This window comes from Sinorhizobium prairiense (genome assembly GCF_029201645.2).
Taxonomy (GTDB): Bacteria; Pseudomonadota; Alphaproteobacteria; order Rhizobiales; family Rhizobiaceae; genus Sinorhizobium; species Sinorhizobium meliloti_A.
In genome coordinates, this window is the sequence record NZ_CP104131.1 from 3,310,687 (window position 1) to 3,521,393 (window position 210,707).

Genomic DNA, 210,707 nt, shown 5'->3' on the forward strand with positions numbered 1-210,707 from the left:
CCGGCACACGGCGCGCCCGCCCGAGCGGCAGGATGGCGAAGGTCAGCGCCGTCAGAAGGCCGAAAAGCGCCGCAAGACCCAGGGCCGAGGGATAGAGCACGAATGCGGTGGATACGGGCAGCAGGCCGGCAAGGAACTGCGCTGCCACGAAGGGGATGAGGGCGCCGAGCACGAGGCCGATCGCGATGCCGATGAGGGCGATCATCAGGATCTGCGCAAGATAGATCATCGCGACCAGCGACGCCGGAGCGCCGAGACATTTGAAAGTCGCGATGACGCTGCGCTTGCCGTCGAGATAGGAGCGCACGGCGTTGGCAACCCCCACGCCTCCGACGATCAGCGCCGTGAGCCCGACGAGCGTCAGGAATTGGGAGAAACGCGTGATGTTTGCATTGAGGGAGGGTGCTGCATTGCCGCTCGTCCGTATCGACCAGCCGGCGGAGGGAAAGCGCGTCTCGGCCTGCACGCGAATGAGCGGCACGTCTGCGGGATCAGGCAGGCGGACCTTGTAGGTGTGTTCGACAAGGCTGCCGGTCTGCACGAGCCCGGAAGCGGCAAGCGCATCGGAGGAAATCATCAGCCGCGGCGCGAAACCGAAGCCGTCGGAAAGAGCGTCGGGTTCGCTGGCGAGTACCGCGCCGACCCGGATACGCGCATTGCCGATGAGAATTTCCGCGCCCGGCGAGATGCCGAGGCGCTCGAGAAGCAGCGGTGCGGCGACTGCGCCGAACACCTCGCCGTCCTTCGCCAGCAATTCAGGGAGCGGCTTTGCCGGCTCGCTTTCGAGCTTGCCGTAAAGCGGGTAGGCGCCGTCCACGGCCTTGAGCTCCACCAGCGCCTGGTTGGAGCCGTCCGGGAGCCGCGCCATGGAACGCAGACCCGCGGATACCGAAACCTCGCCGAGACCCTGGAGGAAGGCACGCTCGTCCGCGGTCGCCACCCGATTGTTGAGCTCGAACCGGATGTCGCCGGCGAGCAGTTCCTGCCCTTGCGAGGCGATCGTTTCGCTGATCGACTGGGATAGCGAGTTGACCCCGGCGATCGCGGCCGTACCGAGAGCGATGCAGGCGAGGAAAATATAGAAGCCCCTCAGGCCCCCGCGCATTTCCCGGAGTGCCAGACGAAGAGCGAACAGCGGGCGAAGCGCGAGCAGAGGGCGCAGGGAAATCGTCGGGAGCAGCCGCCGGACGGCAACCGTCCCGCTCATGCGGACACGGCTCCCTGCCGGGCCGAGGCGGAGAGCCGTTCAGCGTCGGGGACGATTTCACCGGAGCGGACGCGTATCTGTCTTTCGCAGCGTCCGGCGAGCGCCGCATCATGCGTGACGAGAACGAGCGTCATGCCACGCTCGCGCTGTTCGGCAAAGAGGAGGTCGGCGATCTGTCGGCCGGTCTCCGCGTCGAGGTTGCCCGTCGGCTCGTCGGCGATCAGCAGCTTCGGAGAGGGCGCGAGCGCCCGGGCGATCGCCACGCGCTGCTGTTCGCCGCCGGAAAGCTGCCCGGGGTAGTGCGTCAGGCGTTCGCCGAGCCCCACGGCGATCAGTTCCTTACGCGCTATGTCGAATGCATTGCGGACATTCGCGAGCTCGAGCGGCACCGCGACGTTCTCGAGCGCGGTCATGTTCGGGATGAGATGAAAGGACTGGAAAACGATGCCGACATTGCGGCCGCGGAAATCGGCGACTGCGTCCTCGCCGAGGCGGTGGAGCGCCGTGCCGTCAATGATGATTTCGCCGCTGTCGAGCCGCTCCAGCCCGGCCATGACCATGAGCAGAGTCGATTTGCCCGAGCCCGAGGGGCCGACGATGCCCACCGATTCGCCGGCATCGATCGCGAGGCTTACGCCCTTCAGCACATGCACGGACGCCGCGGCTTCGCCCAGCGTCAGATCCGCATTTTTCAACTCGATGATGGTTTTTGCCACGCGAAAGAGCCCTATATGAAAATTTGATACGGATCATCAAACAATTGTCCGCCGATTTAGGAACGAGCCTATGGCATTAAAAGACTTTCTGCCCATTTTATTCGGCCTGACAATGACAATCGTGTTATCGGCGGCGGCTCGCGCCGAGCCCGTCAGCCTCGTCGGCTTCGGCGACAGCCTGATGGCCGGCTACCAACTCCCCCGGAAGATGCCTTCCCCGCCCGCCTCGAAAAGGCCCTTAAGGACAAGGGGCTCGCCGTCACGATCGCCAACGCCGGCGTATCCGGCGACACCACCTCCAGCGGTCTTGCCCGCATCGACTGGTCGATCCCCGACGGAACAGACGGCGTAATCCTCGAGCTCGGCGCCAACGACGCGCTGCGCGGCATCCCGCCGGAAGAGACGCGCAAGAATCTGGAGGCGATGGTCGCGCGCCTCAAGGAGCGCGGCATCGCCGTCCTGCTCGCGGGAATGATGGCGCCGCCGAACATGGGGCCGGATTATGCGGCGCGCTTCAATCAGATCTATCCCGACCTCGCAAAGGAACACAATCTCGTCTTCTACCCTTTCTTCCTCGACGGCGTCGTGACCGAGGTCGGCCTTAAGCTCGACGACGGCATGCATCCGAACGGCGGGGGTGTCGGCGTCATGGTAGAGCGCTTCCTGCCGACGGCGGAGCTTTTCGTCCGCTCACTTGCGAAAGGAGAATGACAGCGCATCCACAGTTAAGGGAAAGTAAACGTTCCGACGGGACAAATAATGGTTGCGTGCAGATGCGATGCGTGATTCGCTTCAAGCATCTGCAAGAGATTCGGGGAGCTCGCCATGCCGAGACTATTCACCGCCCTCGAAATTCCGCGCAATGCAGCAATGAGTCTTTCCTTGCTGCGCGGAGGTCTTCCCGGAGCTCGCTGGATCGATGTGGAGAATTACCACATCACGCTCCGCTTCATCGGCGACGTCGACTGGCGAACCGCCGACGAGATCATCGACAGGCTTGACCGCATCGAACGGCCCGAGTTTCAGCTGCAGCTGTCGGGCACCGGCGCCTTCGGCTCCAAGAAACCGCACTCCGTCTGGGCCGGCGTCAGCATGGCTTCCGAAATGTTCGCCCTTCAGGCCGAGATCGAGCGCATCTGCCAGCGTATAGGGCTGCCCTCGGATCCGCGAAAGTTCACCCCGCATGTGACGCTGGCGCGCCTGCGCTCATCGCGCGTCGAGGATGTCGTCGAATATCTCTCCGGGCGCGGCAATTTCGTCACCGCTCCCTTTACCGTCTCCCGCTTCGTGCTCCTGTCGTCACGCGATTCGGTCGGCGGCGGTCCTTATCTCACGGAAGAGGTCTTCCCGCTTCACGAAGAGCGCTCGAACCTCGCGAGCAATGAGGAGCATCCTGCTTCGAGCGTCTGGTAAAGCGCCCGAAGGCCTCCGCCGGCTCCCGGATAGGGATCGGAACGTCCTCGTCGAGCGGCGGGCTTGCGCGTGAACATTGTCGCGGGCAAGTTCGTTGATAAGGACGCAATGCAGAAGGAGGAACAGCATGCGGCCGGAAAAATTGGACGCGGCGGCCATCGCCGAGCATTTGCACAAGATGGAGGGCTGGGTCCTTGCGGAGGACGGCGGCTCTATATGGAAGACCTTCCGGTTCAAGACCTTCGCCGAGGCCTTCACCTTCATGACGCAATGCGCCTTCGCCGCCGAAAAGCTCAATCATCATCCGGAATGGTTCAACGTCTACAACAAGGTGGACGTGACGCTGTCGACTCACGACGCGGAAGGACTGACCGAACTCGATTTCAAATTGGCGGCAAAGATGGACCAGGCGGCCGAGGGCCGCATGCCCGACCATATGAAATAAGGGCCGCATGCCCGACCATATCAAATAAGAGGCGCATGCCCGGCCATTTGAAATAGCGGCCACCGTTCCCATATCAGGCTGCGGCACTACAATGCCGCGCAGTACCCTGAACGACCGGAATCGACGCGATGGACGATATCAAGATCGGTGAAATTCTCCTCCCCGGCGAGGAATCCGAGCAGGAGCGCAAGGAACACAAGGTGCGCCGCCGGTTCTGGCCGACCTTCCGGCGCGCGGCCCGGCAGATTCCCTTCAGCCGCGACCTCGTCGCCGCCTATTATTGCGCAGTGGATCCGGCGACGCCGACGCGCACGCGCGGCATTCTGCTCGCGGCGCTCGGCTATTTCGTCCTGCCGATCGATTTCGTGCCGGACATGCTGGCCATGATCGGCTTCTCCGACGACATCGCCGTATTGACGGCCGCCTTCGCCGCGATCAGCGGCCAGATCAAGGAACGGCATTACCAGAAGGCCGACGAAGTGCTGCGAGACAGCGCCGGGCAGTGAGGTATTCCCGCTACTGCGGCGTTTACGCGTCCGATCCCCGGCGCCAGAGGCGCGTTGCCGCAATCCCGCCCGGAAAGTCAAACTCTTGCCCGATTCTTTGTGACATAGAGGGAGGCAAGGGGCGGCTCTCCAGTATCGACGTCGACCGGATCGGCAATCCGGTGCGAATGGACCTCGAGGCGCATTCGGGCGCAAAAAGGGGCGTTTTCCCGAGTCGTTGACGGTTTGGTAACCCGGATTAAGTCAAAATAAACTTAAATCGTGACTATGCGTTGCCCATCCCACGCGGTATCGGGCGACCGTAAGCAAGACAAGCGGCAGGAACTCATGTTTGTAAGAAAGATCGCAACTGCACTCGCACTCGTAATGGCTGCATCCGGCGTGGCTTCCGCTCAATCTCCGACGCGAATCCAGCAGTTCAACGCCTGGGGTGCATATTCCTACCAGGCCGGCAACGGCAAGGTCTGCTATGTGCTGTCCGTGCCGAAGGAAAAGACCCCGGCCGGTGTCGATCACGGCGATATCTTCTTCCTCGTTTCGCAGCGTCCGGGACAGAACATCAGCTATGAGCCGCAGGCGATGATGGGGTACCCGCTGCAGGACAATTCCAAGGTCAACGTGGTGGTCGACGGCCGCACCTTCGTCATGTTCACCAAGGGCAATTCCGCCTGGGTGGAAAACGCCGCCGAGGAACCGGCACTGGTCGCTGCGATGAAATCGGGCAAGGCCATGTCGGTCAACGCGAAGTCGCGGCGCGGTACGGAGACCTCCTACTCCTATTCGCTCTCCGGCATTTCGGCCGCCCTGAAGCAGATCGAGGCCTGCAAGTAAGAGCCAAGCGCGCGTGACGATTGCAAGGGCCGGCCATGAGGCCGGCCTTTTTGCGTTGGGTGTTCAGGCGGATCAGGGGCAGAATAACGTCCCATGGTGACTCGCCGCCAAAAGAATGCTAAAGCGCCCCCAAATTCTGAGCCCCCGCACCCCCGTCGAGCGCGTGGCCGAGGCTCGCCAGATTTCAATTCGAGCATCGGAACAGGATCCGGAAACGTCTCCGGACGAGCCGTCGCTTTACGACAGGACCAGATGAGCATGGCAGCCACCGAGATTTTAAACAGGGCGGACGTCGTCAAGGCGCCCCAGGTGCGACTTGCGCCACAGCTGGAAAAGCCGTCGCTGATCGGCCTGTTGCGCGAAGACATCGCGAAGCTGCTCGTCGAAAAGGGCGTGCCGGAGCGGCAGGTGAAGATGCGCGTCAGCCAGCTCTGGCACTGGCTTTATGTTCGCGGCGTCTCGGATTTCGACGAAATGTCCAACGTCTCCAAGGACATGCGCGAGATGCTGAGGGAGCATTTCACCATCGCACGGCCGGAGATCGTCGAAGAGCAGGTTTCGGGCGACGGCACGCGCAAGTGGCTGCTGCGCTTTCCCCACGCGGCGCCGGCCGTCCGGTAGAGATCGAGACGGTCTACATTCCCGAGGAGGGCCGCGGCACGCTTTGCATTTCGAGCCAGGTCGGCTGCACGCTCACCTGTTCCTTCTGCCACACCGGCACGCAGAAGCTGGTGCGCAATCTGACGGCGGAAGAGATCCTCGCGCAGCTTCTGCTCGCCCGCGACCGGCTCGGCGATTTCCCCGAGCGCGACACGCCGCAGGGTGCGATCGTGCCGGCGGAAGGCCGCAAGATCACCAATATCGTGATGATGGGGATGGGCGAGCCGCTCTACAATTTCGAGAACGTCAAGACGGCGCTGCTGATCGCGTCCGACGGCGACGGGCTGTCGCTGTCGAAGCGGCGCATCACTCTTTCGACCTCAGGCATCGTGCCGGAGATCTACCGCATCGGTGAGGAAATCGGGGTGATGCTCGCGATTTCGCTTCATGCCGTGCGCGACGATCTGCGCGACATGCTGGTGCCGATCAACAAGAAATATCCGCTGAAGGAGCTGATGGAGGCCTGCCGCGCCTATCCGGGCCTGTCGAATGCCCGCCGCATCACCTTCGAATATGTGATGCTGAAGGACGTCAACGACAGCCTGGAAGACGCCAAGGAACTGGTGAAGCTCCTGAAGGGCATCCCGGCCAAGATCAACCTGATCCCCTTCAATCCCTGGCCGGGCACCAATTATCAGTGCTCGGACTGGGAGCAGATCGAGAAGTTCGCCGACTTCATCAACCAGGCCGGCTATGCCTCGCCGATCCGCACCCCGCGCGGCCGCGACATTCTTGCCGCCTGCGGACAGCTCAAGTCGGAATCGGAACGCATGCGCAAGGTCGACCGCCTCGCCTTCGAGGCGATGATGATCGCCAATCACGGCGAGGACTGAGGCGGCTCATCGCCCTTCCAGCGTTTTCGGGCGTGCCGCACGATCACCGCGATCGATGAAGAAGTTTGATGGATGAAGCTGTTTGCGCCGATTGATTTCGGGCCCTTGCTTTCCTAAGAAAGCGGCGGAATTATTCTGAAGCGATGCGGGAGGGACGGTAGCCGGCCTTCCCGGAAATCGCCAACCAAAAACCGGAGGACACCCATGCGTTCGCTTCTTATCGCGCTTGCCGCCACGGTCGCGCTTTCTCTACCGGCACGCGCCGACGAAGTCACGGTTGCCGTCACGGCAATCGTCGAACATCCCGCGCTCGATGCCGCGCGCGACGGCGTCAAGGATGCGCTGGCCGCCGCCGGCTACAAGGAAGGCGAGAACCTCAAGTTCATTTACGAGTCGGCGCAGGGTAACCCGGCGACCGCAGCACAGATCGCCCGCCAGTTCGCGGGCGAGGCCCCGAGCGTAATCGTGCCGATCTCCACCCCGTCGGCCCAGGCCGTGGTCTCCTCCACCCGCGATATTCCCGTTGTCTTCACCGCCGTTTCCGATCCGCTGGGCGCGCAGCTCGTCAAGGACATGGAGAAGCCCGGCGGCAACGTCACCGGTCTTTCCGACCTGTCCCCGGTCGCCGAGCACGTGGCGCTGATCAAGGAGATCCTGCCGAACGTCAAGACCATCGGCTATCTCTACAATTCGGGCGAAGCGAACTCCGTCTCGCTGCTGGCGGTCCTCAAGGAAGAGGCTGAAAAGGCCGGCCTGACGGTGATCGAATCCGCCGCGACGAAATCGGCCGAAGTCCAGGGTGCGGCTCGTGCGCTCGTCGGCCGCGCCGACGCGATCTATGTCCCGACGGACAACACCATCATCTCCGCCCTCGAAGGTGCCGTCGCCGTCGCAGAGGAAAGCAAGCTGCCGCTCTTCACCGCCGACACCGATTCCGTCTCCCGCGGTGCACTGGCGGCCCTCGGCTTCAATTACTATGACGTCGGCAAGCAGACGGGCGAGGTCGTCGTTCGCGTCCTCAAGGGTGAAAACCCCGGCGATATCGCCGTCAAGGTCGCCGCCGGAACCGATCTCGTGATCAACAAGGGCGCCGCCACCCGTATGGGTGTCACGCTGCCGGAGAGCGTCGTCGGACGGGCGACCCGGACGATCGAGTAACGATCCCCCTCTCCGGACGATCCCCCTCTCCGGGCGATCCCCTTTCCGGGCGATCCCCTTTCCGGGCGATCATTGTCTTTTGCCGCCCCCGTTCCATACGGGGGCGGTTCGCTTATCGAGCGGGATACGGAAATGGTGCGCATCCCGCTTCAACTTCAGAATACGTGCTCCGCAGCGCCCTACGCCTGCGGAGCATCCGAGAAGAGGACTACCGGCGTTGAGTCAAATCGCTTTCTGGGGAGCCGTGGAGCTGGGGCTTGTCTATGCCTTCGTCGCCGTCGGCGTCTTTCTCGCCTTCCGGGTGCTCGACTTTCCGGATCTGACCGTTGACGGCTCCTTTCCGCTTGGCGCCGCAGTCACCGCGGTCCTGATCATCGCCGGCGTCAATCCGTGGCTTGCCGCAGCGGTGGCGATGGTCGCCGGTGCTGCCGCAGGGATGGTAACGGCGCTCCTGAACGTGCGGTTCAAGATTCTGAACCTGCTCGCCTCGATCCTGACGATGATTGCGCTCTTCTCGGTCAATCTCCGCATCATGGGCAAGCCCAACGTCGCATTGATCAATGCCGACACGATGCTTTCGCCCTTCTACGGCCTCGGTCTGCGGGACTTCTATGTGCGCCCGCTTTTCGTCGGCATTCTCGTCGCCTTTGCCGTCGTTCTCGTCTGGCGCTTTCTTGAAAGCGATGCGGGCCTTGGGATGCGGGCGACCGGCGCCAATTCCCGCATGGCACGGGCGCAAGGGGTCGACACCAGCCGGCAGATCTATCTCGGCATGGCGATCTCCAACGCACTCGTCGCCCTGGGCGGTGCGCTGTTTGCCCAGACCAACGGCTTTGCCGACGTGACCTCGGGTGTCGGGACGATCGTCGTGGGGCTTGCCGCCGTGATCATCGGCGAGACGCTGCTCGGCGCCCGCGGCATTCTGATCGCGCTCATCGGCTGCGTGCTCGGGTCGATCCTCTACCGCATCGCCATCCAGGTGGCGCTTTCGACCGATACGCTCGGCCTGCAGGCTTCCGATCTCAATTTCGTGACCGCGCTGCTGGTGACGATAGCGCTCATCCTGCCCCGCCTGCGCCGCGGAGGTGCCGCATGATCAACGTCGAAAACATCCAGGTCGTCTTCGGCAAGGGCACGCCGCTCCAGAAGCAGGCGCTGAACGGCGTCAGCCTCACCATCGAGGAAGGTTCCTTCGTCACGGTCATCGGCTCCAACGGCGCCGGCAAGTCGACGCTTCTCGGGGTTCTCGCAGGCGACGTGCTGCCGAGCGGCGGCCGCGTCACGATCGGCACGACCGACGTGACGCGCAAGGGCACGGCGGCCCGCGCAGGGCTCGTCGCGCGTGTCTTCCAGGATCCGCTCGCCGGCAGTTGCGGCGCTCTCTCGATCGAGGAAAACCTGGCGCTGGCCGCCAGGCGCGGCGAAAGCCGCGGCCTGACGCCGGCGCTCGGCTCGCGGCGGCGCGAGCATTTCCGCGAGCGTATCGCCGAACTCAATCTGGGTCTCGAAAACCGCATGCGCGACCGCATGGACCTGCTTTCGGGCGGCCAGCGCCAGGCGGTGTCGCTGGTGATGGCGACGCTTGCGGGCTCCGAGGTGCTGCTGCTCGACGAGCACACGGCGGCACTCGACCCGGGAATGGCCGAGTTCATCATGAACCTCACCCAGAAGATCGTCTCGGACCGCAAGCTGACGACGCTGATGGTCACGCATTCGATGCGCCAGGCGCTCGATTTCGGCCACCGCACCGTCATGCTCCACGGCGGCGAGATCGTGCTCGATGTTGCGGGCGACAGCCGCAAGACGCTTCAGGTCGAGGACCTCATCGCCATGTTCCGCCGCATTCGCGGGCAGACGTTGGACGACGATGCGCTGCTGATCGGGTGACGAAGTTTGGGGGGTGTGGCCTCTCATCTGCCTGCCGGCATCTTCTCCCCGTAGGACGGGGAGAAGAGGGCACGCCGCGATCTCGGCGCTCGATCCGCAACCTTGAATATCGACTCGAAATTTGGGTAGCGGATCTTGCCGCTTGTCTCTTCTCCCCGTCAGGACGGGGAGAAGATGCCGGCAGGCAGATGAGGGGCAAATAACCGCAAGCGCCCGGAGGTAATCTCAGCGCGCCTGCGTCAGGAAAATCTTCACGGCAAAAATCGAGAAGACGCCGGCGAAGCTGTAGTCGATCGCCCGCATGACGCGCCTGTTGCGTTGCAGCCAGGTGGCAAGCCAATCGGCGGCGAGCACGACCATCGCATTGACCGGCATGCCGATGACGATGAAGAAAAAGCCGAGGAACAGGAGCTTGCCCGTGACGGCGGGATCACCGGCGCTGACGAACTGCGGCAGGAAGGTCATGAAGAATATCACGACTTTCGGGTTCAGAATGTTCACCGAAAAGCCGGTCGCGACGTTCGAAAGCGCAGTTCCCTTCGCCTCCGTCACCTTCGTCACCGACAGGCTGGATCCGTAGCGGATCGCCTGGATCGCAAGCCAGAGGAGATAGGCTGCACCGCCGGTCTTCAGAACCAGGAAGGCGGACGGAGATGCCGTGATCAGTGCCGAAATGCCGAAGGCGACGAGCAGCGTATGGACAACGATGCCGAGTCCGGTGCCGAGCACGACGAAAAGCGCGGCCTTCTTCCCCTGTGCCAGCGCCCGGCTGATCGAAAGCGTCATGTCCGGACCCGGTGTCGCGGCGAGGAGGAGACTTGCTGCGGCGAAAGCGATGAGTGTCGGCAGGTTGGGAACGAAATCCATGACGCATTCCTCGAACGACGATCCTTGCTGATACCTCCGGCCTGAGGCTTTTGCCAGTGGATTCACGCGACCTGGCAACCGCCTTGCATTTTCTTCCCGCCTGTCCTCCGCGCTCGAACGCGGCACAGTTTTGGGCGACATGCAGTAGTTCCGCTTGTATCCCCTCAAGTTCTGGCTAAAGTGCCGCAGATTTTCGATGCGGCAGCGCCGCGCCCGAGAGCCTGACAAAACGAGCAGACGGACAAAAACCATGGCATCGCATAAAGACGTCAAGAAGGTCGTTCTCGCCTATTCCGGCGGTCTCGACACCTCGATCATCCTCAAATGGCTGCAGACGGAACTGGGCGCCGAAGTGGTGACCTTCACCGCCGACCTCGGCCAGGGCGAAGAACTGGAGCCGGCTCGCAAGAAGGCCGAGATGCTCGGCATCAAGGAGATCTATATCGAGGACGTCCGCGAGGAATTCGTGAGGGACTTCGTGTTCCCGATGTTCCGCGCCAATGCCGTCTATGAAGGCGTCTACCTGCTCGGAACCTCGATCGCCCGTCCGCTGATCTCCAAACACCTCATCGATATCGCCAGGAAGACCGGCGCCGATGCGATCGCCCATGGCGCGACCGGCAAGGGCAACGACCAGGTGCGGTTCGAACTTTCTGCTTACGCGCTCAATCCGGACATCAAGATCATCGCCCCCTGGCGCGACTGGTCGTTCAAGAGCCGCACCGATCTGCTCGAATTCGCCGAAAAGCACCAGATCCCGGTCGCCAAGGACAAGAAGGGCGAGGCGCCTTTCTCCGTCGACGCCAACCTCCTGCACTCCTCCTCGGAAGGAAAAGTGCTGGAGGACCCGGCCCAGGAAGCTCCCGAATATGTGCACATGCGCACCATTTCGCCGGAAGCGGCACCCGACAAGGCGACTATCATCAAGGTCGGCTTCGAACGTGGCGATGCCGTCTCGATCGACGGCGTGCGCATGTCGCCGGCAACGCTCCTTGCCAAGCTCAACGAATACGGCCGCGACAACGGCATCGGCCGCCTCGACCTCGTGGAGAACCGCTTCGTCGGCATGAAGTCGCGCGGCGTCTACGAGACTCCCGGCGGCACGATCCTGCTTGCGGCCCATCGTGCGATCGAGAGCATCACGCTCGACCGAGGCGCGGCGCATCTGAAGGACGAACTGATGCCGCGCTATGCCGAGCTCATCTATTACGGCTTCTGGTTCTCTCCGGAGCGCGAAATGCTGCAGGCGGCGATCGACAAGAGCCAGGAGCATGTGGAAGGCGAAGTGACGCTGAAGCTCTACAAGGGCAATGTCATGGTCATCGGCCGCGAGAGCGGCAAGTCGCTCTATTCCGACAAGCTCGTCACCTTCGAGGACGATCAGGGCGCCTACGACCAGAAGGATGCCGCCGGCTTCATCAAGCTCAACGCGCTGCGCCTGCGCACGCTGGCAGCGCGCAACCGCTAAGCTCTGAAGGATTGCAGGTTGGGAGCCGCGGTGGATCGCTCCGCCGCGGTTTTTTATCTTTGCTCACTCCGCCGCTTCGCTCAGCGGCGTCTCCGCAGCCGCCGGTGCGACCAGCGGCCTTAGGCGAACGGACCTGCGGTACCAGAAATAGCTTGCAAGCGAGAGAAGGCCGAAGCTCGGAATGATCGTTCCGAGTGCTGTGGCCGGCACCCCGACGAGAGCGGCAAGCGCGCCGCCGAGGAGTCCGGCGCTCATCTGGATGAAGCCCATCATCGCCGAAGCCGTGCCGGCGATATGCGGGAAGGGGGCCATCGCAGCCGTCATCATATAGGGCATGACGAAGGCGATGCCGAAGGCATAGATCCCGATCGGCGTCATCACCGAGAGGAAAGTCGGTTCCAGCGCATGCATGGTGAAGGCGAGGGCGAGGCTCGCCGCGCCGATGAAGAAGAGACCGGCCGGCACGAGCGCCTGCGGCGTGAAGCGACGCATCATGAGACGCATCGTGACCGTCCCCGAAAAGAACAGGCCCGATTGCATGAGCATGCCGATGCCGAACTCGGTCGGGGTGAGCCCGACCTGGCTGATCAGCACGAAGGGCAGCATGGTCGCCCATGCATAGAGCGCGCCGACCGCGCCGGCGATCACCAATGTCGAGGACACGAAGCGAGCGTCCCTCATAAGCTCGCCATAGGCTGCGAGAATGGGCCGGAAATGCCCCTTGTTGCGATCCGGCGTCGTCGTCTCCGCCATGAAGAGCTGAACGATGAAGCACGCCATCAGCGCGAAGCCGACCATCAGCAGGAAGATCGACTGCCAGCCGAAGAGGCCAAGCGCGATACCGCCGAGGGTCGGTGAGACCGCCGGCCCGAGCGCCAGCATCATGCCGATCATGTTCATGATGCGCGCTGCCGTTGTGCCGGTGAACTGGTCGCGAACGATGGCGCGCGCCACGGTCATTCCGACGGAGGCGCCGATTCCCTGCACGAGGCGTCCCGCGAGCAGCACCGGGACGGAGGGCGCGAAGGCCGCCATCAGGCTGCCGGCGAGATAGATAACCATGAAGATCAGCGTTGTTCGCCGCCGGCCGATGACGTCGGAAAGCGTGCCCGAGGCGAGCTGGGCAAGGGCGAAGCCGCCGAAATAGAGAGACAGCGTCATCTTGATCGCCGCTTCGGTGGAGGCGAAGGCACGCACGAGCTCCGGCATTGCCGGCGTGTAGAGCGCCATCGAGATGGGGCCGAGCGCCACCAGGAAGGCGCCGATGATGCTCGTGCGCCGCTCGCTCATCCTGAGCGTCATTCGGCCGCCCCCTTCTCCTTGCCGGCGAGACACGGGTCGAGGCGGCGGAGACTGTCCCGCAGGATCCTCAGGTTTGCGCGCAGGACCTCCCGTCCGTCGTCGCCCAGGTCCTCGGTATAAGCATTCATCATTTCACGCAGGCCCGACATCAGCTCGGTGATGAGCGGATCGGCCTTGTCGGTCACGACGACGTTCTTGGCGCGCCGGTCCGCCGGATCCGGGATGCGCGCGACGAGGCCCATCGCTTCCAGGCGGTCGAGATAGGCGGAGAGGGTCATGGGCTCGATCCCCATTCGGGTCGCGATCTCCGCCTGCTTGATGCCCTCGGTGACGGCCACCTGGACCAATGTGCGCGCCTCGCCGGGCGTGATCCCGAGGTCCATCGCATTGACCTTGCGATCGAAGGCACCGCGCAACAGGCGGGAGACATCGGTGAGGAGCATCCCGATCGTATCGGACTCGAGTTTCCTGGGCATTTGATCGATCGCGTTGAATAATAAGTTTTGCTTATCATATCCGTTCCGCCCATTCAACGCGAGCACGCTCGTCATCGGGTTTCACTCCCCGCCTCGCCGATTGCCGAACTGTCAAAAAATTGATATGAGCACGGTCATGGAATCCAAATTCGGATGTCGCGAGCAGAAGATCGTCGTGCTGCAGGATCACAAGCGCCTGCCGGCACGCTTTTTTGCGCGCGTTTCAGGGGCGCTCACCAGCCGCCTATCCTGATCGCACGATCAGCGTTACCGGCCGCATTGGCGCCGGCCCCCATTCCACATTCTTGAAAATACGATGGATACATACCCCATGAGCGCACCGCGTACTCTCTACGACAAGATCTGGGACGATCACCTGGTGGACAGCCAGGCCGACGGAACCTGTCTCCTCTACATCGATCGTCACCTCGTTCACGAGGTGACGAGCCCGCAGGCCTTCGAAGGACTGCGCATGGCCGGGCGCAAGGTTCGCGCCCCGGAAAAGACGCTCGCCGTCGTCGACCATAACGTGCCGACCTCACCGGACCGCCATCTCGGCATCAAGAACGAGGAAAGCCGCATCCAGGTCGAGGCGCTTGCCAGGAACGCCGCGGATTTCGGCGTCGAATATTATTCGGAGAACGACAAGCGCCAGGGGATCGTTCACATCGTCGGTCCGGAGCAGGGCTTCACGCTGCCTGGCATGACGATCGTCTGCGGCGACAGCCACACTTCGACGCACGGCGCCTTCGGTGCGCTGGCGCACGGCATCGGCACGTCCGAGGTCGAGCATGTCCTGGCGACGCAGACGCTGATCCAGAAAAAGGCGAAGAACATGCTGGTGCGCGTCGACGGCCAATTGCCGCCGGGCGTCACCGCAAAGGACATCATCCTTGCGATCATCGGCGAGATCGGCACGGCAGGCGGCACCGGCCACGTTATCGAGTTTGCCGGTGAGGCGATCCGGTCGCTGTCGATGGAAGGCCGCATGACCGTCTGCAACATGACGATCGAAGGCGGCGCGCGCGCCGGGCTGATCGCACCGGACGAAACCACCTTCGAGTACATCAAGGACAAGCCGCGCGCCCCCAAGGGCGAGGCCTGGGACAGGGCGGTCGAATACTGGAAGACGCTGCACACGGACGAAGGCGCCCATTACGACCGCGTCGTCGTGCTCGATGCCGCCAATCTGCCGCCGATCGTTTCCTGGGGCTCCTCGCCGGAAGACGTCGTCTCCGTCCAGGGCGTCGTTCCCGACCCGGACGACATCCAGGACGAGACGAAGCGGACCTCCAAGTGGCGTGCGCTCGACTATATGGGCCTGAAGCCCGGCACGAAGATCACCGACATCGCCATCGACCGGGTGTTCATCGGCTCCTGCACCAATGGCCGCATCGAGGACCTGCGCGCCGTCGCACAGGTGGTCGAAGGCCGCAAGGTCGCCCCGACCGTTTCGGCGATGATCGTTCCGGGCTCCGGCCTCGTCAAGGAACAGGCGGAAGCGGAAGGCCTGGACAAGATCTTCAAGGAAGCGGGCTTCGACTGGCGCGAGCCCGGCTGCTCCATGTGCCTGGCGATGAACGACGACCGCCTGAAGCCCGGCGAACGTTGTGCCTCCACATCGAACCGCAACTTCGAAGGCCGCCAGGGCTTCAAGGGGCGCACGCATCTGCTTTCTCCGGCAATGGCAGCCGCGGCGGCGGTCGCTGGTCATTTTGTCGACATTCGCGAATGGAAATAGCCGGTTTTGAGCTTTTCCGGCGTTTGAGCCGCCCTTCGGGGCGGCTTTTTTTATGCGCATGATGATGCGACAATGCGCTGCCGCCCCCGGTTTTCTGCCCTGAGGAGCTTTCATGCCCGATGACGCCCGGCCCTCGACACGCCGACTCATGCTGCTCCGCCATGCGAAGTCCGCCTGGCCGGACGGCGTTGCCGACCATCGCCGGCCGCTTTCGGAGCGTGGACGCAAGGCGGCGCCCCTCGTCGGCGCCTTCATCGCCCGGCAAGGGCTTGCTCCGGACCTGGCGCTCGTTTCGACCGCGCGGCGCGCCCAGGAGACCTGGGAGCTCGTCACCGGGGCGTTGCCGCACAAGATCCCCGAGCGCGATGCGGCCGGCATCTACGAGGTCGCCGCATCGGCCATTCTCGACGCCGTCCGCAGGGTCGAGCCGACGGTGCAGAAACTGCTCCTCGTCGGCCACAATCCGGGAATGGCCGATCTTTCGCTTCTGCTTGCCGGGCGCGGCGATGAAGCGGCGCTGGAGCGGCTGAGGGAGAAGTTTCCGACAGCCGGACTTGCGGTCATGGATTTCGACGTCGAGTGCTGGTCGGACATAGCGCCCGGCACCGGCCGCCTGGTTCGCTTCGTGACGCCGCGCATGCTTGAGGAGGAACGGTCGGGCTGATTCGGGGGCTTTTTCCCGGGGCCGAAGCTACACCACCTTCACGATCATCCCGCGGTGCATTTGCCGGATCAGTCGACGCATTGCCGGAAGGCTGACGGCCACGCAGCCCTCGGTCGGCTCGTAGCCCGGACGGATGAGGTGGAAGAAGATCGCCGAGCCGGCATTGCGCCTTCGGGAGGAAATGTTCCAATCCATGACGAGGCAGATGTCGTAGAGCCCGTCGTCGCGCATCATGCGTTCATGTCCGGCACGAAACGGCGCCCTGACGGGGCGATTGTAGCACGGGTGTTGGGGGGCATCGCACCAGAGCATGTCGCGCCGCACGGCCCGCATCGGCAGGCGCGTCGAGGGAAACGGGACGCGATCGCGCCTGACATAGCCGCCGATGAGCCGCATGACCGCGCGCGGCGTCGCCCCGTCGCCTTCGCGCTTGATGGCAGTGACGCCGCTGCGCCCGATCGCAGCCTGCTCGACCCGTCCGTCGAAAAGCACGAGGGCGCGCTTGCGGTCGCGCGGAGCGGTTCTGACGACGATGGTCCCTTTTCTCGATCCTGTTGTCGACGCCTTCTTGCGCATCGGTCTCACAAATTCTTGCTTTGCCGTGATCGCGCCGCGACCTTAAGCCGGTTTTCCTATATGACGATGCCTGCGGCGCCGTGCGTCTCATCAGACGCGCAGACGCCGCTGCGGCCACTTTCAGTTGCGGCCTGTTTCTATCCTAAATAGGTTAGGATTTACGGAAACATGCGGCAGCGACTGCCGCGCTTGCCAAGAGCGGCATTTGAGTTAGTTTTGAACCAGGAAGCAACAGGAACTGTCCCATGGCGACTCGCACCATCCTCCTTGTCGACGACGACGATGATCTGCGTGAGACGTTGATAGAACAGCTCTCCCTCTACGAAGAGTTCGACCTTCTGCAGGAAGCGACCGCCGGGAAGGGCATTCAGATGGCGCGTGGCCGACAGGTCGACCTCCTGATCATGGATGTCGGTCTGCCCGACATGGACGGGCGCGAGGCGGTGAAGCTCTTGCGCAAGGGCGGCTTCAAGGCCCCGATCATCATGCTGACCGGCCACGACACCGATTCCGACACGATCCTCGGCCTCGAGGCCGGCGCCAACGATTATGTGACGAAGCCGTTCCGCTTCGCCGTGCTGCTTGCCCGCATTCGCGCCCAGCTCCGCCAGCATGAGCAGAGCGAGGACGCGACCTTCAATGTCGGCCCTTACACATTCAAGCCCAGCCAGAAGCTGCTTACCATGGAGAACGGCCAGAAGATCCGACTGACCGAGAAGGAAGCCGCAATCATCCGATATCTTTACCGCGCCGACCAGAAAGTGGTCACCCGCGACGTGCTGCTCGAGGAGGTCTGGGGCTATAATTCCGGCGTCACGACCCATACGCTCGAGACGCATGTCTACCGGCTGCGCCAGAAAATCGAGCGCGACCCTTCCAATGCCGAGATATTGGTGACAGAGAACGGCGGCTACAAGATCGTTCCCTAAGCCGGACGACATGACCGGGGGAGATTTGCCGCTTGGCGCTCAATGACGACATCGCACTCTTGTCCAACGTGTCGCTCTTCGCCGACATCGGCGAGGACAAGCTGAGGCTTATCGCCTTCGGCGCAGAGCGCCGCCGGGTGGCCAAGGGGCACGAACTCTTCCGGGAAGGCGCGCCGGCCGATTGCGCCTATGCCGTGGCGGCCGGCAGCTTCGCGCTTTCGAATGCGAATGCGCAAGGTCGCCAGCAGCAGGTGATGACCGTCGGCCGCGGCGCGCTCTTGTCCGAGCTCGCGCTCATCTCGATGGTCGAGCGCAAGTTCACCGCGACGGCGCAGGAGGACAGCGAAGTGATCCGGATCAACCGTCCGCTCTTCCGCCGGATGCTGGAGGAATATCCCGAGGTGACCGCCATGGTGGAAACCCGCATCCGGGAAAACATTCAGGCGATGATCCGCCGCGTGGAGGCGCTTGCCGGGCGGTTTACGTAAGCGGACGGCGCCGTCAAAGCTCGAAATGGGCTATGACGGGCACATGGTCGGATGGGCGTTCCCAGCCGCGTGCTTCCTTGAGGATCTCGACGCGCACGAGCTGGCTCGCGAGATCGGCGGAGGACCAGATGTGGTCGAGCCGGCGTCCGCGGTCGGCGGCGGTCCAGTCCTTCGCCCGATAGCTCCACCAGGTGTAGAGTTTTTCCGGCGGCGGCGTGTGGAGGCGCATCAGGTCGACCCATGCACCTCCGGTCATCACCGAGACCAGGCCCTCGGTTTCGATCGGCGTATGGCTGACGATCTTGAGAAGCTGCTTGTGCGACCAGACGTCGTGCTCGAGCGGCGCGATGTTGAGGTCGCCGACGAGGATCGACGAGACGCCGGCCTCGGCCTCCGCGTGCAGGAGCTTCATCTCGTCGACGAAGTCGAGCTTGTGTCCGAACTTCGGATTGACCGTGCGGTCCGGCTCGTCGCCGCCGGCCGGTACATAGAAATTATGGAGGCGGATCGTCTTTCCACCGGCCGCGAAGACGACGGAGAGATGGCGTGCATCGCCGACGCCGCAATAGTCGCGACGGTCGGAGAGTTCATGAAGCGGCAGGCGAGAGATAGTGGCGACGCCGTGATAGCCCTTCTGCCCGTGCATCTCGATGTGTTCGTAGCCGAGCTTCCTCAGCGGCGCCGAGGGGAACTGGTCGTTCCGACACTTGATTTCCTGCAGGCAGAGAATGTCCGGCTGCCATGTCTTGAGGAAATGTTCGACCAGCGGCATGCGCAGGCGAACGGAGTTGATGTTCCATGTGGCGATGGAAAGAGGCATTCCTCGTTCTCCCGGGAAATTGCCGGAAAAGGATCACGCGTCCGGCAACGGGAGCGTTTAAACAGGTTAGGCACCGATCGACAAGCTTGAAAAAATCGCCCGGTGCGGAGATCGCGCAAGGCTTCCTGTCGGCGCCGCTTTCGCAGCCGGCAGTCAAGACGCGTTCTCGCGCGGATCTGCCGGCGGATTAAGCCGCCATGTCGCCAAGACGAACGGCACCGAAAATGGCTGCCTGCCAGCCCAGTGTGGCCCAGCGTATGTCGATGGAGTGAATCGAGCCGGAATGCGGCAATGCGCCAACAATGCGCTGGGTGAGCGTGTTGCGCGGATAGCCGTCCATGTCGATGACGCCGCCGCCCAGCAGAACGATGCGTGGCGAAAACAACACCGTCGCTCTGGCAACGGTTATCGCCTGCTGCCACAATATGTCGTCGAGAGCGTCGTACAATTCCGGCGACTGCGCAGCAGCCTGGAAGAGGTCCTTCACGGCGACGCCATGTGCAGATGCGAGGTCCACCAGAGTTGCACCAGAGGCGTACGCCTCGATCCGCTTGGGGAATTCCTGACGGTCACCCGGCTCGAGCACCGGCATGTGGCCGATTTCAAGCGCCCACCCGCCGCCACGAAAAATGCCGTTTTCGCCAAGGTAGGCGGCACCGATCCCGGTGCCGAAGTAGACAGCCAACACCTCGCATTCGTTGGCAATCGCGCCGCAGGCGCTTTCCCCGAGCAACTGCAGAACCACGTCCCGCTCCAACTGGACGGGAACCGAAAGCGTGGAAGCCAATTCGGAGGCCAGGTGAACGCCGTTTAGTTCGGGAACGTTTGCGGCATGGATGATCGTATCGCAGTCACGTCCGATGAACCCGGGGACAGTTGCCACGACCCGGTCGATGGTCAGGTCGGCATCGACGGACGCACATTGCAGGAGCCGGGCGAGTTGGGCCGCAGGAGCGCCTCGGCGAAGATTACTCGTCGAAAAGGTGCGCGTGACTTCGAGCGGCACACCATGATCCGCAAAACCGATCTTGACCGAGGTTCCCCCGATTTCGGCAACGGCGATCGTTTCGGAGGCGGCTTTGAGCGTCATGAAAACTCCTGTCTGTCAACGAACTGCGACATCGCGCGTGTGCGGGCGCGTATTGCCTGCAAGCATTGCCTGATGCAGAAGATAGGCAGCACCCAGGGCGGGGCCGTCGTTGCCGGTGCTTGACGTTTCGACGCGGGGCATCGGATAGCCTTCGATGAGAGACGCGGCCAACAAAGCCTCCGTTTGTTCGGCCACGAAGGGATAGATCGCGCTGACCGATCCGGCGAGGATGATGCGGCCCGGCTGCAGGACGCAGGCAAGGGTCGCCAGCCCCCGAACCAGCCAGCGAGCCCAGTCGCGGGCGCAGGCAAGCGCGGTGGGGTCACCCGACGACAGCACTGCGATAAACGCGTCAAGCGAACTAATGACGCCGCTGATATGTGCATATCGGGCAAGGAGGGCGTCCTTGCCTATAAATGTTTCCCACCGACCAGGACGCACAGCGTCATAAACGAAGCCAGCCTCTCCGATCGGCATATGGCCGATCTCGCCAGCGCCGCCCAACTGACCGCGATGCAGCTTGCCATTGCTGACGATGCCGCCCCCAACGCCGTTCTCTATGAGAACGACGAGACTGTCATCGCCCTCGCCGTCCGGCGGAGCCGAACGATAGGTCTCAGCCACGGCCACCGCATTGGCGTCGTTTTCGAGGAGCACCGGGACACCAAGGCCGATGGACTCGGAAATCAGTTGCGCGAGGCTGACCCCATGCCAGCCCAAAATGGCGGCATGAAAGGTTTCGCCGTCCCCATCCAGGAAGCCCGGCAGCGCTACGTTGAGGCCATGGGGCCGTGCGCCGGGCGGCAACGTTCTGCGCACCTCATCAACCAGTGCTACGATGAGTTTCATCGCTTGAGCGGGCCTGCTTGCCGCACCCGAGAATGGGCGGGTGGCCTTTGCTCGGACTTTTCCCGACAGGTCGATGGCGATGACGTCGATCCGGTTCACGCCGATATAGGCGCCGAGAAAGAAGACACCGCTGCCGGCGATTTCAACGACGATCCCGGGGCGACCGACCTTGGCCCCTGCTTCGTTGCCCGTTGTCGATTCCCGTTCCCGCGCCAAACCAGCGTCGACAAGGCTTTGCACCAGAGTCCCTGTGGTCGAGCGGGTCAGATCGAGCTCACGGGCCAAGGATGCGCGAGTCAGCCCACCCGTGCGAAACAGTGCCGAAAGCGCGCGCGCTTCGTTCGGACGAAAAAGCAGTGTGTTTGACAATTCGAAGCCTATTTGTTCGATAAAATTACTAATACCCTCAGACAGGCCTGTCAATTGGGCCGATTCTTGATGCATTGCAGCATAGAAAAGGGGATATGCCGCTATTGACGGTCAAGGGAAACGGTGTTTTGTTCGGTTACGCTACAAAAATTCCGGTAGGGTGCAATGACGGTTTTGGCGCGACTCGAAAACATCGTGAAGGATTTCGGTGCCGTCCGCGCACTCGATGGCGTCACCCTCGAAATCAACCAGGGCGAGATTCTTGGCCTGATGGGGGACAACGGGGCCGGCAAGTCGACATTGGTGAAAACCATCGCCGGAAACTTCCAGCCGTCTTCCGGTTCCTACACCCTGGAAGGTGAGCCCGTGGTCTTTTCCGGACCGGCGGAAGCTCGTCGCCATGGAATAGAGGTCGTCTATCAGGATCTGGCGATCTGCGACAACCTGACCGCGTCGGCGAACGTTTTCCTCGGCCGCGAATTGATGCGGCAGATCGGGCCGTTCAAGGTGCTCGATCACAAGCGCATGAACGCCCGCTCGGCCGAGATATTCCGGGAACTCAAATCCGAGACCCGCCCGGCCGATCTCGTGGTGCGCATGTCCGGCGGCCAGCGTCAAGCGGTGGCAATTGCTCGTACCCGGCTCGCCAGGTCGAAAATCGTCCTTATGGACGAACCTACGGCGGCAATCAGTGTCCGGCAGGTTGCCGAGGTGCTGGCCCTGATCCGCCGCATGAAGGCACAAGGCCTTTCCGTGATCCTGATCAGCCATCGCATGCCCGATGTCTTCGAGGTTTGCGACAGGGTCGTGGTGCTGCGTCGGGGTCGCAAGGTGGCCGACAAGATGATCGAGCAATCGAGCCCCGAAGAAGTGACCGGCCTTATAACCGGCGCGATCCAGACGGCCTGATTCCGGAGAAACAACGCATGAGTGCTCCCGAGGAAGTTCCCCACATGGATGTCGATCTCCTGAAGAGCTCCGACCGCCCTTTCTGGAGCCGCGTATTCCTTGCGCAGGAGACGTGGATAGCACTGGCTATCCTGGTGATAGGCCTGGTCGTATCGGTCATCTCGGCAAAGTTCGCGACTTCCGGAAACCTCCTCAACATTTTCCAGAATGCCTGCTTCATCGGGATCATGGCGCTCGGCATGACGCCGGTGCTCATCAGCGGCGGTATCGATATCTCCGTCGGATCGATCCTCGGCATGTGCGGGGTGACGCTCGGCATCGTGCTCAATTCGGACATGCCGCTCGCGGTCGGCATCCTCGCGACACTCGCCATGGGTGTCGTCTGCGGCATGGTCAACGGAGTCATCATCTCCTACGTCAAGCTCCCGCCATTCATCGTCACGCTTGCTACCCTATCCATCGGACGCAGCCTCGCCCTGGTGCTCACGAACAACGAGGTGTTCTACGAATTCGGACAGGCCACCAACGGTATCATCGCGCTCGGCGGCGGCTATAGTTTCGGACTGCCCAATGTCGTCTATGCTCTCGTCGCCGGCGTGATCATCCTGCATTTCCTGCTGACCATGACGCGGTGGGGCCGCTACCTGTTCGCGATCGGCGGCAACGAGGCTGCGGCGCGAGTGGCGGGTATCCCTGTGGACCTCATCAAGGTCTCGGCCTACGCCTTCAACGGGCTGATGGTCGCCATAACTGCCGTGTTCCTGGTCGGCTGGCTTGGCGCCGTCACCAACGCGATCGGAACCGGATACGAGTTGCAGGTCATCGCGTCGACGGTCATCGGCGGAGCGTCGCTGACAGGCGGGTTCGGCACTGCGCTCGGCGCAGCCATCGGCGCGATTCTCGTGGAGGTTATCCGCAATGCCCTGCTGATCGCAGGGGTAAACCCGTTCTGGCAGGGAATGTTCGTGGGAAGTTTCATTCTAGCCGCGGTCCTGCTCGAAAGAATCCGCTCGCTGCGTCGGTGAGCGCGTCCGCATCAACAAGGAAAAGGGAGGAACTTCAATGCAACCAGTACACACTCTCACGGCAGCCCTTTCGGTGGCCTGCCTGGCCGTCGGCTTGACTGTGCCCCAGGCCAACGCTGCCGATCGCGAATTCGCCCTCGTCTTCAAGGTGCTCAACAACGCCTTCAGCCCGCCGATCCAGCAGGGGTGCGAGGCCGCCGCGAAGAAGCTGGGCGATGTCACCTGCACCTATCTCGGCCCGACCGAGTATGACGAAGCCAAGCAGGTCCAGCTTGCCCAGGATATGGTCACCCGCGGAGTGGCCGGCCTCGGCGTTTCGGCCGGCAACCCGAAGGCCATGGCTCGCATCATGAAAATGGCCCAGGATAAAGGCATTCCGGTCGTGACTTTCGACACGGACGTTCTGCCCGAAGATGCAGGCCTGCGCTCGACCTACATCGGAACCGACAATTATGAATTCGGCATCGCATTGGCGCAGAAGGTGCTGGAGACCAAGAAGGACGGCGGCGCCGTCTGCATCCAGTCGGGTGCGCCTGCATCCGAGAACCTGAAAGCCCGCGTCCAAGGCATCCGCGACACTCTTGCGGGCGTCACGAAGGACAAGGGTGCGGAAACGCTGACCGGTCAGAACGGATGGATCGAGCCGGCAGGTTGCCCTGTCTATAATAATGACGACATCACGCTTGCCGCCCAGCAGGTGCGCGACGTGATGACGAACAACCCCGAGCTTAGCGCTTTCATCGCTGTCGGCGGCTGGGCCCAGTATGCTCCGCAGGCTTACAAGCAGGCCATGGAGCCGCTCAAGGCACGCCTCGACAGCAAGGACCTGGTTGTGGTGTTCGGCGACAATTTCGGCCCGCAGTTGCCCCTGCTGGCCGAAGGACTCAGCCACTACAACATCGGCCAGCGTCCCTATGACATGGGTTATGAAACCATCATGGCGCTGGACAAGCTGACCAAGGGCGAAAAAGTGGAGCCGTTCATCAAGACCGGTACCGAGGTTTGCACCCCGGAGGACGCGCTGACGACCTGCGGCAAGACTGCGAACTAGTCCTTTTCCATTCCCCATCCCGCCCTTGTTTCGGCCGGGATGGGGACTTGTACTCGGCAAACCGCCCGCCGGGCGCAGGCTCTCCATCACTCAAGGGCCGATGGCCCTGACGGACTTTTGCATGGCTTCTCGACGTTTCAGACTGGGTATGGTGGGTGGCGGTCAGGGCGCCTTCTTCGGTGCAGTCCACCGCCGCGCGGCGGCGATGACGCATCGTTTCGAGTTTGTCGCCGGTGCGCTGTCGAGTGATCCGACGCGCGCCCTGGAAAGTGCCGACGCGCTGTATCTCGGCCGCGATCGCAGCTACACCGACTTTGCCGCCATGGCGGCCGCCGAGGCCGGACGCGACGACGGCATCGACCTCGTGGCCGTCGTAACGCCCAACCACATCCACGCTCCCGCTTCTCTTGCCTTCCTGGCGTCGGGCATCAGCGTCATGTGCGACAAGCCGCTGACCGCGACGCTCCCCGAGGCTCTCGAAGTCGAACAGGCGGCAAAGGCCGGCACAGCGCTTTTCGGCGTCAGCTACACGAACGCCGGCTTCGACATGGTTCGGGAAGCACGCGCTGTCGTCGAAAGCGGAGCCATCGGCGAAATCCGACTCGTGCGGGTTGAGTTTCCCCAGGAATGGCTCGCCTCGGCGACCGAGGCCCAGGGCAACAAACAGGCCGAATGGCGCACCGATCCGAAGCGAAGCGGCGCGGGTAGCCTCGGCGATATCGGAACGCATGCCTTCCACCTTGCCGAGTTTATCAGCGGGCTCCAGTGCATCACGGTGTCGGCCGAGGTCGACAGCTTTGTTCCCGGGCGACAGGTCGACGACAACGTTTCCGTTCAGCTTCGGTTCGAAAATGGCGCCAAGGGCAGCTTGTGGGCAAGCCAGATCGCGATAGGGAAGACCAATGGCCTTCGCATAGAGATTTATGGCGACAAAGCGTCGCTCGGCTGGGGTGTGGCGGACGCGAACGTTCTGCACTTCTGCCCGCTGGGCGGGCAGCGGATTATCATCGATCGCGCTTCACATGGCACTGTGGTCAAAGGACACATGCCGCCCGGACATCCACAAGGCTTCGTCGAGGCGCTTTCGCAACTTTACGCCGACATGGCGGACCAGCTCGAAGCTCGCTTTAACGGCGTGGCCGCGTCCTCGAAATCTCTCCTCTTGCCCGGCATAGACGCCGGGGTGCGAGGAATGAGGTTCATCGACGCGACGCTGCGCTCAGGCAGCGCCGAAGGAAGATGGATCACGCTCTAGATCACGATGTTTTCATGCCGGATGGACCTGAAACTTCGTGATCGGCTTCCGGGAGTTAGAGCGGGACGCGCGCGGAAAACCGTACACACCACTTACTTTGACGCCCGACGGGCTGCCGCTCTGTGAACAAAACTAAGGAACTCTAGAATGCCAGCAAAACAGGAACGCCGCCTTCGAGTGGGTGTGCTCGGTGCCGGGCAGATCGCCCAGGCCGCTCATTTCGAGGCCTGCACGAAGGCTGTCAATGCCGATCTCCATGCTATCTGCGATGTCGCCGATGACCTGCGCGAACGCATGGCGATCACCCACGGTGCAGCGAAGACCTACGACGACTACGACAGGATGCTTGCCGATCCCGATATCGAAGCCGTGATCATCGCGACCGCCGACGCCTTCCACGTCCCGGCCTCGCTGCGCGCACTCGAAGCCGGCAAGCATGTGCTCTGCGAAAAACCCGTCGGCGTGACGGTCGAGGAGTGCCTCGATCTCAGAGAGGCCGTCGAAAAGTCCGGCAAGATATTTCAGGTCGGCCACATGAAGCGCTTTGATGCCGGTCTCCAGGCGGCAAAAGCCTTCATTGCCGACGAGATGGGCGAGATGATCGCCCTCAAGGCCTGGTATTGCGACAGCACGCACCGCTATGCGATGACGGATGCCGTCCAGCCGCTGATCGTTACCAGCGCCAATGCGAAAAAGCCTTCGGCCAATCCGAAGGCGGATCTGCGCCGCTACTACATGCTGGCCCATGGCTGCCACCTGATCGACACGGCGCATTACTTCGGCGGCGACATCGTCTCGGTGCAGGCGCGGCTTTCCGAACGGGCCGGCATCTGGTGCTGGTTCGTCGACGCCGAGTTCGCTTCCGGCACGCTCGGCCACCTCGATCTGACCGTGCAAGTCCGCATGGACTGGCACGAGGGTTTCCAGATTTACGGCGAGAAGGGCAGCGTTCTCGGCAAGACCTATAACCCCTGGTACTACAAGACGAGCGAGGTGGACATTTTCCGCGAGGCCGAGGGCGCGACGCATCGGGTGCTCGGTGCTGACGGTCATTTCTATCGCCGCCAGGTCGAAGGTTTTGCACGCACCATCCTCGATGGTGCGCCGATGGAAGGCGCCGGCATCGACGACGGCCTCGCCTCGGTGCGCGCCATGGTCGCCATCGCCCGCTCGGTGGCGAGCGGCAAGGCGGTTGCGCTTGCCGATGTCGAGGGTGGCGTCTGATGAAGCTCGGAATCTTCGCCAAGACCTTTGAAGGCACGCAACCGGGTGCGGTGCTCGATGCCGTCGCGGCTGCCGGGTTTGCCGCCGCGCAATACAACATGGCCTGCTCGGGCCTCGCCTCCATGCCTGAAGGCATCGACGAGCGGCAGGCGTGCGCCGTTGCCGATGCGGCGAAGAAGGCCGGTATCGAAATCGCGGCGGTCTCCGGCACCTACAATATGATCCATCCCGACGAGGCGATGCGCGAGGCCGGCCACCGCCGGCTGGCCGTTCTGGCGGAACGCAGCCACGCCATGTCCAACCGCCTCATCACGCTCTGCACCGGCACGCGTGATCCGCTCGACCAGTGGAGGGAGCACCCCGAAAACGACACGCCGGAAGCCTGGCGCGATCTGCTCCGGGCCATGGAGACGGCGATCGGCATTGCAGACCGCTGCGACGTCGATCTCGGCATCGAGCCGGAGCTTGCCAATGTCGTCAACTCGGCGGAAAAGGCCCGCCGGCTGATCGACGAGATGCGGAGCCCGCGTATCAAAATCGTGCTCGACCCCGCCAATCTCTTTGAAACGACAACGTTTGACGAGCAGCGGACGACCGTGTCCGCGGCAATCGATCTTCTCGCCGACCGCATCGTCATGGCGCATGCGAAGGACCGGAATCCGGACGGCAGTTTTGCGACCGCTGGAAAGGGGGTGCTCGACTACGCACATTACCTCGCTCGCCTGAAGGCCATCGGCTTTACCGGCAGCCTGATCGCTCATGGGCTTGCAGCAAGCGAGGCCAAGGACGTTGCCCGCTTCCTCTCCGAAAAGCTCGAGGCGGGGCCATGAGCATCAACTTCGAGACACGCGACGGCACGCGGCTGAATGTCGACACGGCGGGCGAGGGCACGTCGGTTGTCTTCCTGCACGGACTTTGCGGCGACGCGGGCCAGGCCTCCGAAGCGTTTCCTGGCGACTCCGGCTTCCGTCGCGTCACGATCGAGGCCCGCGGTCATGGCCGATCGCAGTCCGGCGGACTCGACAGGCTTTCGATCGAAACCTTCGCGAATGACGTTGCCGCCTATGTGGAGGCCAATCTGGGCGTGCCTGTCATCATCGGCGGCATTTCCATGGGCGCGGCGATTTCGCTTCGCCTGGCCGTAAAGCGTCCCGATCTCGTCCGCGCCCTTGTCCTTGCCCGGCCCGCCTGGCTGACGGCATCGGCGCCGGAAAATATGATCCCGAATGCCGAAGTCGGCCACCTTTTGACCCGTCTGCCGCCGCCAGCGGCAAAGGCCGCTTTCCTGGAAGGTCCCATCGGGCAGCGTCTTGCGGCGGCCGCACCGGACAATCTGGCCTCGCTCACCGGCTTTTTTGCGCGGGAACCCATCGAGGTCACCGCCGCGCTCCTCACCGCCGTTTCCAGCGACGGCCCGGGAGTCACGGAGGCTGATCTCGCCCGCATCGCCGTCCCGACGCTCGTCATCGGCCATGAACGCGATCTCGTTCATCCCATCGCCCACGCGCGTGCGCTGGCGGAGAAAATCCCCGCTGCACGCTTCGTCCAGATCACCCCCAAGGCGGAAGACAAGGCGCGATACGTCGCCGATTTCCACCACGCCATGCGCAGGTTCCTGGAGGATTTTCAGAGATGACCGTCGCCGCAAGCGGGCAAGCTTGTCGAGCGCATCGGTCAGCGCGGGATTTGTGTCGTCTCTGCGGCGCGAGCCCGCGCCGGGGATCCCGCACCTCAACAGGCTTAAAGCAAAGCACTTCCAGGAAGAATGTCTTCCGTTCTGAAGTGCCTGGTTTCAACGTCGGAGCATTCGCGATCAGCCGCCGCGGCGCTTGTTGCGCACCTCGTCATAGGGGATGCGGAAGACCTTGTCGTCGAGCGCGATGCCGGTCCGGACGTTGAAGATCATCACCGAGGTGTCCTTCTTTTGCGCATCGGTGATCGTCCACTGCCGCAGATTGTAGCTCTTCGGGTCGAACATCATCGTGATGGTCGAATCTCCGAAGATGGAGCGGTCGCCGAGTACGATGGTGATGAGGTCCGCTTCCACCCTCACGTCGCGTACCATCCTGCTGCTCAAGTCGATCCTTTCGCTGAGCAGCAGATTGAGCGGGGTCTTCGAGAGCGGATAGATATCCCAGGTCTTGAGCTTCATATTGCCGATGACGACGGACTTGCCGTCGGCGATAACCCGCATCGGCGAGGGTGCTTCGTAATTGAAGCGGATGCGACCCGGCCGGCGGATATAGAACTTGCCGCCCGTCTGTTCGCCGCGCGGGCCGAACTGGACGAATTCGCCGGCCATGGTCTTCACGGACGAGAAATGATCCGCGATCCTCTGGGCAACGGCGGACGCCTGAGCCGAAGCGTCGCCGGCGCCAAACGTCGTGGCGCCGAAGCCGGCGAGAGCCGCCAGGCCGCCAACGAAGACGCGCCGCGAGATTGCCCCGTTGCGGCCGTCGGTTTTGGTCTCCATCATCGCAGTCTCCTTCATTCGTGACCATTTGAAGGGCAAGTGGGGCGCCTTCAAGGCGTTGGAAAACCCCGAAAACACGACGCCTTCAAATGACCGTTACCGCCCGCCGCGCGCTGATCACGCCGCTGTGGCGCTGTCTTACCGGCCGGTGATCTCCGCTTCGGTCGGCACCAGTATTTCGCGCTTTCCGGCGTGGTTCGCGGGGCTGATGATGCCTTCCTGTTCCATCCGCTCGATCAGCGAGGCGGCCCTATTATAGCCGATACCGAGGCGGCGCTGCACGTAGGAGGTCGAAGCCTTGCCGTCGCGCAGCACGATCGCCACCGCCTGGTCGTAGGGGTCCTCGGAATCGGCGAGGTTGGAGGTGCCGGCCGGACCGCCGCCGTCACTCTCGTCCTCGTCGTCCTCGGTGATCGCGTCGAGATATTGCGGCACGCCTTGCGTCTTCAGATAGGCAACGACCTCTTCGACCTCGGTGTCCGAGACGAAGGGTCCGTGCACGCGCTGGATACGGCCGCCGCCGGCCATGTAGAGCATGTCGCCCATGCCCAGGAGCTGTTCGGCCCCCTGTTCGCCGAGGATGGTGCGGCTGTCGATCTTTGAGGTCACCTGGAAGGAGATGCGGGTCGGGAAGTTCGCCTTGATCGTGCCGGTGATGACGTCGACCGAGGGGCGCTGTGTCGCCATGATGACGTGGATGCCGGCAGCACGCGCCATCTGCGCAAGCCGCTGGACGGCGCCTTCGATATCCTTGCCGGCGACCATCATCAGGTCGGCCATCTCGTCGATGATGACGACGATATAGGGCATCGGCGAAAGATCGAATTCCTCCGTCTCGTAGACGGCCTCGCCGGTCTGTCGGTCGAAGCCGGTCTGGACGGTGCGCGTGATCGCCTCGCCCTTGGCCAGCGCCTGCTCGACACGGCTGTTGAAGCCGTCGATGTTGCGCACGCCGATCTTCGACATCTTCTTGTAGCGCTCTTCCATCTCGCGCACGGTCCATTTCAGCGCCACGACCGCCTTCTTGGGGTCCGTCACGACCGGCGAGAGAAGGTGCGGGATGCCGTCATAGACGGAGAGCTCGAGCATCTTCGGATCGATCATGATGAGACGGCACTGATCGGGTCTCAGCCGGTAGAGCAGCGACAGGATCATGGTGTTGATCGCCACCGACTTGCCCGAGCCGGTGGTGCCGGCGACGAGCAGATGCGGCATCTTGGCGAGATCGGCAACGACGGATTCGCCGCCGATCGTCTTGCCGAGCGCCATGGCGAGCTTCGTCTTGGTCGTCTCGAAGTCGCGGGAGCCGATCAGTTCGCGCAGATAGACCATCTCGCGCCGCTGGTTCGGCAGCTCGATGCCGATGGCGTTGCGGCCGGGTACGACGGCGACGCGTGCGGCGATCGCGCTCATGGAACGGGCGATGTCGTCGGCGAGACCGATGACCCGCGACGATTTGATCCCGGGCGCGGGTTCCAGCTCATAGAGGGTGACGACGGGGCCGGGGCGGACATGGATGATCTCGCCCTTGACGCCGAAATCCTCGAGAACGCCTTCGAGCATGCGGGCGTTCTGCTCGAGCGCATCGGCCGAAAGCGAGGCGTCGCGGGCGACATTCTTCGGCTCGGCGAGGAAATGGATCGGCGGAAGCGTGAAATCGCCGTCTTCATCGACGAACGAGCGCTGCGCCTCGCGCTCGACGCGCTGCCCGGCTTTCGGCCGCGGCGGCGGCGGGGCGACGCGCGAACCCACCATTGCCACAGCCGGCTTCGGCGGTGCAGGCCGCGGAGCCCAGTCTGCGGCCACGTCGTCTTCGTCGTCCGGCAGGATGCCGGCGGGCCGTCGCTCGTCGATATCGAAGGGCGGGTCGTCTTCGTCGCCCGTGATCGGCGGCGGAGTGACGATGCGGCGCTCGGTGCGATCGAGCGAGGGCTCGATACGACCGGCCTGCGCCTTCGGCCGGACCGGCTCGTTCAATGTGCCGAATTCGTCGTTGTTGAAGTCGTAGGGCTCGTCATACTGCCGCTTCGCCGGCTTTGCTCCCATGCCGAAGGCACGGCGAAGCCTGGCCTGCGCCGTGTAGCGCATATGGGCGAGCGAGCCCATCAGCACCGTAAGGGGGCCTTCTTCGTCTTCCTCTTCGAGTTCGTCGCGTATGGTGCGCGCCTTGCTGGGTGCAGGCTCCGGTGCCGGTTCTGCTTCTTCATCCTCGCTGACGCCGATGAGGCCGGCGCTGTAGACGAGGCACCAGGCGGCCGGTGCGGTAAAGAGGCAGGCGAGTACGGTCGCGAAGGTGCCCGTCGGGAAGGTTCCGGTGAAGAGCGCGGGAAAACGAAGGATCATGTCGCCGAACACGCCTCCGAGGCCGTTCGGCAGCGGCCAGGTGATCGGCGCCGGAACGCAGCTCAAGGCCGCGCTCGCCAGCACCGAACCGGCGAACCACAGGCCGAGCCGCTTGAGCACCTTGTCGAAATGCGTGCCGCGGATGAGAACGAGAGACCAGGCGACAGCCGGCAGCAGCGCCACGACGCTAGCCAGGCCGAAGAACTGCATGAAGATGTCCGCGAAGACGGCGCCGCCATAGCCGAGCAGGTTGGTCGGCTCGTTCGACGTTGCATAGGAAAAGCTAGGATCCGCGACGTTCCATGTCGAAAGGGCGGCAATGGCGAGCGCCAGCGCACCTACGAGAACGAACCCCGCCAGCGAGGCGATCTGCCGCCAGACGAAGTGGGTCAGCACGAACCGGTTGGAACGGCTGTCAAGCGTTGCGGTATTGCTTCTGCTCATGTTGCCTGCTTTGCCCGTTTCGATCCGCCGGAACGAGAGCGCGCGAAAAGGCCGCCCGTGAATATTCCAGCCCTTTTGGTGAGGAGCAGCCTTCTCACCCTCAATCAGGGCGAAAAGCGGGATGCTCCGAGCACATTGCGTGCCCATGGAATCAACCTAAGCGAAGTAGGGTTAATGTGACATTAACCATGCGCGTGTGCCGGCAAAATTGCCGCTGGGACGCGTATGCAGCAAAAAAGGCCCGGATCGCGAGATCCGGGCCAAGGGCGATCCGCAGACTGCGGACCGCGACGGGACTTTTGGCGGCGTCGTTTGCCGACGCTGCTCAGCTCGCGTGATAGGCGGCTTCGCCATGCGAGGAGAGGTCGAGCCCTTCCCGCTCCGCTTCCATCGATACGCGAAGGCCGACAAGCGCATCGACCACCTTGTAGAGGATGGCGGATACGATACCGCACCAGACGATCGTGATGGCGACGGCCGTGATCTGGGTCATCAACTGGCTTCCCATGGTCACGCCGTCGGCATAGCCGATGCCGCCGAGCGAGGAGGAGGCGAAGACGCCGGTCGCGATCGCGCCGAAGAAGCCGCCGACGCCGTGCACCCCGAAGACGTCTGCCGTGTCGTCATAGTGGAACTTGTTCTTGATCACCGAGACGAAGAAGTAGCAGAGCGGCGAGACGATCAGGCCCATGATGATCGCGCCCATCGGACCGGCGATACCGGCCGCCGGCGTGACGGCGACGAGCCCGGCGATCATGCCCGATGCGGCACCGAGCATCGAAGCCTTGCCGCGCGTAAGCGTCTCGACGAGAGACCACGAAAGGACTGCGGCAGCCGTTGCGAGGAAGGTGTTGACGGTGGCGAGAACCGCACCGCCGGAGGCTTCGAGATTGGAGCCGGCGTTGAAGCCGAACCATCCGAACCACAGCATGGCAGCGCCGACGAGCGTCAGGGTCATGGAATGCGGGGCCATCATGTCCCGGCCGTAGCCGGTGCGCTTGCCGACCATGAATGCACCGACGAGGCCGGCGACGCCGGCATTGATGTGGACCACGGTGCCGCCGGCGAAATCGAGCGCGCCCATGCCGAAGAGCAGGCCGTTGGCGTCCCAGACCATGTGCGCAATCGGGAAATAGACGAATGTCGCCCAGAGGATGGCGAAGAGGATCGCGGCCGAGAACTTGATGCGCTCGGCAAAGGCGCCGACGATGAGCGCCGGGGTGATCGCGGCGAAGGTCATCTGGAACAGCATGAAAAGATATTCCGGAATGACGACGCCATCGGAGAAGGTCGCCGCGGTGCTGTCGACGGTCACGCCCGCGAGGAAGAGCTTGGCGAAGCCGCCGAAATAGGCGCTCGTCGAGCCGCCGAAGGCAAAGGAATAACCGTAGACGACCCAGACGATCATCATGACGGCGCCGATGACCGTGCACTGCATCAGCACCGACAGCATGTTCTTGGCGCGCACGAGGCCGCCGTAGAATCAGGGCGAGGCCCGGAATCAGCATGAACAGGACGAGAAGGGTCGAAAGGAACATGAAGGTGGTATCGGCCTTGTCCGGCACCGGCGTTGCGGCCGCGGCGGGCGCCGCTTCCTGGGCAAACGCGACGACCGGCGCGAGCATCGCGGCAGCAGTCGCTCCCACGCGTCGAAGAGAGGTGGAAAGGGTGAATGACGACATCGAAAATAGCTCCCTGAACGGCGTGGTTTACAACGCTTCTGAGTCGGTCTCGCCGGTGCGGATGCGCACGGCATGGTCAATCGAGTAGACGAAGATCTTGCCGTCGCCGATCTGGCCGGTCTTGGCGGCCGAAGCGATGGCTTCGACGGCCTTGTCGACGATCTCCGTCGCGACCGCGATCTCGACCTTCAGCTTAGGCAGAAAGCTCACGGCATATTCGGTGCCGCGGTAAATCTCGGTGTGCCCCTTCTGGCGGCCGTAGCCCTTCACTTCGGTCACGGTCAAACCCTGGATGCCAACGGCAGTGAGGGCTTCGCGAACCTCATCGAGCTTGAACGGCTTGATAATGGCCATCACAATTTTCATCGAGTTCCCATCCTTGTCTGCCTCCAGCGGAGGCCGTCTCTCCTTGCTGCTTGAGCGCCTGACGCGCTGGCAACCGGATAGCTACATTCAAGGGGCGTGCCAGATTCGATGAGGCAGAACAAACCACTGAAATCTAATGGAAAAAACACGTTCGGCGAGGGGGCTGCCGCGGAACGCTGAAAATAGGCCAGTCGGAATGATTAAAATATGAGCAGAATCCGAAAAATGGCAAAAAATTACGCAATTGCCTTTTTGCGGATCAATCCTTCCTGCGCGACAGAGGCGATCAGAACGCCGGAGCGGTCGAAAAGACTGCCGCGGGTCATTCCGCGGGCACCATGCGCGCTGGGGCTGTCCTGGGTATAGAGCAGCCAATCGTCCATTTTCGAGGGCCGGTGGAACCACATGGCGTGGTCGAGGCTGGCGACCTGGAGGCGGCGGTCGAAGACCGATGTGCCGTGTGCGTAAAGCGACGTGTCGAGGAGCGTCATGTCGGAAAGATAGGCGAGGACCGCGGCCTGGAGATGGCGCTCGTCAGGCACCGTCCCGACCGCTTTCACCCATACGTCCTGCTTCGGTGACGCCTTTGCGCGCGAGAAATAGTGTTCGAGCGAGACGGGCCGGATTTCGATCGGCCGCGGCCGCTCCCAATAGCGGCGGATCGCCTCCGGCGCGTGGACGAGAAACTTCTCCTTGAGTTCCTGCTCGCCCGGCAGCGTCTCGGGCATCGGCACTTCCGGCATGTCGAACTGGTGCTCGAATCCATCCTCGTCGTACTGGAAGGAGGCGGACATGGCGAAGATGGCCTTGCCGTGCTGGATCGCCACCACGCGCCGCGTCGCGAAGCTCGAGCCGTCGCGGATCCGGTCGACCTCGTAGATGATCGGAACGGAAGGGTCGCCCGGACGCATGAAATAGGCGTGCAGCGAGTGAACGTAGCGGCCCCCCTCGACCGTGCGCTGGGCGGCGACCAGCGCCTGGCCGATCACCTGGCCGCCGAAGACCCGCTGCCAGCCGACCTGCGGGCTCAGGCCCCGGAACAGGTTTTCCTCAAGCTTCTCGAGGTCGAGTATTGCAAGCAGCGCATCCATGGGCGTGGCGGTCTCGGTAGGGCGCGACATTTTCGGCGGTCTCCGATGGTAGGAACGGCGTTGGCATTGATCTATATAGGCACGAGATGATGCTTCAAGTGCGACGGGAGACGAGACGGATGATCGACGTTCTGATTGCCGGGGGCGGCTATGTCGGCCTCTCGCTTGCCGTATCGCTGAAAAAGGCGGCCCCCCATCTCGATGTCATGGTCGTCGATGCCGCGCCGGAAGGCGTGTGGAAGAAGGACGAACGGGCATCGGCCGTTGCCGCCGCTGCCGAGCGGATGCTCGACGTCCTGGGCGTCTGGCAGGCGATCGCGCCCGAGGCCGAGCCGATCCGCAGGATGGTGATCACCGATTCGAAGACGGCCGATCCGGTCCGACCGGTATTCCTTACATTCGAAGGCGGGGGCGAGGGCGAGGACAATGGCGACGGCCGCCCCTTCGCTCATATGGTGCCGAATACGGCGCTCGTCGGTGCGCTGCGCCGCGCCTGCGACGAACTTGGCGCCCCGATCCGGCAGTCGACCGTGGTGGAGAGTTTCCGGAGCGGAGATCATTCCGTCGCCGTCACTCTGGCGGGCGGCGAGACGATCGAGGCGCGGCTGCTGGTCGCCTGCGACGGCGTTCGTTCGAGGCTGCGCGAGGCGGCGGGCATCAAGGTCGTGGAGTTCGATTACGGCCAGTCGGGCATCGTCACCACCGTCGAGCACGAGCGCCCGCACGGCGGGACGGCGGAGGAGCATTTCCTGCCTGCCGGTCCCTTCGCGACGCTGCCGCTCAAGAATAACCGCTCCTCGCTCGTCTGGACCGAGAGCACCTATGATGCCGAGCGTCTGGTGAAGGAGGACGATTTCATCTTCGAGGAGGAACTGGAGCGCCGTTTCGGCCATAAGCTCGGCCGTCTCAAGGTGGTCGGCGGCCGACGTGCCTTCCCGCTCGGCCTCACGCTTGCCCGCGACTTCGTCGCGCCGCGTTTCGCGCTCGCCGGGGATGCCGCGCACGGCATCCACCCGATTTCCGGCCAAGGGCTCAATCTCGGCTTCAAGGATGTCGCGGCCCTCGCCGAAACGATCGTAGAGGCGGACCGCCTGGGCCTTGATATCGGTTCGCTCGCGGTTCTGGAGCGCTACCAGACGTGGCGACGCTTCGATACCTTCCGGATGGGCGTTACGACGGATGTCCTCAACCGGCTCTTCTCCAACGACATCATGCCCGTGCGGGTCGTGCGCGATCTCGGCCTCGGCCTCGTCGATCGCCTGCCGTCGCTCAAGAAGTTCTTCATCCGCCAGGCGGCGGGCACTCCCGGCAGAGCCGATCCGCGGCTGCTCGCGGGCGAGCCGATTTGAACGCAGCCGTTTGCGCCTGTGTCCGCCCGGGGAGAAGGGCCAGTTTCGGGTCAAACCCGAGGAGAGGGGCAAACCACACGGCAGATCAGGCAGGCTGACCCCCGAACATCGGTCTTCAATCCTCGATCTTGCGCGCCTCGGAAACCAGCATGATCGGCACGCCGTCGCGGATCGGATAGGCGAGCCGGGCCTTTTCGGACACCAGTTCGTTGGCTTCCGGATCGTAGCTGAGGCGGCCCTTGGTCAGAGGGCAGACGAGCAGTTCCAGGAGTTTCGGATCGACCTTGCTGGCGTTGATGTCCATCGCTCGTTTCATTGCAGAATATTGTCGAGGTCGCCGAAGTTGCGGGCGAGCACGATCTCGGTGATGGCGATCAGCGTTTCGGCCCGCGTCTTCAGGTCGGGGGCCTCCAGCAACGCCTGTTTTTCCGCCGGTCCATAGGGCGACATCATTGCCATGGAGTTGACGAGGGTTCGGTTGCTTGCGCGTTCCACGCTTTCCCAGTCGGCTTCGAGCTTGTTGGCGTCGAGATAGGCCCGAAAGGCTGCGAGAAGCGCCTCCCGGTCGACGAGGCTCTCGTCGTCCGGATTTTCGAGATCGCTCCCGAAGGGGCCGATGCGGAACCGGCGGTAGCCGCGACAGCCGGCCACCTCTGCGAAAAGCCGGAAGCGGCACACACCGGTGAGAGAGGTGATGTAGCGGCCGTCGCCGGTCTCGGCGAAAGAGGTGATCCGGCCGATGCAGCCCACCTGGCAAAGCGCCGGCACCGACGAGGCGTCGATCTCGTTGCGGCCTTCCGCGAAGGAGGGCTGAACGATGCCGATCAGCCGGTTGCCGGCGAGCGCATCGTCGAACATGGCGAGATAGCGCGGCTCGAAGATGTTGAGCGGAAGCTGTGCGCCGGGAAGCAGCAGCGCGCCCGTCAAGGGAAACACCGGAAGAATCTCCGGTAAGTCCTTCGGACCGAGATAGCGCGCATTTCCGACATGCATTCCGACAGACCCTGCAGATAGCGGCCGCGCCTCATCGAGGCGCGGTGCCGTAGGACCAAAAAATGGTGCGGCCCTTCGAAATCTCAAGGGAGAAATAGACCGGAATCGATCGGGTGGAGCTGAAAATTTCGACGCGGAGGCCGCTTACGAAAGAGAATCGACGACAGCTTGCGCCGCGCGGCGATCGTTGCCGGATCCTTCGGTCCCCATACCTCGAAGAACGACAGCAGTTCGCGCCGGGCGCCGTCGTCCTCGAAGCTGCGGTCGCGCTTCATGATCGTGAGGAGATGTTCGGCGGCGGCGGTGCGGTCGCCCTCGACATTGCGGAGCTTGGCGAGCTTGAGCCGTGCCGCGTGGTCGTCCGGATCGAGCGCGAGCTGGCGCTCCAGCGCGGCCGGGTCGCCGAGCTTGCGGGCCTCCTCGATCTGGTCGAGCTTTTTCGAGACCGCGGCGACGGCCGCTTCCGCGGCGAGTGCTTCCGGCAGGCCCGAAAGCGCCTGGCGCGCCTCGGCGACCTGCCCGAGCGCAATCATGCATTCGATCATGCCCGCGACAGCCGCGGCGTTTTCCGGGTCGGCCTGGAGAACGGCACCATAGAGTCCGGCGGCGTTCTGCGCGTCGCCTGCATCGATCAGCGCCTTGGCATCGGCAAGCACGCTCTCGATCTCTGCCTTGCCGTCGTCTGCGGCCGGACCGGCAATCCGATCGATGAACTCTTTGATCTGGCTTTCGGGCACGGCGCCCATGAAACCATCGACCGGGCGCCCGTCGATGAAGGCGATCACCGCGGGAATGGACTGAATGCCGAGCTGGCCGGCGATCGATGGATGGTCGTCGATGTTCATCTTGACGAGCTTCACCCGGCCGGCGGCTTCCCTCACCACCTTCTCGATGATGGGGGTCAGTTGTTTGCAGGGCCCGCACCAGGGCGCCCAGAAATCGACGAGCACCGGCTGCTGGCGCGATGCCTCGAGCACGTCCCGGGTAAAGGCGGCGGTTGTCGTCTCCCTGATCAGGTCGTCCGGGATCGGGCCGTTCGGGGCGCTCGAAGTGCTTGCCGGCTGTCCGCCGAAGGAGGCCGAGCCCGTCATCTGGGTGCCGAAGGAACCTTGATAGGGATTGTCGCTACCGCTCATTCTTCTCTCCTCGCGGACTTGGGCGTCCGGCTTCATGCATTCGCGCCAAAGATCGTATGTCAGGCCGTCACTTTCAAGACAAGCGGCTCGTGCCCGGTTGCCTCCATGAAGCGCAGCATGTCCTTCGACGCGATCGAGGTCGTCTGGTCGTTGGAGAGCGGATGGCAGTTGACCGTCTCGAACGCCATCAGAGTCTCGTCGAGAATGATCTTCACCTTGCCCTCGGTGTCGTTGATCGCGCCGAAGGCGGTGACGGCGCCCGGTATCACGCCCAGATATTCCATCAGCTTCTCCGGCTTGCCGAAGGAGACCTTGCTTGCAGCGCCGATGATCTGATGAACGGTCTTCAGGTCCACCGTCGCGTGTTCCTCGACGGTCAGAAGGAAATAATTGTCCTTTTTGTCCTTCAGGAACAGGTTTTTTGTATGTCCGCCGGGGATTTCATCGCGCAGCGCCACCGATTCGGCGACCGTGAAGACCGGCGCGTGCCGCTTCGTCCTGTGTTCGATCCCGAGTTCGTCGAGAAAGCGGAAGAGGTCTTCCGCAGTCTTCGGCTCAGCCTTGCTCATGCTCCATCCTTCCTGCCGTCGCGATTTTCTCTCGGCCTGCTTTAAAGAGGAGCGAGAGGTTCCGCAATCTCATGCGCGGCGCAGCGCGGCCGAAAACGCGGCGTTCCCGGTCTTCGAACGCGCTCGCGAAAAAATTCTTGGCATTCGCGTCATTTCCCTGTTGCATTTGAAAAGGGCTTGGGCCATATAGCGCCCGTCGCCGCAAGACGGGCGACACCCCTGGTCCATCGACTACCCCCGGGCCTGGGTCTTATGAGCGGGTGTAGCTCAGGGGTAGAGCACAACCTTGCCAAGGTTGGGGTCGGGCGTTCGAATCGCCTCACCCGCTCCAAATTCCTCGGACAATTCAGCAGATTGATGAGCCCTTCGGGCATTTTCGTTGGCGCCGCGTTGCTACAGCGGGAGCGAAGCGGCGTTTTTCCGTGACGCGTGTGCTGGCACAGGAAGTGGGTGCCGACGGGATCACCGCCAACTGGGTGTGCCCCGGGATCATTCTCACCGATATGGGTCGGGTCAATCTCGACGATCCCGCGGTCAGGAGGACGTGGCAGGACAAAACCGCCATGCGTCGCATCGGCGATCCCGAGGATGTTGTCGGTGCGGTGGCCTTCTTTGCTTCGGACGATGCGGCTTTCGTGACCGGCCAGACGCTGAATGTCGACGGCGGCATCGTGCTAAGCTAACGCCTATCCGACGTCGGCCGAGCTCGCGCAGCATGCCATGAAGCCGTCGGCGATGATGTCCTTCGGAAGGTTGCGGCCGATGAAGACCAGGCGCGAGACGCGCTCTTCGCCCTCCTTCCAGGGGCGCTGGTGGTCGCCTTCCACCAGCATGTGGACGCCTTGGACGACATAGCGGTCGGTGTCGCCGGCAAAGGCGATGATGCCCTTCATCCGCAGCATGTCCGTGCCGAAGGCCCGGGCGGTCGTCTGGAGCCAGCGGAAGAATTTTTCCGGGTCGACGGGTCGGCGTTCGATCAGAGAGAAACTCGTGACATGGTCGTCATGCTCATGACCGTGGTCCGCTTCGAGAAAGTCGGGCTCGACCTCGAGAATGCGGTCGAGATCGAAGGCATTGCGATCGAGCAGGCTGGCGATCTCGAGATTGCAGCGCTGCGTCCTCAGGATTCCGGCCGTCGGGTTGATGCGGCGGATGCGATCCTCCACGGCCTGCAGCCCTTGGGGCGATACGAGATCGGTCTTGTTGAGGATGATCGTGTCGGCGAAGGCCAATTGCTCCTGCGCTTCATGTGCGCGGTCGATCTCGCCGAGAAGGTGCCTGGCATCGACAACGGTAATGATGGAGTCGAGCCGTGTCTTGGAGCGGACATCCTCGTCGACGAAGAAAGTCTGGGCGACCGGCGCGGGGTCGGCGAGGCCCGTCGTCTCTATCAGAATGCCGTCGAACCGCTCACGCCTGCGCATCAGCGCCTCGATGATGCGGATCAGGTCCCCGCGCACCGTGCAGCAGATGCAGCCATTGTTCATTTCGAACACCTCCTCGTCGGCATCGACGATGAGATCGTTATCGATGCCGACCTCGCCGAACTCGTTGACGATGACCGCGAACTTCTTGCCATGCGGCTCGGAGAGGATGCGGTTGAGAAGCGTGGTCTTTCCTGCTCCGAGATAGCCGGTGAGGACGGTGACGGGGGTGGGGACAAGCTGATCGGGCATTGACGAGAACCTCACTGTCGCATGGACGGCCGGAGGCAATGCTCCGGCTTTGTGGATACGTTATTACATTTCGTTTTCTTGAATGTAATAACGTAACGTCGCCGGGGGTTGTCAAGTCCGATTCTGACACTGAAACGCTGGGGCTCTCTTCTTTCCTCGCCGCAGCCGAATTCGTTACCGGTCTCACGCTGCCGGTGGATGGCGGTTATCGCGTCGGATAGGAGCGACAGGAAGCGTTTCACTGTTCGATGAAACGGTGAAACTGAAAGTGCTCTAACGGCCTGCGCTGCCTCAGCTTTTCGTAAAAACGTAATCCGTTTCCTGCCGGAGCGTTTCGCCGGGTCTCAGCACCGCCTTCGGGAAACCTTCGTGGTTCACCGCATCGGGCCAGATCTGGGTTTCCAGGCAGAGGCCGGCGAAGGGGCCGTAACGGCGGCCGTCGAGGCCGGGAACCGGTACGTCGAGCTTTTCTCCGGTATAGAGCTGCACGCCGGGCTCCGTCGTCAGCACTTCCAGCGACACACCGGAATTGATGCTGCGTACGAGCGCCACGGAGCGTTTCTGCGTCCGTTCCGGCGAGAGGCAGAAGTTGTGGTCGTAAGCGATTCCGTCGCCGTCCAGCTGCCTTCTCAGCGGGGTCATTTCGCGAAGATCGAAGGCGGTGCCGGCGACGGGGCGGATCTCGCCCGTCGGAATCTGCCGTTCATCGGTGGGCAGGTAGTGGTCTGCCGCAATCATGATGTCGTGGCCGAATGCGTCCGCGCCGCCGTCGAGGTTGAAATAGCTGTGCTGGCAGACATTGGCGAGGGTCGGCGCGTCGGTCTCAGTTTCGTAGACGACGTTGAGCGCGCCGCCCGGTTTCAGCGTATAGGTGCAGGTGATCGTGCAATTGCCCGGGTAGCCGGCGCGGCCGTCCGGATCGGTGATCTCGAGCGTTACGCTGTCTTCGGCCCGCCTGAGGATCGACCAGTTGCGCTTGGCGATATTGTCGCTGCCGCCGTGGAGATGCGTGGCGCCCTTCTCATTGAGCTCGAGTTGATAGGCCTTGCCTTCGAGCACGAAGCGGCCACCGCCGATGCGGTTGGCGTTGCGCCCGGGCGTGGCCCCGAAATAGGAGGAATGGACCGGATAGCTTTCGAAATCCTCGAAGCCGAGCACGAGCGGGGCTGCATGTCCTTCGAGCCGAAGATCCTGGATGACCGAGCCCCATGTGATCACCGACGCCGTCAGCCCGCCGCCCTGAAGCGTCACGCGCTGTACGGGCTCGCCGGAGGGCAGGTGCCCGAAGATTTCCGTGTCTGTTCCCATGCATCTCCCCATTTCCGCGAGTCGGCGTCAACCTGCTGCATTTCCGCCGAGGCGGCAACCGGAAAGTCATACTTTTTACGTCAACGCGCTTCGGTTCCGATCTTCGCCAGCTCGTAGGGCGTCGTCTGGTAAATCTCGTTGATCCAGTTGCCGAAGAAGAGATGTGCATGGCTTCGCCAGCGGTTCTGCGGCGGAAGTGCGGAGTCATTGTGCGGGAAATAGTCGTGCGGCAGCTTGATCGGCACGCCGGCATCGACGTCGCGGAAATATTCCTCCGACAGGGACGTCGAATCATATTCGACGTGATTGAACATGTAGAGCCGGTTGCCTTTCTTCTCGTGCACGAGGCAGACGCCCACTTCCTTTGATTCCATCAGGATTTCGAGATCCGGCACCCGGTCGATATCGGCGCGGCGCACCTCGGTCCAGCGCGAAACGGGCACGGCGAAATCGTCGGAAAAGCCGTTCAGATAGACCGAAGAGGGCTGCAAGTTCTGGTGGCGGTAGACGCCGAAGGCTTTTTCCTTCAGCGGATATTTCGGAACACCGTGGAAATGGTAGATCGCAGCCATCCCGCCCCAGCAGACGTTCAGCGTCGAATGGACGTTGGTCGTCGTCCAATCGAAGATGCGCTGCAGCTCCTTCCAGTAGGTGACCTCTTCGTATTCGAGCGTCTCGATCGGCGCGCCGGTGATGATGAAGCCATCGAACTTACGGGCCTCCACTTCCTCGAAGGTCTCGTAAAAGGCGAGCAGATGTTCTTCGGGCGTGTTCTTCGGCCGGTGGCCGTTGACGCGGACCAGCGTCAATTCGACCTGAAGCGGCGTGGCGCCGATCAGCCGCGCCATCTGGATCTCGGTCTTGATCTTGTTGGGCATCAGGTTCAAGAGCCCGATCTGCAGCGGCCGGATGTCCTGGCGGACCGCCTCGGTCTCGGTCATCAGCCGCACACCCTCGTGAACGAGAGTTTCGAAGGCGGGCAGCGTATCGGGTATCTTGATGGGCATGGGCGTCCACTCGATCAATACAAAAAAACCGGCGGCGAAACGATCGCGACCGGTCCTCGGAAATCCATTGTTCCCTCGGCCCTTTAGCGACTTCTTTAACGTGGCTGCAAGCCGGCCGGCCAAATCACCACGGATCGTAGATAGCGCGAGGAGGGCCGCGCGGTCAATGAAAAAGGATTCGCCGGCGTCGGGGCGGCCTTATCCCCGAAATGCCGTAACCTCGATCTCGATCAGCATTTCCGGGCGGATGAGGTCGCAGACGATCATCGTCGCGGCCGGGCGGATCTCGCCGAAGGTCTCGCCGAAGATCGGGAATACGCGGTCGGCAAAGCTGGCATCGGTGACGTAGTAGTGGTTGCGAACGACGTCCGACAGCGAGAAGCCGGCTTCCTTCAGGGCGCCTTCGATCGTCTTCAGGCAGTTGCGGGCCTGTTCCTCCACCGTTTCCGGCATGGTCATGGTGGCGTAGTCGTAGCCGGTCGTGCCGGAGACGAAGCACCAGTCGCCCTTCGCGACGGCACGCGAATAACCTGCCGTCTTTTCGAAGGGCGAACCGGACGAGATGAGCTTGCGCGTCATCCGACAGCTCATGCCCAGGGGCGGGAAGCGGCGGTCGCCTTCTCGTAATTGTCGATGGAGCGGCCTTTTTCGAGCGTGAGGCCGATATCGTCGAGGCCGTTCAGCAGGCAGTGGCGCTTGAAGGCATCGACCTCGAACTTGATCGAGCCGCCGTCCGGACCGGTGATCTCCTGCGCTTCGAGATCGACCGTGAGAATGGCATTGGAGCCGCGGCTGGCGTCATCCATCAGCTTGTCGAGGTCTTCCTGGCTAACGACGATGGGCAGGATGCCGTTCTTGAAACAGTTGTTGTAGAAGATGTCGGCGAAGGAGGTCGAGATGACGCAGCGGATGCCGAAATCGAGGAGCGCCCAAGGTGCATGCTCGCGCGAGGAGCCGCAGCCGAAATTGTCGCCGGCGACGAGAATCTTGGCGTTCTGATAGGCAGGCTTGTTGAGAACGAAGTCCGGGTTGGGGGTGCCGTCCTCGTTGTAGCGCGCCTCGGCGAAAAGCCCGGTGCCGAGACCGGTGCGCTTGATCGTCTTCAGGTAATCCTTCGGAATGATCATGTCCGTGTCGATGTTGACGACGGGCAGGGGAGCGGCAACGCCGGTGAGCTTGACGAACTTGTCCATGACTTGGCCTTCGATTTCAGCGGAAATGTTCGAGAAGCGTTTAGATCAGTTTTGCGCCGAAATGAAGGAGAATCTGCTTTCATGAAGCGGGATGCGGGCGGAAACCGCTTCTCCCGCTTCCGGCAATCCGATTCTAAAGATCGATGATCGTCCCGCGCCCGTCGTTCCACACCCGCATCTCGCGCTGAGTGCTTCCCGGATTGGCGCGTGCCCCCGCTCGAACATGCACGGGCCGTCCGTTGAGCTTGGCGGCGATCGCGCTGCCGACGGCAATAATGGCGGCGATCCCAGCGAGCGCCAGGGCGAGCGAGGCGGTGAACACGAAGGCCACGAGCGTTATGGTGATGGCGGCGGCCGTGAAGAGAACAGAGCGGATGCTTTGCATGATTGTCACCTTTCTGCTCGGCATGTGGGTGCTGGCCACGCCGCTTGCAAGAGGGTCCGCCCGTCTCGTCTTGCGCAAAGGTTGAAAGGCAGGCACAACGAACGGCATGACAGGGAACGGCATGAGAGCGATCGACCACCATCCCGTGCGGCTGCGCCGCTCGGTGCTTTCGGTTCCGGCCGACAATCAGCGCGCGCTCGCCAAGGCTCGTGAATTGGCTGCGGACGCCGTGATCTTCGACCTCGAGGATTCCGTCTTGCCGGACCGCAAGGCTGCGGCGCGCGATGCGCTCGTCCGGCATCTTGCCGACAACCGGCCGCAGGGCGAAACGGTCATCCGCGTCAATGCGGCGGGCTCCGGCTTCGGCGAGGCCGATCTCGCAGCGGCTCTTGCCGCGCGGCCCGATGCTATCCTCCTGCCCAAGGTCGAAAGCCCCGCCGATATTCAGGGCGCGCTCGATTGGCTTGCGGAACGGGACGCGCCGGATGAGCTGAGGCTCTGGGCGATGATCGAGACGCCGCGCGGGGTCGTGAACGGGCCGGCGATCGCCGAGACCGGCCGCACCTCCGGCGGCCGGCTGGACTGCTTCGTCGTCGGGCTGAACGATCTTCGCAAGGAGACGGGCGTGCCCGCCTTTCCGGGCCGGACCTATCTCGTTCCGTGGCTGATGCAGATTCTTCTTGCCGCGCGCGGCAGCGGGCTCGACGTCATCGACGCGGTCTTCAACGATTTCCGCGATCCGGAAGGCTTCGAGGCGGAGTGCCGGCAAGGGCGCGACATGGGTTATGACGGCAAGATGCTGATCCATCCGGCGCAGATCGATGCGGCCAATCGGCATTTCGGCCTGGACGAGGCTGCGGTCGAGGAGGCGCGCGCGATCATCGAGGCCTTTGCCTTGCCGGACAATGCCGGAAAGGGCGTCATCAACCTTCATGGGCGGATGGTCGAGCGCCTCCATCTCGAACAGGCGATGAGGATCGCCGCCAAGGCGGACATCATCGAAAAACGAAAGGCAAACTCTTGAAACTTTATCGCTTTCTCACCGGCCCCGACGATGCCTCCTTCTGCCACAAGGTGACGGCGGCATTGAACCAGGGATGGACGCTGCACGGTCCGCCGACCTACGCCTTCAATGCCGACACCCAGCATATGCAATGCGGACAGGCGGTGGTGAAGGAAGTGGAGGGGAAGGATTATCATCCCGACATGAAGCTGTCGGAGCAGTAGGGACTGCAATCTCTCCTCGCCGCATCCCTGTGCTCGTCACAGGGATGAGAGCAGCCCCGCGTCTGCGGCGCGGGAAGGTTCTTTCAGCCCAAGGACTTGGTCTGGCTGGATTCCTGTGACGAGCACAGGAATGAGGGACCGGGGATGTGCGGCTCCTACAACTTGCGCTTGGGAATATGCGAGGGAATGTTCAACCTGTGACGCAGTGAAACGCGCCGAGGCGTCGCACCTCTCTCTACCCTCATCCCTGTGCTCGTCACAGGGATCCAGCAGCGCCGCGTCTGCGGCGTGGACGAGTTCTTTCAGCCCAAGGACTTGGTCTGGCTGGATTCCTGTGACAAGCACAGGAATGAGGGAATCAAACAAGCGGCGGCGGGTGGCGCGATTCTCGGCAGGCCTCAGCCGCCCACGTGTTCCACGCTTTCCTCGATCCGCTCCATATCGTCGTCCGACAGGCCGAAATGGTGGCCGATCTCGTGGATCAGCACATGGGTGATGATATCGCCGAGCGTTTCCTCGTTTTCGGCCCAGTAGTCGATGATCGGGCGGCGGTAAAGGGTGATGCGGTTCGGGAACTCCCGGTTTCCATGGTGAAGCGTTCGCCGAGGCCGCGGCCTTCGAACAGGCCCAGCAGGTCGAACGGCGTTTCGAGCGCCATGTCTTCGAAGACATCGTCGCTTGGAAAGTCGGCGATTTCGATCGTGAGATCCGTCGTCAGCTTGCGGAATTCCTCAGGCAGATGGCTGTAGGCTTCAAACGCGAGCTGTTCGAATACGGTAAGCGACGGTGCGTGGCGTTCCCGCCAATCGTCGGTTTGGTCAATGCGGGCCATGGGCACTCCTTGTTGCCCCTCATATAGCGATTTTGCCTTTGTTTTTCGAGTGATGAATTCTACCCCGGAAAGAAGGAGGAATATATTCTCAATATTGGTTGTTGACTCTTGAGGGCAGCTCTGGAATCCATAAGAACATAACATGAACATGCAGATGGAGCTGACCGTCATGGCCGGAAACGCCGTGCAACGGCAAACCGTTCTTTCCCTTCGCGAGACCATTGCGCGGATTGAAGATCGCGGGGTGCCGGGATGCGTCCGGTCGGCCAAGGCGGCCGATCCCGTCGGCTTTCGCCGCGACAAGGAGGAGGCGCCCCGCCGCAAGGTCCTGCCGCTCGGCGTCCCGCAATTCGATGAGACCCTCCAGGGCGGGTTGCCGCTCGAGGGCATGATGGAAATCCGCAATGCCGAGACCCGGGATGCGGGCGCGGCCGCCGGCTTCGTGGCGGCGCTTGCGGTGCTCTATCAGCGGCAGAAGAAGGAGAATGGCCGTCTGGCCCCGGTCCTTTGGATCAGCCAGACGCTTGCTGCCTGTGAGGCGGGTCAGCCTTATGCGCCGGGCCTCAAGGCCTATGGACTCGACGCCGAGCGCTTTCTCTTCGTTTCGGCACGCACGGTGAAGGATGCGCTGTGGATCGCCGAAACGGCGCTTTCGGTACCGGTCTTCGCCGTGGTCGTTCTGGAAGTCCGCGGCAACCCTGCCTGTCTCGCCCTGAGCGAGAGCCGGCGTCTGCATGTGAGAGCCCGGGCGGGCGGCGTGCCTCTTCTCGTCTTGCGTCAGGCGGGCGAGGAGGAGGCGAGCAGCGCCTTCTTCCGGATCCAGGTCAAGCCGGCACCGGCCGGCGAACGTCCTCTTCCCGATGGTTCGGTGCTTTGCGGCAGCATCGACCATTCCGCCTTTCACCTCCTTGTCGAAAAAAGCAGGCGCCAAGCCTCTGACGACATCTTTCTCGAATGGAACGCCCATGACCGCCGCTTCTACTCACTCGATGAACGCCGGAGCGCCGCTCTTCAGACAAACGATGAGCCAACGGATCCTGTCGATCCACTTTCCGCATCTGCCGGCCGATCGCGTCGCGCGCAGCCGATGGGGCGCCTCCTGGCTTTCGCGCGGGCGTCCTGACCATCCGCCCGTCGTCTTCGCCGCCAAGATCGACAATGCCATGCGGCTCGTTGCGCTCGATACTTTTGCAGAGCGTATCGGCCTGAGGCGCGGCCAGGGGGCGGCGGAAGCCCGCGCCATGTGTCCCTCGCTCGACGTGATTGCCGCCGATCCGGCCGCCGACCAGGCCTTTCTGGAGGCGCTTGCCGACTGGTGCGACCGCTATACGCCGCTCGTGGCACTCGACGGCACGGATGGCCTGTTTCTCGACATCACCGGCTGCGCCCATCTTCAAGGCGGCGAGAAGGCGCTCGTCAGCGATGTCCTGTCGCGTCTTTTCTCTCGGCGTCGAGGCGCGGGCGACCGTCTCCTCCGCAGCCGGGCTTTCCTGGGCTGTCGCCCGTTACGGCGATGCCGACGTCATTGCGCCCGAGGACGGGGACCCGGTGCTTGCACCCTTGCCGGTCGCCGCGCTGCGACTGCCGGCGGACACCGCGGCCGCACTCGAACGGGTCGGGCTGAAACAGATCGGCGATCTTCTCGAAGCGCCGCGGGCGCCGCTCGCCCGCCGCTTCGGCTCCTCCCTTCTCCTCAGACTCGATCAGGCGAGAGGCTTCGAGGACGAGCCGCTTTCGCCCCGGCTGCCCGTGCCGAGCTTCTCCGCCGAGCGCCGGCTCGCCGAGCCGGTGCAGGACGAGGAATACATTCTCGAGCTGACCCGTCACCTCGCCAGGGATGTCCGCTCCTCGCTTGAGCGGCATGGCGAAGGCGGGCGGCTCTTCGAGCTCCTCCTGTTCCGCGTCGACGGCCGGGTATTCCGCGTCCGAGCCCATGCGGCCGTGCCCTTGAACGATGCCGCCCGCATAGCCGCCCTCTTTCGCGAGCGGCTGCAGGCGGTTCATGACGATCTCGATGCCGGATATGGTTTCGAAATCGTCCGGCTTTCGGTCCTCGGAAGCGAAAGGCTCGATCCGGCGCAGCAGGATTTTTCCGGCGCCCCCGACGAAAGCCAGCCGCTCGCGGCCTTCGTCGACAAGGTCTCCGCCCGTTTCGGGCCCGGGTGTCTGATGCAGGCGACCCTTGCCGAAAGCCATCTGCCGGAACGGGCGGGCGGATTTGCCGCCGTGACGGACGTGGCCGCGGTCCTGAGGCCGCCTGCCCTTGAAGAGAAGGCTTTCCCCGAAAACCGTCCGCTTCGGATTTTCGCGCATCCCGAACCGGTGGAGGCGACGGCGGAAGTGCCCGAGGGCGCTCCGCGAAGCTTCAACTGGCGCAAGACCCGCTACCGCGTCGCCCGTGCCGAGGGGCCGGAGCGCATCGCCGCCGAATGGTGGATCGACGGGGAGAATCATCCGACGCGCGATTATTTCCGGATAGAGGATCAGGAGGGCCGCCGCTTCTGGCTGTTTCGCGAAGGCCTTTACGGAAGGGAGACCGCCTCACCCCGCTGGTTCATGCACGGAGTTTTCGCATGAGCGCGGATACTGCCTTCTGCGAGCTCGGTGCGCGCACGAATTTCTCCTTCCTCGAAGGGGCGGCGCCGGCCGAAGAGATGGTCGTCTTCGCCAAGAAGGCGGGGCTTGCCGGTCTCGGCATTGCCGACCGCAACAGCGTCGCCGGCGTCGTCAGGGCCCATGCCAAGGCGAAGGTGGAGGGCTACCCCTTCCAGCCGGGCGCCCGCCTGGTTTTTGCCGACGGCACGCCGGACATTCTCGCCTATCCGAAAAACAGGCGGGGCTGGGGGCATCTCTGCCGCCTGCTCAGCGCCGGGAACCTGCGCTCGAAGAAGGGCGACTGCACGCTCCATCTCGCCGACTTGCTCGAATGGCAGGAGGAGCTTCTTCTGATCGTCATGCAAAGCGAAGGACGGCCGGAGGCGGAGAGCCTGGAGGTGCTGCTCGGGACATTGCAGGAGCATGCGGGCAACCGGCTCTATCTCGGCCTGGCGCCGCATTATGACGGTTTCGACCGGCATGATTTTGCCGTCCTGGCAGCCCTTGCCCGAAAAACCGGCATCGGGTTGCTCGCCACCAATGACGCGCTCTATCACGATCCGCATTACAGGCCGCTCGCGGATGTCGTCACCGCCATCCGGGAGCATGTGCCGATCGCCGGCGCCGGCTTCCTTCTGCAGAAGAATGCCGAAAGGCACCTGAAGGGCCCAAGGGAAATGGCCAGGCTTTTCAGCGACTACCCCGAGGCGCTTGCCAATACGCGGAAATTTTTCAGCGAGCTCACCTTCAGCCTCGACGAGCTCAGCCATCAATATCCGGATGAAAACGCCGATGGCGAGACGCCGGCCGAAAGCTTGCGGAGGCTCGTCGCGGAAGGTGCGGCCGAGCGCTATCGCGAAGGCGTGCCGGAAAAGGTGATGCGTCAGATAGACTATGAGCTCGAGCTCATCCACGACAAGAAATACGAGCCTTATTTCCTGACCGTGCACAAGCTCGTGAAATTTGCCCGCAGCGTGAATATTCTCTGCCAGGGGCGGGGATCGGCGGCCAATTCCTCGGTCTGCTTCTGCCTCGGCATCACCGATGTCGATCCGCAGAAATTCACCCTGCTGTTCGACCGTTTCCTGTCGAAGGATCGCGACGAGCCGCCCGATATCGATGTCGACTTCGAGCACGAGCGGCGCGAAGAGGTGATCCAGTATATCTACAGGACTTACGGCAAGGAGCATGCGGGCCTGACCGCCGCGGTGATCAGCTATCGCTCGCGCTCCGCCGGGCGCGAGGTCGCCAAGGCCTTCGGCCTTTCGGAAGACGTTCAATCGGCTCTCGTCAGTTCGATCTGGGGCTGGGGCACCTCGCCTTTCACCGAGGAGCAGGCGAAAGGGGCGGGGCTCGACGCGGCGGACCCTCTCACCAGGCGCGTGCTTGCCTATGCCAGTCTGCTCATGAATTTTCCGCGCCACCTCTCGCAGCATGTGGGCGGCTTCGTGATTACCCGCGACAGGCTCGACGAGGTCGTGCCGATCATGAACACGGCCATGCCCGACCGCTACATGATCGAATGGGACAAGGACGATCTCGACGAGCTGAAGATACTGAAGGTCGACGTGCTGGCGCTCGGCATGCTGACCTGCCTTGCCAAGGGCTTCAAGCTGCTCGAGGCGCATTACGGCAAGCCGATAACGCTGGCCGAAATCTACCAGGATCATCGCGAAGCGGTTTACGACATGATCTGCCGCGCCGACACGGTCGGCGTCTTCCAGATCGAAAGCCGGGCGCAGATGAGCATGCTGCCGCGCCTGCAGCCGCGCGAAATGTACGATCTGGTGATCGAGGTAGCGATCGTTCGCCCCGGTCCCATCCAGGGCAATATGGTGCATCCCTATCTGAAACGGCGCGAAGCCCAGCGCAGGGGCGAGGCGGTCGTGTATCCCAGCCCGGAATTGAAGGCGGTTCTTGAAAGGACGCTGGGCGTGCCGCTGTTCCAGGAGCAGGCGATGCAGATCGCCATCACCGCCGCCGGTTTTTCACCCAGCGAGGCCGACCGCCTGCGCCGCGCCATGGCCACCTTCAAGCGGACCGGAACGATCCACACCTTCGAGCGGAAGATGGTGGAGGGCATGGTTGCGAATAACTACGAGAGGGAATTCGCCGAGCGCTGCTTCAACCAGATCAAGGGATTCGGCGAGTATGGCTTCCCCGAAAGCCATGCTGCCTCCTTCGCCTCTCTCGTCTATGCCTCGGCCTGGCTCAAGACCTATTATCCGGACATCTTCTGCGCCGCGCTCCTGAACGCGCAGCCGATGGGTTTCTATGCACCGGCGCAACTGGTGCGCGATGCCCGCGAACACGGGGTCAGAATGCTGCCGGTCGACATCAACCATTCGGATTGGGACGCCCTGCTCGAAGGCGAGGGTTCCTTCGACAAGAATGCTGTCCACCCGCGCCACGCCAGCATGCGGGAGGTGATCAAAACCCGGAAGGCCGTTCGGCTGGGCTTCCGGTTGGTCAAGGGCCTGAAGCAGACGGATATGGAAGCGCTGGTCGCGCGCCGGGGGAGGGATACCGCTCCGTTCATGACCTGTGGCTTCGGTCCGGGCTTTCCCGCGCCGTTCTGGAGCGCCTTGCGGATGCCGATGCCTTCCGGTCGGTAGGTCTCGACCGGCGAGCGGCCCTTTGGGCGGTAAAGGCGCTCGACGAGCAGTCGGCGGTGGAGCGGTTGCCGCTTTTCGAAGGGGCGGGTTCCGACGATCTGCAGATCGAGCCCAAGGTCGCTCTTCCCGAAATGCCGGCAGGCGAACAGGTCATTCATGACTATCGCACCCTGACGCTCTCCCTGAAGGCGCACCCCGTGTCCTTCATGCGGGAGGATTTTTCGCGAATGGGTATCCTGCGCAGCCGGGATCTGGCCGCAACCGCGACGGGGAGATGGGTGACGGTGGCGGGCCTTGTACTGGTCAGGCAGCGGCCGGGCTCTGCCAATGGCGTCATCTTCATGACGATCGAGGACGAAACAGGCATCGCCAATATCATCGTCTGGGAAAAGACGTTCCAGAAATACCGGCGGCAGGTCATGGGATCGCGGCTTGTGAAAGTCCGCGGCCGCTTGCAGAACCAGAGCGGCGTCATTCACGTGGTCGCCGATCATCTGGAGGATATAACGCCCATGCTTGGCCTGCTGCGCCGGGAGGCGCGGCGTTTCGGCGTCAACGACCGCGCGGACGAGGTCTTGCGGCCGAGCGCGGACGCCCGCGAAAAGAAAAAACTCCGGCAATTGCGCCTGGGCCTGACCGCTCGCGCAGCACCGGAGGGCGAGGCGGCCGCCCAGGTAGCGGAGGTCATGCCGAAGGGGCGCAATTTTCATTGAGCCCCGTCATTACTCGCATCGAAGTCGTCGCCTTGCGATTGAGGCCCCAAGGCGACCTGTGTAAAAATGTCGCAGGCACCGTTGCCGGAATTACAAGTCATGGAGGAAAAATCCCCTCCTTAGAATCGCCTAATGTAATGAAAATGCGACGATTTCCATCAAGTTTAGAATCGCTCTAATGCGCCCTTCAACCATATGGAGAAGAGTTTTTAGTTGACGGCAAATGTCCTCTTTTGCTTTATCGCAAAATCAGAGCGTTGCGTATGATGGACACGACGAAATGCTGGTTTGCAGTTGCAACTTCATCACCGAGAAAGACATCGAGGACACGATCGTCGGCCTCCTCGACGAGGACTGTTGGCAGTTGATCGTGCCGGCGAAAGTCTATCATGCGATGGAAAAACGCGGCCGTTGCTGCGGCTGTTTTCCCAATGTCGTCGACATCATCATCCGCACCACCGAGCAATATCACGCCCGCCGCGACTCGACGGACGCCGATATATTTGATTTCATGAACCGCCTCAGACAATTCCATGAAGAAAACCGGAGGGCGGATCTTGAAAGGCGACGCAAAGGTCATCGAGCAGCTTAACGAAGCGCTCTATCTCGAACTCGGTGCCGTAAACCAGTACTGGCTGCATTACCGCCTTCTCGAAGATTGGGGATACACGCTGCTCGCCAAGAAGGAGCGCGCCGAATCGATCGAGGAAATGCACCACGCCGACAAGCTCGTCTCTCGCATCATCTTTCTCGAAGGTCATCCGAATCTGCAGACGGTCGCGCCGCTGCGCATCGGCCAGAACGTCAAGGAAGTCCTGGAAGCCGACCTTGCCGGCGAGTACGACGCGCGCACCGCCTACAAGAACTCCCGCGACATCTGTCACGCGGCCGGCGATTACGTCTCGATGAAGCTCTTCGAGGAACTGCTCGCCGACGAGGAGGGCCACATAGACTTCCTCGAAACGCAGCTCGATCTGCTCCGCAAGATCGGTGAGGAAAAATACGGCCAGCTCAACGCCGCTTCCGCCGACGAAGCCGAGTAAATCCCAGCCCCCTCAAGGGCGGCGAATTAAATCAGCCCCTCATCCGGCCTGCCGGCCACCTTCTCCCGCAAGCGGGGCGAAGGAGACAGGCAGCAAACGCCAGGCGTCTTCCGCCGTCGAATTCAGGGCAAGGCGGAGCCGCGTGTCCCTTCTCCCCGCAAGCGGGGAGAAGGTGGCGACAGCCGGATGAGGGGCTAATTCCGGTAGCCCTTTCGCTCACCGCACCAGATGCGAAAATGCCGCGACGACCTCTTCATAGGCCTTGCGCTTGAAGGGCACGATCAAACCCGGAAGTTCGTGCATGGGCTTCCATTCCCAGGCGTCGAATTCCGGCTCGTGGTCGCCGGGCGGCGGGTTGATCGCGATTTCGCTCTCCTCGCCCTCGAAGCGGAAGGCGTACCAGCGTTGCCTCTGGCCGCGGTACTTGCCCTTGAGACCGATCCCGATCAGGTGCGACGGGAGGTCGTAATTGATCCAATCCGGCGCCTCCGCCAGGAGCGAGACCGAGCGGATGCCGGTCTCCTCGTAGAGTTCGCGATAGGCGGCCGCGAGCGGGTCCTCGCCATCGTCGATGCCGCCTTGCGGCATCTGCCAGAGCTGCGGCGAACCGTCGTATTCGGAATTGCCGACGGCGAGCCGGTGCCCGGCCCAGACGAGTCCCTGCCGGTTGAGAACCATGACGCCGACACATGGCCGATAGGGCAGATCCTCAGCCGTCATGACGCGCCCCTTATCCTTCCCCATATCGTCCTTCCTTTGCATGTTGCCGCGAGCCGTATGACTCGATGGTCCACTGCGCTTAAATCAGTTTTGTTTCGGATCTTTGACGAGTGCGGCCACGCCGACCACCTCGATGCCCCGCCCGCCGGCTTCCTCGATCCATTCGGCAATGGCCGCCACGCTTTCGTCGAAGGCGGAAGCGACCCCGATCGCGGTGCCGTTCCTCCGCGCGATGCGCTCCAGCTCGTCGAGTCTGCGCAGGATGCCATTGCGGCTGAGCTCGCCATCGAGCACGAGATCGGCGAAACCGTGCGGCACGTCGAAGGCGCCGGCGAGCGTGCCCGAGAGCGATTGCGCCGACGTCCCGTCGTCCAGGAACAGGAGGCCCCGCTTGCCGAGATCGCGCATGACGGGCTCGAGCGCATCCGTATCGGAGAGAAACCGGCCTCCGAGATAGTTCATCACGCCGGTGTAATTGGTGATCTGTCCCATGCTTCGATGCAGTTCCGCAAGGTTCTTCCCGGCATCGGAGGAAACGCGCAGCGCGTGTGGGCCGGGATCGTTGTTCGGGTAATCGAACGGTTCCATCGGCACCTGCAGCAGGATCTCGTGGCCGTTACGCCTCGCCTCCTGCATCCAGCGCTGCAGGCTGTTTCCGGCCGCGGCGAAGGCAAGCGTCACTTCCGGCGGCAGTGCGCGGAGGGCGCGCTGCGTCCCCGTCTGGCTGAGGCCGAGGCCGCCGACGACGATGGCGATCCGCGTTCCGCGGGCGCCGGACCAGGGGCGCGCATATTGCTCCATCGGCCTCAGCCCGTCCGGGCCGATGACCGGCAGGCGGCCTTCCGGGCGGTCTTCCAGCAGGCTTTCATTTGGAAGGGCTGCCATGCGAGGGTCCTGCCCTCGCGTGGGCTCGACACCGATCAGCGCGGGGCCGCCGGTTTCGCGCGAACGGGGCGTGTATTTCCTGACCGTCGCGCCATCATCGGTTAGAACGGCCTCGACATGTGCGCCGGAGAGAGCGCCGCTCCGGTGGAGCGCCTCCGGCCTGGCTTTTCGGCCCTCCGAGGGTGGCGCCGGTTCGGTGGCGAGGGTCGCGGTCGCTGCGGGCATTGCAGGTGAACGGGTCTGGTGGCCGGGAGAAAGGGCGCTCCATGCGGAAAGCCCGATGACCGCAAGGGCTCCCAGGCTGAGGCCGCAGTAACGCAGGTCGCGACGGAGATCGCGCTTGCGTGCCGGTCTCTCCTTGCGGTTCTGGCCCAGCGGGGCGTTGAGGTCAGTTGCCAAACGGGGCCTCGGTCGAGCTTCGATCCTGGCGCGAATCGCCGCTGGCCATGACGATGGACTTGAAGGAGGCCAGAATCATCGCACATGCGACTGCATGCCGATGGATAATATAAAGGCGCCGGGTTGAACAGCCCGGCGCCTCCTTGATTCCTCTCACCTGAAACTCTGCAGGTGAGGGGCTTATTCCTTCAGCTGCGCCTGTTCCGGGTTGGCCGGGAAGGCCGGATCCGTCTTCTTGCCGCGCAACAGGTCGAACGCATAGTTCAGCTGAATGTCGTCCTTGGTTTCCGGCGGCACGTAAGCGACCGAGCCGGAGCCCTCTTCGGTCTCTTCCTGGCCCGGAATGTGACCGCGCAGATCGGATTCGCCCTGCGCTTCCACCTTGCCCAGAAGCTCGGGCGGCAGCGGCTGCTCCACCTTGATGTCGGGCGTGATGCCGGTGCCCTGGATCGACTTGCCGGACGGCGTGTAATAGAGCGCCGTCGTCAGACGCAGCGCTCCGGCGTCGCCGAGCGGGATGATCGTCTGTACCGAGCCCTTGCCGAAGGAGCGCGTGCCGAGAACGGTGGCGCGCTTCAGGTCCTGGAGAGCACCGGCCACGATTTCCGACGCGGATGCCGAGCCGCCGTTGACGAGCACGACGACAGGCTTGCCGCCGGCCAGGTCGCCCGGGGTCGCATTGAAGCGGCGGGTTTCATCCGGATTGCGGCCGCGGGTCGAAACGACCTCGCCACGCTCCAGGAACGCGTCCGAGACATTGATCGCCTGGTCGAGCAGGCCGCCCGGATTGAGGCGCAGGTCGAGGACATAGCCCTTGAGCTTGTCCGCGGGAACTTCCGCCTGGATCTTCTCGATGCCCTTCTTCAGGTCCTCGAAGGTCTTTTCCGTAAACGAGATGACCCTGAGATAGCCGACATCCCCTTCGACACGGACCTTCACCGCGCGGACCGCGATCACGTCGCGTACGATCGTCAGTTCGATCGGCTTTTCGGCTCCCTTGCGCAGGATCGTCAGCTTGATCGGCGTGCCGACGGCGCCGCGCATCTTGTCGACCGCTTCCTCCAGCTTGAGGCCGCGGACGTCCTGACCGTCGATCTTCGAGATGAAATCGCCTGCGAGCACACCGGCGCGCGCGGCGGGCGTGTCGTCGATCGGACTCGTCACCTTGACGAGATCTTCTTCCATGGTGACCTCGATGCCGAGGCCGCCGAACTCGCCGCGCGTCTGGGTACGCATATCTTCGGCGTCGGTCGAGTTCATGTAGCTCGAATGCGGGTCTAGAGACGAGAGCATGCCGTTGATGGCGTTCTCGATCAACTTGTCATCCTGCGGCGGCGTCACGTATTGCGCGCGCACGCGCTCGAACACGTCGCCGAAGATCGCCAGTTCGCGGTATGTCGACGAATTTGCGGCCACGGCCGGCATGGTTGCCGAGTAGACGACGCCCATCGCCGTCGCGCCCATCAGCGCCCCGACCAGGACAAGTGAAGCTCTACGTATCATTTCGCGCCCTTCCAACCTCTGCTGCGGTCCACCACGGTCGGGAATCAACCGGCTTCCCGTCTTTTCTGAATTCAATGTAAAGCGTTGGCCTGTCGGTTTCCAGCGCCAAGGCCGCCGCACTCGCCACTCTTTTTGCACCCATCGCCGCCACCGGCTCCCCGGCCACGACGAATTGCCCCGGCCGGACACTGACGTTTTCCATGCCGGCGAGCACGATATGATACCCGTCCCCGGCATTGAGAATGATCATCTGCCCGTAGCTGCGGAAACTCCCGGCATAGACGATCCACCCGTCCGCCGGCGTAGTCACCAGCGCGCCTGCATTGGTCTCGAGCATGATCCCCTGCAGCGAATGCCCCGTTCCGTCCGCGTCGCCAAAACGGCGCACAAGCGAACCCGCAACGGGATAAGCCAGCCGCTCCCGCAGCTCGGAAAAGACATATGCCGGCGCAATGCGGTTTTTGTCAGGCACGGCACTCCGGGCGAGCTCCCGCGCAGCCTCGCGCTCGGCCGCGCTCATGCGGCGGCGTTCCTCCTCCTCGGCGCGGGCGGCGGCGGCGGCTTCGCGCACGGAGGAGATCTCGTTTTCGAGCGATGAGATCAGGCCCTCGAGGTTCCCCGCCTGCAGGGCGAGTTCCTCGGCCTTGCGCTGTTCGACCGCCAGATCGGCCGCATTGCGTTGTCTCAGCTTCTCCTTTTCGGCGACGAGCATCGACATGCGCCGCTCTTCCTCGAGCCGGGCGGTCATTGCCGCGGTCAGTTCCTCGCGTTCCCTGGCGATGCCGCTGCGGATATCGGCGAGCGCCTTCAGGTCGGCGACGAGGCTGTCGGTCTGCTCGCGTATCTCGGGAACGACGGCGCCGAGCAGAATGGCGCTGCGTACGGAGCCGAGCGCATCCTCCGGGGTCACGAGGATTGCCGGCGGCGGATTGCGGCCCATGCGCTGGAGAGCGGCGAGCACCTCGGCCAAAAGGCCGCGACGGGCCCGCAGCGAACGCCGCACCACATCCTCCTTGACGCGCAGATCGCCGAGCTTCCTTTCGCCGTCGGCGATCCGGCGTTCGAGCTCCTGCCGCTTGGCTGCCGAATCCACGAGGGCTTCGCGGAGGGTCTCGTTGCTCTTGTCGATCTCGGCGATCGTCTTTTCGAGTGCCTCGGAGCGATCCCGCGAAAGCGTGATCGTCTTCGACAGTGCCTCGAGCTCGCTCGCGGTACTGTCGCGCCGGACCGCCAGATCGGCAGCCGGATCCGGCGGCGCCGGCTTGGCGGCACCCGCATCGGCCGGCGCGGCGGCGGGCGCGTCCTGAGCCGCAGTCGGGCCGATCACCGACAGGAAAAGCGCCATGACCGCAGTGCCGCAGCCGAACCGCCGGGCGCCCCGCTGCAAGCAGGCTCTATTCGTTGGAGGTCTCATCCCGTCTCATAAGTCCAAAAGTTAGGAGACCCTAATCTGATTTGGCTGGGCAAACCAATACATATTCGCGTTATCGTATCGGGAGGCGGACCGGGCCGGTTCTACGAAAATAAAGCGCGGCAGCGGGGTGCGGCAGCCGGATCAGGCCCGATGATAAGGATGCCCCGAAAGGATCGTCACGGAGCGATAAAGCTGCTCGGCGATGAGGATGCGCACGAGCTGGTGCGGCCAGGTCATCCTGCCGAGGTTGAGCACGGCGTCGGCGCGGGCGTGGAGCGCGGGATCGAGTCCGTCGGCACCGCCGATCGCTATCATCAGATCGCGCTTGCCGCTGTCCCTGAAGGTAGCGAGCAGGTGTGCGAAAGCTTCCGAGTCGAGCGCCTTGCCGCGCTCGTCGAGCAGCACGAGCAGGCTGCCCTCGGCGAGCGCTTTTTCAAGCTGTCCGGCTTCCTCGCGCTTGCGCGTCTCCGCATTGCCGGCGCGGCTTTCGACTGTCTCCACGACGCGGGCCAATTCGAGGCCTACGGCTGGACCCGCCTTGGCGAACCGGTCGAGATAGCGGCCCGCAAGGTCCTTTTCCGGCCCCGCCTTGAGGCGGCCGACTGCGAAAAGTCCGATACGCATGACCCGATCCGTCCCCGCCGGCGCCGATCGGTTGTTATCGACCGGCAATATTCTTGCCGCCATCCGCCTCGTCGGCGATGGCAATCGCATGTCACGTTCGGCACCGGCCGTCGCTCCGTCCTGAGTCGATGGTCAGGATCGGGCGACGTGTCTCAGTGCAGGGTACCGTCTTCGATCTCGGGAGCCGCCCACATCTTTTCGATGTTGTAGAACGCCCGGATTTCCGGCCGGAAGATGTGAACGATCACATCGCCGGTGTCGATCAGTACCCAGTCGCCACCCTCGAGACCTTCGACGCGAGCCCTGCCGAGGCCGTCGTCCTTCAGGTCCGTGATCAAGTGGTCGGCAATGGCCATCACATGCCTGTTCGATCGCCCGGAGACGACGACCATGAAGTCTCCCAGCGCCGATTTTCCGGCAATGTCGATGGTAACGATATTTTCTGCCTTCGAGTCCTCTAGGCTTTCGAGGACCAGTTGAAGCGCACGGACAGCGGCTTCGTCGCTCGATTCCGTGCTGCGCGGGAATGCGGATGCCGCATATCCCTTGGCGTGTGCTGTTGTCAGGGTTTTTCCTTTCCAAATGAACAGAACAGGCACGTTCGATTCGAAATAATTGTTCGAACCGTCCTTAAATGTAGGCATCAAACCCATACGGTTTCAAGACACGAGATCCGAATTACGGGAAATCACCCGAATTTGGCCGAACGAAGCGCCGTCGAACTCGAGCCCGAACGCGGGCCGTGAATGAAGGTCCAGGCGGGCGCGCGGCGGAAAGCGAGGGTTCCCGCATCCTCCTCGTCGACCCGGGCCTTGCTGAAAGCCCTCGCCATCGGCGAGGAAAGATAGGCAAGAGTCGATCCCGGCCGGTCGATAACGGCGATGGGGAAAGTGGCGACGATCTTGCGCCAGTCCTGCCAGCGGTGAAAGTTCTTGAGATTGTCCGCGCCCATGACCCAGACGAAACGGACGTCGCGGTTGCGCGCGCGGATCGCTTCCAGCGTGCGGGCCGTGTAGCTCTGGCCGAGCGCCTGCTCGAAAGCGGTCACCTTGATGCGCGGATTACGGGCGATCTTCTCGCTCATCGCGATGCGTTCGCCAAGAGGTGCGAGATGGTTGCGGTCCTTGAGCGGATTGCCGGGCGTCACCATCCACCAGAGCTGATCGAGCCCGAGCCGGCGCAAAGCGGTCTCGGCGACGAGCGCATGCCCGTCATGCGGCGGATTGAAGGATCCGCCGAACAGGCCGACGGCCATGCCGGACTCGACATGAGGCATGCTCAGATAGCGCGCATTCACTTCGCTCGGTGTCGTCAGGGCCGCACCTGTCCGGTGCCGCGCACGCGATACTTGAACGAGGTGAGCTGTTCGACGCCGACAGGCCCGCGGGCGTGCATCTTGCCGGTGGCGATGCCGATCTCGCCGCCCATGCCGAACTCGCCGCCGTCGGCGAATTGCGTCGAGGCATTGTGCAGGAGGATCGCCGAATCGATCTCGGAGAAGAACCGCTCGACCACGGCGGGATTCTCGGCGATCACGGCTTCCGTATGGGCCGACGACCAGGTGTTGATGTGCTCGATCGCGCCGGAAATGCCGTCGACCAGTCTTACCGAGATGATCGCATCGAGATATTCTGTGGCCCAATCCTCGTCGGTCGCAGCTTTCAGGCCGGGCATGAGCCTTGCGAGGTCGTCGCAGACGCGCACCTCGCAGCCGGCATCGACGAGCGCCTCGAGGAGCGGCTTTGCGAATTTCTCGGCGGCGTTGCGGTCTATCAGCAGCGTCTCGGCGGCGCCGCAGATGCCGGTACGGCGCATCTTCGCATTGACGACGATCTTCTTCGCCATATCGTGATCGGCCGACGCATCGACATAGATGTGGCAGAGCCCCTCGAGATGGGCGAACACCGGCACCCGCGCCTCTTTCTGAACACGGGCGACCAGGCTCTTTCCGCCGCGCGGCACGATCACGTCGATCGCGCCGTTCAGGCCGGTGAGCATGGCGCCGACGGCAGCGCGATCGGCGACCGGCACCATCTGGATCGCATCTTCCGGCAGGCCGGCGGCCTTCAATCCCTCGGTCAGGCAGGCATGGATCGCCCGCGACGAGTGAAAGCTGTCGGATCCGCCGCGCAGGATCACCGCATTGCCGGCCTTGAGGCAGAGCGCGCCGGCATCCGCCGTGACGTTCGGACGGCTTTCATAGACCACGCCGATGACGCCCAGGGGCGTCCGCACCCGTTCGATGTGGAGCCCGTTCGGACGGTCCCATTCGGAGATCACCTCGCCGACGGGGTCCCTGAGTTCGGCGATCGCGCGGATGCCGTCCGCCATGTCGCGGATGCGGCTTTCCGTCAGCGTCAGCCGGTCGATGAAGGCGGCGGCGACACCGCTTTCGCGCGCGTTTTCGAGGTCGAGCGCATTGGCGCCGAGGATCTCGGCGGTCCGTGCGACGATGACGTCTGCCATGGCGACGAGTGCCGCATGCTTGCGCTCGGCGCTTGCAGTCGCGAGCGGTCGGGCGGCCGCTTTGGCGCGGCGTCCGATCTCCAGCATCATCGCGTTGACGTCCTTGTCCTGTTCGACCGTCTCAAGCATGGAGCTTGCCCTTTCCCTCGTCGCTTTCCTCTGCAGGGCGCGCGCCCGATGGAGCCGTCATGACCAGATCGTCGCGGTGAACCATGGCGGTGCGGCCGGCATAGCCGAGGATAACAGCGATTTCGGCCGACTTCTTGCCGGCGATCTGGCGCGCCTCGTCGGCATCGTAGCCGGCAAGGCCGCGGGCGATCTCGCGGCCGGAATCGCCGATGATCGCAATCGTATCACCACGGCTGAAGCTTCCCGTCACCTGCCGGACACCGGCCGGCAGCAGGCTCTTGCCGGAACGCAGCGCCGCTTCCGCTCCGGCATCGATCGAGAGCGAACCGGCCGGCAGGAGCTGTCCGGCGATCCAGGTCTTGCGGGCGGTCACCGGAGAGCCTGACGGCGCGAACCAGGACGAGCGCGCGCCCGCCTCGATCGCGGCGAGCGGATGATCCGGCTTGCCGGAGGCGATGATCATGGCGCAGCCGGCAGTGGTGGCGATCTTGCCGGCGTCGATCTTGGTGCGCATGCCGCCGCGCGAAAGCTCGGAGGCAGCGCCGCCCGCCATTGCCTCGATCTCGGGCGTGATTTCGGCGACCGTTTCGAGGAAGCGGGCGTTCGGATCGAGATGCGGCGGCGCGGTATAGAGCCCGTCGATATCCGAGAGCAGGACCAGAAGGTCGGCGCCGACCATGGTCGCGACCCTGGCTGCGAGCCGGTCGTTGTCGCCATAGCGGATTTCGGTGGTCGCGACCGTGTCGTTCTCGTTGATGATCGGCACCGAGCCGAGCTTCATAAGCTGGCCGATCGTCGCGCGGGCATTGAGATAGCGCCGTCGTTCCTCGGTGTCGCCGAGGGTCAGGAGGATCTGGCCGGCGACGATCGCATGGGTCGAGAGGCTCTCAGACCAGGCACGCGCCAGCACGATCTGGCCGACGGCGGCGGCCGCCTGGCTTTCTTCGAGCTTCAGCGCACCCGCTGGCAGATCGAGCACCGTTCGTCCAAGCGCGATCGCTCCCGAGGAGACGACGAGGACCTCCACGCCCTTGGCCCTGAGGGCCGCAATATCGGCGCAGAGCGCGTCGAGCCAGCTCTTCTTGAGCCCCGTCTTGCGGTCGACGAGGAGTGCCGAGCCGATCTTGATGACGACCCGGCGGTATTTCTCGAGCGCTTTGCGGGCCTTGTTCATGCCTAAGCTTCCTCTTCGCCCGCCTTTGCCGCGGCGATGACGCTGCGCAATGCTCTCAGCGCCTCGGTCATACCCTTGTTGGTCACGGCGGAGATGAGAAGCGGCGGCGTGCCGCAGGCTTTGCCGAGCGCCTTGGCCTTCGCCTTCAATTCCTCCTCGTCCAGCACGTCGATCTGCGACAGAGCCACGATCTGAGGCTTCTCCTCGAGCCCACCGCCATAGGCTTCGAGTTCGTGCTTCACGGTCTTGTAGGCCTTGGCGACATCCTCTTCCTGCGCGGAGACGAGATGCAGCAGCACCCGGGTGCGCTCGACATGGCCGAGGAAGCGGTCACCGATGCCGACGCCCTCATGCGCCCCTTCGATCAGTCCCGGAATGTCGGCGATGATGAACTCCTTCTCGTCGATGGTGGCAACGCCGAGATTGGGATGCAGCGTCGTGAAGGGATAGTTGGCGATCTTCGGCCGAGCCCGGGTGCAGGCGGCGAGAAAGGTCGACTTGCCGGCATTCGGCAGGCCGACGAGGCCGGCATCGGCTATCAGCTTCAGCCGCAGCCAGATCGTCTTTTCCTCGCCTTCCAGGCCCGGATTGGCCCAGCTCGGCGCCTGATTGGTGGAGGATTTGAAATGCGCGTTGCCGAAGCCGCCATTGCCGCCGGCGGCGAGCCGGTAGCGCTGCCCTTCCGCCACCATGTCGACGATCAGCGTCTCGTTGTCTTCCTCGAAGATCTGCGTGCCGACCGGCACCTTCAGCGTCACGTCGCCGCCCTTGGCGCCGGTACGGTTGCGTCCCATGCCGTGGGTGCCGGTCTTGGCCTTGAAATGCTGCTGATAGCGGAAGTCGATGAGCGTGTTGAGGCCGTTGACGGCTTCCACCCAGACATCGCCGCCGCGGCCGCCGTCGCCGCCGTCAGGGCCGCCGAACTCGATGAACTTCTCGCGGCGGAAGGAAACGGCGCCCGCGCCGCCATCCCCTGACCGGATATAGACTTTCGTTTCGTCGAGGAATTTCATCGGTTCGCCATTTCTGAGTGATCGCTTCGAGTCGAGGACGGAATGCGGGGCAGCCCGCGCACGTTCCCGATCCCGCTCTGCTTTTGCGCCATCGATATAGGCGCTTCCGGCAGAGGTCAAAGATTATCGACATGAAGAACCCCGCCAGGAGCTGTACCGGCGGGGTTCCTATCCGTTCAGTCCGGCCGGCGCAGATCCTCGGCCGCAAGCCGGGTTTCGATATGCGCGACCATCGCATTGCGGGCGAGCGCATAGATCTGGATGCAGCCGGTGATCCGGAAGCCCAGCTTTTCCTGCACCTTGAGCGAGGCCGGGTTGTCGGCGAAGACGCCCGAATGCAGCACCGTTTCCGGCATGCGGCGGAAGAAGCGCTCGACCGCGGCATGGACCGCCTCGCTCGCCAGCCCCTTGCCCCAGTAGAACCGGTTCAGCCAGTAGCCGACATGCCATTGGCCGTGCCGGAGCTCGATGCCGATGCAGCCGATATGAACGTCGTCGCCCGGGGTGGTGATGGCGAGCGTCCAGTCCGGCAGCACATCGGCCGTCTGGCGGTTGAGCCAGTCGAGCGCATCCTGGTGGTGGTAAGGCGCCGGAACGCGCGAAAGCATCCGCGCGACCTGGAAATCCCCGAGCGAGTCGGCGATGGCCGCCGCATCGGAAAGCCGGTGCGGCCGCAGCCGCAGCCGTTCCGTTTCGATGACCGGCGCCGGGCCGGGGCCGGGACGGGCGACCGCCCGGGCGCGCTCTGTGACCAGGGCGTTCATCGGACACCTCCCCAGCTTCTCAAGGAGACCCAGGTCTTGCGGTCGAGCCTGTACCATTCGACCGGGACCATGCCGCCGAGCGCCAGGCTGCCGACCATGCCGGAACCCTGGAACTGAAAGCCGCACTTCTGGATGACCCGGCGCGACGCGATGTTCATGACCCGGCAGCGCGCATCGATCTGGTCGATGTCGCGGGTGCGGAAGGCCATGTCGGTCAGAGTCTGTGCCGCCTCGGTCGCATAGCCCTGGTTCCAGTAGGGCTCGCCGAGCCAATAGCCGAGCTCGACGGTTTTTTCGTCGGCGTGCGGCTCGACACCGCAGCAGCCGAGGAATGCGCCATTGTCCGCTTTCGTGATCGCGTAGACGCACTTGCCAATCGTGCCGGCTTTTGCGCGTCGCACGAAATCGGCCGCATCCGCCGTCGTATAGGGGTGCGGCATGCGCGAGACCATGTTGGCGATGTTGGCATTGTTGGCAAGATGGGCAAGGGCGTCGATATCGTCTTCATGGGGCGCGCGCAAAACGAGCCTGGGCGATAACAATATCGGGCAATCGGTCCTTGACCGCTGAGGCCTCAGCCTTTGTTCGGGAGACCGGGATTGGTCTTCCCTGACGAGCTCGGTTTGCATGGTTCTTCCTCCAGACATGCGAAAAGGGGAGTTGGGTATCGCCCCATCTCCCCTTTGAAGTCTGGCTTTGGAACCTTGCGGTGCGTCAGCCGGGTCGATGAGACGCCGGCTGTTTTAGAGCGCTACCGGCTTATTCCGCTGCTTCGGCTTTCGGCATTACAGACACGTAGACTCGGCCGTTGGCCTTCTTGCGGAAGTCCACGTTGCCCGTCGTAAGCGCAAAAATCGTATGGTCCTTGCCGAGGCCTACATTGACGCCGGCATGCCACTTCGTGCCGCGCTGGCGCACGATGATGTTGCCTGGAATGACGGCTTCGCCGCCGAACTTCTTCACGCCAAGGCGCTTGGACTCGGAATCGCGACCGTTACGCGACGAACCGCCAGCTTTCTTGTGTGCCATTGGTGTTCTCCTTTAAACCTTCGATCCCGGAACTCAGTTTGCAGCTTCAGCGGCGGCTTCGGTCTTCTTCGAAGCCTTCTTCGCCTTGCCGCCGGCGGCAGCGATGTCCAGGATGCGGACGATCGTCTGATGCTGGCGATGGCCGCGCGAGCGCTTGGAGTTCTGGCGGCGGCGCTTCTTGAAGGCGATGACCTTCTTGGCGCGGCCCTGATCCACGACTTCGGCGCTGACGACGGCACCTTCGACAAACGGAGCACCGATGGTGGCATCGGCGCCGACGCCGACCATCAGGATCTCGGTGAATTCGATCTTGTCGCCAGCAACGCCTTCCAGCTTTTCGATGGTAATGACGTCATTGGCCGCCACGCGGTACTGCTTACCGCCGGTCTTGATGACTGCGAACATATTTTGTCCTTTCATGTTCGGTCCGGCTCTTTGCCCGAAGGCAAGGCCGTCTTTTTGCCAGTCGCTACATGGAGCGAAGCGCCTCGGAAATCCTCGACCTTCGCCAGTGAACGGGCACAACACTTACCCGGCGCGGCACGAGCTAAGCCCACACCAACTCATGGCGCGGATTACGGGAACGGCCCTTGCTTGTCAAGGCGAAAGCCACCATATCGCAGATATTCTTATCGCAAGCCCTTGCCAGCGGCAGAAACTGCCGCTATGAACCGGCCGCGCTGAACAAGCGCCAACCGGCCCCGCGGAGAGGTGGCAGAGTGGTTGAATGCACCGCACTCGAAATGCGGCATGGGTGCAAGCCCATCGGGGGTTCGAATCCCCCCTCTCCGCCAGTTTTGTTATGAAGCCGTTGTTTTTCCTGTATTTTTTGTCCGCCTCCGTTGACGGACCATCATTTAGCCCATCACGACTGCAGTGACAGTTGCTCGTTCGGCAACCCTGAGGAATGATCGGCGCTACTCTCACTATGGGATCGAAATGCGTCCTGCCCAAGCGAGGCGAAGAATGCTTCGATTCCTCATGGCGATCTTGCCGTAGCGATGTTCGAATTTGCGGCGGCGGGCTGTCTACCTCACATCTCGGTTGAGGTGCAGCTATTTGAATGGGCGAGTCTCGAGCTACCGGCAAATCCCCACAATTTCCATCGTGCGAGGTCGTTCTCCCGTTATGCTCCAAGTGGACCGGTACCCCGATCGCGACCACGGTGCCGAGCTCCGTACAGCTGTCGTTATCGAGGCCAACTCTGAGGCCTGATGGAGCATACGGAAACAGCGCAGTTAGCATCTTGCGTGGTCTCCTCGAATCGCCCAATAAGTGAGCCTGTTCGATACGGTTCTGTATCTCATAATTCGGCTTGCGCATGAGTGCTCGCTCTCAACACCGCCGGTAGGCGGAGAGGAACACTCATGTCTTGCGGCAGCAAAGACTCAGTTAACCGGAACTCGTTTTCCAGCCACCCGAATCTCGACGAAGAACGCGGCAAGTCGGTTGCCTGTCGATTGGCTACTGCCGATAACCCGCCGCAACCTGAGTCTTCCAGTGAGCTCGACTCATCTCTGCAGGCAGGGAATAAGCGAAGCTCCCTTGCCAGCCGGGCATCAGGCGCACCGAAGCCAATGTCCGTAGAGGCTGAACGGTATCTGACAGTGCGCGACGTCGCCCAGCGTTTTGCCGTTAGTATCCAGACCGTTTGGCGCTGGGCCAAGGAACGCACCGAATTCCCCAAACCAGTTGAACTGTCACCAGGAACAACGAGGTGGCGGATGAGCGATCTCACCGCTTTCGAGCGCGGTTTGTTGCGAGACGGGCGATGAGTTCGCCATGGATGAAGTTCTACCCTCGCGACTGGCGAGGTGACCAGGCTCTGAGGGCGGTGAGCATCGCCGCTCGAGGGCTGTGGATGGAATGCCTCTGCTTGATGCACGAGGCTAAGCCGTATGGGCACCTGCTGCTCAACGGCAAACCTGTAGAAGATGGCGCCGTAGCGCGCATGACGGGTGTATCGGTGGACGAGGTTTCGGCGTTGATGGCCGAGCTGAGACAAGCCGGCGCCTTTAGTGTGACACGCGACGGCGTCATCTTCTCGCGACGCATGACGAAGGATCATGCACGGGCCAGTAAAGGCCGAAAAGCCGTCCAAAAGCGTTGGGCGCAAGTCGATGAAAATACAGAGAAATCATCGGCACCTAATAGGGTACCTGAATAGGGACCCTATTACTCAGAAGCCAGAAACCAGAAACCAGAAAGATAATACCTCCTCACTTCGTTCGGAGGTTTGCCCGGAGCCGGATAGATCCGCTCCGGCCTCACCTCCGTCGCCGACAGCGATTGAGCTTCCAGCAACGAAGGACGAGGTAGTGCGGATCACTCAGGCCGACGTGGCGGAGTGGTCCGAAGCCTTCCCGGCGGTCGACGTCCGTCAGCAACTCGCATCGATGCGAGCGTGGCTCAACGCCAACCCCAAGAACCGGAAGACAAGCACCGGCATGAAGCGGTTCGTCGTCTCATGGCTTTCCCGCGAACAGGACCGCGGCGGAACGCGCCAGCAATCCAGATCGCCGCCCCCCAGCAGAAAACCGCCTTCCAGCTTCACCAGGAAGCATTCGCCAAAGAGCTCGACAGGACCATCAAAGGAACCGACCGAAATGACGACCGCCCTGACAACGTTATCGACCTTGCAGCAGCAGATTACCGCTACGGCGGAACGCCTTCGCCCATGCGGTGACGATGGTGTTGCCAAGGCCCTTAAGACCCTACAGACGGCGGGTCTAGCTTTGGCGTCGACGATCGCCCCCGGAGATGCGCAAACGGTCTATGCCTACGCTCTCTCCGGTCTGTCCCATGAGGCACTGACCATCGCCTGCAAGAAGCTTATCCGCGGCGAATACAACATCGACGGTAAGGCTTTCATCCCCGTCCCCGCCGAGTTTGCCTCAATCGTGCGCTCAGAGCAGAGGCTCATCAGCGAAGAGCACGCCCGCCTCAAGGACACCGTCGCGTCAATCCAGCTTGCGCGGCCTGAGAAGGGAACGGCAAACGACCCGGAGGCCCGCGCGCGGGTCCGCACCATAATCGAGGAGTTCCGAGGCTGGCACAAGGGGCAGAAGGAGAACGAGGCGCGCGGCGGGACACCGGCCATGCCGCCGTCTCCGGAGCAGTTGGCGATGTGGGAGAAGGATCATGGCCTTGCCTGACGCTCCGAACATCAGCGCCGAGCAGATGTCCTACCGTCGCAAAGTGCAGTCCGACATCGACGCCGCAATAACCGTCGAGAACCAGCAGGCGGCGAAAGCTGGCACGCAAAAAGACTCGAGATGGGGAGGTTTTGTCACCCCTAAAGGGAACATCCGCAGCGAAACCGCGGAAGCGGGCACCTCGTGGCAAGGCGATCGACAAGCCGCAAGAGCCCAAGCCGGTGAAGTTCCAGAAGCGGTTTGTCGGCATGGCCCGGCTGATGTTCCTGTCGAAGGTCAACGACAAGGACATCGCCGAAACGTTCGGCATCGATGTCGAGACACTGGAATGGCGGAGGAGGAGCCCCCCGAACTCGGCGCGACCGATCTGGAGGTCTCGCAGGCGTTTCAGGTGAGCATTCGCACCATCCGCCGATGGAGACTGCAATATGCCGAATTCTGCGAGGCGCTGGAGATGGCTTATCACCGCAAGGTTCAGATAGCCATCGATGCCGTGACCCCGGCGCCGGCGACGCCAACGGAGGACCTGTAGGGCGTAACCGATGGCATCAATAAAGGCTCAAAAGCGGGGAGGTTTTGTCACACCTAAAGGAAAATTAGCGGCAAAGAGCCGCAAGCCGAAGGCGACGCGTGGAAAGGCCGCCGACCGGCCGGAGAGCCGAAGCCGGCGAGTTCCAGAAGCGGCTCGTCAGTCTCGCCGGGCTGGTGTCCTATCCGATCCCGTGGCCCGTCCCGTAGATCGAGCCAATATCTGGCAAACTCCTTAGTCACCGGCTTGTCGTGGATTCACACGTCAAACTGCTATACTTGCCAAACAACCCAGGGGTGAAACATGGAGACGGCGCTATACTACCCATACATGCGGATCGACGACGAAGGGTGGCTTAAGGCTACGCTGTTTCTCTTTGACCAAGTGCAACGTATCGTTCCAACGCCGGACGTGGCTGGCGATACGGATGCCATCAGGCGCTACATTCATGAGAAGTCAAAACAGGTCCGTTGCTGGCGGCAGCGCCCCTTTGGGAAAGTCATGTGCAGCGGGCTCAAATTCGTCTGGCTTCGCGAATTGAAGCGGACGCCAGAGAAACAAAATTTCGAGACAAGTTCAGCGAGGACACAACGTTACGGGAACGTCCTGCGCACGACCGGTTAGGCTTCCAGATGCATCACGGCAAGCTGGAGTATCCCTACGCCAGGTCTTAGCCAAATACGGACTCGCGTGGAAACCCGACCAAGCAAGGACGCAATGACCGCGCTCATCGAAGGCGCGTCCAGCCTCGCTCCGGTCTCCGCCGGAGGCGCGACTGTGGTGCTGGCCGTACCCCTCGGCCCCGTGATGCAACTCGGGTTGGGCGTGGCGGTCAGCTTTATTGCGCATGGGATCAAGACGTATGCGGAAATGCGCAGCGACGCTGGCAAGAGTGTCTACCGGTACCTCACCGCCATGGAAAAAGCCGGGGTCGTCTTCCGCTCGGAAATTAGACCCACACGCCAGGCTCTCCAGGAGTCCGAGTAGGGGCTAGCGCTAATCAGGAGATTGCGCGTGGAGCAAGTATGATTCGGCGCGCCACATCACCCATGCCCGATGGCCATATGTCACCTCTTAGCGTCACGATAGTCCGCGGTTGCTCTCCCTTGGTAGGGAAGGCAGGATCTCCGGTGTTTGTTCGCCCTTTAACGGTTCGGGGGTGGGCGGAGCGGTTAGGCAGGGCTTTCGAACGACATCCGTCGGTCGTACGACCGCTTGTCATTCGGTAACTTATATGGCATTCCTAATGCAATCATGAATAGATTGGCATTATAACTTCGCTCTGGAGCAAGAAGTGGGCTTCATTTCTTGCTTGTCAGTTACCCAGGTGGTGTATGAGGGTTGCCATCTTGACACCTGTCAGACTGTTGGGGGACGGTCTTGCGCGGTACCTTGAGGGTAGAGCGGGAATTGAGATTCTGCATGTTGTAAACGATATCGGTGCCATGCGCGTCGTGATGCAGGCCGACAAAGTCGATGTAATTCTTGTCGATATGACCCAACCACTGGATCTGGAGGAGGTAAGATCTCTTGCCGCTTCCAATCGCAATGTCGTTCTTGTCGCACTCGGCTTGAACGAGCATCGGCAAGACGTGATCCGATGCGGCCGCGCTGGTTTCACGGGCTACGTATCGAGAGATTCCACCGTCGAGCAACTGGTCAAGGCGATAAATGATACAATCGCAGGGCGGTTGGCATGCCCGGAAGAGATCTCCGGCGGGCTCCTCCGGGCGCTCTTCACGCGCGAGCCCGAAATCACCAGGGCCGAGGAGGGGCAGCCCCTTACCAAGCGGGAGGGTGACGTGCTCCAACTCATTGGCCGGGGTATGACCAACAAGGAAATTGCCCGCGAACTCGGACTGAGTGTCGCCACAGTGAAGCATCACGTGCACAACGTGCTGGAAAAGCTCAGCCTTCCGCGCCGGGCGCACGCCATGCGGCGAGTGAGGGAGAGGCCCTGGCTGGCGAGTTGAGCCGTCAGAACAGGCTGGTGTCGGCGTCGGGAAAGGTGATACTAAGGTTGCTGATAAACTGCTTTCTCTCGTCGTCCATCAACCCTCGCTTCTTGGACAAGATGGCCATTTGCCAGGGAAAAAGCCCACGGCATTCATCGAGCAGGCCTAAGTACTCGCCGACGCCCAGATCCAGAGCTTCGGGCTTCTCCTCGCCGTTGGAACCCGTGTCGACGAAAAGTTGCAGGCGACCGTCTCTTTCGGAAAACGTGACCAGTCTATCGTCGATCGTTCGGTCAAAGGCGATCTGATCGAATCTGTCGCGCCCGATATGGAAGAATACGCTGCCGAAGGGAAAAATGTTCATGCCTCCGAATTGCACCTCGCTCCCGGAAACATGCTCGAAGCCGAGTTGCAACGTTCTTGCCTGACCGTAAAGGCCCAGGAGCGAGGCCTTGTCGTCTTCGTTCAGGCTCTGCAAAACCGCCTGAAACTCTTCGATATCCGCCTGTGTGATCGGGGGGCCGACATCGTGGACCACGTTCTGAAAGCCCGGCAAGCTCTTGTAGTTATGGATGAAGTCTAGGGTCTTCTGCATCAGAAATACGCCCTTGCTTTCTCTGATTTCCGCCCGAGAAGACGATCAATCTCTGGTATGTAGTCTTCGAAGTCGCCCTTGTTCGCTGACTTCATATTCCTATAGAAAGCTCTCATCCTCGATAGAAAATCCGCCTCATTAGCAAAAGATCCCGATCCCTTGACTTCGGAAATGTTGTGTGAGAGCCCGGAGGGCAGCCCCAATATCACCCGCCACGTTTTGTAGCTGGCGGTCTTCAGGTCGACCAGCGCTTTGCCTTTTGGCGGTGGGGCGGCGATGGGATGCGCGGGATACAACTTCGTGGCCACATCCTGAACCCATTCCTTGCCCCTCTTTTTCATGGTCGAGATGTCGATCTTTACTCCTGTCGGGAAGCCGTGGATTGCTTGGTTGTCATCCGGATCCTTGATGTCGTGATAGCCAGCCACGGCCACCTTGTAGTGCACGATCATGTTTTTCTCGAGCATGGCTTTCACGGCGGCCTCGGGACCCTCGCGCATCCAGGCATTGTCCGTTTTGCGGGCGGGGATGAGGTTCGCATTGGCACCTGAACCGCCAAAGAATTGGCTGACCAGATGCACGCGCTCCCAGTACTTGTGCTCGGGATCGAAGGTCTTGACATGAGTCCACCCAACAATTGTCGGAGCAGGCTTCTGGCCCTCCGGCGTATTCTTCGAGAGCCCGGATACTGTGGCCGTTCCTGCGATTGGCCCTATTGGCTGGTATGAAAACTTTGCTTCGGGAAATTCCTTCGACACTCCGACGCCCAGGATCGCCAGGTGAACAACAAGCTTCCTGAACGATGCGCGCAGGGTCTTTATGGAGTCCGCGTCCTCAGGGGTTTTCTCCAGCGTCAGTTTCGCCTTGTTGGCGGCGGCCAGTTCCGCACGGGCATTGGCGAGCGCCGTGGTCTTTCTCGGAGTTCCGGCTGATTTCACCTCCGACTCTAGGTTTCCATCGGGCTCGAGCAGCTTAGCCAGCGAAATCACATTGCTGGCAACCATGATCTTTGCGTTGCGTTCCGATCCTTCGAGGTAGATCCGGTGGGGCTCGTTGTCTTCCGTTTTGAACCTTTCGCTGATGCCGAGCCAGCCGGCGACCTTCTCTATTGCCTTCTTTCCAAGGCCGATCAGCCAGTCGATGCCGGCCTTGAGCTTGTCGATGATCCAGAGGATCGCCTTGTCGACCTTGGCGCGCAGCTTGTCGATGGCCTTGCCCAGCTCGCGGCCGACATCGCCGAGCCCCACCTGGTCGGCCAGGAACCCGATCACGACCGGCATGCCCTTCTTCATGAGATCGGCGAAGACGCCACCGACCTTCTCGAAGGCGCCGTTGACGAGATCCACGATGTTGTCGAGCCCGCGATTGGCCATGTCGAGGATCTGGCGCATCCACTTTTTGGCGGTGACGAGTGCGTTGTATAGGCTCTGCGCGGCGGTGAGGATCGCGCCGAATCCCGCTGTGGCAGCCGCTTTGACAAGCTCCTCGGTCACCTTTGCGGCAACCTTTTTGATGATCCACTCGGCGCCGGATTCGAGGAGCGACAGCCCGAAGTCCTTCGCCTGGTTGAGCATGCCCGCTGCATTGTCCTTCGGCGACTTCGTCACATCGATGGACTTGTTCACCCATTCCATGATGCGAGTGATCTTGCCCATGACCTGCCGGAACTTTTGGGCCCGGCCGGGGAAGCGCTGCTCGAGGAGTTCGTAGACGTGGTCCACGGAGATGCCGAGGATGCTCAGCACGAATTCGAAGATCTGGCCGAGATCGGTCCAGTTGGTGGGCATGATGATGTTCTTGTCTTTGATCTCGCCCAGCAGCCAGCCCTGCAGTCCGTTCTTGATGTTCTCCAGCTTGTCGTCCCAGATGATCTTGAAGCCCTGCGCGATTGCTTTGATCGTCGACTTGATGAACTCGAGCGGTTTCCTGATGACCTGGTCCCAGGCGGCCATAGCCTTGGCCGCGACGGTGGCGAGCAGATCGGGCGGCAGGTTGAAGATCCTGAGCACGAACATGAACGCGGCCTTGATCGCGCCCACGAGATCCTTGTTATGGAAGACGAGCTTGATGAGCCGGCCCACTTCTTCCTTGGTTTTCTTCCAGGCGTCGTCGTCCTTGACCAGTTCGGAGAACAGCTCGACCTGCCTGAGTATGATAGGACCGAGGAAATCAACGATCGGATCCCTGATGCATTGCGGCACCGCGTTCCAGATGGTCTCACCGAGCAGCACGGGCAAGCCGTAGATGTCGATGATCACGTCGCCCACGCGACTGAGGAAGTTCATCACCTCGCGCAAGAAGGCGGAGAGCTTGTCGAAGGCGCCGCCGAGCCACAGCTTGAGCTCGCCGAGCTTGCTGTTGACGTAGCTCGCAAGCGATTGTGCCTGATCCGACAGCCACTGGGTCAGCCTAATGATGAAGCCGATGGCGCTTCCGCCGACCACGGCGGCGGTCTTGGCGAGGCTTGCGGCTAGGCCGGTGAGCGAGGCGCTGATCGAATTGGCGACGCGCGTAACCGAGGCGGTGACTCTGTCTATGGCCGACGCAAGCGGAGGGATCAGCGTCTTCTCGACGAAGACGCGGGCAGTCGCCATGATGTTGCCCTTGCCCCAGTTCGCTGCAACCCAGGAGATGCCCTTGCCGAGTTCGATGGCGGCTGCGCCGAGGGCAACCATCGGCCCGACGGGTGAAAGCGCGAGAATTACGGCGCCCACCGCCGCGCCCACCGCCTTGAGCTGCTCGGTATAGGGGGCAAGCTTGAGCTTTATCGCATTCCAGGCTTCGGTGAGCTTCTGCTCGACCCACTGCAATATGCCGTTGCGGCCGTCGGGCGAATCCCGATCCCCAGCCAGTCCTTCAGCATGTTCCACATCTGGATATATGGTTCGCGCAGCCCGGCGGTCTTGTCCCAGAGCCACACTGCTGCATCCTGCACAAGACCGGCGACCATCTTGATGAGGCGCCACTGTTCGGCAGCCGATTCCTTGATCCAGTCGACGATCGGGGCGCCGATCTTCTTCCATACGTCGTCAAGGAACTTCTTGATACCCGCGACGATCGGCTGCACCAGCTCGACTACCGGCGTGATCAGCCGCATGGCGATCTGCTCGATCTTCTCCGCCGCGGCCCTTATGGGAGAGCAGTCGTTCTTGGCGATCTGCGCGCCTGCCGTCTGGATCGTCTCGATGATGGGTCCGATGGCGGCGGCCACCTGTTCGCCGGCACCCGTCATGGCGTCGAGCGGCTTGCGGACCGACCCAAAGACATTGTCCACGGCAGCAAGGGCCTGCTCCGCCAACATCTCCTTCATCCCGCCCTGCTGGATGATGGAATTGAGACCTGGTGCAACGGTGCTGATCGCGAGCCTGACGGCGCCCTCGGGCGACAATCCGTCGAGCAGCTTGCTCACCCCGGCCAGGAAGTCGTCGCCCTCCTCACGCTGGATCGACCGCTGGGCCGCGTGACCCTGCTGAATGGTGTGGGTCAGTTCATGCGCGATCAGCGTCTTGCCGTCGCGGCTCGAAGGCTGGAACTGATTGCGGCCAAAGAACACGTGACCGCCGACGGTGCCGCACGATCTGGCCGGGTGGTAGTGCTTTCCTCGCCTCCGTCACATCCTTCATTGCGATAGAAGTTTCGGAATTCCGGCTCGCGCATTAGAAGGGCAACGTCGATCCGCTCCGGCGCAGTAGCCAGGAGTGCCTTGCCCTTGTCCGTGGCGAGAAAACGGCCCCGGGCAGGTGAGGCGATCAGCCCGGCCTTGCTCATGTAGAATTTCGCCCAGTGAATACGGTTGTGCAGCAGACGCTGGCGGCCGCTCGGCAACAATTCCTCACGTTCCTCCGGCGTCAGTCCCAAATCATCAGCGATACGCTCAGCGACGTCGGCAACCCGCGTTTCGCCCTCGGACGCCAAGCGCAGGACAGGAAGCATTAGAGCCTGGTAATCCGGGATCATTGATCCGCCTTCCAAAAGTCTATCCGCTGGCACAATCAAGCTGCCGCAGTTCAACCACAAAATTATGCATTCGATCTCCACCCTCTGGATCAATAAGTTCAGATTCAATTAACTCAAAGAAACTCGTTTTGAGCCGCGCGATTGTGGGAAGGGCTTCAAACTTACAAGTCTTCTTGAATTTCCCAACTGCCTCGAGTGCACCATATCTACTTGTAATATCGATATTGTTTTCCTGAGCGTAGGAAATGCAGTGTTCCAGCCATGTCTTATATCGCTTTCCGAGTACATTTACCTTCAAACGCGTTTCAAGATTGAAAACACGTCGCCAATTTCGAGATATTACATCAGGATCGAAAGTTAGGACCCATTCTGGCCCATCTCCTGCACCAGGAAGGAGAATAGTCCCATCGAGGGATACCGTGACATGCTCATCCCCATATGGATCCATACAGTCGACCTTCTGATGTAACTCGTCCAGTAAGATGTCCTGAGCGCCTTTATATGAACGATTGCAAGTCGTTCCCATGGCCGTGAGATTGCGAAGGTTTGCGCCAGCGAATGGATATTTGGATGCGGCCAGGTAATGGTCGAGATCGGGATCAACGAGATCCGGATCAGGCGCCTCGATAATTTCGAGCCCGCAAAATGGGCAACAGCCACTTTCGATGTGGGCGTGGACGAGCTGGTGGTAACGGGCCCTCACAGTTTCGTTAGATCCCGGGGTCTTAAGGTCGGAGAGCTTTTCGAATGCATATTCAAAGAGGTCTCGAGTAGCCTGATGAACCGTCGGCAATGTATTCGGCAAACTGGCCGGTAATGGCACGAACGGCTTCCAGTGGCCTCTTCCTGATCGAGGTTTTTCCGGCTCTGGCACTGGCTGCTATCGAGGAGGCCTTCTGTTCGAGGCTAGCAGCCCCGAAGTACAATCCTGCCAACCGGAAGCGCTTCAAGATCAGCGACTGGCAGGCAGTCGCAGAAGCGACCAGGCGGTTCGGCATGTTGAACTCGCTGCGGCACCTGGACGAATGGTGCTTGATAGCGGCAAACGCCGAGGCGCCGAGCAAGGCCGACCAGGACAAGGTCGACGCATTGATCTGCGGCCTTATCGGGTTGCATTGGCTTGTCGCTCCGCGGGATCAGTCGGTGATGATCGGTGACCTGGAGAGTGGCTATATGATCGCGCCGGCGACGCGCGGCGTGCATGAGAGGTTGCGCGCGGCGGCGCGGCAGCGGGATGTAGCGATTGCCTGAGTAGGGCCACGGACACAGGTCCGCCGCTTCTATTGCTGGAATGTCAATCCTCAAGCCAGAGAGGCGGATCTCAACCCGGTCATGTTCTGCCAGGACAAAGATCGAAGCGCCCTTATGCATCCCCTCAGCATCACTCCCCCGCATTCCTGCTGAGCCACGCCTCCAATCCCGCGATCACCGACAGCCTCAAACTGGCGTTGCGCGTCAACGCCCGGGCAAGCGGGCGGCCGTCGGGCGGGAAGCCCATTTCGGCCATGACGTCGGCAGGTTTCAGCCCGCGCCGGGTCATTATCGTTCTGATCCCGGCAATTGTTGAGGGAAGCAGGTAGCGGCCGCTGGCGATCGGGGTTCCGGCGGGCTGCGGGCCGGCTTCGGGCGGGGCGGCGGCGGCGGGCAGCGCGTCTTTGGAGACGAGCCAGGCGAGAAAGCTTGCATGTTCAGCATCGCTTGCCTTCGTCCAGGAGTTCTTGAGCTTCTCCAGACGGCTGCGCTCCGGCTTCAGGCCGGCGAGGACCAGCGCCTGGCGCAGCGAGGGGATTTTGCCGGTGGCAAGCGCGGCGTGGATTTCCGGAAATTCGGCCTTGAGGCGGTGCAGGTAGGGGGCGTCGTCGCCTTTGGTTTTCTTCGCCATCTTGGCTCCGCTTGTGACTTTCCCGGGCGGTGTAGAGCATTTCAACGTTTCATAGAAACACTGAAATTCTCTAACGGGTCCAACGCAGTTTCGGACGGAAAACCGTTACGCACTTTCCTGGAAGTGCTCCAGCGCGCCGGGAGAATGGGGGCGAGCGAAATATCCGGTGTCCGCCGAACCTTGGTTTGAAAGCCGGTCTCGCTCCAGTTCTGCACAAGTCAGCCTTTCTAACGTCGCCCGACAGCCGTAATGAATGCGGCGAAGGAAGGACGATTCGATGTCTGACGATGTTGAGCGCTACGGCGACCCGCAGGATGCGACCGTGGCCCTGTACCTCATGAACAATGACGGCGGCGAGCTGACCGACGTGCTGGTCGCTGCGCTCGAAGACGCATTTCGGATTCTCAATGAGGAATGGTCGAGCCGGTCGATGCATTGAGGCATCGCCGGTAAGCCTGCACGCGAACGGCCATCCCGCGCGAGGGGAAAGCGAAGCCGTTCACCCGTCCTTGAGCAGACCCTCCATTGCGGCCGCAGCGCCAAGCAGCATCGCGTCCGCGCCGTGCCGGCCCATCAGCATCAGCCCTGCCGGCCGGCTCGAGCCCGCCATCGGCAGGGTTATTGCGGTCAGGTCGAACTGGTTGGCAACCTGAGTGTTGCGCAGCAGCAGGTCCTCCACGCGGCGGTATTCCCTCCTGTCCTCTTCGACCGAGGCGATGCTGACGGCGGGGATGGGTGTGGTCGGCAGCAGTGTAAGATCGAAGGGTGCCAGCCGCTCGTCCATGGCGCGCATGAGCTCTTGCCGCGTCCGCAGCAGGTCCTGGATCGCGGCGTCGGGGACCGTCAGGCGGCGGCGCAATGTGGATTTTACGCGGATGTCGACCGGCGCATTGTCGTCCAGGAGCCAGCCCGCGTGCACACGGCTTGCCTCGAGGCCGGCGAGCGAGCCGATCGCGGTTGCCTCGGCGAAGCGGGCAAGCAGATCGTCGATCCTGCATGCGGCGAGTTTCGCACTCGCACGGGAGAGTGCCTGCAGGCTCCTTTCGAAAGCCGCCGCAATCTCCGGCGCAAGCCCTTCGAGAAGGGCGCCTTCGGGGATGCCGAGCTTCAGGCCGGCGAGCGGCACGGGCTCGAGCGGTCTCGGCGTCTCGCCGGCCATGACCGCGTCGGCGGCCGCGCAATCGGCGACCGTGCGCGCAAGCGGGCCGATCGAATCGAGGCTGGGGGATAGGGGAAGGCGCCCTCCAGAGATACGCGGCGGGCGGTGGGCTTGAAGCCGACCAGGCCCTGCAGGGCGGCCGGAATGCGCACCGAGCCGCCGCTGTCGGAGCCGATGGCGATCTCGCTCGTGCCCTCCGCCGCCGAGACAGCGGCACCCGAGGAGGAACCGCCGGGAATGAGGCTCGGGTCGACGGCGTTGCCGGGCACCGGGTAATGCGGATTGAGGCCGACGGCCGTAAAGGCGAATTCCGTCATGTGAGACTTGCCGATGATGACGGCGCCGGCCGCGCGGAGACGCCGGACGATCGCCGCGTCCGCTGTTGCCGGAGGCGCCGCGCGGCGGATGATGGAGCCCGCAAGCGTCGGCTCGCCGGCGATGTCGAAGAGGTCCTTGATGGAGACGATCCGCCCGTCGAGGGGCCCGAGGCTCTTGCCCTCGCGCCGCCTCCCGTCGGCAGCGTCCGCTTCCGCGCGGGCTCGCTCCCGATAGAGCTTTACAAAAGCGCGTTCATCGTTCCGCCGCCCGTCAAGTCGGGCGAGAACGGTTTCGAGTCGGTCGCGGGACGGCATATCTGACGGGGGCAAGGAAGGACCTCGTGAATTGCGGCCCAAGTCCGGAGGGAAGTCCTTGGAAGCGCTCTAATATTTAAAGGATCGTACGATTGATGTACAATAGGAGGCGATAGCGACAAGCAATCGGGAAGACGCCGATGCGAATTCTACGATCCTCCGCAATCCTCGACTCCTCCGCCATCCACGAGGTCAGATACGATGCACCGCGCCGGACGTTGAGCGTCTGGTTCCTCGGCAACCGCAGGCCCTATCACTACCTCGACGTTCCGGAAGAGGTTTACGAGGAACTGTTGCATGCGGATTCCGCCGGCAACTATTTCAATCAGCACATACGCCATCACTACGGGTTCCTGCATTAAGGCCTGTTTCATTACTGAGATTCATTTCGGAGGACTGCAATCTCTCCTCCCTCGTCATCTCCGTGCTCGTCACAGAGATGAGAGCGGCGCCGCGTCTGCGGCGCGGGAAGCGTTCTTTCAGCCCAAGGACTTGGTCTGGCTGGATTCCTGTGACAAGCACAGGAATGAGGAAATCGAACAAGCGGCGGCGGGTAGCCCGAGCCCGTTTCACAGAACTGTCGCCAAACCGTCCGAATAGTTTCATCCGTCTGTAAAGCCGCTGACATCCGGCTGGCCAATGGTCCGCTCGCGAGAACCGACGATTCGCGAAACGGAACCGGAGGCAGGGATTGGCCGCTCTTCGAAACACCCTCACCAGGCGTTCTTTCCTCTTCTCCGCCGGCGCCGCCGGTCTTGTCGCTTCTTCCGGTCTCGCCACGCCGTTCTATGCGCGCGGCTACGGGCGGCCGGAATTCGCCCATGGGGTGCAGTCCGGCGATGTCGATACGGGCTCGGGAATGATCTGGACGCGGGTCGATCGGCCGGCGCGCGTTTCCGTCGAATATTCGACCACGGAGAGCTTTTCGAATGCCGTCAGGCTTGCCGATATCGATGCGACGCCGCTGACCGACTGCGCCGTCAAGTGCCGGCTCGACAAGCTGCTGCCGGACCAGGACATCTTCTATCGCTTCGTCGCGACCGATCTCTACGACGCCAATCGCGTCTCCGAACCGGTCGTCGGGCGCTTCCGGACGGCTCCCTTGCGGCGCCGCTCCGTGCGTTTCGTCTGGTCCGGCGACACGGCGGGGCAGGGCTGGGGCATCGACGAGATCGGCATGAAGACCTATTCGACCATGCGGCTGCACGAGCCGGATTTCTTCATTCATTCCGGCGACACGATCTATGCCGACAATCCCATCCCCGACGAGATCAGGCTGCGCGACGGCGGCATGTGGAAGAACCGGATCGTCACGCCCGAGAAGCGCGACGTCGCGCGCACGCTCGAGGAATATCGCGGCCAGTGGAAGTACAACCTGCTCGACGAGCATGTGCGGAGGCTCCATGCCGAATGTCCCACCTTTTATCAGTGGGACGACCACGAGGTCCTGAACAACTGGTCGGCCTCGACCGATCTCAGCGACGACCCGCGCTATCCGGAGAAGGATGTCGCCGTCTATGCCGCCCGCGCGGCCCGCGCCTTCCACGAGATGACGGCGATCCGCACGCTTCCGACGGAGCCCGGCCGCATCTTCCGCAAGATAGCCTATGGTCCGCTGCTCGACGTCTTTTTCGTCGATCTGCGCTCCTATCGCGGCCCCAACCAGGGCGAGGGGGGTGGCGACCTCTTCGGCTGGCGGCAGGCGGACTGGCTGAAGCGCGAGCTTGCGGCGTCCAGCGCCACCTGGAAGGTGATCGCCTGCGACATGCCGATCGGCCTCATCGTCTGGGACGACTATTCGGCAAGGCGCGGATCGGATGCCATCGCCGATGGCGACAATGGCGCGCCGAAGGGGCGCGAGGCGGAATTTGCGGATCTCCTGCGCTTCGTCCGCGACAACGCGATCGAGAACATTGTCTGGCTGACGGCGGACGTGCATTACACGGCGGCGCATCACTACGATCCCTCGCGGGCCGCCTTCAAGGACTTCTCGCCGTTCTGGGAGTTCGTCTCCGGGCCGCTGCATTCCGGCACCTACGGACCGAAGGAGCTCGACATGACCTTCGGCCCCGAGGTTCGCTTCATCAAGGCGTCGGGCGGAGGAATCGACAGCAACCTGCCGCCGTCGGCGGGCCTGCAATTCTTCGGCATCGTCGATATCAGCGGCCAGACGCGGCAGATGACGGTGCGGCTGATGGACCGGCGGGATCAGGAACTCTGGCGGGTAATCCTCGATCCGGCGGTGTCCGTTTGAGCCGGCGGCGCTTCACGCAGGTCAGCCCTGCGCGCCGGCCCCCTTTCGCTTCCGGGAAAAAACCTGTATGAGCGCGGCAACTGAAAAGCGGTACCTGCCTCGTCGCGCGTGCCCACGAACTTTCCGAGACAAAAAATGAGCATTCGCAACATCGCGATCATCGCGCACGTCGACCATGGGAAAACCACGCTCGTCGACGAACTCCTGAAGCAGTCGGGCTCCTTCCGCGAAAACCAGCGCGTCGCCGAGCGCATGATGGATTCCAACGAACTGGAAAAGGAACGCGGCATCACCATCCTCGCCAAGGCGACTTCGGTCGAGTGGAAGGGTACGCGCATCAATATCGTCGATACCCCCGGCCACGCCGACTTCGGCGGTGAAGTCGAGCGCATTCTGTCGATGGTGGACGGCGCCATCGTTCTGGTCGACGCCGCCGAAGGCCCGATGCCGCAGACGAAATTCGTCGTGGGCAAGGCCCTCAAGGTCGGTCTTCGGCCGATCGTGGCGATCAACAAGATCGATCGTCCCGATGCCCGTCACGAGGAAGTCATCAACGAGGTATTCGATCTCTTCGCGGCGCTGGACGCGACCGATGAGCAGCTCGACTTCCCGATTCTCTACGGTTCCGGCCGTAACGGCTGGATGAACGTCGCGCCGGAAGGTCCGCAGGATCAGGGCCTGGCACCGCTCCTCGATCTCGTTCTCGATCACGTTCCGGAGCCGAGCGTCGGCGAAGGTCCGTTCCGGATGATCGGCACCATTCTGGAAGCCAATCCCTTCCTCGGCCGCATCATCACCGGGCGCATTCATTCCGGTTCGATCAAGCCGAACCAGGCGGTCAAGGTCCTCGGGCAGGACGGCAAGGTGCTCGAATCCGGACGCATCTCCAAGATTCTTGCATTCCGCGGCATCGAGCGTCAGCCGATCGAGGAAGCCCATGCGGGCGACATCGTGGCGATCGCCGGCCTCTCCAAGGGTACCGTCGCCGACACGTTCTGTGATCCGGTCGTCAACGAGCCGCTGAAGGCACAGCCGATCGATCCGCCGACCGTCACCATGTCCTTCCTCGTCAACGATTCTCCGCTCGCGGGCACAGAAGGCGACAAGGTCACTTCGCGCGTCATCCGCGACCGCCTGTTCAAGGAAGCCGAGGGCAACGTCGCGTTGAAGATCGAGGAATCGTCCGAGAAGGATTCGTTCTACGTGTCGGGCCGAGGCGAACTGCAGCTCGCGGTCCTGATCGAAACGATGCGCCGCGAGGGCTTCGAGCTCGCCGTCTCGCGTCCGCGGGTGGTCATGCACAAGGATGAGAACGGGCAGCTTCTGGAGCCGATCGAAGAGGTCGTCATCGACGTCGACGAGGAGCATTCGGGCGTCGTCGTCCAGAAAATGTCCGAACGCAAGGCCGAAATGGCCGAGCTTCGCCCGTCCGGCGGCAACCGCGTGCGGCTGGTGTTCTTCGCGCCGACCCGCGGTCTCATCGGCTATCAGTCCGAGCTTTTGACCGATACGCGCGGCACGGCCATCATGAACCGTCTGTTCCACGACTATCAGCCCTACAAGGGTGAGATCGGCGGCCGGGTGAACGGTGTTCTGCTCTCGAACGACTCCGGCGAATCCGTGGCCTATGCAATGTTCAATCTCGAAGATCGCGGCCCGATGATCATCGACGCAGGTGAAAAGGTCTATGCCGGCATGATCATCGGCATCCACACGCGCGACAACGATCTGGAAGTCAACGTCCTCAAGGGCAAGAAGCTCACCAACATGCGCGCGTCCGGCAAGGACGAGGCGGTAAAGCTGACGCCGCCGATCCGCATGACGCTCGACCGGGCGTTGTCATGGATCCAGGACGACGAACTGGTCGAGGTCACGCCGAAGTCGATCCGGCTTCGCAAGATGTATCTCGATCCGAACGAGCGCAAGCGCTTCGAGAAGTCGCGGACGGCCGGCGCGGCTTAAGGGCTGGACCCGAGGAGAGGGCGAGTCCGACCCTTCTGATTTCGTCGATCTTACGAACCCCGGAGCGATCCGGGGTTTTTGCTGTGTGTGCCTTTCGCGGGCGGCTTGCGGATAAAGTTAAAAAGGCGTTAACCTTGGGGCAGGTGCCGTTAAAGTTGCCTGTGGGTTAACGCCGCGCGACAGTCCGGCGGGATTCCTGTCCGCCGCGTCGTGTGTTTAGAGTCGCAAGTCATGAAGACTGTTTCGATCGAGGTTCGGCCTGGGGAGCCGCATGAGGCGGCGGCAATCGCCGACGTGCATCGCGTTTCCTGGTTGCAGGCCTATGGCGGCATCATCCCGCACCGCCCCCTTGTCCGAATGGTCAATCGCCGCGACGAGACCTGGTGGCGCAAGGCCACGCGCGGACCGGCGACCCTTCTCGTCGTCGACGTCGCCGGCACGATAGCCGGCTATGCGACGCTGGGCCTGAGCCGGGCTCGGGCGCTGCCGCAGGAAGGCGAGATCTACGAGATATATCTGAGGCCGGAATATCAGGGCATCGGCCTCGGACGTGTCCTCTTCGGGGAAGCAAAGAGCCTTCTGAAATCGCTCGGCTGCGAAGGGCTGGTCGTCTGGTGCCTGGAAGACAGCGCGAACGCCTGTAATTTCTTCCATTCGGCAGGCGGTCGCGATATTGCCGAAGGGATGGAGGATTTCGGCGAGAAGCACCTGAAGAAGGTCGGCTTCGTCTGGAGTTGAGGGTTGCCGCAAGGCGCTGTCATCGGTCCGGGCGTTTAGGACAGCCTCATTTCGGCAGGAAGTGCATGGGTTCGCCCGCCTTGTCGCCGCGATTTCCGTGATAGGATGCCTGGTCCGTGCCGCAGCGGAAGCTTGCGGCTCTTTCGTCGGCTATCCTGCGCGCCAGCGTGTTCGCATCGGCATTGGCGAGCGCGTCGACATAGCCGACGACGCAGCCGTCGCCGTCCTCCTTCTGTGCGACCTTCGAAATCACCAGAACCTGTCCTTGGAACGCCTTCGTGCTCCTGTCCGTCTGCGGATCCGGGTTCTCGATGATCCAGCGCAGGATGGCGGCGATCGGCTTCCTCCTGTCGTCGAGGCGCCATTCGACGGTGGTTTCGGCATGGTTGAAGGGACCGAAACTCTCGAAGCCGTTCTCCAGATAGCTTTGCCTGACATGGCCGAAGAAGAAGCTCTGGCGGATATCGCTCTCGATGAAATGGACGGGATAGTCACCTATCCCGGGACAAAGGCTCTGCGACGAGGCACCTTCCCACTCGCGCAGGAGCCGGCACTTGTCACGGCTGACGTCTGTGTAGACGCTGTCATTGGCAAGTGCAGGCGCAGAGATCAGGGCGGCGGAAAGAAAATAGCGAAGTTTCGGGCGCATTGTCTCTCCTGCGAAGATAAATATCAGCCCCGCCCCTTTTTAGCCGCGTGGCGTGCCTAGAGCAAATCCGCCCGCCCGGAACCAAAGTCATGTTGCATCGCGGCATGTTTCCCTTTATCCGACGGGACGACTTTTCAAACGACCCCTGGAGGTGCTCATGCGGATCGACGCGATTTCCATCGGAAAGAATCCACCGGAAGATGTCAATGTAATCGTGGAAGTCCCGGTCGGCGGACATCCGATCAAATACGAAATGGACAAGGAGGCCGGCACGCTGGTGGTCGATCGCTTCCTCTACACGCCGATGACCTATCCGGGCAATTACGGCTTCGTGCCGCACACGCTTTCCGACGACGGCGATCCGATCGACGTGCTGATCTGCAATACCCGTCCGCTGGTTCCGGGCTGCGTCATCAATGTCCGCCCGATCGGCGTGATGATGATGGAAGACAATTCCGGCCAGGACGAAAAGATCATCGCTGTTCCCTCCGCCCATCTGACCAAGCGCTACGACAAGGTGCACGATTACACCGACCTGCCGGAAATCACCCTCAAGCAGATCGAGCATTTCTTTGAGCACTACAAGGATCTGGAGCCCGGCAAGTGGGTGAAGATCTTCGGCTGGAAGGATGCCAGCATGGCCAAGCAGCTGATCCGGGAAGCGGTCGAGCGCGCCAAGACGAAGAAATAATCGTTTCGCTGTTTTTCCGAAACTGAAAACCTCCGGCTCGACCTCGATCCGGAGGTTTTTGCGCTTTGGATCAGGACGATCTTAGGTCGGGTCGCCGTAAACTCTCGAATAGGTCGACGCGCGCGACGGGGGCGAAACTGCACACGCTTTTCCTCATCCCTGCTCTGGGGCGTGTTGAAATCCGGGCCCGTCGCCGCCGCCTGTTTGATCTCCTCATTTCTGTGCTTGTCACAGGAATCCAGCCAGACCAAGTCCTTGGGCTGAAAGGCTCTTCCGCGCCGCAGACGCGGCGCTGCTGGATCCCTGTGACGAGCACAGGGATGAAGGTGGAGAGGGTGCGGTCCTCGGCGCGTCTCATATACCGTGAAGAGAGTGAGGCGGCGCGGAAGGCGGGGCACGCCCGTGTACAGCGTTCCGCTTCGCTTCGATGCAGATGTAGACGTAGCCTTTATCGCGTGGCAGGTTGGCCATTCCCTCGCACATCGGCAAGCGAAAGTTGTAGTAGCCGCACATCCCCCGGTCCCTCATTCCTGTGCTTGTCACAGGAATCCAGCCAGACCAAGTCCTTGGGCTGAAAGAACTCCTTCCGCGCCGCAGACGCGGCGCTGCTGGATCTCTGTGACGAGCACAGGGATAAGGAAAAGGAGAGATTGCAGTTTCCGAAAAGTTTCCTGACGACGTCGCGCGTCTTATGAGACGCGCAAAGGTCGCTGCAGCACTTTGAGCTGCTGCATGTTTTTGTCCTTTGATCGACTACGATCAAAGGAAACGTTCAGTGGCGCACGAAGGAATTCGAGCGCATCGCCATGGGTGCCGGCAATCGCAACAGGCCTTAGCGCAGCAGCGCAGGAGCGATGGTGGTGTTCAGGAAGAGCTGGATGAAATAGAGGATCACCAGCACGACGAGCGGCGAAAGGTCGACGCCGCCCATGTCGGGCAGCACGCGCCGGATCGGCCGGTAGAGCGGTTCGGTCAACTGATAGAGCGAGCGGCCGATCATGTTGATCGCCTGATTGTTCACGTTGATCACGTTGAACGCATAGAGCCAGGAGAAGATGGCCGAGGCGATGATCAGAAACCACGCAATGTTGATGATGAAATTCAAGGTGCCGATGACAGCAAGCATGCCAGTCTCCAATTCGTTGTTGACAGACATGTAGACATTAGGAACTAAACGAGCAAGTACGCCGGCCCGTCTCGCGCGATCATGTCAATGGCACGGAGCGCGCCTTTCTTCCCTTCCCTGCAGTGCTCAGCGGTTTTCCGATGCGCAAGGATCGCTGCAGGATTCAATTTCCGCACGCTCCCGCTGTTCGATCGGCGACGATATCAGGAGCCTGCAGCAGGAGCATTTCAGCATGTCGGCCGTCCATGCCGCGCACCGCTTCGCCGCCTTCAGGCATGTCGGCTACCGGCGTTATTTCTTCTCCCGCCTGCTCGCCTATTTCGCCGTCCAGATCATGTCCGTGGCCGTCGGCTGGCAGATCTACGATCTCACGCGGGATCCTTTCTCGCTCGGTCTCATCGGCCTTTTCCAGTTTCTGCCCTCCCTCGCCCTCATTCTCGTGACGGGCAGCGTGGCGGATCGCTACAATCGCCGGGCGATCATGGGCATCTGCATGCTGGTCAGCACGCTCTGCGGCGCAGCACTTCTGCTTTTGACGGTGACGGGGCTGTTTTCACCCTGGCCGGTTTACGCGATCCTTGTCGTCTTCGGCATAGAGCGGGCCTTTCTGGGGCCCGCTTCCCAATCGCTGGCGCCCAATCTGGTGCCTGCGGAAGACCTGCCCAATGCAATCGCCTGGAACTCGACCTCCTGGCAGACGGCGATGATCGTCGGCCCGGTGGCTGGTGGGCTCCTCTACGGATTCGGCCCGACCGTGCCCTATGCGGTCAGCCTCGGCTTCTTCGCCGCCGGCGCCCTGATGGTCTTCGCCGTGCCGAAGCCCGCGAGGCGCTCGCCGCCGTCGGCCGCAAGCTGGCAGACGATCACCGCGGGTTTCCGCTACATCAAGGCCGAGAAGATCGTGCTGGGGGCGATCTCGCTCGATCTGTTCGCCGTGCTGCTCGGCGGCGCCGTCGCGCTCATGCCGGTCTTCGCGCGGGACATCCTGACGCTCGGGCCGTGGGGCCTCGGCCTCCTGCGGGCCGCACCCGGTGTCGGTGCGGTCGGCATGGCGGTGTGGCTGGCCGCCCACCCGATCCGCAATCGGGCCGGTCTCTATATGTTCGTCGGCGTCGCCCTTTTCGGCCTCGCGACGGTCGTTTTCGGCCTTTCGGCGACGCCCTGGATATCGATCGCCGCACTCGTCGTCATGGGCGCTTCCGACATGATCTCGGTCTATGTGCGCGAGATCCTGATTACGCTCTGGACCCCGGATGAGCTGCGCGGCCGCGTGAACGCCGTCAACATGGTGTTCGTCGGTGCTTCCAACGAACTCGGCGAGTTCCGCGCCGGCATGATGGCGTCCGGCTTCGGCGCGGTCTTCGCGGTCGTCTTCGGCGGCGCAGGCACGCTTTTCGTGTCGCTGCTGTGGGCACTCGGCTTTCCGCAATTGCGCCGGATCGACACGCTGGATGTGCCGGAGGCGCAGCGGAGGGGGTGATTGGGAGGGCTCAGGAAGCGGGCAATTGCTGCTGCACGCCGCGATCGCGCCCTCTCACAGCCCCGCCCTCCATAAAAATCAGCTCCAGAAAATTCTCCATCCATGTCCGCAAGGGATGGTCGTGCAGCATGCGGCCCTCCAGATGCGCTTTGCCCAGCTGGGCACCGGGGAGCTCGAAGCGATGGGCGCCGTGCACCACCCAGCGATGCATCATCGCCCGCGTCAGCTCGCCGTGGAACTGGATGCCCCAGGCATTTTCGCCGTAGCGGAAGGCCTGGTTGGGGTAGGTATCGCCGGTTGCCAGCAATTCGGCGCCCTTCGGCAGGTCGAAGCCTTCGCGGTGGAAGTGATAGACCATCGCCGGCCAGTCCATCAGGGCCTTGCCGGCCTGCGTGGCTCTGAGGGGATACCAGCCGATCTCGGTGATGCCTTCGTGATGGGCTGCGACCTTGCCGCCGAGATTTCGGGCCAGCATCTGCGCCCCGAGGCAGATTCCGAGATAGGGCTTGTTTTCCAGAAGCGGCACGGACAGCCAGTCGATTTCGCGCCGTACGAACTCCTCCTCGTCATTGGCGCTCATCGGTCCGCCGAAGATGATCGTCCCCGAATGCGCTTCCAGCGTGGGCGGCAGCTCGTCGCCGAGCGCGGGGCGGCGGATGTCGAGCGAAAAGCCCTTCCGCTCGAGAATGTGGCCGACACGGCCGGCGCTCGAGCGCTCCTGGTGAAGCACGATGAGGATGGGTCTCTTGGCGTCTCTTTGGGTGTCTGGGACCTCTGGCGGCATCGTCAGCTTTCCTGTTGCGCCTCGTTTTCCTCCACCATGTCGATCTTGGCGGCTGCTTCCTGGCGTTTCAAGACCCGGTCACGCCCGGAAACGCCGAGGAGGTCGGCAATCCGCCAGATCACGTGATCTTCCATCTCGCTGCGCGCACCGTCCGCGTAGACGATTTCCCACAGCATGCCGACGAGCTCGATGCGTTGCTCCTCGGGCAGGTGCCGCTTTATATCCGACGTGAACTGGTAGAAATCGATCGCTTCGCTCTCGGCGCTCTCGCCGGCCGCGACCAGGGCGTTGAGAGCGGCATCGTCAAGCTTGTAATGCTCCTTGATGAGCTTGCGCATCTTGCGGCGCTCGGAGCTGCGGACCGCGCCGTCCGCTTCCATGACCTGAAAGCAGAGGCCGATCACCGCCACGCGGGGGTCTCCCACTTCAATCCGCGCCGAGCCCGTCATTCCTTCCAGAAATGCGCGAAAACGTTCAAACATGCACTATCGCCTGCAGCCTGTGGATATGTCGGGGTTCAGAAAAGACGGAAGTTGGCGGTGGTCCGTTCCGTCGCCGCCGGTTCGCGCACGCCCGGATCGTCCGGGGGCGTCCGAAAAGGGATCCGGCGCCTCCTCCGCATCCTTGTCCTTTGCAGGCGATGCGGCCGGTTCCTTCCGGTCGGGAACGGTGATCGCCTTCTCCGGCTCGACCCGTTCTTCTCGGCCCGCTCTCCTTCGGCCCGTTCTCTCTCGGTTTGCTCGCGCTCCGCTGGCGGGGCAGCCTCGACCGTCCGTTCAGAAGCCGGTTCCTCGGCGGGGCGGAGCACCGTCGCGACTGGCGGGAGGCTGCGAATTGCCTGGTCGGGGTTCAGATGCCCGTCCTCCGTTGCCGCCGCGATCTGCGACGGCGGAGCCTTCCACTCGAAAGCGTCGAGTCTGCCGCTGACCGGCGAGACCGGCAGCCAGACGGGCGAGGTGACGCCGTCGGCGGTCCAGGCCGGATCACGCGGGCTCTTCAGTGCCTGCGCCATCCAGTGCCGGATACGGCCCTCGTCGCCAGTGTCGGCCTCCTCGATATCCGCGAGCAGCAGAAAAATGCTCTCCCTCGGCTCGAGCCGGGCGGCGGCCTCTGCCTTTGACCGGGCAAGAGCGAGCTCGCGCGCATCGAGCGCCGCCTCGGCGACGGTCGCCAGTGCTACGGCATTGTTGCTGCGGAGCGATTCGAGCTTCTTCGCCCGCTTCAGACGGTCGAGGGTGGAATCGCCGCCGCGCGCCCGCACATAGAGGCGCGCAATGTCCGGATGCGGATCCGATTTCCACATCCTCTCGAGGATCGAGGCACCCTTGCGCAGATTGTCCTCGCGAAAGAGCGCCTTGGCGGCAACGAGGGCCGCCGGCACGAGGCGGTCGTCGAGCTTCAGCGCCGCCTGCGCGTCGTCCCGCGCGGATTTCGGGTCTGCATCCAATCTTTCCATTGCCCGCGCCGTCAGAAGAACGGCCTTTTTCCGGTCCGCTTCCTTCCTTTCGAGCACATGGGCGGCGCGGCTCTGGTCGAGCAGACGGATCGCCTCGTCCCACTGGCGCGCCTGGCTGCGATGGTCGAGCGTTGCCAGGGTCGCCCACGGCAAGTGCGGCGCCTTCTCGGAGGCACGCTCGGCGTATTGGCGCGCGGCCTCGTTGGCGCCGAGGCGCTTGGCTTCCAGATAGAGCCCGCGCAGGCCGAGTTCGCGCGTCTCCGGGTCGTCCGCCATCGCCTCGAATTTCTTGCGTGCGTCGTCGTATTTGCCTTCGATCAGCGCGGTCTGCGCTTCGAGCAGATGGATGAGCGGCTCCTGATCCGAGCTGATGAGGTTCCGCGTGCGTGCGGCCATCTTGCGGGCGAGATTGGCGTCGCCGGCGCCGGCCGCGATCAGGCCGGTCGACAATGCCTGATAGCCCCGGTCGCGCTTGCGGGCGCGAAAGTAACGCGTGACGGTGTGCGGCGACAGCCAGATCGTGCGAAGCAGCCAGACGACGATCAGAACGGCAGCGAAGAGCGAGATCAGGATCGAGGCGGCGCGCATCAGGCTCATCTCGATGAGCTGGCCCTGCCAGATCAGCGACAATTCCCCCGGACGATCCGCGAGCCAGGCAAAGCCGAGAGCCAGGCAAAGGACGAGGAGTACGAAGAACAGTATCCGGATCATATGGTCTTCTTTCTCCCGCTAACCTTGCTTGCCCGTGCGCGTCATGGTGCCGGCGACGGCGGCATCGATCACCGTTTCGACGCCAAGCCGCCGGTCGAGCTTCTCTTTGAACCCCTGGCCAGCGGATTTCGCGGCTTCGGGAAGGCTGTCCCATTCGAGCGATGCGCCCTTGAGATCGCCGTTGTCGAGCTTGTCTTCGATGCGGGCGATCACCGCTTCCGGCGTGTCGCCTTCGACGCTGCCGACCGGTCGCACGCGAATGCCCGACATGGCGCTGGAGACGAGGCGATCGAAAATGCCCTGATCGGGATCGGGCCGATGCAGCGCGTCCAGCATCGCGTCCGCCGCCGGCCGGAAACTTTCCCTCAATTCCGTCCGTGTGGGGACTCCCGTCGCGGCGACATCGGCCAGCTCTTTGACGACCGGATCCTCGGGGGCGATGCTGCGCAATGCGTCGAGTTCCGCGAGGAACGGCCCGCCGCGATCGATCGCCGTCTTCAGCGCGGTGACGGCAACGGCTTTCGCCATCTCGATATCGTTCGCAGGTTCGTTGAGCTTCTGCTCCGCCTGGTCGATACGGCCGGCAAGTTCCGCCCTCGCGGCGTCCGCTGCCTGGCGAGCCTCGGCAAGCTCGGTCTTCAGGTCGGCCATTTCATTCGTCAGATTGGCGACCTCCGCTTCGAGCGCCTTGATTTCGGGAGCGTCCGCCGCAGCTGCGCCAGGCTCCCGGGCCGCCTGTTCCAGAGCGGCGAGGCGGTTTTCCAGAGGGGCGACGTCCACTGTCGCCGCCGGGGCCTGCGCCTGAAGCTCCGCCTTGATCGCTTCGATCTCGCTCGCAAGGTTCTGCTCGGTACCCGGCTGCTCCGGTCCGGGCGCCGGAACGTAGCCGGCATATTGCAGCACGCCGGCACCGGCGAGCGCTATGAGACCGCCGAGGATGCCGGCTGCAAGCGCACCTGCGCCTGTGGCCTGTCTCCTCTTTGCCTCGGGCAGTTCGCCGTTGGTCGCGTGCGGAAGCTCCGCGTCGAAGGCGGCCGCAGCCGCGTCGGCGCGTGCCTCCTCCGTCTCTGCTTCCTCTTGCGGATCGCCCGCCGGCAAAGGAGGTTCGCCGATGCCGGCTTCGTTGCTTTCGACTTCGCCGGTCCTCACTTCGCCGGCTTCCGCCGCCTCGCTCGTCGAAATATCCGCCGGCTCGCCCGGTGCCGCATCCGGCCCGGCCGCTGCCTCGCCCGCTGCAGGTTCGGTCTTCTCCGCCTCGAGATCGATCGTCAGCGGTTCTTTCCCGGGTTTCGAGCGGCGCGGCGGCTTTTCCGATGCCATGGTCACCTCATTACCGTTTCATTGCCTGTCGGTCGGGCCTGAGCGGATCTGCAGCAGGAACGCTCCGCACCTTCCTCCGTTCTAAACGCAAACCTAGTCAGCGAGGATGACGAGGGAAAGCCCCAGACCATGCTTTTTGACGGAAATGGCCCAGATGACCCGAGCAATGTGCACAAGGCAGGCGGAAAACCGGCGCCGACTTTGCTGATTTGGCCTCAAAGAAGCCGCAAGAGATTTTCCTCGTCCGGCGCTGCCGCGACCCCGCAGACAAGACCGTCCGGCAGGGTCTCTCTTATCGGCCAGCTCAGGCAGAGAAAGCGCGAGGCGAGGTCCGCGGGTTCAAGCCCGCTCTCCCGCAATGCTGCATCCAGGCGCCGCGCGCTCTGACGGGAATAGAGCATTACCGCATCGAAGGGGCCCGCGCGGAGGAGCCCCGGCAGCGTCTCCGCAGGATAGTGGACCGGCGCCATCCGGTAGCATTCGGCGGTCCTGTGCTCGATTCGCCCTTGGTGCAATGCCCGTTCAAAACCCTCGGTCCGCGGTAAACCGGCGAGATAGACCAGCATTTCGCCGGGGGAGAAGGGCGGCGACCGTCTCGGCGAGTCCCTCGCCGGTTCCCGGTCCGATGCGGATGTCGGTAAATCCGAGATCGCCCGCGGCGCGCGCCGTCGCTTCGCCGACTGCAAAGAGCGGTGTTGCAAGGTGTGGCTCAAGCGCCGGACCGAGCGCGCCGAGGACGCGGACCGCCTCCCCACTGGTGACGGCGATCGCCTGGTGGGGCTCGCTCAATGCTGCCCGAACCGCGCCGGCGAGATGCTGCGCCTGCATAAGCGGCAGGATGACCGCTTCATGACCCATGGCGCTGAGCCTTGCCGCCGTCCTTTCGGCGGCCGGGCGTGGCCGGGTCACGAGCACGCGCATCGGATCAGCTCCAGGTCGAGAAGAAACCCGGCCCCGCCTTGGCGCGGATCCGCTCGCCGGCCTCCTGCCCGAGCCTTTCCGCGTCTGCCGCTTTGCCGTCGATTTCGATCTGGTGGAAGGTGGTGCCGTCGGGCGTCAGGATCATGCCGGCAAAGCGGATATGTGTCCCGTCCGATTGCGCGTAGCCGGCGATCGGCGTACGGCAGGAGCCGTCGAGTGTCGCCAGGAAGCCGCGCTCGCAGGAGACCGCCTCGTGTGTGCGGGGGTCGTCGATTGCCGCAAGCAGCGTGTTGATACGGCCGTCGCCGATGCGGGCTTCGACGCAGATCGCGCCCTGAGCCGGCGCCGGCGGAAATTCTTCCGGGTCAAGCAGCTCCGTCGGCACATGCTCCATGCCGAGACGCTTCAGGCCGGCGAAGGCCAGAAGCGTGCCGTCGACCTGACCTTCGGCAAGTTTGCGCAGGCGTGTCTCGACCTGTCCGCGATAGGTGATCACGTCGATATCGGGCCGAAGCCGCCGGATCAGCGCCTGACGGCGCAGCGAAGACGAGCCGACGGTGGCGCCTTGCGGGAGATCGGCGAGCCTTTCGGCCGAGCGGCCGACAAAGGCGTCACGGATGTCCTCGCGCGGCAGGAAAGCCGAAAGGAACAGCCCGTCCGGCAGCTTCGTCGGCATGTCCTTGGACGAATGTACGGCGAAGTCGAGGTCTCCCGACAGAAGCTGCTCCTCGAGCTCTTCGGTGAACAGGCCCTTGCCGCCGATCTCCGCAAGCGACCTGTCGGTGATCCGGTCGCCCTTCGTGGAAAGAATGACGATCTCGAACATTTCCGGTGGCAGACCATGGGCGGCGGCGAGCCGGGCGCGCGTTTCATGCGTCTGGGCCATCGCCAGCGGGCTGCCGCGCGTGCCGATGCGGAAAGGTTTCGTTTGCATCCTTCGCCATCCGTTGTTACTGCATGCTTCCTTGGATCGGAACCGGTTCAGGACAAAACCATGCAGCAGTTCAAAGCGTTACAGCGTCCCTTGTGCGTCTGAAGGCGCACGGCGCTGTTTGAGTTTCGTGTAACCACCTTTCACTGCGACCGCAATCTTTGAGTATAGCACGTGACGTCCCCGCCTTTGCGCATCCTCGGCATTGAGACAAGCTGCGACGAAACCGCCGCTTCGGTCGTGCTGCGTGACGAAGAGGGCCACGGCCGGATTCTCGGCGACGTGGTGCTGAGCCAGCTGGAAGAGCACAGCGCCTATGGCGGCGTCGTTCCCGAGATCGCGGCACGCGCCCATGTCGAGGCGCTCGACACGCTGATCGAGGAAGCGCTCCTGCGCGCCGGCGTGACGCTCCGTGACATCGACGCGGTCGCTGCGACAAGTGGTCCCGGCCTGATCGGCGGGCTCATCGTCGGGTTGATGACCGGCAAGGCGATCGCGCGGGCGACCGGCAAGCCGCTCTATGCGGTCAATCACCTCGAAGGTCACGCGCTGACGGCGCGGCTGACCGACGGCCTTTCATTTCCCTATCTGATGCTGCTCGTCTCGGGCGGCCATACACAGCTGATCCTCGTCAAGGGCGTCGGCGAATACGAACGCTGGGGCACGACGATCGACGATGCGCTCGGCGAGGCCTTCGACAAGACCGCAAAGCTGCTCGGTCTTCCCTATCCGGGCGGGCCGGCCGTCGAGCGGGCGGCGCAGGCCGGCAATGCGGAGCGCTTCGATTTTCCCCGGCCGCTCGTGGGTGACGCCAGGCTCGACTTTTCTTTTTCGGGCCTCAAGACGGCCGTCCGCCAGGCCGCACAGTCGCTGGAGCCGGTGACGGATCAGGATATCGCCGACGTTTGTGCCTCTTTCCAGCGCGCCATTTCCCGCACGCTCAGGGATCGGGTCGGGCGCGGCTTGAAGCGGTTCAGGGCGGACTTCGCTTCCGTCGACCAACCGGCTCTCGTCGTGGCCGGCGGGGTTGCCGCGAACCAGACATTGCGCCGGACACTGCAGTCGCTTTGCGACGAGCACGGCTTCCGCTTCATCGCGCCGCCGCTCTCGCTTTGCACCGACAACGCCGCGATGATCGCCTGGGCCGGTGCGGAGCGCCTCGCGGCGGGCCTGCCGGCGGACGGGCTCGATGCGGCTCCGCGTTCGCGCTGGCCGCTCGATTCCGAAGCCAAGGCATTGATCGGCTCCGGCAGACGCGGCGCCAAGGCATGATGGACGGAAGATGAGCGGCAAATCGAAGAGCGCGCAAAAAATCGTGGTCGTCGGGGCGGGCGCCTTCGGAACGGCGCTTTCGGCCGTCGCGGCAGCGAAGGACAAGGCGAATGTCACTCTGCTTGCCCGGCGGGAGGAGGCGGCCGCGCAGTGTCGCCGTACCGGGCGGAATGACGCCGTTCTCCCGGGAATTCCGCTTCCCCCGCGCCTTGTCTATTCTTCACAGGCGGCCGCGCTCGAAGACGCCGACATCGTGCTTTTTGCGATGCCTTCGCAAGCGCATCGGGACGCGGCGCGGAGCTACGGTGCCGCGATCGGCGCCAGGGCGATCGTCGTCACCTGCGCCAAGGGCATGGAGCAATCGACCGGCCGACTCCTCACCGACGTTCTCGAAGAGGAGTTGCCGGGCCGCCGCGTCGGGGTGCTTTCCGGCCCGGGCTTTGCCGCCGATATCGCTCGCGGCCTGCCAACCGCCATGGTGGTCGCCGCCCCCGATACCGCGATCGCGACGGAACTCGCGGAGGCGCTTTCCGGGCGGACCTTCCGGCTTTATCCCTCGGCGGACCGCACCGGCGTTCAGCTTGGCGGGGCGCTCAAGAACGTGCTGGCGATCGCCTGCGGCATCGTCGAAGGCGCCGGCCTCGGCGACTCGGCCCGAGCTGCGCTGATCTCGCGCGGGCTTGCGGAAATGTCGCGCTTCATCGTCGCGAGGGGCGGCGAGGCGGACACTGTGCGCGGCCTTTCGGGATTGGGTGACCTCGTGCTGACCGCGACGAGCCACCAGTCGCGCAACCTGCGCTTCGGCATAGCCCTCGGTAAAGACGGCCGGGCTGCCGCCGGCAGCGAGTTGGTGGAGGGCGCTTTTGCCGCATCCGTCGCCGCCCGCGTGGCGGGCGGACTCGGCATCGAGATGCCGGTCACCGGGGCCGTCGCAGCCATCGTCGACGGAAAGCTGGATGTCCGCTCGGCTCTCGAACAACTGATGTCCAGACCGATCACCCACGAATGATGTCTTCAGGAGGATCCATGCTCTTCGCACTGCTCTGCACCGACAAGCCCGGCGCGCTGCAACTCAGGGTCGACACGCGGCCTGACCATGTCGCCTATCTCAACGACCTCAATGCCCGGGGCATCCTGAAGATCGCGGGGCCTTTCCTTGGCGCCGACGGCAAGCCGACGGGGAGCCTCGTGATCGTCAAGGCCGACACGCTCGAAGAGGCCAGGGCGCTTGCCGAGGCCGATCCCTATGCGAAGGCGGGTCTCTTCGCCAATGTCGAGATCAAGGCCTACAACTGGGTCTTCAACAATCCGGAGGCTTGAGGGGCGATGGCGTTCTGGCTCTACAAATCCGAACCGGCGAAATGGTCCTGGCAGATGCAGAAGGATGCCGGCGAGAAGGGCACCGAATGGACCGGCGTGCGCAACTACCTGGCGCGCAACAACATGCGGGCGATGAAGATCGGCGACAAGGGTTTCTTCTATCACTCCAACGAGGGGCTCGAGATCGTCGGCATCACCGAGGTCTGCGCGCTGTCGCATCCGGACTCGACGGCAGAGGGCGACGCCCGCTGGGACTGCGTCGACATCCGCGCCGTCATGGACATGCCACGGCCGGTTTCACTCAAGGAAATCAAGGAAAATCCGAAGCTCGCCAAGATGTCGCTCGTCACGTCGATGCGTCTTTCGGTGCAGCCGGTGACGGATGACGAGTGGATCGAGGTCTGCCGCATGGGCGGGCTGGACAATCCGCCTCGATAGCGACCCGAATGTCGTGAAGACCGATCCCGAAAGCTTCATCCGCGCCAACACCGACATTCTCGCGCCGCCGCACGTGCCGGAAATCCGCCTGCATCTTGCGGGCGAGGCGCATGAATTGTGGCTGAAGACCGAGGAAGAGCTGGAACGGATCGGTCTGCCGCCGCCCTTCTGGGCCTTCGCCTGGGCGGGAGGGCAGGGGCTTGCCCGCTACGTCCTCGATCACCCCGAAACGGTGCGCGGCCGCCGCGTCATCGATTTCGCCTCCGGTTCCGGCCTCGTCGCCATCGCGGCGAAGTTGGCCGGCGCCGATGAGGTCACCGCCGCCGACATCGACCCATGGTCCGAAACGGCCGCGCGGCTGAATGCCGGGCTCAACGGCGTATCGCTCGCCTTCACCGGAGACGATATCGTCGGCTCGGAACGGGCGGCCGACGTCTACCTCGCCGGAGACGTCTTCTACGACAAGAGCTTCGCCGATCTGCTTCTGCCCTGGTTCGACGCGCTCGAACGTGCCGGTGCCGTCGTTCTCGTCGGCGATCCGGGCCGGGCCTATTGTCCACGCGGGCGGATGACTGACCTTGCGACCTACGAGGTGCCGGTGACCCGGGCGCTCGAAGACAGCGAGGTGAAGCGCACGACGGTCTGGCGGTTCGGTCCGGCTGTCGCCGCCGGCGACGATTGAGGGGAACGTCCGGCCTCTACGGCCGGACGACGCAGACGCCGTGCTCCCAGGAGCAAGCGCTGGCGTTTACCTGCGGCGAGACGATGATGATCTTCGCGCGTTTCGAAGATGGGCTGGCTGCTGCGGTTTCGCCGGCAAGATAGGCGTAGCCGCCGTCCCGGCTGAAATAGATGCCGTTTCCTTCATCGCGGAACGCCGAAAGGCCGCCGGCATAGGTGCCGATGTCCGGAATGGGTGTCGGGAAGTCGTAGCTCCCATAGCTGCCGTAACCGCCGGACGCGTATCCGCCGCCATTGATAACGATCACAGGACCACGATCCCGCCCGGGGCGAGCGTAACGATGCCGGGAGTATCCGGGCCAGGGATATCTCGGCCGGACATGCCGGGTGCGGGTCTGAACATCGGGCAGGCCCATGGAACCGGCAGATGCGAAACCGCCGACGGTCGTTACTGACCGGTGGCGCGCCTTGCGCCAGGTGTGATGGGGCGTGCGATGCTTGATCCGGACATGGCGGGTTCGGGTCTCCACATTGCCGAAACCGTCGCTTTCGGCGGCCCGTGCCGGCAAACCGGCGGGCATCGCAAGTGCGAAGGCCACGACTAGAGCTTTGGCCACGCGGACCATTTGCGAGGGGTTCATGTCTCGCTGCCTCCGGATCATCATTAACAAACCGTTAAAGTGCATCCTGCGGCAACCGACGGGAAATGTCACGGATTCAGCTGGGTTTTTTCGTGCATATCGTTAAAAGGCCGGATGTCTCTGCGAGGCGGGAAAATGCCGTTTTCCGTCAAATCGATTAAATTGATTTTGCACTGCAAACACACTTGTCGTGAAGCCCCATGGTGATTAAAGGTCCGGGTGACTGAATTGCGCACAATCGGGTGCGATACCGGACGAAAAGAGTCCAGTTTTGGATGCATATCCGGTCATCCCGCGAGGTTCCGATGACGAATGTCACAAGAAGCCGGCCGCTCTCGCCGCATCTTCAAATCTACAAGCCGATCCCCACCATGATCATGTCGATCATGCACCGCATCACCGGCGGCGCGCTCTATTTCGGCACCGTCCTGGTGGCGTGGTGGCTGATCGCCGCTGCTTCGGGCGCTGCCTACTACGACTGGGTGAACTGGCTGTTCGGCACGTTCATCGGCAAGGTCGTCCTCTTCGGCTATACCTGGGCCCTTGTGCACCATCTGCTGGGCGGCATCCGCCACCTCGGCTGGGATCTCGGCTACGGCTATGAGAAGCACTTCGCGACGAGAATGGCGAAGGCCATGATCGTCGCATCGGCGACGCTGACGCTCGTCATCTGGGTCGTCGGCTACCTCGCTCGTTAAGGGACTTCGACATGAATATGCGCACACCTCTCGGCAAGGTCCGGGGTCTCGGTTCGGCAAAGGAAGGCACGGATCACTTCTGGCGGCAGCGCCTCACGGCCGTCGCCAGCATTCCTCTCACGATCTTCTTCGTCGTCTTTCTCGCCCATTATGCGGGCGCACCGCATGCGGAACTGATCGCGGCCCTTGCGAACCCCTTCGTGGCGGTTGCCATGGGTCTGATGGTCGTCGCCGGCCTCGTTCACATGAAGATCGGCATGCAGGTCATCATCGAGGACTACGTCCATGCGGAGGGCGCCAAGATAGCGCTTCTCATGCTCAACACATTCTTCACGATCGCGGTCGGCGGGCTCTGTCTTTTCGCCGTCCTGAAGATCGCTTTTGCAGGGTAATTTCGTCATGGCATCGATCAGTTCACCCGCTGCAAACGGCAAGGCATATCAATATGTCGACCATTCCTTCGACGTCGTCGTCGTCGGCGCCGGCGGGGCGGGCCTGCGCGCGACGCTCGGCATGGCCGAGCAGGGCCTGAGGACGGCCTGCATAACCAAGGTCTTCCCGACGCGTTCGCACACGGTCGCGGCACAGGGCGGCATCGCCGCTTCGCTGCAGAACATGACGCCCGACTGCTGGCAGTGGCATCTTTATGACACCGTCAAGGGCTCCGACTGGCTCGGCGATGTCGACGCCATGCAGTATCTCGCAATGGAAGCGCCGAAGGCGGTCTACGAACTCGAGCACTATGGCGTTCCGTTCTCGCGCAACGAAGAAGGCAAGATCTATCAGCGCCCCTTCGGCGGCCACATGCAGAACTACGGCGAAGGGCCGCCGGTGCAGCGCACCTGCGCCGCCGCCGACCGTACCGGCCACGCGATCCTGCATACGCTCTACGGCCAATCGCTCCGGAACAATGCCGAATTCTTCATCGAATATTTTGCCATTGACCTGATCATGTCGGCTGACGGGCGCTGCACCGGCGTGGTCGCCTGGAACCTCGACGACGGCACGATCCACCGGTTCGCCGCCAAGATGGTGGTGCTGGCGACCGGCGGCTACGGCCGCGCCTATTTCTCAGCGACCTCGGCGCATACCTGCACCGGCGACGGCGGCGGCATGATTGCGCGCGCGGGTCTGCCACTGCAGGATATGGAATTCGTGCAGTTCCATCCGACCGGCATTTACGGCGCAGGCTGCCTCATCACCGAAGGCGCCCGCGGCGAGGGCGGCTATCTGGTCAATTCCGAGGGCGAGCGCTTCATGGAGCGCTACGCGCCTTCTGCCAAGGACCTTGCCTCGCGCGACGTCGTTTCCCGCTGCATGACGATGGAAATCCGCGAGGGCCGAGGCGTCGGCAAGAACAAGGACCATATCTTCCTGCATCTCGACCATCTCGATCCCGCAGTGCTGCACGAACGCCTGCCGGGCATTTCGGAATCGGCGAAGATCTTCGCCGGCGTCGACGTCACGCGCGAGCCGATCCCGGTGCTGCCGACCGTTCACTACAATATGGGCGGCGTGCCGACCAATTACTGGGGCGAAGTGCTGAACGCGGACGGCCAGAACCCGGAGCGAATCGCGCCCGGACTGATGGCCGTCGGCGAAGCCGGCTGCGCCTCGGTGCACGGCGCCAACCGGCTCGGCTCGAACTCGCTGATCGACCTTGTCGTCTTCGGCCGTGCGGCGGCGATCCGCGCCGGCCAGATCATCGACCGCAACGAGGCGGTGCCGGACGTCGACACGGCCTCCTGCGACCGCATCATGGAGCGTTTCGACCGGCTGCGGCACGCCAACGGCACCACGCCCACGGCAGTGCTGCGTGACAAGATGCAGCGCGCCATGCAGGAAGACGCGGCCGTGTTCCGTACGCAGGAGTCGCTCGAATCCGGCTGCCGTCGCCTGTCGGCGATCTGGAAGGAACTGCCGGACGTCAGGGTCACCGACCGCTCGATGATCTGGAATTCGGATCTCGTCGAGACGCTGGAGCTCGAAAACCTGATGGCTAATGCCATCACCACGGTCTACGGCGCCGAGGCGCGCAAGGAAAGCCGCGGCGCGCATGCGCGCGAGGACTACAAGGATGGCCCGCTCGCCGGTCGCGACGACGTCAACTGGCGCAAGCACACTCTTGCCTGGGTCAACGAAGCGGGCGACGTCCGGCTCGATTTTCGTCCGGTGCACACCGAGCTGATCGCCGAAGGCATCGATCCCCACAAGATCGAGCCGAAGGCGCGCGTCTACTGATCTCGAGGACTAAGGCACATGGTTGAACTCGCTCTCCCCAAGAACTCGCAGATCACCGAAGGCAAGGTGTGGCCGAAACCGGTCGGTGCGGCGAACCTGCGCGAATACCGGGTCTATCGCTGGAATCCGGACGACGGCAAAAACCCGCGGATCGATACCTATTACATCGATATCGACGATTGCGGCCCGATGGTTCTGGACGGTCTGCTCTACATCAAGAACAACATCGATCCGACGCTGACGCTGCGGCGCTCCTGCCGCGAAGGCATCTGCGGCTCCTGTGCGATGAATATCGACGGCACCAATACGCTCGCCTGCACCAAGGGCATGGATGAGGTGAAGGGCGCCGTGAAGGTGTATCCGCTGCCGCACATGCCCGTCGTCAAGGACCTCGTGCCCGACCTCACCAATTTCTATGCCCAGCACCGTTCGATCGAGCCCTGGCTGAAAACGGTTTCGCCGACGCCGGCCAAGGAATGGCGGCAGAGCCACGAAGATCGCCTGAAGCTCGACGGCCTCTATGAGTGCATTCTCTGCGCCTGCTGCTCGACCTCCTGTCCGAGCTATTGGTGGAACGGTGACCGCTATCTCGGCCCCGCCGTCCTCCTGCAGGCCTATCGCTGGCTGATCGACTCCAGAGACGAGGCGACCGGCGAGCGTCTCGACAATCTCGAAGATCCGTTCCGGCTCTATCGCTGCCACACGATCATGAACTGCGCCCAGGCCTGTCCGAAGGGGTTGAACCCCGCCAAGGCGATCGGCGAGATCAAGAAGATGCTGGTCGAGCGGCGGTTCTGACCCTTCCGTCCTGCAGGTGTTCTCAGCAGCATTTCAATGGCGGGCCCCGGCCCGCCGTTTTGCTTTCACGTCCGTCACATCGACGTGTTGCTAAGTGATTTGAAACGCGCAGCCAGGCAGTTAGGTAATAGCCGAGGATGGAGGGCCGCCGATGCTTCGCCTGCTGCTCGGTTTTCTCGTCACTTGTTTCCTGCTGCTGCCGGCGCGGGCGGCAGAACCGCAATATGCTATCTTCGCCGGCGGCTGCTTCTGGTGCGTCGAGAGCGACTTCGACGCCGTGCCCGGCGTTCTCGAAACGATCTCCGGCTATGCCGGCGGCAAGAGCGCGAACCCCACCTATGAAGATTATGCGACGGGTGGACACCGCGAGGTGGTGCGCGTGAAGTTCGACCCGGACCGGGTCTCCTATGCGGCGCTCGTCGGCGTCCTGTTCCGTACGACGGACCCGACGGATGACGGTGGCCAGTTCTGCGACCGGGGCTTCGCCTACACGACCGCGATCTATGCGCTGAACGAGCGGCAGGCGATGGACGCGAAGGCGGAAAAGATCAAGGCCGAGGCGGAGCTCGGCCGGCCGATCGTCACGCCCGTCGAAGGCGCAGCGAAATTCTGGCCGGCGGAAGACTACCATCAGGACTTCGGCAAGCGGAACCCGATCCGCTACTGGTACTATCGCAACGGCTGCGGCAGGAACCGAACGGTCGAGAAGCTCTGGGGCGATCGCGCCTATGCAGGCGTCGATCATTGATCGATTGCCCCTCATCCGCCCGTCGGCATCCTGCATAAGAAATGTTGTATAGGATCTCGGAATGCAACTGGCCGGTTTGCTTTCGCGCCTGGCCTCTCTTCAAGCCCATTTGCGGGCAGCCCGCGTCAATGCGTTTCTCAAGGCGCGCTCCTTCGCTGTCCGGAAGGCATCCTTTCTACTTTCGGATGACAACGCGCAGACGGCGTTGTGCCGCCGCTTGCTTGATCAGGGTGGCCACCTTGCGAACGAAAGCCGGACTGAAGGTGCCGATCGGCGTTGTCGACGCGAGATCATAGGCTTCGTCGAGACGGAGCAGATTGTACTCGTCCAGGATCAGCCAGGACGGGAAACGGAGCCCGCCACGGCGGCATTCGATTTCGCTGACGGTAATGTGGGCGATCGACGGATCCGGACTCCGTGAGGTGATCGGGAACAAAAACAGCTTCACCGGCTCCGTCGGTGTCTTCACCAAAAGGCAAACCGGCCGCTCCTTGCGGCCCGATTCCTCACCGTCGCCGGCTTGCCTCGCCCAAAGATAGTAGCAGCGAAGGACGTCACCGGCCTTGAACATCGTCGTGGTCATCGCTGGCAATGATCGCATCGAGGCCGGTCATGAGTTCATCATGAATATCGTCCGGCGCATTCTCGAGCGTGTAGGCGGCTGCGTGAGGTCGGCCAACCAGTTTCTGATACTGAGCAGCGGACAGGATGACGAGCTTTTCCTTTCCGCGCTTGGTAAGCGCTACGGGCTCGATCAACGCTGCCTCGAGGATCTCGCCGGACGCGCGATTCATTTCGCTGAAAGTGAATTGCTTCATCTGCGTCGCTCCGTTCCCAATATACGTAAAATACGTAAATTATGCGGCTACGTCCAGCGCTGAGTTGCCCCGTGGCCCGACTTGGTGAGCGCGTCAAACTGCGGCTCGATGTCCTCCGCCACTGCAGGCTTCTCCGGGCTGCATCGTAGACCTCGAGGGAGCGCCATCGACGAGCGCGGCGGACCCCGGTCGATCCGCCGTATCCCCCGTCAGCGCGCAGCCCAATTCGCGCCGCGGCGGAAGATCGTGCGCATCTCGGGCACCTCGAATTCCTTGGCCACATGGCCGAGCGAGGAGTAGAAGACCCGGCCCTTCCCATGCTTGCGCTTCCAGACCACCGGCATCGTCACGCCTTCGATCCAGGAGGCATGCTCGCCGGAGAAGGTGGTCGTCGCCAGCACCTCGTTGGACGGATCGACATGCATGTAATATTGCTCCGAGGTATAGGGAAAATCGGAGATGCCCTCCATCAGCGGATCGTCGGGGCGCGTGATGTTCACGCGATAATCGATGATGTTGCCCGGGTGGGCCACCCACTGGCCGCCGATTATGAACTGGTATTCGACGCTCTCGCGGAAGGCGTCACCCGCGCCGCCGTGATAGCCGGCGATACCGACGCCGCCCTCGACGGCCGCGGCAAGATTCTTTACCTCTTCCTTCTCGATCTTCGACATCGTCATGATCGGAACGATCAGCGACAGGTCGTGGATCGACGGATCGGCGAAGGCTTCGGTCGTGTGTTCCAGATAGACCTTGAACCCGTCCTCCTGCAGCATGTCGCGGATGATATGGGCGCATTCCTGCGGCTCGTGCCCGCTCCAGCCGCCCCAGACGATCAGTGCCTCGCGCATTCTCATTCCTCCTCAAATTAGACTAGCGGCCGATGCGGCCGTCGACGAGCGATTGCGACAGAGGGGCCGGCCGCTCGGCCTTCGTGCTGATGCTGACGGTGGAACCGGTATCGGCCGCCTTGTGGAACGCTTCCATGACCTCCAGCACGTGCAAGGCGAGGTCTCCGTTTGCCCGGTGCGGCCGGCCCGAGCGGATGGCATGTGCCATGTCGGCGACCCCGATCGAGCGGTAGTTGCCGTCGGCATAGGGCTCGCTCGTCGCGGTCTGCTCGAAGGCGCCGCCCTTTTTCAGTAGCTCGATCTGGCCGCCGAAATGGTTGGGATCCGGGACGATCAGCGTGCCCTCGGTTCCATAGAGCTCGAGAGGCACATGCCTGTGGCCCGCCACATCGAAGCTCATGCCGATCTGCACGACGGCTCCATTCTCGAAGGCCATGATGCCGGTGACATGGGTCGGCACGCGCACGGGGATGCGTTTGCCGTTGCGCGCCTCGCTGGTGATGGTCCGCTCCTTCCGTGCCGCCGTGGCAAATCCGGCAACCTTGGCCACGGGGCCAAGGAGGTTGACGAGGTCGGTGATGTAGTAGGGACCCATATCGAGCATGGGCCCGCCGCCGACGTCGTAATAGAAGTCCGGATTGGGATGCCAGCGCTCGTGACCCGGGCACATGAACGTGGCGGTGCCGCCGACGGGCGTGCCGAGCACGCCCGAATCGACGATTGCGCGCGCCGTCTGATGCGAGCCGCCGAGAAAGGTGTCCGGGGCGGCGCCGATCCGCAGGCCTTTCTCGCGAGCCAGCGCCACCAGCTTGCGTCCGTCAGCGAAGTCGGTGGCGAGCGGCTTTTCGGAATAGGTGTGCTTGCCGGCCTCGAGGACCTGCTTGGCGACGGCCACGTGCGCCTTCGGCACGGTCAGGTTGACGATGAGCTCGATCGACGGATCCGCGAGGAGATCGGCGACGCTGCGGGCCTCGACCTTGAACTCCGCCGCGCGCTCTTCGGCAAGGTTGCGGTTCAGGTCGGCGATGCCGCGGATGTCGAGGATCGGAAAGGCTGCCATCGCCTTCAGATAAGCCGACGAGATGTTGCCGCAGCCGATGATGCCGATACCGAGTTTTTCCATCAGTCTCCTCCCGAAATGGATACATAAGTTCGGCGCAGCGCATCAAAGCGCCGGCGCCGGTCCGGTCGTCCCCAGGGGGACTCGTAGAGTTCGCAGAGCGCCACGACCGCCGCCCCCTGGGCCCAGGTCTCGTCGGCCGATTCGTCGAAGACGAGTTCGGCCACCGTCGAGATCGAGGGCGGGATTGCGTTCTGAAAGGACCGGCGGATGCTCTCCACGAAAACGGTGCCGAGCGACAGGCTCGAACCGACGATGACGACGCGCGGCGGTCCGAACAGCGTGACGATGTTGGCGACGGCGAGCCCGACCGCTTCTCCGGCCCGCGAGGCGGCCGTGGTCAGCGCTTCGTCGTCGGCCGCGATCAGCATCTGCGCATGCGTCATGCCCCGTCCGAGGCGCACCGCCTCGGCGAATCGCCCGTCCATCGGGTGTTCGCCGAGAATCGCGTTCTCCCCGGCGAGCGTCGAAAGGCGCACGGTACGGCTCTCGCGGACGCCGAGCACAAGATCGCCGAGATTGTGGCTCAGGCCCCCGGCGCCTCGGAAAAGCTGGCCGCCATGCAGCACGCCGAGCCCGAGGGTCTGCTCCAGCGAAACGAGAACCATGTCGTCGAGGTCGCGGGCGCGCCCGAACCAGTGATGGGCAAGCGTGATGGCGTGCGCGTCGCTCTCGACGATGGTCGGGACGTTGAGCCTGCTCGTCATTTCGCTTGCGAAGTCGACGTCCGTTTCCCGGAAGATCGGGCTGGAGCGGACGTGACCGGTGCGGTGTTCGACCACGCCCGGCAGGCCGATGCAGATCGAATCGATGTCGTCGAGCGAAAGGTCGGCGTCGACCACGCAGCGGCGCACGCCGTCCTCGATCAGATCGGCGATGACGGCGATCGGCTGGCGGTCGACCCGGATCGGCAATGTCAGGTCGGAGAGTACCTCGCCGCGAAAGTTGGTGACGGCGAAAACCATACGATTGGCGGCGATCTTGGCACCGACGACGCGAGCAGCCTCCGGGTCGAGCTCCAGCATGACGCGCGGGCGGCCCCTTGCGGCAGCGTTGCGGATATCGCCCTCGTGCCGGGTCAGGATGAGGCCGTCGTCAAGCAGCGACGCGGTGATCGCGGAAACGGTGGTCGTGGACAGTTCGGTGCGTTCGCTGATCTCGACGCGTGAAATGGGGCCGTGCCGGCGTATCGTATCGAGCACGTTGAAGCGATTTATCGCGCGCATCAGTTCGGGATCGGCGGTCTTCATCGGTCTTCAGTATGCTCGCATGCTGGATTGGCTGGCTGGGCGGGGTCGGATTATTTAGCAGGAATACGAATTAAATAACGGGCAATTAGCGCCTCCTGTCAAGCGGAGCTCCCGAAATATTCGCGACGACTGTTGACATTTGCCGGCATCTCCTCTGAATTAATCCGCATCGGGGACAAAATGAAGAGGACGTTTTGCCCCCTTTGAAGGAGTTTGGGAGGAGAAAAATGATGATGCTCGAACGCGGGTCGGCGCCTCTGCGCGCCATCAGACTTTCCGCGCTTGCTGCCGTAGCCGGCATGGCGCTTCTCTTCGATGCGAGCCACGCATCCGCCGATACGGTGGTCAGGTGGCTTCATCTGGAGACTGTTCCGGCCTATTTAAAGATGTGGGAGGACATCGCCGCAAAGTACGAATCGGAACATGCGGGCGTCGATATTCAGCTCCAGTTCCTGGAAAACGAGGCATTCAAGGCGAAGCTGCCGACGCTTCTGCAGTCGGACGACGCGCCCCATTTCTTCTATAGCTGGGGTGGCGGCGTGCTGAAGCAGCAATCCGAGACCGGGGCGCTCATGGATCTGACGGAGGCGATGCGCGCCGACGGCGGCGCCTGGGAGAAGAGCTACAATCCCGCTGCGCTCAAGGGCTTCACCTTTGGCGACAGAATTTATGCGGTTCCCTTCAAAATGGGAACGATCAGCTTCTTCTACAACAAGGAGCTCTTTCAGAAGGGTGGCGTCAAGGCCGAGGACATCAAGACCTGGGACGATTTCCTCACGGCCGTGAAGACGCTGAAGGAGGCCGGCATTACGCCGATCGCCGGCGGCGGCGGCGACAAGTGGCCGTTGCATTTCTACTGGAGCTACCTGGTCATGCGCAATGGCGGCCAGCAGGTTTTCGAGGATGCCAGGAACAATGAGGGCGAGGGCTTCCTGCATCCGTCGATCATCAAGGCCGGCGAGCAGCTCGCCGAACTCGGCAAGCTCGAGCCGTTCCAGGGCGGTTATCTCGGCGCGAGCTGGCCGCAGACGCTCGGCCTCTTCGGCGACGGCAAGGCGGCGATGATCCTGAGCTTCGAGACGACCGAAGCCACCCAGCGCGCCAATTCCGGCGACGGCAAGGGCCTCGCGCCAGAGAATATCGGCCGCTTTCCCTTCCCCGCCGTCGAGGGCGGGGCGGGTGCTGCCACCGACACACTGGGCGGTCTCAACGGCTGGGCGGTAACCAAAAATGCTCCGCCTGAAGCGCTGGATTTCCTGCGCTACCTGACCAATGCGGAAAACGAGCGGCTAATGGCGAGCATCGGCATGATCGTCCCGGCGGCGGCAGGGGCCGAGGATGGCGTCACCAACCCGCTGGTGCGGGCTTCGGCCGACCAGCTCGCGGCCTCTACCTGGCACCAGAACTATTTCGACCAGGATCTCGGCCCCTCCGTCGGCCGCGTCGTGAACGACGCTTCGGTCGAAATCGTCTCCGGACAGATGTCCTCGGAAGAGGCGGCCCGGATGATCCAGGACGCCCGCGAACTCGAATGAGTGCGTAAGCGAGGGCGGCGGGAGCTCCCGCTGCCCGGCTTTCCTTCTACCATCCGGAACGAAAGGTGCGAGGACCAGATGACCGACGCGACTGCGACGATCACCGCGGTGCCGGCCACGGCAAGCCGCAAGAAAGTGCGGTACAAGAGCCCGACCGTGCGCGGGCGCCTGCCGGTGCTCATCCTCTTTCTGCCGCCGGCCCTGCTGCTGTTCACGGTCTTCGTCATCCTGCCGATGGGAGAGGCGGCCTGGTACAGCCTCTATCGCTGGAACGGCTACGGAACCCCGACGCAGTTCGTAGGCCTGCGCAATTTCGAGGTGCTGTTCAACAATGCGGCCTTCTCGCGGGCGCTGATCAACAACGGCATAATCATTCTCGTTTCGGTGCTCCTGCAGATTCCGCTCGCCCTCTGGCTTGCTATGATGCTCGCGCACAGGATCGCCGGCGTCGTCGCCTTCCGGCTGATCTTTTTTCTGCCCTACGTGCTGGCGGATGTCGCGGCCGGACTCATCTGGCGTTTCGTCTATGATGGCGACTACGGGCTCGTGGCCGCGGTCGCCGGCTTCTTCGGCGTCGCCACCCCTTACGTGCTCGCCGACCGCAGCCTTGCCATCTATGCGGTGCTTGCCGTGATCATCTGGAAGTATTTCGGGTTCCACATGATGCTGTTCATCGCCGGCTTGCAGGCCGTCGACAGGAGCGTGCTCGAAGCTGCCGAGATCGATGGAGCGACCGGTTGGCAGAAATTCCGCTACGTGACGCTGCCGCTCCTCGGCTCGACCGTCAGGCTGTCGATCTTCTTCGCCGTCATCGGATCGCTGCAGCTCTTCGACCTCGTCATGCCCCTCACGGGCGGCGGGCCGTCGAACTCGACGCAGACCATGGTGACCTTCCTCTACACCTACGGCGTCACCCGCATGCAGGTGGGGCTCGGAAGCGCGGTCGGCGTGGTCCTCTTCGTCATCTGCGTCACGCTCGCTTTCGGCTACAAACGGATATTCATGCGCCATGACTGACACGACTTCTTCCGTTCGCATGACCGCAGCCACCCGCCTCTATCTCTACGTGTCGCTGTCGCTGGTGGCGATGCTGGTCCTGCTGCCCCTGGTCACCACGGCGCTCGGCGGCTTCAAGTCGCTCGGCGATCTGCGCGTCAATCCGTTCGGCCTGCCTTCCGAATGGCTGTGGTCGAATTATCTCGATATCCTTTTCGGCGACCGCTACTGGCGGCAGATGCTGAACTCGCTGTTCATCGCGGCCATAACGGTGGCGCTGACCGTCATCGTTTCGGCCATGGCCGCCTTCACCTTCGCCCATGTCAGGTTCTTCGGTTCGAACCATTTGCTGAACTACTTCCTGATCGGGCTCATGTTCCCGGCGGCAACGGCAATCCTGCCGCTCTTCATCCGCATCCGCGATCTCGGCCTGCTCGACACCTATTGGGGCGTGATCCTGCCTCAGGTCGCCTTCGGCCTCGGCATGAGCATCCTGCTTTTCCGCAATTATTTCCGGAACCTGCCGGAAGAACTCTTCCAGGCCGCCTTCGTCGACGGCTGCGGCTACATCCGCTTCTTCTGGTACATTTCCCTTCCGCTTTCCCGCCCCATCGTCTCGACGGTCGGCATCATCACCTTCGTGCATAGCTGGAACAGCTATATCCTGCCGCTGATCATGCTGAACACGGAGGCGAAATATCCCTGGCCGCTCGGCATCATGGTCTATCGCGGCGAGTTCGGCACCGATTGGCAGCTCGTGCTCGCCTTCATCACGCTGACGATCCTGCCGACGGTGATCGTCTTCTTTCTCGCCCAGAAGCACATCATCGCAGGCCTGACGGCCGGCGCGGTGAAATCCTGAGCCCTTTCCTGACGCGTCGTTCCAAGGAGAAAGCACATGGCATCGGTCGAACTCAGGGACATCCGCAAGAGCTATGCTGCGCTCGAGGTGGTCCACGGCGTGTCTCTCTCGATCGCGGAGGGCGAATTCATCGCGCTCGTCGGTCCGTCCGGCTGCGGCAAATCCACGTTGCTGCGCATGATCGCCGGATTGGAAGAGATCAGCGACGGCGAGGTGCTGATCGGCGGCAAGGTGGTCAATCCGCTGACGCCGCGCGAGCGCAACATCGCCATGGTCTTCCAGTCCTACGCGCTCTACCCGCACATGTCGGTGGCCGAGAATATGGGCTTCAACCTCAAGCTCTCCGGTCTCTCCCGTCCCGAGATCGACAGAAAGGTCAGCGAGGCGGCGCGCATGCTGGCGTTGACGGAGCTTCTCGATCGCAAGCCGAGCCAGCTTTCCGGCGGCCAGCGCCAGCGCGTCGCCATGGGACGCGCGATCGTCCGCGACCCGGCCGTCTTCCTGTTCGACGAACCGCTCTCCAATCTCGATGCCAAGCTCCGGGTGCAGATGCGCACCGAGATCAAGGCCTTGCACCAGAAGGTCGCCACCACCTCGATCTACGTGACCCACGACCAGATCGAGGCGATGACGCTCGCCGACCGCATCGTCGTCTTGAACGGCGGCAGGATCGAGCAGGTGGGCACGCCGCTGGAGCTCTATCGCACGCCCGCCAACCTCTTCGTCGCGGGTTTCATCGGTTCGCCGGCCATGAACGTGCTCGACGGAACGGTCGATGCGGATGACGGGGAGCCGGCGGTGCGCCTCGGCGACGGGTCGGCGATCCGCATCGCGCCCGAGCGCAAGGTGCGGCCCGGGCAGGCGGTCCGGATCGGACTGCGCCCGGAACATTTCGTCGCGGGCGGGGAGGGCAATGCCATTGCCGGCCAGACGCTGCTGGTCGAGCCGACCGGTGCCCAGACGCACGTGCTTTTCGAATTTGCCGGCGAACAGATAACCGCCGTCGTCGACGGCGACCACCCCGCCCGCCATGGTTCTCTCTTCAAGGCGGCGATGGACCGCAGCCAGGTCTATGTCTTCGACAGGCAGACGGGCGCGGCACTGTGAGCATTACACCCGGCTGTCCGCCGGGGCGGGCTATGTCCGTGTGAAGGCACATGCGAGCGAATCCGCCGGGCGTCTCAATCCTGCAACTGCCGGACGCGAAATGGCTTGCCTTGATTTGAAAGGTGGTTTTGCTGTAATTCGGCCTATATTATCGCGTTGCGTTATGGTTCGCGGACAATGTCGGGGGTAAAGATATGCGGGTTTCACATGCGGCGGCCGGGTTGGCGGTTGTACTTGCGCTAGCCGGATGCCAGCGGACGTCCTTCGGTGGTTTCGGGTCTCAGGATGTTTCTCGCGCTCCCGCTCCCCTGCAGGCGCAGCCCGTACCTTCCGTCTCCGCGGGGCAACTGCCGCCTCCGGCGGGGGCGTCGCAGTTCCCGGCCGCACCGACGACAGGCACCGCAGCGCCCGGCGCGGCGGCCGGCACGGAAGTGGCCGCAGCCACCAATGCCCTCGACGTAACGAAGGAGTCGATGGTCGGCAACTGGCGCGTTTCGAGCGCCGGCAGTTCCTGCGACATGTTCCTGACCCTCACCAATCTCGGCAGCGGTTCGCGCGGCGGCACGCGCGGCTGCGCCGGCGAGCTGACGGCCATGGGATCCTGGGAAGTGGCGGGCAAGCAGGTCGTGCTCAAGGACCGCAGCGGCAATCCGATCGCCCGGCTCTACAAGACGGCCGATGCGCGCTTCGACGGCTCGACCAATGGCGGGCAGCCGGTCAGCCTCAGCCGCTAGCGCGGAGGAGAAGTGTGTGCGGTTTCGCCCGTATCCCACATCTCAACTTGCAAGAATCGATCACGACCGGCGATACGGCTCTGCGGCTTTCCAAGGCCTTTGGTACGACGCCGGAATTCTGGATTAATCTCCAAAGCCATTATGAACTGGAACGCGTGATGCCGCAGGTGATCTGAGCATTTCTCCGCTTCACGCCGCATGATGGACCAAAGCCGCAAAACCACGAAACGATAGAAGCGCATCGTGCTCAATCCCGACGACAGCATTCTTCGCAAGCTCGAGGCGCTCGTTGCCGCCGGCGAGCGGCAGCGCGACCCGGCTCAATTCGCAATCGCAAGACGGCTAGACAGCCTGACGGCAAAGCTCCTGGCGAGCCGCCCCTCGCGCAAGACCAATGCGCTCGGCTGGCTCTTTGCGGCGCGCAAAAAGGACCAGCCGCCGGTCAAGGGCCTCTATATCCACGGCGGCGTCGGGCGCGGCAAGACCATGCTGATGGACATGTTCTTCGACGCTGTACCGATCCAGCGCAAGCGCCGCGCCCATTTCCACGAATTCATGGCCGATGTGCATGAGCGCATCTACAGGCACCGGCAGAAGCTCAAGAACGGCGAGACGAAGCAGGCCGATCCGATCCCGCCCGTCGCTTCCGATCTCTTCGGCGAAGCACGGCTTCTGTGTTTCGACGAGTTCACCGTCACCGACATCGCCGATGCGATGATACTGGCGCGGCTCTTCGGCGAACTGTTCGCCAAGGGCTGCGTGCTTGTTGCGACCTCAAACGTTGAGCCGGACAATCTCTATCGCGACGGCCTCAATCGCGGTCTCTTCCTGCCGTTCATCGATCTTCTGAAGGCAAATGCCGAGATCATCCCGCTCGACACGGAAACGGATTATCGTCTGGGCAGGGCCGATGGCGCGCCCGTGTGGCTGTCGCCGCTCGGGCCCGAAACGGAAGCCGCCATGGATCGCGCCTGGTATCGGGAAACGGGCGGAGCGCAGGTCGCCTCGGCCGAGATCGGCCGCAAGGGGCGCACGATCCGCGTGCCGGCGGCCGCCGGCCGGGCCGCGCGATTCACCTTTGCAGACCTGTGCGCGCAGCCGCTCGGCGCCGCCGACTACCTTGCCATCGTCGCGCAGTACAGCACCATCTTCCTCGACCACGTTCCGCATCTCGGGCCGCACCTGCGCAACGAGACGAAGCGCTTCATCATCCTGGTCGACGCTCTCTATGATCAGGGCGCCCGCCTGTTTGCCTCGGCTGACGCCGAACCGCAGCATCTGCTGACCGCCAGGAAGGGCACCGAAGGCTTCGAATTCGACCGTACGGTTTCGCGTCTCATCGAGATGCAAAGCCAGGATTACGCTGCGGCTCACCCGCACAATTCAGCGGCGGAATGACGGTCAGGCGACATTAGTTCTTACGTTTACGTAAGATTTTTACGATCTAACCGATTGAATTTGCTCTGCCCAAAAGTATCGATTGATATTTTTCACTATGCCGTTTAAGGGCTTTCGGCGAAGGTTTGGCGTTTGCCGCGTTTCAGGCCTTGATCATTTTGGGATCACAAAGGAAGCACTTTCATGGCGCGCAACAAGATCGCACTTATCGGTTCGGGGATGATTGGTGGCACGCTGGCCCATCTCGCCGGCCTGAAGGAACTGGGCGACATCGTCCTCTTCGACATTGCCGACGGCATTCCCCAGGGCAAGGGCCTCGACATCGCGCAGTCCTCTCCGGTCGAGGGCTTCGATGCATCGATGACCGGTGCGAGCGACTATTCCGCGATCGAGGGCGCCGACGTCTGCATCGTCACCGCCGGCGTGCCGCGCAAGCCCGGCATGAGCCGCGACGATCTGCTCGGCATCAACCTCAAGGTCATGGAACAGGTCGGCGCCGGCATCAAGAAATACGCTCCGAACGCCTTCGTCATCTGCATCACCAACCCGCTCGACGCCATGGTCTGGGCGCTGCAGAAGTTCTCCGGCCTGCCGAAGAACAAGGTCGTCGGCATGGCCGGCGTGCTCGACTCTTCGCGCTTCCGGCTCTTCCTTGCGGAGGAGTTCAACGTCTCGGTCAAGGACGTCACCGCTTTCGTGCTCGGCGGCCATGGCGACACCATGGTGCCCCTCGCGCGTTATTCGACCGTCGCCGGCATTCCGCTGCCCGACCTGATCCAGATGGGCTGGACCACCAAGGAAAAGCTCGACCAGATCATTCAGCGCACCCGTGACGGCGGCGCCGAGATCGTCGGCTTGCTCAAGACCGGCTCGGCCTATTATGCGCCGGCCGCCTCGGCGATCGAAATGGCCGAGGCCTACCTCAAGGACAAGAAGCGCGTGCTGCCCTGCGCCGCTCATCTCTCCGGCCAGTATGGCGTCAAGGACATGTATGTCGGCGTGCCCACCGTCATCGGCGCCGGCGGCATCGAGCGCATCATCGAGATCGACCTCAACAAGGGCGAGAAGGAAGCCTTCGACAAGTCGGTCGCGGCCGTCGCCGGCCTTTGCGAAGCCTGCATCAACATCGCACCCAGCCTGAAGTAACCGCCATCCGGCCTATCAGACAGGAAAGAACCCATGAACATCCATGAATACCAGGCCAAGGCTCTGTTGAAGAGCTATGGCGCGCCGGTCGCGGAAGGCGTCGCGATCTTCTCCGCCGACGAGGCCGAAGCGGCTGCGAAGAAGCTGCCGGGACCGCTTTACGTGGTGAAGAGCCAGATTCATGCCGGCGGCCGCGGCAAGGGCAAGTTCAAGGAACTCGGCCCCGACGCCAAGGGCGGCGTGCGCCTGGCCAAGTCGGTGGACGAGGTCGTCGCCAATGCCAAGGACATGCTCGGCAACACGCTGGTGACCAAGCAGACCGGTCCGGCCGGCAAGCAGGTCAACCGCCTCTATATCGAGGACGGCGCCGATATCGACCGCGAACTCTATCTCTCGATCCTCGTCGACCGCTCCGTGGGCCGGGTGGCCTTCGTCGTTTCGACCGAGGGCGGCATGGACATCGAAGCGGTCGCCGAACATACGCCGGAGAAGATCGTCACCGTCGCGATCGATCCGGAAAAGGGTGTGACCGCTGAAAATCTGAAGACGCTCGCCGACGCGCTGAAGCTCGAAGGCGAAGCGCGCGCCGATGCCGAGAAGCTCTTCCCGATCCTCTACAAGGCATTCGTCGAAAAGGACATGAGCCTGCTCGAGGTCAATCCGCTGATCGTCATGACGAACGGCCGGATGCGCGTCCTCGACGCCAAGGTCTCCTTCGACGGCAACGCCCTCTTCCGCCATGAGGACGTGGTCGCGCTGCGCGACACGACGGAAGAGGACGACAAGGAAATCGAGGCGTCGAAATACGACCTCGCCTATGTCGCCCTGGACGGCAATATCGGCTGTATGGTCAACGGCGCCGGTCTCGCAATGGCGACGATGGACATCATCAAGCTCTACGGCGCCGAGCCTGCGAACTTCCTCGATGTCGGCGGCGGTGCCTCGAAGGAAAAGGTCACCCAGGCCTTCAAGATCATCACGGCCGATCCGGCGGTGAAGGGCATCCTCGTCAACATCTTCGGCGGCATCATGAAATGCGATGTCATCGCCGAGGGCGTGCTTGCAGCGGTCAAGGAAGTCGGCCTCAAGGTGCCGCTCGTCGTGCGCCTGGAAGGCACCAATGTCGAGCTCGGCAAGAAGATCATCAATGAATCGGGCCTCAACGTGATTTCCGCCGATGATCTGGACGACGCCGCCCAGAAGATCGTTGCAGCCGTGAAGGGAGCCTGAGGTTTCATGTCCATCCTGATCAACAAAGACACCAAGGTTCTCGTTCAGGGCCTCACCGGCAAGACCGGTACCTTCCACACCGAGCAGGCACTCGCCTATAACGGCACCAAGATGGTCGGCGGCATTCACCCGAAGAAGGGCGGCGAGACCTGGACCGGTGCCAAGGGCGAGCAACTGCCGATCTTCGCGACGGTCGCCGAAGGCCGCGATGCGACCGGCGCCAACGCTTCCGTGATCTACGTCCCGCCGGCCGGTGCCGCCGCGGCGATCATCGAAGCGATCGATGCGGAAATCCCGCTCATCGTCTGCATCACCGAGGGCATTCCCGTCGCCGACATGGTGAAGGTCAAGGCGCGGCTCGAAAAGTCGTCTTCGCGCCTCATCGGCCCGAACTGCCCGGGCGTGCTGACGCCGGACGAGTGCAAGATCGGCATCATGCCGGGCAACATCTTCCGCAAAGGTTCGGTCGGCGTGCTTTCGCGCTCCGGCACGCTGACCTACGAGGCGGTGTTCCAGACCACCAATGAAGGCCTCGGCCAGACGACCGCAGTCGGCATCGGCGGCGACCCGGTCAAGGGCACCGAGTTCATCGACGTGCTGGAAATGTTCCTCGCAGACGACGAGACCAAGTCGATCATCATGATCGGCGAGATCGGCGGCTCGGCCGAAGAGGAAGCGGCGCAGTTCCTGAAGGACGAGGCGAAGCGTGGCCGCAAGAAGCCGATGGTCGGCTTCATCGCGGGCCGTACCGCGCCTCCCGGCCGCACGATGGGCCATGCCGGCGCCGTCATCTCCGGTGGCAAGGGTGGTGCGGAAGACAAGATTGCGGCGATGGAATCGGCCGGGATCCGCGTCTCGCCTTCGCCCGCACGCCTCGGCAAGACGCTGGTCGAAGTCCTGAAGGGCTGACGAACAATCCCACGGCGCCCGCGCGTCCTGCCGGACGCATAAAGGTCGCCGTGGCACTTTGCAGCGGGGCGGCAGGCCATGCCGCCCCATTGGAGCCACGAAAGATACGATGATGAGCGTCAAGTCCGGTGCAGATGGCGAACAGCCGGAACCGGGCCGACGCAGCCGGAACGACGCGCCTGACCATTGAAGGCGCCGATCCGGCAGAAGGCAAACACGACCGGGACAACCCGGCACACCAACTTAAGTCAGGAGGCGGGCTGAAGTCCGCGATAGACCATGACAAGGCAAGAGGCCAACGAGCAATTCCAGCTCACATCCTTTCTGGACGGCGCCAATGCCGCCTATATCGAGCAGCTCCATGCGCGCTATGAAGCGGACCCCTCATCCGTTTCGGCCGAGTGGCAGTCCTTCTTCAAGGCGCTTGCCGACCGGCCCGAAGATGTGGTGAGGGCGGCCAAGGGCGCCTCCTGGAAGAAGCAGAACTGGCCGATTCCCGCCAATGGCGAACTCGTCTCGGCCCTCGACGGCGACTGGGGTACGGTCGAGAAGGTCATCGAAAAAAGGTCAAGGCGAAGGCCGAGGAGGCCGCAGCCGCTGCCGGCGTGGCGCTCAGCGAGGCCGAGGTGCATCAGTCGACGCGCGATTCCGTCCGCGCCATCATGATGATCCGCGCCTATCGCATGCGCGGCCACCTGCACGCCAAGCTCGACCCGCTCGGCCTTGCCGATCCGGTCGAGGATTATGACGAACTCTCCCCGAAGACCTACGGCTTCGAAGAGAAGGACTACGACCGCAAGATCTTCATCGACAACGTGCTCGGCCTCGAATATGCGACCGTGCGCGAGATGGTCGAGATCCTCGAGCGGACCTATTGTTCGACGATCGGTGTCGAATTCATGCATATGTCCAACCCGGAAGAGAAGGGCTGGATACAGGAACGCATCGAAGGCCCGGACAAGGGCGTCGAATTCACCCCCGAGGGCAAGAAGGCGATCCTGCAGAAGCTCATCGAGGCGGAAGGCTTCGAGCAGTTCATCGACGTCAAGTACAAGGGCACCAAGCGCTTCGGGGTCGACGGCGGCGAATCCCTGATCCCGGCGCTCGAGCAGATCATCAAGCGCGGCGGCCAGCTCGGCCTGAAGGAGATCGTGCTGGGCATGGCGCATCGCGGCCGCCTCAACGTTCTCTCGCAGGTCATGGCCAAGCCGCACCGCGCCATCTTCCACGAGTTCAAGGGCGGCTCCTACACGCCCGATGACGTGGAAGGCTCCGGCGACGTCAAATATCACCTGGGCGCTTCCTCGGACCGCGAGTTCGACGGCAACAAGGTCCACCTGTCGCTGACGGCAAACCCGTCGCATCTGGAGATCGTCAATCCGGTCGTCATGGGCAAGGCGCGCGCCAAGCAGGACCAGATGGCAACCGTATTCGAAGGCGACATCATTCCGCTGCGCGAACGCGTCAAGGTCATGCCGCTGATCCTGCACGGCGACGCGGCCTTTGCCGGCCAGGGTGTGGTCGCCGAAATTCTCGGCCTCTCCGGCCTGCGCGGGCACCGTGTCGGCGGCACGGTGCATTTCATCATCAACAACCAGATCGGCTTCACCACGAACCCGGCCTTCTCGCGTTCCTCGCCCTATCCGTCGGACGTGGCGAAGATGATCGAGGCGCCGATATTCCACGTGAACGGTGACGATCCGGAAGCGGTGGTCTATGCGGCCAAGGTCGCGACCGAATTCCGGATGAAGTTCCACAAGCCGGTCGTCATCGACATGTTCTGCTACCGCCGCTTCGGTCACAACGAGGGCGACGAGCCGGCGTTCACGCAGCCGAAGATGTACAAGGCGATCCGTGCGCACAAGACCGTCGTCCAGCTCTATTCGGACCGGCTGATCGCCCAGGGCCTGATCAGCGAAGGCGAAGTCGAGAAGATGAAGGCCGATTGGCGCGCCCATCTCGAACAGGAATTCGAGGCGGGTCAGTCCTACAAGCCGAACAAGGCCGACTGGCTCGACGGCGCCTGGTCGGGCCTGCGCACGGCCGATAACCAGGATGAGCAGCGCCGCGGGCGCACTTCGGTGCCGATGAAGCAGTTGAAGGAGGTCGGTCGCAAGCTGTCCGAAATTCCGGCCGGCTTCAGCGCGCACCGCACCATCCAGCGCTTCATGGAAAACCGCGCCAACATGATCCAGACCGGCGAGGGCATCGACTGGGCGATGGCGGAAGCGCTCGCCTTCGGTACGCTGGTGACCGAGGGCACCAAGATCCGCCTGTCCGGTCAGGATTGCGAGCGCGGCACCTTTTCCCAGCGCCATTCGGTTCTCTACGATCAGGAGACCGAAGAGCGCTACATTCCGCTCGCCAACCTGTCGCCGACCCAGGCACGCTACGAGGTCATAAACTCGATGCTCTCGGAAGAGGCCGTCCTCGGCTTCGAATACGGCTATTCGCTCGCTCGCCCGAACGCCCTGACGCTCTGGGAAGCCCAGTTCGGCGACTTCGCCAACGGCGCGCAGGTGGTCTTCGACCAGTTCATCTCGTCGGGCGAGCGCAAGTGGCTGCGCATGTCGGGCCTCGTCTGCCTGCTGCCGCACGGCTACGAGGGTCAGGGACCGGAGCATTCCTCCGCCCGGCTGGAACGGTTCCTGCAGCTTTGCGCGGAAGACAACATGCAGGTCGCCAACGTCACGACCCCGGCGAACTATTTCCACATCCTGCGCCGTCAGGTGAAGCGCGATTTCCGCAAGCCGCTGATCCTGATGACGCCGAAGTCGCTGCTGCGTCACAAGCGGGCGGTCTCCAGCCTTTCGGAAATGGCCGGCGAGAGCTCCTTCCACCGTCTCCTCTGGGACGATGCCGAGGTCATCAAGGACGGTCCGATCAAGCTGCAGAAGGATTCGAAGATCCGTCGCGTCGTCATGTGCTCGGGCAAGGTCTATTACGACCTTCTGGAGGAGCGCGAGAAGCGCGGCATCGACGACATCTACCTGCTGCGCGTCGAGCAGCTCTATCCGTTCCCGGCCAAGGCGCTCATCAACGAGCTCAGCCGCTTCCGCAACGCGGAGATGGTCTGGTGCCAGGAAGAGCCGAAGAACATGGGCGCCTGGGCATTCATCGATCCCTATCTGGAGTGGGTCCTTGCCCATATCGATGCCAAGTACCAGCGGGTGCGCTATACCGGCCGTCCGGCCGCCGCTTCGCCGGCGACCGGCCTGATGTCCAAGCATCTGGCCCAGCTTGCCGCCTTCCTCGAGGATGCGCTGGGTGGCTGACCAAGCCCTCACGGTCTGCCGCTCGCTGACGCGCTTTCAGCGTAGCGGTTTTCCGTCCGGGAGCGCGTAACTCAAAGAGCTAGAAACAGAAATCTGATCAACGGAACAAAACTCATGGCAACAGAAATCCGCGTTCCCACCCTTGGCGAATCCGTCAGCGAAGCGACCGTCGGCACCTGGTTCAAGAAGGTCGGCGACGCGATTAAGGCCGACGAGCCGATCCTCGAGCTCGAGACCGACAAAGTGACGATCGAAGTCCCGGCCCCGGCCGCCGGCACGCTCAGCGAAATCGTCGCGCAGGCGGGCGAAACCGTCGGCCTCGGCGCGCTGCTCGGCCAGATCTCCGAGGGCGGCGCGGGTGCTGCCGCCGCTGCGCCGGCTGCGGCCGAGAAGAAGCCTGAGCCTGCGGCCGCCACCGCTGCTCCGGCTGCGGCCGCACAGCCGGCCGCCGCTGCCGCGACGCAGACGTCCACGTCGATGCCGCCGGCACCGGCGGCTGCCAAGCTCATGGCCGAGAACAGTCTTTCCGCCGATCAGATCGACGGCTCGGGCAAGCGTGGCCAGGTGCTGAAGGGTGACGTGCTCGCAGCCGTCGCCAAGGGCATTTCGGCTCCGGCTGCAGCCGAGCCGGCCAAGATCCAGGCCCGCGCGCCGGCACCGGCGGAAGATGCCTCTCGCGAAGAGCGCGTGAAGATGACCCGCCTGCGGCAGACGATCGCCCGGCGCTTGAAGGACGCGCAGAACACCGCGGCTATGCTCACCACCTATAACGAGGTGGACATGAGCGCCGTCATGAGCCTGCGCTCGAAGTACAAGGACATCTTCGAGAAGAAGCACGGCGTGAAGCTCGGCTTCATGGGCTTCTTCACCAAGGCGGTGACGCATGCGCTGAAGGAGTTGCCGGCCGTCAACGCCGAGGTCGACGGCACCGAGATCATCTACAAGAACTTCTGCCACGTCGGCGTCGCCGTCGGCACCGACAAGGGCCTCGTCGTGCCGGTCGTGCGCGATGCCGACCAGATGTCGATCGCCGAAATCGAGAAGGAAATCGGCCGTCTCGGCAAGGCAGCGCGCGACGGAACGCTGGCCATGGCCGACATGCAGGGAGGCACCTTCACCATCTCCAACGGCGGCGTCTACGGTTCGCTGATGTCCTCGCCGATCCTCAACGCTCCGCAATCGGGCATCCTCGGCATGCACAAGATCCAGGACCGCCCGGTCGCGATCGGTGGTCAGGTCGTCATCCGGCCGATGATGTATCTGGCGCTCTCCTACGATCACCGCATCGTCGACGGCAAGGAAGCGGTGACCTTCCTCGTGCGCGTCAAGGAAAGCCTCGAGGATCCGGAACGCCTGGTGCTGGATCTCTAGATCACGGTGATTTAGGCCGGGTCGGCCTGAATGGCGGGGGCCGCGTGCCCCCGTTTCCATCTCCACCGATGCCCGGACCGGGACGCACGTCTGACGGGCATCGACAGCCACGGAACCAGAGGTTAGGTTTTGGGGGCACGCTATGCGCGCATCCCGGACAGTTGGGCATCGTAAGCACCGGTCGCAACCATGATGAGCTATCTGATCGAACTCGCTTCGCTAATGGCGATCTTCACCTTCGCCATCGTTTCGCCCGGCGCCGACCTCGCCATGGTGCTGCGCCAATCGCTGGTGCACGGCCGCCGCGCGGCGATCGTCACCTCCTTCGGCATCGGCGCGTCGCTGATGTTCCACGTGACCTACACCATTCTCGGCCTTGGGCTGATCATCTCGCAGTCGATCTACCTCTTCAACATCGTCAAGTGGTGCGGCGTCGCCTACCTGATCTACATCGGCATCAAAGCCCTTCGCGCCGGCCAGACGGAAATCGCGGTCGAGGCAGCGGCCGAGACCGGCGAAGCCCGCAGGCAGCAGTCGGCGCTGAAGGCCTTCGGCCTCGGCTTTGCGGCCAACGCGCTCAATCCCAAGGCGGTCTTCTTCTTCCTGTCTATCTTCTCGACGGTCGTCAGCGCCCATACGCCGATGACGGTCAAGTTCGGCTATGGCTTCGTCATGGCGAGCGCGCTGATCCTCTGGTTCGTCGGCGTCAGCCTGTTCATGACGACGCCGCGGATGCGGGCGGCCTTCACGCGCGCGAGCAAATGGATCGACCGGGCGAGTGGCATGGTCTTCATCGCTCTCGGACTGAAGCTGGCGACGGAAAAGGCCGCGTGATGATCTGCGGCCGCAACGTTCTCTTCGTTTCGCTTATGCTTTCGGCAGCACCGGCCCTTGCGGACGAGTGCACCCAGGCGCAGGCGGTCTACGCCGATCCGGCCGGAACCTATGAGCTGCGCTTCGAGCCCGTCGGATCGGAGGCAGCAGTCACCAGCAATCACTTCAAGATCAGGATTGGGGACACCGGCCTTCTGCTCGATGGCGTCGTGATGCAGTCCGGCGAACCGCTGCGGGCGAACGGGATCGTCATGAACGACTGCCCGACCGGCGACGTGACCGGCGCGGAACTCGAGGCCTGCACCGTCTGGCAGGGCCCGATCTATGCGGTCGACAAGGCCGGCCAGATCGGGCTGCTTCAGCCGGAGGACGCGCCCGCAGCCGATCGGATCCTGCTTCCGGATTTCGGACCGTTGCTGCGTGAATCGAGTGCCTGGGGCGAAGGCAAGGGCACCACAGACAGTTCGGATGTCTTCGAGTTCAAGGGGTGTGGATCATGAGCAGCGGACCTGTACTTCTCGTCACCGGGGGCAGCCGCGGCATCGGCGCCGCGGTCGCGCTTGCCGCGGCCAGCGAAGGCTGGCGGGTCGCCGTCAACTATGCGTCCAATCGCGATGCGGCCGAGGACGTGGTCCGCCGCATCGCGGAGGGCGGCGGCACGGCCGTTTCCGTCGAGGGCGACGTGGGCAGGGAAGAGGGGGTGAAGGCGATCTTTGCAGCCGTCGACACCGCCTTCGGCCGTCTCGACGGCCTCGTCAACAATGCCGGGATCATCGGTCCGCCGCAGCGCGTAGACGAGGTTTCGCCCGAGCGGATCGAGCGGCTGTTCCGCACCAACGTGACGGGCTCCATCCGTTGCGCCGCCGAGGCGGTGCTCCGGATGTCGACGCGCCACGGCGGGCGGGGCGGCTCGATCGTCAATCTCTCCTCCATCGCCGCCGTGCTTGGCGCGCCGGGGCAATATGTCGACTACGCCGCCACGAAGGGCGCGATCGACAGCTTCACGGTCGGCCTGGCGCGTGAAGTTGCCACCGAGGGCATACGCGTGAACGCGGTCCGGCCCGGCATCATCGATACGGAAATTCATGCCTCCGGCGGGCTGCCCGACCGCGCCCGCGACCTCGCACCCACGATCCCGATGCAGCGGCCCGGAACGGCCGGCGAGGTTGCCGATGCAATTCTCTATCTCCTGTCCGACAAGGCGACTTACGTGACGGGAACCATTCTCACCGTCAGTGGCGGGCGGTAGCCCTCCCAAGACCGTCCTCCCAAGAAGGATTATCAAATGGCCTATGATCTCATCGTTATCGGAAGCGGCCCCGGCGGCTATGTCTGCGCCATCAAGGCGGCGCAGCTCGGCATGAAGGTTGCCGTGGTCGAGAAGCGCAGCACCTATGGCGGCACATGCCTGAATGTCGGCTGCATCCCCTCCAAGGCGCTGCTGCATGCTTCCGAAATGTTCCATCAGGCGCAGCACGGCCTGGAGGCGCTGGGAGTCGAGGTCGCAAGCCCGAAGCTCAACCTTCAGAAGATGATGGCCCACAAGGACGCGACCGTTAAGTCCAATGTCGACGGCGTCTCCTTCCTCTTCAAAAAGAACAAGATTGACGGATTCCAGGGTACCGGCAAGGTTCTCGGCCAGGGCAAGGTCTCGGTCACGAACGAAAGCGGAGAGGAGCAGGTGCTCGAGGCGAAGAACGTCGTCATCGCCACCGGCTCGGACGTCGCCGGCATTCCGGGCGTGGAGGTCGCGTTCGACGAAAAGGTGATCGTTTCCTCGACCGGGGCGCTCGCGCTTGAAAAGGTCCCAGCGAGCATGATCGTCGTCGGCGGAGGCGTCATCGGCCTCGAGCTCGGCTCCGTCTGGGCGCGCCTCGGCGCAAAGGTGACCGTGGTCGAATTCCTCGACACGATTCTCGGCGGCATGGACGGCGAGGTTGCCAAGCAGCTTCAGCGGATGCTGACCAAGCAGGGCATCGACTTCAAACTCGGCGCCAAGGTGACCGGTGTCGTGAAATCCGGCGACGGTGCCAAGGTCACCTTCGAACCGGTTAAGGGCGGCGAGGCCACTGCGCTCGATGCCGAGGTCGTGCTCATCGCTACCGGACGCAAGCCCTCGACGGACGGCTTGGGTCTCGCCAAGGCGGGCGTCGTGCTCGATTCGCGCGGCCGCGTCGAGATCGACCAGCATTTCCAGACGAGCATTACCGGTGTCTATGCGATCGGCGACGTCGTGCGTGGGCCGATGCTGGCGCACAAGGCCGAGGACGAAGGCGTTGCCGTGGCGGAGATCATCGCAGGCCAGGCCGGGCATGTGAATTACGACGTCGTTCCAGGCGTCGTCTATACCCAGCCCGAGGTCGCCTCCGTCGGCAAGACCGAGGAAGAGCTGAAGGCCGCGGGCGTCGCCTACAAGGTCGGCAAGTTCCCCTTCACCGCCAATGGCCGCGCCCGGGCCATGCTGCAGACGGACGGTTTCGTGAAGATCCTCGCGGACAAGGAGACCGACCGCGTGCTCGGCGGCCACATCATCGGCTTCGGCGCCGGCGAAATGATCCACGAGATCGCGGTGCTGATGGAGTTCGGCGGATCGTCGGAGGATCTCGGCCGCACCTGCCACGCCCATCCGACGATGTCTGAGGCGGTAAAGGAAGCGGCGCTCGCCACCTTCGCCAAGCCGATCCACATGTGATTATCGGGAGGGCCCTGCCCTCCCACCGCATTGACCGGCCGGTCATTCCACCTGCGTCACAGTGAACCCCTGCTGACGCAGGAGTTCGACGAGGCCTTCCTTCCCGGGAAGGTGCAGCGCGCCCACGGCCATGAACACGCCGCCGCCCTTCAGGAGGGGCGCGGCGCGATCTGCCATGATCCTGTTGCGATCGATGATGATGCGCTGCTCGAACTCGGCATAGCCGGCGTCGTCGGATGAAATCCCGGCGGAGGCGAGTTTCATCATGGGCATGATCGTGCCCGTCTCGCCGGAGAGGTAGAGATCGGTGGTCGTCGTCATCACGTCGTCGATCGTCTTGCCGAGAGCAAGCGTTTCGATCAGTGCCTTGAGATGCATTTCGACCGGCAGCGAATCCATTGCCGAAAGCTGCTCGACCAGCGTTTCAAGACCCTTGAGCGTCTTGCCCTCCCTCAACGCGTCCTCGGCGAGCTTCTTGTCGAGGAAGGAGGCACCGGCCGCCTTGCGCGAGAATTCGCAGGCCGGCAGGGCGACGAAGCTGGCAATCATCCAGGGCTTCATCTTGGTGACGAGCGGCAGCGGGATGCCGCGCGCCTTGAGACCGCTTTCGAGTAGCGCGCGGTCCTCCGGCTTCAGGAAATCGTTGATCGTCTTGTCGCCGGTAAACATGGTCAGTTCCGGCTGCATCATGATCGCGGCGGTTGCCCTGTTCTGGTCGACGATCTCGTCGGACTCGACGATCACCGTCTCAGCCCTTGCGAAGGCCTCCGTCGCGCCGCCGGGCATCGCCAGCACGCGCGGATCGGTGACATGCATGGTGCCGAGGAGGAAGGAGGGCGCCTGACCGTGCCCTTCGATCTTCCAAAGCAGGCCCTTTCCGTTGGGCACCGCCGCCGCTTCCGCGCGCAGCGCCGCCAGGCGGGCCGGATCCGAATGTTCGAGGCCGGTCAAGATGTTGCTGCCGGCGCAGTCCGTCTCTTCCGCCCGTGCCTCCGACACATGGAGCAGGGCGGCAACGAGGCTCGCTGCCGTCAGTAGATTGAGCAGTGCCGTCAGCCACAACAGGCCGTCGGCCGCCTTGGCCGCGAGATCGCGGACGGGTCTGGTGAAAGTGTTCATGGATGCCCCCGGCATTGACGGAACCCTACTCCCCACGGTCACGGGTTCCTTAACACGCTTGGTTAACGGCCAAGGACGTCAGATTTTAGGCGCGCGGATGGGCGCGGTCGTAGATTTCCAGAAGCCGCGCCGAATCGACGCCGGTATAGACCTGCGTGGTCGACAGGCTGGCATGGCCGAGCAGTTCCTGGATGGTGCGGAGATCCCCTCCGCCCGCCAGAAGATGCGTCGCGAAAGAGTGGCGCAGCGCGTGCGGTGTCGCCGAATCCGGCAGGCCGAGTGCGGCGCGCAGCTTCTGCATCTCGCGCTGGATGATCGCCGGCTGGAGCTTCGCGCCGCGGGCGCCGCGGAAAATCGGCTCTCCGGGCTCGATATGGTAGGGGCAGAGCTTTCGATAGGTCTCGACCGCTTCGGCGGCGGCGGCGATCATCGGCACGATCCGTGTCTTGCCGCCCTTTCCGGTGACCCTGAGCGACGTCACCGGTCCTGAGAAATCGGCGGGGGTCAGGTCCAGCGCCTCCGCTATTCGCAGGCCGCAGCCATAGAGCAGGGTCAGCACTGCGGCATTGCGCGCCGCGATCCAGGGTTCCTCGGCCAGTTGCGCGTCCGCGGTGACGACCTTCAGGGCCTCCCGGTCGGTCAATGCCTTGGGGAGTGACTTCGGCTGCTTCGGGGACCGCACCGCCCCTGCACCCGCCGCATTGGCGAGCCCGTTTCTCTCGAGATAGCGCAGGAAGGAACGCAGACCTGCCAGGCCGCGGCCGAGCGTGCGCGCGCCGGCGCCTCCCTTGCGGCGCTGCGCCAGGAAGCCGCGCAGATCCGCGGGGCGAAGGGCGCGAATATCCGACAGCCGCGGCGGACCGGCGAGGTGCCCGGTCAGGAATGTCAGGAACTGCCGCGTGTCGCGCTCATAGGCGTCGACCGTCTTTTCGGACAACCGGCGTTCCTCGGCGAGGCTCGCAAGCCAGCGCCTTCGTTCCGCCATCACTTCGGGATGGCCTATGGCAAGAAGTTCGTTCATCATCGGGCCCGGCGGGTTCATCAGCGCGGTGCGCTCACTGATCCAGGCTCGGAGCATCGCATCGGGCGTGTTATGTTTTTGCTAACGTGCTGAAGTTTGCTGCTGCGGCCTCTTGGAATTTGTCATTGTTCGATCATATTGAACTGCAATGTTCGGCCAGCAACAGCGGATGGGACAATGTCGAGACGTGATTCGGCGAGCGCTCTGGCGCATTTTGCGGAGGCGGTTGCGCTGGTCTCGCAAGGGCGTCCCGGCCATATCGTCGATACGCTGATCGCGGAACGCGGCCAGAAGATCGTCTGCCATCCCCTGTGGCCCGTCATGCGGCCCTTTCTCTACACGCTGCTCAACTACCGCAAGGCGATCGAGTTCGCCAATGCCGTCGCCAATATGCCGGGCTTCCAGGCCTTCGAGCATCTGAGTTCGCTTCTCGCTCTCGAGATCCGCGCCGACAAGCCGGAGCGCATTCCCGAGAAGGGCGGGTTCCTGCTCGTCAGCAACCATCCGACGGGCATCGCCGACGGCATCGCCGTCTTCGATCTCCTGAAGAGCCGGCGGCCGGACATGATGTTCTTTGCGAACCGCGACGCGATCCGCGTCAATCCGCGCTTCGTGGAAATGGTCATTCCGGTGGAATGGCGCGAGGAATACAAGTCGAAGCTCAAGGCGCGCGAAACGCTGCAGGTGACGAACAGGGCCATCGAGGCGGGCAAGGCGACCGTGCTCTTCCCCTCCGGCCGCATCGCCTATTGGGCCGAGGGACGGCTCAACGAGCGCCCCTGGAAGAGCTCGGCGGTCGGCTTCGCGCGCAAATACGGCCTGCCGATCCTGCCGGTGCATATGAGCGCGCGCAATTCCGGCCTCTTCTACTGGTTTGCCAAATGGTCGACGGAACTGCGCGACATGACGGTGTTCCACGAACTCCTGAACAAGAAGGGCGACCGCTTCGACTTCCGGATCGGCAATCTCATTCCGGCGGATGCGCTCGACGGCGATCCGGTGGAGGTGACGCGTGCGCTGGAGCGTCATACGGTACACGCACTGGCTGCCGACAGCGATGCGGCGTTCGAGCTGTCTGCCAGGGCGGTTGTAGCGGGCTAAGCCGTCACCATGATGCTTCGCTCGATGTTCGCCGAGAACTACCGGTCGCTGCGCTCGATCCGAATGGATTTGGCCGGCGTCAATCTTTTCATCGGAGAGAACGGCGTCGGGAAGTCCAACCTCTATCGTGCCCTGCAGCTGGTTCAGGCTGCCGTGAGAGGCCATCTCGCCCGCGAGATTGCGGAAGAAGGCGGCATGGCGTCCGCCATCTGGAGCGGCCCGCAGCGCGTCGGCAAGCCGGCGCGTATTCGGCTGGACGCCGAACTGATCGACGAGGAGCGAGCGATCACCTTCCGCTACCGGATCGAGGCGGGTTTCCGCCCGCCAAAGGCGGCGGCGGGTTTCGCCTGTGAGCCGCAGGTCAAGGAGGAGGAGCTCACGATCGAGACGGGCCGGCGTCCGGTACCGGTGATGAAGCGCACCGGCCCCGGTATCTTCGTGCGCGGCGAGGGCGGCCGGATGGTGGACTATCCGGAGCAGGCGATGACCTCGGAGACGGCTATCGCGCTGCTCGGCGACGCCGGCCACTACCCTGAAATCGGCAGCTTCCGCCGGGCGGTCGACCAATGGCGGTTCTTTCACGGCTTTCGCACCGACCGCGAATCGCCGCTGCGGATGCCCTGCCTCGCCATCACCGCGCCATTGCTGGACGAAACCGGCGCCAACATGGCCGCCGTCTTCGCGACGCTCCGGCACACGAGGCAGGATACGGTCGATCTCGATCGCGCGGTTGCCGACGCCTTTGCAGGCGCCCGCCTGCAGGTGCCCGAACCCGGCCAGTTCGCCGAATTCTCGCTCGTCTTTCCGGACTTTCCGCACCGGGCATTTTCGCCGCGCGAGCTTTCGGACGGGCAGATGCGTTTTCTGGCACTTGCGGCGGCGCTGTTATCCTATCGCCGTCCCCGGTTCATCGCGCTCAACGAGCCCGAGACGAGCCTTCATCCCGATATGCTGCCGGCACTGGCTGCCATGGTCGCCAGTGCCGCTGGGGAGAGCCAGATCTGGATCGTCACGCATTCCGAACGCCTGGCCGAGCTGGTCCGGCAGCAATGCGGCGTTCGCCCGCGGCGTGTGATTCGCAAGGACGGAGCCACCTGGATCGATGGCATGCGGCTTACCGGCGCGGTCGAAGAGGAGGACGAATAAGGGCTCTCTTATCTGGCCTGCCGGCCACCCTGCAGGCAAGGCAACATGACGGCCGCGTACTCGTCCCCTCGCCCGCCTGCAGAGCGACCTTTAGAAGACGGGCGAACTCGGAAAAAAGGCCCCGCATCACTGCGAGGCCCCTTGTCAATTCCGTTCGACGCCGGAGGATCAGGCGATCTTCTGGCCGGTCTTGGCCCAGTCGGCGAGGAACATTTCGAGGCCCTTGTCGGTCAGCGGGTGCTTGACCAGGGCCTTCAGCGTTGCCGGCGGGGCGGTGACGACGTCGGCGCCGATGAGGGCGGCCTCCTTGACGTGGTTGACCGTGCGCACCGAGGCGGCGAGGATCTCCGTCTCGTAGCCGTAATTGTCGAAGATCTGGCGGATTTCGCGGATCAGGTCCATGCCGTCGACGGCGATATCGTCGAGGCGGCCGATGAACGGCGAGACGAAGGTCGCGCCGGCCTTGGCGGCGAGCAGCGCCTGGTTTGCCGAGAAGCACAGCGTCACATTGGTCTGGTGACCGTCCGAGGTCAGCGCCTTGCAGGCCTTGAGGCCGTCGAGCGTCAGCGGCAGCTTGATGCAGATGTTGTCGGCGATCTTCGAAAGGGCGGCCGCTTCCTTCATCATCGCGCTGTATTCGGTCGCGGTCACTTCGGCCGAAACCGGACCTTCGACGATCGAGCAGATTTCCTTGGTAACCTCGACGATGTCGCGGCCCGCCTTCAGGATCAATGACGGATTTGTGGTGACGCCGTCGAGCAGGCCGAGATCGTTCAGTTCCCGGATGTCCTTCACATCGGCGGTATCAACGAAAAATTTCATCGGAGTCTTCCTTTGGCACTCAGCCGTTTCGGGCGCATCTCCACAGCAGGAAATTCCATGGCGGATATCGCGCGCGTTGAAACTCGGTTGGAACCGTGACAAACCCTGCTTTCCGCAAGGCAGCGGTTCGCTGCGAGTTTTCTTTAACTGAAAGCGGTGGCAAGGTCACGGCAAAATGACTCTTGATTCAACCGATTTATTCGGCCCCGTACTCGACCGCCGGGTGGTGCCCGTCCTGGTGCCCATGCCGGCGCCGAGGGCCTATTCCTACGCGGTGCCCGACGGCATGGCGGTCGAGCCGGGATCGATCGTGCAGGTGCCGCTCGGCCCCCGTTTCGTCGTCGGCGTCGTGTGGGACGGCGAAGACGACGGCGGCGTCGATCCGAAAAAGCTGAAGCAGATCGAGAAGGTCTTCGACTGCCCGCCGCTCGGCCCGGACATGCGCGCCTTTCTCGATTGGGTGGCGAGCTACACGCTGACGCCGCCGGGCCTCGTCGCCCGGATGGCACTCCGGGCGCCGGCCGCGTTCGATCCGGAGCCGATGGTGGAAGCCCTGCGCTTGACCGAGATGCGGCCGGAACGGATGACTGCGGCGCGCGAGCGCGTCCTCGCCACCGCGAGCGACGGGCTTTCCTGGACCCGCTCGGGGCTCGCCCATGCCGCGGGCGTCTCGTCCAGCGTCATCGACGGCCTGACGTCGCAGGGCGTGTTCGAAACCGTCTTCATGCCGCCGCCGCCCGTCGTCGCCGCGCCGGATCCGGCTTTCGCCGCGCCGCGCCTCGAAGGCCCGCAGAGACAGGCGGCTGCCGACCTGCTGGTCGCCGTCGAGGAGCGGAAATTCTCCGTATCGCTGATCGACGGCATCACCGGTTCCGGCAAGACTGAGGTCTATTTCGAGGCGATAGCGGCGACGTTGCGCGCCGGCAAGCAGGTCCTGATCCTGCTGCCGGAGATCGCGCTGACCGCAAGCTTCCTCGAACGCTTCCAGGAGCGCTTCGGCGCGAAGCCCGCGGAGTGGCATTCCGATCTCGCGCCGCGCACGCGGGAAAAGGTCTGGCGGCAGGTGACGACCGGCCAGGTGCGCGTCGTCGCCGGCGCCCGCTCGGCGCTGTTCCTGCCCTTCGAGGATCTCGGCCTCATCATCGTCGACGAGGAGCACGACCCCGCCTACAAGCAGGAGGACCGCGTCTTCTATAATGCGCGCGATATGGCCGTGGTGCGCGGGCGGATCGGCAATTTTCCGGTCGTGCTCGTCTCCGCCACGCCTTCGGTCGAGAGCCGGGTGAACGGCGAGGTGGGGCGTTACCGGCCGATCCATCTGCCCACCCGCTTCGGCGATGCGGCGCTCCCCGATCTCGGCATAGTCGACATGCGCCGTCATCCGCCGGAACGCGGCGGCTTTCTCTCGCCGGTGCTCGTGAACCAGATCGGCAAGACGATCGGCCGGCGCGAGCAGGCGCTCCTGTTCCTGAACCGGCGCGGCTATGCGCCGCTGACGCTCTGCCGCGTCTGCGGCCATCGCTTTCAGTGCCCGGACTGCTCGAGCTGGCTGGTCGAGCACCGTTTCCGCGGGCAGATCCAGTGCCATCATTGCGGCTATTCGGAGAGGACGCCGGAAGCCTGCCCGGAATGCGGCACGCTCGATCATCTCGTTGCCTGCGGCCCAGGGGTGGAGCGCATCGCCGAAGAGGTCGAGCGGCATTTCCCCGACGCGCGCACCATTGTGCTCTCCTCCGACCTGATGGGCGTCAAGCGGCTGCGGCTGGAGCTCGAGGCGATCGCCCGCGGGGAGGCGGACATCGTCATCGGCACTCAACTCGTCGCCAAGGGGCACAACTTCCCGAACATGACGCTCGTCGGCATCGTCGATGCGGATCTGGGTCTTGCCAATGGCGACCCGCGCGCTGCGGAACGGACGTTCCAGCTCCTTTCCCAGGTGACGGGGCGTGCCGGCCGGACGGGCCTCAAGAGCCTCGGGCTTCTGCAGACCTATCAGCCGCAGCATCCGGTCATGCAGGCGATCGTGTCCGGCGATTCCGACGCTTTCTACGAACGCGAGATCCATGAGCGGGAAAGGGCGGTGCTGCCCCCTTTCGGCCGGCTCGCCTCGATCATCGTTTCGGCCGATACGCGCGGCGATGCCGAGGGCCACGCCCGCGGACTGCGCAATGCCGCGCCGCGCGTCGACGGCATATCGATCCTCGGACCGGCGGAAGCGCCGCTCGCGCTCATCCGCGGCCGACATCGCTTCCGGCTTCTCGTCCACGGGCGGCGCAACAGCGACATGCAGTCCTTCGTCCGGGCGATGATCGCTGCCGGCCCCAAGGAGCGCGGATCGGTCAGCGTCCAGCTCGACATCGATCCGCAGAGTTTTTTGTGATCACTGTCGGATCTTCGTCCTTCGACCGATTCACATCCGGAAGGACATAGGCTAGACCTCTTTCACGCATCGCCTCGGCTCGGCGCGAGGCGGAGGGTCCACAGCAACGGGCGGGGACGGAGATGGAGTTCTACATACCGACGGAAACCGGGGAGCTGCTGGCTTTTTGTGCGGCCGCGCTCGCGGCGCTGATCGGGCTCGTCATGCTCTTTGCGCCGCGCCTGACCTTTCGTGCCGCCGGGATCGGCATCGCCGAGGGGCGGCGGGGAGGGCTGGCGGAGGCCCGCTCCACCATGGGCGGCATGCATCTGGGCCTGGGCCTCGGCGCCATCCTGCTTGCCCAGCCAATGGTCTATCTCGCCGTCGGCGCGGCTTTCGCACTCGCGGCGTTCGGTCGCATCCTGTCGATCATGAGCGACAACGGCGCGACCCTCTTCAACTGGCTCGCGCTCCTGGTCCAGGCGGCGCTGGCGATCCTGCCTCTTGCCTATGTTTTCGGGCTGATCTGATCGCCGACAAGGGCCTGCGACACTATTTACGGCAAAATTCGGCCGAAGCGGCCGGGTAATGCCGCATTCCTGCCGTTGGCGTGTTGCGAGTCCAAACATCCTATGCTAGACGAACCGCGAACTGCGGGGGAAGTGGGTCGACCGGCCTCGATATCCTGCGAATTATTGCAGCAGATTCAAGATGTTAGGTCGACGGTTCGCCTGTCCTGGCATTCCTGGATGATTTTGAGAGAAGCTTGTGCCCGTGGCAGACACATCCCAGCTCATTTCCGGTGTTGCAGAAAGATATGCCTCCTCGCTTTTCGAGCTTGCCCTTGATGCCGGGTCGATCGAAGCAGTCGGCGCCGATCTGACGCGCATCCAGGCGCTGATCGACGGTAGCGACGATCTGAAGCGGCTGATCGTAAGCCCGGTCTTTTCCGCCGACGACCAGTTCAAGGCCATTTCCGCCCTCGTCGAGAAGTTCGGCTTCTCCGGGCTGGTCGGCAACTTCCTGAAGGTCGTCGCGCGCAATCGCCGCCTCTTCGTGCTGCCGGGCATCATCAAGGCGTTCCGTCTGCTCGCTGCCCGTCACAAGGGCGAAATCACCGCCGACGTCACGTCGGCACATGCGCTGACGCTGGCGCAGGAAATCGAATTGAAGGCGGCGCTGAAAGGCGTCACCGGCAAAGACGTGGCGGTAAACGTCACCGTCGACCCGTCTATTCTTGGAGGTCTGATCGTGAAGGTCGGGTCCCGCCAGATTGACACCTCCCTTCGCACCAAACTCTCTACCCTTAAGCTTGCACTGAAAGAGGTCGGCTGATGGATATCCGCGCTGCGGAAATTTCCGCAATTCTTAAAGATCAGATCAAAAATTTCGGCCAGGAAGCGGAAGTTTCCGAAGTCGGCCAGGTGCTTTCCGTCGGTGACGGTATCGCCCGCGTCTACGGCCTCGACAACGTCCAGGCAGGCGAGATGGTCGAATTCCCAGGCGGAATTCGCGGCATGGCGCTGAACCTCGAAGCCGACAATGTCGGTGTGGTTATCTTCGGCTCGGACCGGGACATCAAGGAAGGCGACACGGTCAAGCGGACCGGCGCCATCGTGGACGTTCCCGTAGGTCCGGAGCTGCTCGGCCGCGTCGTGGACGCGCTCGGCAATCCGATCGACGGCAAGGGCCCGATCAATGCCAAGCAGCGCGCCCGCGTCGACGTCAAGGCGCCCGGCATCATTCCGCGCAAGTCGGTCCATGAGCCGATGTCGACCGGCCTCAAGGCCATCGACGCCCTCATCCCGGTCGGCCGCGGCCAGCGCGAGCTCGTCATCGGCGACCGCCAGACCGGCAAGACCGCGATCATTCTCGATACGATCCTCAACCAGAAAGCCATTCACGACAATGGCCCGGAAGGGGATAAGCTCTATTGCGTCTACGTCGCTATCGGCCAGAAGCGCTCGACGGTCGCTCAGTTCGTCAAGGTGCTCGAAGAGCGCGGCGCGCTGCAGTATTCGATCATCGTCGCTGCAACGGCTTCCGATCCGGCGCCGATGCAGTATCTGGCTCCGTTCGCCGGCTGCGCGATGGGCGAATATTTCCGCGACAACGGCAAGCACGCCCTGATCGGCTATGACGACCTTTCCAAGCAGGCGGTCGCCTACCGTCAGATGTCTCTGCTGCTGCGCCGCCCGCCGGGCCGTGAAGCCTATCCGGGCGACGTTTTCTACCTGCATTCGCGCCTTCTGGAGCGCGCCGCCAAGCTCTCCGACGAGCGTGGCGCCGGCTCGCTGACGGCTCTGCCGGTCATCGAGACGCAGGGCAACGACGTGTCCGCGTTCATTCCGACCAACGTGATCTCGATCACCGACGGCCAGATCTTCCTCGAAACCGACCTGTTCTACCAGGGTATCCGCCCGGCCGTTAACGTCGGTCTGTCGGTTTCGCGCGTCGGCTCCTCCGCCCAGATCAAGGCGATGAAGCAGGTCGCCGGCTCGATCAAGGGCGAGCTCGCCCAGTACCGCGAAATGGCGGCCTTCGCACAGTTCGGCTCGGACCTCGATGCCGCGACGCAGCGTCTGCTCAACCGCGGTGCCCGCCTGACCGAACTTCTGAAGCAGCCGCAGTTCTCGCCGCTGAAGACGGAAGAGCAGGTTGCGGTCATCTTCGCCGGCGTCAACGGCTATCTCGACAAGCTGCCGGTCAGCGAGGTCGGCAAGTTCGAGCACGGTCTCCTTTCCTACCTCCGTTCGGAAGGCAAGGCCGTTCTGGATACCATCCGTACGGAAAAGGCTATCTCGGACGACACCAAGGCCAAGCTGAAGGGCGCAATCGACAGCTTCGCCAAATCCTTCGCCTGAGCGGACCTCAACTAGGACGGACAACGGATGCCTTCACTTAAGGATCTGAAGAACCGGATCGCCTCCGTCAAGGCGACGCAGAAGATCACCAAGGCGATGAAGATGGTCGCCGCGGCGAAGCTTCGGCGTGCGCAGGAGGCGGCCGAGGCCGCCCGGCCCTATTCGCAGCGCATGGCTGCCGTTCTCGCCAATATCGCCCAGGCGGTCGGCGCGGACGACAGTGCGCCGCGGCTGATGACGGGAACCGGCAAGGACGACACGCACCTGGTGATCGTCTGCACGGCCGAGCGCGGTCTTTGCGGCGGCTTCAACTCGCAGATCGCCCGATTTGCCCGCGACCATGTGCGCAAGCTTCTGGCCCAGGGCAAGACGGTCAAGATCATCTGCGTCGGCAAGAAGGGCTTCGACATGCTTCGGCGCGACTTCGCGTCGCTGATCATCGACCGTGTCGACCTGCGTGAAGTCAAGAAGATCGGTTTCGAGAACGCGGACCGGATCGGCCACAAGGTCATCGAGCTCTTCGACAACGGCGAGTTCGACGTCTGCACGCTGTTCTATTCCGAGTTCAAGTCCGTCATTTCCCAGATCCCGACCGCCCAGCAGCTCATCCCGGCATCGGCTGGCGAAGTGGCCGCCGAAGGCGAAGGGGCATCGGCGATCTACGAATACGAGCCGGAAGCCGGCGCGATCCTCAGCGATCTCATCCCGCGCAATATCTCCGTGCAGATCTTCCGGGCCCTGCTCGAGAACGTCGCGGGTGAAATGGGCGCGAAGATGAGTGCCATGGACAATGCGACGCGCAACGCGGGTGAGATGATCGACAAGCTGACGCTCAGCTACAACCGTCAGCGGCAGGCGCAGATCACCAAGGAACTCATTGAAATCATCTCTGGCGCGGAAGCGCTCTAAGGTTACGAGAAGAGGGTAAGAATTATGGCTAAGGCAGCTACCCCGAAAGAAACCGCAGCGGCGAAGAAGCCGGCTGCTCCGAAGAAGGCAGCTTCCGCCAAGACAGTCGTTGCGGCTACGGGTGCTGTCGGCCGCGTGACGCAGGTCATCGGCGCCGTCGTCGACGTCGCATTCGAAGAAGGCCAGCTCCCGCAGATCCTGAACGCGCTGGAAACCGACAACAACGGCAACCGCCTCGTTCTCGAAGTCGCACAGCATCTCGGCGAAAACTCCGTCCGCACGATCGCCATGGACTCGACCGAAGGTCTCGTTCGCGGCCAGAAGGTCGCCGACACGGGTGGCCCGATCGCGGTTCCGGTCGGCAAGGAAACGCTCGGCCGCATCATGAACGTCATCGGCGAGCCGGTCGACGAAGCCGGTCCGCTGAAGACTTCCGCCCGCCGCGCCATCCACCAGGACGCTCCGGCCTATGTGGAACAGTCGACCGAGGCGCAGATTCTCGTCACCGGCATCAAGGTCGTCGACCTGCTCGCTCCCTATGCGAAGGGCGGCAAGATCGGCCTCTTCGGCGGCGCGGGCGTCGGCAAGACCGTTCTGATCATGGAACTGATCAACAACGTCGCCAAGGCGCACGGCGGTTACTCCGTCTTCGCAGGCGTCGGCGAGCGGACCCGCGAAGGCAACGACCTCTATCACGAAATGATCGAATCCGGCGTGAACAAGCACGGCGGCGGCGAAGGCTCCAAGGCCGCACTCGTCTATGGCCAGATGAACGAGCCGCCGGGCGCCCGCGCACGCGTCGCGCTGACCGGCCTGACGGTCGCCGAACAGTTCCGTGACGAAGGCCAGGACGTTCTCTTCTTCGTCGACAACATCTTCCGCTTCACCCAGGCGGGCTCGGAAGTGTCGGCTCTGCTCGGCCGTATTCCTTCGGCCGTGGGCTATCAGCCGACGCTTGCAACCGACATGGGCCAGATGCAGGAGCGCATCACCACCACGACCAAGGGCTCGATCACCTCGGTTCAGGCGATTTACGTTCCCGCCGACGACTTGACCGACCCGGCACCGGCAACCTCGTTCGCGCACCTCGATGCGACGACGGTTCTGTCGCGTTCGATCGCCGAAAAGGGCATTTATCCGGCCGTGGATCCGCTGGATTCGACCTCGCGCATGCTGGACCCGATGATCGTCGGCGAAGAGCATTACGAAGTGTCGCGCAAAGTGCAGTCGACCCTGCAGCGCTACAAGGCCCTGCAGGACATCATCGCGATCCTGGGCATGGACGAGCTTTCCGAAGAGGACAAGATCGCCGTCGCCCGCGCCCGCAAGATCGAGCGTTTCCTGTCGCAGCCGTTCTTCGTCGCCGAAGTCTTCACCGGCTCGCCGGGCAAGCTGGTTGCGCTCGAAGACACGATCAAGGGCTTCAAGGGTCTCGTCAACGGCGAGTACGACCACCTGCCTGAAGCTGCCTTCTACATGGTCGGCTCCATCGAGGAAGCCGTCGAGAAGGCCAAGAAGCTGGCTGCCGAAGCCGCCTGATCTGCATCAGGAACCGTGGCGCGGAGTTCCTTGCGCCACGGCTTTCATCCCGCCTGACAGTCGAGGCGGAGAACGTGCACAGCCCGCCGACCAGCGGCGCGCTCACCAGAAGTGAATGGTCATGGCCGAAAGTTTCAATTTTGAGCTTGTTTCCCCCGAGCGTCTGCTTGTCTCGGAGAAGGTGACCGAAGTCGTCATTCCGGCGACCGAGGGCGAGATGACCGTGATGGCCAATCACGCGCCGACCATGACGACCGTCAAGCCGGGCGTGGTGGCGGTCAAGACCGCCGCCGGAAAGACCGAGCGCTACGCCGTCTTCGGCGGCTTCGCCGATATCCTGCCTTCCGGCTGCACGCTTTTGGCCGAATCCGCCGTCCACGTCGACGAACTGGACAGCACGGTTCTCGAAAACCGCATCGAAGCGGCACGCGCGGAACTCGAAGGCGCCGGTGACGAGAAGAAGACGCGTCTGGAACAATTCATCGCCGAACTCACGAAGCTCGGGGAGATCGTGATCCCGGCCTGAAAGGGACATCCCGATAAGGGATAATGCCTATCGAACCCCGCCTCGAGCGGGGTTTTTCGTCTCCGCGAGTTCGTGTCTCCCCGGAAGCGCCGATAGGGCGTTTCAAGTCACCCGGTACTCTCCGTCCCTTGCCGCCCCTCATCCCGCTGCCGCGACCTTCTCCCCGCAGGCGGGGAGAAGGGGCAAGCCGCGAGGGCCCGGCCCCATCCTGGCACTCGCTTCGAGGAAAGAGAACAGGACGCCGCCGCGTGTTTCTTCGCCCCGCTTGCGGGGAGAAGGTGCCGGCAGGCGGATGAAGGGGGCTGCAAGCAGAAACGAAAATGCCCGGACGAGAGGTCCGGGCATTTCGCTATTCGACCTAGACTAGCCTCGGCCTCGGCCTCAGCTCGCGGCGCGTTCCGTCTCGTGCTTCTGGGCGTAGTAGTGGCCGAAGCGGTTGGCGAGGAAGGCGTCGAGCGCGATGTCTTCCTGGCGGACGAAGCCCTTGGTGGGGATCTTGCCTTGGGCGAGCATGTCGAGAACGGCGCAGATGCTGCCGGCGGTGGTGATCTGGATGCCGCTCTGCATGCGTCCTGCAACGACGCCGCTATAGACCTTGTTGGCGTAGGTCTCCTGCACCAGGCGACCTTCGCGGAATCCCGAAACGGTAACGAAGATCACGACCACGTCCTGGGTGGTGGTCGGCAGGGCGTTTTCGAGGATGTCCTTCAGTACCTCGCGGCGATGACGCAGGCCGAGGTCGTTCAGGAGCGCCTTGAAGATCGCGGCATGACCGGGATAACGGATCGTCTTGTAATTGAGCGTGCGGACCTTGCCCTTCAGCGTCTCGCAAAGCGTGCCGAGGCCGCCGGAGGTGTTGAAGGCCTCGTAGGTGACGCCGTCGAGCGAGAACTCCTCGCGCTCTTCCATCGCGGGAACTTCGATCAGCGAACCTTCCACGATCGCCTCGCAGGGCTCGATATATTCGTTGATGACCCCGTCGGTGCTCCAGGTGAGATTATAGTTCAAAGCGTTCGACGGGTATTGCGGCAGGGCGCCGACGCGCATGCGCACGCTTTCGAGCGTATCGAAATGCCGGCTGAGATCGTTGGCGACGATCGAAATGAAGCCCGGTGCAAGGCCGCATTGCGGAATGAAGGCGGTGTCGGCCTCAGCTGCGATCGCCTTGACCTGGCGGGTGGATTCGACGTCTTCCGTCAGGTCGAGATAGTGGATTTTCGCCTCGGCTGCGGCTTCGGCGATCGCGACCGTCAGATGGAACGGCGCGGCGCTGAGCACGGCGAATTTTCCGGAGAGCAGGGCGACGAGCGCCTTTCTGTCGGCGATGTCGACGACTGCGGTCGAGACGGCATCGTGCTTCTCGACCTGCTGCAACTGCTCGGCGCTGCGATCGGCGACGCAGACGCGGTAGTCGCCGCTATGTGCCAGCATGCGCGCGATGGTGGAGCCGATCTTGCCGGCACCGATGATGACGATGTCTTTCATTTTGTATCCCCGGGGTATGAGCCTCTTTCACCACCATTGTCCCGCGCCCGTATATTGATTTGAAGCGTCGATATGGCTAAATCGTCGGTCTGTATTCGGCATTTTGCCGATTAAGGTCGACGATATGCATGTGACGGACAAGGATCGCGAACTCCTCGCCATACTGAGCGAGAACGCCCGCATGCCGACGGCGACGATCGCCCGCCGACTCGGCTTGTCGCGCACCACGGTGCAGGCGCGCATCGAGCGGCTGGAGCGCGAGGGGGTGATCGCAGGCTATGGCGTGCGCCTCTCCGAAAGCTACGAGAAAGGCCTCGTGCGAGCGCATGTTCTGATCACGATTGCACCGCGGGCGCTCGGTCGGGTCACGCCCGAGCTCGCCGCCATTCGCGAAATCCGCATGCTGCATTCCGTCAGCGGCAGCTTCGATCTGATCGCGGTCGTCGCTGCAGCGTCGATCAGCGAGCTTGACCTGTTGATCGACCGGATCGGCGAAATCGAGGGTGTCGAAAAGACCCTGTCCTCCATCATTCTCTCGACGCGCATCGATCGCTGATACGCAGGTTCGCATCAATGCTCGGGCGTTGCGCCCCGCCCGGCAGGCTGCCCCGCTGCACTTTGCGGTTCTGTCGATTGGACCGGCCGCGTCCAGGCGCTCGGGCCCCTGATATAGGAAACGCTCGCGCCGTCGCCCGGGACCAGCCATTTTTCGCGGTCGAAATAGAGCTCGGCGATGCTCTTCGGCCGCGCGCGTGCGGCCTGATTGGCAAGAAAGTTGTAGCGGGGCGTGTCCCCCATCTCCCGCTTGAACTGGATACGACTGCCGAAGCGCTTGAGGTCGAATTCCTGGAGACCCTGGATCTGGAGAGTGACGCTTGCGCTCCCCGCCCAACGAACCTCCCTCAAGAAGACGGATGCCGCCTTGGCAGCAGCGCTGGTGACGACCGGTGTGTCCCCGCTGTGCTCGATGTTGAGTTTTACGCGAAAGGAGGTGATCTCCTCCTCGCCACGGCCCTTGACCAGGATAAAGATGGACGAGCTCGGCTCCTGGCCCGGGCGGGCAAAGGGAACGAGCGACGAGCACTCCCAGCGGCCGCTCTCGGCGGATTTCCATTCGAGGTCGCGGAAGCCGGCTTCCCTCAGTCCCTCGCAAAGCGCCCGCGGGTCGCTGCGGATCTGACGGATGAATTGCTGTTCCGGCGTTGCAAGATCCGCGAAGATGTGGGCGGGCAGGAGTGCCTTTGGCGGTTCGGGCTTTTTACGTGGACCGCGGGCAGTCTCCGGCAGCCGCTCCGCTTGCGGCGGCGTCATCGAGAAACCCAGTCCTGCGAGCAGCTGCTTCAGGTGGCGCTGTTCGTTGGCCAGGAGCACGGTCGCGGCGATCGCCGTAAAGACGAGCCCCACGGCGACGAGGAAGAAAGCGATGCCGGAACGGCTTTGCTGTTTCCTCTCCATCTTGCGCCGTCGCTCCGCCACGGGAAGATCACGGCATTCCACCGGACCGCTCCAAACCTTCAGTCGTGGCGCACCATAAGGGATCATGGCGCCGGCGTCCAAGAGGTGAAAGAGAGGTCTTCCTTCCTTCTATTCCACGCTTGTCCGCTGCGCTTCGGCGCGTGCCACCTTCCAGGTGGAATAGGCGAAGGCGAGCAGGAATATCGCCGTCATCAGAAGGACGATGGTGGGTGCCGGTGCGCTGTCGATGAAGAAGGAGAGATAGACGCCGCAGAAGGAGGCGGCGACGGCGACGATCACCGCGACCGCCAGCATGTGGCCGAACGTCCGCGTGACGAGATAGGCGATCGCGCCGGGGGCAATGAGCATGGCGATGGCCAGGATCAGCCCGACCGCCTTGAGGGCGCCGACGATCGTCAGCGACAGGATCGCCAGCAGTCCGTAGTGCAGCCAACTGACCCTCAGACCGATCGCGCGTGCCTGAGCCGGATCGAAGGCGTGGAGCAGCAGGTCGCGCCACTTCAGGCCGAGAATGCCGGCGGCGAGAAGCGCGATGAGGCCCGTCTCCAGAATGTCGCCCCAGCCGATGCCGAGCATGTCGCCGAAGAGGATGTGATCGAGATGCACGTCGCTCTGGATCTTGGTGTAGAGCACAAGGCCAAGGCCGAACATGCCGGAAAAGACGACGCCCATCACCGTGTCCTGCTTGATGCGGCTGTTTTCCTTCAGATAGCCGGTCAAGAGTGCGCAGCACATGCCGGCCGTAAAGGCGCCGACGGCGAGCGGCAGGCCGACAATGTAGGAGACGACGACGCCGGGGAAGACCGCATGCGAGATCGCGTCGCCCATCAGCGACCAGCCCTTGAGGACCAGGAAGCAGGAGAGCATCGCCGTCGGAATCGCGACCAGGACCGAGATCAGGAGCGCATTGCGCATGAACTCGAACTCGAAAACGGCAAGGAGCATGTCGAGCGAAGGCATCATGCGGTCTCCAGAGCCTCGGATGCGCGGCGGCGTGCAGCGAGCAGCCCGTGTTTCGGGGCAAATACGAAGGCAAACAGAAAGATCGCAGTTTGCAGGACGATGATGATGCCCCCGGTTGCGCCGTCGAGGAAGTAGCTCGCATAGGCGCCGACGAAGCTCGTCAGGGCCCCGATCGCGACGCTGATCACGATCAGCCGCGGGAAACGATCCGTCAGGAGATAGGCGGTTGCGCCGGGGGTGACGACCATGGCGATGACGAGGAAGGCGCCGACCGTCTGCAGCGCCGCCACGGTCGAGGCCGAAAGGAGCGTGAAGAAGAGCACCTTCAGGAAGGTGGTGTTGATGCCGATCGAGCGGGCGTGGCTTTCGTCGAAGAAAGTCACCATCAGGTCCTTCCACTTCGCGGACAGGATCAGCAGCGAGACGATGCCGATGATGGCGAGCTGCAAGGTGTCGGCCGGCGTGATGGCGAGGATATTGCCGAGCACGATCGTCTGGATGTTCACCGAGGTTGGCGACAGAGAGACCATGAACAGGCCGAGACCGAAGAAGGAGATGAAGATCAGGCCGATGATCGTGTCCTCCTTCAGCCGCGTGCGCTGGTTGAGGAACAGCATGGCCCCGGCGGCAAGCGCACCGGAAAAGAAGGCGCCTAGCGAGAAGGGAAGCCCGAGCATGTAGGCCCCGGCGACGCCCGGCACAATCGAGTGAGAGAGCGCATCGCCGATCAGCGACCAGCCCTTCAGCATGAGATAGGCCGAAAGGAACGCGCAGACCGCGCCCACGAGTGCGCTTACCCACATGGCATTCACCATGTAGCTATAGGCGAAGGGCTCGACGAGCGTGGCGATCATTCGGAGTCCGCCTCGGAATCCGATTCCGGTTTGGCCGGCTGCGCAACCATGCGGTCGCGGGCGCCATACATGACGAGCGGACGCTCGTCGTCGCTGATGACCGAGAGCTGGCGTGGATCGGCATCGTCATGGAGGTTCTCTCCGCCGAGCACGAAGTGACGCAGGACGCCCCCGAAGGCGAGCTCCAGGTTTTCGCGGGTGAAAGTGGTTTCCGTCGGACCGTAGGCGAGCACCGTATTTTTCAGAAGGATGGTGCGGTCGCAGAATTCCGGCACGCTTCCGAGATTATGGGTGGAGACGAGCATCACGCGACCCTCTTCGCGAAGCGCGACGAGCAGGCGGATGATAGCGTCCTCCGTCTTCACGTCGACCCCCGTGAAAGGCTCGTCGAGCAGGATGACGCGGCCGTTCTGGGCAAGTGCCCGGGCCAGGAAGACCCGCTTCTTCTGGCCTCCGGAAAGCTCGCCGATCTGGCGCTTGCGGAACTCGCTCATGCCGACCCGTGCCAGCGCCGTCTCGACCGCCTCGTGATCGGCCTTTTTGGGGATGCGCAGCATGTTCATATGGCCGTAACGGCCCATCATCACCACGTCTTCGACGAGGACGGGAAAATTCCAGTCGACCTCTTCGGCCTGCGGGACATAGGCGACGAGGTTCTGTTTCAATGCCTGCGACACGGTGAGGCCCAGGATCGAGATGTCGCCCTTGGCCAGCCGGACGAAGCCCATGATCGCTTTGAACAGCGTCGACTTGCCGCTGCCGTTTACGCCGACGAGGGCCGCGATGGTGCCCGTCGGGATTTCGAAGGAGGCGTCGCGCAGCGCCCGGTGGCCGTTGCGGTAGGTCACCGTAGCACCGCTGACGCGAATGCCGCCATCCTCGTCTTGCGGAGCAGCTCCCGGATAGGCGGGGGCCTTTTCCTGAAGGTTCATTGCGACAAGCCTTTCGCGATCGTTTCCGATGTAACGCGCAGCAGATCGATATAGGTCGGAACGGGACCGTCGGTCTCGCTCAAGGAGTCGACATAGAGCACGCCTCCGTATTTTGCACCCGTCTCCCGCGCGACCTGCTCAGCGGGGTCGGGCGAAATGGTGCTTTCGGAGAAGACGACGGGTATCCGATTAGCCCGAACGACGTCGATCACCTTGCGCACCTGCTGCGGCGTGCCTTGCTGGTCGGCATTGATCGGCCAAAGATAAAGCTCCTTCATGCCGAAATCGCGGGCGAGATAGCTGAAGGCGCCCTCGCTTGAAACGAGCCATCGCCTTTCCGCCGGGATCCTTTCGAGCTCGGCGCGGATGGGTGCGACCGCCGCCTGGATCTTCTTCTTGTAGGCCTCGGCATTGGCTTTGTAGACCTCGGCATTGGGGGGATCGTGTTGCACGAAGGCGTCGCGAATATTGTCGACATAGATCAGTGCGGCCGATGGCGACATCCAGGCATGCGGGTTGGGTTTGCCGGTATAGGGGCCCTCGGCGATGCCCATCGGCTCGACGCCCTCGGAGACGACGACGCCCGGAACGCCGTCGAAGTTCTGGAAGAACCTTTCGAACCAGAGCTCGAGGTTCAGCCCGTTCCAGAGAATGAGGTCGGCATCATGCGCCTTGAGGATATCGCGGGGCGTCGGCTGGTAATTGTGGATCTCGGCGCCCGGCTTGGTAATCGATTCGACCACCGCGGCGTCGCCCGCGACGTTCTGCGCCATATCGGCGATGACCGTGAAGGTGGTGACGGCCTTGAGCTTTTCCGCCGCCCGGGCGGCCGCCGGCAGAAGCGATAGAGCAGCCATCGCCGCTGCGGCCGCCACGATCATGCGCCTCGTTGGATGGATCATCCGGCTCTCCTCTTTGCGAACCCTAATATGGGTAGGCGAATGGTCTGCATAAGTCAATGCAAATGAGAAGCATTTGCAACTAGCTATTTCCAAAAGGCGTCCCCTTGGCTAGTGTCGCGGGATGAGCCAGAGCAAGAATCGGATCGAGGAACTGGAAGGAATCCTGCGGGAAGGCGGCGTCCGTGTGACGCGCCAGCGCGCCGCGATCCTCAAGATCCTGGCCGAGGCCGCGGACCACCCGGATGCCAGCGAACTTCACCGGCGCGCGAAGGAAATCGACGCGACGGTGTCGCTCTCGACGGTATACCGGACGCTTTCCGCGCTGGAGCAGCAAGGGGTGGTGCAGCGGCATGCCTTCGAGAATGCGACTGCCCGCTTCGAGACGGCGGATGCGCCCCACCACGATCACCTGATCGATATCGAAACGGGTGCGGTGATCGAGTTTCGCTCCGACAAGATCGAGCAGTTGCAGGCGGAGATCGCTGCCGAACTCGGCTACGACCTGGTGCGCCACCGGCTGGAGCTCTATTGCCGGAAGCGCAAGGACTGAGCGGAATTACCCTCCGACAGCGGCAATCTTGGGGCGCGTCGGCATGGTCATGGCGGCGACGCCGGCGATGACGCAGCCGAGGCCGAGCCATGCGGTGGTCGAAAGCGTTTCCCCGAGAAATACCACTCCGATCGCAACGCCGATCGGAACGCGTACATAGGCCTGTGCCGTCGCGCCGACGGAACCGAGCGTGTGGATCAGACGGAAATAGATGACGAAGGCGAGCGCGGTCGAGAAGACGGACAGGCAGAGGAGCGCGATCAGCGATTCCGGCGAGGGATCGAGCGTCCAGGGCCGATCGACGACGAGGCTTGCCGGGATGAGCAGGGCCGCACCCGCGAGAAGCGACCCGCAAGCGGGCATCATCGGATCGAGACCCCTGAAGCCCTTCCCGAATATCGCCGCGCCGGCATAGCAAACCGTCGCAAGAACGACCGCAAGCTGCGGGATGAGCTGATTGCCGATGCCGCGGAAGGCCTCGAGACCGATGATCAGCGCGATTCCGGCGAGGCCCGCAAGGACGCCCAGGAACTTGCGGGCGGTAACGGGCTCGTGCCGGGTGATCAGCGCCGTCAGGAGAAAGGCGAAGATCGGCGTCGTGGAGTTGAGGATGGCCGCGACGCCGGCATCGATCGTACGCTCCGACCAGGCGATCAAGGTGAATGGGACGACGCTGTTGAGGCAGGCCTGGAACAGGAACCGCCGCCACATCGCCCCGTCTCGCGGCAATGTCAGGCCGCGCCATGCGATCAGCGCCAGAAGAACCATGCCGGCAAGCAGCGTCCGCGCGGCGATCAGCGTCACCGGGGGAATGGTTTCGACGCCGATCTTGATGAAGGTGTAGGAGGCGCCCCAGAGCGTTGCCAGGGCGACAAGCAGAAGCAGTTCGAGAGTGAGACGTGGCCTGTCCATGAATGCGGTCCTTGTGAATCGTTGTTCATCGGACCATTCCTAGCGTCCGGAGCCCCTGCGATGCTTCGGTGCCGATCGAAGTATGGCGCATACCCCGCGGGCCTTCGCCCGCGGGGTATCGCGGTTCAATGGCCGTCTGCCAGCCGCGCGGCCTCGACGCATGCGGAACGCTCGATGCTGAGGCCGTTGAAGAAGGCATTGAGCACGACGGCCGAGGCCGCGGCGAGCACTATGCCGGACTCGATGATGGGATGGATCGCATGCGGCATCCACATCAGGAAGTTGGGTGCGATCATCGGAATGAGGCCGAAGCCGACGGAGACGGCGACCACGAACAGGTTGTTCCGCGAGGACTTGAAGTCGACCGTCGAGAGTATCCTGACGCCGGTTGCCGCCACCATGCCGAACATCACGAGCCCCGCTCCGCCGAGAACGAAGGTCGGAACCGCCTCGACCAGCGCGCCCATCTTCGGGATAACGCCCAGCAGGATCATGATGACGCCGCCCATCACGCAGACGTAGCGGCTCTTGACGCCGGTGACGCCGACGAGGCCGACATTCTGCGAAAAGCTCGTATAGGGAAATGTATTGAAGAGACCGCCGATGATGGTGCCGAGACCGTCCACCCGAAGTCCGGCGGTCAATTGCTGTTGCTTGACCTCGCGGTTCGTCATCTCGCCGAGTGCCAGGAACATGCCGGTCGATTCGATCATCACGACGATCATGACAAGCGACATGGTGGCGATCAGCACCGGATCGAAGATCGGCATGCCGAAGCGCAATGGGGTCACGACGGCGAACCAGCCGGCGCTCGCCACGCGATCGAAATGCATCATGCCGAGCATGGCTGCCGCGACGCATCCGATCACGATGCCGATCAGAACCGCGATGTTGCTGATGAGCCCCTTGCCGAAACGGGCCACTACGAGAATGGAGACCAGCACGAAGGCGGCAAGCGCCACATGGCCCGGTTCAGCATAGATCGGGTTCGGAACCGTGGCACCTAGGACCAGCCCGTCCGGCACGGCCGGACCGCCGGTTGCGGCGAGCTGCTTCAAATCGGCCAGCCATTGCGCGTGAGCCGGATCGACGAGTTTCGGCGCCGTCGGACCGAAGGGGTTGCCGAATATCCAGTTGACGCCGACGCGCATCAGGGTCACCCCGATGACGAGAATGATGGTGCCTGTGACGACGGGCGGGAAGAACTTCAGCAGGCGTCCCATGATGGGCGCGATGAGAAGCGCGACGAGGCCGGCGCCGATGATCGCGCCGAAGATCGTCCTTGCTCCGTCGATGCCGGGCGTCATGGCGGCCATGGAGACCATCGGGCCGACGGCGGCAAAGGTGACGCCCATCATCACGGGAAGGCGGATGCCTATACCCCTGGTCAGCCCGAGCGACTGAATGATGGTGACGATGCCGCAGACGAACAGGTCCGCCGAGATCAGGAAGGCGACGTCCTCCGGGCTCAGCTGCAGCGCCCGGCCGACGATCAGGGGCACTGCGACGGCGCCGCCATACATGACAAGAACATGCTGTATCCCGAGGGTCGCAAGCCTGCCGATCGGCAGGCGCTCGTCCACGGGATGTATGCTGGATGCGTCGTTCATGGTTCCTCCTCCATCGCCGCCACCGTCCGTTCCCGTCCTCCAACGGGGAGGGAATTTTTCGCGCCGCAGGAGCATGCCGCAAGGGTGCAGGAAGTGAAAACACTTTCGGATTTTCGAGGGTAATCGGGCGCATCGCACGCGATCCGGACATGCGCCCGGATCGCGTTCAGGGGAACGGCTTGCCGGCCGTCAATGCGCTTCCGCGGCAAGCACGCGCACTTCCGTGCCGTTGGCGTCGTAGAGCTTGCCGTTGAGGAAATAGTCGCCGTCGTGCAGTCGCGCGATGTCCTGATAGCGGAGCGTCCGCTCCGTCCCGGCGACGAACACCGATTGCTGGTCCGAGTTCCCGGCGGTCATATGGTTGAAGATCAGGTTGAGGCCGATCGCCATCAGCGCGGCGGAGCTGATGCCGGAATGGAAGATCGTCTCGACCCAGGCCGGGAAATGCTCGTAGAAGGTCGGCGAGGCGATCGGGATCATGCCGAAGCCGATCGAGGTCGCGACGATGACGAGGTTCATGTTGTTGGCGTAGTCCACCTTCGACAGGGTGCGGATGCCGCTCGCAGCGACCGTGCCGAAGAGCACGATGCCGGCGCCGCCGAGCACCGAACTCGGAACCGCCGCGACGATGCGGCCCATGACCGGCAGAAGACCGAGCGTGACGAGAAACAGGCCGCCGGTTGCAACGACATAGCGGCTCTTGACCCCGGTGACCGCAACCAGCCCGACATTCTGGGCAAAGGCGCTCTGGGTGAAGGAGCCGAAGATCGGGGCGAGCAGGCTCGACAGCATGTCGGCCCTGAGTCCGTCGCCGAGCCGGCGCGAATCCACCTTCGTTTCGATGATCTCGCCGACCGCCAGAATGTCCGCCGAAGTCTCGACCAGCGTCACCATGATGACGATGAACATCGAGGCGATCGCCGCGACTTCGAAGGTCGGATAGCCGAAGTGGAAAACCAGCGGAAGCGCGAAGAAAGGCCCTTCGGTTACCTGCGAGAAATCAGCCATGCCGGCGAAATAGGCTATCACCGTACCGATGATCAGGGCGAGCAGGATCGAGAGCCGCGAGATCGCGGCGCTTCCGAGCTTGCTGAGCAGGAGCACGATGACGAGCGTGACCGCTGCAAGCTGGATATTGGCGGGACTGCCGAAATCCGGGGCACTGCTGTTCCCGCCCATGGCCCAGCGCGCGGCCACCGGCATCAGCGTCAGTCCTATGGTGGTGATCACGATTCCGGTGACGAGCGGCGGAAAGAAGCGGGTGATCCGCGAAAATACAGGCGTTATCAGCAGGCCGATCAGCGAGGCGGCAATGACGGCGCCGAGCACCGACTGAAGCCCCCCATTGCCGGAAATGGCGATCATCGTCGCCACGCCGGAAAAGGAAACGCCCTGGACCAGCGGCAACTGGCTTCCGAAGAAGGGCAGGCCGATGGTTTGCAATATGGTGGCGAGGCCGCCGGCAAATAAGGATGCCGTGATGAGCAGGCCGATGTCGCCGGGGCCGAGGCCTGCGGCCTGGCCCAGTATCAGGGGCACGGCGACGATGCCTCCATACATCGTCAGCACGTGTTGCAGGCCATAGGCCAGATTGGCGCCGATTCCGAGCTTCTCATCCTCCGGACGCGTTGGTGATAGGGTTTCCTCTGCACTGTTTGCCAAGGTAATCTCCTCCAATACCTTTGCATGTCATCCACTTCTTACGAAGAAGGTGGCGAATAATGTCAGCGACGATGAGGCGCTGCCTTACCGAAATAGGGGAAACAGTTTTCGCCTGGCGGGCGGTAATGCTGCGGTGATCGCAGCGGCGAGCGTGGGGTGGCCCCCTCGATTCGAAACGAAAAAACCGGGGCCGTTTCCAGCCCCGGTGCCGCATCTCCTTTTACGAACGCCGCCGACGGATCGGGCAGCGTCTGTCGATCAGTTCGTCTGCCAGCTCTTGACCAGCTCGTCGTAGTTGACGGTGGTCGGCTTTTCCTTCTCGTTCTCGATCTTGAGCTGCGGTGCGAGGTTGCCGGCCTTGACGGCTTCGGCGTTCCAGTATTCCAGATCGTGCTCTTCGGCGAGCTTCGGACCGATGTCGCCCTGGACGCCGGCACGTTCCAGGCGCTGCAGCACCTTTTCCTGCTCGGCGCAGAGCGAGTCCATGGCTTCCTGGGCGGTTTTCGCGCCGGAGGAAGCGTCGCCGATCGCCTGCCACCAGAGCTGTGCCAGCTTCGGATAGTCGGGCACGTTCGTTCCGGTCGGCGACCACTGCAGGCGGGCCGGTGAACGGTAGAACTCGATCAGGCCGCCGAGCTTCGGGGCGCGGTCGGTGAAGGACTGGTGGTCGAGCGTCGACTGGCGGATGAAGGTCAGGCCGACATGGCTCTTCTTAACGTCCACCGTCTTCGACGTCACGAACTGCGCATAGAGCCAGGCGGCCTTGGCGCGATCGTCCGGCGTCGACTTCAGCAGCGTCCAGGACCCGGCGTCCTGGTAGCCGAGCTTCATGCCGTCCTTCCAGTAGACGCCGTGCGGGCTCGGGGCAAAACGCCACTTCGGTGTGCCGTCCTCGTTCACGACCGGCAGGCCTTCCTTCACGAAATCGGCGGTGAAGGCCGTATAGGTGAACATCTGCTGGGCGATCTCGCCCTGCGATGGTACCGGACCGGATTCCGAGAAGGTCATGCCCTGGGCAGCAGCCGGCGCATAGGCCTTCATCCAGTCGAGATATTTCTGGATGGCGTAGACCGAGGCCGGACCGTTGGTGTCGCCGCCGCGCGCGACGCAGGATCCGACGGGCCGCGAGTTCTCGTCGACCTTGATGCCCCACTCGTCGACCGGCTTGCCGTTCGGGATGCCCTTGTCGCCGTTGCCGGCCATCGACAGCCAGGCATCCGTAAAGCGCCAGCCCAGCGACGGGTCCTTCTTGCCGTAGTCCATGTGGCCATAGACCTTCTTGCCGTCGATCTCGCGCCCGGTGAAGAACTCGGCGATGTCCTCATAGGCCGACCAGTTGACCGGAACGCCGAGTTCGTAGCCGTACTTGGCCTTGAAGTCCGCCTTGTTCTTCTCGTCGTTGAACCAGTCGTAGCGGAACCAATAGAGGTTTGCGAACTGCTGATCGGGAAGCTGGTAGAGCTTGCCGTCCGGCGCGGTCGTGAAGGATTTGCCGATGAAGTCGTCTATGTCGAGGTTGGGGTTGGTGACATCCTTGCCCTCGTTCGCCATGAAGTCGGTCAGGCTGCGGGCCTGCTGGTAGCGCCAGTGCGTGCCGATCAGGTCAGAGTCGTTGATATAGGCGTCATAGACGTTCTCGCCCGACTGCATCTGCGTCTGCAGTTTTTCGACCACGTCGCCTTCGCCGATCAGGTCATGGGTGATCTTGATGCCGGTGATCGCGGTAAAGGCCGGTGCGAGCACCTTCGATTCGTATTCATGCGTGGTGATCGTTTCGGAAACGACCTTGATCTCCATGCCGGCAAAAGGCTTTGCCGCATCGACGAACCATTGCATTTCCGCTTCCTGGGCGGCGCGGTCGAGCGAGGACATGTCGCCGACTTCCTTGTCCAGGAACTGCTTTGCCTCGTCCATCCCGGCAAATGCCGAGCCGGTAAATGCCAGCAGCATAGCCGCCGTCGTTGTCAAAAGGTGCCTTCGCATTAAATCCTCCCTTGGGTTTTGCGATTGCGTTCACTTGCAGTTTCAAAGGGCGCCCGCGGTGAGCGCCCTTCTTTTGGTTCCTCAGACGTAGCGGAAGACGCCGACCGCATAGATCACCGACAGGGCGACCGCCCACCAGAGATTTGCGCCGACCAGCCCCAGCCAGGCGAGGTGAATGAATGCGCTTCCGAGCAGCGACACGAAGAGCCGGTCGCCGCGGGTCGTCTCGAAGCGCAGGATGCCGACGCGCGGGTTTCCGCCCGGCCGGGCATATTCCCAGACGGCCATCAGCGACAGGAGCGCGAAGATCGTCAGAAAGAACATGGCGGTAGGGAAAGACCAGGCCATCCAGCCGCCGGGGATCAGCGGGGCGAACCAGTCGGTCTTGCCGTCCTTGGCCGGCAGAACGGAAAAAAGCAGGCCGGCCGCGATGAGATAGACGACGAGCACGGCGGCAAGCGCGACGGGCCAGCGGTTCTTGCGAGTGGCGATGGTTGCCATCAGACCCTCCCCAGGGCAAAGCCCTTGGCGATGTAGTTGCGAACGAAATAGATGACGAGCGCGCCGGGGATGATCGTCAGCACGCCGGCGGCGGCGAGCACGCCCCAGTCCAGACCGGAGGCGGAGACCGTGCGCGTCATCGTCGCGGCGATCGGCTTGGCGTCGGTCGTCGTCAGGGTGCGGGCGATCAGCAGCTCGACCCACGAGAACATGAAGCAGAAGAAGGCGGCCACGCCGATGCCGGACGCGATCAGGGGCACGAAGATCTTCACGAAGAAACGCGGGAAGGAGTAGCCGTCGATATAGGCGGTCTCGTCGATCTCCTTCGGCACGCCGGACATGAAGCCTTCCAGGATCCACACGGCGAGCGGCACGTTGAACAGGCAATGCGCGATCGCCACCGCGATGTGCGTGTCGATGAGACCGAAGGCGGAATAGAGCTGGAAGAAGGGCAGCGCGAAAACCGCCGGCGGCGCCATCCGGTTGGTGAGCAGCCAGAAGAACAGGTGCTTGTCGCCGAGGAAGCGGTAGCGCGAAAAGGCGTAGGCTGCCGGCAGCGCCACCGTCACCGAGATCAGCGTGTTCAGGACGACATAGGTGATCGAGTTGATGTAGCCGTTGTACCAGGAGGGATCGGTAAAGATCACCGCATAGTTCCGAAGCGTCGGATTCTGCGGCCACAGCGAGAAGGTGCTGAGGATCTCGCTCGTCTCCTTGAAGCTCATATTGACGAGCCAGTAGATCGGCAGGAGCAGGAAGACGATGTAGATCGTCGGCACCAGCCAGGAGAGGCGCTGCGAAAGTGGTTGCTTGTTGGTCATCATGATGTCTCCTCCCTCCTTCTCAGCCTTGCGCGTCGCTCGTGGTCATCACCGTGTAGAAGATCCACGACAGGAGCAGGATGATGAGGAAGTAGATGATCGAGAGGGCTGCGGCCGGGCCGAGGTCGAACTGGCCGATTGCCGTCTTGACGAGATCGATCGACAGGAAGGTCGTTGAATTGCCCGGGCCGCCGCCGGTCACGACGAAAGGTTCGGTATAGATCATGAAGCTGTCCATGAAGCGCAGCAGGAAGGCGATCAGGAGCACGCGCTTCATCTTCGGAAGCTGGATGTAGCGGAAGACCGACCAGCGCGAGGCGCCGTCGATCTTGGCAGCCTGGTAGTAGGCGTCCGGGATCGAGACGAGGCCGGCATAGCAGAGCAGCACGACGAGGCTCGTCCAGTGCCAGACATCCATGACGATCAGAGTGACCCAGGCGTCGAGCGGATTCTGAACGTAATTATAGTTGATGCCGAGCGAGGCGAGCGTGCGCCCGAGCAGGCCGATGTCGACCCGGCCGAAGACCTGCCAGATGGTGCCGACGACGTTCCACGGAATGAGCAGCGGCAGCGCCATCAGAACGAGGCAGATCGGCACGCCGATGCCTCTCTTCGGCATGTTGAGCGCGATGACGATGCCGAGCGGGATCTCGATCGCGAGAATGATCGCCGAGAAGATCAGATTGCGGGTGAGCGCATCCCAGAAACGGTCGGATTCGAGCACGTCCAGGAACCAGTCGGTGCCGGCCCAGAAGAACTCGTTATTGCCGAAGGTGTCCTGTACCGAATAGTTGACGACGGTCATCAGCGGGATCACCGCCGAGAAGGCGACGAGCACCAGTACCGGTAGGACCATGAACCAGGCCTTGTTGTTCCAGGTCTTTTCCATGTCAGGCCTCCCCGCCGACGCGCCAGGAATCGGCGTAGATGTTGATTGCCTTCGGATCGAAGGTCACGCGCGGCTCGGCGGGGATATCGCCGTCCTCGTCGACGATGATCGAGATCGGCCGGTCGGCGAAGCGGGCGCGTACGACCTTGTGGCGGCCGATATCCTCGACCTTCGTGACGGCGACCGGCATGCCTTCGCGGCCGAGGGAAATGAATTCCGGACGGATGCCGAGTTCGGTTCTGGCGCCCGGCTTGATCTGCGGCTGGAAATCGAGCGCGATCCTCTGGTCGCCGACGGCGGCCGTGTTGCCGGCGATCTCGGCCGGCAGGACGTTCATGCCCGGCGAGCCGATGAAGTAGCCGACGAAGGTGTGACGCGGCCGCTCGAAGAGCTCGGCCGGCGTGCCGATCTGGACGATCTGGCCGTCATACATGACGACGACCTTGTCGGCGAAGGTGAGCGCCTCGGTCTGGTCGTGCGTCACATAGACCATGGTGAAGCCGAACTGCTTGTGCAGCCGCTTGATCTGCGAGCGCAGGACCCATTTCATTTCCGGATCGATGACGGTCAGCGGCTCGTCGAAGAGGATGGCGCTGACGTCCGAGCGCACGAGGCCGCGGCCGAGCGAGATCTTCTGCTTCTGGTCGGCGGTCAGCCCGCGCGCAGTCTTCCTGGCCCAGCTGCCGAGTCCGGTCATCTCGAGGATTTCCTTGACGCGGCGGTCGACCTCCGTTTCGGGCACATGCCGGTTGCGCAGCGGAAAGGCGAGATTGTCGTAGACGGTCATCGTGTCGTAGATGACCGGGAACTGGAACACCTGGGCGATGTTGCGCTGCTGCGTCGTCAGATGCGTGACGTCGGTTCCGTCGAAGAGAATGCGCCCTTCGGAAGGGTTGATCAGCCCCGAAATGATGTTGAGCAGCGTCGTCTTGCCGCAGCCGGAGGGCCCGAGCAGAGCGTAGGCGCCACCGTCGTTCCACTCGTGATGCACTTCCTTCAGCGCGTAGTCCGCTTCCGATTTGGGCCTGGCGCCGTAGGCGTGGCGGATATGTTCGAGATTGATGCGTGCCATGGTTTCCTCCCCGACGCCCTTTCCTCAGGCCGTCCCACCGACCGCCCTGCCGTCCGGCCCGAAGGCCATGAGGTGGCGTGTGTCGACGAAGACATTGAGCGTTGCGTCCGGTTCGATCTCGTGAATGCCGGGTGCGAGCATGACCCAGCGTGCGCCCGCGAAGGCGACGTGAATGAAGCTTTCGGACCCGGTGATTTCCGAGATCGCCGTCTTGACCGTCAGCGGTTCGTCGCTGCCGTTCGGCTGGCCGAAAGAAAGATGGTGCGGCTGAAAGGCCACCGTGCAAGGGCCATCCCCAAGGGAACGAAGATGTGCGGGAACGGGAAGCACCGGTTTGCCTTCGAGCGCAAAATGCGTTCCCGCCTTCACGAGGCCGATGGTGTTCAGCGGCGGATCGGCGAATGTGCGGGCCGTGACGATGTCGACCGGGCGGCGATAGACGTCGATGGTGCGGCCGAACTGGGTGATCCTTCCCTCGCTCAGCGTGGCGGTGTTGCCGCCGAGCAGAAGCGCTTCCGACGGCTCTGTCGTGGCGTAGACGAAGATCGCGCCGGATGCGGCGAAGATCTTCGGCAGTTCCTCGCGCAATTCCTCCCGCAGCTTGTAGTCGAGATTGGCAAGCGGTTCGTCGAGCAGCACCAGATCGGCATTCTTGACGATGGCGCGGGCGAGCGCGGTGCGTTGCTGCTGACCGCCGGACAGGTTGAGAGGCGTGCGGTCGAGATAGGGCGTGAGCTTCAGGAGTTCCGCCGCCTTACGCACTTCGCGGTCGACGGCGGCGCTGTCGGCGCGCTTGATCCGCATCGGCGAGGCGATGTTCTCGTAGACCGTCATCGCCGGATAGTTGATGAACTGCTGATAGACCATGGCGACCGAGCGTTTCTGCACGGGAACGCCGGTCACGTCGGCACCGTCGAGATGGATCGAACCGGAGGCGGGCTTGTCGAGACCGGCCATCAGCCGCATCAGCGACGTCTTGCCGGAGAGCGTCGGGCCGAGCAGCACATTGAGCGACCCCCTCTCCAGCACAAGGTCGGTCGGGTGGATGTGCGTCTCTCCACCCACGACCTTGGATATCTTCTTCATTTCAAGCATTGAATTCTCCACCCCAACGGCAGTTCGGCCGTGGTACCTCAGGCGGCCGCGTTGACCGCGCCCCGCATATATTCCTCCAGTTCCGCGGTTTGCGCCCGCGAAAACTTCAGTCCCAGTTTCGTGCGGCGCCAAAGCACGTCGTCCGCGCGCAATGCCCATTCCTGGCCGATCAGCCAATCCACTTCCGCCGCATAGAGATCCGCCCCGAAGTGCTTTCCGAGGTCGGCCTCGCTCGCGGCATTGCCGAGAAGCTGCGCCGCCCGCGTGCCGTAGAGCCGTACCAGCCGGCGGGCGTGGGAGGCGGCCAGGAAAGGATAGCGCGTCTTGAGCTTCGCGACCTCGTCGTTATAGCCGCCGGTCGGAAAATCGCCCCCTGGGAGCTGCGAGCCGGCCGTCCACTTCCTGCCCTTTTCCCCGATGGTCTCGCCGATCTTCTCGAGCGCCGATTCCGCAAGCCGCCTGTAGGTGGTGAGCTTGCCGCCGAAGACGTTGAGCAGGGGTGCATCGCCGTTCTCGACGCGCAGCACATAGTCGCGGGTCGCCTCCTGCGCCTTGCTCGCGCCGTCATCGAAAAGGGGGCGCACGGCGGAATAGGTCCACACGATATCCTCTCTGCCCACCGGGTCGCTGAAATATTCGCTCGCCGCTTTGCAGAGATAATCGATCTCTGCATCGCTGATGCGCACGTCAGCCGGATTGCCGGTGAAATCGCGATCGGTGGTTCCGATCAGCGTGAACTCGTCCTGGTAAGGAATGGCGAACATGATCCGCCCGTCCGGGTTCTGGAAGAAATAGGCGCGCGGATCGTCAAACTTCTTCTTAACGACGATATGGCTGCCCTGGACCAGGCGGACATTGCGGACGTCGTTGTTGCCGACCGTCTCGGAGAGAACCCGGTCGACCCAGGGGCCCGCGGCATTGACGAGCATGCGGGCGCGTATCGTCTCGCGCGCGCCTGTCGCCGTATTCTCGATTTCGATCGCCCAACGGCCGCTCTCACGGCGCGCCGAGACGACGCGGGTGCGCGCCATGATCCTGGCGCCGCGGTCGGCGGCGTCGCGCGCGTTCAGCACCACGAGGCGAGCATCGTCGACCCAGCCGTCCGAATATTCGAATGCTTTGGTGAAGAGGCGCTTCAGCGGTGCGCCTGCGGGATCGCGCGTCATGTCGAGCGTCCTCGTCGCCGGCAGAAGCTTGCGGCCGCCTATGTGATCGTAAAGAAAGAGGCCGAGGCGGATCAGCCAGGCCGGCCGCGGACCACCCTTGTGGAAGGGCAGCACGAAGCGCATCGGCCAGATAACGTGCGGCGCCATCGCCCAGAGGACTTCGCGCTCCATCAGGGCTTCGCGCACCAGGCGGAATTCATAATGTTCGAGATAGCGCAAGCCGCCATGGATGAGCTTGGTCGAGCCTGAGGATGTTCCGGAGGCGAAATCGCTCATCTCCGCAAGCGCGACGGAATATCCGCGGCCAGCCGCATCACGCGCGATGCCGCATCCGTTGATGCCGCCGCCTATGACGAAGACGTCGAATATCGTCTGCTCTGACACTCTTGTTTTCCCCTCCACGCTCCGCGACACAAATTTTGTGCAATCGCGAAAGTGAAAACAGTTAAAGCGAAAATATTTCGAATGTCAAACGAATGTTCGGGCTTCGCGCTCGGGAATCGGAGAACGGATCACACCTCGGTCTCGACCAGCCTCACATCCTGGTCGGCACAGATTTTCCGAACGTTTTCAACGATGCAGCGGTCGGTGATGAATGTCTGTACCTGCGAGATATGGCCGATGCGCACCGGCGCGGTGCGTTCGAATTTCGTCGAATCCGAAACGAGGATGACATGGCGCGCATTGGCGATGATCGCCTGCGCAACTTTCACTTCGCGATAATCGAAATCGAGCAGGGCCCCGTCAGGGTCGATCGCCGAGGCGCCGATCACCGCGAAATCCACCTTGAACTGCTTGATGAAGTCGACGGCGGCCTCTCCGACGATGCCGCCGTCGGAGCCGCGGACGACCCCGCCGGCGATCACCACCTCGATCGAGGGGAAGACCCGCAACCTGTTGGCTACGTTGATGTTATTGGTGATGATCATCAGTTCCCGGTGGTCGAGGAGCGCCTCTCCCACCGCTTCCGTCGTGGTGCCGATATTGATGAAGAGCGAAGAATTGTCCGGGATGAGCGCGGCCGCGGCCCGGCCGATCGCCTGCTTTTCCGCCGCGGCGATCTGGCGGCGGGATTCGTATCTGACGTTTTCCTTGCCGCTCGGAAAAATGGCGCCGCCGTGAATGCGGTTCAAAACCCTGGCGTCGCAGAGATCGTTCAGGTCCTTGCGGATCGTCTGCGGCGTAACGGAAAAGCGCTGGGCGAGATCCTCGACCAGCACGCGGCCTTCCGTTTTCGCCAGTTCCAAAATCTCCGCCTGTCGTCCGGTCAGATACATCCGCCCCTCGCGTTTCGTTTTCTTTCATAATATGCAAAAACGAAAGCGGCGCAATTTCAGATTAGAAATATCCAGCGCGTTCGATTTTCGTTGCGGCTCGCGCCCGATCTGCGCTGTAATCGGTGGGGGCACGCCAGTCTGACGTTATCGGGAGGAAGAAAGCGCATGTATCATCCGGCCTTGTTCCAGGGCATGAACGTGGTGGTTACCGGCGGCGGAAGGGGCATCGGCCTCGAGGTCGTGCGGCTGTTCCTCGATTGCGGTGCGCGCGTGGTTGTGCATATGGGGCGGACGATCGCCGCCGACCGCCCCGAATTTCTCGACCTTGCAGCGGCCGAGGGCAGGGTGTTCCTCGCGGCGGCGGATTTCGTTGCCGACGGAGGCGTCGAGAGCCTCGCCGATGTGGTGAGGAGCCGCTTCGACAGCGTCGATGTCCTCGTCAACAATGCCGGCACGATGGTTGGCCGCTTTCCGGCGTCCGATCTCACCGATGAGCAATACCGCACGGTCGTGCAGCTCAACCAGACCTCGGTCGTCGAGATGACCCGGACGATGCTGCCGCTCCTGCGCAAGGGCAGACATCCTGCGATCGTCAACACGGTTTCGATCTCGGCGCGCATGGGCGGCAGTCCCGGCTCCTCGATCTACTCTGCCACCAAAGCTTTCGTCGCAACCTATTCGAAGGCGCTGGCGCGTGAACTTGCGCCGGACGGCATCCGTGTCAACTGCGTCTCGCCCGGCACGATCACGACGGATTTCCACGAGCGCTATTCGACGCCGGAGAAGCTGGAGGCGACGCGCAAGACCATCCCGCTCGGCCGGCTCGGGACGGCGGAGGATTGCGCGCCGGCCTATCTCTTCCTCGCCGCACATGCGCTTTCGGGCTATATCACCGGCCAGGTCCTGGAGGTGAATGGCGGGCAGCTCATCGCTTAAGCGCGCGTCCGCCCCTCATCCGGCTGCCGGCACCTTCTCCCCGCTTGGCGGGGAGAAGGCCAGTCCTCGGGTCAAACTCGAGGAGAGGCGCAAAAACGTGTGAACTGAGTGATCCGGATATGATCGACAAGCTGGAATTCTTTCTCGCACTGGCCCGCGAACGGCATTTCGGCCGGGCGGCGGAGGAGTGCGGGGTAACGCAGCCGACGCTTTCGGCAGCGATCCGGCAGCTCGAAGAACAGCTCGGCGTTATTCTGGTCAATCGCGGATCACGCTTCCAGGGACTGACGCCCGAAGGGCAGCGGGTGCTGGAATGGGCACGGCGGATCGTCAGTGACAGCCGTACCATGCGCGAGGAGATGCGCGCAGCGCGAAAAGGTCTTTCGGGGCATATGCGCCTCGCCGCGGTGCCGACGACGCTCTCCATGGTGCCGCTCATCACCGCGCCCTTCCAGGAGAAGCATCCGGACGTCACCTTCTCGGTGCTTTCGACCACATCGCTGCAGATCCTCGCGCTTCTCGAAAACCTCGAGATCGATGCCGGTCTGACCTATCTGGAGAACGAGCCGCTCGGCCGGGTGACGAGCGTGCCCCTGCAGATCGAACAATATCATCTGGTTACGGCCGCCGGTACGGCGCTTTCGGATCGCGAAAGCGTGACCTGGAAGGAAGTGAGCGACATTCGGCTTTGTCTATTGACGGCCGACATGCAGAACCGGCGCATCATCAATCAGCACTTTGCCGAGGCGGGCGCGGTTCCGAAGCCGACCCTCGAATCGAATTCGATGATCGTGCTCTTTTCCCACGTCCGGACCGGCCGGTGGGCGAGCATCATGCCTTATAACGTCGCGAAATCGTTCGGTTTTCATGAGGATATACGGATGATTCCGATCGTCGATCCGGACGTCCGCCATACCGTCGGCCTGGTCGCCACCTATCGTGAGCCGTTCACGCCGCTCGTCTCCGCGCTGTTGCACGAGGCGCGTATCCTCGGTGAGCGCAACCAGGTTCAATAGAAATTTTCTATCGATCGACGGAACAGCCATATTGACCCATGGAAGCATAAGCGCGAAGCTTGTTTCATGGGCAAAGAGCGTGGAATCTCCGATCTTTGCCAACTGGTTGAGACAGCGGCACGACGACGGTCGGGAGATCCTGGCGGCGCGGCCGCGAGCCGGGAGGGCTCCTTCAGTGAATATCCATCTGCCGCGCGCAGACGTGACCGAACGGACGCTGGCGATCGTCGGCGAGCTCAAGGGGCTCGAAGGCCCGCTTATTCCCATCCTGCACGAAATCCAGGACGAGTTCGGCTATGTGCCGGAGGAGAGCCTGCCGGTGATCGCGCGGGAACTCAATCTGTCGCGCGCCGAAGTCTATGGCGTGGTTACCTTCTATCACGATTTTCGCGAGCACCCGGCCGGGCGCCATGTGTTGAAGCTCTGTCGCGCCGAGGCCTGCCAGTCGATGGGCGGCGACCGGCTTGCGGAGCGCGCCAAGGCGCTTCTCGGGATCGATTTCCATGAGACGACGCCGGACGGCGCCGTGACGCTGGAGCCGGTCTACTGTCTCGGACTCTGTTCCTGCTCGCCGTCGGCGATGCTCGACGGCGAGGTTCATGCGCGCCTCGACGAAGCAGAGCTCGAAGCGCTGGTTGCGGAGGCGCGCCGATGACCGTCAGGATCTACATTCCCCGGGATGCGGCGGCCATTGCGCTTGGCGCCGAAAAGGTGGTGGAGGCGATGGCCGGCGAGATCTCCGCACGCGGGCTCGACGCCACGATCGTGCGTAACGGCTCGCGCGGCATGCACTGGCTGGAGCCGCTGGTCGAAGTCGAAACGGCCGCAGGGCGCGTCGCCTACGGTCCGGTGAAGGCGCGCGACGTCGCCTCTCTTCTCGATGCCGGGCTGATTTCGGGTGGCGCGCATCCTCTCTGCCTCGGCAAGACCGAGGAAATTCCGTTTCTCAAGCGACAGACCCGGCTTACCTTCGCCCGTTGCGGCGTCATCGATCCTCTCTCGCTCGAAGACTATCGCGCCCATCGGGGCTTGCTCGGTCTCGAGCGGGCAATCGCAATGCAACCGGCGGCGATCGTTGCCGAGGTCACGGAAAGCGGCCTTCGCGGCCGCGGCGGCGCCGGCTTCCCGACCGGCATCAAATGGAAGACCGTCCTGGAAGCACGAGGGCCGCGCAAATACATCGTCTGCAATGCCGACGAGGGCGACAGCGGGACCTTTGCGGACCGGATGATCATGGAAGGCGATCCCTTCGTGCTGATCGAGGGTATGGCGATCGCCGGTATCGCGACCGGTGCGACCAAGGGCTACATCTATACCCGTTCGGAATATCCGCATGCGATCGCGGTGATGAGCGCGGCGATCGAGATAGCCCGTGCCGCCGGTGTGCTCGGTGCTTCGGTGCTCGGCTCGGCGCACGCCTTCGACATGGAAGTGCGCACCGGCGCCGGCGCCTATGTCTGCGGCGAGGAGACCTCGCTCCTGAACAGCCTCGAAGGCAAGCGCGGGCTCGTGCGCGCCAAGCCGCCGCTGCCGGCACACAAGGGCCTTTTCGACCGCCCGACCGTCATCAACAACGTCATCTCGCTCGCTTCCGTGCCGGTGATCCTCGACAGGGGCGCCGGTTACTATCGCGATTTCGGCATGGGCCGGTCGCGCGGAACGATCCCGCTGCAGATCGCCGGCAACGTCAAGCATGGCGGCCTCTTCGAAACCGCATTCGGCCTGACGCTCGGCGAGATCGTCGACGAGATCGGTGGTGGCACGGCGAGCGCCCGGCCGGTGAAGGCCGTCCAGGTTGGCGGCCCGCTCGGTGCCTATTTCCCGCGGGCGCTGTTCGATACGCCTTTCGACTACGAGGCATTTGCCGCCAGAGACGGGCTCATCGGTCATGCCGGCATCGTCGTCTTCGACGACACGGCCGACATGTTGAAACAGGCGCGTTTCGCCATGGAGTTCTGTGCGGTCGAAAGCTGCGGCAAGTGCACCCCTTGCCGCATCGGGTCGACGCGCGGCGTCGAGGTGGCCGACAGGATCGCCGCCGGCATCGAGCCGGAGAAGAACCGCGAACTGCTCGCCGATCTCTGCAACACGATGAAGTTCGGCTCCCTCTGCGCCCTTGGCGGCTTCACGCCCTATCCGGTGATGAGCGCCATGACGCACTTCCCGGAGGATTTTTCACCGGTGCCGGTGGTGGAGGCTGCGGAATGAAGGCTGCATTGGCACTTGAATTTTTGCCCCTCACCCTAACCCTCTCCCCGCAGGCGGGGAGAGGGGACCGGAAGGGCACGGCATACTCCTTCTCCCCGCCTGCGGGGAGAAGGTGGCGGCAGCCGGATGAGGGGCGGACGTCGGTATCGGCGGCGGCGCGTACCCCCTCTGGCCTGTCGGCCATCTCCCCACAGGGGAGAATGGATGCGGCCCGCTCGGCGTCTTGACCGGAGCGCCCCACGTGCAGAAGCGTTTGTTTTGGAGCGAGTGGCCGGCCACGATTCGATCTCCCCGCTTGTGGGGGAGATGCCCGGCAGGGCAGAGGGGGTGAAGCCGCCCCCTTGAACGCAATTTCTCAGGAGGCCCGCTAATGTCTCTCATTCACGAAATCGACTACGGCACCCCTGCCTCCAAGTCCGAGAAGACGGTGACGCTGACGATAGACGGGCGCGAGATCACGGTTCCGGAAGGCACGTCGATCATGCGTGCGGCAATGGAAGCGGGCATCGAGGTGCCGAAGCTTTGCGCTTCCGACATGATGGATGCCTTCGGCTCCTGCCGGCTCTGTCTCGTAGAAATCGAGGGACGCGCCGGCATGCCGGCCTCCTGCACGACGCCGGTGGCGGCAGGCATCAGCGTTTCGACGCAGACGCAGCGGCTGAAGGATGTCCGCCGCGGCGTCATGGAGCTCTATATTTCCGACCATCCGCTCGACTGCCTCACCTGCGCAGCCAATGGCGATTGCGAGCTGCAGGACATGGCCGGTGCCGTGGGCCTGCGCGACGTGCGCTACGGCTATGACGGCGAGAACCATGTGACGGCGCGCAACAATGGCGAGATCAACGCAAAATGGGCGCCGAAGGACGAGTCGAATCCGTATTTCACCTATGATCCGGCGAAGTGCATCGTCTGTTCGCGCTGCGTGCGGGCCTGCGAGGAAGTGCAGGGCACCTTCGCGCTGACGATCAGCGGCCGCGGCTTCGATTCGCGCGTCTCCGCCGGCATGAACGAGGATTTCGTTTCCTCCGAATGCGTCTCCTGCGGCGCCTGCGTGCAGGCTTGCCCCACGGCGACGCTGACGGAAAAATCGGTGATCGAGATCGGCCAGCCGGAGCACTCGGTCGTCACCACCTGCGCCTATTGCGGCGTGGGCTGCTCGTTCAAGGCGGAGATGCGCGGCGAGGAGCTGGTGCGCATGGTGCCCTGGAAGGACGGCCAGGCGAATCGCGGCCATTCCTGCGTCAAGGGCCGCTTCGCCTATGGTTATTCCAACCACAGGGACCGCATCCTCAATCCGATGGTCCGCGAGAAGGTCACCGATCCCTGGCGCGAGGTCACCTGGGAAGAGGCTTTCGCGCATATCGCCTCCGAGTTCCGCCGCATCCAGTATCAGTACGGCCGTGATTCGGTCGGCGGCATCACGTCTTCGCGCTGCACCAATGAGGAAACCTTTCTGGTGCAGAAGCTGGTGCGCGCCGGCTTCGGCAACAACAATGTCGACACCTGCGCCCGCGTCTGCCATTCGCCAACCGGTTACGGCCTCAACCAGACCTTCGGCACCTCCGCCGGTACGCAGGATTTCGACAGTGTCGAGCACACGGATGTTGCGGTCATCATCGGTGCCAACCCGACCGACGGCCACCCGGTCTTCGCCTCGCGGCTGAAGAAGCGGCTGCGCCAGGGCGCCAAGCTGATCGTCATCGATCCGCGCCGGATCGACCTCGTCCGCTCCGCCCATGTCGAAGCGTCGTACCACCTGCCGCTGAAGCCCGGCACCAACGTTGCCATCCTGACGGCGATTGCGCATGTCATCGTCACGGAAGGCCTTGCCAACGAAGCCTTCATTCGCGAACGCTGCGACTGGTCGGAATTCGAGGATTGGGCCGCCTTCGTGGCAGAGCCCCATCACAGCCCGGAAGCAACCGAAGCCTATACCGGCGTTTCACCGGAACTTGTGCGCAGGGCTGCGCGGCTTTACGCCACCGGCGGCAACGGCGCGATCTATTACGGCCTTGGCGTCACGGAGCACAGCCAGGGCTCGACGACGGTGATGGCGATCGCCAACCTCGCCATGCTCACCGGCAACATCGGCCGGCCGGGCGTCGGCGTCAATCCGCTGCGCGGCCAGAACAACGTCCAGGGCTCCTGCGACATGGGCTCCTTCCCGCACGAGCTTCCCGGCTACCGACATATTTCCGACGATGCGACGCGTGAGATCTTCGAGAAGCTCTGGGGCGTGACGCTCAATCACGAGCCGGGCCTGCGCATCCCCAATATGCTCGACGCCGCCGCCGAGGGCACCTTCAAGGGCCTCTACGTGCAGGGCGAGGATATCCTGCAGTCGGATCCGGACACCAAGCACGTCGCCGCCGGCCTTGCGGCGATGGAATGCGTCGTGGTGCACGATCTCTTCCTCAACGAGACGGCCAACTACGCCCATGTCTTCCTGCCCGGATCGACCTTCCTCGAAAAGGACGGAACCTTCACCAATGCCGAGCGCCGCATCAACCGCGTCCGGCGCGTCATGCGGCCGAAGAACGGCTATGCCGATTGGGAGGTGACGCAGAAGATGGCGCAAGCCATGGGGCTTGCCTGGAACTATCGCCATCCGTCCGAGATCATGGACGAGATCGCGGCGACGACGCCGAGCTTTGCCATGGTCTCCTACGACTATCTGGACAAGATGGGCTCGGTGCAGTGGCCGTGCAATGAGAAGGCGCCGCTCGGCTCGCCCATTATGCATGTCGACGGTTTCGTGCGCGGCAAGGGCAAGTTCATCCGCACCGAATACGTGGCGACCGACGAAAGGACCGGTCCGCGCTTCCCGCTGCTTCTGACGACCGGCCGTATTCTCAGTCAGTACAATGTCGGCGCCCAGACGCGTCGCACGGAGAACGTCGTCTGGCATGCGGAAGACCGGCTGGAAATCCACCCGCACGACGCCGAGCAGCGCGGCATCCGCGACGGCGACTGGGTCAGGCTCGCCAGCCGCTCGGGCGATACGACGCTCCGCGCGTTGATCACCGACCGTGTTGCGCCGGGTGTCGTCTATACGACCTTCCATCACCCCTCGACTCAGGCGAACGTCATCACCACCGACTTTACCGATTGGGCGACCAACTGCCCGGAATACAAGGTGACCGCGGTGCAGGTCTCGCCGTCGAACGGTCCTTCCGACTGGCAGCGCGACTATGACGAGCAGGCTCGCCGGTCGCGTCGCATTTCCGGCAAGCTGGAGGCGGCGGAATAGGAGCGAGAATGGCGGGCAAGCGAGTTTCGTCCTCTCCATCCGGAACGACGGCGACGGTGCCGGAGGCTGCACGGCGCGGCGGCATCCTCGTCGCGCAGTCGCGCGTCGTGCCCGAGGAAACGCCGGTCGCCTTCACCTATGGCGGTTCGACGCATGCGGTGATGATGGCGACACCTGCCGATCTCGAGGATTTCGCCACCGGCTTCAGCCTGACCGAAGGGATCATCACCCGTCCAGAACAGATCGACGACATAGACATCGTCGTCGAGGACAAGGGCATCGATCTGCAGATCAGTCTCGAGGACGAACAGAACGATATTCTGCGCCTCAGACGTCGCCACATGGCCGGGCCGGTCGGTTGCGGTCTCTGCGGTATAGAGTCGATCGAGGAGGCCGTTCGCCCGACGCCCGACGTCTCCGCCTCGCTGCTTCGCCTTTCCGATCAGGACGTGGTGGACGCAGTTGCGCTTCTCAATGGACAACAGCCGCTGCATTTCGAGACACGGGCGGTGCACGGTGCCGCTTTCTACGTGCCCGGACGCGGACTGATCGCGGTCCGCGAGGATGTCGGGCGTCACAACGCGCTGGACAAGCTGACCGGAGCGGCCGCGCGCGCCGGGTTCAGGGGCGCTCAGGGCGCGGTTGTCGTCACGTCCCGCGTATCGGTCGAGATGGTGCAGAAAACCGCGATCGTCGGGAGCCCTGTGATCATTGCCATTTCTGCGCCGACGGCGCTCGCCATCCGCACGGCGGAAGGGGCGGGCATGACCCTCATCGCACTTGTTCGCGGCGACGAGTTTGAAATCTTCACCCATGCGGAGCGCATCATCCGGAATGACGAGGAGCCTGCGTCCTTGTCCGCCCGCGTGCCGCTATTCTGAATGCGGAGCAATCGTCCATGTCTGAAAACCGCCCCAACGCCAAGCTCGTCTATATGGCGAACCAGATTGCCACCTTCTTCCTGACCCAGCCGGCGGAGGGGGCGGCCGAGGGCGTGGCCACGCATATCAACAAATATTGGGAGCCGCGCATGCGCCGCAAGCTCTTCGAGCATATCGCGCATGGCGGTGAAGGGTTGAACCCGCTGGTGCTCGAGGCGGCTGAGAAGATCCGCCGTCCGGAGGCGGTTTAAGGCCTGTTGGTCTGGCTGGATTCCTGTGACAAGCACAGGAATGAGGAAATCAAACACAAACAAGCGGCGGCGGGTGGCCCGAATCTCAACACGCCCTTAGAGCGCTTCCAGGAAGTTTGTCCTTCGATCCTCGTTCCTGTGCCTTCACAGGAATCGAGCCAGCCCAAGTCCCTGGGCTGGAAAAGACCCTTTCCGCCCCGCAGGCGCGTCGCTGCGCTCATCCCGGTGACAGGTAGAGGAGGGAGAAGCTTATGCTCTTCCCCACCGGGCGCCGTTGCGTTCGAAGAAGAGTGCGGGTGGGAGTGCGGTCAGAAATTCTCCCAGTTGTCCGAGGCGGGAGCGAGCGCGAGATTGGACCTCGTGCCGCTACGCAGCGCCTTTGCAGTTGCGTGCAGCCGCGTGGGCGAATGGGGCGCTTCCATCCTGTTGTCGCTTGCGGGTGAAGCGTCCCGTCCGATGCGGAACTGACGCAGCAGGGCGTGCAACGCGTCCGCCTCCTGCGACATCCGATGGCTCGCCGCCGTGCTTTCCTCCACCATGGCGGCGTTCTGCTGCGTAGTCTGATCCATCGCATTGACCGCCAGGTTGATTTCCTTGAGCCCGGTCGACTGTTCGCGGGCGGCTTCCACGATCGCCGAGACGTTGTGATTTATCTCCTGCACCTGCGCCAGGATGGTTTCCAGGGCGGTGCCGGTCTGGCCGACCAGCGATACGCCGTTCCTCACATGCTCGCCTGAAGCGGTGATCAGGGATTTGATGTCCTTTGCCGCGCTGGCCGATCGTTGCGCCAGTTCGCGGACCTCCTGGGCCACGACGGCGAAGCCCTTGCCGGCTTCTCCGGCACGCGCCGCCTCGACACCGGCATTGAGGGCCAGCAGGTTCGTCTGGAAGGCGATGTCGTCGATGACGCCGATGATGTTGCTGATTTCGCGCGAGGATTGCTCGATCTGGCCCATGGCGCCGATCGCGCTTTTGACGACAAGTCCGGAGCGCTCGGCGCCATCCTTCGTCTTTGCGACCAGATTGCCCGCTTCCTCGGCTCGGCGGCTGGAATCCGCGACGGTCGTGGTGATCTCGTCCAGCGCTGCGGCCGTTTCTTCGACGGAGGCCGCCTGCTGTTCTGTACGTTTCGACAGATCGTCGGCTGCAGACCGGATCTCGCGTGCGCCGCCGGCGATCGCGCTTGCATTTTCGCCGACCGTCTGCATGGCCCGACAGAGGCGGACAAGCGCTTCGTTGAAGTCCTTGCGCACCGTTTCCATGCTGGGAACGAAGGGCGTGTCGAGCGATTGAGCCAGATCGCCGTCGGCAAGCGCTCGCAAGCCGGCTCCGAGCGCATTGATCGCGGCCATACGTTCGGTCACGTCTGTCGCGAATTTGACCACCTTGTAAACCCGGCCGTTCGGATCGCGAATGGGGTTGTAGGCGGCCTGGATCCAGACCTCCTTGCCGGCCTTGCCATAGCGCACGAATTCGTTGGCGATGAATTCGCCCTGGGCCAGGCGCTTCCAGAAATCGGCATATTCGGCCGTGCCGGTATAACCGGGCTCGCAGAACATGCTGTGGTGTCGGCCCTGGATTTCGGAGAGCTGATAGCCGAGCGTGTTGCAGAAGTTCTCGTTGGCTGTGAGCACCTCTCCGGCGGGCGTGAACTCGATCATCGCCTGCGAGCGGGAAATGGCGTCGAGCTTGCCCGCATCTTCCGTGGCCCGCATCTTGACGGCGGTGATGTCGGTTGCGAACTTGACCACCTTGTAGGGCTTGCCGTTTCGGGAGACCGGGTTGTAACTCGCCTGGATCCAGATCTCCCGTCCGCCCTTGGCGAGGCGCCGGTAGCTGTTGCTGTCGAATTCGCCGCGGCCGAGGCGTGCCCAGAACTCACGATACTCCTCAGTCGCCACGAATTCCGGCGCGCAGAAGATGCGATGGTGCTGTCCCACGATTTCCTGCAGACTATAGCCGAGCGCCTTGCAGAAGTTCTCGTTGGCGTCGAGGACGTTGCCGGCGAGGTCGAATTGAATGATGGCCTGCGATTTGGACAAGGCTTCGATGATCTGCCGTGCGTCACGGCTTCTGGTAAAAGAAAACATGATCCCCTCTGAAATTTTCGCGAAGAAACGGCCGCGGAGCGGACGTTTGTGATCTGCTTCGCCGTCCTTCAGGAAAGGGCGGCTGGCGGTTGCTGGGGAGATTTCGAAATCACGAAGGGCTTCATGCCGCTGTGCGATCTAAATTAGTAAAGCGAGCTTAAAATCGCGTTAAAATAGAATTTTTGCTTACATACTCGTAAAAAGATGTAGTCCTTTGCCACGCAGAGCGACTCACTGTTTCAAGGAAATAGTGAATCGCTCCCGATATGCAGATGCGCAGGCTCAGGCCGCCAGTTCTTCGGTTTCCCGCTCCTTGAACATGCGGGCGAGATTGAGGAAGCAGATCATGCCCGATTCATTGGCGATGATGCCTTCCGCAAAGCTCTTGTCGAAGGATGCAGTGACTTCAGGCACAGGCTGTACCTGACTGCCCTGCACGGTCAGAATGTCGGAAACGCGATCGACGACGAGACCGATGACCATGTTGTGGACCTCGGCGACGACGATCGCGCTGCGTTCGTTGGTGACGGTCGATTTCATGCCGAGCTTATGGGCGAGATCGATGATCGGGATCACCGTCCCGCGCAGGTTCATCACGCCGATCACTTCCGGCGGGGCATGCGGGATGGGCGTCGAGGGGGCCCAGCCGCGTATCTCGCGGATCGTCGTCGTCTTGACGCAAAATTCCTGATCGTGGAGGCGAAACGCTATGATTTCGAGCGTCTCGCCGTCGAATCCGGCTGCTCTCTGCGTGCTTGTCATCGAAGGTCCTTCCAGCTTTCCGGTCGTGGTGGTCCGCCGATGACATCCGGCGAGGCGCAAGCCGCTTCATGCGCGGAAAATCCGCCTTGCGCTCTGTATGCCTATATTAGGCGCGGATTCGTTAAGCCTTTACTGAACGTTCCCCCCTCGCAGGAGAGCAGGCGGGCGTGGCTTCAGGCCGCGCGCGTCGGGCGGTCGAGGATACGGCGTCCGAAGAGGCTTGCCGTCAGTTCGACCAGAATGCGTGCGCTCTTGCCCCGGTCGTCGAGGAACGGGTTGAGCTCGACCACATCGAGGGAAGAGACGAGGCCGCTGTCGCACAGCACTTCCATGATGAGGTGAGCCTCGCGGAAGGTCGCGCCGCCCGGGACCGTCGTCCCCACGCCGGGGGCCAGTTCCGGATCCATGAAATCGACGTCGAGGCTCACATGCAGCAGGCCGTTAGCGGCGCGAACCTCATCGACGATCTGGCGGATGATATGGGCCATGCCCATCTCGTCGATGGTCCGCATATCGAAGACATTGACGCCGTGCTCGGCAATTTCCTCGCGCTCACGCGCGTCGACCGAGCGGATTCCGACCTGATAGACCTTCTTCGGGTCGACCAGCGGCCGGTCCTTCGGGAGGATCGGAGCGAACTCCGCTTCGCCGCAGAAGAAGGCGACGGGCATGCCGTGCATGTTGCCGGAGGGCGAGGTCGCCGGCGAGTTGAAGTCGGCATGCGCGTCCAGCCATAGGACGAAGAGGGGCCGGCCGACGTCCTGGGCGTGACGCGCCATGCCGGAGACGCTGCCCATCGAGAGCGCGTGATCGCCGCCGAGAATGATGGGGAAATGACCCTTGCGCGCGGTTTCATGCACGGCTTCGTCGAGCGCGCGCGCGAAAGCTGCGACGGATTGCAGATTGTTGGCGCCGGGATGGTTGGCGAGATCGCGTGCCGGCAACGGCCTCAGATCCCCCTCGTCATTGACCGTATGGCCGAGTTCGGCGAGAACCGTGTCTATTCCGGCGATTCTGAGCGCCGTCGGCCCCATGGCCGCGCCGCGGCGGCCCGAGCCTTCCTCGATGGGTGCGCCGATCAATGTGATGGTTTTCATGTCCGCCTCGTCCCTTGGCCCGGTTGCCGGGAAGCTCGGTTCCCGTGAAGTCCGGCGGATTATCGTCAAAAAGCGTGGCGGCAAAAAGATGGAAAACTGTCGATTGGGAAGATAAGATGCGCAAAGTGTAAAGTCCCCTTTGACGAAGTGATAAGAATGGATGATCTCGATCAGGCGCTCATCGGCGCTCTCCGGCAAAATTCCCGCATGCCCGTCTCCGCGCTTTCGGCGATGACCGGCGTCTCGCGTGCCACGGTTGCTGCGCGCATCGACCGGCTCGTCGCGAATGGGACCATTGCCGCTTTCACCATCCGCACGGGCGCGGAAATCCCCGCCTCCGGCGTCAGGGCCGTGGTGATGATCGAGGTTCACGGAAAGATGGCGGACCGCGTCGCCGACCAATTGCGCGGGCTGCCGCAGGTGCGGGCGCTGCACAGCACCAATGGAAGGTGGGATTTCATTGCCGAACTCGAGGACCGGGATCTCGCGAGCTTCGACGAGACCTTGCGGCGCATCCGTTTGATCGATGGCATCAACGTGACCGAAACGAACATTCTGCTGAAGACCAGCAAGTTGACCGGGTCTTCGTGAGGCGATCGCCGCGACGCGAATTGGCGACGCACGGCTGCTTTTGTTCTTGATTTGTTCTCATCTTCGGATAAGATGTTCCTCTCAGCAAACAAGAGAGGCATGAGCACGGGCGCGGTCTCCGCGGCATGCGGTCTCATTTTGAACGATGGCGTATTTGATCGCGGGTTCCACCCGCTCGACATCATTGCGATCCAGGGAGATTGCCATGGCTAGTTATTCCGGCGGCCCGTCGGTACGGCAGATCTGCATAAAGCTCTTCGTCCGGCATGGTGACGAGGAGCGGGCGATTGCGTTCTACCGCGATGTCTTCGGCGCCGAGCTGCTGCAGCGGCACGAGTGGAGCGGCATTCTGACGAGTGCCGACCTCTGCATCGGCGACTCGGTCTTCCGGGTGGCCGGCGCCAATCCACGCCGGGACGCCGAACCGAGGCTCGGCGGCCCGCGATCGCCGCACGCGCTCGGAACAACGGCGGCGATCCTGGAACTGCACGTCGACGACGTGGACCGCGTGCTCGAAAGGGCGATGGGCTCCGGCGCCAGTCTGCGCAATGTCGCCGAAACGCTGCCGACCGGCGACCGGGTCGGCGCCCTCATCGATCCGTTCGGTCATATCTGGGCGCTGTTCACGGCAACGGACGAGAGCGAGGTACTGGATGCGTTCGGGGTCGATCGCAACGCGGCGTGAAGGGGCGCTCCTTCACGCCTTCACGCCTGACCCGAGCTCCCCTGTTCGCTTCAGAAAAATTCGTCCAGCAGCCGGTAAAGGGCGAATCGGATCATTTCACTGAAACAGCGAGATGATCCAGCCCTTGAGATTACGCACCTCCGGACGGAAGTGCTCTGACCCTTTGACCCAACGCACTTCCGGACGGAAAACCGTTATACACTTTTCCTGGAAGTGCTCTGGAAGCGGGTGAATCCCGCAAGTGGTTTCATGATGTGTCCGCGGCCGTCGCCGAAGAATTGGGATAGGCCGGCTGCGACCTCGTCGCTCGGATTGCCGTAAACCTCGAACTTCTCGACGCTGCAATGCTCCGATACCGCTCGGATGTGAGGGTCCGATATTTCCCAATGGCGCAGAACGTCTTCGCTATTCCGGTAGAGCTGAAAGCTGACCGCACGCATTTCCTGCTCGTCGATGAATGTCTGGACCATGAGTTGAGGTCCGTTTCGCTCGACGAACTCGATCGCTTGCTTCACCGCTTCGCGAAAGGGTTCCAGGCTGCCTTCCGTGATCTTCATCACGTTCCGGAAGAGTATCTGCTCAGTCATGTCGTACCTCCGTGTCCGTTACACGGAGTGATTTCTGCAACCTCAACCGTGCTTGAGGTCAAGACTCCGGTTCGAAAAATAATGGGACGACCCAGAAGATGGACCCGTCCGCCGGATCGGCCGGCGGGCGGCATCGTCAGGCCTCAATATTCCCTTTCGAAGAAGATGCCTCCGGCGGCCGAGCCATCGCCGGCCGCTTCTCCCTTCAGCTTCACGCCGCGGCCGATGTCGAGGTTGATGACCGCCTTGCTGGAAGCGGAGTCCGAGCCTTGTTGCAATTCGAGATAGGTGCGGTCGTTGAGATATTTGCCGGCGCGGACCTGGGCGCCGCCGCTCTCGTCGGTCGTGATGTCGAGATCGTCGACGCCGAGCTTGTTGCGCAGGCCGTCGAGCAGCGACGTCGATCCGCCGCCGGCAAGCTGGCCCACGGCCGAGGCGAGCTGCGCGATCTGGAAGGCGGAGAGATTGTTCAGCGACCGGTTGAAGATGAGCTGCGCCAGGATCTCGTCCTGCGGCAGGGCGGGCGACGAGGAGAAGGTCACCGTCGGGTTGTTGGCCGGGCCTGCAACGTTGACCGTGATCGTCGTCGATCCGGCGCTCGAGGTCGCGTCGAGATCGAGCGTCGGGATGAGGTCGCCGCCGAAGCCGATGTGACCGTCGGTGAAGGTCAGGCGCTTGCCGAGAATCTCCAGGCGCCCGCGACGCATGTCGAATCCACCGGAAACGATCGGCTGGACGGCGGTGCCGCGGATGGTCAGATCGCCGCCGAGTTCGGCATCGATGCCGCGACCGCGTACGAAGAACTGGCCCGGGGAACTGACGGCGAGATCGAAGGCGATCGCGCCGCTTGCCTCGGTGCCGGCGGACGTATCCCGGCGCAGATCTTTCGTCATCCGCTGTACGCGTGCCGGGGCGTTGCGGTGCTTGATGTCGATCTGCGAGAGCGAGGCCGGCAGCTTCTCCGGTATGGTGATCGCGGCCCTGCGGATCGTCAGCCTTCCGCCAAGTACGGGCGTCGAGACGAGCGGCCCGTTGAGCGTCAGGTCGCCTGCAAGGTTGGCGGTGAACAGCGTGCCGTCGACATAGGTCGCATCGTTGAGCCGGATTCTGAGATCCGCCGGGAAACCTGAACCGGGAACGATGCCCACGGTGCCGCTCGCCTCGATCGATCCGCCGCTGGCCAGATTGGCCGAGAGCCGAGAGATGGTCGCCTGCCTGCCGTCCAGTGCGACATTGGCGGTGAGGTCGTTGAGGGCGAGATTGCGGCGAACGTCCACGAGCCGGGCGCCGGCGGTCGAGACCGTGCCGGCAATCTGCGGCGCCTTGGCCGGGCCGGAGAGCGAAAGGTCGACCTTGGCCGATCCGGTCAGGGTGAAACCCTGTTGCGCCATGATATTGGCGAGCAGCGCGAAAGGTACGTCGCCGGCGAATTTCATCGAGATCGGCATGTTGCCGCCAAGCTCGACATTGCCGCCGCCCCGGAAGGAAAGGTCTCCAGGCCCGGAGACCGTGGCATCGACGGTTACCCGGTTGTCGGCGAAGCGCCCGTTTGCAGCAATCGCCAGCGACGATACGCCGGCGCCGCGCGCCGCTGCGACCGAGGCGTTGCTCCATCTGAGGTCGTAGACGACGACCGGAGCCGCCGCAGTTCCGTCCACGTCCACCGTCCCGGCGATCGTGCCTTCCGCCCCGAGCGTCGGGGCGAAGGTGTTGATCAGTGCGGCAGGCAGCGCGTTGAGTCTTGCTGAAATATCGAGCGTCGGTCCCGCAGAGCCGGCAACCGTGATCGTTCCCCTCGAAGCCTCGATGGTCAGGGCATCGAGGAGCACCGTGCCGTTCTCGATCGCGACGACGGTCGGGCGTGCAAGCTTCAGCGGTATCCGCTTGGGCGTTGCCGCGAAAGAGGCGAGACGGACTTCGGTGCGGCCGCCGCTTGCGACCATGTCGCCTTTGGCCGAAAGAGGGCCGCCGTCATATCTGCCGTCGACGGTAAAGCCGGTTCTGCCGCCCTGCTGATCGAAGGTGAGATTGAAGCCGGTGACACGGTTTTGACCCTGAGCGACGTTTTCCGCCTTGACGCTTCCCCGGATCGCGAGTGCCGCCACATCGGCGACGCTGATATCGGCGACCGGCTTTGTGATCGTCAGATCGCCACGCTTGATTCCGCTGCCGTTCGCTTTCAGCGTAAGGGAGGTCACACCGCCCACCGTTCTGATCGCTGCCGAGCCGGAGAGGTCTCCCGAGACCTTCTCGCCGGCCATGGCGGCAAGAAGGCCGAGATCGGGCAGATTGAAGTCGATCGTGCCCTCGGGCTTGAAGTCTGCCGTCAGATCGATCGCACCCGTCAATCTGTTGTCGCCGACCTTCGCCTCCAGGGTCGGGATCGAAGTGCGGCCGTCCTTCGAGACCACCTCGGCCTTCACGTCGATCGCCTGGCCGTCCAAAGCTCCCGTCGCCGTCAGCTTCGCCTGCGGACTGCCGGCTTTCGCCGTCGCATCGGCTGTGATCACGAAATCCGAAAGCGTGCGTCCCGCGAGGACCGCGCCGCTGGAGGTCACTTCCGCCTTGACGCCGAGCGCGTCGAGCGGCCCGGACAGGTCGGCGGTGAAGGCGGCCTTGCCTTCTGCCTCGGCGAGCAGCTTGCCGAGATCCGGTAATGCGCCCTCTATCTTGGCGGTCAACGCGCCCTCGGCAAGGGCGGCCGAACCGGTGGCGTTGACCGTCCCGGATTTGACTTCGAGTGCGCTCAGTTCGACGGCGCCGCCGGCCCCTGTCTCGACCTTGCCGGAGACGGTGATCGGCGCATCGAATTTTGCGCCGATGCCGGGCGGCAGCGCGGCGGGTTCGGCAACGAACTGGAAATTCGCCTCGGCCGTGTTGCCGGCGCGGTTGAGGCTAGCCGTCACATCGCCGCGAAAGCCGGCGCGTTCGATGACCAAGGGGTCGAGGCGGATGGTGTCGTCAGCGACGGTCACGGTTCCCTTCGCCGACAGGTCTTCCGCCGTTATGCCGGCCGACCGCACGGAGGCTATCGAGGCGCCGCTCCAGGTGAGATCGTAGCGGACGACCGGTGCCGCGCCATTCCCGGCAATGTCCACCTTGCCCGCAATCGTGCCCTCGGCCCCGAGCGTCGGCGCGACGGTGTGGATCAAGGTGGCTGGCAGCTCGCTGATATCCGCCGAAATATCAAGCGTCTCGCCTGCCGTACCGGTGACAGCGACCGTACCCGTCGATGCCTGGATCGTCAGCCCATCGATATGCACGACGCCGTTCTCGATGGCGATGACGGTCGGCCGGGCAAGCTGCAAGGGAATGCGCTTGGCTGTCGCCGAGGCCGATGCAAGGCTTATCTCGGTCCGGCCGTCACGGCTCGCCAGATCGCCGGTCGCTGCGAGCGGAGAGCCCTCATATTCGGCACCGACCGAGAAGCCGGTTCTTTCCGCCTGTTGCTCGAAGGCGATATCGATGTCCGTCAGGCGGTTTTCGCCTTGGACGACGCTTTCGGCCCTGACACTGCCCTTGATCGCCAGGCTGGCAAGATCGGCGACGTCGACGTCGACCACGGGCTTGGCAATGGTCAATGCGTCCCGCCTGATGCTTTCGCCGCGGGCCGTCAGCGCGAGCGACGTGACGCCGTCGGCGGTCCGGATTGTCGCGGAGCCGGCAAGGTCGCCCGATGCCTGCTGCCCGGCCATGGCGGCAAGGAGGCCGAGATCGGGCAGGTTGAAGTCGATCGTCCCGTTCGGCTTGAAGTCGGCTGTAAGCTCCATCGCACCGGTCAGCCGGTTTTCGCCGATCTTTGCCTCGAGGGCGGGGATCGAGGTGCGGCCATCCCGGGTGACGACGTCGGCGCGGACGTCGATCGCCTGGCCGTCGAGGGTACCGGTTGCCGTCAGCTTCGCTTCGGGGCTCCCCGGCGTCACGGTAGCGTCGGCATTGACGACGAGATCGTCCAGTGTGCGGCCAGCGAGCGTCGCTCCGCTTGAGGTTATCTCTGCTTCGATACCGAGCTTGTTCAGAGGGCCTGAGGCGACCGCGTGGAAGGCGGCCGAGCCCTTCGCATCGGCGAGCAGCCGTCCGAGATCGGGCAGCGTCCCCTGGATGTCCGCAGTCAATGTGCTTCCGGCAAGCGCAACGGAGCCGGAGGCGTCGACCGCACCGGACTTTATGTCGAGTTCGCTCAACCGGACGCTGCCGTCCTGTTCCACGACCGCATTGCCCGCAAGGGCGATGGTCCTGTCGAACTTGTCGGCGAGCCCCGGCGGCAGGACCTCTCTGACGGCAAAGGCCTTGAATGCCGCCTCGAGCGTCGTTTCGACGCGATCGAAGCTGCCGGTGACCGTGCCGCCGATGCTCGCGCTTTCGATCTCCAGCGGGTCGAAACGGATGTCTTCCGGAGCAACGGCGATGGTGCCGTCGAGCTTCAGGGGCGCCTGCACCGCCCGATCGAGATCGGCATTTGCAAAGCGGCTCTCGGCGATTTCTACGGTCGTCTTCAGAGGACCGGACCGGGTCGCCAGATTGAAGGCGTCGCTCTGTGCCGACAGCCGGATGCCGCCCAATCGTCCCTGCGGCAGATTCACGGACGGCACATTGGCGGCGATGTCGAGGATTGCCGACTGCCCGTCGCCGATCAGCGACAGGTTTGCGGTGTCGACGAGCGCCTGCAACTCGCCGTCTTTCAGCGGCCAGCGGAAATCGAATGGCCCGCTCGTACCGGCGAGCCTTGCCTGGAGGTTGTTCTCACCGCGGCTGTCGACCGTGCCGGAGACATCGAGCGTCATGGCGCCGGTCGAAATCTTGCCCGCATCGATCCGGACCTTGCTCGTGCCGTCGAAGGCGGCCCTCAGGTCGATCCTGCTCTCGCCTTCGAAGAGCGGCCTGAAGGCCGGCGGCGTCAGCGTGGCGAAAGCGCCGCCGCCGGATACGGTAAGCATGTGCATTCCGTCGGCCGCGAGCACGTGCTGCCCGTCGAGCCGAAGGATCTCGCTTCCGTCGAGCGTAACCGTACCCGAGCCCGCCCAATCGGAAAGCGGTCCCTGTCCGGTCACGGTCATGTTGACGGCAGGTTCTCCCGGCAGGCGGAGCAGCCTCGCCAGAAGGCCGCCCTTCGGCTCCGCAAGCTCGGCTTCAAGCTTCAGCTGGTTGCCGGCCGGGTTGAAGACGACATCGGCTGTCGCGCGCGCATCAGGGCGGTCCCGTTCGGCGGCATCGAGCTCGAGAGCGATGCTGGAATTCGTCGCGTAGAGCTTGCCCTTGGCCGTCAGGAAATGATCTTCGCCTGCGATCTGTTTGCCGAGCACGATTTCCTTGAGGTCGAAGGCATCGATCTTCACGTCCACCGGAAGGGCAAATGTCGAGCGCACTTCCTGGGTCTCGGTCGAGGGGACGGGCAACCGTTCGACGCGGACCGTGCCGGCCGAAATCCTGCTGGCGTCGAAGCGAAGCGAGAATAGTTCTGCGGGCGACCAGTCCACCGAAAGGTCGCGGACCTCCGCATAAATGCCTTCGCCATCGAAGAGCGTAATGGTGCCGGCCGTGAAGTCGCCGGTCAGAAGCGCGCCCGGGTCGGCGATGCGTACGATCTGGTCGGGGGTTGCCGCATATTTCTCGATCGCCCAGGCGACGACGCGGGCGCCGGGCACCGTGAAGCCCAGAAAGCCGACGAGCAGGAGGAGCACGACCACGAGCGTGCCGAGGGCGGCGAAGAAGTACCGCAGCGCAGATCGAAGGAAAAAGGTGACCTGATTCATGTCCTATCCATAGTCCATGTTGCGCCGCTCTGGAATCGGTAGAGTGCCGGCACATCGCCCGGCAGGCGGGACTTCGCTCATCTTACCACGGTGTCGCGCGCATGCAGCAAATAGTCCGGGCATTAGAAGGACTGGCCGATACCGGCATAGATTCCGTAAGTGGTGCCCCCGGATATTTGTTGAGCGGCACGGCGAAGTCGAGCCGGATCGGGCCGAAGGGCGTCGCATAGCGCAGACCGATGCCCGCGCCGGCCCGGATGTCGGAGAAATTGGGCGCCGTGTTTTCCGAAACGGTGCCGGCGTCGATGAACGGCACGATGCCGATCGTATCGGTGACGGCGATGCGGGCTTCGAGGGAGCCGCTCACATAGGAGCGTCCGCCGGTCAGTTCGTCATCGGCGTCGCGGGGGCTGATCTCCTGATAGGAATAGCCGCGCACCGACCCGCCACCGCCGAGGAAAAACCGCCGGGTCGCGGGAATATCGGAGAGTTCGTCGCCACCGACGAGCACGCCGGCGCCGAGCTTGCCGGCCAGCACGAAGCGCTTTTCCGTTCCAAACGCGTAATAGCCGGACGCGGAAGCTTCGAAGGAGCTGAAAAAGGTCTTTCCTTCGATTTCGTAGCTCGGTTTGGCATTGATCAGCGCCCGGTAACCCTCCGTCGGGTTCAGCTTATCGTCGCGTGCGTCGCGGACATATTCGAACGGGAGGGCGGCGGTGATATAGGAATTCGAACCGAAAGCGTCGTCGACATCCGCCCAGCCCACTTCCGCGCCGACGGAGAACGTGTCTTCGGGCGAAAGCTCGAAAGCGGCGCCAGCCGCAGCGGTAACCGTTTTGGCACTATAGGCGTCCGGATCGACGATCGCGGCCTTGACGCTTGCGGTAAAGGTCGATGCCGGTCCGAAGGCGCCGGGTTTCGCAAAGAGAATGCCGGCCGAATAATCGAGCCCGGCGACATCGGTGGTCTCGCCGAGGCGGTCGACCGAGCCTTCGATCCGAAGCGATTCTGCGCGTCCGAAGAGATTGCGGTGTCCCCAATAGCCCTGAAGTCCAAGGCCGTCCGTGGTCGAGACCTGTCCGCCGAAACCGAAATAGCGGTGCTTGCCTTCGGACACCTGGATGTTCATCGGGATCGTGCCGTCGGGCGCGAGCCCGTCGGCTTCGTTGATGGTGACGCTGGAAAACACGTTCAACTGCCGCAGCCGCTCGGCGGCCTTGCGAATATTCTCCGGCGAATATGGGCGGCCGTGGTTCAGGCGGGAATAATCCTTGACGAAATCCGGGTCGACCGTTCTGGCGCCGCTGACGGTCAGGTCGCCGACGGGCGCGACCGGCCCGCCATCGGCGCGGATCGTTACATCGACCGTGGAAGTCGCGTGATCGGCAACGACGCTGCGCTCGGCGAGCTTGGCCAGCGGCCTGCTCTGTTCCTTGAGATCGTTCACGATCTGCTCGCCCGCCTTGATGATCAAGGTCGAGTCGGCGCGGGCGCCACGCTTGAGGTCGTAGGCGGCTGGGTCGAGCCGCGCGGCGTCTCCCTCGAGCCTGACCGAGCCCAGCGTGAATGCCGGCCCGGGAGCAACGCGAACCACGACCGGTACGGGCTGGCCGTCGGGGAAAGCCGGGTCCGGGGGAGGCTGTCGATGTCCTGGCCGTTGACCAGAATGCTGACGGTGCCGCCGTAACGCGCCTTTTCGTAGAGGACGGCGAGGAGCCGATCGCGGTCGTCGCGCGCCTTGATCGCCAGGCCAAGATCGCCCGAGACCGGTTCTTCCTGATCCTGAACGAGCCGCGAGCCGTTTTCCAGCGCCTCCCGGAGCTCCTCGTCATCCGTTCCCGGCTCGAAAGTCAGCGTATAGCGAACCGGGTCTATGACCTGAACTTCTTCTTCCGCGCTTTCGAAAAACCGCATGCCGAAAATCTTGAACGCGTGGGCCTGCTCGACGGAAACCGGGCCGAGCACGGCCGATGCCACGATTGTGAGCGCGGTCGCTGTCTTCCAGTGCGCAATACTCGATCGTGGTGGAGACATTCCTCTCCGCATCCCGTTTCAGGCGACTCTGTACCAACTGCCTGCATACGCGGCGTCGGCCAAGCTAGCAGGACATAGTTTTCCATCTGTTAACGATGACCGCTCGCCGCATCCACCCCGAAGCGGCGATTCCAAGACGATTTTTTGGCAGAAAGGACTCCCCTGTGGTGCTTCAGGCACAACGGAATACTTTTAAGCGGTAAGCGGCTTCTGCCGCGAAGCAGGCCCGCACCGAGGTCAGCTTACGAAGCGACCGGTGGAAGCGGGGGCGTCATTTCGCCGAAGCGCGCGAAAGGAAATCTCGGCAGAGGGAGACGACCTCGGACAGGTTGGTCTCCAGCAACCAATGGCCGCCGTCGATGAGATGCAGTTCGGCATCCGGCAGGTCGCGGAGATAGGCTCGGGCGGAGGCCTCGGGCATGTAGCCGTCCTGCGGACCCCAGACGATCAGCGTCGGCGGTCGATGTTCGCGCAGGTAACTCTGGTAGCGCTCGAACCAGGCGAGATTTTCCCGCAGCCCCGCGATGACGTCTATGGCGATCTCACGCCGCTTGGCCGTTGTCATGGACCAATGGAGCTTCCACAGGTCGGGAGAAATCCGCTCGGCAAGCTCGGGCCGGACGTCGTTGAGGTACTCGTCGCGGTATCCTTCCTCGCTTACGGCTTCGCCGAGTTTGGTCCGGCCCTCCGGCGTGGGATTGCGGAAATACTCCTGCAACGGTGCGTATTTAGGTCCGAGCTCATCCTCGTAAATGTCGCCATTTTGAATGATCAGTGCGGAAATGCGCTCCGGCCGGCGAATGGCCAGCCGAAGGCCGATCTGAGAGCCGAAGTCATGTAGATAAAGTGCGAAACGATCGAGGCCCAGGCGCCGGATGAAGGCTTCGAGAAAGTCTGCGAAGCCGTCGAAGCCGTAGGCGAAGTCGTCCGGCGTGTCGCTGTATCCGGATCCGGGGAAATCCGGAGCGACAAGCCTCCACCGGTCGGCCAGCAGCGGCATGAAATTGCGAAACTCGTAGGATGAGCACGGGTAGCCGTGGGGAAGGAGCACGATCGGCGCGTCCGGCGGTCCTGCCTCCCGGTAGAAGACCCGGATGCCGTCCAGATCGAGGAAGCGGTGTTTCACGGAGCCTGGCGAATCGATCATAGGAGCACCTCACATGCGCTGACCAGTGCCGAACAATGAGCGCATGCGATGGTTCCATGCCTGTCGGCAGGCTGCTCCGCAGCTTCTTTTCAAGTGGCTGCTAATTTAGATAGGCGATCACGTCGGGGTGCTATAGAATCGCCCTGGACCGCTTGAACCCGGGAGTCCGGAAGAAGGTGCTCCCGCCAAACGTTTGTTGGCAAACCGATGGAACAGAGACTAGCCGCAGTGCTGGCAGCCGATATGGCAGGCTATAGCCGCCTGATGGAGGCCGATGAAGCCGGTACGATCGCCCGCCTCAGGACTCATCGGATAGAACTGATCGATCCGGCCATTGCAAAGAACAAGGGCCACCTCATCAAGACCACGGGCGACGGTATGCTGGTCGAATTCCAGAGCGTGACCGACGCGGTAAAATGCGCCGTCGAGATCCAGAGCCGCATGAAGCGGCGCAATGCCGACGTGGCGCAGGACCGGCGGATCGAATTCAGGATCGGCATCAATCTCGGCGACATCATCTTCGAGGAGGACGACATCTTCGGCGACGGCGTGAACATCGCCGCCCGTATTGAGCAGCTGGCCGATGTGGGCGGCATCTGCGTGACGGCTGCGGTGGCGACGCAGGTCGCCGACCGGATCGATGTCCCCATCGAGGATCTGGGCGAGAAGATGCTGAAGAACATCAGCCGCCCGATTCATCTCTTCCGAGTCGGGATCGAGGGGCCTGTCCTGCCATCCTTCCCGGAGGCTACGGATGCGCCGCGCTCCGTTTCCAAACCTTCGATCGTGGTGCTGCCGTTCGACAATATGAGCGGCGATCCCGACCAGGAGTTTTTCGCAGACGGCCTGACGGAGGACATCATCACCGAGCTGTCCCGCCGGCACGAGCTGTTCGTCATCTCGCGCAACTCCAGCTTCGTCTACAAGAACCAGCCGGTAAACGTGCGCGAGGCGGCCGAGAAGCTCGGAGCGCAATATCTGGTGGAGGGCAGCGTCCGCAAGATCGGCGACCGGGTGCGCGTGACGGTCCAGCTCATCGACGCGGTCAACGACGCTCATATCTGGGCAGACAAATACGACCGGAGACTGGACGACATCTTCGCCATCCAGGACGAGGTGACGGCGGCGATAGCGGCAACGCTTCCGGGGCGCGTCGAGGCCGCGCAGCGGGACCTGCTCGCCCGCACGAAGCCGGCCAATATGGCGGCCTACGAATGTGCCCTTGCCGCCAAGGTGCTGCATCACCGGAGCACCGTCGCGGATAACGAGCAGGCCCGGGCCCTCATCGACAGGGCTGTCGCGCTCGATCCCGACTATGCGCATGCCCATGCCTGGCGGGCCTGCATCCTCGGGCAAGCCTGGGTCCACGGCTGGTGCGAAGACAAGGATGCGGTCTGGGCCGAGATCGTTGCGGAGCTGGACCGGGCGCTGGCGCTCGACGACAACGACGCCGACGTGCATCGCATCCTCGCGGCGGTAAACGTGAACAACAATGCGCTGACGACGGCGCGCTACCATCAGGAGCGTGCCCTTTCCCTCAATCCCAATTACGACCTGGTTGTGGTCCAGCAGGGCGAACTGCTGACCTGGCTGGGGCGACCGGAAGAGGGGGTCGAGTGGATCCGCAAGGCCATGCAGCTCAATCCTCATCATCCGGAACGCTTCTGGAGCCACCTCGGCAAGGCTCATTTCGCCGCCCGGCAGTATGGAGAGGCGGTCGAGGCCTTCATGCACCTCTCGGTGATGGACCACGTCCAGCATGCATTCGTCGCGGCCTGCTACGGCTGGCTCGGGGATGACATTGCGGCTCACGCCCATATGGAGAAGGTCCGGGCGCTCGCCCCGGATTTCGACCGCGACGCGTTCCTCGCCACGCAGCACTACGTCCAGGAATCGGACCTGCAACACCTCAGCGAAGGGCTTGTCAAAGCGGGAGCGAAGGGCGGATCGGCGGCGGCGAACGGGATCGCAGCGCAATAGCGCTCCTTCGGGAACATTCCGGCGGACATGAAGGGCCCCGGATCGTTCCGGGGCCGTCGATCCGGCCGTTGCGGCACTCAGCAGCGGTCGATGTAGCGGCGGCCGTAGCGGTCGCGGTAGTAGCACTGGCCCGGCTGGTCGGTGACGTGGCCGATAACGGCGCCGGATACGCCGCCGATCGCCGCGCCGACAGCCGCGCCGCGGACGTCGCCGGTGACCGCGCCCCCGATGATTGCCCCGATACGGCGCCGATACCGGCACCCTTTTCGGTTTGCGTGCAGCTCGCGACCGACAGGGCGACCAACACAAGCGCGATGGCTTTCTTCATGATGTCCTCTCCGATTTCGACGGATTCAGCGTCCGCCTCGTCCGTCCTATAGTGATGGGAGGGTGCGAACCGCGGCCCTCCACTTGAACTTGCATTCGAACATAACCCGCCGCCGAGGAAAATGCACGGATACGGCGAGATCGTTCTTATGCCACATAATGCGATCTTTCCTGAACGGAACATGAAGGAGCTGTTGCCGGGGTTACATACGCGCTCGCATTTTTTTGCCCCTTGTGGCGCGAAACGGTTGCGGCGGCCCGAAAAAAAGACAAATGTTACAACGTCGCCACGCGGGCTCGGGAGGAGCGGACCGCTGGCGGAAGGGCAATCGATATCGGTCGGCGCGTACTTCGAGTCGCGTGAACGCATCTCACCCGATTTGAAGCCGCGCTCGACTCTGGACCGACCCGGAGGAGCGAAATGGCGAAAATAACGATGACGGTCAACGGCCGCCAGGTAAGTGGTACCTGCGACGACCGAACGCTGCTGGTGCACTTTATCCGCGAAAATCTCGGCCTGACCGGGACCCATGTCGGCTGCGACACGACGCAGTGCGGCGCTTGCGTCGTTCACATGGACGGGCAATCGGTGAAAAGCTGTTCCATCCTTGCCGCTCAGGCGGCCGGCTCGACGATCACGACGATCGAGGGCCTGGCGTCGAACGGCGAGCTTCACCCGGTCCAGGCGGCTTTCAAGACGTATCACGGACTGCAATGCGGCTTCTGCACGCCGGGCATGGTTATGACCGCCGTCGACATGATCCGTCGACATGGCGGCAATCTTGACGAGGCGACGGTCCGCGCCGAGCTGGAAGGCAACATCTGTCGCTGCACCGGCTATCACAACATCGTCCAGGCGATCCTGGCCGCCGCGGCCGGGACGGACGGCGTTCGCCAGGCGGCAGAATGAGGAAACCCAAAGGGAGCGCGATGCCAGGCGAGCATCGCACGTGATTTTCGTCATTCCGCTCGAGCGGAAATTCGTTGCAAGACTTCGGGAGGAGATAGGCAATGGGCGTTGAAGGCATCGGCGCGCGGGTGGCGCGCAAGGAAGACAAGCGCTTCCTGACCGGCAAGGGGCGTTATACGGACGACATGGTCGTGCCCGGCATGAAATATGCGGTTTTCGTGCGCAGCCCGCATGCGCATGCGACCATCAGGAGCATCGACGCGACGTCGGCCAAGGCGATGCCGGGCGTGATCGACGTGCTCGACGGCAAGCAACTGCTGGCGGATGGGATCGGCAATCTCATCTGCGGTTGGATGATCCACTCGAAGGACGGCTCACCGATGCGCATGGGCGCCTGGCGGCCGCTTGCCCACGAGACCGTGCGCTATGTCGGCGACGCGGTGGCGATCGTCGTCGCCGACAGTGTTGCGCAAGCCCGCGATGCGGCGGAAGCGGTGGTCGTGGATTACGAAACCCTGCCGGTCGTCACCGATACGCTCCAGGCTCTGGGCGAAGGCGAGCCGCAGATCCATCCGGAAGCGCCGGGCAATCTGATCTTTGATTGGGAGCTTGGCGACGCGGGCGCGACCGACCAGGCGATCGCTGCTGCGGCGCATGTCACGGAACTGAAGATCATCAACAACCGCCTGTCGCCGAATGCGATGGAGCCGCGCGCGACACTCGGTATCTATGATGCCGGCGACGACCATTTCACCTGCTATACCACCAGCCAGAACCCGCATCTTGCCCGGCTGGTGATGAGCGCCTTCTACAATGTCGCGCCCGAGAACAAGCTCCGGGTGATCGCTCCGGACGTCGGCGGTGGCTTCGGCTCCAAGATTTTCATCTATCCGGAAGAGATCGTCTGTCTGTGGGCCTCGAAGCGTACCGGCGTGCCGGTGAAATGGACCGCGGACCGCACCGAGGCCTTCCTGACGGACGCGCACGGCCGCGATCATGTGTCGACGGTGAAGATGGCATTCGACAGCAGCAATCGGATCACCGCGCTGAAGGTCGATACCATCGCCAATCTCGGCGCGTATATGTCTCTCTTCTCCTCCTGCGTGCCGACCTATCTCTATGCGACGCTCCTCTCCGGGCAGTATGCGATCCCGGCGATCCATGCCAATGTCCGCACCGTCTATACCAATACGGCGCCGGTCGACGCCTATCGCGGCGCCGGGCGGCCGGAGGCCACATACCTGCTGGAGCGCACGATCGAGACGGCCGCGCGCGAGCTCGGCGTTTCCCCTGCGGAACTCAGGCGCATCAACTTCATCCGCACCTTCCCCCATCAGACGCCGGTGATCATGAACTACGATGCGGGCGATTACGAAGCGTCGCTCAAGGGGGCGATGGAGGCGGCCGACTGGGACGGTTTCGCCGCGCGCAAGGCGGAAGCCGAGCGGCGGGGAATGAAGCGCGGCATCGGCATGAGCTGCTATATCGAAGCCTGCGGACTGGCGCCTTCCGCCGCCGTCGGCTCGCTCGGCGCCGGCGTCGGCCTGTGGGAATCGGCCGAAGTCAGGGTCAACGCGGTCGGCACGATCGAGGTGATGACCGGCTCGCACAGCCACGGCCAGGGACACGAAACGACCTTCGCCCAGGTGGTTGCGGAGCGTTTCGGCGTACCGATCGACAGCGTCAATATCGTCCATGGCGATACCGACAAGGTGCAGATGGGCATGGGAACCTATGGTTCCCGCTCCGGTGCCGTCGGAATGTCGGCCGTCTTCAAGGCGCTCGACAAGGTCGAGGCCAAGGCCAAAAGGATTGCGGCCCATCTGATGGAGGCGGACGAGAGCGACATCGTCATCGAGGACGGCGCGCTCAAGGTGGCCGGCACCGACAGGTCGGTCCCTTGGTCGCAGGTGGCGCTTGCTTCCTATACGGCCCATAACCTGCCGCCCGGCATGGAGCCGGGCCTCAAGGAGGGCGCCTTCTACGATCCCAGCAACTTCACCTTCCCGGCGGGTTGCTATATCTGCGAAGTGGAGGTGGATCCGGAAACCGGCCAGACGAAGATCGTGCAGTTCGTCGCGGCGGACGATTTCGGAAATATCATCAACCCGCTGATCGTCGAGGGCCAGGTGCATGGCGGGCTGGCGCAGGGCATAGGCCAGGCGCTGCTCGAAGGGGTGCATTACGACCAGAGCGGGCAGCTGCTGACGGCGAGCTACATGGACTACGCCATGCCGCGCGCCGACGACCTGCCTTCGTTCACGGTGACGACCTCGAACACGCCCTGCCCGAGCAACCCGCTCGGCGTCAAGGGCTGCGGCGAGGCGGGGGCGATCGGCTCGCCGCCGGCGCTGATCAACGCCATCACGGACGCGATCGGCACCAACGAGCTCACCATGCCGGCGACCTCGCAAAAGGTCTGGGCGGCGGTGCATAGCGCGCATTGATCGGGAGGACTTGAGATGTATGAGACCAACTATCATCGGGCCTCCTCGGTCGAAGAGGCAGCGAAGCTGATGGGGACCGCCGCGGAGGGAAAATATCTCTCCGGCGGCATGACGCTCATCCCGACGATGAAGCAGCGGCTCGCCGCCCCGAGCGACCTTGTCGATCTCAGGCACATTGCCGAGATGAAGGGGATCACCGTCGACGGCCGGTCGGTCAGGATCGGCGCGGCGACGACGCATGAGGAGGTCGCGACCTCCGCCGCGCTTGCCGCGGTCTGTCCGGCCATTTGCGGGCTTGCCAGCCACATAGGTGATCCGCATGTCCGCCACATGGGTACGATCGGCGGCTCCATCGCCAACAACGATCCGGCGGCGGACTATCCGGCCGCGATGCTGGCGCTCGATGCGGTGATCGTCACCGACAGGCGCGAGGTCAAGGCTGAAGACTTCTTCACCGGTCTCTTCGAAACGGCGCTCGAAGACGGTGAGATCGTGACGGCCGTCCGCTTCGAAGCGCCGGCGAAAGCGGCCTATCGGAAGTTCCCCAATCCGGCATCGCGCTATGCGATGACCGGCGTCTTCGTCGTCCGTCGTGACGATGGCGCAGTGCGCGTTGGCGTGACCGGAGCCGGGTCGGACGGCGTCTTCCGCCATCCGGACCTCGAGGCGGCGCTTGCCGCCAACTGGTCGCCGGGTGCCGTCGACAATGTGAAGGTGGACGATTCGAACCTGCTTTCCGATATTCATGCAAGCGCTGCCTATCGCGCCAATCTCGTCAAGGTGATGACGAAACGCGCCGTGGCGGCCGCCTGACGGACCAACTTTGGTATCGAAAAGGGCGGCAGCGGCCGCCCTTTTTCCGCAATTGCTTGACTTCGATCGATGTTCGGGAGAATGAAGTTTTGCTAGCCATTTTGGAATGGTTCAAAACTGGACTTTCGGACTCCGTGTCGAGGTCGAGTCTGATTACCGCGGAAAGGTTTGAAAATGTGTCGTCATTTTCCATCGCCTTTCCCGCTTGCCAGGCACGACACGCGCCGCGCAGAATAACCGGGGTCTGGGGGCCGAGAGGCCTTTTGCCGCAGCCCGCGCGTCGGAGCCTGTCCGGGGTTGACCACTGATCGCTTTGTAGGAAGAAAGGCGACAGGGCACTGGAGATGATGATGGATTTCGAGAGTTTCTTCAAAAACGAGCTGGATGGGCTGCATCAGGAAGGCCGTTACCGGGTTTTCGCCGATCTCGCTCGCCATCGCGGCAGCTTCCCCAAGGCGACGCGCTACACGGCCGATGGCGCCCAGGAAGTGACCGTATGGTGCTCGAACGACTATCTCGGCATGGGCCAGTGTCCCATCGTCACCGAGGCGATGAAGAGCGCGATCGATGAATGCGGCGCCGGCGCCGGCGGCACCCGCAACATCTCCGGCACCAACCATTACCATGTGCTGCTCGAGCGCGAGCTCGCCGACCTGCACGGCAAGGAATCGGCTCTTCTGTTCACCTCCGGTTACGTTTCGAACTGGGCCGCGCTCGGGACGCTCTGTTCCAAAATTCCCGGCGTTATCGTCTTTTCGGATGCCGGCAACCACGCTTCGATGATCGAGGGCATCCGCCACTCGAAATGCGAGCGGGTCATCTTCAAGCACAATTCGGTGGCGGACCTCGAGGCTAAGCTTGCAGCCGCCGACCCGCGCGCGCCTAAAATCATTGCCTTCGAATCCGTTTATTCGATGGATGGCGACATCGCGCCGATCGAGGCATTCTGCGATCTCGCCGACAAATACGGCGCGATGACCTATCTTGACGAAGTTCATGCGGTCGGCATGTACGGCCCGCGCGGCGGCGGCATTGCCGAGCGCGAGGGGCTGATGCACCGGCTGACGGTCATCGAAGGCACGCTCGGCAAGGCCTTCGGCGTCATGGGCGGCTACATCACCGGATCGGCGGCGCTTTGCGACTTCATCCGCTCCTTCGCTTCCGGTTTCATCTTCACCACGGCGCTGCCGCCGGCGCTCGCCGCCGGGGCGCTCGCCTCCATTCGCCACCTGAAGGAAAGCCAGGTCGAACGCTTCGCGCATCAGGAGCGCGTGCGCCGGCTTCGTTCGCTGCTCGACCAGCGCGGTATTCCGCATATGGTCAATCCGAGCCATATCGTGCCGGTCATCGTTGGCGACGCCGCCAAGTGCAAGTGGATATCCGACCTGCTGCTCGACAATTTCGGCATCTACGTCCAGCCGATCAATTACCCGACCGTGCCGAAGAAGACCGAGCGCCTGCGCATCACGCCGACCCCCCTGCATTCTGACGCCGATATCGACCATCTGGTCGGCGCGCTGCATTCGCTCTGGTCGCGTTGTGCGCTGGCGAGGGCCGTGGCGTAAGCTCCGGCGAGCTCTGGCGGGGAGAGGGACTTCCTCGCCCGAACCTCTGTTTCGTAGCAGCGCTCGTGTGGTGCAAGGCGCTGCCACTTGTCCCCTTCGCCCCGCCTACGGGCCAGCAGGCTGGATGAGGGCGGATTCACCCCCAACAACTCTCTACCGGATCATCTCGGCAGCCGCCCGCCGCGCTTTTTCATCCGCGGCAAAGACGTCGTCCATGTTCGCCGCAGCCGGCAGGCCGGCAAGCGCGTCCATCACTCTCTCGACGATTTCCGCCATGGCCAGGAAGCCGACGCGGCCTTTGATGAACGCCTCGAGTGCGGTCTCCTTGGCGCCGTTCAGCACGGCACCCTGGACGCCGCCTTCCTCCATGGCGCGGCGCGCGAGCCTCAGCGCCGGGAAGCGGACTTCGTCCGGGGCTTCGAAATCGAGCCGGGCGAGCCTGGCGAAGTCCAGGCGCTCGACCGGCAGACGGCAGCGCTCGGGGTAGGAAAGCGCATAGCCGATGGCCGTGCGCATGTCGGGGCAGCCGAGCTGGGCGAGGACGGACCCGTCCGTATAGCCGACCATCGAGTGGATCACGGATTGCGGGTGGACGATCACCTCGATCTGGTCCGGCCTCAGGCGGAAGAGGTGGCGCGCCTCGATCATCTCGAGCGCCTTGTTGAACATGGAGGCGCTGTCGATCGAGATCTTGAGGCCCATGGACCAGTTCGGATGGGCGCGGGCCGTATCCGCCGTCACATGCCGCATTTCGTCGAGGGTGCTGGTGCGGAACGGACCGCCGGAGGCGGTAAGCACGATGCGCTCGACGGCATGGCGCTGGTCGTTCTCCAGCACCTGGAAGATCGCATTGTGCTCGCTGTCGACCGGCAGCAGCCGTCCGCCGCCCGCGCTGACGGCTTCGATGAAAAGGCTGCCGGCGGAAACGAGGCATTCCTTGTTGGCGAGTGCGATGTCGGCGCCGCGGCGGGCGGCGGCAAGTGTCGGGCCAAGACCGGCATTGCCGACGATCGCCGCCATAACCCAGCCTGCGTCCCGTTCGGCCGCCTCGATCAGGCCGCTGCGCCCGGCGGCGACGTCGATACCGCTGCCGCTCAGCGCCTCCCTGAGTTCGCCGTAGCGATGCTCGTCGGCGGTGACTGCGAGCTCCGCGCCGACGCGGCGGGCCTGCTCCGCAAGCAACGGGATGTTGCCGTTGCCGGTCAGCGCGGCGATGGCGAATCGATCGCGCCCGCCGAGCCGTTCGACCACGTCGAGCGTATTGGTCCCGATCGATCCGGTGGAACCCAGTATCGTCAGACGGCGCTTGAAATCATCGCCGGATGCCATGCCAAAATCCCGTATTCTTCTCGTTCTAATGATTTTACTAGGCTCTACAGCCGAATACTGCCGGCAACAAGGGTGAAGTCATCGCCCTTCTCCAAGAGGCAGCGCTCGGGTAAGAATCGTTAACACCGTCGAACGATGATTTGTCTGAGGAGTTTTCGATGCTGCAAGCCCTGACCGCCGCATCTTGCGCCTGCGTGCTGATCGAGCTTGCCTCCATGCAGACGGTGGCTGCCGAAAAGGTGCCGGAGGCGCTCGTCGGCTCGTGGCTTGCCGAGGACATAGGCGGCCGGGGCGTGATCGATGATCTTCAGACGACGCTCGAGATTCGTGAGGACGGCACCTATGGCGGCATGGCCGGCTGCAATCACTTCACCGGAACGTTCGGCCTCTCCGGCGCGACGATCACCTTCGGGCCGGCTGCCGCCACCCGCAAGATGTGCGTACCGGCGGTCATGGACCAGGAGCGGAAGTTCTTCGAAGCGCTGAAGACGGAGCTTACCTGGCGAATAGAGGGAACCAAGCTCTTTCTCGGCGGGCGAAACGAGAAGAGCGTGCTGCAGCTAACCTCGATGCAGTCGCGGAACGGCAACCGGGCAGAACTGACGATCGAAATTCCCGACGTCGGCACAGTCGACCGGCGGACGGTTCTCTATGCCTGCGGCGACAAGACGATCGAGGTCGAATACATCGACGCCGGGTCCGCGTCGCTCGCGACCTTCACTATCGAGGGCACGTTCATCGTGGCATCGAACGTGATTTCCGGATCGGGAGCCAGATATGCCGGCGGCCGATATGTCTGGTGGACGAAGGATGGCGAGGCGACGCTTTTCGATACGATGAAGGGCGAGGAGGACCCGGGGATAGCGTGCAAGGAAGTAGAATAGCGGGGCCGCTCGACACAGGCTGGACGGGATTGTACGTCTGAACCATGCTGAGATGGAGGCCGGATAGAAGGGGAGAACGATCCGGAGGGATCGGGCAACGGCGAAGGCCTTCAGGGGGCAGGGCTTCGGAGCAGCCGCTACCGCCGGCTGGTCGGGCTTGCCTGAACTGCGCTCTCGTACCCTGTTCTACAGCACGGATCGAGAAAATCACGCATCGCAGCGCATTGCCGCCCGCCTCGGCCTTCGGCTTCGAGGAGCAAGCTTGAGGGTAGACTAGAGCCTTTCTCGGAATCGCGGAAACTCTCTAACCCCTTGTTTTCCGCAATGCCGGGCGGAAAACCGCTCAGCACGGGAACATGCGGAACTCACGCGCTGCTGTTTGTGTCGCTACCTTCGTCCAATTCATGGAATTGGATAAAGCCATATTGCTCCAGCCACTCGCGAAGGATGAGGCGGATTATTTCGTCCCGGGTCATCTGGAGTTCTTCGCAGGCCAGAGCGAGGGCCAACTCAACGTCATCCGCGAAGATCATCGCTTCACCTGCATAGTACAACCACGAGATAGAAGGGTCTCACAGCACCGGTTGCAGTCAAGGATTACGGAGCGTGCTCAATGGGATAAGCCAAAATGGGCTAAGACTATCGCCCATTTCATATCGGACTTAAGTCTCAAAGGAACGCACCGCGCGTCGGATACGCGCGGTGCTCGAACTTTCATCCGCTTCGATCAGGCGAAGAGAAAATCGGCGCTGCTGAAGTGGGAGGCGGCGAGGGTATTCGTCGGATCGTCGACATGGATCGACAGCGCATTGCCCGTCGAATCGTAGCCTTTCAACATCACGTCTCCGCTGGCGTCATCATACGCGAAAATCGTACCGGCCGTGCCGGAGCTCGAATATTGCTTGATTCCGAGGTTCTCCAGGACAAGCAGATCGGTGCCGTCCTGAAAGTCCATCACGGAGTCCCGTCCGACGAGCGAACCCGCGCCCTTGAAGACGAAGCGGTCGGCATCGGCGCCACCCCACAGGATGTCGCTTCCCGCGTCGCCAAGAAGGGTATCTCTGCCCGCGTCGCCGCGAAGCGTGTCGTTTCCGTCTCCGGCAATGACAAGGTCGTTGCCGAGGCCGCCAGCAAGCACGTCGTCGCCAGCTTCGCCCGTCAGGATATCGTCTCCGGCATCCCCGAATGCCCGATCGTTGCCGGCGCCTGCGGCAATCCGATCGTTACCGTTGCCGCCGTGGGCTTCGTCGATGCCGCCCTCGGAGTCGAGCACGTCATTCCCGTCACCGCCATCGAGGTAGTTGTTCCCGTCGCCGCCATCGACGATGTCGTCGCCGATGCCGCCATAGACCCGGTCGTTTCCGGATTGGCCCTTCAGGGCGTCGTTGCCCTCTTCGCCGTAGATCGTATCGTTGCCGGCACCACCACCGACCGCCTGCTGCGTCAGCTTGCCCGTCGCGGGATCAATGCGGTTGTTGAAGCCGTCGTTTCCAGAGCCGGCATAGATGATGTCGTCTCCCACTCCGCCGTCGATGTATTCCTCGCCGGCGCCCCCATAGATCTGGTCGTTGCCGGCGTCTCCGAGGATATGGTCATGGCCATCGCCGCCGTTGATGATGTCATTGCCGTCTTCGCCGGAAAAGATATCGTTGCCGAGCCCGCCGATCAGCGTGTCGGCGCCCGCGCCGCCGTCGAAGCTGTCATTGCCGTCGCCGCCTTCCGCGTAGTCATCGCCCGCTCCGGCCTTGAAAAAGTCGTTGCCAAGCCCGCCATAGAGCAAGTCGTTGCCAAGCCCGCCGTCGAGATAGTCGTCACCGGCATTACCCCAAATGGAATCACTGCCATCATAGCCGCGGATCGTGTCCGCAAGATTCGTACCCATGAGCTTGTTGGCGACGTTGGTTCCATTGATGTTCATTCGTTTACTCCCTGCTGTTTTGACGGCGGGGGTGGTGAAGTTCGAATGAGGCGTAACGGTGACACGCCTTACGCCGGAATTGCGCGCGTGGAACAAGCTGTTGTTTACGCGAAAGGAAAAGGGCGGCAGTTGTGTGGATAACGTTTTTTCCCGCCTCCTCGGAGAGCTTTCAGCTACCGGGAAGTTCGGGAGCAAGCGCAAGCCCTGTCCCTTTAACGAGTGCCGAAAGGCTTGGCCGATTACGGATTAATGCTTCGCAAGCGTAACGGTCATAAGGCTCTTTCCAGCCCCGCCGTAACCTGACTTAAAGGCGGCAGAAGGCAACAGCCGCGGCAGGACGTAAGACCAGACCGTCAGGTAAGTGTGCGGGAGAAGTAAGCTAGCCGGCCTTCTTCAGCCCGGCGGCCTTTCTAAGGTCGTCATTCATTCGGCTCTGCCAGCCTTTGCCGGTCGCCTTGTAATGCTCGATAATGTCCGGATCCAAGCGGATGGATAGCTGCTGCCTGGGCTTCTCGATGGCTGGCCGGCCCCTGGCACGCTTGATGCTCTCGGCGAGGTCGGGAAAAGCCTCGGCGAAGGGCTTGGCTTGCCTAAGCTGCTCGTCGGTAGCCTCGGGAGCATCCGGGTCGCTGGCTATCTTGCGCTGAATTTCTGCCTCCTCCTTGTCGGAGATATGGCGAATACGGCGGGATGGGTTCGTCATAGTAAGCTCCTTTCCTTCCGGCTGGCGTCACGCATGGAGATAATCGAAATACCTTCCGAGCCAAGGCGGGCGAAGACCACGGCAATCACGCCATTGCGCAGGACGCCGATTGCCATGAAGCGGCCTTCCTTGGCCGGGACCACTACGGACGAAGAGAAGAACTCCATGTCGAGCTCGGCGAAATCATAGGCGTGCTTGCCGATGTTGGTCTGGCGCTTGGTTTCGTCGTACGTGATCTTCATGCATTTTTTGTATCACGTTTAATTCCGAATGCAAAAATAAAAGTGATACGGAAAATGTGATACGGAAAAGCGAGGCTTTTGGATGACCGACGAAACCCGAAATAACGGCTTCCATCCTGCCGAAGGACCGCAACGTCAACATCAATATGGAAAACTGAGGGATGACCGGCTTATCATGTCGCATGGAGTCGCCAGCAAGAGGTTGGTAATGCTTGGAAATCAAGGGAGATCGTTGCGAGGCCGTGCGACACGGCTTTAAGCGGACCTCTCTGCGGCCGCATCAGCTAAGTTCGTGAATTTATTGATACGAAGATGGTGATCCCGGCGCGATTCGAACGCGCGACCCCCAGATTAGGAATCTGGTGCTCTATCCTGCTGAGCTACGGGACCACTCGGAATAGACCCATACAAAAGCGAGGCTCTTTCGCCAAGTGTTTTTCGGCGATCGCAGCCGATTTGCAGGCGCTCCCGAAGATCGGGAGCATATCCCGAAGAATTTGGGCCGGGTGGGCTCAAAATCATGAACGTGATCGATTCAAGTCGTTTGAGCGGGACGCGGGCGGCAAACCGCACACAGTTTTCCTCATCCCACTAGCGTCCCCGATACGGTGGATGCTAAGCAAGGCCCGCGGCGCCGGAGGAGAGGCTGCCGCTTCCTCGCCAACGATCTTTATCCCAAAGACCAGATATATGTTTATCGGAATTGACTGGGGCGGCACGAAAATGGAGGTCATCGCGCTCGATCGCGACGGCGAGACGCGTGCCCGCAATCGTGTCCCGACACCCACCAGCGGCTATGAGGATTGTGTCCGTGCCGTCGTAGAGCTCGTCGCCTCGGCCGAAAGCACCGCCGGCGAGCGCGGCTCGATCGGCATCGGCATACCTGGAAGTCCCAATCCGCGCACCGGCATCGTGCGCAATTCCAATGCGGTGCTCATCAACGGCAAGCCGCTCGGGCGGGATCTTGCGGCTGCGCTCGGACGTGAGGTGCGCCTGGCCAACGACGCCAATTGCCTTGCGGTCTCCGAAGCCGTCGACGGGGCGGGCAAGGACGCGGGCGTCGTCTTCGGCGTGATCGTGGGTACGGGCCATGGCGGGGGTCTGGCGATCGGCAAGAAGGTTCACGCCGGCTTTCAGGGCGTCGCGGCCGAGATCGGCCATTATCCGCTGCCCTGGATGACGAAGGACGAATATCCGGGGCACAGGTGCTGGTGCGGCAAGCTCGGTTGTCTCGACATGTATGCCTGCGGCACCGGGCTGGAACTCGACTACCGCATGACGACCGGGACGGACCGGCGCGGGCGGGACATCATCGAGGCGAAGCGCGCGGGCGATCCGGTGGCAATCGGTGTCTACGAGCGCTTCGTCGACCGGCTGGCCCGCAGCCTCGCGCTGTTGACCAACATCGTCGATCCCGACGTCTTCGTGCTCGGCGGCGGCATGTCCAATGTCGACGAGATTTACGGCGAGTTGCCGGCATCGATCACCAGATATCTCTTCGGCGACAGTTTCGAGACGCCGATCCGCAAGGCGGTGCACGGCGACAGTTCCGGCGTGCGCGGCGCCGCATGGCTTTGGAAGGATTAATCGCCAAGCGGGGGAATTTTGCAGGATCGCGCATCGCACTCGTCCAGTTCGACCACTGACCAAGCGGAGGCATTATGAACATAGACAATGATCTGCGCCGGATTGCGCTGCAGGAGCAGCAATTGCAGTTCGACCGCTTCGATCTCGATACGGCCTGGAAGCTGGGCGCAACGCTTCGCCGGATGGCCGCGGAACGCAAGCTCGGCTGCGTCATCGACATCACGCTCTTCTCCATGCAGGTCTTCTATGCGGCTCTCGATGGGGCGACGCCGGACAATCCGAACTGGGTGCGCCGCAAGCGCAACACGGTGTTCCGCCTGTTCAAGAGCAGCTACGCCACCGGGCTCAGCCTTCTCAAGCAGCAAACGAATTTGCAGGCGAAGCTCGGCCTGCCGGACGCCGAGTTTGCCGCCCATGGCGGCAGCTTCCCGATCGTCGTCAAGGGAACGGGCTGCATCGCCGCCGTCACCGTTTCCGGCCTGCCGCAGCGGGAGGACCATAATCTCGTGGTCGAGGCGCTGGCGGAACTTCTCGGCGCGGATCATGACGCGCTGAAGCTGGAAAGCTGACGGAAAGCGGATGGGCATGGATATTCATCTCCAGGCAGGCGAACTCGCGGGCTGGCTGAACGATGCTGCCTTGCCGCTCTGGCGGCAGAAAGGCTTCGACGGGGAGGGCGGCGGCTTCGTCGAGACGATCGACATGAAAGGCGAACCGACGCGGGCCGACCGCCGCTCCCGCGTGCAGCCCCGGCAGGTCTACTGCTTCGCCGCGGCCGGCCGGCGTGGCTGGAATGGAGACTGGCGCACCGCCGCCGAAGGCGGCCTTCTTTATTTCGATCGCGTCTACGGACAGCCTGGCGGCTTTTACGGGGCGCTGGCGAATGCCGACGGCAAGCTCATCGACGCTTCCTTCGACCTCTACAACCAGGCTTTCGCCTTGCTTGCCTTCGCCCATCTGGCGGAAGTCCTGCCGGAGCGCGGAGCCGAGATGGTGGGGCGCAGCGACAAACTCCGGCGGCGGCTCGAAGCCCGTTGCAAGCATCCGCTCGCCGGCTTCGAGGAGGACGAGCCGCCGCGCCTGCCGCTCGGCTCCAATCCGCACATGCATCTCTTCGAAGCCTGCCTCGCAAGCGAGGAGGCGGAAGGATTCGACCGCGTCGCCTGGACCAATCTCGCCGACGAGATTGCGCATCTGGCCATGGACCGGTTCATCGACGCCGGGAGCGGGGCGCTGCGCGAATTCTTCGATCACGACTGGGCGCCGTTCCCCGGCGAAAAGGGCCGTATCGTCGAGCCGGGGCATCATTTCGAATGGGCATGGCTGCTCCTGCGCTGGGCGGAACGGCGCGGCAATGCGCAGGCGATCGTCGAGGCCCGGCGGCTTTTCGATATCGGCGAGAAATATGGAACATGCCGCGAGCGGGACGTGATCGTCATGACGCTCCTCGACGATTTCTCCGTTGCCGATCCAACAGCGCGGCTTTGGCCGCAGACGGAGTGGCTGAAGGCGGCGATCCGATTTGCGGCGTTGACCGAAGGTGCGGAGAAAGAGCGCTATCTCGCTTCGGCTGGACGCGCCATGGGGGCGCTGCAGCGCTTTCTGGACGTGCCTGTCCGCGGCCTCTGGCGCGACAAGCAGAAGGCGAATGGCACCTTTGTCGAAGAACCGGCGCCAGCAAGCACCTTCTATCATATTCTTTGCGCGATCTATGAAGTGGAAGATTGCCTCAAGCGGATGTGACCGGCGGAAGACCGCACACGCTTCTCCTCATCCCGCTCTCTTATCGGCCCCCGCACCCGCGGCGGGCCGCTTTTTATTCACCCATCTGCAATTGTGACCATCACGTATGTTGACATAAAGATATCTTTATGTGAGTAAATCGATAATTCTTTGTCGTTTTCAGAACGGGAGATCTCCCATGTCCGCCGCCGACGCCCTCTTTGGAAACGTCTCGCCCAAGCCGGATGGTTCGGAAATTTTCCGGCAGCTCGCCCGGGCGGCGGCTGAACGCATCCTCATCATGGATGGCGCCATGGGAACGGAGATCCAGCAGCTCGGTTTCGTGGAGGATCACTTCCGCGGCGAACGCTTCGGTGGGTGCGCCTGCCATCAGCAGGGCAACAACGACCTCCTGACGCTCACTCAGCCGAAGGCGATCGAGGACATTCATTACCACTACGCCATCGCCGGCGCTGATATCCTCGAAACCAACACCTTCTCCTCGACGCGGATCGCCCAGGCCGATTACGGCATGGAGGACACGGTCTACGATCTCAATCGCGACGGCGCGCGGCTGGCGCGGCGGGCGGCGAAGCGGGCCGAGGCGGAGGATGGCCGGCGGCGCTTCGTGGCAGGCGCGCTCGGCCCCACCAACCGCACTGCGTCTATCTCGCCGGACGTCAATAATCCCGGCTATCGGGCCGTCAGCTTCGACGATCTGAGGCTCGCCTATGCCGAGCAGGTGCGGGGCCTCATCGACGGCGGTGCCGACATCATCCTGATCGAGACGATCTTCGATACGCTGAATGCCAAGGCGGCGATCTTCGCCACGCAGGAAGTCTTTGCCGAAAAGGGGGTCCGCCTGCCGGTGATGATCTCCGGAACGATCACCGATCTCTCCGGCCGTACCCTCTCAGGCCAGACGCCCACGGCCTTCTGGTATTCGGTGCGCCATGCGGAGCCGTTTACGATCGGACTCAACTGCGCGCTCGGCGCCAATGCGATGCGGGCCCATATAGACGAGCTCTCGGCGGTCGCCGACACGCTCGTCTGCGCCTATCCGAATGCGGGCCTGCCGAACGAGTTCGGCCGCTATGATGAAAGTCCCGAGCAGATGGCGGTGCAGGTCGAGGGCTTCGCCCGCGATGGTCTCGTCAACATCGTCGGCGGCTGCTGCGGTTCCACGCCGGCCCATATCCGCGCCATCGCTGAAGCGGTCGCCAAATATCCACCGCGCCGGGTGCCCGAGATCGATCGCCGCATGCGGCTTTCCGGCCTCGAACCCTTCACGCTTACCGACGAGATCCCCTTCGTCAACGTCGGAGAACGCACCAACGTCACCGGCTCGGCGAAGTTCCGCAAGCTGATCACGGCCGGGGACTACGCCACCGCACTCGATGTGGCGCACGATCAGGTGGCGAACGGCGCCCAGATCATCGACGTCAACATGGACGAAGGCCTGATCGATTCGAAGCGCGCGATGGTCGAGTTCCTGAACCTCGTCGCCTCCGAGCCGGATATCGCCCGCGTACCGGTGATGATCGACTCGTCCAAATGGGAGGTGATCGAAGCCGGGCTCAAATGCGTTCAGGGCAAGGCGCTGGTGAATTCCATCTCGCTCAAGGAAGGCGAGGAGGCTTTCCTGCACCATGCGCGCCTCGTGCGCGCCTATGGCGCCGCTGTGGTGGTGATGGCGTTCGACGAGAAAGGCCAGGCCGATACGAAGACCCGCAAGGTGGAAATCTGCCGGCGGGCCTATCGCCTGCTGACGCAAGAGGTTGGCTTCCCCCGGAGGACATCATCTTCGACCCGAATATCTTCGCGGTCGCGACCGGCATCGAGGAGCATAACAATTACGGCGTCGACTTCATCGAGGCGACGCAAGAGATCATCGCGGCACTGCCGCATGTCCACGTCTCCGGCGGCGTGTCGAACCTCTCCTTCTCCTTCCGCGGCAACGAGCCGGTGCGCGAGGCGATGCACGCCATCTTCCTTTATCACGCGATCCAGGCCGGCATGGACATGGGCATCGTCAATGCCGGACAGCTTGCCGTCTATGACGCGATCGACCCGGAGCTGCGCGAAGCCTGCGAGGACGTGGTGCTCAACCGCCGGGCCGATTCGACCGAGCGCCTCCTGGAGATCGCCGAGCGCTATCGCGGGAAGGGCGGGAGCCAGGGCAAGGAGAGGGACCTTGCCTGGCGCGAATGGCCGGTGGAGAAGCGGCTCGAACATGCGCTCGTCAACGGAATCACCGATTTCATCGAAGCCGATACGGAAGAAGCCAGGCTTGCCGCCGAGCGGCCGCTGCATGTCATCGAGGGGCCGCTGATGGCCGGGATGAACGTCGTCGGCGATCTCTTCGGCTCCGGCAAGATGTTCCTGCCGCAGGTGGTCAAGTCCGCCCGGGTGATGAAGCAGGCCGTTGCGGTGCTGCTCCCCCATATGGAGGAAGAGAAGCGCGCCAATGGCGGCGGCGAGGCGCGCGAGAGTGCCGGCAAGATCCTGATGGCGACCGTCAAGGGCGACGTGCACGACATTGGCAAGAACATTGTCGGCGTCGTGCTCGCCTGCAACAATTACGAGATTATCGACCTCGGCGTCATGGTGCCCTCGGCTAAGATCCTCGAAGTCGCGCGCGAGCAGAAGGTCGACATCGTCGGTCTTTCCGGCCTCATCACCCCGTCGCTGGACGAGATGGCGCATGTCGCTTCCGAGCTCGAACGGGAGGGCTTCGATGTCCCGCTGCTGATCGGCGGGGCGACGACCAGCCGCGTGCACACGGCGGTGAAGATCAATCCGCGTTACATCCTCGGCCAGACGGTCTATGTCACCGATGCCAGCCGCGCGGTCGGCGTTGTGTCGAGCCTGCTTTCGCCGGAAGTCCGCGACTCCTATAAGCAGACGGTCCGCGCGGAGTATCTGAAGGTTGCCGACGCACATGCCCGCAACGAAGCCGAGAAGCGCCGTCTGCCGCTTTCGCAGGCGCGGGCGAATGCCCTTCGGATCGACTGGGACGCCTACCAGCCGAAGGTGCCGTCCTTCCTCGGCACGCGTATTTTCGAGGGCTGGGACCTCGCCGAGCTGGCCCGCTATATCGACTGGACGCCGTTCTTCCAGACCTGGGAGTTGAAGGGGGTGTTCCCGAAGATTCTCGATGACGAACGCCAGGGGGCTGCCGCTCGCCAGCTCTTCGAGGATGCGCAGGCGATGGTCGAAAAGATCGTGGCCGAGGCATGGTTCGCCCCGAAGGCCGTGATCGGCTTCTGGCCGGCCGCCAGCATGGGCGACGACGTCCGCCTCTTTACCGACGAGGTGCGCGAAGCCGAGCTTGCCACCTTCTTCACGCTCCGCCAGCAAATGGTGAAGCGTGACGGCCGGCCGAATGTCGCCCTTGCCGACTTCGTCGCACCGGCGGCGAGCGGCAAGCGGGACTATGTCGGCGGTTTCGTGGTGACGGCCGGCATCGAGGAGGTGGCGATCGCCGAACGCTTCGAGCGGGCGAACGACGACTATTCCTCGATCATGGTCAAGGCGCTTGCGGACCGCTTCGCAGAGGCCTTCGCCGAGCGCATGCATGAATATGTCCGCAAGGAGCTTTGGGGCTATGCTCCGGACGAAGCCTTCACGCCGCAGGAACTGATCGCCGAACCCTATGCGGGCATCCGCCCTGCGCCCGGCTACCCTGCGCAGCCCGACCACACGGAGAAGGAGACGCTTTTCCGGCTCCTGGATGCGGAAGCCGCTATCGGCGTCAGGCTCACCGAAAGTTTTGCGATGTGGCCGGGTTCTTCGGTATCGGGCCTCTATGTCGGCCACCCCGATTCCTATTACTTCGGTGTCGCAAAGATCGAGCGCGATCAGGTGGAGGACTATGCCGATCGCAAGCGCATGAGCGTCCGCGATGTCGAGCGCTGGTTGTCGCCTATCCTCAATTACGTGCCGATGCCGGAGACGGAAGCGGCGGAGTAGGCCGCAGAATTCATCCGTCCGGGCGTGCGTCGTTTTCAGGTGTTGGCTAGAGCATTTCAAGGTTTCATGGAAACGCTGAAATGCCCAACCATTTAATCCAACGCACTTCGGGACGGAAAACCGTTACACACTTTTCCTGGAAGTGCTCTAGCGCCCCCCTGCCAGGATCATCTGAGCCGCCTTCTCGGCGATCATGATCGTCGGAGAATTGGTGTTGCCGGAGGTGATCGTCGGCATGATCGAGGCATCGGCGATGCGCAGGCCGGCAATGCCGCGCAGCCGCAACTCGGGATCCACGACGCTATCGGGGTCGCCACCCATGCGGCAGGTACCGACGGGATGGAAGATCGTCGTGCCGATGTCGCCTGCCGCGCGTTTCAGCTCCTCGTCCGTCTCGCAGTTCGACCCGGGCTTGAACTCGACGGGATTGTAGCGGGCGAAGGCGGGCTGCGCGACGATGCGGCGGGTGAGCCGGATCGACTTCACGGCCACGTCCCGGTCGGCCTCGGCCGTCAGGTAGCGCGGGCGGATGTCCGGCGCCGCGGCGAAATCCGGCCCTTTCAGATGTACGGAACCGCGGCTTTCCGGCCGCAGATTGCAGACGCTCGCGGTGATGGCGGGAAAGGGGTGTACCGGCTCGCCGAATTTTTCGAGCGTCACCGGTTGTACGTGATACTGCAGGTCCGGCGTTTCCTTCTCCGGGCCCGATCGCGTGAAGATACCGAGCTGGCTCGGCGCCATGGCCATCGGGCCGGAGCGGCGGACAAGGTATTCGAGGCCGATCGCGGCCTTGCCGAAAAGTGAAGTCGCCTTTTCATTGAGCGTCGGAACGCCGGTCACCTTGTAGGCGAGACGCAATTGCAGATGGTCCTGCAGGTTTTCGCCGACACCGGGCAGCTCGTGGCGGACCTCGATGCCGTTTTCGCGCAGCACGTCGGGCCGGCCGATTCCGGAGAGTTCGAGGATATGCGGCGAGCCGATCGCCCCGGCCGAAAGCACGGTTTCGCGGCGCGCCCGGGCGCTTTTCGTGATTCCGTCATGCTGGAACTCGACGCCGGCGATGCGGCCGTCTTCGAGAATGAGCCGGCGGACATGGGCTTTCGTCAGGATCGTAAGGTTCCGCCGGTTCCTGGCAGGTTTCAGGAAGGCCTTGGCCGTATTCCAGCGGATGCCAGACCGCTGGTTGACGTCGAAATAACCGGAGCCCTCGTTGTTTCCGCGGTTGAAATCGTCGGTCTCCGGAATGCCCGCTTCGGTCGCAGCCTTCTGGAAGGCGTCGAGCACCGCCCAACGGACTCGCGCTTTCTCGACCCGCCATTCGCCCCTTGCGCCGTGCATGTCGTCGGCGCCGCGATAATGGTCCTCGGATTTCCTGAAGAACGGCAGCACGTCGTTCCAACTCCAGCCGGGGCAGCCGAGCTGGCGCCAGAGGTCGTAATCTCGCGCCTGCCCGCGCATGTAGATCATGCCGTTGATCGAGGAGCAGCCGCCGAGCACCTTGCCGCGCGGGTAACCGAGAGACCGGCCGTTGAGTCCCTCCTCCGCCGCCGTGGTGAAGCACCAGTCGGTGCGCGGATTGTTGATGCAATAGAGATAGCCGACCGGAATGTGGATCCAGTGATAATTGTCGCTGCCGCCGGCCTCGAGCAACAGCACGCGGTGGTCCGGGTTTTCCGACAGGCGGTTGGCGAGCACGCAGCCGGCGCTGCCCGCTCCGACGATGATGAAGTCGAACGTGTCCATTGGTTTTCTCTATGTCGAGGCCCGACGTGGTTCGGACCGATGCATGGTCAATGCTTGTGTCGATGCTCGAAGCCGAGCCTGCGGCCAAGCCGGGAGTTGTAGAACTCGCCGACGATGCCGCGGCGGAACAGAAGCACGCAGACCATGAAGACGATGCCGGTTATGATCGTGACCGGAAATTCCGACGTCGCCAGATAGTTCTGCAGCGTCACGACGAGACCCGCGCCGAAGAGCGGCCCGATCAGCGTTCCGATGCCGCCGAGAAGCGTCATCAGGATGACCTCACCGGACATCTGCCAGCTGACGTCGGTCAGCGTCGCGAACTGGAAGACGAGTGCCTTCAGACCGCCGGCAAGCCCGGTAAGCGCCGCCGACATCACGAAGGCTGCGAGTTTGTAGTTCCTGACCGAGTAGCCGAGCGAGATCGCGCGCGTCTCGTTCTCGCGGATCGACTTCAGGATCATGCCGAAGGGCGAATTTATGATCCGCCAGATCATGGCGATGCCGATGACGAAGACGGCGAGCACGAAATAATACATGTTCGTCGGCTGCGAGAGATCGATGAACCCGAGGAGATGGCCGCGGGGCACCGACTGGATGCCGTCCTCGCCGCGGGTGAACCCGGCCTGGAGGCAGAAGAAATAGAACATCTGGGCCAGCGCCAGCGTGATCATGGCGAAGTAGATGCCCTGCCGGCGGATCGCGAAGAAACCGACGACCGCGCCGAGAAGTGCAGCGCCGACGACGCCGAGGAGGACGCCGAGTTCGGGCGGCACGCCCCATTCCTTGACCGCATGCGCGGTGAAGTAGGCCGCGCCGCCGAAGAAGGCGGCATGGCCGAAGGAGAGCAGCCCGGTATAGCCGAGCAGCAGATTGAAGGCGCAGGCAAAGAGCGCGAAGCACAGGATCTTCATGAGGAAGACGGGGTAGAAGAACAGGGGCGCAAGCAGCAGGCAGGCAAGGCCGACGCCGAGAAACACCGTCTGAACGATGGCCGGCGAGCGTTCCTTCTGCTTCGCGAGTTCGAGTGTCAGCGTCATATCAAGCATCCCGACCGAAGAGACCCGCGGGCCTCAGCAGGAGAACGATGGCCATGATCACGAAGATCACGATGTTGGAGGCCTCCGGATAGAAGACCTTGGTCAGTCCTTCGGCGATACCCAGCAGATAACCGGTGACGATCGCGCCCATTATCGAGCCCATGCCGCCGACGACGACCACTGCGAAGACGACGATGATGATGTTCGATCCCATCAGCGGCGAGACCTGGTAGATCGGCGCCGCGAGAACTCCGGCAATTGCGGCGAGCGCCGCGCCGAGCCCGTAGGTCAGCGTCAGCAGAAAGGGCACGTTGATGCCGAAGGATTGCACCAGGACCGGATTTTCCGTAGCGGCGCGCAGATAGGAGCCGAGCTTGGTCTTCTCGATCATGAGCCAGGTGCCGAGGCAGATCACCAGCGAAAAGACGATGACCCAGCCGCGATAGATAGGCAGGAACATGAAGCCGAGATTGGCCCCGCCCGTCAGCAGCGCCGGCGTCGCATAAGGCTGGCCGGACGCGCCGTAGAGATAGCGGAAGGTGCCTTCGATGGTGAGCGCCAGGCCGAAGGTGAAGAGAAGGCCGTAGAGCGGATCGAGCGTGTAGAGCCGTCTCAGCATCGTGCGCTCGATAACGGCGCCGATGAGGCCGACGAGAAGGGGCGCGAGAATGAGCGCCGGCCAATAGCCGATGCCGAAATAGGAGAGCAGCAGCCAGGCCATGAAGGCGCCGAGCATATACTGCGCGCCGTGGGCGAAGTTGATGACGCGCAGGAGCCCGAAGATGATGGCGAGGCCGAGGCTCAGGAGCGCATAGAAGGAGCCGTTGATGAGCCCGATCAGCAGCTGCCCGAGGAAGGCCTGGAGTGGAATTCCGAAAATCATCGTCATGGCCTACACCCCGAGCACATCATGCAGCATGTCCATGCGCGCGGAAAGCTCCGAAACCGGAAACTCGCCGGCCACACGCCCATGGTCCATCAGGTAGAAGCGGTCCGCGACCTTGCTCGCGAAACGGAAGTTCTGTTCCACCAGGAGAACGGTGATGCCGCGTTCCTTCAGCTTCTTCAGGACCTCGCCGATGCGCTGCACGATCACCGGAGCAAGCCCCTCGGTCGGCTCGTCGAGCAGCATCATCCGGACTCCGGTCCGCAGGATGCGGGCGATCGCCAGCATCTGCTGCTCGCCGCCGGAAAGCTTGGTCCCGGCGCTGTTGCGGCGCTCGTGCAGATTGGGAAAAAGCTCGAAAATCTCGTCGATCGTCATGCCGCCTCTCGCGACCGCCGGCGGCAGCAGGAGATTTTCGTAGACGGTAAGCGTCGAGAAGATGCCGCGCTCCTCGGGGACGAATCCCAGGCCGCGATGGGCGACGCGGTGGAGAGGCACGTGTATCAGATCCTCGCCGGCGAAGCTGATTTCACCTCTGCGCTCGCGCACGATCCCCATGATCGCGCGCAGGGTCGTCGTCTTGCCGACGCCGTTGCGGCCGAGCAGCGTGACCATTTCGCCTTCGCCGACGGTCATGTCGACGCCATGCAGGACGTGGCTTTCGCCGTACCACGCGTTAAGGCCGGCCACCTTGAGAAGCGGTTTCATCTGGAGGCCTCCTCCGTGCCCATATAGGCTGTGCGGACGCGCGGATCCTCCGAGACCGTCGCATAGTCGCCTTCCGCGAGGATCTCGCCGCGCTGCAGGACGGTGACGTGATGGCAGAGCGTCGCGACGACCGAGAGATTGTGCTCGACCATCAGCACTGCGCGCTCGCGCGCCACTTCGCGGATGATCTCGGCGACCATGCCGACATCCTCGTGCCCCATGCCGGCCATGGGCTCGTCGAGGAGCAGAACCTTCGGCTCGAGCGCCAGCGTCGTGGCGATTTCGAGTACGCGCTTGCGACCGTAGGAGAGGTCCGCGGCGAGGGCGTTCGCCTCCTTGTCGAGACCGACGGAACGGATCAGCTGCTCGGCCTTGCCGTTGAGAGTGTCGAGCGACGACAAGGATTTCCAGAACTGCGTCGCAAGGCGGTTCGGCCGTTGCAGCGCGACGCGGACATTGTCGAGCACGGTCAGGTGTGGGAACACCGCCGAGATCTGGAACGAGCGTACCAGACCCATGCGGGCGACCTTGTCGGGCGCGGTCCTGGTGATGTCCTCGCCGAGCAGGGTGATCGTGCCATGGCTCGGCTGCAGGAACTTCGTCAGGAGATTGAAGACGGTGGTCTTGCCGGCCCCGTTCGGGCCGATCAGCGCATGCACGCGGGCATGATGGATATCGAGGTCGACGTCCTTGACGGCGGTGAAGCCGCCGAAGTCGCGGCGGAGCCCGCGGGCGGACAGTACCACCCGCGGCGCTCGATTCTCCAAAGGCATGGCGACGGTCATCGTCTTGCCGGTCAGGACTTCACGAGCTCGCAGCCGCTCTGGGCCGGGTCGATGAAGGCTTCCTTGCCGGGAATGGTCGCGAGAACCTTGAAGTAGTCCCAGGGCTCCTTGCTCTCGTCCGGCTTCTTGACCTCGAGAAGATACATGTCGTGGATCATCCGCCCGTTCGGCGCGACCGTCCCGTTCTTCGCAAAGACGTCGTCGACCGGAAGAGCGTGCAGCTCTTTGGCGACAGCTTCCGTCTCGTCGGTTCCGGCCTTCTCGATCGCTTTCAGATATTGCAGTACGGCCGAGTAGGTGCCGGCATGAACCATATTAGGCATTTTGCCGGTGCGCTCCATGAAGCGCTTGCCGAACTTGGCGCTCTCCTCGTCGCGGTTCCAGTAGAAGCCTTCGGTGAGCGTCAGCCCCTGCGCCGCATCGAGGCCGAGACCGTGGACCTCGGCCAGCGTAAAGAGCAGGGCCGCCAGGCGTTGCCCGCCCTGGACGATGCCGAACTCGGCCGCCTGCTTGATGGTGTTCGAGGTGTCGAGACCGGCATTGGCAAGACCGATCACCTTGGCTCCCGAGGACTGGGCCTGCAGCAGGAAGGAGGAAAAATCGGTGGTGGCAAGCGGATGGCGGACGGCTCCGACGACGGTGCCGCCGTTCTCCTTGACATAGTTGCCGGTGTTCTCTTCCAGCGAATAGCCGAAGGCATAATCGGCGGTCAGGAAGAACCAGCTGTCGCCGCCCTGCTTGACCAGCGCGCCGCCGGTGCCGACCGCGAGCGAGTGGGTGTCATAGGCCCAATGGAAGCCGTAGGGGCTGCACTGCTTGCCGGTGAGCTCCGTCGTTGCGGCCCCGGTGACGATGTCGATCTTCTTCTTTTCTTTCGAGATCGCCTGCACGGCAAGCGCAACGGAGGAGGTGGTCAGCTCCATGATGCTGTCGACCTGCTCGGTGTCGTACCATTGCCGCGCAATGTTGGAGGCGATATCGGGCTTGTTCTGATGGTCGGCGGTCACCACCTCGACCGGGACGCCGAGCACTTTGCCGCCAAAGTCTTCGACGGCCATCAGTGCCGCCTCGTAGGAGGATTTGCCGCCGAAATCGGCATAGACGCCGGATTGGTCGTTGAGAATGCCGATCTTGACCTTGCCGTCGGATGCGTCGGCAAGGGCGGCGGTGCTGCCGGCGAGCACCATTGCGAGCGTGGCGATCAGTTTCTTGTGCATTTGTCCTCCTCCCAAAGGTTCTATGTTCTAAAGGGCGATGCGAAGCCGCCGTGCGGATACACATAGGGCTCAGCCGTGTCCTTTCGAGACCTCGGCCGCCTCCCCACATCGCTCTGTTCAAATTTGACCAGACATGCTCCTCAAATGTCGGCCGCGATGTTTACCATCCAGAAAATTCTGCTTGGAAGCAAGTCGGTCGACCCGTAAATTGCAAACAGCATCTGTTCATTTTTGAACAGAAGGGGAGGGACATGAATCCGAATTTTACCTGGGACGATCTGCAGTTCTTCCTCGCGGTCGCGCGAACGGGCCAGCTCTCGACGGCAGCGCGACGCCTGCGGACGAGCCACGCGACCGTCTCGCGCCGCATCGACCGGCTGGAATTCGCACTCAAGGTCAAGCTCTTCGAGCGCAACCCCCGCGGCTACGTGCTGACGACCATGGGCCAACGCTTCGTCGAAACGGCCGAGCGCATGGAGCGGGAGACGGAGCAACTGCAGCTCGACATCAGCGACGGCATGACGGCGCAACGCGGTGTCGTACGGCTGAGCACGCTCGAGGGTTTCGGCAACTTCTTCCTCGCGGACCGGCTTGGGGAGTTCGCCGAGCGCTATCCGAACATCTCGCTCGAGCTCGTGGCGATCCAACAGATCATGTCGTTGTCGCGCAAGGAGGCCGATATCGCGGTGGCGCTTGCCGCACCGAAAGCCGGAGCTTACCATGCCGAAGTGCTGACGCCCTATACGCTGCATGTCTATGGGGCACGCAGCTATCTCGCCGGTCAGCCGCCGATCCGCACACGCAGCGATCTCGGCTCCCACCGCTTCGTCGGTTATATTGACGACATGATCTTCACGCCGGGGCTCGATTATCTGGGCGAGATACAGCCGGGGCTGCGCGCCCATTTTCAAAGCTCGAGCATCCTCACCCAGTTGAAGGCGGTGCGCCAGGGATTAGGTCTTTGCGTGCTCCCGCACTTCATGGCGCAGGACGAACCCAACCTCGAGATTGTGTTGCCGGATGAAATCGAGCTGAAACGGACCTATTGGCTGATTTGCCACCGCGATCTGATCGCGATACCCCGGGTGAGGGCCGTACGGGATTTCCTGGTGGATGCCGCGGCCGAAAACCGAGGCTGCTTCCTGCGTGAGACGGCGCTCGCATCGACCGGTCCACGACGGGTTCTTGAACGTCAATAGCTCGTTAACCATATAGGCGAGGCAAACGCAGGGCCTTTCCGGATGCGAGGGTCCCAAAATGGATGCCCCGCCTGCCGGTTTCCGGCCCGGTTCGCAGACGCAGGAATAAACACTC

General features: G+C 63.1%; 185 protein-coding genes, 3 tRNA genes, 17 pseudogenes and 1 riboswitch (1 of these 206 running past the window's edge). Of the genes and pseudogenes, 105 read left to right on the forward strand and 100 right to left on the reverse strand.

Features of this window, described 5'->3' with window-relative positions; genetic code table 11:
* On the reverse strand, positions 1-1,207 hold the 5' end (the start) of the coding sequence (locus N0Q91_RS18565) for an ABC transporter permease (RefSeq protein WP_275597159.1). 1,385 nt of this gene lie to the left of the window's left edge; 1,207 of the gene's 2,592 nt are visible here — the first part of the coding sequence; its start codon is at positions 1,205-1,207; its stop codon lies off the left edge, out of view.
* The gene (locus N0Q91_RS18570; RefSeq protein ID WP_275597160.1) at positions 1,204-1,923 is read right to left on the reverse strand and encodes an ABC transporter ATP-binding protein; all 720 of its coding nucleotides are present in this window, start codon (positions 1,921-1,923) and stop codon (positions 1,204-1,206) included. Before N0Q91_RS18570 ends, N0Q91_RS18565 begins: the two co-directional genes overlap by 4 nt.
* Before the next feature lie 70 nt (positions 1,924-1,993).
* Here N0Q91_RS18570 and N0Q91_RS18575 point away from each other — a divergent pair.
* From N0Q91_RS18575 to N0Q91_RS18615, 9 genes and pseudogenes are all read left to right on the forward strand, one after another.
* Positions 1,994-2,634 (forward strand): annotated as a pseudogene (locus tag N0Q91_RS18575) (arylesterase).
* 114 nt (positions 2,635-2,748) lie between these two features.
* On the forward strand, positions 2,749-3,336 hold the full coding sequence (gene thpR, locus N0Q91_RS18580) for an RNA 2',3'-cyclic phosphodiesterase (RefSeq protein ID WP_018097384.1): 588 nt from the start codon (positions 2,749-2,751) through the stop codon (positions 3,334-3,336).
* Between the two features lie 127 nt (positions 3,337-3,463).
* Positions 3,464-3,781, forward strand: a complete 318-nt coding sequence (locus tag N0Q91_RS18585; RefSeq protein WP_028010554.1) for a 4a-hydroxytetrahydrobiopterin dehydratase — start codon at positions 3,464-3,466, stop codon at positions 3,779-3,781.
* 128 nt (positions 3,782-3,909) lie between these two features.
* Positions 3,910-4,287, forward strand: a complete 378-nt coding sequence (locus N0Q91_RS18590) for a YkvA family protein (RefSeq protein WP_275597161.1) — start codon at positions 3,910-3,912, stop codon at positions 4,285-4,287.
* A 327-nt stretch (positions 4,288-4,614) separates the two neighbouring features.
* Positions 4,615-5,118: an invasion associated locus B family protein gene (locus N0Q91_RS18595; RefSeq protein ID WP_100672716.1), complete on the forward strand. Its 504-nt coding sequence runs from the start codon at positions 4,615-4,617 to the stop codon at positions 5,116-5,118.
* 258 nt (positions 5,119-5,376) lie between these two features.
* Positions 5,377-6,611: pseudogene (rlmN, locus tag N0Q91_RS18600) on the forward strand (dual-specificity RNA methyltransferase RlmN).
* A 204-nt stretch (positions 6,612-6,815) separates the two neighbouring features.
* Positions 6,816-7,769, forward strand: coding sequence for an ABC transporter substrate-binding protein (locus N0Q91_RS18605; RefSeq protein WP_018097379.1), 954 nt, complete (start codon positions 6,816-6,818; stop codon positions 7,767-7,769).
* A gap of 217 nt (positions 7,770-7,986) precedes the next feature.
* Positions 7,987-8,865 carry an ABC transporter permease gene (locus tag N0Q91_RS18610; protein ID WP_275597162.1) on the forward strand — a complete coding sequence of 293 codons (879 nt, stop codon included), beginning with the start codon at positions 7,987-7,989 and terminating at the stop codon, positions 8,863-8,865.
* On the forward strand, positions 8,862-9,656 hold the full coding sequence (locus N0Q91_RS18615; protein WP_100672718.1) for an ABC transporter ATP-binding protein: 795 nt from the start codon (positions 8,862-8,864) through the stop codon (positions 9,654-9,656). Before N0Q91_RS18610 ends, N0Q91_RS18615 begins: the two co-directional genes overlap by 4 nt.
* Positions 9,657-9,881: 225 nt before the next feature.
* Here N0Q91_RS18615 and N0Q91_RS18620 read toward each other — a convergent pair whose 3' ends face one another.
* Positions 9,882-10,523 (reverse strand): LysE family translocator, encoded by a 642-nt coding sequence (locus tag N0Q91_RS18620; protein ID WP_100672719.1) that lies wholly within the window; start codon positions 10,521-10,523, stop codon positions 9,882-9,884.
* A gap of 250 nt (positions 10,524-10,773) precedes the next feature.
* Here N0Q91_RS18620 and N0Q91_RS18625 point away from each other — a divergent pair, with 250 nt between their 5' ends.
* A complete protein-coding gene (locus tag N0Q91_RS18625) occupies positions 10,774-11,991 on the forward strand; it encodes an argininosuccinate synthase (RefSeq protein ID WP_100672720.1) in 1,218 nt (405 codons plus the stop codon).
* 63 nt (positions 11,992-12,054) lie between these two features.
* On the opposite strand, the gene N0Q91_RS18630 is transcribed toward N0Q91_RS18625, so the two are convergent.
* On the reverse strand, positions 12,055-13,293 hold the full coding sequence (locus N0Q91_RS18630) for a multidrug effflux MFS transporter (RefSeq protein ID WP_275597163.1): 1,239 nt from the start codon (positions 13,291-13,293) through the stop codon (positions 12,055-12,057).
* Positions 13,290-13,769, reverse strand: a complete 480-nt coding sequence (locus tag N0Q91_RS18635) for a MarR family winged helix-turn-helix transcriptional regulator (RefSeq protein ID WP_026168844.1) — start codon at positions 13,767-13,769, stop codon at positions 13,290-13,292. The genes N0Q91_RS18630 and N0Q91_RS18635 overlap by 4 nt, the downstream gene beginning before the upstream one ends.
* 331 nt (positions 13,770-14,100) lie before the next feature.
* Here N0Q91_RS18635 and leuC point away from each other — a divergent pair, with 331 nt between their 5' ends.
* Together leuC and N0Q91_RS18645 are read left to right on the forward strand one after the other, a co-directional pair.
* The gene (gene leuC / locus N0Q91_RS18640; RefSeq protein WP_100672722.1) at positions 14,101-15,510 is read left to right on the forward strand and encodes a 3-isopropylmalate dehydratase large subunit; all 1,410 of its coding nucleotides are present in this window, start codon (positions 14,101-14,103) and stop codon (positions 15,508-15,510) included.
* A gap of 112 nt (positions 15,511-15,622) precedes the next feature.
* Positions 15,623-16,174, forward strand: a complete 552-nt coding sequence (locus N0Q91_RS18645) for a SixA phosphatase family protein (RefSeq protein ID WP_275597164.1) — start codon at positions 15,623-15,625, stop codon at positions 16,172-16,174.
* Positions 16,175-16,201: 27 nt separating this feature from the next.
* Here N0Q91_RS18645 and N0Q91_RS18650 read toward each other — a convergent pair whose 3' ends face one another.
* Positions 16,202-16,750, reverse strand: coding sequence for a L,D-transpeptidase family protein (locus N0Q91_RS18650; protein ID WP_275597165.1), 549 nt, complete (start codon positions 16,748-16,750; stop codon positions 16,202-16,204).
* Positions 16,751-16,995: 245 nt separating this feature from the next.
* Here N0Q91_RS18650 and N0Q91_RS18655 point away from each other — a divergent pair, with 245 nt between their 5' ends.
* A complete protein-coding gene (locus N0Q91_RS18655) occupies positions 16,996-17,679 on the forward strand; it encodes a response regulator transcription factor (RefSeq protein WP_100672725.1) in 684 nt (227 codons plus the stop codon).
* Between the two features lie 32 nt (positions 17,680-17,711).
* On the forward strand, positions 17,712-18,167 hold the full coding sequence (locus N0Q91_RS18660) for a cyclic nucleotide-binding domain-containing protein (RefSeq protein WP_018097368.1): 456 nt from the start codon (positions 17,712-17,714) through the stop codon (positions 18,165-18,167).
* Positions 18,168-18,180: 13 nt separating this feature from the next.
* Here the strand turns inward: N0Q91_RS18660 and N0Q91_RS18665 are convergent, their stop codons facing one another.
* The 3 genes from N0Q91_RS18665 to N0Q91_RS18675 form a co-directional block, all read right to left on the reverse strand.
* The gene (locus tag N0Q91_RS18665) at positions 18,181-18,987 is read right to left on the reverse strand and encodes an exodeoxyribonuclease III (RefSeq protein WP_018097367.1); all 807 of its coding nucleotides are present in this window, start codon (positions 18,985-18,987) and stop codon (positions 18,181-18,183) included.
* Positions 18,988-19,174: 187 nt separating this feature from the next.
* Complete coding sequence (locus tag N0Q91_RS18670; RefSeq protein ID WP_275597166.1) at positions 19,175-20,077, reverse strand: ROK family protein; 903 nt, start codon at positions 20,075-20,077, stop codon at positions 19,175-19,177.
* A 15-nt stretch (positions 20,078-20,092) separates the two neighbouring features.
* Entirely contained in the window at positions 20,093-21,349 is a 1,257-nt protein-coding gene (locus N0Q91_RS18675; protein ID WP_375341874.1) for an ROK family transcriptional regulator, read from the reverse strand.
* 111 nt (positions 21,350-21,460) lie between these two features.
* On the opposite strand from N0Q91_RS18675, the gene N0Q91_RS18680 reads away from it, so the two are divergent.
* The 7 genes from N0Q91_RS18680 (at position 21,461) to N0Q91_RS18710 (ending at position 28,395) form a co-directional block, all read left to right on the forward strand.
* Complete coding sequence (locus tag N0Q91_RS18680; protein WP_100672729.1) at positions 21,461-22,204, forward strand: ATP-binding cassette domain-containing protein; 744 nt, start codon at positions 21,461-21,463, stop codon at positions 22,202-22,204.
* 44 nt (positions 22,205-22,248) lie between these two features.
* A complete protein-coding gene (locus tag N0Q91_RS18685) occupies positions 22,249-23,229 on the forward strand; it encodes an ABC transporter permease subunit (RefSeq protein WP_198516764.1) in 981 nt (326 codons plus the stop codon).
* 37 nt (positions 23,230-23,266) lie between these two features.
* Positions 23,267-24,280: a sugar-binding protein gene (locus N0Q91_RS18690; RefSeq protein WP_275597168.1), complete on the forward strand. Its 1,014-nt coding sequence runs from the start codon at positions 23,267-23,269 to the stop codon at positions 24,278-24,280.
* Positions 24,281-24,380: 100 nt separating this feature from the next.
* Positions 24,381-25,535: a Gfo/Idh/MocA family protein gene (locus N0Q91_RS18695; protein ID WP_275597169.1), complete on the forward strand. Its 1,155-nt coding sequence runs from the start codon at positions 24,381-24,383 to the stop codon at positions 25,533-25,535.
* A gap of 147 nt (positions 25,536-25,682) precedes the next feature.
* Complete coding sequence (locus tag N0Q91_RS18700) at positions 25,683-26,759, forward strand: Gfo/Idh/MocA family protein (RefSeq protein WP_275597170.1); 1,077 nt, start codon at positions 25,683-25,685, stop codon at positions 26,757-26,759.
* Complete coding sequence (locus N0Q91_RS18705; protein ID WP_275597171.1) at positions 26,759-27,589, forward strand: sugar phosphate isomerase/epimerase family protein; 831 nt, start codon at positions 26,759-26,761, stop codon at positions 27,587-27,589. The genes N0Q91_RS18700 and N0Q91_RS18705 overlap by 1 nt, the downstream gene beginning before the upstream one ends.
* Positions 27,586-28,395 (forward strand): alpha/beta fold hydrolase, encoded by an 810-nt coding sequence (locus N0Q91_RS18710; RefSeq protein WP_275597172.1) that lies wholly within the window; start codon positions 27,586-27,588, stop codon positions 28,393-28,395. The genes N0Q91_RS18705 and N0Q91_RS18710 overlap by 4 nt, the downstream gene beginning before the upstream one ends.
* 177 nt (positions 28,396-28,572) lie before the next feature.
* Here the strand turns inward: N0Q91_RS18710 and N0Q91_RS18715 are convergent, their stop codons facing one another.
* From N0Q91_RS18715 to tesB, 5 genes and pseudogenes are all read right to left on the reverse strand, one after another.
* On the reverse strand, positions 28,573-29,235 hold the full coding sequence (locus N0Q91_RS18715) for an outer membrane lipoprotein carrier protein LolA (RefSeq protein WP_100672810.1): 663 nt from the start codon (positions 29,233-29,235) through the stop codon (positions 28,573-28,575).
* A 135-nt stretch (positions 29,236-29,370) separates the two neighbouring features.
* A complete protein-coding gene (locus N0Q91_RS18720) occupies positions 29,371-32,019 on the reverse strand; it encodes an FtsK/SpoIIIE family DNA translocase (RefSeq protein ID WP_275597173.1) in 2,649 nt (882 codons plus the stop codon).
* 325 nt (positions 32,020-32,344) lie between these two features.
* Positions 32,345-33,701, reverse strand: a pseudogene (locus N0Q91_RS18725) (ammonium transporter).
* Between the two features lie 27 nt (positions 33,702-33,728).
* Complete coding sequence (locus tag N0Q91_RS18730) at positions 33,729-34,067, reverse strand: P-II family nitrogen regulator (RefSeq protein ID WP_018097362.1); 339 nt, start codon at positions 34,065-34,067, stop codon at positions 33,729-33,731.
* A gap of 236 nt (positions 34,068-34,303) precedes the next feature.
* Positions 34,304-35,188 (reverse strand): acyl-CoA thioesterase II, encoded by an 885-nt coding sequence (gene tesB / locus N0Q91_RS18735; RefSeq protein WP_275597174.1) that lies wholly within the window; start codon positions 35,186-35,188, stop codon positions 34,304-34,306.
* A gap of 89 nt (positions 35,189-35,277) precedes the next feature.
* Between tesB and N0Q91_RS18740 the strand changes: the two genes are divergently transcribed.
* Positions 35,278-36,507 (forward strand): ubiquinone biosynthesis hydroxylase, encoded by a 1,230-nt coding sequence (locus N0Q91_RS18740; protein WP_234841252.1) that lies wholly within the window; start codon positions 35,278-35,280, stop codon positions 36,505-36,507.
* A gap of 115 nt (positions 36,508-36,622) precedes the next feature.
* On the opposite strand, the gene N0Q91_RS18745 is transcribed toward N0Q91_RS18740, so the two are convergent.
* The 4 genes and pseudogenes from N0Q91_RS18745 to N0Q91_RS18760 all read right to left on the reverse strand — a co-directional run bounded on the left by N0Q91_RS18745 (position 36,623) and on the right by N0Q91_RS18760 (position 39,205).
* Positions 36,623-36,811, reverse strand: coding sequence for a Trm112 family protein (locus N0Q91_RS18745; protein WP_003537577.1), 189 nt, complete (start codon positions 36,809-36,811; stop codon positions 36,623-36,625).
* 8 nt (positions 36,812-36,819) lie between these two features.
* A complete protein-coding gene (locus N0Q91_RS18750; protein ID WP_018097359.1) occupies positions 36,820-37,500 on the reverse strand; it encodes an LON peptidase substrate-binding domain-containing protein in 681 nt (226 codons plus the stop codon).
* 149 nt (positions 37,501-37,649) lie between these two features.
* Positions 37,650-38,636 (reverse strand): annotated as a pseudogene (trxA, locus tag N0Q91_RS18755) (thioredoxin); the annotation flags it as partial.
* A gap of 59 nt (positions 38,637-38,695) precedes the next feature.
* Positions 38,696-39,205, reverse strand: a complete 510-nt coding sequence (locus N0Q91_RS18760) for a prolyl-tRNA synthetase associated domain-containing protein (RefSeq protein ID WP_100672738.1) — start codon at positions 39,203-39,205, stop codon at positions 38,696-38,698.
* A 256-nt stretch (positions 39,206-39,461) separates the two neighbouring features.
* Between N0Q91_RS18760 and N0Q91_RS18765 the strand changes: the two genes are divergently transcribed.
* Both N0Q91_RS18765 and N0Q91_RS18770 read left to right on the forward strand, forming a co-directional pair.
* Positions 39,462-39,536 (forward strand) — tRNA-Gly (locus N0Q91_RS18765).
* A gap of 94 nt (positions 39,537-39,630) precedes the next feature.
* Positions 39,631-39,888 (forward strand): annotated as a pseudogene (locus N0Q91_RS18770) (SDR family NAD(P)-dependent oxidoreductase); the annotation flags it as partial.
* A 3-nt stretch (positions 39,889-39,891) separates the two neighbouring features.
* Here N0Q91_RS18770 and N0Q91_RS18775 read toward each other — a convergent pair.
* The 6 genes from N0Q91_RS18775 to N0Q91_RS18800 form a co-directional block, all read right to left on the reverse strand.
* Complete coding sequence (locus N0Q91_RS18775) at positions 39,892-40,881, reverse strand: CobW family GTP-binding protein (RefSeq protein WP_275597175.1); 990 nt, start codon at positions 40,879-40,881, stop codon at positions 39,892-39,894.
* A 291-nt stretch (positions 40,882-41,172) separates the two neighbouring features.
* Complete coding sequence (locus tag N0Q91_RS18780; RefSeq protein WP_275597176.1) at positions 41,173-42,189, reverse strand: aldose epimerase family protein; 1,017 nt, start codon at positions 42,187-42,189, stop codon at positions 41,173-41,175.
* 80 nt (positions 42,190-42,269) lie between these two features.
* Positions 42,270-43,196: a homoserine O-acetyltransferase MetA gene (gene metA, locus N0Q91_RS18785; RefSeq protein WP_026168842.1), complete on the reverse strand. Its 927-nt coding sequence runs from the start codon at positions 43,194-43,196 to the stop codon at positions 42,270-42,272.
* Positions 43,197-43,259: 63 nt separating this feature from the next.
* Positions 43,260-43,337, reverse strand: a riboswitch (SAM riboswitch).
* Between the two features lie 57 nt (positions 43,338-43,394).
* Complete coding sequence (locus N0Q91_RS18790; protein ID WP_003531294.1) at positions 43,395-43,775, reverse strand: RidA family protein; 381 nt, start codon at positions 43,773-43,775, stop codon at positions 43,395-43,397.
* Positions 43,776-43,783: 8 nt separating this feature from the next.
* Positions 43,784-44,389 (reverse strand): 3-isopropylmalate dehydratase small subunit, encoded by a 606-nt coding sequence (leuD, locus tag N0Q91_RS18795; RefSeq protein WP_018097351.1) that lies wholly within the window; start codon positions 44,387-44,389, stop codon positions 43,784-43,786.
* Positions 44,390-44,522: 133 nt separating this feature from the next.
* On the reverse strand, positions 44,523-44,774 hold the full coding sequence (locus N0Q91_RS18800; RefSeq protein ID WP_100672749.1) for a hypothetical protein: 252 nt from the start codon (positions 44,772-44,774) through the stop codon (positions 44,523-44,525).
* 121 nt (positions 44,775-44,895) lie between these two features.
* Between N0Q91_RS18800 and N0Q91_RS18805 the strand changes: the two genes are divergently transcribed.
* Together N0Q91_RS18805 and N0Q91_RS18810 are read left to right on the forward strand one after the other, a co-directional pair.
* A complete protein-coding gene (locus N0Q91_RS18805; protein ID WP_275597177.1) occupies positions 44,896-45,798 on the forward strand; it encodes an HpcH/HpaI aldolase/citrate lyase family protein in 903 nt (300 codons plus the stop codon).
* Positions 45,795-46,001: a DUF1737 domain-containing protein gene (locus tag N0Q91_RS18810; protein WP_003531285.1), complete on the forward strand. Its 207-nt coding sequence runs from the start codon at positions 45,795-45,797 to the stop codon at positions 45,999-46,001. The genes N0Q91_RS18805 and N0Q91_RS18810 overlap by 4 nt, the downstream gene beginning before the upstream one ends.
* A gap of 398 nt (positions 46,002-46,399) precedes the next feature.
* Here the strand turns inward: N0Q91_RS18810 and N0Q91_RS18815 are convergent.
* Positions 46,400-46,833 (reverse strand): annotated as a pseudogene (locus N0Q91_RS18815) (metallopeptidase family protein).
* A 142-nt stretch (positions 46,834-46,975) separates the two neighbouring features.
* Here N0Q91_RS18815 and N0Q91_RS18820 point away from each other — a divergent pair.
* The 5 genes and pseudogenes from N0Q91_RS18820 (at position 46,976) to bfr (ending at position 53,799) form a co-directional block, all read left to right on the forward strand.
* Entirely contained in the window at positions 46,976-47,956 is a 981-nt protein-coding gene (locus N0Q91_RS18820) for an ImuA family protein (protein ID WP_275597178.1), read from the forward strand.
* Positions 47,856-49,410: pseudogene (locus N0Q91_RS18825) on the forward strand (DUF6504 family protein). The gene N0Q91_RS18820 and the pseudogene N0Q91_RS18825 overlap by 101 nt, the downstream one beginning before the upstream one ends.
* Positions 49,407-52,756, forward strand: a pseudogene (locus N0Q91_RS18830) (DNA polymerase III subunit alpha). The pseudogenes N0Q91_RS18825 and N0Q91_RS18830 overlap by 4 nt, the downstream one beginning before the upstream one ends.
* Before the next feature lie 280 nt (positions 52,757-53,036).
* The gene (locus N0Q91_RS18835) at positions 53,037-53,348 is read left to right on the forward strand and encodes a (2Fe-2S)-binding protein (protein WP_100672753.1); all 312 of its coding nucleotides are present in this window, start codon (positions 53,037-53,039) and stop codon (positions 53,346-53,348) included.
* Positions 53,314-53,799 carry a bacterioferritin gene (bfr, locus tag N0Q91_RS18840; protein WP_003531268.1) on the forward strand — a complete coding sequence of 162 codons (486 nt, stop codon included), beginning with the start codon at positions 53,314-53,316 and terminating at the stop codon, positions 53,797-53,799. The genes N0Q91_RS18835 and bfr overlap by 35 nt, the downstream gene beginning before the upstream one ends.
* A 216-nt stretch (positions 53,800-54,015) precedes the next feature.
* Here the strand turns inward: bfr and N0Q91_RS18845 are convergent, their stop codons facing one another.
* From N0Q91_RS18845 to rplU, 14 genes are all read right to left on the reverse strand, one after another.
* A complete protein-coding gene (locus N0Q91_RS18845) occupies positions 54,016-54,543 on the reverse strand; it encodes an RNA pyrophosphohydrolase (RefSeq protein ID WP_275597179.1) in 528 nt (175 codons plus the stop codon).
* Between the two features lie 60 nt (positions 54,544-54,603).
* The gene (locus N0Q91_RS18850) at positions 54,604-55,803 is read right to left on the reverse strand and encodes a divergent polysaccharide deacetylase family protein (protein WP_275597180.1); all 1,200 of its coding nucleotides are present in this window, start codon (positions 55,801-55,803) and stop codon (positions 54,604-54,606) included.
* A 180-nt stretch (positions 55,804-55,983) separates the two neighbouring features.
* Complete coding sequence (gene ctpA / locus N0Q91_RS18855; protein ID WP_100672756.1) at positions 55,984-57,306, reverse strand: carboxyl-terminal processing protease CtpA; 1,323 nt, start codon at positions 57,304-57,306, stop codon at positions 55,984-55,986.
* Positions 57,296-58,720 (reverse strand): murein hydrolase activator EnvC family protein, encoded by a 1,425-nt coding sequence (locus tag N0Q91_RS18860; RefSeq protein ID WP_275597181.1) that lies wholly within the window; start codon positions 58,718-58,720, stop codon positions 57,296-57,298. The genes ctpA and N0Q91_RS18860 overlap by 11 nt, the downstream gene beginning before the upstream one ends.
* 141 nt (positions 58,721-58,861) lie before the next feature.
* The gene (rlmH, locus tag N0Q91_RS18865) at positions 58,862-59,344 is read right to left on the reverse strand and encodes a 23S rRNA (pseudouridine(1915)-N(3))-methyltransferase RlmH (protein ID WP_275597182.1); all 483 of its coding nucleotides are present in this window, start codon (positions 59,342-59,344) and stop codon (positions 58,862-58,864) included.
* Between the two features lie 152 nt (positions 59,345-59,496).
* Positions 59,497-59,988: a ribosome silencing factor gene (gene rsfS, locus N0Q91_RS18870; RefSeq protein ID WP_275597183.1), complete on the reverse strand. Its 492-nt coding sequence runs from the start codon at positions 59,986-59,988 to the stop codon at positions 59,497-59,499.
* Between the two features lie 44 nt (positions 59,989-60,032).
* Complete coding sequence (locus N0Q91_RS18875) at positions 60,033-60,599, reverse strand: nicotinate-nucleotide adenylyltransferase (RefSeq protein WP_275598154.1); 567 nt, start codon at positions 60,597-60,599, stop codon at positions 60,033-60,035.
* 56 nt (positions 60,600-60,655) lie between these two features.
* Complete coding sequence (locus N0Q91_RS18880) at positions 60,656-61,939, reverse strand: glutamate-5-semialdehyde dehydrogenase (RefSeq protein WP_275597184.1); 1,284 nt, start codon at positions 61,937-61,939, stop codon at positions 60,656-60,658.
* Positions 61,932-63,113, reverse strand: coding sequence for a glutamate 5-kinase (proB, locus tag N0Q91_RS18885; RefSeq protein ID WP_275597185.1), 1,182 nt, complete (start codon positions 63,111-63,113; stop codon positions 61,932-61,934). The genes N0Q91_RS18880 and proB overlap by 8 nt, the downstream gene beginning before the upstream one ends.
* A gap of 2 nt (positions 63,114-63,115) precedes the next feature.
* Positions 63,116-64,126, reverse strand: coding sequence for a GTPase ObgE (gene obgE / locus N0Q91_RS18890; RefSeq protein WP_003531226.1), 1,011 nt, complete (start codon positions 64,124-64,126; stop codon positions 63,116-63,118).
* A gap of 176 nt (positions 64,127-64,302) precedes the next feature.
* Positions 64,303-64,890 carry a GNAT family N-acetyltransferase gene (locus tag N0Q91_RS18895; RefSeq protein WP_275597186.1) on the reverse strand — a complete coding sequence of 196 codons (588 nt, stop codon included), beginning with the start codon at positions 64,888-64,890 and terminating at the stop codon, positions 64,303-64,305.
* On the reverse strand, positions 64,887-65,519 hold the full coding sequence (locus N0Q91_RS18900; RefSeq protein WP_018097332.1) for a GNAT family N-acetyltransferase: 633 nt from the start codon (positions 65,517-65,519) through the stop codon (positions 64,887-64,889). The genes N0Q91_RS18895 and N0Q91_RS18900 overlap by 4 nt, the downstream gene beginning before the upstream one ends.
* Before the next feature lie 130 nt (positions 65,520-65,649).
* A complete protein-coding gene (gene rpmA, locus N0Q91_RS18905) occupies positions 65,650-65,919 on the reverse strand; it encodes a 50S ribosomal protein L27 (protein WP_018097331.1) in 270 nt (89 codons plus the stop codon).
* A gap of 33 nt (positions 65,920-65,952) precedes the next feature.
* Positions 65,953-66,324, reverse strand: coding sequence for a 50S ribosomal protein L21 (rplU, locus tag N0Q91_RS18910; protein ID WP_003531204.1), 372 nt, complete (start codon positions 66,322-66,324; stop codon positions 65,953-65,955).
* Between the two features lie 300 nt (positions 66,325-66,624).
* Between rplU and N0Q91_RS18915 the strand changes: the two genes are divergently transcribed.
* From N0Q91_RS18915 to N0Q91_RS18950, 8 genes are all read left to right on the forward strand, one after another.
* Positions 66,625-66,713, forward strand: a tRNA-Ser gene (locus N0Q91_RS18915).
* Positions 66,714-67,286: 573 nt separating this feature from the next.
* Positions 67,287-67,694, forward strand: a complete 408-nt coding sequence (locus N0Q91_RS18920) for a helix-turn-helix transcriptional regulator (protein WP_275597187.1) — start codon at positions 67,287-67,289, stop codon at positions 67,692-67,694.
* An 11-nt stretch (positions 67,695-67,705) separates the two neighbouring features.
* On the forward strand, positions 67,706-68,086 hold the full coding sequence (locus tag N0Q91_RS18925) for a hypothetical protein (RefSeq protein WP_275597188.1): 381 nt from the start codon (positions 67,706-67,708) through the stop codon (positions 68,084-68,086).
* Between the two features lie 439 nt (positions 68,087-68,525).
* On the forward strand, positions 68,526-69,074 hold the full coding sequence (locus N0Q91_RS18930) for a hypothetical protein (RefSeq protein WP_275597189.1): 549 nt from the start codon (positions 68,526-68,528) through the stop codon (positions 69,072-69,074).
* Positions 69,061-69,606, forward strand: a complete 546-nt coding sequence (locus N0Q91_RS18935; RefSeq protein WP_275597190.1) for a hypothetical protein — start codon at positions 69,061-69,063, stop codon at positions 69,604-69,606. Before N0Q91_RS18930 ends, N0Q91_RS18935 begins: the two co-directional genes overlap by 14 nt.
* A 300-nt stretch (positions 69,607-69,906) precedes the next feature.
* Positions 69,907-70,227: a hypothetical protein gene (locus N0Q91_RS18940; protein WP_275597191.1), complete on the forward strand. Its 321-nt coding sequence runs from the start codon at positions 69,907-69,909 to the stop codon at positions 70,225-70,227.
* 93 nt (positions 70,228-70,320) lie between these two features.
* Positions 70,321-70,590: a hypothetical protein gene (locus tag N0Q91_RS18945; RefSeq protein ID WP_275597192.1), complete on the forward strand. Its 270-nt coding sequence runs from the start codon at positions 70,321-70,323 to the stop codon at positions 70,588-70,590.
* Between the two features lie 458 nt (positions 70,591-71,048).
* Positions 71,049-71,576 carry a LuxR C-terminal-related transcriptional regulator gene (locus N0Q91_RS18950; RefSeq protein WP_275597193.1) on the forward strand — a complete coding sequence of 176 codons (528 nt, stop codon included), beginning with the start codon at positions 71,049-71,051 and terminating at the stop codon, positions 71,574-71,576.
* 4 nt (positions 71,577-71,580) lie between these two features.
* Here N0Q91_RS18950 and N0Q91_RS18955 read toward each other — a convergent pair whose 3' ends face one another.
* Positions 71,581-72,153: a hypothetical protein gene (locus N0Q91_RS18955; protein ID WP_275597194.1), complete on the reverse strand. Its 573-nt coding sequence runs from the start codon at positions 72,151-72,153 to the stop codon at positions 71,581-71,583.
* A complete protein-coding gene (locus N0Q91_RS18960; RefSeq protein WP_275597195.1) occupies positions 72,153-74,450 on the reverse strand; it encodes a hypothetical protein in 2,298 nt (765 codons plus the stop codon). Before N0Q91_RS18960 ends, N0Q91_RS18955 begins: the two co-directional genes overlap by 1 nt.
* Positions 74,451-74,565: 115 nt before the next feature.
* On the opposite strand from N0Q91_RS18960, the gene N0Q91_RS18965 reads away from it, so the two are divergent.
* Positions 74,566-74,901 (forward strand): hypothetical protein, encoded by a 336-nt coding sequence (locus tag N0Q91_RS18965; protein WP_275597196.1) that lies wholly within the window; start codon positions 74,566-74,568, stop codon positions 74,899-74,901.
* Positions 74,902-74,917: 16 nt separating this feature from the next.
* On the opposite strand, the gene N0Q91_RS18970 is transcribed toward N0Q91_RS18965, so the two are convergent.
* From N0Q91_RS18970 to N0Q91_RS18980, 3 genes are read right to left on the reverse strand one after another with little or no spacing between them, the layout of a single operon-like run.
* Positions 74,918-75,706, reverse strand: coding sequence for an eCIS core domain-containing protein (locus tag N0Q91_RS18970; RefSeq protein ID WP_275597197.1), 789 nt, complete (start codon positions 75,704-75,706; stop codon positions 74,918-74,920).
* The gene (locus N0Q91_RS18975) at positions 75,652-76,110 is read right to left on the reverse strand and encodes a winged helix-turn-helix domain-containing protein (RefSeq protein WP_275597198.1); all 459 of its coding nucleotides are present in this window, start codon (positions 76,108-76,110) and stop codon (positions 75,652-75,654) included. Before N0Q91_RS18975 ends, N0Q91_RS18970 begins: the two co-directional genes overlap by 55 nt.
* A gap of 19 nt (positions 76,111-76,129) precedes the next feature.
* A complete protein-coding gene (locus tag N0Q91_RS18980; RefSeq protein ID WP_275597199.1) occupies positions 76,130-76,933 on the reverse strand; it encodes a hypothetical protein in 804 nt (267 codons plus the stop codon).
* Here N0Q91_RS18980 and N0Q91_RS18985 point away from each other — a divergent pair.
* Positions 76,921-77,361 (forward strand): annotated as a pseudogene (locus tag N0Q91_RS18985) (DUF429 domain-containing protein); the annotation flags it as partial. The gene N0Q91_RS18980 and the pseudogene N0Q91_RS18985 overlap by 13 nt on opposite strands.
* Before the next feature lie 130 nt (positions 77,362-77,491).
* Here the strand turns inward: N0Q91_RS18985 and N0Q91_RS18990 are convergent.
* On the reverse strand, positions 77,492-77,992 hold the full coding sequence (locus N0Q91_RS18990) for a hypothetical protein (protein WP_275597200.1): 501 nt from the start codon (positions 77,990-77,992) through the stop codon (positions 77,492-77,494).
* Positions 77,993-78,269: 277 nt separating this feature from the next.
* Between N0Q91_RS18990 and N0Q91_RS18995 the strand changes: the two genes are divergently transcribed.
* Positions 78,270-78,431, forward strand: coding sequence for a hypothetical protein (locus tag N0Q91_RS18995; protein ID WP_018097328.1), 162 nt, complete (start codon positions 78,270-78,272; stop codon positions 78,429-78,431).
* A gap of 60 nt (positions 78,432-78,491) precedes the next feature.
* Here the strand turns inward: N0Q91_RS18995 and N0Q91_RS19000 are convergent.
* Positions 78,492-79,798: pseudogene (locus tag N0Q91_RS19000) on the reverse strand (amidase).
* A 125-nt stretch (positions 79,799-79,923) separates the two neighbouring features.
* On the opposite strand from N0Q91_RS19000, the gene N0Q91_RS19005 reads away from it, so the two are divergent.
* The 4 genes from N0Q91_RS19005 (at position 79,924) to N0Q91_RS19020 (ending at position 84,737) form a co-directional block, all read left to right on the forward strand.
* Positions 79,924-80,145, forward strand: a complete 222-nt coding sequence (locus N0Q91_RS19005; RefSeq protein ID WP_100672766.1) for a KTSC domain-containing protein — start codon at positions 79,924-79,926, stop codon at positions 80,143-80,145.
* Between the two features lie 329 nt (positions 80,146-80,474).
* Positions 80,475-82,037, forward strand: a complete 1,563-nt coding sequence (locus tag N0Q91_RS19010) for an alkaline phosphatase D family protein (protein ID WP_275597201.1) — start codon at positions 80,475-80,477, stop codon at positions 82,035-82,037.
* A gap of 135 nt (positions 82,038-82,172) precedes the next feature.
* Complete coding sequence (gene typA / locus N0Q91_RS19015) at positions 82,173-83,999, forward strand: translational GTPase TypA (RefSeq protein ID WP_275597202.1); 1,827 nt, start codon at positions 82,173-82,175, stop codon at positions 83,997-83,999.
* A gap of 231 nt (positions 84,000-84,230) precedes the next feature.
* The gene (locus tag N0Q91_RS19020; RefSeq protein ID WP_018097322.1) at positions 84,231-84,737 is read left to right on the forward strand and encodes a GNAT family N-acetyltransferase; all 507 of its coding nucleotides are present in this window, start codon (positions 84,231-84,233) and stop codon (positions 84,735-84,737) included.
* A 46-nt stretch (positions 84,738-84,783) separates the two neighbouring features.
* On the opposite strand, the gene N0Q91_RS19025 is transcribed toward N0Q91_RS19020, so the two are convergent.
* Complete coding sequence (locus N0Q91_RS19025; RefSeq protein WP_275597203.1) at positions 84,784-85,386, reverse strand: hypothetical protein; 603 nt, start codon at positions 85,384-85,386, stop codon at positions 84,784-84,786.
* A gap of 157 nt (positions 85,387-85,543) precedes the next feature.
* Here N0Q91_RS19025 and ppa point away from each other — a divergent pair, with 157 nt between their 5' ends.
* Positions 85,544-86,077 (forward strand): inorganic diphosphatase, encoded by a 534-nt coding sequence (ppa, locus tag N0Q91_RS19030; RefSeq protein WP_003531185.1) that lies wholly within the window; start codon positions 85,544-85,546, stop codon positions 86,075-86,077.
* A gap of 832 nt (positions 86,078-86,909) precedes the next feature.
* Here ppa and N0Q91_RS19035 read toward each other — a convergent pair.
* A complete protein-coding gene (locus N0Q91_RS19035; protein WP_003531184.1) occupies positions 86,910-87,203 on the reverse strand; it encodes a YggT family protein in 294 nt (97 codons plus the stop codon).
* 232 nt (positions 87,204-87,435) lie between these two features.
* On the opposite strand from N0Q91_RS19035, the gene N0Q91_RS19040 reads away from it, so the two are divergent.
* Positions 87,436-88,683: an MFS transporter gene (locus tag N0Q91_RS19040; RefSeq protein WP_275597204.1), complete on the forward strand. Its 1,248-nt coding sequence runs from the start codon at positions 87,436-87,438 to the stop codon at positions 88,681-88,683.
* 10 nt (positions 88,684-88,693) lie between these two features.
* Here N0Q91_RS19040 and N0Q91_RS19045 read toward each other — a convergent pair whose 3' ends face one another.
* The 6 genes and pseudogenes from N0Q91_RS19045 to hemC form a co-directional block, all read right to left on the reverse strand.
* Positions 88,694-89,467, reverse strand: coding sequence for a glutamine amidotransferase (locus N0Q91_RS19045; protein WP_100672772.1), 774 nt, complete (start codon positions 89,465-89,467; stop codon positions 88,694-88,696).
* Between the two features lie 2 nt (positions 89,468-89,469).
* Positions 89,470-89,949, reverse strand: coding sequence for a tellurite resistance TerB family protein (locus N0Q91_RS19050; RefSeq protein ID WP_018097317.1), 480 nt, complete (start codon positions 89,947-89,949; stop codon positions 89,470-89,472).
* A 35-nt stretch (positions 89,950-89,984) separates the two neighbouring features.
* Positions 89,985-91,634: a heme biosynthesis protein HemY gene (locus N0Q91_RS19055; RefSeq protein WP_275597205.1), complete on the reverse strand. Its 1,650-nt coding sequence runs from the start codon at positions 91,632-91,634 to the stop codon at positions 89,985-89,987.
* Between the two features lie 18 nt (positions 91,635-91,652).
* Complete coding sequence (locus N0Q91_RS19060) at positions 91,653-92,954, reverse strand: COG4223 family protein (RefSeq protein WP_275597206.1); 1,302 nt, start codon at positions 92,952-92,954, stop codon at positions 91,653-91,655.
* Positions 92,955-93,169: 215 nt separating this feature from the next.
* A pseudogene (locus N0Q91_RS19065) lies at positions 93,170-93,875 on the reverse strand (uroporphyrinogen-III synthase).
* A gap of 4 nt (positions 93,876-93,879) precedes the next feature.
* Positions 93,880-94,809, reverse strand: coding sequence for a hydroxymethylbilane synthase (hemC, locus tag N0Q91_RS19070; protein ID WP_275597207.1), 930 nt, complete (start codon positions 94,807-94,809; stop codon positions 93,880-93,882).
* Positions 94,810-94,980: 171 nt separating this feature from the next.
* Here hemC and tsaD point away from each other — a divergent pair, with 171 nt between their 5' ends.
* From tsaD to N0Q91_RS19095, 5 genes are read left to right on the forward strand one after another with little or no spacing between them, the layout of a single operon-like run.
* The gene (tsaD, locus tag N0Q91_RS19075) at positions 94,981-96,078 is read left to right on the forward strand and encodes a tRNA (adenosine(37)-N6)-threonylcarbamoyltransferase complex transferase subunit TsaD (protein WP_018097312.1); all 1,098 of its coding nucleotides are present in this window, start codon (positions 94,981-94,983) and stop codon (positions 96,076-96,078) included.
* A gap of 10 nt (positions 96,079-96,088) precedes the next feature.
* Positions 96,089-97,087 (forward strand): NAD(P)H-dependent glycerol-3-phosphate dehydrogenase, encoded by a 999-nt coding sequence (locus N0Q91_RS19080; protein ID WP_275597208.1) that lies wholly within the window; start codon positions 96,089-96,091, stop codon positions 97,085-97,087.
* A gap of 17 nt (positions 97,088-97,104) precedes the next feature.
* A complete protein-coding gene (locus N0Q91_RS19085; RefSeq protein ID WP_100672779.1) occupies positions 97,105-97,398 on the forward strand; it encodes a YciI-like protein in 294 nt (97 codons plus the stop codon).
* Positions 97,399-97,404: 6 nt separating this feature from the next.
* Positions 97,405-97,836, forward strand: a complete 432-nt coding sequence (locus N0Q91_RS19090; protein WP_248448748.1) for an EVE domain-containing protein — start codon at positions 97,405-97,407, stop codon at positions 97,834-97,836.
* Positions 97,837-97,849: 13 nt separating this feature from the next.
* A complete protein-coding gene (locus N0Q91_RS19095) occupies positions 97,850-98,518 on the forward strand; it encodes a class I SAM-dependent methyltransferase (RefSeq protein WP_100672781.1) in 669 nt (222 codons plus the stop codon).
* A gap of 16 nt (positions 98,519-98,534) precedes the next feature.
* Here N0Q91_RS19095 and N0Q91_RS19100 read toward each other — a convergent pair whose 3' ends face one another.
* Positions 98,535-99,158 (reverse strand): hypothetical protein, encoded by a 624-nt coding sequence (locus N0Q91_RS19100; RefSeq protein ID WP_275597209.1) that lies wholly within the window; start codon positions 99,156-99,158, stop codon positions 98,535-98,537.
* A 305-nt stretch (positions 99,159-99,463) separates the two neighbouring features.
* On the opposite strand from N0Q91_RS19100, the gene sdhC reads away from it, so the two are divergent.
* From sdhC to msrA, 5 genes are all read left to right on the forward strand, one after another.
* Positions 99,464-99,856 carry a succinate dehydrogenase, cytochrome b556 subunit gene (sdhC, locus tag N0Q91_RS19105; RefSeq protein ID WP_018097306.1) on the forward strand — a complete coding sequence of 131 codons (393 nt, stop codon included), beginning with the start codon at positions 99,464-99,466 and terminating at the stop codon, positions 99,854-99,856.
* Between the two features lie 11 nt (positions 99,857-99,867).
* Complete coding sequence (sdhD, locus tag N0Q91_RS19110) at positions 99,868-100,248, forward strand: succinate dehydrogenase, hydrophobic membrane anchor protein (protein WP_100672783.1); 381 nt, start codon at positions 99,868-99,870, stop codon at positions 100,246-100,248.
* Positions 100,249-100,255: 7 nt separating this feature from the next.
* The gene (gene sdhA, locus N0Q91_RS19115; protein ID WP_275597210.1) at positions 100,256-102,097 is read left to right on the forward strand and encodes a succinate dehydrogenase flavoprotein subunit; all 1,842 of its coding nucleotides are present in this window, start codon (positions 100,256-100,258) and stop codon (positions 102,095-102,097) included.
* A gap of 18 nt (positions 102,098-102,115) precedes the next feature.
* Positions 102,116-102,895 carry a succinate dehydrogenase iron-sulfur subunit gene (gene sdhB, locus N0Q91_RS19120; protein ID WP_003531162.1) on the forward strand — a complete coding sequence of 260 codons (780 nt, stop codon included), beginning with the start codon at positions 102,116-102,118 and terminating at the stop codon, positions 102,893-102,895.
* 151 nt (positions 102,896-103,046) lie between these two features.
* Positions 103,047-103,643: a peptide-methionine (S)-S-oxide reductase MsrA gene (msrA, locus tag N0Q91_RS19125; protein ID WP_275597211.1), complete on the forward strand. Its 597-nt coding sequence runs from the start codon at positions 103,047-103,049 to the stop codon at positions 103,641-103,643.
* 175 nt (positions 103,644-103,818) lie between these two features.
* Here msrA and N0Q91_RS19130 read toward each other — a convergent pair whose 3' ends face one another.
* From N0Q91_RS19130 to N0Q91_RS19150, 5 genes and pseudogenes are all read right to left on the reverse strand, one after another.
* Entirely contained in the window at positions 103,819-104,226 is a 408-nt protein-coding gene (locus tag N0Q91_RS19130) for a hypothetical protein (RefSeq protein WP_345774898.1), read from the reverse strand.
* A complete protein-coding gene (locus N0Q91_RS19135) occupies positions 104,198-104,461 on the reverse strand; it encodes a type II toxin-antitoxin system prevent-host-death family antitoxin (protein WP_275597212.1) in 264 nt (87 codons plus the stop codon). Before N0Q91_RS19135 ends, N0Q91_RS19130 begins: the two co-directional genes overlap by 29 nt.
* A 209-nt stretch (positions 104,462-104,670) precedes the next feature.
* Positions 104,671-105,312 (reverse strand): ThuA domain-containing protein, encoded by a 642-nt coding sequence (locus tag N0Q91_RS19140; protein WP_018097300.1) that lies wholly within the window; start codon positions 105,310-105,312, stop codon positions 104,671-104,673.
* A 22-nt stretch (positions 105,313-105,334) separates the two neighbouring features.
* On the reverse strand, positions 105,335-106,435 hold the full coding sequence (locus tag N0Q91_RS19145; protein WP_275597213.1) for a Gfo/Idh/MocA family protein: 1,101 nt from the start codon (positions 106,433-106,435) through the stop codon (positions 105,335-105,337).
* 42 nt (positions 106,436-106,477) lie between these two features.
* Positions 106,478-107,682, reverse strand: a pseudogene (locus N0Q91_RS19150) (ROK family protein).
* A gap of 230 nt (positions 107,683-107,912) precedes the next feature.
* Here N0Q91_RS19150 and N0Q91_RS19155 point away from each other — a divergent pair.
* From N0Q91_RS19155 to lpdA, 16 genes and pseudogenes are all read left to right on the forward strand, one after another.
* Positions 107,913-109,217 carry an ABC transporter substrate-binding protein gene (locus N0Q91_RS19155; protein WP_275597214.1) on the forward strand — a complete coding sequence of 435 codons (1,305 nt, stop codon included), beginning with the start codon at positions 107,913-107,915 and terminating at the stop codon, positions 109,215-109,217.
* 78 nt (positions 109,218-109,295) lie between these two features.
* Positions 109,296-110,234 (forward strand): carbohydrate ABC transporter permease, encoded by a 939-nt coding sequence (locus N0Q91_RS19160; RefSeq protein WP_100672789.1) that lies wholly within the window; start codon positions 109,296-109,298, stop codon positions 110,232-110,234.
* Positions 110,227-111,075 carry a carbohydrate ABC transporter permease gene (locus N0Q91_RS19165; RefSeq protein ID WP_018097295.1) on the forward strand — a complete coding sequence of 283 codons (849 nt, stop codon included), beginning with the start codon at positions 110,227-110,229 and terminating at the stop codon, positions 111,073-111,075. Before N0Q91_RS19160 ends, N0Q91_RS19165 begins: the two co-directional genes overlap by 8 nt.
* Positions 111,076-111,111: 36 nt before the next feature.
* Entirely contained in the window at positions 111,112-112,182 is a 1,071-nt protein-coding gene (locus N0Q91_RS19170; RefSeq protein ID WP_018097294.1) for an ABC transporter ATP-binding protein, read from the forward strand.
* Positions 112,183-112,376: 194 nt separating this feature from the next.
* Positions 112,377-112,916 carry a protease inhibitor Inh/omp19 family protein gene (locus N0Q91_RS19175; RefSeq protein WP_018097293.1) on the forward strand — a complete coding sequence of 180 codons (540 nt, stop codon included), beginning with the start codon at positions 112,377-112,379 and terminating at the stop codon, positions 112,914-112,916.
* A 62-nt stretch (positions 112,917-112,978) separates the two neighbouring features.
* Positions 112,979-113,118 (forward strand): annotated as a pseudogene (locus N0Q91_RS19180) (helix-turn-helix domain-containing protein); the annotation flags it as partial.
* A gap of 41 nt (positions 113,119-113,159) precedes the next feature.
* Positions 113,160-114,314: a cell division protein ZapE gene (gene zapE / locus N0Q91_RS19185; RefSeq protein WP_275597215.1), complete on the forward strand. Its 1,155-nt coding sequence runs from the start codon at positions 113,160-113,162 to the stop codon at positions 114,312-114,314.
* Between the two features lie 183 nt (positions 114,315-114,497).
* The gene (gene mdh, locus N0Q91_RS19190) at positions 114,498-115,460 is read left to right on the forward strand and encodes a malate dehydrogenase (RefSeq protein WP_018097290.1); all 963 of its coding nucleotides are present in this window, start codon (positions 114,498-114,500) and stop codon (positions 115,458-115,460) included.
* A 33-nt stretch (positions 115,461-115,493) separates the two neighbouring features.
* Positions 115,494-116,690 (forward strand): ADP-forming succinate--CoA ligase subunit beta, encoded by a 1,197-nt coding sequence (gene sucC, locus N0Q91_RS19195; RefSeq protein ID WP_018097289.1) that lies wholly within the window; start codon positions 115,494-115,496, stop codon positions 116,688-116,690.
* Positions 116,691-116,696: 6 nt separating this feature from the next.
* Positions 116,697-117,599, forward strand: coding sequence for a succinate--CoA ligase subunit alpha (gene sucD / locus N0Q91_RS19200; RefSeq protein WP_003530262.1), 903 nt, complete (start codon positions 116,697-116,699; stop codon positions 117,597-117,599).
* Positions 117,600-117,878: 279 nt separating this feature from the next.
* Positions 117,879-120,874, forward strand: a pseudogene (locus N0Q91_RS19205) (2-oxoglutarate dehydrogenase E1 component).
* Positions 120,875-120,988: 114 nt separating this feature from the next.
* On the forward strand, positions 120,989-122,245 hold the full coding sequence (gene odhB / locus N0Q91_RS19210) for a 2-oxoglutarate dehydrogenase complex dihydrolipoyllysine-residue succinyltransferase (protein WP_018097287.1): 1,257 nt from the start codon (positions 120,989-120,991) through the stop codon (positions 122,243-122,245).
* A gap of 189 nt (positions 122,246-122,434) precedes the next feature.
* Positions 122,435-123,079 (forward strand): LysE family transporter, encoded by a 645-nt coding sequence (locus N0Q91_RS19215; RefSeq protein ID WP_018097286.1) that lies wholly within the window; start codon positions 122,435-122,437, stop codon positions 123,077-123,079.
* A complete protein-coding gene (locus tag N0Q91_RS19220; protein WP_275598156.1) occupies positions 123,079-123,579 on the forward strand; it encodes a hypothetical protein in 501 nt (166 codons plus the stop codon). Before N0Q91_RS19215 ends, N0Q91_RS19220 begins: the two co-directional genes overlap by 1 nt.
* The gene (locus tag N0Q91_RS19225; protein WP_275597216.1) at positions 123,576-124,328 is read left to right on the forward strand and encodes an SDR family oxidoreductase; all 753 of its coding nucleotides are present in this window, start codon (positions 123,576-123,578) and stop codon (positions 124,326-124,328) included. The genes N0Q91_RS19220 and N0Q91_RS19225 overlap by 4 nt, the downstream gene beginning before the upstream one ends.
* A 36-nt stretch (positions 124,329-124,364) precedes the next feature.
* Positions 124,365-125,771 (forward strand): dihydrolipoyl dehydrogenase, encoded by a 1,407-nt coding sequence (gene lpdA, locus N0Q91_RS19230; protein WP_275597217.1) that lies wholly within the window; start codon positions 124,365-124,367, stop codon positions 125,769-125,771.
* A 42-nt stretch (positions 125,772-125,813) separates the two neighbouring features.
* On the opposite strand, the gene N0Q91_RS19235 is transcribed toward lpdA, so the two are convergent.
* The gene (locus N0Q91_RS19235) at positions 125,814-126,890 is read right to left on the reverse strand and encodes a TraB/GumN family protein (protein ID WP_018097282.1); all 1,077 of its coding nucleotides are present in this window, start codon (positions 126,888-126,890) and stop codon (positions 125,814-125,816) included.
* Positions 126,891-126,975: 85 nt separating this feature from the next.
* Positions 126,976-127,911, reverse strand: a complete 936-nt coding sequence (locus tag N0Q91_RS19240; RefSeq protein WP_164866960.1) for a tyrosine recombinase XerC — start codon at positions 127,909-127,911, stop codon at positions 126,976-126,978.
* A gap of 177 nt (positions 127,912-128,088) precedes the next feature.
* Here N0Q91_RS19240 and N0Q91_RS19245 point away from each other — a divergent pair, with 177 nt between their 5' ends.
* Both N0Q91_RS19245 and N0Q91_RS19250 read left to right on the forward strand, forming a co-directional pair.
* The gene (locus tag N0Q91_RS19245) at positions 128,089-129,012 is read left to right on the forward strand and encodes a lysophospholipid acyltransferase family protein (RefSeq protein WP_100672795.1); all 924 of its coding nucleotides are present in this window, start codon (positions 128,089-128,091) and stop codon (positions 129,010-129,012) included.
* A 9-nt stretch (positions 129,013-129,021) separates the two neighbouring features.
* The gene (locus tag N0Q91_RS19250) at positions 129,022-130,158 is read left to right on the forward strand and encodes an AAA family ATPase (RefSeq protein WP_275597218.1); all 1,137 of its coding nucleotides are present in this window, start codon (positions 129,022-129,024) and stop codon (positions 130,156-130,158) included.
* Between the two features lie 168 nt (positions 130,159-130,326).
* Here the strand turns inward: N0Q91_RS19250 and fsa are convergent, their stop codons facing one another.
* Positions 130,327-130,980: a fructose-6-phosphate aldolase gene (gene fsa, locus N0Q91_RS19255; protein ID WP_003530290.1), complete on the reverse strand. Its 654-nt coding sequence runs from the start codon at positions 130,978-130,980 to the stop codon at positions 130,327-130,329.
* A gap of 175 nt (positions 130,981-131,155) precedes the next feature.
* Between fsa and N0Q91_RS19260 the strand changes: the two genes are divergently transcribed.
* The 7 genes from N0Q91_RS19260 to N0Q91_RS19290 all read left to right on the forward strand — a co-directional run bounded on the left by N0Q91_RS19260 (position 131,156) and on the right by N0Q91_RS19290 (position 139,177).
* Entirely contained in the window at positions 131,156-133,360 is a 2,205-nt protein-coding gene (locus N0Q91_RS19260) for a primosomal protein N' (protein WP_275597219.1), read from the forward strand.
* Between the two features lie 122 nt (positions 133,361-133,482).
* The gene (locus tag N0Q91_RS19265; protein ID WP_003530294.1) at positions 133,483-133,869 is read left to right on the forward strand and encodes an AGROH133_08824 family phage infection protein; all 387 of its coding nucleotides are present in this window, start codon (positions 133,483-133,485) and stop codon (positions 133,867-133,869) included.
* 238 nt (positions 133,870-134,107) lie between these two features.
* Positions 134,108-134,674: a F0F1 ATP synthase subunit delta gene (locus tag N0Q91_RS19270; protein ID WP_010970368.1), complete on the forward strand. Its 567-nt coding sequence runs from the start codon at positions 134,108-134,110 to the stop codon at positions 134,672-134,674.
* Positions 134,674-136,203 (forward strand): F0F1 ATP synthase subunit alpha, encoded by a 1,530-nt coding sequence (atpA, locus tag N0Q91_RS19275; protein ID WP_018097277.1) that lies wholly within the window; start codon positions 134,674-134,676, stop codon positions 136,201-136,203. Before N0Q91_RS19270 ends, atpA begins: the two co-directional genes overlap by 1 nt.
* Positions 136,204-136,230: 27 nt before the next feature.
* Entirely contained in the window at positions 136,231-137,112 is an 882-nt protein-coding gene (locus tag N0Q91_RS19280) for a F0F1 ATP synthase subunit gamma (RefSeq protein ID WP_018097276.1), read from the forward strand.
* Positions 137,113-137,136: 24 nt separating this feature from the next.
* Positions 137,137-138,651: a F0F1 ATP synthase subunit beta gene (gene atpD / locus N0Q91_RS19285; RefSeq protein ID WP_018097275.1), complete on the forward strand. Its 1,515-nt coding sequence runs from the start codon at positions 137,137-137,139 to the stop codon at positions 138,649-138,651.
* A 121-nt stretch (positions 138,652-138,772) separates the two neighbouring features.
* Positions 138,773-139,177 carry a F0F1 ATP synthase subunit epsilon gene (locus N0Q91_RS19290; protein WP_026168835.1) on the forward strand — a complete coding sequence of 135 codons (405 nt, stop codon included), beginning with the start codon at positions 138,773-138,775 and terminating at the stop codon, positions 139,175-139,177.
* A 381-nt stretch (positions 139,178-139,558) separates the two neighbouring features.
* Here the strand turns inward: N0Q91_RS19290 and N0Q91_RS19295 are convergent, their stop codons facing one another.
* Entirely contained in the window at positions 139,559-140,662 is a 1,104-nt protein-coding gene (locus N0Q91_RS19295) for a saccharopine dehydrogenase family protein (protein WP_275597220.1), read from the reverse strand.
* A 124-nt stretch (positions 140,663-140,786) separates the two neighbouring features.
* Between N0Q91_RS19295 and N0Q91_RS19300 the strand changes: the two genes are divergently transcribed.
* A complete protein-coding gene (locus tag N0Q91_RS19300; protein WP_275597221.1) occupies positions 140,787-141,218 on the forward strand; it encodes an Lrp/AsnC family transcriptional regulator in 432 nt (143 codons plus the stop codon).
* 14 nt (positions 141,219-141,232) lie between these two features.
* On the opposite strand, the gene N0Q91_RS19305 is transcribed toward N0Q91_RS19300, so the two are convergent.
* The 5 genes from N0Q91_RS19305 to N0Q91_RS19325 form a co-directional block, all read right to left on the reverse strand.
* The gene (locus N0Q91_RS19305) at positions 141,233-142,117 is read right to left on the reverse strand and encodes a DUF6030 family protein (protein WP_275597222.1); all 885 of its coding nucleotides are present in this window, start codon (positions 142,115-142,117) and stop codon (positions 141,233-141,235) included.
* A gap of 129 nt (positions 142,118-142,246) precedes the next feature.
* The gene (locus N0Q91_RS19310; protein WP_275597223.1) at positions 142,247-143,101 is read right to left on the reverse strand and encodes a metal ABC transporter permease; all 855 of its coding nucleotides are present in this window, start codon (positions 143,099-143,101) and stop codon (positions 142,247-142,249) included.
* Positions 143,098-143,955 (reverse strand): metal ABC transporter permease, encoded by an 858-nt coding sequence (locus N0Q91_RS19315; protein ID WP_275597224.1) that lies wholly within the window; start codon positions 143,953-143,955, stop codon positions 143,098-143,100. The genes N0Q91_RS19310 and N0Q91_RS19315 overlap by 4 nt, the downstream gene beginning before the upstream one ends.
* Positions 143,952-144,887, reverse strand: coding sequence for a manganese/iron ABC transporter ATP-binding protein (locus tag N0Q91_RS19320; RefSeq protein ID WP_275597225.1), 936 nt, complete (start codon positions 144,885-144,887; stop codon positions 143,952-143,954). The genes N0Q91_RS19315 and N0Q91_RS19320 overlap by 4 nt, the downstream gene beginning before the upstream one ends.
* Complete coding sequence (locus N0Q91_RS19325; protein WP_275597226.1) at positions 144,884-145,789, reverse strand: metal ABC transporter substrate-binding protein; 906 nt, start codon at positions 145,787-145,789, stop codon at positions 144,884-144,886. Before N0Q91_RS19325 ends, N0Q91_RS19320 begins: the two co-directional genes overlap by 4 nt.
* A gap of 121 nt (positions 145,790-145,910) precedes the next feature.
* On the opposite strand from N0Q91_RS19325, the gene N0Q91_RS19330 reads away from it, so the two are divergent.
* Positions 145,911-146,339 carry a Fur family transcriptional regulator gene (locus N0Q91_RS19330; RefSeq protein WP_018097266.1) on the forward strand — a complete coding sequence of 143 codons (429 nt, stop codon included), beginning with the start codon at positions 145,911-145,913 and terminating at the stop codon, positions 146,337-146,339.
* A gap of 6 nt (positions 146,340-146,345) precedes the next feature.
* On the opposite strand, the gene N0Q91_RS19335 is transcribed toward N0Q91_RS19330, so the two are convergent.
* From N0Q91_RS19335 to N0Q91_RS19385, 11 genes are all read right to left on the reverse strand, one after another.
* Complete coding sequence (locus N0Q91_RS19335; protein ID WP_275597227.1) at positions 146,346-147,251, reverse strand: DMT family transporter; 906 nt, start codon at positions 147,249-147,251, stop codon at positions 146,346-146,348.
* 125 nt (positions 147,252-147,376) lie between these two features.
* Positions 147,377-148,861 (reverse strand): nucleobase:cation symporter-2 family protein, encoded by a 1,485-nt coding sequence (locus tag N0Q91_RS19340; RefSeq protein ID WP_275597228.1) that lies wholly within the window; start codon positions 148,859-148,861, stop codon positions 147,377-147,379.
* 189 nt (positions 148,862-149,050) lie between these two features.
* Positions 149,051-150,523 carry a nucleobase:cation symporter-2 family protein gene (locus tag N0Q91_RS19345; RefSeq protein ID WP_018097263.1) on the reverse strand — a complete coding sequence of 491 codons (1,473 nt, stop codon included), beginning with the start codon at positions 150,521-150,523 and terminating at the stop codon, positions 149,051-149,053.
* Positions 150,524-150,781: 258 nt separating this feature from the next.
* A complete protein-coding gene (locus tag N0Q91_RS19350) occupies positions 150,782-152,506 on the reverse strand; it encodes an ABC transporter substrate-binding protein (protein WP_100674615.1) in 1,725 nt (574 codons plus the stop codon).
* Between the two features lie 81 nt (positions 152,507-152,587).
* Positions 152,588-153,007 carry a DUF2160 domain-containing protein gene (locus tag N0Q91_RS19355; RefSeq protein WP_275597229.1) on the reverse strand — a complete coding sequence of 140 codons (420 nt, stop codon included), beginning with the start codon at positions 153,005-153,007 and terminating at the stop codon, positions 152,588-152,590.
* Positions 153,007-153,831: a carbohydrate ABC transporter permease gene (locus N0Q91_RS19360; RefSeq protein ID WP_010970356.1), complete on the reverse strand. Its 825-nt coding sequence runs from the start codon at positions 153,829-153,831 to the stop codon at positions 153,007-153,009. Before N0Q91_RS19360 ends, N0Q91_RS19355 begins: the two co-directional genes overlap by 1 nt.
* A gap of 19 nt (positions 153,832-153,850) precedes the next feature.
* The gene (locus N0Q91_RS19365) at positions 153,851-154,717 is read right to left on the reverse strand and encodes a carbohydrate ABC transporter permease (protein WP_003530331.1); all 867 of its coding nucleotides are present in this window, start codon (positions 154,715-154,717) and stop codon (positions 153,851-153,853) included.
* A 1-nt stretch (position 154,718) separates the two neighbouring features.
* Positions 154,719-155,789: an ABC transporter ATP-binding protein gene (locus N0Q91_RS19370; protein WP_275597230.1), complete on the reverse strand. Its 1,071-nt coding sequence runs from the start codon at positions 155,787-155,789 to the stop codon at positions 154,719-154,721.
* Positions 155,790-155,813: 24 nt separating this feature from the next.
* Positions 155,814-156,884, reverse strand: coding sequence for an ABC transporter ATP-binding protein (locus N0Q91_RS19375; RefSeq protein ID WP_018097259.1), 1,071 nt, complete (start codon positions 156,882-156,884; stop codon positions 155,814-155,816).
* 38 nt (positions 156,885-156,922) lie between these two features.
* Positions 156,923-158,434 carry a glycerol-3-phosphate dehydrogenase gene (glpD, locus tag N0Q91_RS19380; RefSeq protein ID WP_275597231.1) on the reverse strand — a complete coding sequence of 504 codons (1,512 nt, stop codon included), beginning with the start codon at positions 158,432-158,434 and terminating at the stop codon, positions 156,923-156,925.
* A 128-nt stretch (positions 158,435-158,562) separates the two neighbouring features.
* Positions 158,563-159,327: a DeoR/GlpR family DNA-binding transcription regulator gene (locus tag N0Q91_RS19385; RefSeq protein ID WP_018097257.1), complete on the reverse strand. Its 765-nt coding sequence runs from the start codon at positions 159,325-159,327 to the stop codon at positions 158,563-158,565.
* Between the two features lie 165 nt (positions 159,328-159,492).
* Here N0Q91_RS19385 and N0Q91_RS19390 point away from each other — a divergent pair, with 165 nt between their 5' ends.
* The 7 genes from N0Q91_RS19390 to N0Q91_RS19420 all read left to right on the forward strand — a co-directional run bounded on the left by N0Q91_RS19390 (position 159,493) and on the right by N0Q91_RS19420 (position 167,869).
* On the forward strand, positions 159,493-160,263 hold the full coding sequence (locus tag N0Q91_RS19390) for an SDR family NAD(P)-dependent oxidoreductase (RefSeq protein WP_275597232.1): 771 nt from the start codon (positions 159,493-159,495) through the stop codon (positions 160,261-160,263).
* Between the two features lie 119 nt (positions 160,264-160,382).
* On the forward strand, positions 160,383-161,279 hold the full coding sequence (locus N0Q91_RS19395) for a LysR family transcriptional regulator (protein WP_010970351.1): 897 nt from the start codon (positions 160,383-160,385) through the stop codon (positions 161,277-161,279).
* A gap of 175 nt (positions 161,280-161,454) precedes the next feature.
* Complete coding sequence (locus N0Q91_RS19400) at positions 161,455-161,934, forward strand: formate dehydrogenase subunit gamma (protein ID WP_275597233.1); 480 nt, start codon at positions 161,455-161,457, stop codon at positions 161,932-161,934.
* Positions 161,931-163,487: a formate dehydrogenase beta subunit gene (locus N0Q91_RS19405; RefSeq protein WP_275597234.1), complete on the forward strand. Its 1,557-nt coding sequence runs from the start codon at positions 161,931-161,933 to the stop codon at positions 163,485-163,487. The genes N0Q91_RS19400 and N0Q91_RS19405 overlap by 4 nt, the downstream gene beginning before the upstream one ends.
* A 370-nt stretch (positions 163,488-163,857) precedes the next feature.
* The gene (gene fdhF, locus N0Q91_RS19410; RefSeq protein WP_275597235.1) at positions 163,858-166,737 is read left to right on the forward strand and encodes a formate dehydrogenase subunit alpha; all 2,880 of its coding nucleotides are present in this window, start codon (positions 163,858-163,860) and stop codon (positions 166,735-166,737) included.
* An 8-nt stretch (positions 166,738-166,745) separates the two neighbouring features.
* Positions 166,746-167,618: a formate dehydrogenase accessory sulfurtransferase FdhD gene (fdhD, locus tag N0Q91_RS19415; RefSeq protein WP_100674606.1), complete on the forward strand. Its 873-nt coding sequence runs from the start codon at positions 166,746-166,748 to the stop codon at positions 167,616-167,618.
* A gap of 17 nt (positions 167,619-167,635) precedes the next feature.
* A complete protein-coding gene (locus tag N0Q91_RS19420; protein ID WP_275597236.1) occupies positions 167,636-167,869 on the forward strand; it encodes a formate dehydrogenase subunit delta in 234 nt (77 codons plus the stop codon).
* Between the two features lie 308 nt (positions 167,870-168,177).
* Here N0Q91_RS19420 and N0Q91_RS19425 read toward each other — a convergent pair whose 3' ends face one another.
* From N0Q91_RS19425 to rocF, 3 genes are all read right to left on the reverse strand, one after another.
* A complete protein-coding gene (locus tag N0Q91_RS19425; RefSeq protein ID WP_275597237.1) occupies positions 168,178-169,959 on the reverse strand; it encodes a methyl-accepting chemotaxis protein in 1,782 nt (593 codons plus the stop codon).
* A 282-nt stretch (positions 169,960-170,241) separates the two neighbouring features.
* The gene (locus tag N0Q91_RS19430) at positions 170,242-170,721 is read right to left on the reverse strand and encodes a chemotaxis protein CheW (RefSeq protein WP_003528560.1); all 480 of its coding nucleotides are present in this window, start codon (positions 170,719-170,721) and stop codon (positions 170,242-170,244) included.
* 173 nt (positions 170,722-170,894) lie between these two features.
* On the reverse strand, positions 170,895-171,818 hold the full coding sequence (rocF, locus tag N0Q91_RS19435; RefSeq protein ID WP_100674604.1) for an arginase: 924 nt from the start codon (positions 171,816-171,818) through the stop codon (positions 170,895-170,897).
* Between the two features lie 156 nt (positions 171,819-171,974).
* Here rocF and N0Q91_RS19440 point away from each other — a divergent pair, with 156 nt between their 5' ends.
* Together N0Q91_RS19440 and N0Q91_RS19445 are read left to right on the forward strand one after the other, a co-directional pair.
* Positions 171,975-172,409, forward strand: a complete 435-nt coding sequence (locus N0Q91_RS19440) for an Lrp/AsnC family transcriptional regulator (protein ID WP_275597238.1) — start codon at positions 171,975-171,977, stop codon at positions 172,407-172,409.
* A gap of 205 nt (positions 172,410-172,614) precedes the next feature.
* Entirely contained in the window at positions 172,615-173,094 is a 480-nt protein-coding gene (locus tag N0Q91_RS19445) for a VOC family protein (protein ID WP_275597239.1), read from the forward strand.
* A 194-nt stretch (positions 173,095-173,288) separates the two neighbouring features.
* Here the strand turns inward: N0Q91_RS19445 and N0Q91_RS19450 are convergent, their stop codons facing one another.
* The 4 genes and pseudogenes from N0Q91_RS19450 to N0Q91_RS19465 form a co-directional block, all read right to left on the reverse strand.
* Positions 173,289-173,681 (reverse strand): hypothetical protein, encoded by a 393-nt coding sequence (locus tag N0Q91_RS19450; protein WP_275597240.1) that lies wholly within the window; start codon positions 173,679-173,681, stop codon positions 173,289-173,291.
* 143 nt (positions 173,682-173,824) lie between these two features.
* Positions 173,825-179,434, reverse strand: a complete 5,610-nt coding sequence (locus N0Q91_RS19455) for a translocation/assembly module TamB domain-containing protein (RefSeq protein ID WP_275597241.1) — start codon at positions 179,432-179,434, stop codon at positions 173,825-173,827.
* Positions 179,435-179,556: 122 nt separating this feature from the next.
* Positions 179,557-181,468 (reverse strand): annotated as a pseudogene (locus N0Q91_RS19460) (autotransporter assembly complex protein TamA).
* A 271-nt stretch (positions 181,469-181,739) separates the two neighbouring features.
* Positions 181,740-182,615: an alpha/beta fold hydrolase gene (locus N0Q91_RS19465; protein ID WP_275597242.1), complete on the reverse strand. Its 876-nt coding sequence runs from the start codon at positions 182,613-182,615 to the stop codon at positions 181,740-181,742.
* Positions 182,616-182,822: 207 nt separating this feature from the next.
* Between N0Q91_RS19465 and N0Q91_RS19470 the strand changes: the two genes are divergently transcribed.
* On the forward strand, positions 182,823-184,595 hold the full coding sequence (locus N0Q91_RS19470; RefSeq protein WP_275597243.1) for an adenylate/guanylate cyclase domain-containing protein: 1,773 nt from the start codon (positions 182,823-182,825) through the stop codon (positions 184,593-184,595).
* Positions 184,596-184,672: 77 nt separating this feature from the next.
* Here the strand turns inward: N0Q91_RS19470 and N0Q91_RS19475 are convergent.
* Positions 184,673-184,923: pseudogene (locus N0Q91_RS19475) on the reverse strand (YMGG-like glycine zipper-containing protein).
* A gap of 420 nt (positions 184,924-185,343) precedes the next feature.
* Here N0Q91_RS19475 and N0Q91_RS19480 point away from each other — a divergent pair.
* From N0Q91_RS19480 to hemA, 4 genes are all read left to right on the forward strand, one after another.
* Positions 185,344-185,832 (forward strand): (2Fe-2S)-binding protein, encoded by a 489-nt coding sequence (locus N0Q91_RS19480; protein ID WP_275597244.1) that lies wholly within the window; start codon positions 185,344-185,346, stop codon positions 185,830-185,832.
* 101 nt (positions 185,833-185,933) lie between these two features.
* Positions 185,934-188,279 (forward strand): xanthine dehydrogenase family protein molybdopterin-binding subunit, encoded by a 2,346-nt coding sequence (locus N0Q91_RS19485; protein WP_275597245.1) that lies wholly within the window; start codon positions 185,934-185,936, stop codon positions 188,277-188,279.
* A gap of 15 nt (positions 188,280-188,294) precedes the next feature.
* Complete coding sequence (locus N0Q91_RS19490; RefSeq protein ID WP_018097239.1) at positions 188,295-189,092, forward strand: FAD binding domain-containing protein; 798 nt, start codon at positions 188,295-188,297, stop codon at positions 189,090-189,092.
* A gap of 350 nt (positions 189,093-189,442) precedes the next feature.
* The gene (gene hemA, locus N0Q91_RS19495) at positions 189,443-190,657 is read left to right on the forward strand and encodes a 5-aminolevulinate synthase (protein WP_275597246.1); all 1,215 of its coding nucleotides are present in this window, start codon (positions 189,443-189,445) and stop codon (positions 190,655-190,657) included.
* Positions 190,658-190,810: 153 nt separating this feature from the next.
* On the opposite strand, the gene dxr is transcribed toward hemA, so the two are convergent.
* Complete coding sequence (dxr, locus tag N0Q91_RS19500; protein WP_275597247.1) at positions 190,811-191,986, reverse strand: 1-deoxy-D-xylulose-5-phosphate reductoisomerase; 1,176 nt, start codon at positions 191,984-191,986, stop codon at positions 190,811-190,813.
* 158 nt (positions 191,987-192,144) lie between these two features.
* Here dxr and N0Q91_RS19505 point away from each other — a divergent pair, with 158 nt between their 5' ends.
* Positions 192,145-192,870 carry an META domain-containing protein gene (locus N0Q91_RS19505; RefSeq protein WP_275597248.1) on the forward strand — a complete coding sequence of 242 codons (726 nt, stop codon included), beginning with the start codon at positions 192,145-192,147 and terminating at the stop codon, positions 192,868-192,870.
* 365 nt (positions 192,871-193,235) lie between these two features.
* Here the strand turns inward: N0Q91_RS19505 and N0Q91_RS19510 are convergent, their stop codons facing one another.
* The 5 genes from N0Q91_RS19510 to N0Q91_RS19530 form a co-directional block, all read right to left on the reverse strand.
* A complete protein-coding gene (locus N0Q91_RS19510; protein WP_018097235.1) occupies positions 193,236-193,403 on the reverse strand; it encodes a hypothetical protein in 168 nt (55 codons plus the stop codon).
* A gap of 194 nt (positions 193,404-193,597) precedes the next feature.
* Positions 193,598-194,788 carry a calcium-binding protein gene (locus tag N0Q91_RS19515; protein ID WP_275597249.1) on the reverse strand — a complete coding sequence of 397 codons (1,191 nt, stop codon included), beginning with the start codon at positions 194,786-194,788 and terminating at the stop codon, positions 193,598-193,600.
* A 379-nt stretch (positions 194,789-195,167) separates the two neighbouring features.
* Positions 195,168-195,491 (reverse strand): BrnA antitoxin family protein, encoded by a 324-nt coding sequence (locus N0Q91_RS19520; RefSeq protein WP_275597250.1) that lies wholly within the window; start codon positions 195,489-195,491, stop codon positions 195,168-195,170.
* The gene (locus N0Q91_RS19525) at positions 195,488-195,733 is read right to left on the reverse strand and encodes a BrnT family toxin (protein ID WP_018099710.1); all 246 of its coding nucleotides are present in this window, start codon (positions 195,731-195,733) and stop codon (positions 195,488-195,490) included. The genes N0Q91_RS19520 and N0Q91_RS19525 overlap by 4 nt, the downstream gene beginning before the upstream one ends.
* A 313-nt stretch (positions 195,734-196,046) precedes the next feature.
* A tRNA-Arg gene (locus tag N0Q91_RS19530) sits at positions 196,047-196,123 on the reverse strand.
* Between the two features lie 300 nt (positions 196,124-196,423).
* Here N0Q91_RS19530 and N0Q91_RS19535 point away from each other — a divergent pair.
* From N0Q91_RS19535 to metH, 4 genes and pseudogenes are all read left to right on the forward strand, one after another.
* A complete protein-coding gene (locus tag N0Q91_RS19535; RefSeq protein ID WP_275597251.1) occupies positions 196,424-197,320 on the forward strand; it encodes an ROK family protein in 897 nt (298 codons plus the stop codon).
* Between the two features lie 74 nt (positions 197,321-197,394).
* On the forward strand, positions 197,395-197,889 hold the full coding sequence (locus N0Q91_RS19540) for a heme-degrading domain-containing protein (protein ID WP_275597252.1): 495 nt from the start codon (positions 197,395-197,397) through the stop codon (positions 197,887-197,889).
* Positions 197,890-197,899: 10 nt separating this feature from the next.
* A complete protein-coding gene (pmi, locus tag N0Q91_RS19545; protein ID WP_275597253.1) occupies positions 197,900-199,063 on the forward strand; it encodes a mannose-6-phosphate isomerase Pmi in 1,164 nt (387 codons plus the stop codon).
* Positions 199,064-199,241: 178 nt separating this feature from the next.
* Positions 199,242-203,014, forward strand: a pseudogene (gene metH, locus N0Q91_RS19550) (methionine synthase).
* A gap of 147 nt (positions 203,015-203,161) precedes the next feature.
* Here the strand turns inward: metH and N0Q91_RS19555 are convergent.
* Genes N0Q91_RS19555 through N0Q91_RS19580 form a run of 6 tightly spaced genes read right to left on the reverse strand, consistent with a single transcriptional unit; the run spans position 203,162 to position 209,393 of the window.
* Positions 203,162-204,757 (reverse strand): GMC family oxidoreductase, encoded by a 1,596-nt coding sequence (locus N0Q91_RS19555; protein ID WP_275597254.1) that lies wholly within the window; start codon positions 204,755-204,757, stop codon positions 203,162-203,164.
* A gap of 47 nt (positions 204,758-204,804) precedes the next feature.
* Entirely contained in the window at positions 204,805-205,797 is a 993-nt protein-coding gene (locus N0Q91_RS19560) for a branched-chain amino acid ABC transporter permease (RefSeq protein ID WP_086017539.1), read from the reverse strand.
* A 1-nt stretch (position 205,798) separates the two neighbouring features.
* Positions 205,799-206,686, reverse strand: a complete 888-nt coding sequence (locus tag N0Q91_RS19565) for a branched-chain amino acid ABC transporter permease (RefSeq protein WP_018099717.1) — start codon at positions 206,684-206,686, stop codon at positions 205,799-205,801.
* Positions 206,687-206,689: 3 nt separating this feature from the next.
* A complete protein-coding gene (locus tag N0Q91_RS19570; RefSeq protein WP_275597255.1) occupies positions 206,690-207,391 on the reverse strand; it encodes an ABC transporter ATP-binding protein in 702 nt (233 codons plus the stop codon).
* Positions 207,388-208,176, reverse strand: a complete 789-nt coding sequence (locus N0Q91_RS19575; protein ID WP_275597256.1) for an ABC transporter ATP-binding protein — start codon at positions 208,174-208,176, stop codon at positions 207,388-207,390. The genes N0Q91_RS19570 and N0Q91_RS19575 overlap by 4 nt, the downstream gene beginning before the upstream one ends.
* 11 nt (positions 208,177-208,187) lie before the next feature.
* The gene (locus N0Q91_RS19580; protein WP_275597257.1) at positions 208,188-209,393 is read right to left on the reverse strand and encodes a beta-hydroxybutyrate-binding protein; all 1,206 of its coding nucleotides are present in this window, start codon (positions 209,391-209,393) and stop codon (positions 208,188-208,190) included.
* Positions 209,394-209,644: 251 nt separating this feature from the next.
* Here N0Q91_RS19580 and N0Q91_RS19585 point away from each other — a divergent pair, with 251 nt between their 5' ends.
* Complete coding sequence (locus N0Q91_RS19585) at positions 209,645-210,592, forward strand: LysR family transcriptional regulator (protein WP_275597258.1); 948 nt, start codon at positions 209,645-209,647, stop codon at positions 210,590-210,592.
* The last annotated feature ends 115 nt before the right edge of the window (positions 210,593-210,707 follow it).

Bases quoted from the DNA above. Each gene is read 5' to 3' on its own strand.
- mdh (WP_018097290.1), top strand. From the start codon at position 114,498: ATGGCGCGCAACAAGATCGCACTTATCGGTTCGGGGATGATTGGTGGC.
- N0Q91_RS18665 (WP_018097367.1), bottom strand. From the start codon at position 18,987: ATGCCTCTTTCCATCGCCACATGGAACATCAACTCCGTTCGCCTGCGC.
- N0Q91_RS18895 (WP_275597186.1), bottom strand. From the start codon at position 64,890: ATGAACGCCCTGGTCACAGAGCGCGCCCGGGCGGTCGCCCGTCCCGGC.
- N0Q91_RS18700 (WP_275597170.1), top strand. From the start codon at position 25,683: ATGCCAGCAAAACAGGAACGCCGCCTTCGAGTGGGTGTGCTCGGTGCC.
- N0Q91_RS18625 (WP_100672720.1), top strand. From the start codon at position 10,774: ATGGCATCGCATAAAGACGTCAAGAAGGTCGTTCTCGCCTATTCCGGC.
- N0Q91_RS19290 (WP_026168835.1), top strand. From the start codon at position 138,773: ATGGCCGAAAGTTTCAATTTTGAGCTTGTTTCCCCCGAGCGTCTGCTT.
- N0Q91_RS19140 (WP_018097300.1), bottom strand. From the start codon at position 105,312: ATGCGCGAGGCACTGATCGTCTGGGGCGGCTGGAGCGGGCACGAGCCG.
- obgE (WP_003531226.1), bottom strand. From the start codon at position 64,126: ATGAAATTCCTCGACGAAACGAAAGTCTATATCCGGTCAGGGGATGGC.
- N0Q91_RS18595 (WP_100672716.1), top strand. From the start codon at position 4,615: ATGTTTGTAAGAAAGATCGCAACTGCACTCGCACTCGTAATGGCTGCA.
- N0Q91_RS19080 (WP_275597208.1), top strand. From the start codon at position 96,089: ATGAGCGGCAAATCGAAGAGCGCGCAAAAAATCGTGGTCGTCGGGGCG.
- ppa (WP_003531185.1), top strand. From the start codon at position 85,544: ATGCGGATCGACGCGATTTCCATCGGAAAGAATCCACCGGAAGATGTC.
- N0Q91_RS18590 (WP_275597161.1), top strand. From the start codon at position 3,910: ATGGACGATATCAAGATCGGTGAAATTCTCCTCCCCGGCGAGGAATCC.
- N0Q91_RS18695 (WP_275597169.1), top strand. From the start codon at position 24,381: ATGGCCCTGACGGACTTTTGCATGGCTTCTCGACGTTTCAGACTGGGT.
- N0Q91_RS18715 (WP_100672810.1), bottom strand. From the start codon at position 29,235: ATGATGGAGACCAAAACCGACGGCCGCAACGGGGCAATCTCGCGGCGC.
- N0Q91_RS18705 (WP_275597171.1), top strand. From the start codon at position 26,759: ATGAAGCTCGGAATCTTCGCCAAGACCTTTGAAGGCACGCAACCGGGT.
- N0Q91_RS19235 (WP_018097282.1), bottom strand. From the start codon at position 126,890: ATGAACACTTTCACCAGACCCGTCCGCGATCTCGCGGCCAAGGCGGCC.
- N0Q91_RS19395 (WP_010970351.1), top strand. From the start codon at position 160,383: ATGATCGACAAGCTGGAATTCTTTCTCGCACTGGCCCGCGAACGGCAT.
- N0Q91_RS19295 (WP_275597220.1), bottom strand. From the start codon at position 140,662: ATGAAAGACATCGTCATCATCGGTGCCGGCAAGATCGGCTCCACCATC.
- N0Q91_RS18955 (WP_275597194.1), bottom strand. From the start codon at position 72,153: ATGCAGAAGACCCTAGACTTCATCCATAACTACAAGAGCTTGCCGGGC.
- rpmA (WP_018097331.1), bottom strand. From the start codon at position 65,919: ATGGCACACAAGAAAGCTGGCGGTTCGTCGCGTAACGGTCGCGATTCC.
- tesB (WP_275597174.1), bottom strand. From the start codon at position 35,188: ATGTCGCGCCCTACCGAGACCGCCACGCCCATGGATGCGCTGCTTGCA.
- fdhD (WP_100674606.1), top strand. From the start codon at position 166,746: ATGGCGGGCAAGCGAGTTTCGTCCTCTCCATCCGGAACGACGGCGACG.
- N0Q91_RS18930 (WP_275597189.1), top strand. From the start codon at position 68,526: ATGACGACCGCCCTGACAACGTTATCGACCTTGCAGCAGCAGATTACC.
- typA (WP_275597202.1), top strand. From the start codon at position 82,173: ATGAGCATTCGCAACATCGCGATCATCGCGCACGTCGACCATGGGAAA.
- N0Q91_RS19175 (WP_018097293.1), top strand. From the start codon at position 112,377: ATGCGGGTTTCACATGCGGCGGCCGGGTTGGCGGTTGTACTTGCGCTA.
- N0Q91_RS19240 (WP_164866960.1), bottom strand. From the start codon at position 127,911: ATGAACGAACTTCTTGCCATAGGCCATCCCGAAGTGATGGCGGAACGA.
- N0Q91_RS18645 (WP_275597164.1), top strand. From the start codon at position 15,623: ATGCCCGATGACGCCCGGCCCTCGACACGCCGACTCATGCTGCTCCGC.
- N0Q91_RS18730 (WP_018097362.1), bottom strand. From the start codon at position 34,067: ATGAAAATTGTGATGGCCATTATCAAGCCGTTCAAGCTCGATGAGGTT.
- N0Q91_RS18995 (WP_018097328.1), top strand. From the start codon at position 78,270: ATGTCTGACGATGTTGAGCGCTACGGCGACCCGCAGGATGCGACCGTG.
- msrA (WP_275597211.1), top strand. From the start codon at position 103,047: ATGCTTCGCCTGCTGCTCGGTTTTCTCGTCACTTGTTTCCTGCTGCTG.
- N0Q91_RS18585 (WP_028010554.1), top strand. From the start codon at position 3,464: ATGCGGCCGGAAAAATTGGACGCGGCGGCCATCGCCGAGCATTTGCAC.
- sucC (WP_018097289.1), top strand. From the start codon at position 115,494: ATGAACATCCATGAATACCAGGCCAAGGCTCTGTTGAAGAGCTATGGC.
- hemA (WP_275597246.1), top strand. From the start codon at position 189,443: ATGGATTTCGAGAGTTTCTTCAAAAACGAGCTGGATGGGCTGCATCAG.
- N0Q91_RS19055 (WP_275597205.1), bottom strand. From the start codon at position 91,634: ATGATCCGGATACTGTTCTTCGTACTCCTCGTCCTTTGCCTGGCTCTC.
- N0Q91_RS18800 (WP_100672749.1), bottom strand. From the start codon at position 44,774: ATGCAAAGCATCCGCTCTGTTCTCTTCACGGCCGCCGCCATCACCATA.
- N0Q91_RS19155 (WP_275597214.1), top strand. From the start codon at position 107,913: ATGATGCTCGAACGCGGGTCGGCGCCTCTGCGCGCCATCAGACTTTCC.
- N0Q91_RS19350 (WP_100674615.1), bottom strand. From the start codon at position 152,506: ATGCGAAGGCACCTTTTGACAACGACGGCGGCTATGCTGCTGGCATTT.
- N0Q91_RS19580 (WP_275597257.1), bottom strand. From the start codon at position 209,393: ATGCACAAGAAACTGATCGCCACGCTCGCAATGGTGCTCGCCGGCAGC.
- proB (WP_275597185.1), bottom strand. From the start codon at position 63,113: ATGAACAAGGCCCGCAAAGCGCTCGAGAAATACCGCCGGGTCGTCATC.
- N0Q91_RS18720 (WP_275597173.1), bottom strand. From the start codon at position 32,019: ATGAGCAGAAGCAATACCGCAACGCTTGACAGCCGTTCCAACCGGTTC.
- rlmH (WP_275597182.1), bottom strand. From the start codon at position 59,344: ATGCGTATCGGACTTTTCGCAGTCGGCCGCCTCAAGGCGGGGCCGGAA.
- N0Q91_RS19130 (WP_345774898.1), bottom strand. From the start codon at position 104,226: ATGACCACGACGATGTTCAAGGCCGGTGACGTCCTTCGCTGCTACTAT.
- N0Q91_RS19485 (WP_275597245.1), top strand. From the start codon at position 185,934: ATGGGCGTTGAAGGCATCGGCGCGCGGGTGGCGCGCAAGGAAGACAAG.
- N0Q91_RS19245 (WP_100672795.1), top strand. From the start codon at position 128,089: ATGTCGAGACGTGATTCGGCGAGCGCTCTGGCGCATTTTGCGGAGGCG.
- N0Q91_RS18965 (WP_275597196.1), top strand. From the start codon at position 74,566: ATGATGAAGCCGATGGCGCTTCCGCCGACCACGGCGGCGGTCTTGGCG.
- N0Q91_RS18655 (WP_100672725.1), top strand. From the start codon at position 16,996: ATGGCGACTCGCACCATCCTCCTTGTCGACGACGACGATGATCTGCGT.
- N0Q91_RS18845 (WP_275597179.1), bottom strand. From the start codon at position 54,543: ATGGGGAAGGATAAGGGGCGCGTCATGACGGCTGAGGATCTGCCCTAT.
- N0Q91_RS18670 (WP_275597166.1), bottom strand. From the start codon at position 20,077: ATGACGCTCAAAGCCGCCTCCGAAACGATCGCCGTTGCCGAAATCGGG.
- N0Q91_RS19375 (WP_018097259.1), bottom strand. From the start codon at position 156,884: ATGCTTGAAATGAAGAAGATATCCAAGGTCGTGGGTGGAGAGACGCAC.
- N0Q91_RS18925 (WP_275597188.1), top strand. From the start codon at position 67,706: ATGAAGTTCTACCCTCGCGACTGGCGAGGTGACCAGGCTCTGAGGGCG.
- N0Q91_RS19425 (WP_275597237.1), bottom strand. From the start codon at position 169,959: ATGTTTTCTTTTACCAGAAGCCGTGACGCACGGCAGATCATCGAAGCC.
- N0Q91_RS18875 (WP_275598154.1), bottom strand. From the start codon at position 60,599: ATGGCCGTCGGCCTGTTCGGCGGATCCTTCAATCCGCCGCATGACGGG.
- N0Q91_RS18760 (WP_100672738.1), bottom strand. From the start codon at position 39,205: ATGAGCAAGGCTGAGCCGAAGACTGCGGAAGACCTCTTCCGCTTTCTC.
- N0Q91_RS19440 (WP_275597238.1), top strand. From the start codon at position 171,975: ATGGATGATCTCGATCAGGCGCTCATCGGCGCTCTCCGGCAAAATTCC.
- N0Q91_RS19385 (WP_018097257.1), bottom strand. From the start codon at position 159,327: ATGTATCTGACCGGACGACAGGCGGAGATTTTGGAACTGGCGAAAACG.
- rsfS (WP_275597183.1), bottom strand. From the start codon at position 59,988: ATGCCTACATTTAAGGACGGTTCGAACAATTATTTCGAATCGAACGTG.
- N0Q91_RS19480 (WP_275597244.1), top strand. From the start codon at position 185,344: ATGGCGAAAATAACGATGACGGTCAACGGCCGCCAGGTAAGTGGTACC.
- N0Q91_RS18880 (WP_275597184.1), bottom strand. From the start codon at position 61,939: ATGCTTGAGACGGTCGAACAGGACAAGGACGTCAACGCGATGATGCTG.
- N0Q91_RS19300 (WP_275597221.1), top strand. From the start codon at position 140,787: ATGCATGTGACGGACAAGGATCGCGAACTCCTCGCCATACTGAGCGAG.
- N0Q91_RS18740 (WP_234841252.1), top strand. From the start codon at position 35,278: ATGATCGACGTTCTGATTGCCGGGGGCGGCTATGTCGGCCTCTCGCTT.
- N0Q91_RS18790 (WP_003531294.1), bottom strand. From the start codon at position 43,775: ATGACGCGCAAGCTCATCTCGTCCGGTTCGCCCTTCGAAAAGACGGCA.
- dxr (WP_275597247.1), bottom strand. From the start codon at position 191,986: ATGGCATCCGGCGATGATTTCAAGCGCCGTCTGACGATACTGGGTTCC.
- N0Q91_RS18935 (WP_275597190.1), top strand. From the start codon at position 69,061: ATGGCCTTGCCTGACGCTCCGAACATCAGCGCCGAGCAGATGTCCTAC.
- ctpA (WP_100672756.1), bottom strand. From the start codon at position 57,306: ATGATACGTAGAGCTTCACTTGTCCTGGTCGGGGCGCTGATGGGCGCG.
- N0Q91_RS19360 (WP_010970356.1), bottom strand. From the start codon at position 153,831: ATGATGACCAACAAGCAACCACTTTCGCAGCGCCTCTCCTGGCTGGTG.
- N0Q91_RS19170 (WP_018097294.1), top strand. From the start codon at position 111,112: ATGGCATCGGTCGAACTCAGGGACATCCGCAAGAGCTATGCTGCGCTC.
- sdhA (WP_275597210.1), top strand. From the start codon at position 100,256: ATGGCATCGATCAGTTCACCCGCTGCAAACGGCAAGGCATATCAATAT.
- N0Q91_RS18805 (WP_275597177.1), top strand. From the start codon at position 44,896: ATGAGAGCGATCGACCACCATCCCGTGCGGCTGCGCCGCTCGGTGCTT.
- sucD (WP_003530262.1), top strand. From the start codon at position 116,697: ATGTCCATCCTGATCAACAAAGACACCAAGGTTCTCGTTCAGGGCCTC.
- N0Q91_RS19520 (WP_275597250.1), bottom strand. From the start codon at position 195,491: ATGACGAACCCATCCCGCCGTATTCGCCATATCTCCGACAAGGAGGAG.
- N0Q91_RS19585 (WP_275597258.1), top strand. From the start codon at position 209,645: ATGAATCCGAATTTTACCTGGGACGATCTGCAGTTCTTCCTCGCGGTC.
- N0Q91_RS19465 (WP_275597242.1), bottom strand. From the start codon at position 182,615: ATGATCGATTCGCCAGGCTCCGTGAAACACCGCTTCCTCGATCTGGAC.
- N0Q91_RS18945 (WP_275597192.1), top strand. From the start codon at position 70,321: ATGACCGCGCTCATCGAAGGCGCGTCCAGCCTCGCTCCGGTCTCCGCC.
- N0Q91_RS19310 (WP_275597223.1), bottom strand. From the start codon at position 143,101: ATGATGCCTTCGCTCGACATGCTCCTTGCCGTTTTCGAGTTCGAGTTC.
- fsa (WP_003530290.1), bottom strand. From the start codon at position 130,980: ATGAAATTTTTCGTTGATACCGCCGATGTGAAGGACATCCGGGAACTG.
- N0Q91_RS19160 (WP_100672789.1), top strand. From the start codon at position 109,296: ATGACCGACGCGACTGCGACGATCACCGCGGTGCCGGCCACGGCAAGC.
- N0Q91_RS19225 (WP_275597216.1), top strand. From the start codon at position 123,576: ATGAGCAGCGGACCTGTACTTCTCGTCACCGGGGGCAGCCGCGGCATC.
- N0Q91_RS19040 (WP_275597204.1), top strand. From the start codon at position 87,436: ATGTCGGCCGTCCATGCCGCGCACCGCTTCGCCGCCTTCAGGCATGTC.
- pmi (WP_275597253.1), top strand. From the start codon at position 197,900: ATGGGCATGGATATTCATCTCCAGGCAGGCGAACTCGCGGGCTGGCTG.
- N0Q91_RS19335 (WP_275597227.1), bottom strand. From the start codon at position 147,251: ATGGACAGGCCACGTCTCACTCTCGAACTGCTTCTGCTTGTCGCCCTG.
- N0Q91_RS18780 (WP_275597176.1), bottom strand. From the start codon at position 42,189: ATGGGAACAGACACGGAAATCTTCGGGCACCTGCCCTCCGGCGAGCCC.
- N0Q91_RS18750 (WP_018097359.1), bottom strand. From the start codon at position 37,500: ATGCATGTCGGAAATGCGCGCTATCTCGGTCCGAAGGACTTACCGGAG.
- N0Q91_RS18630 (WP_275597163.1), bottom strand. From the start codon at position 13,293: ATGACGCTCAGGATGAGCGAGCGGCGCACGAGCATCATCGGCGCCTTC.
- N0Q91_RS19265 (WP_003530294.1), top strand. From the start codon at position 133,483: ATGGAGTTCTACATACCGACGGAAACCGGGGAGCTGCTGGCTTTTTGT.
- N0Q91_RS19490 (WP_018097239.1), top strand. From the start codon at position 188,295: ATGTATGAGACCAACTATCATCGGGCCTCCTCGGTCGAAGAGGCAGCG.
- N0Q91_RS19135 (WP_275597212.1), bottom strand. From the start codon at position 104,461: ATGAAGCAATTCACTTTCAGCGAAATGAATCGCGCGTCCGGCGAGATC.
- rplU (WP_003531204.1), bottom strand. From the start codon at position 66,324: ATGTTCGCAGTCATCAAGACCGGCGGTAAGCAGTACCGCGTGGCGGCC.
- atpA (WP_018097277.1), top strand. From the start codon at position 134,674: ATGGATATCCGCGCTGCGGAAATTTCCGCAATTCTTAAAGATCAGATC.
- N0Q91_RS19420 (WP_275597236.1), top strand. From the start codon at position 167,636: ATGTCTGAAAACCGCCCCAACGCCAAGCTCGTCTATATGGCGAACCAG.
- N0Q91_RS19050 (WP_018097317.1), bottom strand. From the start codon at position 89,949: ATGTTTGAACGTTTTCGCGCATTTCTGGAAGGAATGACGGGCTCGGCG.
- N0Q91_RS19570 (WP_275597255.1), bottom strand. From the start codon at position 207,391: ATGAAACCGCTTCTCAAGGTGGCCGGCCTTAACGCGTGGTACGGCGAA.
- N0Q91_RS18620 (WP_100672719.1), bottom strand. From the start codon at position 10,523: ATGGATTTCGTTCCCAACCTGCCGACACTCATCGCTTTCGCCGCAGCA.
- N0Q91_RS19505 (WP_275597248.1), top strand. From the start codon at position 192,145: ATGCTGCAAGCCCTGACCGCCGCATCTTGCGCCTGCGTGCTGATCGAG.
- N0Q91_RS19525 (WP_018099710.1), bottom strand. From the start codon at position 195,733: ATGAAGATCACGTACGACGAAACCAAGCGCCAGACCAACATCGGCAAG.
- N0Q91_RS19330 (WP_018097266.1), top strand. From the start codon at position 145,911: ATGAGCCAGAGCAAGAATCGGATCGAGGAACTGGAAGGAATCCTGCGG.
- N0Q91_RS19470 (WP_275597243.1), top strand. From the start codon at position 182,823: ATGGAACAGAGACTAGCCGCAGTGCTGGCAGCCGATATGGCAGGCTAT.
- N0Q91_RS19260 (WP_275597219.1), top strand. From the start codon at position 131,156: ATGACTCTTGATTCAACCGATTTATTCGGCCCCGTACTCGACCGCCGG.
- lpdA (WP_275597217.1), top strand. From the start codon at position 124,365: ATGGCCTATGATCTCATCGTTATCGGAAGCGGCCCCGGCGGCTATGTC.
- N0Q91_RS19085 (WP_100672779.1), top strand. From the start codon at position 97,105: ATGCTCTTCGCACTGCTCTGCACCGACAAGCCCGGCGCGCTGCAACTC.
- N0Q91_RS19560 (WP_086017539.1), bottom strand. From the start codon at position 205,797: ATGACGCTGACACTCGAACTCGCGAAGCAGAAGGAACGCTCGCCGGCC.
- N0Q91_RS19405 (WP_275597234.1), top strand. From the start codon at position 161,931: ATGACCGTCAGGATCTACATTCCCCGGGATGCGGCGGCCATTGCGCTT.
- N0Q91_RS19370 (WP_275597230.1), bottom strand. From the start codon at position 155,789: ATGGCACGCATCAATCTCGAACATATCCGCCACGCCTACGGCGCCAGG.
- N0Q91_RS19315 (WP_275597224.1), bottom strand. From the start codon at position 143,955: ATGATCGCCACGCTCGTCGAGCCCTTCGCCTATAGCTACATGGTGAAT.
- thpR (WP_018097384.1), top strand. From the start codon at position 2,749: ATGCCGAGACTATTCACCGCCCTCGAAATTCCGCGCAATGCAGCAATG.
- N0Q91_RS19250 (WP_275597218.1), top strand. From the start codon at position 129,022: ATGATGCTTCGCTCGATGTTCGCCGAGAACTACCGGTCGCTGCGCTCG.
- N0Q91_RS19430 (WP_003528560.1), bottom strand. From the start codon at position 170,721: ATGACAAGCACGCAGAGAGCAGCCGGATTCGACGGCGAGACGCTCGAA.
- N0Q91_RS19555 (WP_275597254.1), bottom strand. From the start codon at position 204,757: ATGGACACGTTCGACTTCATCATCGTCGGAGCGGGCAGCGCCGGCTGC.
- N0Q91_RS18710 (WP_275597172.1), top strand. From the start codon at position 27,586: ATGAGCATCAACTTCGAGACACGCGACGGCACGCGGCTGAATGTCGAC.
- N0Q91_RS19060 (WP_275597206.1), bottom strand. From the start codon at position 92,954: ATGGCATCGGAAAAGCCGCCGCGCCGCTCGAAACCCGGGAAAGAACCG.
- leuC (WP_100672722.1), top strand. From the start codon at position 14,101: ATGAGCGCACCGCGTACTCTCTACGACAAGATCTGGGACGATCACCTG.
- N0Q91_RS19305 (WP_275597222.1), bottom strand. From the start codon at position 142,117: ATGGAGAGGAAACAGCAAAGCCGTTCCGGCATCGCTTTCTTCCTCGTC.
- N0Q91_RS19280 (WP_018097276.1), top strand. From the start codon at position 136,231: ATGCCTTCACTTAAGGATCTGAAGAACCGGATCGCCTCCGTCAAGGCG.
- N0Q91_RS19535 (WP_275597251.1), top strand. From the start codon at position 196,424: ATGTTTATCGGAATTGACTGGGGCGGCACGAAAATGGAGGTCATCGCG.
- sdhD (WP_100672783.1), top strand. From the start codon at position 99,868: ATGAATATGCGCACACCTCTCGGCAAGGTCCGGGGTCTCGGTTCGGCA.
- fdhF (WP_275597235.1), top strand. From the start codon at position 163,858: ATGTCTCTCATTCACGAAATCGACTACGGCACCCCTGCCTCCAAGTCC.
- N0Q91_RS18685 (WP_198516764.1), top strand. From the start codon at position 22,249: ATGGATGTCGATCTCCTGAAGAGCTCCGACCGCCCTTTCTGGAGCCGC.
- N0Q91_RS18605 (WP_018097379.1), top strand. From the start codon at position 6,816: ATGCGTTCGCTTCTTATCGCGCTTGCCGCCACGGTCGCGCTTTCTCTA.
- sdhC (WP_018097306.1), top strand. From the start codon at position 99,464: ATGACGAATGTCACAAGAAGCCGGCCGCTCTCGCCGCATCTTCAAATC.
- N0Q91_RS18690 (WP_275597168.1), top strand. From the start codon at position 23,267: ATGCAACCAGTACACACTCTCACGGCAGCCCTTTCGGTGGCCTGCCTG.
- N0Q91_RS18835 (WP_100672753.1), top strand. From the start codon at position 53,037: ATGCTGGTTTGCAGTTGCAACTTCATCACCGAGAAAGACATCGAGGAC.
- sdhB (WP_003531162.1), top strand. From the start codon at position 102,116: ATGGTTGAACTCGCTCTCCCCAAGAACTCGCAGATCACCGAAGGCAAG.
- N0Q91_RS18635 (WP_026168844.1), bottom strand. From the start codon at position 13,769: ATGCCCAGGAAACTCGAGTCCGATACGATCGGGATGCTCCTCACCGAT.
- N0Q91_RS18680 (WP_100672729.1), top strand. From the start codon at position 21,461: ATGACGGTTTTGGCGCGACTCGAAAACATCGTGAAGGATTTCGGTGCC.
- N0Q91_RS18920 (WP_275597187.1), top strand. From the start codon at position 67,287: ATGTCTTGCGGCAGCAAAGACTCAGTTAACCGGAACTCGTTTTCCAGC.
- N0Q91_RS19215 (WP_018097286.1), top strand. From the start codon at position 122,435: ATGATGAGCTATCTGATCGAACTCGCTTCGCTAATGGCGATCTTCACC.
- N0Q91_RS19575 (WP_275597256.1), bottom strand. From the start codon at position 208,176: ATGACCGTCGCCATGCCTTTGGAGAATCGAGCGCCGCGGGTGGTACTG.
- N0Q91_RS19515 (WP_275597249.1), bottom strand. From the start codon at position 194,788: ATGAACATCAATGGAACCAACGTCGCCAACAAGCTCATGGGTACGAAT.
- odhB (WP_018097287.1), top strand. From the start codon at position 120,989: ATGGCAACAGAAATCCGCGTTCCCACCCTTGGCGAATCCGTCAGCGAA.
- N0Q91_RS19325 (WP_275597226.1), bottom strand. From the start codon at position 145,789: ATGATCCATCCAACGAGGCGCATGATCGTGGCGGCCGCAGCGGCGATG.
- N0Q91_RS19145 (WP_275597213.1), bottom strand. From the start codon at position 106,435: ATGGAAAAACTCGGTATCGGCATCATCGGCTGCGGCAACATCTCGTCG.
- N0Q91_RS18820 (WP_275597178.1), top strand. From the start codon at position 46,976: ATGAACATGCAGATGGAGCTGACCGTCATGGCCGGAAACGCCGTGCAA.
- N0Q91_RS18860 (WP_275597181.1), bottom strand. From the start codon at position 58,720: ATGAGACCTCCAACGAATAGAGCCTGCTTGCAGCGGGGCGCCCGGCGG.
- N0Q91_RS19355 (WP_275597229.1), bottom strand. From the start codon at position 153,007: ATGGCAACCATCGCCACTCGCAAGAACCGCTGGCCCGTCGCGCTTGCC.
- N0Q91_RS19005 (WP_100672766.1), top strand. From the start codon at position 79,924: ATGCGAATTCTACGATCCTCCGCAATCCTCGACTCCTCCGCCATCCAC.
- N0Q91_RS19035 (WP_003531184.1), bottom strand. From the start codon at position 87,203: ATGCTTGCTGTCATCGGCACCTTGAATTTCATCATCAACATTGCGTGG.
- N0Q91_RS19450 (WP_275597240.1), bottom strand. From the start codon at position 173,681: ATGACTGAGCAGATACTCTTCCGGAACGTGATGAAGATCACGGAAGGC.
- N0Q91_RS18990 (WP_275597200.1), bottom strand. From the start codon at position 77,992: ATGGCGAAGAAAACCAAAGGCGACGACGCCCCCTACCTGCACCGCCTC.
- N0Q91_RS19365 (WP_003530331.1), bottom strand. From the start codon at position 154,717: ATGGAAAAGACCTGGAACAACAAGGCCTGGTTCATGGTCCTACCGGTA.
- N0Q91_RS19025 (WP_275597203.1), bottom strand. From the start codon at position 85,386: ATGCGCCCGAAACTTCGCTATTTTCTTTCCGCCGCCCTGATCTCTGCG.
- N0Q91_RS19510 (WP_018097235.1), bottom strand. From the start codon at position 193,403: ATGATCTTCGCGGATGACGTTGAGTTGGCCCTCGCTCTGGCCTGCGAA.
- N0Q91_RS18940 (WP_275597191.1), top strand. From the start codon at position 69,907: ATGGAGACGGCGCTATACTACCCATACATGCGGATCGACGACGAAGGG.
- N0Q91_RS18900 (WP_018097332.1), bottom strand. From the start codon at position 65,519: ATGCAAACCGAGCTCGTCAGGGAAGACCAATCCCGGTCTCCCGAACAA.
- N0Q91_RS19390 (WP_275597232.1), top strand. From the start codon at position 159,493: ATGTATCATCCGGCCTTGTTCCAGGGCATGAACGTGGTGGTTACCGGC.
- leuD (WP_018097351.1), bottom strand. From the start codon at position 44,389: ATGGACAAGTTCGTCAAGCTCACCGGCGTTGCCGCTCCCCTGCCCGTC.
- N0Q91_RS19540 (WP_275597252.1), top strand. From the start codon at position 197,395: ATGAACATAGACAATGATCTGCGCCGGATTGCGCTGCAGGAGCAGCAA.
- N0Q91_RS18950 (WP_275597193.1), top strand. From the start codon at position 71,049: ATGCGCGTCGTGATGCAGGCCGACAAAGTCGATGTAATTCTTGTCGAT.
- N0Q91_RS19090 (WP_248448748.1), top strand. From the start codon at position 97,405: ATGGCGTTCTGGCTCTACAAATCCGAACCGGCGAAATGGTCCTGGCAG.
- metA (WP_026168842.1), bottom strand. From the start codon at position 43,196: ATGCCCATCAAGATACCCGATACGCTGCCCGCCTTCGAAACTCTCGTT.
- N0Q91_RS19165 (WP_018097295.1), top strand. From the start codon at position 110,227: ATGACTGACACGACTTCTTCCGTTCGCATGACCGCAGCCACCCGCCTC.
- N0Q91_RS19045 (WP_100672772.1), bottom strand. From the start codon at position 89,467: ATGCCGCCAGAGGTCCCAGACACCCAAAGAGACGCCAAGAGACCCATC.
- rocF (WP_100674604.1), bottom strand. From the start codon at position 171,818: ATGAAAACCATCACATTGATCGGCGCACCCATCGAGGAAGGCTCGGGC.
- N0Q91_RS19220 (WP_275598156.1), top strand. From the start codon at position 123,079: ATGATCTGCGGCCGCAACGTTCTCTTCGTTTCGCTTATGCTTTCGGCA.
- N0Q91_RS18745 (WP_003537577.1), bottom strand. From the start codon at position 36,811: ATGGACATCAACGCCAGCAAGGTCGATCCGAAACTCCTGGAACTGCTC.
- N0Q91_RS19340 (WP_275597228.1), bottom strand. From the start codon at position 148,861: ATGAACGACGCATCCAGCATACATCCCGTGGACGAGCGCCTGCCGATC.
- N0Q91_RS19320 (WP_275597225.1), bottom strand. From the start codon at position 144,887: ATGAACCTTCAGGAAAAGGCCCCCGCCTATCCGGGAGCTGCTCCGCAA.
- N0Q91_RS19020 (WP_018097322.1), top strand. From the start codon at position 84,231: ATGAAGACTGTTTCGATCGAGGTTCGGCCTGGGGAGCCGCATGAGGCG.
- N0Q91_RS18615 (WP_100672718.1), top strand. From the start codon at position 8,862: ATGATCAACGTCGAAAACATCCAGGTCGTCTTCGGCAAGGGCACGCCG.
- N0Q91_RS18975 (WP_275597198.1), bottom strand. From the start codon at position 76,110: ATGATCCCGGATTACCAGGCTCTAATGCTTCCTGTCCTGCGCTTGGCG.
- N0Q91_RS19445 (WP_275597239.1), top strand. From the start codon at position 172,615: ATGGCTAGTTATTCCGGCGGCCCGTCGGTACGGCAGATCTGCATAAAG.
- N0Q91_RS19455 (WP_275597241.1), bottom strand. From the start codon at position 179,434: ATGAATCAGGTCACCTTTTTCCTTCGATCTGCGCTGCGGTACTTCTTC.
- atpD (WP_018097275.1), top strand. From the start codon at position 137,137: ATGGCTAAGGCAGCTACCCCGAAAGAAACCGCAGCGGCGAAGAAGCCG.
- N0Q91_RS19100 (WP_275597209.1), bottom strand. From the start codon at position 99,158: ATGAACCCCTCGCAAATGGTCCGCGTGGCCAAAGCTCTAGTCGTGGCC.
- N0Q91_RS18650 (WP_275597165.1), bottom strand. From the start codon at position 16,750: ATGCGCAAGAAGGCGTCGACAACAGGATCGAGAAAAGGGACCATCGTC.
- N0Q91_RS19565 (WP_018099717.1), bottom strand. From the start codon at position 206,686: ATGACGATGATTTTCGGAATTCCACTCCAGGCCTTCCTCGGGCAGCTG.
- hemC (WP_275597207.1), bottom strand. From the start codon at position 94,809: ATGCAAACGAAACCTTTCCGCATCGGCACGCGCGGCAGCCCGCTGGCG.
- N0Q91_RS18775 (WP_275597175.1), bottom strand. From the start codon at position 40,881: ATGCCCGATCAGCTTGTCCCCACCCCCGTCACCGTCCTCACCGGCTAT.